Origin of the sequence: Streptomyces sp. NPDC001544, from assembly GCF_042894285.1 — a bacterium.
In the GTDB taxonomy this organism is placed as follows: domain Bacteria; phylum Actinomycetota; class Actinomycetes; order Streptomycetales; family Streptomycetaceae; genus Streptomyces.
In genome coordinates, this window is the sequence record NZ_JBIAVN010000012.1 from 1 (window position 1) to 230,686 (window position 230,686).

Genomic DNA, 230,686 nt, shown 5'->3' on the forward strand with positions numbered 1-230,686 from the left:
GCCTCGCCGAAACCGTCCGCTGGTACCGCGACAACCGAACCTGGTGGGAACCACTCAAACACCACACCACGGAGCCCAAGCCTCCACTTGAGTGAGAACTTCACCCCTCACCGATGAACCGGACACTGTCCGTGAAGCCCTCACTCGCCAAGAATTCCGGCCATTGGAGCACCAGCCGACCACGTCAGTGAGGACCTTCTCCGATGAGCCACGCCAGTGCCACCCCTGTCACCCCCCACTCGGCGCGTATCACCGAGGCAGCTCCCGCCCGTCCGCTCCTGGTGGTCACCACCCTCGACCACGCCGCCGGCCGGACCAGGCTGTTCACCTACGGCCTGGAAGCCTCCCCCGCCAGCACCGCCCAGTTCACGTTCTGCGCCGAGGCAGTACCCACGGACACCGCCCAGTTCACCTACTGCGTCCAGACCGCCCCGACCGACACCGCCCAGTTCACCTACTGCGTCCAGACCGCCCCCGCCGAGCCTTCCGGCGCGGAGAGCGCGGCTCAGGTGGACGGCGAGGGTGACGCGGTCGCGGGGTCCTGGATATGACTTCCGGATCGCCACACACCAGGAGATCCGGACCGGCCGCCCTACAGGACGGCTCAACACTCGTGGGCTTCAGGCACCACCTGCGTCCCGCGACCGTCCCCGGCGAGGCGACCTACCTGGTCTCCCGCCGGGGAGTCACCACCCTGCACGGTGCACTCGCCGATGTGCTCGTCCCGCTGCTCGACGGCACCCGGACACTCGCCGAGATCCTGGCCGGCGCCGCGCCCGCGCTGACCGCCGAGGAGGCGCAGGACGGGCTGCGGCTGCTCAGCGAGGCCGGACTGCTCCGCTTCGGCGGCCCCGCTCCGGCGGAGGCCGGCCCGCCGATGACGAGCACCGACCCGGTCGCCGAGGCGTACTGGGACCTGGCCGGCCTGGACGGTGCCCGGGCGGCGGCCGGGCTGGCCCGCTCCCGGCTCCGGGTCCTGCCGCTCACCGGCGTCGACGCCGAACCGGTGCTCGCGGCGGGTCTGGAGTCCGGCATCAACGTGACCGACTCGGACGCCGACCTCACGCTGGTCCTGTGCGACGACTACCTCTCCCCGGAACTGAAGTGGGTCGACGCCGAGCACCGGGCGGCCGGCAAACCGTGGCTGCTCACCCGGCTGTGCGGCTACGAACCCTGGATCGGCCCGTTCTTCCGGCCTGACGAGGGACCCTGCTGGTCGTGCCTGGCCGCCCGGCTGGAGCAGCACCGCGGGTACGAGGGATCGCTCCAGCAGGCCCTCGGCCTCGACCGCCCGCTCACCGGGCCGACCGCCTCGCTGTCCGCGGGACGCGCCATGGCCGCGCAGGGCGCGGTCCTGGAGGCCGCCAAGTGGCTGGCCGGTCTGCGCTACGCCGACCAGGGCTGCGTCCGTACGGTCGACACCCTGAACCTGCGGACCCGCGTCCACGCCGTGTCCCGTATCCCCCAGTGCCCCTCCTGCGGCGATCCCGGGCTGACGGGCCGGCGCGTGCGCGCACCGTTCGTCCCGGTGTCGCGGACCAAGGCCGGGCGCGGCGGTGGTGGCCACCGGGCGCTCACCACCGACCAGTTGCTGGAGCGTTACGGGCATCTGGTGAGTCCGGTCACCGGGATCGTGCCCGTACTCGAACCGTCCCCCGGCGCACCGGAGTTCGCCACCACCTATGTGTCGGGACGCAATCTCGCGATGCGGGAGCGCGGCCCGGCCGGGCTGCGCTCCCTCAGCGGCGGCAAGGGCCTGACCGACAGCGAGGCGCGCGCCAGTGCGCTGTGCGAGGCGGTGGAACGCTACAGCGGTACCCGGCACGGCGACGAACCGGTCGTGGTGGACACCCTGCGTGCCCTCGGCGACCAGGCCGTCCACCCCAACTCCTGCCAGCTGTACGCGGACCGGCAGTTCCGCGAGCGGGACCGCTGGAACCGCTCCGGCTCGCCCTTCCACCACGTACCCGAGCGCTTCGACGAGAACCGCCCGGTGGAGTGGACACCGGTGTGGTCGCTGACCGAGCAGCGCCACCGGCTCCTGCCCACGTCGATGCTCTACTTCCCCTCCGGTGGCCGCTCCTCGCAGGGGCCGTACGCCGACTCCAACGGCAACGCGGCGGGCAGCAGTCCGGAGGACGCCCTGCTGCAGGGTTTCCTGGAGCTGGTGGAGCGGGACGCCGTCGCCCTGTGGTGGTACAACCGCACCCGGCAGCCGGCGATCGACCTGGACTCGTTCGACGAGCCGTACATCGAGCGGCTGCGCGACGGCTACCGGAAGCTGGGCCGTCAGATCTGGGCCCTCGACCTCACCTCGGACCTCGGCATCCCCGCGGTCGTGGCACTGTCCCGGCGTACGGAGGGGCCCACCGAGGACATCGTCTTCGGCTTCGGCGCGCACTTCGACCCCGCGATCGCGCTGCGCCGCGCGCTCACCGAGATGGGGCAGTTGCTGCCCGCCGTGGGCGCCGGCCGGCCCGGCGGCGGCTACGGCATCACGGACCCGCTCCCGGTGCGCTGGTGGCGGCAGGCGACCGTCGCCAACCAGTCGTATCTGGCGCCGGATCCGGCCGCCCGGCCACGAACTCCCGGCGACTGGACCTATGTGGTGCGGGGCGACCTGCTCGACGACGTCAAGGCCATCACCGAACTCGTCGGCGCCAAGGGCCTGGAGCTTCTCGTCCTGGACCAGACCCGGCCGGACGTCGCCATGCCGGTGGTCAAGGTGCTGGTGCCGGGACTTCGGCACTTCTGGGCCCGGTACGCTCCGGGCAGGCTCTTCGACGTACCGGTCGAGCTGGGACGCCTCTCCCGGCCCACACCGTACGACCAGCTGAACCCGATTCCGCTCTTCGTATGACGCCACTGCGCACGGATTGTCGCCCCGACCGCCCCGTTGGGCACTTTGCACCGGTCCACGATCGTGCCCTGTCTAGAATGACGCCGGTTGGATCCGAACCGGAATTCGAGACACGAGGGGGGGTCGGACGAGAGATGGACGGTACCGATCCGAACAGGTCTCCATCGTATTCCGGCCAATCGCAGGTCCGAAGCAGTGTGGCCACCAGAACGGCCCGGGGCATTCTGGTGGCCGCGTTGATCTGCTATCTGGGCATCACCTTCCTCAACATCCTTTCGCTGCGGCTCAGTCCGAACAAGCTGGCCCTCGCCCTGTTCTGCCTGTTCCTGGTGTTCGTGCTCCAACTCGTGCACTCGTCGCCCAGCATCTTCGAGGCACGGATGCGCACCAAGATCCCCTCCCTGGTCGCCCAAGGCGTCCTGTCCTACCTGCCGTTCATGTGGTTCGGGGTGTCCTGGGGTGCCATGGCGGGCTTCTTCGCCGGTTCCCTGCTGCTTCTCCTGCCGGCCAGGGCGGGCTGGACGCTGTACGGACTGACGACGCTCAGCCTGCTCGTCCCCGGCGTGCTGGACCACCGGGGCGTCGTGGACCTGGTGTACATGTGCCAGACCACCGCGCTCACCGGTCTCGTGGTGTACGGCCTGAGCCGCTTGACCTGCCAGGTCGACCAGTTGCACCGGGCCCGCGCCGACATCGCCCGACTGGCCGTCAGCAACGAGCAGTTGCGGTTCTCTAGGGACCTGCACGACCTGCTCGGATACAGCCTCTCGGCGATCACGCTCAAGAACGAACTGATCCACCGTCTCATTCCGACCAACCCGTTCCGGGCCCGCGAGGAGGTCGACGAGGTACTCGTCATCTCCCGCCAGGCACTGGCCGATGTGCGCCGGGTCGCCAGCGGGTACCGGGAGATGTCCCTCACCTCCGAACTCACCTCCGCCGAGTCGGTGCTGGCCGCCGCCGGGGTCTCGGTCACCGTCGACACCCACGACGCCGTCGACCGCCTGGGAGTGGCGACGTCCACCGTGCTGGCCACGGTGCTGCGCGAGGGCGTCACCAATCTGCTGCGGCACTCCAAGGCCTCGTACTGCCGGATCTCCGCGGCGGTCGAGGACGATCTGGTCCGTCTCACGCTCGTCAACGACGGCCTGGTCCTCGGCCACCATGTCCCCTCCCCGCACAGCGGCAGCGGCCTGGGCAACCTGGAGCGGCGGCTGGCAGACATCGGAGGCCGGCTGATCGTGCGGCGCTTGCCTGACGGTTCCGACGTGGACGTCTTCCGGATCACCGCCGAGGTGCCGGTACGGGAGGCCGGAACCGGCGATCCGCGCACCGGCGGGAGCCCGGAGGGCGAGCAGCCGTACGGCCGTGCCGACCACGTGGCATGAGCAACCTTGGCCTGAACCAGTCCTGTTGACGAAACCCCGACGGCGGATGCGCTTGGGTAGGATCCAGACACTTTCAGGTATGCGGGGGGAACGGGGGAAGCGGCGATGATACGGATCCTCCTGGCCGAGGACATGCACATGGTCCGTGGCGCACTGGTGGCGCTGCTCAATCTGGAGGACGACCTGAAAGTGATCGCCGAGCTCGAGCGCGGCGACCAGATACTGAGCGCGGCGCGCGAACACCGGCCGGACGTGGCCATCATCGACATCGACCTGCCCGGCCTGGACGGACTCAGCGCGGCCGAACTCCTGCACGACCGCGTCCCCGACTGCCGGACCCTGATCCTCACCAGCCTCGGCCGCCCGGGCACACTGCGCCGGGCGATGTCCGCGCACGTCAGCGGTTTCCTCCTCAAGGACGCCCCGCCCAGCGATCTCGCCCAGGCCGTGCGCCGGGTCGTCGCAGGCCAGCGGGTGATCGACCCCCAGCTCGCCCTGGCGGCCTGGGGCGGCAGCGAGAGCCCGCTGACCACCCGTGAGACCGAGGTGCTGCAACTGGCCGCGCAGGGCACGGAACCACAGGAGATCGCCGAACAGCTCCGTCTCTCGGTCGGCACGGTGCGCAACTACCTCACCACCGCCGTGACGAAGCTCAACGGGCGCAACCGGGTCGACGCGATCCGCATCGCCCGCGAGTCGGGCTGGCTGCTGTGACCGTCCCCGGCTCCCGCCCCCGCCGTCGACGCGGTCAGCCCGCGGCCACCGTCATCCCGGCCCCCGCCAGATAGCCGAGGATCGCCAGGGTCAACTCGGCGGGCAGCGGCAGCGATTCGACCATCGCGTCCGGTGTCATGGGCCAGGCCAGCAGCGACACCACCCACATCGCCTCGGGGCGGTGGATCTCCACCCGGTGTTCCTGGCTGCGGCACTGCACCAGGAACCCGTCGCCGCGCACGGTGATCGTCACGGTGGGCCGCAGCCGCACCCTGCGCTGCGCCGACAGCCGGACGAGTGAGAAGCTGGCGGTTCGGCCCACCGGCACCACCGACAGCACCGGCCCCTTGAAATCCTCCAGGGACAGCGTCCTGATCACCACGTGGGAGATCCCGCGAAGCACCGACAGGACCACCGTGTAGGTGTCGTGCCCGGCTGCCGTCGCCCCGTCGGGCTGCTCCAGGTTGGCCAGCAGCACCGGACCGAGTTCCATCCGGCGCAGCGCCTCGGCCACCGCGGGCGCGGGATCCTCGACCCGCTCCGTTCCCTGCGGACCGCTGAGCACCAGCGTCCGGCCTTCCTCGTCCCACCCGACCGCCGTGTCCTCCAGCAGGGACCACAGGTGATGCACGCGCAGGGGGGAGTCTTCCGTGGCTGGAATCACGGTCAACCTACCTCCTCGGGCTGTCGGAGCCGGCAGGAAGTGCGGCTCCGCCTGCCGACCCGCTGGCGAACCTTCAGTATGGAAGCGTTTGCCGCGTCCCGGCAGCGAGCGGATCACACCGGAGGCATGAGAAAATCATGGGTCGTCGACCGTCCGACGACCGGTCACGGGTGCGTGACCACCGGGGCACCTGCCGTCCCGGTCTCCGGTCCCCCTGGCGTAGCACGCGAGGCGATCGGCGAACGCGCCGACGAGGTCGCGGAGTTCACCGGGGCGCTCGACGACGAACGGCCGGTCGAGTGAGGCGAGTACCGGAGGCAGCCAGTCGAGCCGCTCCACCCGTAGCTCGACGCGCCGCCAGCGCTCGACCGCCCGGTCCTCGCCGGCCGCGGACCCGTACTCCTCCAGGCTCGCGACGCCGGCGGGAAGGCGGGCCCGGATCTGCTCGACCGTCCCGTGGATCCGCACGATCACCTCGTGCCGGTACTCGGCCGTGGCGAACCCCGACAGCACACGCTGTGCGGGACCGGGACCCACGGGCGCTTCGAAAGAGCCGGGCAGGGTCCGCGCGTCCGCGATGCGATCGAGCCGGAAGGTCCGGTCCTCGCCGACCCGGGCGTCCTCGCCCGTGACGTACCACCGGCCCGCATGGGCGACGATCCCGTACGCGTGCAGCGTGCGCTCGCTGCGCCGTCCGTCGCGGTCCGTGTACCTGATCGAGACCGGTCGGCGGTGGCGCACCGCATCGGCCATGGTGAGCAGGACCCCGGCGTCCGGGGTGTCGAACTCACCCGGCTGATCCGTGAAGGTGAGAGCCTCCAGGAGCGTGTCGAGCCGATGGGCGACGCGCTTGGGCAGTACGCGGCGGATCTTCGCCGACGCCGTCTCGCTCGCCGTGTGTCCCGCTGCCCTCAGCCCTGCCCGGCGGCCGGCGACCAGGCCGAGCAGCACGGCCAGCGCCTCGTCGTCGCTGAGCATGAGCGGGGGCAGGCGGTGTCCGGGAGCGAGGCGGTACCCGCCGTAGCGGCCGCGCACCGACTCCACGGGGACGTCGAGGTCGATCAGTTGGTCGACGTACCGCCGCACGGTGCGCCCGTCGACGCCGAGGCGATCGGCGAGTTCGGCCACCGTCCGGGTGCCGCCCGACTGCAACAGCTCCAGGAGCGTCAGCACGCGGCCGGTGGATCGAGGCATGTTCACAGCCTAATGCGGATACAGGACCGATTCTGTCCGGTATTTCTCCTAGCCTGCGGAGCGCACGACTCCAGCTCGGTCAAGGAGACCCTTATGAACTTCGTGTCGATCCGCATCATCACCGGCGACGTGGCAGGCCTCGTCGAGTTCTACGAGCGCGCCACAGGGGTGCGGGCGATGTGGGCCACCGAGGACTTCGCCGAACTCAGGACCCCTGATGCCACCCTCGCGATCGCCGGCACCCGCACCGTCCCGATGTTCGCCCCGGGCTCCGCCCGCCCGGCGGACAACCACAGTGTGATCACCGAGTTCCTCGTCGACGACGTGGACCGCGTACACCGGGACCTGACCGGCTTCGTCACCGACTTCGTCAGCGGTCCCACCACGATGCCCTGGGGCAACCGCTCACTGCTGTTCCGCGACCCCGACGGCAACCTCGTCAACTTCTTCACCCCGGTCACGTCGGCGGCCAAGGAGAAGTTCGCCCGTTGACAGGGCCGGACAGCCGTCCTCGGCAGGAAGGCCGCTCTGGGCGGCGCCGGCTGGTCGGTGCATCCGCAGCAAGGGCCGACATCCCGAGCGCCTGGCTTGATTCGCACTACGTCGCCTGCGTCGGGGACGGTGGACGGAGCGCCCGACGACCCCGTTCCGCCCTCCCCAGCTGCGATGTGGGAAAGGCGTGCGATCCGGCGTGCCGGCCTCGGCGCCGGACCGCTCGTCCGCCTTCCCCGAACTGACGCGAAATCATCCGTCCCGAAAAAGGGACCTCCCCATTAATGCACATACCAAACATATTGATGAGAGTGAAGGGTGACGCTACGCTCGCAGAACCGTTACCGCTTGCATACGTCCGTGACCGGAATGTCAGGAAGACGGAGCGAGGGAAGAAAGTCGGCGTAGCGTCGGCTTGAATTTCGGCGGGTCGACTCGCGCGGGGGAAGAATTGGATACACGGCATCTCGAGGCATTCCTAAGCGCCGTGGACGCGGGAAGTGTGACACGGGCGGCGAGCACGCTCCAAGTGACCCAGCCCACGGTGACCAATCGCATCAAGGCATTGGAGCGGTCGCTCGGTCTGATCCTGCTGGAGCGCCTGCCCGGCGGTGTCCGGCCGACGAGAGCCGGTCGCTCCATCCTCGAACAGGCCCGCGAGATCGTGCGGCTCAGCGGTCGTGTCCGGCGTATCGCGGACGCCTCTCTCACGCCGCAGGGGAAATTCTGCGTCGGTGCGCCGGAAAGCCTCATCAACCACCGACTGCTCCCGCTCATCGAGTACTTACTCCTGCGTTATCCCGACATGGACGTGTCGCTGCGGCTGTCCACCCCTCAAGAAGCACTCGCCATGCTGCGCGACGGGCAGCTGGACTGCGTGTTCATGATAGGAAACGCGGCGTCGGACGAGGATCTGGAGCACTGCGACCTCTGCCCCGAGCCGTTCGCCCTGGTGGCCGGAGGACGCCCGACTCCCGGGGAGGCTGTGTCGTCGATACTCGTCACCGCCGACCTCGACGTCCGTCACTGCGACGGACTCCTGACCGAGGTCCAGTCGACCCTTCGGGCGGGGCGGACCCTGAAACTCGATTCCATCACCGCGGTGAAGCGCATGGCCGAGGGCGGCATAGGCGTGGGACTGCTTCCCGAGGTCACCGTGGCCGAGGACATCGCCGACGGCCGGCTCCGCCGGATCGTGGACTGGCGACCCGCCACCCCCACCTACACGCAGGCGCTGTGGCGGCGCGGCGACGTCGGACACCCGACCCTCGACGCCGTGCTGAAGGCCGCCTCCGACGTGGTCGGCGCGGGCTGAACGGGCCCCGGGCCCGCTGCTGGAGCCACGGGGCCCGTCGGCCGATCAGGCGGCGTCCGTGAGGAGTTGGGCGAGCAGCCGCCGGTGGTCGGTCTTGCCGTGCTGGTTGACGGGGAGGCTTCCCACGATGCGCACCACGCCAGGTGCCATGTATGCGGGCATCGCGTCCAGGCAGAACGCACGCAGATCGCTCTCGGCCATAGGCGCCGCACCGTCGACCAGCACGACGAACGCGCTCAACTCGGCGTCACCGTCGGGCCCTTCGTGCACCACGACGGCCGCCTCGCAGACCTCGGGGTGGGCCAGCAGCCGTCGCTGCACCTCGGCCGGCTCCACCCGGTTGCCGCGGATCTGCACCTGGGAGTCCCGCCGCCCGCAGAAACGCAGTGCACCCTCGGCGTCCCGGTAGGCCAGATCACCGGTCCGCAGCAGGCGCTGCCCGGAGCGGGGCTCCAGCGGGTCGGTGACGAGGACGGCGTCCGTGGCCTCGGCGTCTCCCCAGTATCCGGTCATCAGGGCGGGGCTGCGCAGGTACATCTCACCGACGACGCCCTCCTCGCGCACGGGTGACCCCTCGGCGTCCAGCAGGAGGATGTCGGTGCCCCGGTGTCCGTTGCCGATCGACAGATGCGTGACGTCGTCGGGCAGCGGGTCGGGGACGACGGCGAAACTGGCCGCCATGGATTCCGTCGCCCCATAGCAGTTGATCAGGCGGATGCCGGGCCGCAGGCGTTGGAGGCGGCGCAGTTCGCCCGGCGGGAACTCCTCCCCGCAGAAGAGCACTCCGCGCAGCTCGGGCAGGTCGGCCAGCTGGTCGGGGATGTGGCGCAGCACCTGCCGCCAGATGGACGGCACACCGTTGACGTGGGTGGCCCGGGTGACGCGCAGCACCTTCAGGAACCTCGTCGGCCAGCGCAGCAGGGCCCGCGGGACGGGCGCCACCGCCGCTCCGCTGCCCAGCGCCATGCCGATGTCCAGCAGCGAGAAGTCGAACTGGAGCGGGGAGGTCGACGCCACCCGGTCGCCCACCGACACGAACTCCTCGGCGATCATTCCCCGGTAGAAGGCGACCACGGACCGGTGGCTCATCACCACGCCCTTGGGCCGGCCCGTGGTGCCCGACGTGAAGATGATGTAGGCGGTGTCGCTCGGTGTCACGGCGTGCCGCAGCCGCTCGCGGCGCACCGGCGGGCGCGGCACCTCGATGCCGCCCCCGCCGAACCGGCCGTGCCCCACCGCATCCCCCGGTCCACCGTCGCCGGTCAGGCACAACGCGGGCTCGGCCAGCCGCTCGATCGTCTCCCGTCGTTCGGCCGGTGTCTCCGGGCTGACCGGGACGAAGGGCAGGCCGCGCGACGAACACGCCAGCACCAGGGCGACGGACTCCGCGGAAGTGTCCGAAACGATCATGACGCGGTCGCCTGTCTGCAGACCGAAGCGGTCCAGTTCGGCGGCATACCGCTCGGCGGCCTCACGCAGGCCGCGGAAGGTCGTCACCCGTTGCTCGCCGTCCGCGTACTCCACCACGGCGGGATGGTCGGGGTGTGTGGCCGCGGCGGCCAGGAGGAACTCGTCGAGGCGTTCGTCGGGCCGGTGGGTCACCGCGGGTGCGGGAGTCGCTGGCATGGTCTCTCCAGGTCAACGCAGGTCGTCGGCCGCGGCCGGGGCGGGCGGTACGGGTGTGGCGATGTGCGGCTCCCCGGTGACGAGCACCAGCGGGGAACCGGGGGTGGCGATCAGATGCCGTACGGCGCCGACGACCAGGACGTGGTCGACGGCGGTGAAGGTCTCCGCGACGTCGCAGGTCATCACGACGGCGGCGTCGTGCAGGACCGGGACGCCCCCGCGCACGGCGTGCGGCGTGTCCCGGAAGCGCTGTGCGGGGGTGCCGGTGGCGAAGCGCCGGACCAGCGGTTGCTGCGTGTGGGACAGCACGTTGACGGCGAAGCGGCCGGCGCCGAGCAGGTCGTCCAGGGTGCGTCCGCCGGCGCCGAAGGCCAGCAGCACACTCGGCGGCGCCACGGACAGCGACATCAGCGAGGTCGTGGTGCACCCCACCGGCCCGTTCGGTCCCAGGGCGGTGGTGACCGCGACGCACTTCGCCATCCCCCTCATCGCCGCCCGGAAGAGCGCTTCGTCCACCTCCGCCTCGACCGGCGGGGCCACCTGGGGAGTCGTGGTCTCAACCCCGAGCACGGCTCACCTCCATGCCGGTCGACAGTCCGGCGAGGGTGTCGAGCGCCCGCTCGACCACACCGGTGCGGGGGCGTCCGCGCCGGGCGGAGTCCGCGGCGAAACGCAGGGCCTTGGGCAGCTGCGTCCAGGCGTCGGCCAGATCCGGGTCGGGGTTCGGCCCCAGGCGGTGGAGCTGGTGCCGGGACGCCGCCCACAGGTCGTCGGCGTGCCGCTCCAGCAGACCCCCGTCGGAGGTGAGGCGGTCCCGCAGGTACGCGAACACCTCCCGCGGCTCGCGCAGCCAGGTGCCCGGCCACCGCGCCGGGGAGCCGGCCGGAGGAGGGGTGGTCCGGCGCAGCCAGCGATAGGCATCCGACGGGCCGATGTCCACCGGTTCGCCCAGGGCGTGCACGTCCCGGTTGCGGACGGCCGGGTCGAGCCGCCCCACCGGCGTCAGGGCCCGGCGCAGCGAGCCGTCGTCGAGCACTCCGCCGTAGGGCAGTTGCTCGCCACCGGGCATCAGGGCGTGGAACGGGTCGGCCACGAGCCACCCCTCCGCGTCGTGGGCCCGCAGCAGGAACCAGTGGGGGACGGCCCGCACCCCGTGGTGCGGCGACCAGGGCAGGTGGAAGGCGTTGCCCACCACGATCACCTGCCCCTCCTCGGCGAGCAGGCCGGCGAGCACCGCACGGGCCGATACCCAGTCCCGACAGTGGTCGTGCACCAGGGTCCCGTCGTCGATGCGGTCGTGGTGGGAGAAGGCGAGCGCGCCGTCCGGTTCGTCGGTGCGCACCCACAGGTGCACCGCCGCCGCCAGTCGGTCGGCCGCGGTGCCTCCCAGGTACTCCACCAGCGTGGTGGAGTAGCAGGACAGGGCAGGTGTCATGGTGTCGCCTCCCAGGCACAGGCCACGGGTACGTCGATGAGGTCTCGCACCTTGCGCCAGCGCAGTGCGCGCCAGTCACCGCGGTCGAGATGCGGGGGCACGTCGATGCTCCAGGGACGCCCCCCGATGCCGGTGCCGTCGGTCTTCACGCAGGCCTCCTGGACCGTCCAGATCTCCGTGAAGGCGGTGAGTCGCAGGGGCGCCGGCATGCGGTACAGGTGGTTCGTGTACGGAGCGGCACACCGCCGGACCATCGAGCGGCCGACGTGCCGCGGCGGCACCTGCACGTCGACCCCGACGCGGCGGCCGGGCGCGACGGCCACGACGGTGTGCTCCCCGTCGTGGGAGATGCTGATGCCGGGACGGAACCGGCCCGCCAGGACGGGTTTGCCGTTGTGGCCGGCCACGATCGGCTCGTCGGCGGCGTCGGGTGCCACCTCGGCGAGCAGCCCGCGCAGGAGCGCACGCCCCTGAAGGATCTGGCGCGCGCGCCAGGCGGGCCGGCCGCGTGCCGCGGCGAGGTCGGCGGGGGCGAGGCGGCCGGTGGACGCCTCGCCGGTGGCCACCCACACTCCCGGGTCGGTCTCCAGGAGTCTCATGGCAGCTCCCCGGGGCCGCTCTCGGGAGCCGTCTCGGCCACGATGCCCAGAACGACTTCGGTCGTGCCGCCGCCGATCCCGAACAGGGCCCCCTGCGCCCGCAGGTGCTGCGGACCGCCGGTACGGAAACCGTGCGCGCCCTGGAGGTGGGCGCACACGTCGAGGACCTGCTCGACGGTCTCGGCGGCGCTGGCCTTGAGCAGTGCGGCGGCCGAGGTGTCGCGGCGGACGGCGACCGCCTCGGTGAGGCTCTCGGTCAGGGCGCGGTGCTGACGGGAACGCAGCAGTGCGCCCGCCCAGCGCCGGCGTATGCCCTCCCGCTCCCACAGGACCCCGCCGCCGTGGCGGCGCCGCCCCAGGTAGCGGGCGGTGTCGTGCAGCGTCCGCTCGCACAGCGCGACCGCCCAAAGGGCCCCGGCCAGCCGCTCGGTGGCGATGTGGGCCGCGAAGGCGCTCAGTCCCCGGCCGGTACCGCCCACGACGTGGTCGCGGGTCAGCCGGACGCCGTCGAAGGTGAGGTGACCGGTCCCGGAGCCGTCGAACAGCTCCGTCTCGGCCGGGTCCGCGCGTACGCCGGGCGCGTCGGCCGGTACGAGCACCCAGGTGAAGTTGGTGAAGTGGGGGCCCGGCCGGTGGCGGGCGAGGACGAGGGCGGCACCGCAGGTCGTCGCGTTGGTGATCCAGCGCTTGGTGCCGTCGAGCCGGATGTGGTCCCCGTCGAAGGAGACGCTGGTGCCCAGTGCCGCCAGGTCGCAGCCGGAGTCCTCGTCGGTGGCGGCGAGGGCCACCACGGTGCGGCCGTCGAGGGTGTCGGCGAGCGTCCGGGCGGCCGGGCCGGTCCCCCCGGCCAGCAACGGCAGGCAGGTGGCCAGCGGGACGGTCACGGCCAGCGTCGAGCCGACGCCGAAGCGGCGGTCGACGTCCGTCAGCAGCGCGCCCAGCGCGACCGCGTCGACGCCCCGGCGCGGAACGCCGCCGCGGTAGACCCCGGCCAGCCGGTTCTCCGCGCCGAGAACGCGCCAGATGTCGGCGCCGCTCGCGTCGGCGGGCAGTGTGCCGAGCCGGGGGCCGGCCGTGGTGACGGGCTCCCGCACCGCGAAGACGCTCATGCCACTGCCCTGTGGTCACCCTCCGCGGCGCCGGCCCGCCGCACCGCGGCCCACAGACTGCCGGCGGTGGCGAAGGTGGTGTCGTTGAGGTCCTCGTCCGGAAGGGAGACCCCGAGCCCGTCCTCGATGGCGAAGAGCAGGTCGATGGCCTTCATGGAGTTCATCCCCAGGTCGTGCAGGCGGCTGTCCTCGGTGAGGGGGCGGTCCCCGAGGTTGGGGAGGAAGGGCGTCAGCAGGTCTATGAAGGGCTGGTTCACGGCTTCTCCGTCGCGTGGATGGTGGTGAGGGTCTGCGGGGTCGAGGTCAGGGTCGGTGGGGCCGTACGGCGAACACCTCGCGGTCTGCGGTGAGCAGGGACGCCAGTTCGGGCAGCAGGGCTCCGGGGACCGGCCTGCCCCGTTCGGCGCGCCGCTGGGCGATGAACGCGGTCGCGGTGAGCTGGTCCCAGCGGCGCAGGTGGTCCTGCGCGTCCAGCCGCTCGCCGAGGTGCTCGCGGTAGGCGGCGTGCAGGTGCCGGGCCCGCGACAGCAGCCAGGTCTCCGCGGTCAGCCGGCGCAGGGCGGCGAGCCGGTCGGGGTGGGCGGTGTAGGCCTCGACGTATGCCGCGGGATCGTCCAGGCACAGCTCCGGCCGGGGCGCGTGGTACTCGGGCACGGGCGACAGGGTGCACGCGAAGGAGGCGGTGGGCAGGCGCTCCCAGGGGAACGTCCACCGGCCGGGCCGGGCCGGCCCCCAGGCCGTCTCGTTGTCGTACGCGTCCTCGACCTCGGCTCCGTCCCGGTGCGCGCCGACCAGGAAGCCGTGCTCCATGCGTGCCCGGCCCGCGTAGGGCAGCCACGGCATGTCGTAGGAGTCGGCCACGGCGTAGACCACCGACGCCCGTTCGGCCATGGCACGCAGCCCGTCCGCGGGGACGCGGTGGGCGACGGCGTCCGGCCGCAGGCCCACGAGAGCGGCTCCGTCGCGCAGGTGCTCCTGCGGTGAGGGGTCCACCGTGGGCAGACCGTCGGGGCCGGGCTCCGGCCGGAAGCGCAGGCGCGCCCCGAGCGCGAGGTGCCGACCGGGCCCGTGCCGACGGTCCGCGAGGACGGCCAGGTTGACCTGTACGCAGTCGAGGATCGCGGTCCGCACGGAGGGGGCCGCGGTGGCCGTCACCGGTGGGTCTCCACCCGCGTCAGCCCGGCCACCGCGCGGGCGAGCGCCTCGTCGGGCGGGGACTGGTCCTCGACCCCTCCGTCGAGGAAGTGCTCGTACGCCCCGAGGTCCAGGTAGCCGTGGCCGCTGACGCACACCAGGACCCCGCCGGTGGCGTCGGGCGAGGCGGCGAGGCGTGCGGCGGCCGCCAGGGCGTGGCCGGACTCGGGCGCCGGCAGGACGCTCTCGTGGCGGGCGAGCAGCCGGCCCGCGTCCAGGGCGTCCGCCTGGCTGACCGCCATGGCGTCGATGTCGCCGCTGTGCCGCATCGCGGAGACGAGCTTCGCCGCGCCGTGGAAACGCAGGCCCGCGGTGTGCGCGTCGGGGATCTGGTAGTCGCTGCCGATGGTGTACATGGCCTCCATCGGGCCGCTGCCGGTGGCGTCGGTCTTGTCGTAGGCGTAGACACCGCGTGTCAGCTTCGGTGTGCTGCTGGACTCGGCGGCGACCAGGCGGGGTCCCTCCCTGCCGGCCGCCCGGGCGCTGGCGTGGAAGGGCAGCGCGATGCCGCCGAAGTTGGATCCGGCGCCCACGCAGCCGACGACCGCGCCGATCTCGGCGTCCAGCTCCGCGAGTTGCTCCTCCGCCTCCAGGCCGATCACGGACTGGTGCAGGATGCTGTACGTCTCTCCGCTGCCGATGCAGAAGGCCACCTGGTCGTGTTCGGCGGCGTACTCGACCGCCTCGCCGATGGCGAGCGAGAGGCTGTTGCCGGCGGCCAGGTCCTCCTTGGCGGAGACCTTGGTCATGCCGCTGGGGCTGGCGTGCACCTCGGCGCCCAGCATGCGCATCAGGACCCCCCGGTACGGTTTGCGCCGCAGGCTGGACTCGACCATGAAGACCCGGCAGCGCAGTCCGAACAGGGCGCACGCCGCGGCCATGGCGGTGCCCCACTGGCCCGCGCCGGTGCCCGTGACCAGCTCCTTCACACCGGCCTTCCGGTAGTAGTAGGCCTGCGCGAGCGCCGTGTTGAGCTTGTGGCTGCCCGAGATGTTGACGCCCTCGTTCTTGACGTAGACGGGGACCCGGGCGCCGACGGCCTCCTCGAAGCCGCGAGCGCGCCACAGCGGGGTCGGACGGTACTGCCGGTACCGTTCGACGACCGGGGCCGGGATGTCCCAGTACTCACGGACGGAGACACTGTGCCGGATCAGCTCGGTCGGGATGTTGATCTTTATTTCGCCCGCCCCGTCACCGGGGCGGGGCGGGGTGCGGTCCGGCGGCAGGGGCTCGGACAGGTGGGGCAGGACACTGCGCCAGCGGGTGGGGACTTCGTTCGTCACCGCCGCACCTCCGCGGCCGTCACGACGTCGATCAGGTCCCGGACGGTGCGGAAGCTGCGCCCCACGAAGAGGTCGTCGGGGAGGTTGACGTCGAGCTCGTCCTCGATCCGCACGAGCATGCCGACGAACCCGAGGGAGTTCACGTTCAGCAACTCCCCGACGAGCGGTTCGTCGTCGGCGACGCTGTCGGGCGGGAGGGACAGCCGTGACTCGGCGATGACCACCTTCTTGACGACGGTGGCGACGGCGTCCCGGTCGAGGGACAGTTCCTGGGGCATGGCACGCCTTTCGGGAGGGAGGGGGGCCGGGCGTCAGCCGCGCAGGGCGCCGGCGCCGTCGGTCACGTAGCTGTGGGTGACCAGTGCGCCGAGCGTCACGGGACCGCGTACGTGCAGACGGCCGGTGGCGATGGCGATCTCGGTGCCCAGACCGAGGGTCGGGCCGTCGTGCAGCCGCAGTGAGCCGTTGACCACCACCATCGCGGCGTCGGCGCGGCGGCGGAAGGCGTCGATGACGTGCCGGTCCCGGGCGATGACGCCCTCGGTGTGCCCGGAGCCGTGGCGGCGGACGTGGTCCAGTGCGGCGTTCTCGTCGTCGACCGGCACGACGGCGACGACCGGGTCGAGGAACTCCCGGCCCAGATCGTGCGCGGCGAGCGGTTCGGTCTTGAGCGCGGAGGGGACGAGAGCGTCCAGTTCGGGGGCCGTGTGCAGGGTCAGGTCGGTCTCACGGCCCGCCAGCCCGCGCGCCAGGGCCTCCAGGTAGTCCCGGGCGACGGCGCGGTCGAGCAGCAGTGTCTCCACGGAGGTGCAGCCGGCCGGCTCGGGCAGCTTGCTGTCCAGCGTGGCGCGCACGGCGAGGTCCAGGTCGGCGCTGCGGTGGACATAGAGGTGGTTGACGCCGCCGCCGCTCGCGATCAACGGGATGGCACTGGTGCGGCAGTACTCCACGAGCGCGGGACTGCCGCGTGGGATGAGCACGTCCACCTGGTCGGGCCGCTTCAGCAGGGCCCGCAGCAGCCGGCGCTGCGGGTCGTCCAGCACCGTGACGAGGCCCACGGGCAGTCCCGCTCGGGTGAGCGCGGCGTGCGCGGCCCGTTCGAGGGCGGCGTTGGTGGCTGCCGTCTCCTTGCCGCCGCGCAGCAGCACGGCGTTCCCGACGGCGACCGGGAGCAGGGCGCCGTCCACGGTGACGGTGGGCCGCGCCTCGTAGACCATCAGGACGACACCGAGTGGCCGCGGGACGCGGTGGATGTGCCGCGCCGCGCCGGAGACGGGCACCTCGGTCTCGCGCACCGTCCGCAGTTCGTCCCGGGTCATCGCGGTGAGCTCGACCATCCGGTCCCGGTGGAGGTCGGTCAGGCGCAGCCGCTCCACCAGCGTGGGCGGCATGCCGAGCCGCTGGGCCGCGGCGACGTCCGCCGCGTTGGCCCTGGCGATCTGCGGCCAGCGGGAGACGAGTTCCTCGCCGAGGAGACGGCAGTACTGGTCGTAGGCGGGGTCACCCACGGGCGGGGCCGCGTCGAACGCCGCGCGGGCCCGGCTCAGGAGGCCGTCAGACATGCTGTTCCTCCGTGCTGGTGAGGAAGGATCCGAGGTGGTCCAGGAGAAGGGGCAGCCGCTCGCCGTCGAAGGCGGTGAAGTGGTCGCCGGGCAGCGGCCGCACGGTCAGGTTCGTGGCCACCTCGCGCCAGACCGCCAGGTGTTCGTCGTTCTCCTCGTCCTCGCACGGCATCAGCAGGGTGGGGCAGTCGTGGCGGGCCTCGGCCCGGTAGGAGACGACGGCGTCCAGGTGCGCTTCGGCGGTCGCGGCGACCCGGCCGGCGGGGACGCCGCTGTCGTCGGCGGCGAGGGAGGCGTGGACCCGCTCGCGCCACCGCCGTGCGGCCGCCGGGTCCCGGTCGATGCGGGCGGCGGGGCTGTCGACCATCACGACCCTGGGCCGCCGCCCCTCCTCGGCCAGTCGGGCGGCCAGCTCCCAGGCGACGACGCCGCCGAGTGACCAGCCGAACAACAGCTGTGGGGGCTCGGGGAGTTCCGGCAGCAGGGACCAGTAGCGGTCCGTCATGGCGGTGACGCTGCGGTCCGGCTCCTCCCCCGGCGCCAGCCCGAACCCGCGCAAGGCGTGTACCGGGCCGTACCGGCGCAGGGCGAACCCGACGCCCGTGTAGGCCCCGACGCCACCGCCTGCGGCGTGGACGAGGACGCTGCACGTCCCGGGCCGGGGCCGGCCCATCGGCATGAGCACCGGTTGGGCGACGTCCGCGCGGCTCATGGTGTGCGTCCGCGGCGCGGGCAACCGATCATCGATGATCTTTCCTTCCGCACTCATTGGCATTGACGAGAAGCGACTTCCGCACCTCCCACCTTTCAAACGAATTCCGTTGCCTCCCCATAGAGGACTCTTATCGCCCGCGGTCGCGGACGTTATAAAGGCAGGCCGGCAGGCGGAATGCGGCACTCTTATCGGCGCCATACGAGGCATTTATGGTCTCGGAAACGAACTCGAATCAACGAATCCCAGCCGGGTAATCGGCGCTCGACGCCACGACCGCCGACAAGGGCCGGCCGTCGTCTCCCAGCTATTCCGCCGAATGCAGAGGGACCCCGCATGACACTGATGCTCGACCAGCCGGTCGGCACGAACCGCTTCCGTGCCTTCGGTCCGCGGCAGATCGACGACGTCGTCCGGCGCTACGGACTCTCCCCGGAACTACGGGACGGCATCGCCCTGCTGGCGCACGTCCTGCCGTTCCGCGTCAACGAGTACGTGCTCGACGAGCTGATCGACTGGACGGACCCGGCCCAGGACCCGCTCTTCCGCCTGGTCTTCCCCCAGCGTGGCATGCTTCCGGAAGAGGACGAGCGCTCACTGGAGTCGCTCGTGCGCTCCGGGGCGACCAAGCGCGAGATGGCCGCCGAAGTCACACGGATACGCGCCGGACTCAACCCCCATCCGTCCGGGCAGCGCGAGTACAACGTGCCGGTGCACGAGGGCGAACGACTGGCCGGCCTGCAGCACAAGTACCGCGAGACGGTGCTGTACTTCCCCACGCAGGGACAGTCCTGCCACTCCTTCTGCACCTACTGCTTCCGGTGGGCGCAGTTCGTGGGCGACCCGGCCCTGCGCTTCGCCACCCCCGGCCCGGACCGGCTCGTCCGCTACCTGCACGATCACCCCGAGGTCAGCGACGTCCTGGTGACGGGGGGTGACCCGATGGTGATGAGCACCGACCGCCTCACCGGGCACCTGGGGCCCCTGCTCGGCGTGGAGAGCGTCAACACCGTCCGTATCGGCACCAAGTCACTGGCCTACTGGCCGCAGCGCTTCGTGAGCGACGCGGACGCCGACCCGCTGCTGCGGCTCTTCGAGCGAATTGCGGCCGCGGGCAAGCAGGTCGCCGTCATGGCCCACTTCACGCACCCACGTGAGCTGCGCACCGCCCGGGTGGCCGAGGCCGTGCGGCGGATCCGGGCCACGGGAGCCGTGGTCTACTGCCAGGCTCCGATGGTCGCGCACATCAACGACGACGCGGAGACCTGGGCCTCCATGTGGAAGTCCGAACTGGCGCTCGGCGCTGTCCCGTACTACATGTTCGTCGAACGCGACACCGGCCCCTACGACTACTTCAAGGTGCCGCTGGCCCGCGCGATGGAGATCTTCCACACCGCCTATCGCACCCTGCCGGGACTCGCCCGCACCGTGCGTGGCCCGGTGATGTCCACGACGCCCGGCAAGGTCGTGGTGGACGGCGTCGAGACCGTCGGCGCGGACCGGTACTTCCAGCTGCGGCTGGCCCAGGCCCGCAACCCCGCCCTGGTCGGCCGCCCGTTCCGGGCGCACTACGACCCCAGCGCCACCTGGCTCGGCGACCTGGAGATCGCGGCGGACACGCCGCAGGACATCCGGGAGGCGCTGCGGCCGTGAACGCCTCGATGTCCCCCAACCTCGCCCTCAACGAAGAGGTCGCGCGGCTACGGGCCGAGGGCCGGTCCGTCGTCCACCTCGGCTTCGGCGAGTCCCGGTTGCCCGCCTTCGCCCCCCTGGTGGAGCAACTGCGCGTCGGCGCCCACCGCAACGCCTACGGGCCCGTGGCCGGAGCGCCCGACGCCCTCGCCTCGCTCGCCGGCTACTTCGAACGCCGTGGCCTGCCCACCGGCCCGCGGGACGTCCTGCTCGGCCCCGGCAGCAAGCCCCTGCTCATGGCACTGAACGTGGTGCTGCCCGGGGACGTGCTCCTGCCGCGTCCCAGCTGGAACTCCTACGAGCCGCAGGCCCGCATGGCCGGGAAGAACGTGTACGGCGTCCCGATCCCCGCATGCTGTGGTGGCATCCCCGACCCGGACGTCCTGCCGGAGACCATCGAGCGCGCCCGCCGCACGGGGGGCGACCCGCGCATCGTCGTGCTCACGCTCCCCGACAACCCGACCGGCACGCTCGCCACCGCCGGGCTGATCGAGCGGGTGTGCCGGATCGCCGAGGCGGAGGACCTGGTCGTCGTCTCGGACGAGATCTACCGCGACGTCATGCACCGGCCCGACGCCCCCTTCCTCAGCCCCGCCGAAGTGGCCCCCGACCGCACCGTGGTGACCACGGGGCTGTCCAAGTCCCTGGCGCTCGGCGGCTGGCGCATCGGCGGCCTGCGGGTGCCTCCCGGCGCCCCGGGACGCGAACTGCGCGACCGACTGGTCGCCGTGGCCAGCGACATGTGGTCCACGCTGGCGGGCCCCATGCAGCAGGTCGCCGCATACGCCTTCGGCGACCCGCCCGAGATCAGGCAGCGGCTGGCGGCGAGCGCACGACTGCACGGAGCCGTGGCCCGTGCCGTGCACGCCGCGGCGGTCGCCGCCGGCGCCACCTGCCGGCCGCCCACCGGAGCGTTCTACGTCTACCCCGACTTCGAGCCGCGGCGCGAGGCGCTGGCGCAGCGAGGGGTGGACGGATCGGCGGCGCTGGCCCGGCACCTGCTGGACGAGTACGGCCTGGCCGTCCTCGCGGGCCACCACCTCGGAGACGATCCCGGCGCGCTGCGCTTCAAAGCCGCCACCAGCATGCTCTACGGCGACACCGACGAGGAGCAGGAGGCCGCCCTCGCGGCCCCCGACCCGCTTGCCCTGCCGCACGTCGCCGACGTCCTCGTCCGCGTCGCAGAAGGCTTCGCCAAACTCGGCGCCTGACCACCCGGGAGACAACATGGAGACACCCGACGTCCGCGCGGTCGTCACCGGCATCACCGCCGAGGTCCTCGGCGTCGACCAGGCCGACCTGTACAGCACCACCGCGCTGACCCAACTGCCCACGTTCAGCTCCTTCCGCATCGTGGAGATCGTCGAGCGGGTCGAGGAGGAACTCGACACCGAGGTCGAGGCGAGCGAACTCACCCCGGACAACCTCAGCCGCCTGGACACGCTCATCGCCCTCTTCGAGCGGACCCTGCGCGCAGGGGTGCCGGGATGACCGTCACCGACCTCCCCCGCACGGCGTGGCAACCCGCCGACCTCGAACGTGCCGTGTCCGAGGTCGAGCGGGAGGCCGCCCGACACGCCGAGGCCTGCGACCGCGAGGCGCGCTTCCCCGCCGAGGCGCTTCAGGCCATGCGCCGCACCGGCCTGCTCGGGCTCCTGGTGCCCGCCGAGGACGGCGGCCCCGGCGGCGGCACGGCCGACCTGCTGGCCGTGTGCGGCCGTCTCTCCCGCACCTGCATGTCCGTCGGCATGATCTTCGCCATGCACTGCCAGCAGGTCGCCGCCGTCGTCCGGGACGGCGGCGCCCTCCGGGAGCGGCTGCTGCCCCGCATCGTCCGCGGCGAGCTCTACCTGGCCTCGGTGACCACCGAGGCCGCCACCGGCGGACACCTGCTCTCCTCCGGGTCCTCGCTGACGGCCGGCGACGACTCCACCGTCCGTGTGGACCGCTTCGCCCCCGTGGTGACCGGAGGCAGCCACGCCGACGGATTCCTCATCACCGCCCTGGCGCCCGACGCCACGTCCCCGTCCCAGCTGTCGCTGGTCTACGCCGACCGCGATCAACTCGCCGTCACGGCAAGGGGGGACTGGAACCCGATGGGCATGCGCGCGACCCACAGCGCGCCCCTGCACCTGGCCGGCGAGATTCCCCGTGACCAGGTCATCGGTGAGCACGGGGCGTTCCGGGACATCGCGGTACGCACCTTCGCGCCACTGGCGCATCTCGGCTGGGCGGCGTGCTGGCAGGGCGCCGCCGACGGCGCGCTGCAGCGCGTCGTGACCCTGCTGCGGGCCGAGCGGCGCCGCTACGACCTGGACTCGCCGCTGCTGCTCACCCGCCTCTCGCGGGTCCGCCAACGCCTGGACACCGTGCACGCGTTGATCACACACACCGCATCGGTCCTCGCCTCGGCCGAGGACACCACGAGTGCGCCCGTGCAGCTCCTCGTCAACGCGGTGAAACTGACCGCGTCCGAGCTGTGCCCGGCGGCCGCCGACGAGCTGACGGACCTGATGGGCATGCGGCACGGCTACCTGCGCGACTCGCCGACCGGCCTCGAGCGGACGCTGCGCGACCTGCGGTCCGCCCCGCTGAACTACAGCAACGACCGGCTGCACGCGGCGGACGGCGTGCTGGCCCTGATGGACCGGGAGGTCCGCCATGTCTGACTCGCTGTTCGACCTGTTCGCCGAAAGCGCACGGCGGCACCCGGACCGGCCCGCCCTGAGCGTGGCCGGCGTGACCCTCACCTACCGGGAGCTGGCCCGGGCCGCCGAACGCCTCGCCGCCCACCTCGGCCCGGTCCCGCCGGGAGCGCGCGTCGGACTGCTGGCCTCCCGCTCCCCCCTGGCGTACGCCGGATATCTGGCCGTCCTGCGCACCGGGGCGACCGTGGTCCCGCTGAACCCGGTCTTCCCCGCGCCGCGCAACGCCGCGATCGCCGCCCGGGCCGGTCTGCGAACCGTGCTCACCGACACCACGCTGCGGGACCTGATGCGCGAGAGCGCGGTCCCGCTCGCCCTGGCGACGGCGGACGGCACGCCGTCGGGGCACCGCGCTGCGCCGGCGTCGGGCTGGACCGCGGCCGGGCCGGATGACGCGGCAGCGTCACCGTCCGCCGGCGAGGCCCCCGCGTACATCCTCTTCACATCGGGCTCCACGGGTGTTCCCAAGGGCCTGCCCATCGCGCACGGCAACGTGCTCCCCTATATCGCCCACCAGGTGGAGCGTTACGAGGTCACTCCGGACGACCGGCTGAGCCAGACCTTCGACCTGACCTTCGACCCGTCCGTGTTCGACATGTTCGTCACCTGGGCCGGCGGCGCCACCCTGGTCGTACCGCAGCGGGCGGACCTCGCCGACCCGGCCGCCTTCGCCCGGGCGAACCGGCTCACGCACTGGTTCTCCGTGCCGTCGGTGGTCTCGCTGGCCGCACGCATGCGCAGGCTGCCGGCCGGGTGCCTCCCGGACCTGCGATGGGGGCTGTTCGCGGGAGAGCAGCTGACCCTCAAGCAGGCGGCCGCCTGGCACCGGGCGGCGCCGCGGGCGGTCATCGAGAACCTGTACGGCCCCACCGAACTCACCGTCACCTGCACCGCCCACCGGCTGCCGGCCGACCCGGCCGACTGGCCCGAGACCCGCAACGCCTCCGTCCCGATCGGCCACCGCCTGCCGCACCTGGAGCACGTCGTCCTCGACGAGACGGGCAGGCCCGCGGCCGAGGGCGAGCTGTGCGTACGCGGCGTGCAGCGCTTCGCCGGATACCTGGACCCGGCGAACAACGCCGGCCGCTTCCTCGACTGGGAGCCCGGCGCCGTCGCCCGCATCCACGACACGCACGACGCCCCGGCGGCGCGGCTGTGGTACCGCACCGGCGACCGGGTCGTGGAGGAGGACGGGGTGCTGACCCACCTCGGCCGGCTGGACGCCCAGGTCCAGGTCCACGGCTACCGCGTGGAACTGGGCGAGGTCGAGGCGGCCCTCGGCAGCCACCCCGGCGTCGAGGACGCCGCCGTCCTCTTCGACGGCACCGATCTCAAGGCCCTCTACGTGGGCGCCTCGGTGCCGATGGCCGAACTGGCCGGATGGGTGGCGGGCCGGCTGCCGGCCTACATGGTCCCGGGCCGGTTCCTGCGGATCGACCGCTTCCCGCTCAACGACAACGGCAAGCTCGACCGCAAGAAGCTGGAGACGCTGGCATGCTGAGGAACGACCACGACGCACTCTGGCACAACTCCCTCACGCCGCGGACCGTCCAGGACGGCGGCTTCGACGACACCGCCGTCGTGCAGGGCAAGGGCTGCCGCCTGCAGGACGCCACCGGCACCTGGTACCTGGACGCGCGGGCGGCGATGTGGAACACGACCCTCGGCTACAGCTGCGAGCGGATCGTGGACGCCGTCACCGAGCAGCTCCGCCGGCTGCCGGTGGCCCAGATCATCCGCTACCACGAGCCGGCCGACGTCTGCCTGCGCTATGCCCGCCGACTGGTCGCCGAACTGCCCGACCCCCTCAACCATGTGCGCTTCGGCAGCACCGGCTCCCAGATGACCAGCGCCGCGGTGCTCATGTCGCGCTTCGTGCGCAAGGTCCGCGGCGAGACGCAGCGCGTCAAGGTCCTCGCCTTCACCAACGGCTACCACGGCACCGGGGGGCTGGCCGGCGCGCTCACCGGCGAGCGGCAGATGCACGCGCTGCAGGCCCCGCTCGCCCCGGAGGTGCACCACGTCCGGCCCTGGGACCTGGACGCCCTCGAACGGGCCGTGGAGCGGCGCGGACCGGAGAACATCACCGCCGTGATCATGGAGCCGATCATGGGCACCGACGTCCTGCCCGCCCCCGAAGGAGCCCTCGCCCGGATCCGGGAACTGTGCGACCGGCACGGCATCCACCTCATCGCCGACGAGGTCACCACGGGGTTCGGCCGGACGGGTGCGATGTCGGTCATGGCCTCGCACGAAGTCCTGCCCGACATGCTGGTGCTGGGCAAGGGCATCACCTCCGGCTACTTCCCGCTGGCCGCGCTGGTCTGCTCGGACGCCGTCTTCGACGAGGCCGTCTCCCGTCCGGAGTACGTCTTCCCGCACGGCTGCACCGCCGACGGTCACCCCGCCGCCATGGCCGCCGGGCTGGCCGTCCTGGAGGAACTGGCCGACGGCACGCTGCTGGAGCGGGTGCGGACCACCGGGGCGCAGATCCGCCGGCGACTGCGCGCGGCGGCCGAGGAGATCCCGCTGATCCACGATGTGCGCGGCGAAGGGTTGATGATCGGCGTCGAGCTGCGCCGGGAGTCGGGCCGTCCGGGTGAGAGCGAGATGGCCCGGGTGCGCAACGCCTGCAAGGCCGCCGGTCTGCTGCTGACCAGCACCAACAACACGCTCGTGCTGATGCCCCCGCTCGTGCTGGGCGAGGAGGAGGCCGACGAGCTCGTGGAGCGGTTGACGACCGCCTTGCGCACCGTCACCGGGTACGGCTCGTGACCGGGCGTCACGTCGTCGCGGTCGTCGACGGCTTCGCTTCGGCCGCCCGGCTGGTGAAGGCGTTCGGCGCCGCCGGGCACGACTGCGTGCGGGTGCAGAGCACCGTCGACATACCCGCCCACTACCGCAGTGACCTGGATCTCGGCCCGTACGTCGACAACCTCGTCCACACCGGCGACGTCGCGGCGACCGCCACGCTGCTGGCCGAGTACCGGCCGACCGCGGTGATCGCCGGAGCCGAGCAGGGCGTCGAACTCGCCGACGCCCTGTGCGAGGCCACCGGCCTGCCGGGCAACGGCACCGCGCTCAGTCACGCCCGGCGCACCAAGGATGTGCAGACGCGGACCGTGGCGGCGGCCGGCCTGCCCACGGCACGTCAGCTGACGGTCGAGAACGCCGCGCAACTGCAAGCGTGGCACGCGCGGCTGGGCGGGCGGGTCGTGGTCAAACCGGTCCGCAGCGCACGCAATGACGGGGTGAGCGTCTGCGACAGCCCGGCCGAGTCCGTCGCCGCCTACGAGCGGGTCAGCGGCGCCGTCAACGCCTTCGACCTGCGCAACGAGGGGGTGGTGGCGCAGGAGTACCTGTCCGGCACGGAGTTCGTGGTCAACACCGTCAGCCGGGACGGCCGCCATCGCGTCACCGACACCTGGCGCTACCAGAAGATCAACGTCAACGGCGTCCGGGACCGGATCAACGGAATCCTTTCGCTGCCGCCGTCGGACCCGCGCTGGAGCCGGCTGCGGGAGTACGCCTTCTCGGTGCTCGACGCCCTCGGCATCGCCCACGGGCCCGCTCATCTCGAGATCATCATGACCTCCGACGGCCCTCGCCTGGTGGAGCTCGGCGCCCGCCTGTGCGGTGCGGACGTCGCCCGGTACGCCGTCCTCGTCACCGGTGAGTCGCAGATCGACCGCACGGTACAGGCGTACACGGACCCGGATGCCTTCCTCGCCGACGCCGACTCCCCCTACCGCAGGGACGGTCACGCCGCGATGGCGTTCCTCGCCTCCCCAATGGAGGGCCGCCTCGTGTCGTACCCGCTGCTCGGCGAGGTGGAACGACTCGACAGCTACCAGGGCATGGCCCTGCGGGTCACCCCCGGACAGCAGCTGTGCCGCACGGTCGACGACAGCAGCGAGCCCCTTGTGATCGGTCTGGCGCACGCCGACGCCGCAACGGTGGAGAAGGACTTCCAGACCGTCTGCTACCTCGACGGGTACGGCTTCTACGAAGTGGAGCGAGAACACCATGGGTGACCCACGCGCGATCGCCCTCGTCGATCCCCACGGCGCCGTCGACAAGGTGGGCAGGGCGTTCCGCGAGGCCGGGCTCGACTGCGTCCGCGTCCGGTCCACACCACAGGTCCCGCCCTCCTATGGACCGACCTCGGTCAGCGCATCGCACCCGGCGAACGCCTGGTGCGCGCGATCGACGACGAGAGCGAACCGGTCGCGGTGGGCCTGATCCACCCGTGCCGCTCCGTCCTCCTGCAGGATTTCGCCACAGTCTGCCATCTGGACGGCTTCGGCTTTCACGACGTCGAACCGGGGCACTGAGACAGTCCCACCGCCGTTCCCGGACCGCCCGTCCGGGAACGGCGCCGAGCGGTACCGGCGAACCCACACCTAGGGAGCATCGTGGCCGAAAGCTGGCGCAGGGACTTCAACTTCGTCTGGGCGGGCGAGACCGTCTCGCTCGTCGGAACTCAGGTGTACCAGCTGGCCATGCCACTGACCGCGGTGCTCACCCTCGACGCCGACCCCGCACAGATGGGGCTGCTGGGCGCGCTGACGTTCGCCCCGTACGTCGTCCTCGGCCTGCCGGCCGGCATCCTGGTCGACCGGCGGCAGCGGCGCGGCGTGCTGATCCTCTCCAGCCTGGGGCAGGCGCTGTCGATCGGCGCCATCCCCCTGCTGGCGGCGCTGGACCTGCTGACGTTCGGCCGCCTGCTGACACTGGCCTGTCTGGCCGGAACCGCGCGGGTGTTCTTCACCATCGCCTACCGTTCGTACCTGCCGGCGATCGTGCCGCCGGAACACCTGACCGGCGCCAACTCCCGCCTCACGGCGAGCGAGTCGCTGGCGGAGATCGGGGGGCCGGGGCTGGGCGGCGTGCTGGTGCAGCTCATCGGGGCGCCGTTCGCCCTGCTCGCCGACGCGCTCTCGTACCTGGCCTCCGCGCTGGGAGTGTCAGCGGTACGCAAGCACGAGAAGGCCGTCCGCGTCGATCCCGCGCCGTTACGGTCCCAGGTGTCCGAGGGGTTCCGCTTCACCTTCTCCAGCCCCTACCTGCGGGCCACCCTCGGTGAGGCCGCCAGCTACAACCTGTTCTGGCAGATCGTCCTGACGATACTCACCCTGTTCGCGGTGAAGGAACTGGACATGAGTCCTGGGACGTTGGGGCTGATGCTGTCCATCGGCGCCGTGGGTGCACTGCTCGGAGCGGCGTTCACCGCCCGTCTCGCCCAGCGGGTGGGTCTGGGCCGCACCCTGGTGGTCGCCGCGGTGATCGGCGACCTGGCCCCGCTGCTGCTGCCGGTCACGCACCGCGGCACGTGGGCGGCTCCTCTCTTCGCCCTCACCTTCTTCGTGCAGGGCTTCGGCATCACCGCGTGCAACGTGCACACCGTGACGATCCGCCAGAGGGTCACCCCGGAGCGGCTCCTGGGGCGCACCAACGCCGCCTACCTCTTCGTCGCCCTGGGTATGAAACCGGTCGGCTCGCTGCTCGGGGGCTGGCTCGGCACCCATCTGGGGCTGCGCGGGGCGCTGGTGGTGGGGACGGTGGGGCTGCTGAGCACCAGTCTCTTCCTGATCCTGTCCCCGCTGCGCAAGGTCCGCAGCCTGGACAGGCTCCGCCCCGAGCCCCCCGAGGAGGTCCGGGCGACCACTCCGGCGAGCACGCCCTGAGCGGGCCGCGGTCCGGCGGCCGCCCCGGGCCCGGCCGTCTCAGGCCACATCCACCCGCAGGGCTTGGCCCGCCTCGTCCAGTGCGGCACGGCAGGTGGCCGCGTCGGCGCCCAGGGCGATCGCGTAGGCCACCCGGCCGTCCATCAGTCCGCGAGGCGGGGGCGACTTGACCTCCCCCGCCGCCGCCAGGGGGCCGCAGCGCACCACCTGCTCCGGCAGCATCGACTTCTCGAAGCGGACGTCCGCGATGACGGAGTCCTCCTTGGGCGGGTAGTAGAAGCGAATGGCGGCGACCCGGCGGTGTCCGGTGGCCGCCCGCAGCCTGGGCGGTCTGCCGCACGCGACGTCGGCGGCGGCGAGCCCGAGGTCCGGGCCACCGCCCATGAGGTGCAGCAGGGGGATCATGCCTCCTCCGATCCGGGCGTTCACCTCGATGACCTTCGGCCCGGACGGTGCCAGCCTGATCTCCGTGTGGGTCACACCGTCGGTGAAGCCCAGCGCGGCGTGCGTGCGCACGATCACTTCCGCCAGTGTCCCGTCGGACCACAACGGGTCGTCCGGGTCGACGACGTGCCCGGTCTCCTCGAAGTAGGGCTCGAAGCCGACCTCTTTGCGGGCCAGGCAGACCGGGGTCACCGTGCCGCGGTGGACGACGCTGTCGACGCTGATCTCCGGACCTCGGACGAACTCCTCGACCAGGATGTTCCGTTCGTGCGCCGGAAGGTCGGGCGCCAACTCGCCGCTCGCTTCCGTGAACTCGACGGCCTGAAGCAGACCGGCGGGAGAGTCGGCCCGCACCACACCGAAACTCCCGGCGAGGGCCCGCGGCTTGACGACGACCGGGTAGCCGATGTCCCCGGCCACCGCGAGGGCCTCCTCGCGCCCGGGGACGAGCACCGAGCGCGGCTGGGGCACCCGGCCGGCGTCGAGGGCCGCACGGGTGCGGTACTTGTCCCGGCAGCGCTCGACGCACCGCCGGTCCCCTCCCGGCAGTCCGAGGGCGGAGGCCACCTGCGCGGTCTGCTCGATCCAGGTCTCGTCCCAGCAGATGACGCCGTCCAGCGCCTGTTCGGCGTCCACCGCCCGGGCGATCCGCACGAGTCCGTCGACGTCTGACAGGTCGGCCACCACGGTGTGGCCGACCGTGTACGCCAGTTCCCACGTGGGGGGTTCGGTCGCCACCAGGTGGACGCGGAACTCGCGGCTTATCGACTGCAGCAGGTACTCGCGGTAGGCGCGGAGACCAGGCGTGATCACGAGCAGATGTCCCGTCGTCATGGGCATCGGATACCCGTGCGCGCGTCGTCCACCGTACTCCCGCGGGCTACTCGTCCCGCTCCGCGACGAAGATGCAGAACGGGTGGCCCTCGGGGTCCCGGTAGACACGGAAGCGCTCCTCGTCGTCGGGATCCGGCCGGTCCCGGTTGCTGAGCAGGCTGCCGCCGAGGCCGAGCACGCGCTCGTGCTGGTTGCGCAGTTCCTCCAACGAGGCGACGCTCAGATCCAGGTGCATCTGCTGGGGCACCGGGCCGTCGGGCCAGTCCGGTTCGCGCAGGCACTCCACCTGTTGGAAGGCGAGCTGCGGTCCACCGCCGGGATTGCGCAGGACGAGCCAGTCCCTGCCGTGCTCGTCAGGCTGACCGGCCGGCGGCGGCTCGTCCCCCTCCGCGTACTCGAGCGCCAGCAGGGACCGGTAGAACTCGGCGAGTTTGCGGGCGTCGGTGCTGTCCAGCACGGTCTGCACCAGCCGGATGCGGCTTGCGTCGTCGGTCATGGACTCCAGGTGCCCGGCCTGGCCCTGCCCGAACGAGCCACTCGGGGGAACTTCCGCCGAAGAACACCGCTCGACGGACACGGCGTCCACGCCGACGTGCGCCCGAACGGGGCGTGGGATCGCGGGCCGCTCGGTGGTGCGCCAGGCTCTCGTGGACCATGTCGCGACGCTCGCCCGGGCCAAGGGCGCGACCCCCGGCCAGGTGGCCCTCGCCTGGCTCCTCGCCCAGCACCCGTCGATCGTGCCGATCCCCGGAACGCGGCGCCTGTCCCGCGTCGAGGAGAACACCGGCGCCACTCGGCTCCCGCTCTCCGCCGACGAACTGGCCGACCTCGACGCACTGGCCGACCGGACAGGCGTGCGGGGCGACCGGTACAACGAGCACCACATGTCCCTGGTCGACACGTAGGAAAGGTGGAACCGGGGCGGCTCAGTCGTGCGGGGTGATGACGGCGCGTCCTCGGATCTTGCCGTCGTGCAGGAGCTGGTACGCCTCGCCGGCGCGTGCCAAGGGGAAGTGCTCGACCAGCACCTTGATCTTGTCCTGCTGGGCGAGGGTGATCACCTCCATCAGTTCCGGGAGGTAGCCCCAGTAGGGTGAGGCGACCGAGCACTCGTGCGGCGGGCTGGAGAAGTCGACGGGGAGGGCCGCGCCGCCGAGGCCGACGATGGTCAGGTGGCCGAGTGTCCGGGCCACCTGGGCGGCCATCCGCAGGGTCGGTTCGATGCCGACCATGTCCAGGACCAGCTCAGCGCCCTGCTGCCCCGTGACGTCCCTGATGCGCGTGGTCGTCTCGTCGCCCGAGAGCAGGGCGAGGTCGGCGCCCATGTGCCCCGCGGTGTCGAGTTTCCCGGCGTCGGTGTCGACGGCGATCACGGTGGTCGCCGCGCTGAGCGCGCGCAGGATCTGGATGGTCAGCTGGCCCAGGCCGCCGGCCCCGATCACGACCGCGGTCGAGCCCGGCCCCAGCAGGTGCAACGACCGCTTGACGGCGTGATAGCTCGTCAGCCCGGCGTCGGTGAGCGGGGCGGCCTGGCGGGGGTCGAGGGCGCCCAGCGGAATCAGGTACCGCGCCGCCGGTACCAGCAGGTACTCGGCCATGCCGCCGTCGTGACCGCCGCCCAGGCCCGGTCCCTGGCCGGCGAGGTTCTGGCAGTAGTTCTCACGACCCCGGCGGCAGTTCGAGCACACTCCGCAGCCCCAGCAGCCATAGACGATCACGGGGTCTCCGGGCCCGAACCCGGTGACACCCGGCCCCACGCTTTCCACCCATCCCGCGTTCTCATGGCCGAGCGTCAAGGGCAGTTCCGTGAAGCCGGGCAGCGGTGCGGGCGCCTCCATGACGTGCAGATCGGAGTGGCAGGCCCCGGCACCCCCGACCTTCACCAGGATCTGCCCCGGCCCCGGATCGGGTATCGGCACCTCGTGCAGCTCGGGGGGTTGCCGCCATCCGACGAGTCGAAAGGCCTGCATGGTCATCCTCCACGCGCGCGGAGTCAGTCGCGGATGCCGTCGATGTCGACCAGGACGTGCCGCGGCCCCCGGAAGATCTGGTTGTGCCGGTACGGCGGCGGATCCTCGACGAGCCGGGGGTTCTGCACCCGGCGGACGAACTCGGCGACCGCCACCTGGACTTCGAGCCGGGCGAGCGGTGCGCCGAAGCAGAAGTGGATGCCCTGGCTGAACCCGAGGTGCTGGTTGTCGCGGCGTTCGAGGTCGAGTGCGTCGGGGTCGGTGAATCGCTGCGGGTCCCGGTTCGCCGAGCCGTAGGCAAGGAAGATCGGCGCTCCCTTCGGGATGGTGGTGCCGGCGATGTCGATGTCCTCCACGGCGGAGCGGGTGTGCCAGAACTGGACCGACGACTCGAAGCGCAGCAGTTCCTCCACGGCGGGCACGATCAGCTCGGGCCGGCTGCGCAGCTTTTCGAGCGCGTCGGGGTGGCGCAGCAGGGTGAGGACGCTGTGAGCGATGAGGTTGACCGTGGTTTCGTGTCCCGCGAAGATCAGGAGCAGGGAGTTGCTCGCGAGTATGCCCTTGGGCATCCGTCCCTCGTGGCCGTTCTCGTTCACCATCTCCGAGAGCATGCCCGGGCCCGGCTGCCGGGCGTACCGATCGAGCAGATCTGCTGCGAACTGTCCGAACGCCTGCACGGCCTGCCGCCCCCCGGCCAGCCGGCTCTGCATCTCCTCAGAGGCGGCCTCGGGGCCGAAGTCCAAAGCGTCCAGGGCCGTCTCGATCCAGTGGTGGAAGCGCGGCTCGTCCTCCAGCGGCACGCCCAGGACCTTGCAGATCACCGTCACCGGCAGGGGGTAGGCGAAGTCGTCGACGGCGTCGATCCGGGTCTTGCCCGCCATGTCGTCCAGGAGACCGGCGACGATGCGGCGGATCTCGGGTTCCAGGTGGGAGATCCGGTCGGGGGAAGGGGGCGGGCCGACGAAGTGCGGCATCATCATCCGGCGGTCCCGGTCGTGCTCGGGTGGATCCTGAGTGATGATGTTCGGCTCCAAGGAGATGACCGCCTCCGTGATCGGCTCGGCCTCCGCCTCCGCCGCTCCCTCGGCCGGGGCCGCGGCCGGGACCGGACACTTACGTGGATCCGAGCTGACCCGGGGATCGTGGAGCAGCGAGACGATCTCCCGGTAGGTGCTGACGACATAGGTGCCGTCCGGCTGCCGCGCCACCGGTGTGTTGCGGAGTTGTTCGTAGAAGGGGTACGGATTGGCGCGGTTGGCGTAGCGGAGGGCCTGCTGCCAGGGGGTTTCCTCGACCACGAGGCTCCCCTCCTTCTTCCTGTCGGTGCTGTCCGCCCGCCCGGCGCGACCGGGCGGGCACGTCAGTGGCGCCGAGCGCGGAACTCGGCCGTACGCTCGCTCGGGTCGTGGCCGGTCAGGACGACGTCCGGTACTCCTCCAGGGGCACCGCGTTCCGGGAACTCGGCCGGCATCGGCTTCGGGTCGGACGGATGGTCCCAGCCCGGCGGCGGAGGCGGGAACGGGCCGGACCGTTCGATCAGCTTCCCGTAGTACTCCAGCCACTTGCCGTGGTCGAAGGTGACGGCGGCGACGATCCGGCCCCGGTGACCGTAGGCGGCGGCGAAACGGCGCTCCGCGACGGACCCTTGGGTGAAGACGATCTCGTCACCGAAGGGGGGCACGCCGACCGACTTGATGTTGACACCGAACTGACCGGACCAGAAGCCGGGAAGCAGCAGCTGCGGGCGGTAATGGGGTTCCAGGTTCACCATGTTGTGGGCCGCGACCTCGGCGCCGTACACCGCGTTGTCCCAGTGCTCCATCGCGAGGAACTGGTACTCGTACAGCACGTGCGGTGCTCGCGCCACGTCCCCGGCCACGAAGACGCTGTCGGTGACGACACCGTTGATGTCGAAGGCACGGCCACCGGCGTCGCATCCGACACCCCAGAAACCGGCCGCCAGCCCCGAGCCCTCCAGCCATTCCACGTTGCGGATCGACCCCAGCGAGGCCACCACCACATCCGCGTCGACGACGGATCCGTCCGACAGATGCGCGCGCCGCACGTGTCCGGCGGAGTCGCCCTCCAGGGACGACACGCCCAGCCCACAGCGCAGGTCCACACCGTGGTCGCGCTGCATCTGCGCGGCGATCTCCCCGATCACCCCGCCGAGCGCGCCGACCAGCGGCGCCGCGCCCCGCTCGACGACGGTCACCGGGATGTCCAGTTCGCGGCAGACGGAGGCCACTTCCGAGCCGATGAACCCGGCGCCGATGACCATGACCCGTGACGGCGGCGCGGCCAGTGCCTTCTGCAGCTGGGCGGCGTCGTCACGCGAGCGAATCGTGTGGACCCCGTCCAGGGCGGCTTCGTCCGGGTTCGGCCACTGCCGCGCGCGTGTGCCCGTGGCGATCAGCAGCCGGTCGTACGGGATCTGCTCACCGTCGGCCAGCCGTACCTCCTTGGCGGTCCGGTCCAGCCCGGTGGCGGCCGTCCCGAGTCGCCAGTCGGCAGCCACGTCCCGCATGCGGGGCAGCTTGGTGTGGTCGGCCGGCACCCAGCCCTTGAGCACCTGCTTGGACAGCGGGGGGCGGTCGTAGGGCTCGTACGGCTCGTCCCCGATGATGGTCAGCGAACCGGTGAAGCCCTCCTCACGCAGCGCTTCCGCGGCCCGCAGCCCGGCCAGGGAGGCACCTACGATGACGATCCGGCCGTCGGCCCTGAACTCGCGCACCAGTTCCGCGACCGTTGCCCGCAAGGTCATGACGTCGCGCTCCCGTCCGCGCCGTCCAGGCGCTCGATCATGATCGCCTGCACCGGGCACGCCGCTGCGGCCCGCTCCACGTGCGGGACGCGTTCGTCATCCGGGTTCGGCTCGTAGGTGAGCGCCTCCTGACCGTTCAACCTGAAGGTCTCGTGCGCCAGGTACACGCATTGCGCGTATCCCTGACACCGGTTCAGGTCCACGACGATCCGCATGGGCAGACTCCTTCCGCTCTGCCTCCCGCCCCACGGCGACCATCGGCACGGTCATGAAGCCAGGCGGCGGTTCTCCAGCCTCCCGTCGGGCGGCCCGGCCGGATGTCCTGCCCGTCGCCCGGCCGAGGCGGGCGGCTGAGCAGGTTCGGTCCTTTACGCCGCGTCACTGCCCTGACGGGGACGCTTGTCGGCGGTGAGCGTCACGGTTCGAAGGGGCCCGGTACACCTCGGCGTCGACATCAAGGTCCGCCCCGGCCGTTGCGCCCTAAAAAAATAATCGTCCCGCCTCTCCACGATCGCAAACCCGCCGCGGCGCGGAACGACCTGTCCCGGGGCGGCGGCCGGCTCCGCGGTCCAGGCCGGTCAGCGGGGACCCCCGATGGCCTGCTCGGCCCAGATGGTCTTGCCGTTCTGCCCGTGGCGGCACCCCCAGCGCTCGGCCAGTCGGGCGACGAGGAACAGGCCACGCCCTCCCTCGTCGGTGGCGCGGGCGCGCCGCAGCCGGGGCTGGGTGCTGCTGGAGTCGGTGACCTCGCAGACCAGCACGCCGTGGCGGACCAGCCGCAGCTGAGCCGGCGGACGACCGTGGCGGATCGCGTTGGTGACCAGCTCACTGACGATGAGTTCCGTGGGGAAGAGGAGGTCGTCCAGCCCCCACGCGGCGAGTTGGCGGGACGCCCATTCCCGGGCCCCGGAGACGGCGGCCGGGTCGGCCGGTATCGGCCAGTGGGCGACATCCTCGCCCGACAGGGCGCGGGTGCGCGCCAGCAGCAGGGTCGCGTCGTCACACGGTGCTTCGCCCACCAGGCCGGTCAGGAGCGCCCGGCCGGTCTCCTCCAGCGGCCGGCCCGGGCGGCAGGAGGCGGCGAGCGCGTCCGTCAGCCGCCGGAGCCCGTCACCGGTGCCGTCCTCCGCACCCCGGTCGACCAGGCCGTCCGTGTAGAGCGCGAGGACGCCGCCCGGTTCCAGGTCGATGACCGTGGTCTCGTAGGGCATGCCGCTGACGGCGAGTGGTGGCCCCGGGACGATGTCGACGGCTTCGGCGGTCCCGTCGGGCCGGACGTACACCGGCGGCGGGTGACCGGCACTGGCCATGGCGCAGCGTCGGGTGACCGGGTCGTAGACCGCGTACAGGCAGGTGGCGCCGACGGTGTCCTGTTCGCCGGGCGGCACTTCCGCCGCGAGGCGCTGGACCAGGTCGGCGGTCCGGGTGAGGAGTTCGTCCGGCTCCAGTTCGAGATCCGCGAGGGTCTGGATGGCAGCACGCAGTCGTCCCATGGTGATGCTCGCGGGTATGCCGTGACCGGCCACGTCTCCGACGACGAGGGCCAGCCGAAGGGAGGGCAGGGCGATGGCGTCGTACCAGTCCCCGTTGGTGCCCGCTCCCCCGCCCGCGGGCAGGTAGGCGCCGGTGGTCTCGGCGGCCGGGGTGTCGGTCGTGGCCGGCGGAAGCAGGCTCTGTCGCAGGGCCACGGCCGCTCTGTGCTCGCGCGTGTAGCGGCGGGCGTTGTCGATGGCCAGCGCTCCCCGAGAGGCGATCTGCCGCATGAGTTCCACCTCGTCCCCGGTGAACGGTGCGGACGAGCCGGTGCGCCAGACCACGATCGCGCCGAGGGTGAGGCCGCGCGCGTACAGCGGTGCCACCATCACCGCGTTCGCCTCGCGCGGGAGGAACTGCTCGACCTGCTGTGCGCCGCCGACCAGGGCGGCGATGTCGTCCGGACCGTGGACGACCGTCTCGCCGTGCCGGAAGCGGCGCAGGAGGGGGTGGTCGGACAGGGGTGGCACGACGTTGCCGCGCCGGACGCCGGCCGGCCACACCGCGGTGTCCGGTGCCAGGGCCGCGTTGCGCAACCGCGGATCTCCCCCGGCCGGCCGCTCGACGGGTTCGTCACCGTCGAGTACGGCCTGCGCCAGGTCGACCGCGGCGAGATCGCCGAAGGCGGGTACGAGGACGTCCGCGAGGTCCTGCGCGGTCCGCACGACGTCCAGGGAACCGCCCACGCGCTCGGCGACCTCGCGGGTGAGTTCCAGCTGGCGGCGGGCGCGCAGTTGGCCGGTGTCGTCCATGTACAGGGCTGCGACCCCCGTGGGGCGTCCGCGTGCGTCCTCCAGGCGGAAGGCGGACAGCGCCAGCTCGTGACGCGGCGCCGGGTGGTGCCGCCAGCTCACTCGCTGGGTCCTGTTGATCACCGGGACGCCTGTTTCGAGCACCTGCCGCAGTACGGCCTCGATGCTCTCGGCGTCCTCGGCGCGCAGCACGTCGCACAGCCGGGTGCCGGGCTCCACCGGACGGCCCTCGGGGGTGTCCGGTCTGGCGTTGGTCTGCATGGTCGTGAGATCCGTGTCGTGCAGGGCGATCGTGATCCGGCTCTGTGCGGAGAGCGCGCGCAGGAGCGCGTCGCCGTGCTGCCGGCCGGTGACGTGCGGGGTGGGGGCGGCGAGCACGAGGAAGTCCGCCGAGCCGCTCACCCGTGTGGTCCGGAACGTGACGTCGACCGGGTTGCCGCTGCGGTGTCGCAACCGTACCCGGCCGGTCGCCGGCCTTGGCGTGGCACCGCGGGGGCCGTGCGGGAGGTCGGCCACCAGCTCGCGCACGGGGCGTCCGTGGACCTCCTCGGCGCGGAACCCGGTCAGGTCCTCTGCCGTGCCGGTCCACCCCACCACCGCGCCTCGGTCGTCGAGCACGGCGGCGGCCAGGCTGTCGAAGGCGCACGGCGCGGCGTCGGCAGCGGCACCGGAGACGGTCGTCGCGCCTTCGGGGCTGTCTGCCGGGGCGGCGTTGTCGATATGCGGTATGTGCATGTGTCTGGCTTCCATGAGGGGAGCCCGCGGCTGTGCGCAGCGGATGGCCGGTGCGGCTGTAGGCCGCCGGCGGGTCAGCGGGCGTCGGCTGTGGACGGCAGGTCCTGTTCGGCCCAGACGACCTTGCCGTCCGGTGACGAGCGGGCACCCCACCTGCGGGAGAGCCGGGCGACGAGGTGGAGGCCGCGGCCCTGCTCGTCGAGCGCGCGTGGCCGGCGGGGGCGTGGCCGGCCGGTGTGGGGGTCGAAGACCTCGCAGGTCAGCACCCGGTGCCGGATGAGCCGCAGACGGCTCGGACCGTCGCCGTGGCGGACGGCGTTGGTGACCAGTTCACCGACGACCGACTCCACGGGGGTCACCAGCGGCTCCAGACCCCATTGCCTGAGCTGACGGACGGCCAGGTGCCGGGCCGTGCGGACGGTGACGGGCGTGTTCCGCAGGTCCCAGCAGGCGACCTGGGCGGGTCGCAGTGCGCGGGTCCGCGCCAGGAGCAGGGTGACGTCGTCGGCCGGTGCCCGCGCGGGCAGGGTCTCCATCGCCCGTGCGCACAGGTCCTCCAGAGGGGCACCGGGACGCGTCAGGGCGGCGCCAAGGCGGCGCAGGCCGACGTCGATGTCCTCGTCGCGGGACTCGACCAGACCGTCGGAGTACAGGGCGAGCACACTGCCCTCGGGCAGGTCCAGCTCCACGGACTCGAAGGGGACCAGGCCGAAACCCATGCCGAGCGGGGCCGCCGCGGGCAGGTCGGGCAGGGTGACCCTGCCCTGCGGGTCGACGATCAGGGGCGGTGGATGCCCGGCCCGCGACAGCGTGCACCGCCCGGTGACCGGGTCGTAGACGGCGTACAGACAGGTGGCGCCCACCTCGGCGGACCCGGGGCCGGTCACGTCGGCGTCCTCGTCGTTCAGTCGCCGGACCGTGTCGTCGAGGTGTGCCAGCAGTTCGTCCGGGGGCAGGTCGAGGTCGGCGAGGGTGCGCACGGCGGTGCGCAGCCTGCCCATGGTCGCCGCCGCGTTGATGCCGTGCCCCACGACGTCACCGACGACGAGGGCCACCCGGGCGCCGGACAGCTCGATCACGTCGAACCAGTCGCCCCCCACACCGTGGGCCAGGTCGGCCGGTACGTAGCGCGAGGCGACCTCGACGGCGACGCCGCCCCGTACCCGGTGAGGCAGGAGGTCCCGTTGCAGCGCGAGGGCGGCGGTGCGCTCGCGCGCGTACTGGAGCGCGTTGTCCAGGCAGAGCGCGGCGCGGGTGACCAGTTCCTCGGCCAGCAGCAGGTCGTCCTCCTGGAACGGCTTCTGTTCGACGGAACGGCCGAACAGCGCCAGTCCGAGCACGCAGCGCCGTGCCCGGATGGGGACGACCATCAAGGAGTGGACACCGCTGTCGCGTACCCTCTGCGCCCGCACCGGGTCGTGGTCGACCCAGGGGCCGGAACGGGTGTCCAGCACCGGCTCCAGGTACGACCGGCCCGTGCGCAGGGCGGCGGAGAACGGCGAGTCCGGGTGGGCGTGGACCACTTCTTCGCGCACCCACGGCGACTCCAGGACACCCAGGTCGACGGAGGCCAGACCGGCACGGCGCAGCGGCTGGGGGCGACCCTTCGTCGTGCCGGTCCGTACGGCCGGTTCGACGCCGAAGGGAACCGACTCCACGAGGTCGACGAGGGCGTGGTCGGCCAGCAGGGGCACGGCGAGTTCTGCCAGTTCCTGGCTGGTGCGCAGCACGTCGAGGGTGCTGCCGATGTGCGTGCCGGCCTCGCTGAGGATGGCGAGGCGCTCGCGCGCCCGACGGTTCCCGGTGACGTCCACGGTCATGGAACACACGCCCAGCGGCGCGCCGTCCGCGCCCTGGAGGCAGAAGAACGAGGCCGAGAACGCGTGTTCACGGGGCCGGTCGGCAGGCGGCCACGCACGGTATTCGTGCACGGTCGTCGTGCCGCTCTCCAGTACCTGCCGCATCACCACCTTGAGGGCCTCGGCCTCGACGGCGGGAAGTGAGTCCTTCAAGCCGCGCCCGAAGCGCCGGTGACGAGGAACGCCGTCGTGCCGCTCCATGGCGTCGTTCACCCACACACAGCGCAACTTCGGGTCGTAGACGACGATGCCGATCGGCGCGTGGGCCAGGAGCGATTCCCGCACCGGTCCGCTGGTCACCCCCGAGGACAGGGAACCTGTGTCCGTCACGGACACCAGCCACCGCACCCCGGCGTCCCGTCCCCGCAGCAGGGAGACGCGCAGCGCCATCCTGAGCGTGTGGCCGTCGCGGTGGCGTATCGCCGCGGTACCGGACCAGCCACCCCGCGCACGGCACCGCTCGGCGAACGCCGCAGCCCCCCGGGCCTCGTGCGAGGGCGACAGCACATGGGTCGCGGACCGGCCCACCACCTCCCCGGCGGAGTAGCCGACGAGCTGCTGGGCGGCGTGGGTCCATCCGACCACGGTGCCTTCGGCATCGAGCATCGCTATCGCGGCGTCCTGCGTCTCACGGGGGCCGACCGGCTCGGTGGGGAGGGTGTGGTCGGTGTCGGTCATCGCGGTCCTTTCCCTGGTTGCGGAGGTGAGCAAGCGCCGGCACACGGCGCGACCGCCCTGTGTGCAGCCGTGATGAACGGCGACGTCCTGGGGAGAGGCACACGGCGGCATGTGTCACTAATGAGCTATTTGTCCATTTCTGATGAAAGCATCAACCATGGCGGCCCGACCGTCAAGCTCCTCCATGCACGCACCACTCCCGCGCACCGTCGGCCTCGACAGTTCCGCGCATCACCATCACCGCCGCCTCCATGGCGGTCACCCGCGCCACCGCCGTCGACGCGCGGGGGATCACCTGCGCCGGGCAGGCAGCCGCAGCCCGGCACACGCGCTCCACCCGACCATGCGGTCCGGGTGACCCGAGTCACCGTCCCCGCCTCCCCATTTCCATACGTCGTATGGTTATCCTGACAGGGTAGTTCCATACAACGTATGGAACTGCCTGACGGGCAACGCCACACAACGCCAGGCGCCTCATCTCGCCTGCAAAAGCAGCCGTTGGTGCAGATCGCACCAACCGGAAGGAAAGATCATGAAGAAGCTCACGAAGCGTATTGCTGTCGCCGTTTCCTCCGTGGCGGTCGCGGGTGTCGCCGTTGTCGGTGCCGGGGGCACCGCTTCGGCCGCGACTCCCGCCTCTGCACACGCCCAGCGGTCGGCCGAGGTCAACCTCACCGTCTACCGCTGGGACCACGGCGTGGGCTACCTGATCGAGCAGGGCTACTGCTGGAACGCACAGCGTGGCTGGCACCACGACGACCATGTCGCCGACTCCCTCTGGCACAGCCGCGACGGTCGCTGCTACGGCTGGGACGATGAGCGGGACGGGTGGAAGCCCGACAGGTCCCACCGATACGACTGGAACCGCTACGAGAGCGACGGCCGGGCCTGGGACCACCATGACTGGAACCGCGGTGACCGGGACTACTTCGGCTGGGACCACTACGGCCGGAACCACGGTGACCGGTAGGACGGGTCCCGCCTGTGCCCCTGAGCGGAGGCAGGGACGCGACCGCTGGTCACGGATCCGCGGTCCCCTGCCCGCCGGGCGGGGGATCGAGCGAGGGCCTGTTCCCTGCTCCCCTCTGAACCTGCCTGCGGCACCACCTCGCGCCGCAGGCGCGCGTCGCCCGACTGCCGCGACGCCACGACCCGCGCGGTCCGCCGTTGCCGTCCGGCGCCCGGGCCCTGCTGAACACCTCCTGTTTCGACGCGTGCTGGTCGCCACGAGCGCCGGGGCGCAGCCGAGGCAAGGGGGGTGCTCTTGGAGTGAACGCCCATGGAGTCTTCGAGGACCGTGGTTCGGGCGGTGACCGCGCAGCTCGTCGTCTCGCGCACCTGCTCACAGCCCTTGTGCATGCGGCTGCGGTACGAGCCTGCCGATCCCTACGTCGTCCGTGCCGCCTTTTCCGTCCACAGCGACGAGCCGGTCGAATGGGTCCTGGGGCGGGATCTTCTGGCTGACGGTCTGGAGGGTTCCGTAGGTTACGCGGACGTCCGGATCTGGTCGGCCGCAGGGCGGGGTGACGAGTCGATCTACATCGCCCTCGGTTCTTCCGGAGGCACCGCCTTGCTCGAGGTCCCCGTGCAGGACATCTCGTCCTTCCTTCAGGAGACCCAGGCTTCGGTGCCACGGGGTACCGAGTCCGGACTCATCGACTGGGACTCCGAACTGGCACACCTCCTCCCCCGAGGCTGACCGCCGACCATCCATGCTCAGAAGTAAAGGACCAGTGTCATGCCCCAGTACCAGCTTCGCGTCTACACCCTGCGCAGCTCCGCCGCGCTCTCCGCCTACGAGAAGATCTGGGCCCGGCACATTCCCGGTATGGCCAAGCACCGGATCACCACCCACGGCGTCTGGACGGTGCCCGCGGCACCCGGAAGCGACACCCCCCGGCTGTACGCCCTCGTTTCCTACGAGGACGCCGAGGACGTGCAGGAGCGGCTGGAGGCCTACCTGTCGAGTCCTGCATTCCGCGCGGACATGGAGGGATTCGACATCGGCCAGATCGTCGGCCTCGACGAGACCCTCCTGACGCCCACCGTGGACTCACCCTTGCGCTGACGGGTCAGCCTGCGACGAGTGACGCGGCCTCAAGGGCCGGTGTCCGGCGACCCTGCGATGGCGATTGCGGTGTCGTCGACGGCGACCCACCGGTGGTGGCCTTTGCCGGCACCGATACCGCCCCCTGTCCGGCAACCACCGTCGGCCGGGCACCCTGGCGACGCCACGAAGAACTGCTCCTGAGGGTGTCCTCGTGCCGATCGCCACCGGTCCCTCGCCGCAACCCCGTCTGCGCAGCCCCTTTGAATCCGGCGACGGCCCTTTCGATGGCCTTCCCCGGATGACGCAAAGCACCAGGAGTAAGACCCGATGAAGTCATTGAGAACTGTGATCCGGGGGCTGCCTGTGAAGCTTGTCGGCGTTCATGCGACGTCCTTGCCCATGATCATGACTCTGCGGTACGAGCCGAGTGATCCCTATGCGGTCCATGCCGCATTCGCCACCGATGTGGACAGCGACGAGCCGGCGGAATGGATCATCGGGCGCGAATTGCTGGTCGACGGCCTGGAGGGCCCCGCCGGCGAGGGGGACGTTCGCATATGGCCCGCCGGCGAGGAGGGCCGCCGCGACTTGTACATCCTTCTCAACCCGCCGTCCGGCACGGCCCTGCTCAAGGCCCCGGCGCAGGAGGTCAAGGCGTTCCTGCGGGAAACGGAGGCGGTGGTGCCCCGGGGGGCCGAGCTCGCTCACAGCGACTTCGACCGCTTCCTGGCGCACCTCCTCGCCGAAGGGTGAGTCTTTGCTTGGTGCGACCTGAGGCAGGCACACGGACGTCTGCGCCTCGGTGTTCACCGCCATGGCCTCGGTGGGCAGCGACCGTTCCGGGGTCTGTCCGGCGGATCAGGTCGCAGGGTACGGGCGGTGCCTCATCGGTGCTGGTGAGCGGGGCGAATGGGGGTGCCCCCGCGCGAGCTCATTCGAGCGTGGGGGAGCGTCCGGCTGCAAGGCGGAGGAGGGCGTCGACGCGATGGGGGTCCCCCCGCGCGAGCGGAGCCGAGCGGGGGGAGTCGGCAACCGACGACCACGCCGGTGGGGGCACCGCTGCGTGTACCGGCCGACGGCTACTCGATGTACTTGGTGGTCCCCGGCACCACACGGGATGGCTCCCGTGTGCAGGCGGATGTCGCCCACCTGCGGGCGGGCCTCAGGCCGACTGGCTCAATGGCCGGCGTGCCGGCCGTCACGACCGGCGGAGAGACGGCCTTCCAGGCCCGTGATCAGCGTGTCCATCACGAGACGGAACATGTGGTCCTGGTCAGCGCCTTCCGGGGCCGCACTCGTGGAGCCAGGGTCTGCGTCGGCCCCGTCTTCGTCGGCTTCAGGGCCCTGGGGCTTGAGGGTCGACCACTGGTGGAGTGCGCCGTTGAGTTCTGCGGTGAGGACGCCGATGACGACGGCGACCATCAGCGCGGCGATCTTCGAGACCTCTGACCGCGGCACACCGGCAGCGGCCACGACGGCGGTGAGGGCGGTCCAGAACGGGTCGTTGGGCTGAATGAAGTCCGGCTGGTGGCTGAACGAGTACGCCAGCAGCTTGGGGTGACGGTGCGCCAGGGTCCGGAAGTCCGTGGCGAGCAGGCGGATCCGCTCCTGCCAGGGAGCGTCCTCCAGTGTCACGGTGCGGAACTGCGCTCCGACCATTCTCGTCACGCCGCGCAGCACGGCTTCCTTGTTCGGCACGTGGTGGTACAGCGACATCGGGTTCGCGTCGAGCTCGGTGGCGAGTTTGCGCATGGTGAGCGCCTCGACGCCGTCCTCGTCGATGAGCCGCAGGGCGGCGGCATAGATCCCGGCCTCCGTCAGAGGCACGTCTCTCTTCCTCGTGCCCCGCGGGGGACGCCTCACCTTCTTTTCCATACCTCGTACGGTACCAGTTCCGTACGCGGTACGGAAATGAGCTTCACCACAGTCCCACCCGGCTTTCCGGGGTTGCACTCCATTTTCCGTACCGCGTATGGTTCTAAATCCATACGGCGTATGTTTCCGTACGGCGCCACGGCATCGACCTGCGCAGCGCGCCCTTGCCCATCCCCATCCCCCTCCACCCCCTCCGCGCAGAGGAGCAAGACATGACCACGCACCCCGCGAACGACCTTCGCCCCATCCGGTCCCCGCGCGGGATCCCCCTGCTCGGCAACACGCCGCAGATCCCCGACACCAATCCGGTCGAGTACTTCGCCGAGCTGTCCAAGCAGTTCCCCGAGGGCATCTACGGCATGGACATCGCCGGCATCGAGCAGGTCTTCGTCTACGACCCGGACCTGGTGGCCGAGGTCAGCGACGAAACACGGTTCTTCAAGCAGATCGACAAGACGCCGCTGCACCACATCCGGGACTTCGCCGGCGCCGGCCTGTTCACCGCCCACCAGCACGAAGAGGAATGGGGCAGGGCACACCGGATCCTGCTGCCGGCCTTCAGCCAGCGGGCCATGAGGAACTACTTCGGGCAGATGCTGGAGATCGCCCAGAACCTGGCGGGCAAGTGGGAGCGCCGGGAGGGTCAGCCGGTCAACATCACCGACGACTACACCCGCCTGACGCTGGACACCATCGCCCTGTCGGGGTTCGGCTACCGGTTCGAGTCCTTCGACAAGGAGGAGCTGCACCCGTTCCTCAACGCGATGCTGGGCGCGCTGACCGAGTCGATGCGGCGCTCTCAGGAGCTGCCGATGATGACCAGGCTGCGCAGGGCCGATGCCAAGAAGTACGGCGAGAACATCCAGGTGATGCGCGACCTGGTCGAGAGCGTGATCAAGGAGCGCCAGGAGGGCAAGGGCAGCGGTGAGGACGACCTGTTGGGCCTGATGCTTGAGGCCACCGACCCGGAGACCGGCAAGCGGCTGGACGTCGACAACGTGCGTGACCAGGTGCTGACGTTCCTGATCGCCGGGCATGAGACCACCAGTGGTCTGCTGTCGTTCGCCACGTACTCGCTGATGCGCAACCCGCACGTGCTGGCCCAGGCGTACGCCGAGGTGGACCGGCTGATGCCAGGTGACACGGTCCCGGACTACGACACGATCATGCAGCTGGACGTCATCCCGCGGATCCTGGAGGAGACCCTGCGGCTGTGGGCTCCCATCCCGATGATCGCCAAGGCGCCCATCGACGACACCGTCATCGGCGGCCGCTACGAGCTGAAGAAGGGCACACGGGTCAGCATCCTTGAAGGCCCGCTGCACACCCACCCCAAGGCGTGGGAGCGGCCCGACGAGTTCGACATCGACCGGTGGCTGCCGGAGAACCGGGCCCAGCAGCACCCGCACGCCTACAAGCCGTTCGGCAACGGCGTTCGTGCCTGCATCGGCCGCCAGTTCGCGCTCACCGAGGCCCGCCTGGCCCTGGCGCTGGTGCTGCAGAAGTTCAAGTTCTCGGACACCAGCGACTACGCGATGGACGTGCGGGAGGCGCTGACGCGCAAGCCCGGCAACTTCGAGCTGATCGTCCGCCGTCGTCAGGAGCACGAGCGGACCGTCTTCGGCGCCGCGGAGGTGCAGACCGACGACACCCAGGCCCAGGCAGCGGTCAGCGGTGTCGGGGTGAACCTGACCGTCGCCTACGGCTCCAGCCTGGGTTCGTGCGAGGACCTGGCGCACACCATCGCCGACCGCGGCGAGCGCTCCGGGTTCGGCACCACGCTGGTGAGCCTGGACGAGCTGGGCGACAACCTGCCCACCGAGGGCCTGCTCGCCGTGGTGGCCGCCAGCTACAACGGCAAGGCTCCCGACAACGCCCAGCGCTTCGACGACCTGCTCGCCGCCGGACTGCCCGAGGGCTCGCTGGCGAACGTGCGGTACGCGCTGCTGGGCGCCGGCAACACCCAGTGGGTCGCCACCTACCAGGCATTCCCCAAGCGGATCGAGGAAGGTCTGCTGGCCGCCGGCGCCACCCCCATCGTCGAGCGCGGCATCGCGGACGCCGCCGGGGACTTCGACGGCATGGCCACCCGCTGGATGGACAACCTGTGGGCCACCCTGGCCGAGGAGTACGCCGCCGACACCTCCCAGGCCAGCGGCCCCCGCTACCAGGTCCAGCTGCTCACCGAGTCCGACGTGCGCCCCGCCATCGTCTCCGAGCAGGCCTACCCCCTCACCGTGGTGACCAACGACGAACTCGTGGCCGACGCGACCGGACTGTGGGACTTCCGGATCGAGCCGCCGCGCCCGTCCGCGAAGTCCATCACCGTCGAGCTGCCCGAGGGCGTCACCTACGACACCGGCAACCACCTCGCCGTCTTCGCCAAGAACGAACTCGCCCTGGTGGAGCGCGCACTGAGGCGACTCGGCGTCGACTACGACCAGGTGCTCCGGCTCGAGCAACCGGCCGGCGGCCGCACCCACCTGCCGGTCGGCACGCCGGTCACCGCCGGCATCCTGCTCACGGAGTTCCTGGAGCTGCAGGACGTGGCCACCCGCTCCCAGATCCAGACCCTGGCCGAGCACACCGAGTGCCCGTGGACCCGGCCGCAGCTCCAGGCGTACACCGCCGAAACGGAGGAGGCCGAGGAGCGCTACCAGAAGGAGATCCTCGGCAAGCGCGTCTCGGTGCTGGGCCTGCTGGAGCGCTTCCCGGCCGTCGAGCTGCCGCTGGCGGTCTTCCTGGAGATGACGGGTCCCATCCGGCCGCGCTTCTACTCCATCTCCTCCGCCCCGTCGGCCGACCCGCGCCACGTGCGCCTGACCGTGGGCCTGCTGGAGGGGCCGGCCCTGTCCGGCGACGGCCGGTACCGCGGCACCTGCTCCGCCTACATCGCGGGCCTGGAACCCGGGGACGTCGTCTACGGCTACGTGCGCGTGCCCTCCCCGACGTTCGCCCCGCCCGCCGACCCCGCCACGCCGCTGATCCTCATCGGCCCCGGCACCGGCATCGCGCCGCTGCGCGGCTTCCTGGAGGAGCGGGCGACACAGCACGCCAACGGCACCCAGGTCGGCGTGTCCCAGGTCTTCGTCGGCTGCCGCCACCCGGAGCACGACTACTTCTACAAGCAGGAGATGCAGGCCTGGGAGCAGGCCGGGATCGCCCAGGTGCACACCGCCTTCTCCGCGGTGACCGGCCACCCTGCCCGGTTCGTGCAGAACGCCATCGCCAACGCCGCCGACACGGTGTGGCAGGCCATCGAGGACGGTGCGTACATCTACGTCTGCGGCGACGGCCGCCGCATGGCCCCCGCCGTCCGCGAGGCCCTCGCCGCCATCCACCGGCAGAAGACCGGCAGCGACGACGAGGCCGCCCAGCAGTGGCTCGCCCAGCTCGAAGCGGACGAGCGCTACCAGCAGGACGTCTTCGCCTGACCGTCGCACGCCGTCAAGGCGTGCGACTCCCAGCCGCCGGGAGGCGTGCGGCCCCGTCCTGCAACCCCCCACGCCTCCCGGCCACCACCGCCCTCCAGACACCACATGGCACCCTCCGGCCCGAACCGCCGGGCGGTACCGCTCACCGAAAGCAGATCTTCATGGACACCATGCTCGCCGGACGCTTCCACCTGGACAGCAAGAAGTTCGCCGTGGAAGAGGTCCCGATTCCCGTGCCGGGCCCGGGCGAGGTCCTCATCGAGGTCAAGGCCGCCGGCGTCTGCCTCTCCGACGTCCACCTGCTCGACGGCTCCCTCGTCCCGATGTTCGCCACCTCCGACACGGTCACCGTCGGCCACGAGGTCTCCGGGGTGATCCACACGCTCGGTCCCCACCTCAAGCGCGGCCTGCCCGTCGGCGCCCGCGTCACCCTGGAGGCCGGCAAGACCTGCGGCACGTGCGCCGACTGCGTGCGCCACCGCCCCTGCACCCGGATGCTCACCGCCGGCATCGACTACGACGGCGGCTGGGCCGAGTACGTCATCGCCCGCGAGGACACCCTCATCCCCATCCCCGACAGCCTTCCCTTCGACCAGGCCGCGATCATCCCCGACGCGGTCTCCACCCCCTACGCCGCCGTCGTCGCCACCGCCGGCGTCCGTGCCGCCCAGTCCGTCGGCGTCTGGGGCGTGGGCGGAGTCGGCGCGCACAACGTACGCCTCGCCCGCCTGGTCGGCGCCGCCCCGATCATCGCCGTCGACCCGCTGCCCAGCGCCCGCGAGCGCGCCCTGGCCTTCGGCGCCGACCTCGCGCTCGACCCGGCAGCCCCCGACTTCGCCGACCAGGTCCGCGCAGCCACCGGCGGACGCGGCCTGGACTTCGCCTTCGACTGCGCCGGCGTCCCCGCCGTCCGCGACCAGGCCGCCTCCGTGCTCGGCCTGGGCGGCTCCCTGATCCTGGTGGGCATCACACCCCGGCCACTGACCATCACCGAGGGCCTGACCTTCAACTACCTGCAGAAGCAGGTACGCGGCCACTACGGCGGCTTCCCCGAGTCCGTCTCCGAGCTGGTGCGGCTGACCGCGGCCGGACGGCTCGACCTGGCACCCTCCATCACCGACCACATCCCGCTCGTCGAGGCCGCCGACGCCGTCCACCGACTGGAGAACAAGATCGGCGACCCGATCCGCCTCATCCTCGTCCCCTGACGCCCGCCAGCAGGACGACAAGCCACCCTGGGCAGGGGTGAGTGGGCGCCGGTGTCCGAGGGTGCACCGGCGCCCACGGCTGTCACTTCTCCAACCGGCCCCCTATAGGAGTTCATTCATGACCGCCATCCTGATCCACGGCGTGCCCGACACCCACCATGTGTGGGACGGCGTGCGCGAGCACCTGACCCGCAGCGACGTGGAGGCTTGGGACCTGCCCGGTTTCGGTTCGCCGCGCCCCGAGGGCTTCACCTGCACCAAGGAGGAATACGTCTCCTGGCTCATCGAGCGGTTGGAAGGGATCGGTGAGCCGGTCGACCTGGTCGGCCATGACTGGGGCTGCCTCCTCACCGCGCGCGTGGCTTCCGTACGGCCGGATCTGGTCCGCACATGGGCCGGCAGCAACGGCCCGGTCAGCGCCCAGTACGACTGGCATCCGCTGGCCAAGCTGTGGCAGGACCCCGTCGCGGGCGACCGCTGGGCCGAGGAGTACGACGCCGCCGCGTTCGCCGAAGACCTGACCGACAACCTCCAGATCCCGGCTGAGCTGGCCGAACAGACCGCCGGCCGCGTGGACGAGACCATGCGCGACAGCATTCTCAAGCTGTACCGTTCCGCCTTGACGGTCGGTGCGGAGTGGGAACCGGGTCTGGCGAACCTGACCGGACCGTCCCTGGTGTTCTGGGGAGCGTTCGACCCGGTCTGCCCCGTCGAGTTCGGCGAGAAGATGGCCGCTTCCGTGCGCGCCACCCGTTTCCTGAGACTCGACAGCAGCCACTGGACGCCGATCCAGAAACCGTCCGAGGTCGCCACGGCCCTCGAGGAGCACTGGACCAGCCGGAGGTGATCCGGTCCGCAGGCAGGGGTCGACGGTGCCGTCGCACGAGGCCCACCGCGCCTTGGTCGGCGGCGTGGATCCCACCGGCTCCTCAGTCGAGCCCCGGCAGCGGGCGACGGGTGACCTCGTGGGCGTCGTCCGCGGCGAGGCCGAGCATGCGCAGGACCATCTCGGCAAGGTCGGAGGCGGCCTCGTCGCCGTCGAGGTCCGGGCAGGACAGCCGCAGAGCCACCAGCGAGAGCAGGGTGCCACCCAGGGCGGACAGGGCGGTGGTCGCGTTGCCGCAGCTGAAACGGCCTGAGGCGATGCCGATCTCCAGGTCGCGCAGGGCGCGTGGGGCGAGGCCGCGGTCGGAGTGGATGTGGGCCAACCCGCGGTCGCGCAGGATCCGCATGAGTTCCGGGTGGGAGTCGGCCATCCGGGCGGTGAGCCGGAAGCCGACCGCGACCAGCTCGGCCGGGTCGTCGATGCCTTCCACGCGCGCGTCGATGACCTGCCCGAACTCCTCCAGGGCGTCCGTCACCGCCGCGTCGAACAGCTCCGTCTTCGACTCGAAGTGGTTGTAGAAGGACCCGAAGCCGACATCGGCGCGTTCGGCGATGGCCTGGATGCTTGCGCTCGTGTCCCCGGTTTCCGCGAGGATCTGCCGGGCCGCGCGGACGAGCGCCTGACGGGTCTCGGCACGGCGTCGCTCGAAGCGGTTCTTGGGCGGGGCTGACGTCGGCATACGGCCCAGTGTAACCGCCGCGACGATGACACTGCCATTACTGATGAGATCCTCAATTATTTGCGGCGTGCCTATTGACGACGCGAAACGCCAGAGTTGATGATTTCCTCATTACAGCAGTGTTGCTTGGAGGACACCATGTCCCACATCCCCGTTGACAAGGGCGGTCCTCTGACGCCCCACCAGGACCTCCACAGTGAGCAGGGCGCCCTGCGCGGTGAACACCCCGGACGAGCCCGGAATCCCGTGATCAAGGTGGTGGACCTGGCCTGGCTGGAGTTCGAGAAGCCGGACCTGGACCGGGCCGAGGTGTTCGCCCGTGACTTCGGCTTCGCGATCGCCGCCCGCACCGATCACGAGCTGTGGCTGCGCGGCACGTTCGCGGGCCCACCCTGCATGGTCATCCGACGCGGAGTTGCGTCCCGGTTCATCGGGCCGGCGTTCCGTGCGGCCGAGCGGACCGATGTGGACCGGCTCGCCGCCGCCGTCGGAAACACCGTCCGGGACATCGACGTACCCGGCGGCGGCCGGTCGGTCGCCCTGTTCGATCCCTCGGGACTCCCGGTCCGGGTGGTGCACTGCGCCGAGCCGCTTCCCGCGCTGCCCGGGCAGCAGCCCCTGATCCTCAACACCGGCATCGAAGGCCGTCGTACGAACGCCCCCCAGCGCCCGCCCCGTGAGCCGTCCCGCATCCAGCGCCTCGGCCACGTGGTGCTGGAGACGAGGCTGTTCACCCGCACCCTGGACTGGTACCTGGACACCCTCGGCATGATCGTGTCCGACTTCCTGTTCCTGGACGGGCAGCGCGAGCGCGGGCCGACCATGGCGTTCATCCGCTGCGACCAGGGCAGCGTGCCCGTGGACCACCACACCCTCGCCCTGCACCTGGGGCCCGGCAGCGGATACGTCCACTCCGCCTACCAGGTCACCGACCTCGACGCGATCGCCGCCGGCGGGGAGTACCTGGCCGAGCGCGGCTACCGGCGCAGCTGGGGCATCGGCCGGCACATCCAGGGCAGCCAGCTCTTCGACTACTGGCGCGACCCCGACCGCTTCATGCTGGAGCACTTCGCCGACGGCGACCTGTTCTCCTGCGACCTCGAACCCGGGTGGGCACCGATGTCGGCGGGCGGCCTGGCCCAGTGGGGCCCGCCCGTCACCCGCGACTTCCTGGGGACCAACCCCTCTCCCGCCAAGCTCCGCGAGGTCATGAGGGCCCTGCGCGACGACAACGAACTCGACCCCGCACGCCTGCTGGGCCTGATGAAAGCGATGAGCTCATGAGCACCAACGTTCTGCGCACCCCCGACGGCTGGTGGGCCGTCCGGGACGGGCGCGCCGTCCGTGTCGACACCGAGGCGGTCACCACCGCCGAACTGCTCGCCGACCGCGACGCCGTACGGGAGGCCGCCGCCTCCGGCGAGAGGGGCACGCCCGTCGCCGACCTGGTGGTGCTGCCCCCGGTCACCACCCCGTGCCGGGTGGTGGCCCAGATGGTCAACTACCGCAGCCACGCAAAGGATTCGGGGTTCACCGGCGACATACCGCCCACCTTCTTCCGCAAGGCGTCCGGCTCGGTGAGCGGCCCGCACGAGGCGATCGTCCGCCCGGCACACGTGAACTTCCTCGACTACGAAGTCGAACTCGGCCTCGTCATGGGCGCGACGCTCCCGGTGGGCACAGTCGTGGAGGAGGAGGACCTTCCTTCGTATGTCGCCGGGCTCGTCCTCACCAACGACGTCAGTGCCCGCGACGTGCAGCTGACCAAGACGCAGTTCTACGAGAGCAAGTCGTACCCGACCTTCACGCCGACGGGTCCGTACCTGGCCCTGCTGGAGCCGGAGGACTTCGACCGTCTGATCGACCTGCGACTACGGTTGTCGGTGAACGGTGTAACGCGTCAGGACCGCACCCTGGCCGACATGATCGTGCGGCCTGCGCAGGCGCTCACCGTGCTCGCCCGCTTCCAGACCCTCGACCCGGGCGACCTGCTGCTGACCGGTACGCCCGGCGGCACCGCCCTGAAGGCCCCGCCCAAGCCGGTCGAGAAGATCGCCGCGCTGCTGCCGCCCGCGCTGAAGTGGAAGGCGTTCTTCAACGGCCAGGCCAAGAATCCCCGGTATCTGCGTGACGGTGACCTCGTGACCGCCTCGATCGCCACCCCGGACGGGCGGATCGACCTGGGCGAGCAGCGGACCGCTGTGGCGGACGCGACGTGAGCGCCGCGTCCCGGCGACCGGTGGTGATCATCGGTGCGGGGCCCGTCGGAGTCACGGCCGCGCTCCTGCTCGCCCGGCACGGAGTGCCCAGCCTGCTCCTCGAACGCCACCAGGACATCTACCCCCTGCCGCGCGCCGTCGTCGTGGACGACGAGGTTCGCCGGATCCTGCAGAGCGTCGGCGTCCACGAGGAGTTCGCCCCTCTCGCCAGGCCGGCGCCCGGGTTGCGGCTGCTGGACGCCCGGCGCCGCGTGATCGCCGAGTTCCCACGGTCCCTGCACGGCCACCACGGCTTTCCGCAGACCAGCATGTTCGACCAGCCAGAGCTGGAACGGCTGCTGCGCGACGCCCTGGCCCGTCGCCCCGAGTGCGAGCTGCGAGGCGGGGTCGAGGTCGTGTCCGTCAGCCAGGACACCGACCGAACGGCTCCGGTCCGGGTCACCTTCCGCCGCGACGGCAGCGCTGAGGACGAGCATGTGTGGGCCGACGCCGTCCTCGGCTGCGACGGCGCGGGCAGCATCACCCGCGACGCCATCGGCGCCGTGTGGGAGGACCTGCACTTCGAGGAGAGCTGGCGGGTCATCGACGTGCGCACGAGCCTCCCGGTGCGCACCTGGGAAGGCGCCGAGCAGATCTGCTGCCCCACCCGCCCGGCCACCTTCATGCGAGTCGGCGAAGACCGCTACCGCTGGGAGTTCCGACTGGCCGAGGGTGAGACCTTGGACGGCCCGAAAGAGCTGGAACGGCTGCACGAGCTGGTCGCCCCCTGGGTCGACCTGCCGTCCGCTGCCCACGGGGGCGGGGGCGACGACTTCGAGGTGATCCGGCAGGCGCGGTACACCTTCCGGGCCCGCCTCGCCGACCGATGGCACCGAGGACGCGTCTTCCTGCTGGGCGACGCCGCCCACCTCACCCCGCCCTTCATCGGGCAGGGCCTGTGCGCGGGCCTGCGCGACGCCCGCAACCTCACCTGGAAACTCGCCCGCGTCCTTCAGCAGGGCGCGGGCGACCGACTGCTGGACACCTACCAGCAGGAGCGCAAGCCGCACGCCCGCCACGTGATCCGTGTCGCGGTCGCCGTCGGCTGGGCCATGACCGGCGGGCAGGACCGCGGTGCGGCCATCCGCCGGGCCGTGGTGGGCGCGGCCTGCCGCATCCCCGGTGTGACCGCGGCGGTGAGCCGCGACCTCAGTCCCGCACTGACCGCCAATCCGCTGGTACGACGCCGCCCCCGGCTGACCGGCCGCTCACTGGCCGGTACCTTCTGCCCACAACCCTGGGTGATCGTCGACGGCAGGCGAGAGCGCCTGGACGACATCCTCGGGGACTCCTTCGCCGTGCTGACCGCCGTGCCGCCCACGGCACGCATGACGGGCGTGGCCGCGGCCCTGGGCGCATCCGTGATCCATGCAGGCGACCTGGACGACGACGGCACGCTGACCGCCTGGCTGTCACGCGGCCGGGCGGACGCCGTCCTCCTGCGCCCCGACCGCGTCGTGATGGACACCGTCCCCACCGGCACCGGCGACTTCACCGACGCCGCCACCTGGGCTCCCCTGCTGCACACGGCCCGCCGCCCCGCCGAAGCGCGGCCCGCACCCTGACGAGGAACAGCACACCATGACCACCCCGCACTCCACGCCCTGTCCGGAGCCCTTCCTGCCGCCCGATCCCCAAGCGGCCGCCGGCAGCCGCATCGCGGACTTCGCCCGCCAGGCCGCCCGGCACCAGGGCGCCGAAGGGATTCCCGACCCGACCGACTACCAGGCCCTGCACCACTGGTCCGTCACGGACCTGGAAGGATTCTGGGCCGCGGTGTGGGAGTACTTCGACATCGACGCCACCACTCCGTACGAGCGGGTGCTGGCCGAGGAAGCCATGCCCGGCGCACGCTGGTTCCCCGGCGCCACCCTCAACTACGCCCACCACGCACTGCGCAACCTGCACCCGGACGCCCCCGCGATCACCGCACTGGACGAGACCGGAGCCGGCTACGAGATCACGGGCCGGCAGCTCCGCGCCCAGGTCGCCTCCGTCGCGGCCACCCTGCGCGACCTGGGCGTCGGACAGGGCGACCGGGTGATCGGCTACCTGCCCAACACCCCCCACGCCGTCATCGCCTTCCTCGCCACCGCCAGCCTGGGCGCGGTGTGGTCCGTGTGCGGCCAGGACTACGCCCCCAAGGCCGCAGCCGACCGATTCGCCCAGCTCGAACCCACGGTGCTCATCACCGCGGACGGCTACCTCTTCAACGGCACCCGTCACGACCGTCGCGCAGCCTCCCTCGACCTCGCCGCCGCCCTTCCCACACTCAAGGCCACGGTCCTCGTGGATCACCTGGGCCTCGCGTGGCCCGCGACCCGGGCCGCGAGGCCGACGGTTCCCTGGGAGGACGCGGCCGGCCGCACCGACTACCTCACCATCACTCCGGTGCCGTTCGACCACCCGCTGTGGATCGTCTTCTCCTCCGGCACCACCGGGCTGCCCAAGGGCATCGTCCACGGTCACGGAGGGGTCCTGCTGGAGCACCTCAAGACCCTCGGCCTGCACTGCGACCTGGGCGTCGGGGACCGCCTGCTGTGGTACACCACCACCCACTGGATGATGTGGAACCTGGCCGTCTCCACCCTGCTGACCGGCGCCGCCACCTGCACCTACGACGGCAGCCCCGCGCCGGTGGCGCGCCCGGACGTCCTGTGGGAGCTGGCGGCCCGCCACAAGGTCACCGTCTTCGGCACCAGTCCCCAGTACCTGCTGGCCATGGCCAAGCTCGGCGTCGACCCCGCCGTGCACGACCTTTCGGCGATCCGCGTCATCGGCTGCACCGGCTCCGCCCTGCCCGCCTCCGCCTACCCCTGGGTCCGCGACCACGTCGGCGCAGGCGTCCGGCTGGCCTCCACCAGCGGCGGCACGGACGTCGTCTCCGGCTTCGCCGGCAGCGCCCCCACCACTCCGGTGTGGGCGGGTGAACTGTCGGCCCCCAACCTCGGCGTGGCGCTCGCGGCGTACGACGGCGCGGGACGGCCGGTCGTCGACCAGGTCGGCGAACTGGTCGTCACCCGGCCCATGCCGTCCATGCCGCTGTACTTCTGGAACGACCCCGACGGCAGCCGCTACCGCGACGCCTACTTCAGCGCCTACCCGGGCGTGTGGCGGCACGGCGACTGGATCACCCTCACCTCGCACGGCTCGGTGATCGTGCACGGCCGCTCCGACGCCACCCTCAACCGCAACGGCGTGCGCCTGGGCAGCGCCGACATCCACGACATCGTCGAACGCCTCCCTGAGATCGCCGAGGCCCTCGTCATCGGTGCGGAGGAACCCGACGGTGGTTACTGGATGCCGCTCTTCGTGGTCCTCGCCGACGGGGTCGGTCTGGACGATTCCCTGTGCGAGAAGATCCGCGACGCGATCCGCACCGGTGCCTCACCCCGCCACGTCCCCGACGAGATCCTCACCGTGCCTGCCATCCCGCACACGAAGACCGGCAAGAAGCTCGAGGTCCCCGTCAAGCGCCTCCTCCAGGGCGTCCGCGCCGACCAGGTCCTCAACCCCTCCGCAGTCGACAACCCCGACCTGATCGCCTACTTCGCCGGCCTGGGAGCCGAACGCCGCCAGGCCCGCCGCCCGCACACCCCCGAAGGCGCCTCGTGATCCTCTCCTCCTCGGTTACCTGTCTCCTCGCGCTGATCTTCGCGCTGCTGGGCGCGGCCAAGATTCTGGCCCTGGGTCCGATGCCCGAGCTGGCCGCCCACGCCGGCTTCACCACCGCGGCCTACCGGGTCATCGGCGGGCTGGAGCTGGCGGGCGCCATCGGCGTGGCCCTCGGCCCGGTCGTACCGCTGTGTGGCGGCCTGGCCGGTATCGGGCTGCTGATGCTGCTCGCCGGTGCCGTGACCACGCACGTACGCAAGGGCGACGGGCTGACCAGACTCCTCCCCGCGGTGACATGTGCCGCTTTGGTCGCCTGGTATCTCGTACTCCTCGCCGGCCCCTGACCCGTTCTGGGAGACCGTCGGCGGCCACTCGTCCTGTTAGCGAGCCCACGGCGGGGCTGGCAGACTGAATCTGTGGTTCCGCTGATGGTCGCGGCGGGTGAGAGCGCGTCCTCATCGCTTACCGGCGCCAGTGTGGTATCAGCCTGCGCACTGCTCTTCACCGTCGCGTCGTTCTGGTGGCTCAACGCCCGACAGGGACGCCTGCAGGCGTGGGAACCTCATTCCTTCGCGGCGATCGTCCACGGTTCCACGGCACGCCTACGACTGCCGCTGGTCCTGCACAACACCGGTCCCAAACCGATCGTCGTGCAGGACCTCATCCTGACCTTCCCTGATGAGCCGGCCTCTCATCTGCCACTCCTGTGGGTGTCCTCCCCGTCCCGGCTCCAACCGGGGCCGGACGAGGAGGCGAAGCTGCCGGCGGGGTTCGTCGTGCTCGGCAGAGAAGCGCAACAGCTCTTCCTCGAGTTCGAGGCACCGTTTTCCGGATTCCTTCCGGAGGCCCGTGACTACAAGGCTCAGATACAGGTGCGGGTCGGCCACCGCAGGGGTTGGCACCCCCTGCTGACGTTCAGCTTGAGGGCCGCCAACATCATCGATCCAGATCGCTACACCGTTTACAACAACGCACCGCTCGAGCTGACGAAGGAAGACCAGAAAAGAGCGGACGCCGCGCTCGTCGAACTGCTGGAAGAGCACGGAGACGGCTCCCCGCCGGGCCGCAGGAGACAGGGGGATCCGTCTGATGACGGCGACGCCGACACCAGCGGCTGATGCGGAGTCCCGCATCGGCACGGGGGCGCCGTACTCGCGGGCGTCCCCGCGCAGGTGGCGCGGATCCGCCGCGAGTTCGGGACGGTCGAGGTACGCGTCAACTCACCCGGAGACCGACCGCCAGCGTCAGTTCGAGGACCCGGTGTGGCGATGCGAGATCCGGAAACAGCTCCCGCAGCTGCGACATCCGGTACCGGACCGTCTGGGGATGGACGAACAACGCCGCCGCCACCTCGTCCCGCCTGCCCTGGTGCAGCAGCCACGCCCGCAACGTCTCCTCCAACCGCCGTGCGGTCGCGACAGGCAAGGTCCGCAACGGTGCGAGGGCTCGGGCACGCAGGTCTGCGAACGCCTCTGCGTCGGCGCTCAGCACCAGCTCGGGCAGGTGGTCCTCGGTGTCGCGAATATCAGGGGAGAGGGAACGCGCGCGTACCGCTCGTGCGTACGAGGCGGACGCACGAGTCCACGGCCGGGCCGGGCCGGCCACGGCGGTGCGGTCGGTCAGCTGCCGCAAGAGATGGGATCGGTCGGCATCGGGCACGAGCAGCACACCGGTGGCGTCCGGCAGATCGTCGAGGACGAGGGTGCCCGGGTCGAGCGTGCGGTAGGCGGGCCGGGCCTGGGCGGCGGGCAGCAGGACCGCGGTCAGCGAAACCGGGGGCTGCCACCCGGCCCGTTGGGCGGAGGCCAGCAGCGCGTCCGGGCTCGCGCCGGCGAGGAGGTCGCGGGCCAGGTGTTCCAGGTGGCGTTCGTGGGCCCTGCCCCGGGCGGCCAGTTCGTCGGCGTGGCCCGCGGCGCTCGCGGCGGAGAGCTCGTCGATGTAGGCGAAGGTCAGCTCGGCGAACTTGGCGACCTCGGCGGCGGGCAGACCCGCGGGTACGGCACCAGCTGCCAGGCATCGCCAGGCCACGCGGGCGCCGACGCGGTAGGCGCTGAGCAGGGCGTCCATCGAACGGCCGTCGCGTACCTCGCCACGGCCCAGCTCGTAGGCCGCGTCACCGGCGTCGCCGCCCGTGGCGTTACCGCTCGCGAGGTCCAGGTAGTGCCCCAGCGCGGTGCGGACGGCTCGGCGGATGGTGGCGCCCATGTGGCCCGACAGGGCGTTGGCGTAGGGAGGGACCTCGTCGATGATCGCCTGGACGACCTCGTCGGCGGTGGTCTTCAGCGCGGCCCTCAGTGCGGTGACCGTCGTCTCATCCAGGTTCAGTTCGCTGGCCCTCCGGATTGCATGACTCATGTCTTTGTTCCCTGCGAACAATTCAGTCGGCCAGATTTACGTCCTGCGGTCAGGACTTTACGCCTCGAGGGGCAGCAAGCTGGAGTGATGACTAGTGCAGCCCTCCGCAGTAGGGCGTGGAAACTACTGGAGATGGTCACGACGCCGTTGCTGCCGTCGGACTACCTCGACCTGGTCAGCCCACTGCGTGCGGGCGCTGACCTGCGGGGGCGCATCGAGGCCGTGCACCCCGAGACGGGTGACGCCGCGACTGTCGTGATCAGGCCGGGACGGGGCTGGCGCGGCCACACAGCCGGTCAGTACGTGCGGATCGGCGTCGACGTCGACGGGGTGCGCCTGTGGCGTGCCTACTCCCTCACCTCGCCGACGAACCGTCAGGACGGCCGCCTCACGATCACCGTGAAGGCGATCCCGGACGGCAAGGTCAGCAACCACCTGGTCCGCAAGGTGAAACCGGGCACGTTGATCCAGCTCGACCAGGCGACCGGTGACTTCGTGCTGCCGCGGGCCAAGCCCGCCAAGGTGCTCTACCTGACAGCCGGCAGCGGCATCACGCCCGTGATGGGCATGCTGCGCGACACCGAGTTCGACGACGCCGTCATGGTCCACTGCGCGCCACAGCCGCAGGACGTGATCTTCCGCAACGAACTGCACGACCTGGTCGCGGCCAAGAAGCTGCGGCTCACCGAGGTGCACACCGCCACAGACGGCATGCTCGACATCGCCCGTCTCGACGACCTCGTGCCCGACTGGGCCGAACGCGAGACCTGGGCCTGCGGGCCCGCGGGCCTGCTCGACGCCGCCGAAGGGCACTGGAGCGAGCACGGCGTCCAAGAACGCCTGCACACCGAACGCTTCCGCCCCGGCATCGTCGTCGCAGGCGACGGCGGCGGCGAGGTCACGTTCAGCGCCACCGGCAGGACCGTCGACGCGGATGGCGCCACGCCGCTGCTGGAAGTCGGCGAGGAGGCCGGCGTGCTCATGCCCTCCGGGTGCCGCATGGGCATCTGCTTCGGCTGCGTCACGCCGCTCAAGGCGGGCGCCGTCCGCGACCTGCGCACCGGCGAGACCACCGAGGCCGAGCCGGGCGTCCTCATCCAGACCTGCGTTTCCGCCGCTGCGGGACCCTGTGACATCGAACGGTAGGAGCACTTTGACCGCCATCGACCCCACCGCCCACCTGACCGCGGATCAGATCGAGGAACTCGGTCGCGAGCTGGACGCGATCCGCGACGAGGTGATCGCCGGCCGCGGAGAGAAAGACGCCGCCTACATCCGTAAGGTCATCTCGGCGCAGCGCAAGCTTGAGCTGGTCAGCAGGGGCGTACTGCTGTTCTCGATCTTCCCGCCGGCGTGGCTGCTCGGCACCGCCGGCCTGTCCGTGGCGAAGATCATGGACAACATGGAGATCGGTCACAACATCCTGCACGGCCAGTGGGACTGGATGCGGGACCCGAAGATCCACTCCACCACCTGGGAATGGGATCACGTCTCGCCGGCCGACCAGTGGAAGCACTCGCACAACGAGCTGCACCACACGTACACCAACGTGATCGGCAAGGACAACGACCTCGGCTACGGCATCATGCGCGTCGACGAGGACCAGCCGTGGCACCCGGTCCACCTCGGCCAGCCGCTGTGGAACTTCATCAACGCCTGCTTCTTCGAGTACGGCATCGCGGCGTACGACCTGGAGCTCGGCAAGAACCTGAACAAGCGCCGCCGCAAGAACCCGGAGTTCCGCGCGCGGGCCAAGGCCGTGGGCCGCAAGATCCGCAAGCAGGTACTCAAGGACTACGTGATCCACCCACTGCTGTCGGGCCCGTCGTTCCTCACCACGCTGGCCGCCACGTTCACCGCGAACCTGGTCCGCAACATCTGGTCCCACTCGGTGATCATGTGCGGGCACTTCCCCGAGGGCGTACAGGTCTTCGAGCGCCGGTCGATCGAGGACGAGACGCGCGGCCAGTGGTACCTGCGCCAGATGATGGGCTCGGCGAACATCAGCGGCAGCAGGGCCATGCACTTCATGACCGGCAATCTGTCGCACCAGATCGAGCACCACCTGTTCCCGGACCTGCCGAGCAACCGGTACGCCGAGGTCGCGGTGAAGGTGCGTGCCCTGTTCGAGAAGTATGAGCTGGAGTACGTCACCGGGCCGCTGCCCAAGCAGGTGTTCTCCGCGTGGCGCAAGGTCTTCCGGCTCTCGCTGCCGAACAAGAAGCCCGAGGTCCACATGCCCGACCGTGAGCGGGAGCTCGTCGCCGCCTGATTCCCGGTACGGGTTCAGATCCTTCGGCGGTACCGGCGGCACCGCCGGATGCGGTGGGGTCCGCAGCGGACGGTGGGCGACCGCGACCGGTTCGCCCCGCCGGCCCGCGTCACCATCCTGGCGTCCGGCGTCGAGGACATCGCCCTGTTCACCGCCGGCCACCCTCGCGTGAGAAGGGCTCGGCGGTCTGGGCCGCCACCTCGCCGTCCAGCTCGCTCTCGTCGGTGTCGACGAGGGCTCCGTGACCGCCACGGCGGCCCGGCTGGTCATGAACGGTCACGTTCTCGCCGGGCACCTGACCGGCAGCCCGCGCGAGACGGATGAAGCCATCACCTTCCCCGTCACCGCGGGCGTGCGCCCGATGATCGAGCGGATGCCGCTGGAGAAGGCGTTCCCGCGGAGCCGGCCCCCGTGAGTGCACCTACCGTCCAGCACAAGCTGACAAGCAGTCAGGTCACGTCCGGTCAGGACGAGCGCGAGCAGTCGATCGGTCCGACCGGCAAGAGAGGGTGAGCGGCCTCCGCCCCTCTCGCATGTATCGGCGTCGACGCCGAAACCTTTCGCGCTCCCCCACCCCGGACAGCACGCGCCATGCCGGAGAACGGCTCGTTGCACGCCGCTCGACCCCGGAGCGGAGCGACGGGCGGGCGGTACGGACGCGCACCCGACTCCGCCCACGACGTCCGTGGCACTGAGTAATCAGCGCCCGCAGTCCGCCCCGATCTCGGCCCAACCCGCCGCGCTCCGCCGATGGCCGCACCAGGGGATCACCGCCGCTTGGCGATTCCGAAAGTTTCGTATGTCAATCGGAAATTTCTTCTGCGGGGAGTATTGACGATCCACGGTCACCACCTCAATATCCCTGTCTGAGAACCGGCCCTGATTCCAGATCCCGAATCAGCTGCACGACAGATCCGCGCACCATGTCACCTGCGCCACCCCGTATCAGAACGGTGAGCTTCGCACCCCGAGACGTGGAACACCGCCGCTCGCCGTACGTCCGGCCCGCCCCGTCCGACTGCCGAACGGGAGCGGACGGCGCAATCCCCGCGCTTCGGTCCATCCGTGATGTCTACCCCGGAGGCACAGTCATGGGCTCGCACGCCCTTCCCAGATCCGTTATCCGCCGGAAGATCCACGGCCTGCTGCTGGCCCTGGTCGTCGGCGTCCTCGGTGTGGTCACCGCACTGGTCGCACCGCCGACCGCACACGCCGCGGAGAACACGCTCGGCGCCGCGGCGGCACAGAGCGGCCGCTACTTCGGCACCGCCATCGCCTCGGGCAGGCTGGGCGACTCGGCGTACACCTCGATCGCGGACCGTGAGTTCAACATGGTGACGGCCGAGAACGAGATGAAGATCGACGCCACGGAACCGCAGCGGGGCCAGTTCAACTTCAGCGCCGGTGACCGCGTCTACAACTGGGCGGTGCAGCACGGCAAGCGGGTGCGCGGCCACACGCTGGCCTGGCACTCCCAGCAGCCCGGCTGGATGCAGAGCCTCAGCGGCAGCTCACTGCGGCAGGCGATGATCGACCACATCAACGGCGTGATGGGCCACTACAAGGGCAAGATCGCCCAGTGGGACGTCGTCAACGAGGCCTTCGCCGACGGCAATTCGGGAGGCCGACGAGACTCCAACCTGCAACGCACGGGCAACGACTGGATCGAGGTCGCCTTCCGCACCGCGCGCGCCGCCGACCCGGCGGCCAAGCTCTGCTACAACGACTACAACATCGAGAACTGGACCTGGGCCAAGACCCAGGGCGTGTACAACATGGTCAGGGACTTCAAGCAGCGTGGCGTGCCGATCGACTGCGTCGGGTTCCAGTCGCACTTCAACAGCGGAAGCCCCTACAACAGCAACTTCCGCACCACACTGCAGAACTTCGCCGCCCTCGGCGTGGACGTGGCCATCACCGAACTCGACATCCAGGGCGCCTCGTCCACCACCTACGCCAACGTGACCAACGACTGCCTGGCCGTCCCGCGCTGCCTCGGCATCACCGTCTGGGGTGTGCGCGACACCGACTCCTGGCGATCGGGGGACACACCACTGCTGTTCAACGGCAACGGCAGCAAGAAGCCTGCCTACACCGCCGTCCTCGACGCACTGAACGGCGGCGGCTCCACGACGCCGCCCCCTGCGAACGGCGGACAGATCAAGGGGGTCGGTTCGGGCCGTTGCCTGGACGTGCCCGGCGCCGGCACCACCGACGGCACACAGCTCCAGCTGTGGGACTGTCACAGCGGTACCAACCAGCAGTGGACGTACACCGACGCCAACGAGCTCAGGGTCTACGGCGACAAATGCCTTGACGCCGCCGGCACCGGCAACGGCTCCAAAGTCCAGATCTACAGCTGCTGGGGCGGCGACAACCAGAAATGGCGCCTCAACTCCGACGGATCCATCGTCGGCGTCCAGTCCGGACTGTGCCTCGACGCCGTCTCAGGCGGCACCGCCAACGGCACCCTGATCCAGCTCTACTCGTGCTCGAACGGCGACAACCAACGCTGGACCCGCAGCTGAGCGTACCTGCCACACGGCTTCTCCCACCCCTCCGGGAGGACATCGTCGCCGATCCCGGGTCGCCGCCTCGATGGCGGCGACCCTCGCCATCACGTCGGTCGGTTCGCCCGGACTCCCAGTCCGCGCCCGTCCACGCCGCAGTTGTTCGACACGACCTCCAGGCCGGTGGTGCCCTGGGCGTGGAGTGCCTGGATGAGCACGCTGGGGATGCCGCTGAGGCCGAAGCCGCCGACGGCCAGCGACGCGCCGTCGGGGATGTCGGCGACCGCCTCGGCGGCGCTCGCGCGGACCTTGTCCATGAGAGAGGGCCTTTCTGTCGTGGCTGTCCTGCGTGGTCGCCGGTTCAGGCGTCCGCGCGCAGGGCGTCGGAGATCGACTTGGCGCCGCCGTGCGCGGTGAGTCCGCCGTCGACCGGGATCTCGGCCCCCGTGATGAAGGACGCCTCGTCGGAGAGAAGGAAGACGACGAGCGGGGTGATCTCGTCGACGGTTCCGGTCCGGCCGAGCGGTGTCTCGCGGACGTTCGCCTCTCGGAAGCCGGGCGCCGCGGAGGCGGTCATGTCCGTTTCGATGAAGCCGGGGTGGACGATGTTCACGCGGATGCCACGGGGCCCCAGTTCCATGGCGGCGGTCCGCGACAGGCCGCGCAGCGCCCACTTGCTGGCCGTGTAGGCGACCGGGTAGTGGCCGGTGAGCGCCGCGGACGAGCCGACGTTCACGATCGAGGAGCCGGGTGCCATCAGCGGGCCAAGGTGCTGGATGCCCAGCAGCGGGCCGGTGACGTTGACCGCATGGACCCGGGCCATGTCCTCGGGGCGTACGTCGTCGATCCGGGCCCGCCAGGTGATGCCGGCGTTGTTGACCAGGCCGTGTATCTGTCCGTACGACTCCCCCAGTTCGGCGGCGAGTTCGGCCCAGTCCTGCTCGCTGGTGACGTCGAGGCGGCGGCAACCGGGGGTCTCCGTCACGTCGGTGGCGATCACCCGGGCACCTTCTCGGGTCAGCGCCTCGGCCTGTGCGGCGCCCTGGCCGCGGGCGGCGCCGGTGACCACGACGACCTTGCCGATCAGCCGCTTGGGGGAGAGGTCGGTCACGGCCGTTCCCGGGAGCGGCGTCGGGCGACGGGAACGGTCATGGGGTCCGGGCCGGCCACCACGGTGTTGGAGACGGAGCCGATGCCCTCGACGGTGAGGGTGACCGTGTCGCCGGGCTTCAGGGGAGGCGGGGACTGCTCGCCCCGTACACCCCACAGCTCGGCGAGGCAGCCGCCGTTTCCGCAGGTCCCGGAACCGAGGACGTCGCCGGGGCGGACGACGGTGCCGCGTGAGGCGTAGGCGGCCATCTCCTCGAAGGTCCAGCTCATGTTGGACAGCAGATCCTTGCCCACGACCTCGCCGTTGATCTCGGCGGTGAGCGCCAGGCGCAGGAAGCCGTCCGCGTCGCGGTACTTCCCCAGCTCGTCGGCGGTGACCAGGTAAGGACCCAGCGTGGTGGCGGTGTCCTTGCCCTTGCAGGGGCCGAGGCCGACCTTCATCTCGGCGGACTGCAGGTCCCGTGCCGACCAGTCGTTGAGGACGGTGTAGCCGACGATGTGGTCGCGGGCCTGCTCGGGCGTGAGGTCGCGGCCCTCCTTGCCGATCACGGCGGCCACTTCGAGTTCGAAGTCGAGCACGGTCGAGCCGGGCGGCATGGGGATGTCGTCGTGCGGCCCGTACATGGCGTAGGGGTTGCCGAAGTAGAACGTCGGGGCCGCGTACCACCGCTCCGGTACCCCGGCAGCCCCGTCCACGGACCGCCGTACGCCCTCGACGTGTTCCTCGAAGGTGACGAAGTCCCGCACGGTGGGCGGCTGGAGCGGCGCCAGCAGTCGTACGTCGCAGACGTGGGGGCCGGCCGGGACGTCGAGGGTCGCGGAGCCCGCGTCGAGCAGTTCGGGCAGGCCGCCGCCCTCGGCGAGCAGGCCGGTCAGTGAGCTGACGCCGGGCAGGGGGTGGAGCGTGCCGTCCTGTGCGACGACGGCCACGTGGCGTCGGTTGCGGTACTCGTACGCGGCGAAACGCATGGCGGTTTCCTGTCGACTGTCGGCGTGAGGGGGCACTGAGGCCGGGGGGTCTTGCGGATCAGACCGGCGGAGCGACGAACACGCCGCGGTCGACATCGTTGAAGGACTCCTTGGTGACCAGCTCGTTCATGGGGTTGGCGGTGCCCCACTGGTCGGTGACCTCGGGCTGCGAGAAGTCGTAGACGTGCGGGTGCCAGGTGTCCTCGTCCAGCAGCTCCAGCTCCGTCGTGTACTCCACCGTGTTGCCATGCGGGTCGAGGAAGTAGGTGAAGGTGTTGTCCCCCGCCATGTGACGGCCCGGCCCCCAGATCTTCTTGAAGCCGGCCCGCATCACACGGCCCGAGCCGCGCATGTACTCGTCGATGCCGCGCATCTCGAAGGAGATGTGGTGCAGCGAGGTGTGCGGGCCCTTGGCGATGGCCATGGAGTGGTGCTGGTTGCTGATCCGCATGAAGTGCATGACGTCGCCGATGTGCGGATGGCCGAGCGTGTCGGACAGCCGGAAGCCGAGGTGCTCCTCGTACCACGCCTTGGTCTTGTCCAGATCCGGCGAGTTGAGGACGACGTGCGACAGCTTGACCGGGATCGACTCCTTCTCCTCGATCTTGCGGTGCTGCCGCACCTCGACGTCCGCCGACACCTCGATAGTGCGCCCGTCGACGTCGAAGAAGCGGAAGCCGTAACCGCCGCCGGGCGTCTCGACCTTGCCCGGCTGGGAGATCAACTGCACCCTGCCCGCCAGGAGTTGCTCGGCGAGCGTGTCCACGTCGGCGGCGCTCGCGGCACCGTAGGACACGAGGTCGAGACGCTTCTCCTCGGCCTTGCGCAGCCGGACGACGTACTGCTCCGGGCTGCCCTCGGCGGCCAGGAAGGAGATTCCGGAGTCCTCGACGACCTTGGTCAGGCCCCAGACTCCGGCGTAGAAGTGGAGTTGCTTGTCGTAGTCCGGCACGGCGAGGTCGACGTGCCGGAGGTGAGTGAGCAGGCGGTTGTTCATGGGGGGCTCCTCAGACGAGGTCGAGCAGAGCGGCGGCGTTTCCGCCGCGGACAGAGTGGAAGTCGGTGTCGGGCAGGTCCGCGGCGCGCAGCGCGCCCAGCGGGTCGTCGGTGCCCATGTCGAAGGGGAAGTCGGAGCCGAGCAGGACCCGCCCCGGCCCGACCGCTCGCAGCAACTCCCGCAGCACCTGAGGGTCGTGGACAAGGGAGTCGAAGTACAGCTGCTTCAGATAGCTGCTCGGTTCCCGCTCACAGTCCCGGGCATCGGGACGGACCCGCCAGGCGTGGTCGGAGCGGCCGATGTGGGTGGGCAGGTAGCCGCCGCCGTGCGCGGCTATCAGCTTCAGGCCCGGGTGCCGGTCCAGGACACCGGAGAAGATCAGGTGGGAGAGAGCGACCGCGTTCTCGGTGGGCTGGCCGACGGTGTTGGACAGGTACCACTGGTCCAGGCGCTCGTCGAGGGAGCAGCCGAACGGGTGCAGGAAGACCAGGGCGCCCGTCTCCTCCGCACGGGACCAGAAGGCTTCGTACGCCGGGTCCGACAGTTCGCGGCCAGGCGCGTGCGAGGAGATCTCCACGCCCCTCAGCCCCTGGTCCAGGGCGTGGTCGAGCAGGCCGACCACGAGGTCGGAATGCTGGAGCGGGACCAGGCCCAGGCCGTGCAGGCGGTCGGGAGCCTTCGCACAGTGTGCGGCGGTGCCCTCGTTGGCCAGTCGGCAGACCTTTTCGGCCAGTTGTGGCTCGGCCCAGTAGTGGTAGTGGGAGGGCGAGGGGCTGACCAGCTGGATGTCCACGCCCTGCGCGTCCATGGCCGTCAGGCGCACCGCGGCGTCCGTCAGCTTCGGCACGCGCGCGCCGACCATCGGACCGTTCACTGCCAGGGCCGCCGGGCCGTTGCGGCGCGCGTCGAGGGCGTGGGCCTCGGCGAGACCGGGATGACCGGCGACGGCCTCCTCGACCTCCGGGAGCAGGAGGTGGGCGTGGACGTCGATGGTCGGCGCGGAGGATGCGGTGGTGGTCACGGGCGCTCCTTGAGGAGGCTCATGGTGCGGCCGACCAGCCCGGCGATGTCGGCGTCGCGCACACCGTCCAGCTGCCACTGGCCGATCTGCATGGACGCTTCGACGACGGTGCGCACCCGGGGAATGCGGCGGTCGTGGTAGGCAAGGAGCAGCTCGTCGTCCCAGTCCCGGCCGTCGGCCACGGCCTCGCTGAGCAGCTCGGCGAGGACGAGGGCGTCCTCCAGGGACATGGCCGCGCCCTGGGCCATGGTGGGCGGGCAGCAGTGGGCGGCGTCGCCGATGAGCACGATGCGGCCCCGGTGCCAGGAGCCCTCGACCAGCAGGCGGTCGAACCAGGTGTAGTTGACCTTCTTCGGGTCGGTGATGTGCTCGGTGATCTCCGGCCAGACCCCGCCGTAGCTCTGCGCCAGACGGCGCATCTCGTCGGCGTAGGTGGCCGGGTCGATGGAGGCGCGGTCGCGGCACCCTTCGACGACGTACGCGTAGATGGTGTTTTCGCTGGTGGGGCAGTAGCCGGCGATGTAGGCGGGGCCGCCGTAGGCGAGGTCGGTGCGCGTCACGCTCGCGGGCCGCGGGGCGGCGATGCGCCAGATGGCCATGCCGGTCGGCTCGGGTTTGTCCGTGATGCCGATCGCGGCGCGGGTGGCGGAGTTGACTCCGTCGGCGCCGATCACCAGGTCGTAGCGGCGCTCGCTGCCGTCGCTGAAGCGCACCGACACGCCGTCGGTGTCCTGCTCCAGCGCTTCGGCGGTGATGCCGAGGCGAACGCCGGCGCCGGAGGCGCCGACCGTGTCGATGAGGATCTGCTGCAGCCGGGGGCGCTGCATGCCGAGGGTGGCGGGCAGGTCCTCGCCGCCGGTCCGGATGTCCTCGGCGACGAACAGGACGGTGCCGTCGGGGGTGGTCACGCCCAGCGAGCCGAAGGCGTATCCGGAGGCTTCCACCCGTTCCCACACGCCCAGTTCGCGCAGGACCCGCAGGGCGTTGCCCTGGAGGGTGATGCCGGAGCCGGTGGTGGCGTTCCAGTCCGGCTTGGCCTCGATCAGGTCGACGGCGATGCCGGCGCGGCGCAGCAGGATGGTGACGGCGTTGCCCGAGGCGCCCCCGCCGATGACCAGGACGGTGGGTGTGCCCCCGGCCGGAGGCTGGGAGAGAGTGCGGCTGTCAGCCATGTCGGGGATTCCTCCCGGGGTGGGGCCGCGCGACTTCGGGCGGCGGGGGCTGCGGCTCGCCCGCTGCGAGTGCGGGCCAGGGGTGGGGACGGGTCACCCGGCGAAGCGGGTGGGGCGGTGGGGGCCGGATGCGCCGCCGCTGTCCGGGGAACGGCGCATCCGCAGTAGTGCGGGTTACTTGACGGCGATCGGGTTGACCGGGGAGCCGACGGCTCCGGTGATGGGGAGGGGAGCGGCGGTGAGCCAGAACTCGTACACGCCGTCGTCGGCGCAGTCGGCGGCGAGCGCGTCGAGGTCCCACATCTCGCCGATCAGCAGGCCCATGTTGGGGATGACGACCTGGTGCAGCGGCTGGAAGGCGCCCTCGAATTCGTTGGGGCGGACCTCGAAACCCCAGGTGTCGGTGGCGATGGCGGCGATCTCGGTGCGGTGCAGCCAGCCGGCGGTGGTGAACGACAGGCCGGGCGCGGGGCCGCCCGCGTAGTCGCCCCAGCCGTCGCGGCGGGCGCGGGCGAGACGTCCGGTGCGGACGAGGACGATGTCGCCGGGCCCGACGGTCACCCCATGGGCCTCGGCGGTCTGCTCGAGGTGCTCCTCGGTGATGGCGAACCCGTCGGGCAGCTCTCCCCCACTCTCGGCTCCGCTCGAGCGGGAGGTGCCCCCACCCGTGCCGACGACCAGGCCCACGTCCAGCAGCACGCCGCGTCCCGCGACGTACGGCGCCATGTGCTCGATGCCGGTGACAAGGTCTCCGTCGGAGGTGACCACCTGCTCGGCGGCCCGTCCGTTCCACGCCTTGCCGTGGTCGAAGATGTGCCCGAGGCCGTCCCACTGGGTGGAGCACTGCAGCGGCATCGCGATCACGTCGTCCGCGCCGCCGATGCCGTGCGGGAAACCCTGGTTGCCCAGTGCCGCGTCGGTCCCCGTGTCGAGCATGGTGTGCACCGGGTTGGTCCGCCGGCGCCAGCCCTTCTGCGGGCCGTTCATGTCGAACCGCTGCGACAGTGAGAAGCTCACGCCGCGGCGCACGAGCGCCGCGCCCTCGCGCCGCTTGGCCTCGTCGAGGAAGTTGAGTGTGCCGAGCACGTCGTCCTCGCCCCAACGCCCCCAGTTGGAGTACGTCTTGGCGGCCTCGGCTATCGCACCTTCCGGGTCGCGGCGGTCCAGGCTCATGCCGTTCCCTCCGCGACACAGCGGGTGCGCTGCACGCCCAGACCGGTGATGGAACCCTCCATGACGTCGCCGTCGCGCAGCAGGCGTCCCCAGTGGATGCCGTTGCCGGCCGGGCTGCCGGTCAACACCAGGTCACCGGGCAGGAGTTGAGCCGTCTGCGAGGCGTACGACACCAGCCGGGCGACTCCGAAGAGCATGTCCTTGGTGGACTCGTCCTGCATGGTCTCGCCGTTCAGCTTGAGCGTGATCCGCAGGTCACCGGTGTCCGCGATCGACTCCGCAGGTACGAGCCACGGGCCGAGCGGTGTGAAACCGGGAGCGTTCTTGCAGCGCAGCCAGTCGGTGCCGATGGCCTTCATGTCCCGGCGGAACACGGTGGCGCGGTCGGTGAGGTCGTTGGCGATGGTGTACCCGGCGACGTACTCCAGGGCCTCCTCGACCGTCACCCGGTAGGCGGGCTTGGCGACGACGGCCGCCAACTCCAGCTCCCAGTCCGGCTTTTCGGCCCAGGCGGGCAGGACCACGTCGTCGTAGGGGCCCGTGATCGCGCTCGGCAGACCGATGAAGACGTACGGCAAGTCCTCGGCGGCCCGGCGGTCCATGACCGCGGCGATCTCCGCTCGTGCCTCCTCGACGGTGCGGGGGTCGTCGGGGGAACGGTGGGCGACCTCCAGATCGATCACGTGCTGCCGGTAGTTGGCGCCGGACTGAAAGATCTGCCGGGGCTCGATGGGGGCGTGCACGCGCAGGCCCTCCAGTGGCAGCCAGCCGGGGGAGTCGTCCTCCGCCAGGGTGCGCAGGACGGGGAGGGTCTCCTCCCACCGCTCCAGGACTGCGCGCAGATCCGACGGCGCCCAGTCCAGGGCGCTGCGCAGATCGAGTACCCGGTCATCGGCCAGGAGGCCGGGAAACGACTCCCCGCCCTGAGCGGAGAACGTGCCGAGCGCGAACGGGCCGGCTGATTGCGCGAGCATGGCCATCAGATTTCCTCCTGCGGGGTCGGGGTCTACTCTGGCCCCGATCGACCAATCACGGAAATCAATCCTGTGGATGGGTCGAATCCACGTCATGGATGACTCTCGTTGCTAGGCGGTTGCCGGTGAACCTGTCCCGACTCGACCTCAATCTGGTCCTCGCCCTTCGCGCGCTGCTGGAGGAGCGCAATGTCACCCGGGCCGGCGAGCGCATCGGCCTCAGCCAGCCGGCCATGAGCGCCGCGCTGTCCCGGCTGCGCCGCCATTTCGACGACGAATTGCTCGCCCGCACCGGCAACACCTACGAGCTGACTCCGCTCGGCGCCGCTCTGCGCGACCGCAGCGCCACCGCGTGCGACCTGCTGGAGCGGGTCTTCTCCAGCCAGGCAGACTTCGACCCGGCGGCGGAGTCACGTGAGTTCACCCTGCTCGCCTCCGACTACGGGGCGGCCGTGTTCGGTGCCGCACTCGCCCGCACCCTGCACGAGGAGGCGCCCGGAATCCGGCTCACCTTCCAGCACCCGGCCCCGTCCGTCGTGGAGAACACCGCCGCGGTGCTGAGCACCGTCGACGGACTGCTGATGCCGCACGGCGTCATCGACGGCTTGCCCGCCGTCGACCTCCACCAGGACCGCTGGCTGTTCCTGGTCGCCGACGATCACCCCGAGATCGGTGACGAACTCTCCCTGGACCAGCTGGGGTCTCTGCCCTGGGCCGTCTACCAGCGTCCCTACGACGCCCCGGCCGCCCGCCAGCTCAGCATGATCGGGATCAGTCCCCAGGTGGAGGTGTCCGTGCAGACCTTCCAGCTGCTGCCCCTCATGGTCGAGGGCACCCGCCGGATCGCGATGATCCAGGAGCGCCTGGCGCGCAAGGCGGTCCGATCGGCCGCGGTGCGCGTCCTGCCCTGCCCCTTCGAGGCGGTACCGGTGCGGGAGGCGATGTGGTGGCATCCGGTGCACGCTCAGGACGCGGGCCACATCTGGCTGCGGGAGAAGGCCGCGGAAGTGGGAGCGACGCTGGCGGGCAACGGCTACGGCAACGGCAAGGGCCCCGGGAAGGCGGTGCCCGTCGACCAGAGCGCGGGGTTGCCGCCGGGCCGGCTCTGACCGGGCCCGGCGGCAGCCCGTGATCGACGCGCTCTCAGTGGTCTTCCCGCACGCACTCAGGCCAACTGCTCCGGCAACGGCCGGGGATCGACGGCGCCCACCCGGCGGCGGGCCGCCCACAATCCCACCGCGACGAGGGCGGCGGCCAGCCCCAGCACGCCCACCGCACCGGCGAGACTGCCGGCCGCGGACTCCCCGGCGAGCAGCACCAGCGGGCAGATGAACTCACCGCCGAAGAAGGCCGCCGTCCACAGCCCCGTCCCGCGGCCGCGGTCCTCGAACGCCAGCCGGGACATGGCACTGGTGAGGAGGGCGGGCAGCAGCATGCCGGTGCCCACACAGTTGACGACCGCCCCGATGACCAGCAGCGGGGCATTGCCCGCGAGGAACATCACCCCGAAGCCGACCGCGCAGACCGCGAAGACGGCGGGCAGCATCGGGTCGGGAGAACGCTTGAGCCGGGCGAAGGTGACCGCTCCGCCCACGGTCGCGGCACTGGCGACCGCGGTGGCCAGTCCGATCACGCCGGTGTTCTCCACCCCGAGGTCGTCGAGCAGGTACGACATCTCCACCGGGACGGTGTAGAAGACCATCGCCCCGAAGAAGGTGAGGGCGCAGATGCCGCCCAGCTGCCGCCAGGGGAACGAGCGGCGGGCCTCCGTCTCGGCCGGAGTCTCCTCGCCGTCCGCACGGGCCGCCGGGCTGGGCAGGGCGGTTGCCATGAGCGGGGCGAGCGCCAGGCTCACGGCGTAGACCCAGAAGGGCACGCGCCAGCCCGCCGATCCGGCGGCGCCACCGAGCACGAAGAAGACGGTGGCCGACGCGGAGGCGCACATGGTCTGCAGGGCGAGGTACTTCACCCGCCGCCGACCGCTGTAGTAGTCGCCGATCAGAGTCGTGCAGCAGGTCATGATCGCAGCCTCGGCGACTCCGACCAGGGCGCGGCTGGCGATGATGCCACCCAGCGAGTCCAGCCACAGCGGTGCCGTGCCGAACAGCGCGTACAGGACGGTCGCCGCGATCAGCAGGCGCTTGCGGCCCACCCGGTCCACGATCACCCCGGCGAACGGAGCCAGCAGCGCCAGCGACAGCGCCGGGACGGTCAGCGCAAGGGGCACCAGCGCCTTGGCCCCCGGGACCGACGCGAAGTGGTCCTGCATCTTCGGCAGTACCGGGGCGATCAGCACCGCCCCCAGGATCGGCAGACAGCTGCCCGCCATCAGAAGGGTCACCCGCAGCAGATGCGCCGGGCCCGAGACGGCGACGGCTGGCGGAGTGGTGACATCGACCGCCGCAGGAGGCGGCGGGGGCACGGAACCGGGCATGGCGACTCCACGGGGCGGTGTGAAGGGGTGGGCATGCCTCAAGGGCGCCGACGGCGCACGGCATGCTGGGAAGCTCGCACGCCGGCGCCATCCGGACAGCGGCGTGCGGTAGCGACGACTATGGGGGCGCCGAAGCGCCGGTGCCATCCCCTGCGCGATCCGAATCCCGTATCCGGGTTATCCACGCTGTGGATGGGATGGCCAACCGTCACACAGACGGAAGACGTGCACGACCGTTCCTGCGCAGCGGTGTCCCGAAGCTCGGTCATCCCGGCCTCCGGGACACCGCCGGCCTCCGGGACACCGCCGGATGCCGGCAGCCGGCACGTCGCGCACGCCGGGCAGCGTCAGCGGACAGGCAGCGGCAGGACGCGCCGACAGGCGGCGACGGCGACGACCGCGGCCACCGCATGCATCACCATCAGCGCGGCGACGGCCAGCGGCCCACTTCCGGGCGTACCGCCACCCAGCAGGGACAGGTCAGGCCCGAACGACACGACCACCAGCACGGGCACCAGCCACCGCAGCAGCCCGGCCGGGTTCTTGGCGACACGACGGACGACCGCCCAGCCCATGGCGCCGAGGACGACGCCGAACACCGTCAGCGGCCCGTACGCGGAGAGGTGCAGCGGAGCGAAATCGCCCGACGCCCCCGCCGCGCGGGCGAGCAACGCGACCACCGCGTTTCCGAGGACGGCCACGGCGCCCGCCGCGAGAAGCCCCGCGACCACGGTCAGGGCGCGGGAGCGCGGCGCGGGCGGGGCGGACGATACGGCTTCGGGGGCGGAACCGGGCATGGGGACCTCCTGCGGAGAGCTCAAGAACGACAGGCGCAGCACCGAAAGGGCAGGCGTTTGATTCTTCAAACATGTGGGACGCTACTCCGAAGTGTTTGATCAGGCAAACATCTCGGTTAGAGTGGCCGGCATGACATCCCCCCGTTGGCTCACTCCCGAGGAGCTGCGAGCCTGGATCAACTTCCTCGACTGCTCGACGCTGCTGAACGACTACCTCGATCAGCAGTTGCGGCGCGACGCGGCCATGACACACGCGGACTACAGCCTCCTGGCCCGGCTGTCCGTGGCACCCGACCGCGCCCTGGGGATGTCCTTGCTCGCCGAACAGTTGAAGTTCACCCGCAGCCGCCTCACGCGCGCGGTGATCCGCCTGGAGGAGTCGGGCTACGTGCGGCGCCGGGAGGATCCGGCCGACGGACGCGGACAGCGGGCCGAACTCACCGATGCCGGCATGGAGTTGATGACCAAGGCCGCCCCCGGCCATGTTGCTGCCGTACGCCGCGTGGTGTTCGACGCCCTCAGCCCCGAACAGGTGGAGCAACTCGCCACCATCACCGCCACCGTGGTCACCTCCCTCAAGCAGGCCGGCGCGGAGGACGCCTACCCGGCGGCCCTGCCGTGGCATCGCCGCTGACGCCGAGAACCTGCCCCGTTCACCGGCTGAGCCCGCGTCAGTTCGGCATGCTGGTCACCGCATTGTGGCGCGAGGGTGCGGATCCGGTGCGCAAGGGCCGGCCGTGGAACCTGCCGCTCGAGGGCCGTGTGCTGCTGGTCGCCGCGTACTGGCGGACTGACCTGCCCCTGCGCCGGCCGGCAGCGCTGTTCGGGTGTCCAAGTCCGCAGCCGACCGCATCATCGACCACCTCGGACCCGCGCTCGCCGCTCAGTTCCACTGCGCGAGCAGGGGCCGGTGTCCCGTCATGCAGGAGCTGGTGTTGCTGACGCAAGGCTGCCAGTCCGGGCCAGGTGGACACGATCTTCTCGGCGTCGACCAGCGCCTCTGCGCCTCGGGCGGACCGCTCTCCCGTCTCAGGCTCCAGGCGAGTGCGCGCCCGCTGTGACCAGTTGCGCGGCCCGCGCCGCGATCTGCCGCAGCCAGATGTGGGCGGGATCCCGTTCGTGCATCGGGTGCCACCACAACGTCTCCACCAACACACCCAGCTCGAAGGGCAGATCGACGACGCTCGTCTTGCCCTGGAGGGCGAACAGCCGGGCGATCCGTTCGGGGACCAGGCTCAATCGGTCGGTTCCGGCGAGGAGATGGGGCACGGCGAGGTAGTCCTCGGTCGTGATCGCCGCCCTGGGCTCGACTCCGCGTTCGCGCAGGCGGCGCAGTGACGGGAAGACCACTGACGGGTGGTAGTAGGGCAGCACCCACTGACGTCCGGCGAGCTCCTCCGCGCAAGAGATGGCCGGCTCGTCATCGGCCGAGGCGACGCACACCCAGCGGTCCTGGAACAAGTCGAGGGACGGCAGCTGCGCCAGGATTCCCTGCGGGAGCACGATGGCGTCCACGGTGCGCAGGTTGTCGTGGGCCCGCTGGACGAAATGCTCCGTGCTGTGCCGGTACCGCAGCCGCACGCCGGGTGCCGTCTCCAGGACGAGATCGGCCAGGGCCCGTCCGAAGGTGGGCAGTTGGCAGTCGGTCAGCACCAGGGTGAACTCGTGCTCGGCGACGGCGGGATCGAAGTCCGGCCGGGTCCGAAACACCCGGTCGGTGTAGCCGAGGGCCTCCGCCGTGTTCTCGGCCAGGCGCTCCGCCAGCGGCGTCAGCTCGTAGGTGTTGCCCACCCTGGTCAGGAGTTCGTCCCCGAAGTGGCGGCGCAGCCGGCCCAACGCCGTACTCAGCGTGGGCTGGCTCAGCCCGAGTCGCTCCGCCGCCCTGGTCACGCTGCGCTCCTGTAGCAGGGCGTCCAGCGGAACCAGCAGATTCAGATCCAGACCCACGGCGTACGACCCCCTCGATGACTATTGGGAACGCCAATGCCGAGCATAGGCGACTTCGGGTTCCCCGATACCTTCGCCGCGGCCACAGTGGAATCGCGGCCACACAAGGACGACACCGGAGCCGCCTGGCTCGGACCCGCGCCCGCCCCTCGCCCGCGCCACGGCGAGTACATCGACTCACCAAGGAGGAAGGCGACAATGCCGTCGTTTCACGTACTGATCGCCGGAGGAGGCATCGGCGGCCTCTGCCTCGCCCAGGGCCTGCGCAAGGCCGGCATCGACTGCACCGTCTTCGAGAGTGCGCCGGACGTCGGGCGCTCCGGCTACCGGCTGCACATGAACGGTGCGGGCGGCCGAGCCCTGCAGGAGTGCCTGCCCGAGAACCTCTTCGAGCTGTACATGCAGACCTCCCGGACCACACCGCGCCGGGAAGTCCTGGTGCTGCTCGACCACTTGGGCAACGAATTGGGTGCACGCCCGCACATCGGCCCGCCCAACGACCCCGTCCGGCCGCACACCGCGGTCAACCGCCGCACGCTGCGGCAGATCATGAACGTCGGCATGGAGGAGGTGGTCCGGTTCGGCCGTACCGTCACCGGCTTCGAGGAGGACGGCGACCAGGTACGGGTGCGCCTCGACGACGGCTCCTCAGTCACCGGAGACGTCCTCGTGGCAGCCGACGGCATCAACTCGGTCGTCCGTCGGCAGCTCTTGCCCGAGGTGCCGATCGTGGACACCGGTGCCCTGGGCGCGTACTCGCTCGCGCCGCTCACCGACGAACTGGTCGCCACCCTCCCCGATGCCCTCTTCGACGGATTCGCCGGGGCGTCCGGCCCGGACGGGGCGATGCTCGTCTTCGGCATCTACCAGCCGCGCCGGCCCATCACCAAGGCGGTCGCCGAACTGGCGCCCGGCGCATCCATCGATCCGGTCGATCCGTACATCATGGTCAACCTCGGCATCATGCCAGGCACCGAGTTCAGCCGCGAGGTACCGGACCTGTGGAAGGCGTCCCCCGAAGAGCGTCACGCCGTGCTGCGCAGGGCCACCCGGGGCTGGCATCCGGCACTGGCCGGTCTCGTCGAGCACATCGACACCTCGACGATCTTCCCGGTGGCCGTGCGCCGACTTCAGCCCGCCGACCCCTGGCCCACCAGCAGGGTCACGCTGCTCGGTGACGCGATCCACGCCATGCCGCCGTCCTTCGGTGCTGGCGCCAACAGCGCGCTACGGGACGCCGCCGCCCTGACCAGGGCCCTCACGGCGTCGGTACACGGCGAGATGCCCCTGCTGATGGCGATCGCGGAGTACGAGGCGGAGATGCGGGCCGAGGTCTTCCCCGTCCTGCGCGCCTCCGCCGACCCCCGAGCCTTCGAACCCGACTTCCTGCCGGACGACCTCTCCGTCCCCGGCCGCACCTGACCGCACGTCCCGCCCTTCCGTCCTCCTGTGAGGAGAGCTGTCATGCCCGTCGACGAAGACGTCGAGTTCACCGTGCCCGGAGCGATACTGCGAGGGAAGCTGTTCCGCCCCGACGGCAGCGGCGACAGGCCCCTGCCGGTCACCATCCTGCAGAGCGGCCTGGGCGGCCCCGCCGAATCCCTGTACCCGGTGGCGCGAGGCTTCACCGACGCCGGACTGGCCGTGCTGATCTACGACCACCGCAACACCGGCTACAGTGACGGTGAGCCCCGCCAGCAGTTCGACCCCTGGCAGCAGTGCCGCGACCTGCGCCATGTCATCACCCACCTGACGCTGCGCCCCGACATCGACGCCGACCGCATCGGCCTGTGGGGCATCAGCATCGGCGGCGCCAACTCGCTGTTCACCGCCGCTATGGACCGCCGGGTCCGTGCCGTCGTCAGCCTCATCCCGCCCGTCAGCGGCTGGACCGCGCGCACCCTGCAGGCGGCCGACACCCTCGCCGAACTCGACGCCCTCATCCCCGCCGACCGTCAGGCTCAGCTGCGCGGCGAACCGGCTGTCACCATCCGCCTGCACGGCAAACCCGAACCCGGCAGCCCCGTGATGTTCAGCGACAACGAGGGGCAGGAATTCGTCGAGAACATGATTCACGACGTACCCAGCTTCAGGAACGAGATCACCGTCTCCACGCTGGACTACCTGTACGAGATGGAGGTGCGCGCCTACGCGGAACGCATCACCGTGCCGCTGCTGATGGTTCTTGCCTCCCAGGACACCGTGGCGCCCGTCGAAGAGGCCCGCGAGATGTACGGGCGGGTGCCCGGGCCGAAGGAGGTGATGGAGTACCCCGGCCAGCACTACGAGATCCTCTCGAACCACTTCCCCGAGATCATCACCCGAACCGCCGAGTGGCTCGCGCGGACGCTGAGCCACTGAATCGAGGCCCCACGGCCCGCACAGCTTCTGGGTCCTTCTGACCTCCTGGCGGCCGCATCAGGGTCCCGAGCGTCGGCCAGGACGCACCCCACGAGGCCGTCGACGAGCCGCCTCGACCCGGGAGAACGGCGGTACGAACGTGTGACCGCAAGGCCCAGAGCCAGCAAGGACGGGGCGCAGCCGACCTGTTCGGGCAGCGCCCTGATCTTCTGCTCCCCCTCTCTCGTCGCCATGCTCGGCGAACACCTGCCGCATGGCTTCCAAGACCACCGCCGCGTGAGAGCCAGGCGCTCTGCGCAAGTGGATGAACCATGACTTCCCAGGAGAAACCATGAAGAAGAACAACCGCAGGCTCCAGGCCATCGCGGCCGGCGTCGCCGCGATCACCGTGCTGGGCGCGGGCTCCGTCGCCACCGCACTGACGGGTGGAGGATCATCCTCCAGTGCCGCCACCGCGGCCCACGGAATCCCCGCATCGGTGACCCTCGCCACCGACCTCGCCGCCCACACTCCTGGCTCCGGGCCCACCTGGAACGACTCGATCTACTTCACCAGCGAGGTCAAGGCCGGCGGTCACGACTTCGGGGTGCTGGTGCATACGATGCGCATGCCGAACCGGGACAAGCGCACCATGACCGTCTCCATCACCGACGAGAAGACCGGCTGGTACAAGAACTACGAGACCGGCATCGCCAAGGACGACTACACCTGGAGCACCAGTGGACTGAACATCAAGATGCCAGGCCTGAGCTGGACGGGCAATGCGCAGAAGATGTTCGTCAAGGCTGCCACACCGTGGGGCTCCCTGGACCTCCAACTCAAGGCCGAGGGCCCGGTCATGAACTACGCCGGCACCGGCCTGTGGGACATGCACGGCGCGCAGCAGTACGAGTTCGCCCTGCCGTCCATGCGGACCACGGGCACGCTCTCCGTCCAGGGCAGGACACACAAGGTCTTCGGCGAGTCCTGGCTGGATCGGCAGTGGGGTCCGCTGCCGCAGTCTCTGGTGCGCTGGACCTGGATGAACCTCAGCCTGCCGAACGGTGACAAGGTCGCCGTCTGGGACTCCTTGGGCGGAACGACCGAGAACGCCTGGGCCACCGTGCTGCACCCGGACGGCTCCTACGACCTGGCGGCGGTCAAGCCCCTCGCCGACAGCGCGCACAGGTTCTGGGACAGCCCGACCTCCGGCAACACCTACCCCACCCGCTGGCGGTTGGAGATCCCGTCGCTGAAGACCGATGTCGCCGTCCGGATCATCGGCACCGATGCGCAGGAGATCGTCGGAACGCTCGGTAACCGCATAGAAGGCACCGCGGCTTTCTCCGGCATCTACGAGGGCAAGAAGGTCACCGGCAAGAACTACGTCGAGATGGTCGGCAACTGGTCGGCTTCCCAACCGTCTTCGGCTCAGGCTCAGCGGTGACGCCCATCGCTGCCACATCCGCCTGACCATCGACGCCGACCGAACCAAGGCAGGTTGGCCACCCCGCATCGCGTGCGGCGCACTCACGCCATGCGGGGTGGCCCTCCGGGCGACTTGGGTCGGCAGACGACCGACGTTCATCGACCCTGGGTAGGCGCCCTTTCAGGGACCGTCGCTCAGGAAGGAGGCGATGCCGACGGCGAGATCGATGGAGGCGAAGACGGCGCCGGCGACGAGGGCCACCGCTGGGTCGGCCACCCGCCCCCTCGCGTACGGCGGTCGTGACCAGACGCTTGATGGCGGCATGAGCGCAGGCCAGACCCGAGGCGAGCCGACGTGCGTGCTCTCGTGACGCCTCTGCCGATCCCTCGTCGGGCAGAACCTCATAGATCACGTTTCAGCGCTCGAGGACTCGGGCCGAGCAGCGCACTCCCGAGCAGATGCGCCGCTTCGCCCGTGCGGGGCCAGCCCGTTCCGCCACGCGTTGCAGCCCGCCCAGCGGCGGGGTCAGGCCGGCCACGGTCTCGACCAGGCCGAACGAAGCACCCTCAGCGGCGATCAGGAGATCGCGCGGCAACGCCAGTTCCAAAGCAGCGATGAGCGTCAGGCCGTGTTCAGCGAAGACAGCGGGGACGGGCAAATAGCCGCAGGTCAGAGCTTCTTTGCAGCAGGCTCCAAAATCGCCACGCACTCCACGTGCGACGTCATAGGAAACAGATCGAACGCCCGCAGCGTCCGCACCCGGTACCCCCCGTCCGCGAAGTACGCGATGTCCCGCGCCAGGGCGGCCGGGTCGCACGCGACGTAGGCGATTCGGCGGGCGCCCAGGGAGGCGAGGTGGGCCACCGTGGCGCGGCCGGCGCCGGCGCGCGGGGGGTCGAGGACGACGAGGTCGGCCTCGGTGATGCCGGTGCGGGGCAGGACGGAATCGACCTTGCCCTGTTCGATGCGGACGCGGGGGAAGTCGGCGAGGTTGTGGCGGGCGTCCTCGACGGCGCGCTTGCCGGACTCGATGCCGAGGACCGCGCCCGTCTCGCCGAGGCGGTCGGCGAGGGCGCCGGCGAAGAGGCCGACGCCGCAGTAGAGGTCGAGGGCCGTCTCGCCCTTGCGGGGCAGCAGGCCCTGCATGACCGCCGTGACCAGGGTGTCCGCGGCCTTGGGGTGGACCTGCCAGAAGCCGCCGCCTCCGACGCGGTACGTACGGCCGTCGGCGCGTTCGCGGACGAAGGGGCGGCCGTGGACGCGGTGCACGCCGCCGGAGCGCTCGTCGACCCGGAGGACCGAGACGGGCTTGTCGAGTTCGACCAGCGGGAGACGGGCGCCGGGGCGCGGGGTGAGGACCACCTGGCGGTCCTGGGAGCCGGTCGCCGCGATCGCCTCGACCACGTCCATGCCGGTCCAGTCGCGCTTCTCGATGCCCAGCTCACTGACCCCGGCAGCGGCGATCATGCAGTGGTCGATCCGCTCGACCTCGTGGGAGCGGTGGCGCCGCAGACCGGCGTGGCCGTCGGGGGCCACCGCGTACTGCACACGGGTCCGCCACTGTGGCACCTCGCCCGCGGGCAGCTTGTCGCCCTCGGCGGGGAGGACGGTGCCGTCCCAGCCGGCCTCCTCCGGGGTGAGTCCGGCCAGCCGCTGGAGCTGCTCGGCGATCACCTCGGCCTTGAGGCGGCGCTGGGCGCCCGGCTTGGCGTGCTGCCAGTCGCAGCCGCCGCAGCGGCCCGGGCCGGCGTAGGGGCAGGGGGCGTCGATGCGGTCCTTGGAGGCCTCGAGGACCTCGACGGCGTCCGCGCGGAGGAAGCGGGCGCCCTCCTCGCCCTCCGTCACCCGGGCCACGACGCGCTCGCCGGGCAGCGCGTGCCGGACGAACAGGACCTGGCCCTCCGAGGTGCGTGCGATGCAGTGACCGCCGTGGGCGACGGGGCCGATCTCGACCTCGTACTCCTCCCCCACCAGCGACTTCCTCGGTACTTCCTGCATGGTGGGGTGACTCCAGATCGGGGAGGGACGGGGGCGGCCCCGGTGGGGGCCCGACAACAGCCGACCAGTCTACGTGCCGCCGCCCGGTCCTCCTCGCGCCCCGTCAGTCCTTGGCGCTGGGCGCCTTCTCGGTGTGCGCCCGCTGCTCGGCCGGACCCCGGCGCACCGCACCCGGCGCGTTCCATTCCTGGCGCCTGCGGGCCCGGTTCCGCGCCGCCTCGGAGGAGGCCAGCTGGTAGGGCACCGAGGTCACCATGATGCCCGGCGTGAACAGCAGGCGGCCCTTGAGGCGCAGCGCGCTCTGGTTGTGCAGCAGGTGCTCGTACCAGTGGCCGACCACGTACTCGGGGATGATCACGGAGACCGCGTCGCGCGGCGACTCCTTGCGCAGGCCCTTGACGTACTCGATGATCGGGCGGGTGATCTCGCGGTAGGGCGAGTCCAGCACCTTCAGCGGTACGTCGATGCCGCGCCGCTCCCACTCCTCGCGCAGCGCCTTCGTCTCCGCCGGGTCGACGTTGACGGTGAGCGCCTCCAGGGAGTCCGAGCGCATCAGCTTGGCGTAGGCGAGGGCGCGCAGGGCCGGGCGGTGGATCTTCGAGATCAGCACGACCGAGCGCACCCGGGACGGCCGTACGCTGTCGTCGCTCGGGCTCTCGGGAGCCGCCAGCTCCTCCGCGACCCGGTCGTAGTGCTTACGGATCGCGGTCATCGTCACGTAGAAGATGCACATGCCCAGCAGCGCCACCCAGGCGCCGTGGGTGAACTTCGTGACGAGGACGACCACCAGGACCAGGCCGGTGAAGAAGGCTCCGAAGGCGTTGATCGCGCGGGAGCGCATCATGTGGCGGCGCTTGTTCTGGTCCTGCTCGGTGGCCAGATGGCGGTTCCAGTGCCGGACCATGCCGGTCTGGCTGAGCGTGAAGGACACGAACACGCCGACGATGTAGAGCTGGATCAGGCGGGTGGAGTCGGCGCCGTAGATCACGATCAGCAGGGCCGCCGTGCCGGCGAGCAGCACGATGCCGTTGGAGAAGGCGAGGCGGTCGCCGCGGGTGTGCAGCTGGCGCGGGAGGTAGCGGTCCTGGGCGAGGATCGAGCCGAGCAGGGGGAAGCCGTTGTACGCGGTGTTCGCGGCCAGGAACAGGACCAGGGCGGTGGCGGCGGCGAGCACGACGAACAGGAAGCTGCCCTTGCCGAAGACCGCCTCGGCGACCTGGGAGATCACCGGGTTCTGCACGTAGCCGGGGCCGAGGGCGGCGCCGTTGTGGATCAGGTCGGTGGCCGGGTTCTCGGCCATGCGGACCTTGGTCACCATGGCCAGGGCGATGATGCCGCAGAACATGGTGACCGCCAGCAGGCCCATCATCGCCAGCGTGGTCGCCGCGTTCTTCGACTTGGGCTTGCGGAAGGCGGGGACGCCGTTGGAGATGGCCTCGACACCGGTGAGCGCGGCACAGCCGGAGGAGAAGGCGCGCAGCAGCAGGAAGACGAGGGCGAAGCCCGCCAGGCCCTGGTGCTCGGCCTTGATGTGGTAGTCGGCGGTGGGGGCGCGCATGGTGTCGCCGAGGACCAGTCCGCGGAAGGCTCCCCACGCGACCATGACGAACACGCCGCCGACGAACACGTACGTCGGGATCGCGAAGAGCTTGCCGGACTCCTTCACCCCGCGCAGGTTCATCAGGGTCAGCAGCACGATCACGGCGATCGCGCAGAACACCTTGTGCTCGACGACGAAGGGGATCGCGGAGCCGAGGTTCTCGATGCCGGAGGCGATGGAGACGGCGACGGTGAGGACGTAGTCGACGAGCAGCGCGCTGGCGACGGTGAGCCCGGCCTTCGGGCCCAGGTTGGTGGTGGCGACCTCGTAGTCGCCGCCGCCGCTCGGGTAGGCGTGCACGTTCTGGCGGTAGGAGGCGACCACCGTGAACATCAGCACGACGACCGCCACCGCGATCCAGGGGCTGAAGTGGTACGCCGACACGCCCGCGATGGACAGGACCAGCAGCACCTCGCCGGGGGCGTACGCCACGGAGGACAGCGGGTCGGAGGCGAAGACGGGGAGTGCGATGCGCTTCGGCAGGAGTGTTTCGCCCAGCCGGTCACTGCGCAGTGCGCGCCCGATCAGGATCCGTTTGGGCACGTCGGTCAGTTTGGACACGAGAGAGGATCGTAAGCCTTCGAACTGGCTGTCGCCCACCCGCCGTCTCGGTTATTCCCGGCGAGTGGACCCACAGACGGTCGGAACTGCGGATTCCGTGGTCCGATTGCCCGCCGTGGCCGGACGGCAAACCCCGTCCGTACAAGGCGTGTCACGCTCCCCGGCCACGGAATCCCGGTCCTGTGCGGTGTGTGCGGCACCACACGCCGGCGACCGGCGTCCGGCCCGCCCAAGGCGCTCGAGCCGTACTGGATACGCGCGTCGATCGGGTTTCGAGCACCTGTGGAGGAGCCGATACGTTGGGGACGGGCATGATGTTGCCCGGCGGCCGTCCCGAAGGCCGCGAGTGTCGCCCGACGAGCCGGAAGAGGACAATGAGCGGGACGTTTGCGCGGGCCGGAAGGCCTATCGGAAGTGTGATGTAGAGCCATGCACATCGTGATCATGGGTTGCGGGAGAGTGGGTTCCGCTCTCGCCCAGACCCTGGAGCAGCAGGGGCACACGGTCGCCGTGATCGACCAGGACCCCACCGCCTTCCGCAGGCTGGGCCCGGGATTCGGTGGGCGCCGGGTCACCGGCGTCGGCTTCGACCAGGACACGCTGCGCGAGGCGGGCATCGAGGAGGCCGGCGCCTTCGCCGCGGTCTCCAGCGGTGACAACTCGAACATCATTTCCGCGCGCGTGGCCCGCGAGATGTTCGGCGTGGAGAACGTGGCAGCGCGCATCTACGACCCCCGCCGTGCCGAGGTCTACCAGCGTCTGGGCATTCCCACGGTGGCCACGGTCCGCTGGACCGCCGACCAGATGCTGCGCCGCCTGCTGCCGTCCGGCGCGGAGCCGCTGTGGCGCGACCCCACCGGCGGCGTCCAGCTCGCCGAGGTGCACGCCTCGCCGAAGTGGGTCGGGCACAAGATCAGCAAACTGCAGGACGAGACGGGCGTCCGCGTGGCGTTCCTGACCCGCCTGGGCGAGGCCATGGTGCCCAGCTCGCAGACGGTGCTGCAGGAGGGCGACCTGGTGCACGTGATGATGCGGACGGACGACGTCGAGAAGGTCGAGGCGGCGTTCGCCGGGGGCCCTGAAGAGGAGGGCGGTCACTGATGAGGGTCGCCATTGCCGGTGCCGGCGCGGTCGGCCGTTCGATCGCGGGCGAACTGCTGGAGAACGGCCACGAGGTCCTGCTGATCGACAAGGCCCCCACCGCCATCTCGGTGGAGCGGGTTCCGCAGGCGGAGTGGCTGCTGGCCGACGCCTGTGAGATCACCTCCCTGGACGAGGCGGCGCTCCAGCGCTGCAACGTCGTCATCGCCGCGACCGGCGACGACAAGGTCAACCTGGTCGTCTCGCTGCTCGCGAAGACGGAGTACGGCGTTCCGCGCGTCGTGGCCCGGGTGAACAACCCCAAGAACGAGTGGCTGTTCAACGAGTCCTGGGGCGTCGACGTCGCCGTCTCCACGCCGCGTCTGATGTCCGCCCTGGTCGAGGAGGCGGTGAGCGTCGGTGACCTGGTCCGGCTGCTCCGCTTCAGCCACGGCGACGCCAACCTCGTCGAGCTGACCCTCCCGGAGGAGTCGGCCCTGGCCGGCACCCAGGTCGGCGACGTCGAGTGGCCGGAGGACACCTCACTGGTCACCATCATCCGGGGCACCCGCGTCCTCACCCCGTCCAAGGAGGACTCGCTGGAGCCGGGCGACGAGCTGCTGTTCGTGGCCGCGCAGGCCCGGGAGGAGCAGTTGGAGGACCTGCTGTCGGTGCGGCGGGACGGCAGCTGACCCTTCCCGTGGGATACGTGGATGGGGGGCGCCCGGCATCTCCGGGCGCCCCCCATCCATGTATCGGGGCTGTCTACGCCTCCCGACGGTGCCGGCCCGCGCCCGGTGCCTCACCGCGCTCTGCCGCGGCCGCCGCCGCGGCGGCCTTCCGCTCCTCCTCGGCCTTCTCCTCGGCCTCCATCTCCGCGAACACGTCGATCGGCGCGGGCGCCTTCGCGAGGAAGACCCAGGTGAGCCAGACCGCGAGCAGGAAGGGCGGGATCTTCAGCGCCACCAGCACCCAGCCGAGCTGGGCGGTGTTGGCCCACCAGTACAGCGGGAAGAGGACCGCGCACTTGGCGAGCAGGATCAGGCCCCAGGCCCAGCTGGCCTTGACGTAGGCCTTCTTGCGGCCGGGGTTGCGGGTGCGCCAGGAGAGGTTCTCCTTGAAGACCGGGCCGAGGATCAGGCCGATCAGGGGCACTCCGGCAAGGGTCGTGATGATGTACGCCAGGGCCAGGCCCAGCGTGTACAGCATGCCGGGGAGGTAGAAGTTCTTGGCGTTGCCGGTGAACATCGCGAAGACGACGCCGAAGGCGACGCCGAAGACACCGCTGAAGGCGTGCTTGACGGTGTCCTTCATCGCCAGCCGGACCGCGACCAGGACCAGGGACACGGCCAGCGCGGCGATCGCCGACCAGTGCAGGTTCTTGTTGATCGTGAAGATGGTGACGAAGAGGAGACCGGGCAGGACGGTCTCGACCATGCCCCGGACACCGCCGAACGCCTCGAACAACGCGGCTTCGGTCACCGCCCGCGCGTCGTCCTTCCGGGCGTCGTCCGCCCGGGCGTCGTCGGCCTGTGTGTCTTCGGTCGGCTTGTCGAGTGACGTCACCGGCTACTCCCGTCCGAGGGGTCGCAGTTCGTACTTCGGGTTGAACAGCACCCGGCGGCCCCGGCTCATCGAGATCCGGCCCGATGCGATGAGCCTGCGCCCCGGCTCTATGCCCACGATGGAGCGCCTGCCCAGCCACACCACGTCCAGCGCGGCGGAGCCGTCGAACAGCTCGGCCTCCAGAGCGGGGACTCCCGCGCGTGGCCGCAGGGTGACGGTGCGCAAGGTACCAGTTACGGTGACGATCTGCCGGTCGTGGCAGTCGCCGATCCGGGTGCAGCCGGCGGTGTCGGCGTCCTCCCTGAGCTCCTCGGACTCCAGGTCCTCCTGGGAGGAGGACAGCCGGTCGAGCATGCGCCGGAACCGGCCTGCCGACTTTTGGGATCGAGGCACAGCACTCATACCGTGAAGCCTACCGGGACGCACTGTCACCGACGTAACGTCCGCCCGCCACCTGGGCCGACCCCCGGCCGACCGCCGCACCGCGCCCTAGGGCTCGAACCGGTACCCCATCCCTGGCTCCGTGATGCCGCACCCCCCGGGGGACAACCCCCGGACCCCCGGCCGACCCCCACGCGCCCTACGGCTCGAACCGGTACCCCATCCCCGGCTCGGTGATGAAGTGCTTCGGGTGTGACGGGTCCGCCTCCAACTTGCGGCGTAGTTGGGCCATGTACACGCGCAGGTAGTTCGTCTCCGTCCCGTACGACGGGCCCCACACCTCCTGCAGCAGCTGCTTCTGGCCGACCAGCCGGCCGGTGTTGCGGACCAGCGCCTCCAGCAGGTGCCACTCGGTCGGCGTCAGGCGGACGTCCTTCCCGTTCCGGTTGACCTTCTTCGCGGCCAGGTCCACGGTGAACTGCTCGGTCTCCACCATGGTCACGTCGTCCTCGCCGGACCCCACGGGCTCGGCCCGGCGGACTGCGGCCCGCAGCCGGGCGAGGAGTTCGTCCATGCCGAAGGGCTTGGTGACGTAGTCGTCGGCGCCCGCGTCCAGCGCCTCGACCTTCTCGTCGGAGGAGTGGCGGGCGGACAGCACCAGGATCGGCACCCGGGTCCAGCCACGCAGGCCCTTGATGACCTCGACACCGTCCATGTCGGGCAGGCCCAGGTCGAGGACGACCACGTCGGGGTGGCGGGAGGCGGCCAGGTCGAGGGCGGTCTTGCCGTCGGGGGCGGCGTCGACCTCGTACTTCCGCGCCTTGAGGTTGATCACGAGGGCGCGTGTGATCTGCGGCTCGTCGTCGACCACCAGGACACGGGTCATGAAATCCGCCTTTCACGGTGTGCGGTGCCTTTCCCCGCGGGGAGGAGCTCGGGACGCGATCCTGCCGCGCCGAGGCTGAGGACCATGGTGAGGCCGCCGCCGGGCGTGTCCTCGGCGTTCAGGGTGCCGCCCATGGCCTCGGCGAAGCCGCGCGCGACCGCGAGGCCGAGCCCGACCCCGGCACCGCGCGGGGCGTCCCCGTACCGCTGGAAGGGCTCGAATATACGATCCTTGGCCTCGTCGGGGACGCCGGGCCCGCGGTCCACCACCCGCACCTCGACCCGGTCGGCGATGGCGCTGGCGGCGACGAGTACGGGGCGGTCCGGCGGGCTGTACTTGACGGCGTTCTCCACCAGGTTGGCCACCGCCCGCTCCAGGAGTCCGGGGTCGACGGCCACCATGGGCAGGGTCTCGGGGATGTCCAGCTCGGCGCTGCCCTCCGGCACCCCGCCCAGCGCCATGGGCACCACCTCGTCGAGGTCGATCTCCCGGATGAGCGGGGTGACCGTGCCGGTCTGCAGCCGGGACATGTCGAGCAGGTTGCCCACCAGGTGGTCGAGCCGGTCGGCGCCGTCCTCGATGCCCTCCAGGAGCTCCGCCTGGTCCTCCTCGGACCACGCCACGTCGTCCGAACGCAGCGAGGAGACCGCCGCCTTGATCCCGGCCAGCGGGGTACGCAGGTCATGGCTGACGGCGGCCAGCAGCGCGGTGCGGATGCGGTTGCCCTCGGCGAGTTCCTTGGCCTGGTCGGCCTCCTCCACCAGGCGCCTGCGGTCCAGTACGACGGCGGCCTGGGCGGCGAAGGCGGCCAGCACCCGGCGGTCCTCGGCCGGCAGCACACGGCCGGTCAGCGCGAGGGCCATGTGGTCCCCGACCGGCATGTCCACGTCCGCCTCGTCCGGCCGCTCCACGGGCCGGCCGACGCCCACCCGGCCGGCGCACGTCCACGGGTCGACGTCGCTCGCCCGCTCCAGCAGGGCCGCCGACTCCATGCCGAAGGTCTCCCGCACCCGCTCCAGCAGCTCCTCCAGGCCGGTCTCGCCGCGCAGCACGTTCCCCGCGAGGAAGGACAGGATCTCCGACTCGGCGCGCAGCCGGGCGGCCTGGTGGGTGCGCCGGGCCGCGAGGTCCACCACGGAGGCCACCGAGACGCCGACCCCGACGAAGATCACGATGGCGACGATGTTCTTGGGGTCGGCGATGGTCCAGCGGTGCAGGGGCGGTGTGTAGAAGTAGTTCAGCAGCAGGGAGCCCACCGCCGCCGAGGCCAGCGCGGGGAACAGGCCGCCGAGCAGGGCGGCGGCCACCGTCACCGCCAGGAACAGCAGCATGTCGTTGGCGAGACCCAGGTGGACGGTGTTCAGCAGCACCGCCAGGACCGCCGGGCCGATCACGCCGACCAGCCAGCCCCACACCACCCGCGAACGGCCGAGGCGGGCGCCCCGGGCCACGGGCAGTCCGCGTCCCTTGGCGACCTCCTCGTGGGTGACGATGTGCACGTCCAGGTCGGGGCCGGAGTCCCGGGCGACCGTGGCGCCGACGCCGGGCCCGAAGACGTACTGCCAGGCCTTGCGCCGCGAGGAGCCCAGCACGATCTGGGTGGCGTTGACCCCTCGGGCGAAGTCCAGCAGGGCGGCCGGGATGTCGTCGCCGACGACGTGGTGGAAGGTGCCGCCGAGTTCCTCGACGAGGGTGCGCTGGACGGCGAGCTCCTTGGGGGAGGCCGAGGTGAGCCCGTCGCTGCGGGAGATGTACACGGCGAGCACCTCGCCGCCGGCGCCCTTCTCGGCCAGCCGTGCGGCCCGCCGGATCAGGGTCCGGCCCTCCGGGCCGCCGGTCAGGCCGACCACGATCCGCTCGCGGGAGCCCCATATCGCCGAGACCCGGTGTTCGCTGCGGTACTGCTTCAGGTACTCGTCGACCCGGTCGGCCACCCACAGCAGCGCCAGCTCGCGCAGGGCGGTGAGGTTGCCCGGCCGGAAGTAGTTGGAGAGCGCGGCGTCCACCTTGTCGGGCTGGTAGATGTTGCCGTGCGCCATGCGGCGGCGCAGTGCCTCCGGGGACATGTCGACCAGCTCGATCTGGTCCGCCCGCCGTACGATCTCGTCCGGCACGGTCTCCTGCTGCCGTACGCCCGTTATGGACTCCACGACGTCGCCGAGCGACTCCAGGTGCTGGATGTTGACGGTGGACACCACGTCGATCCCGGCGGCCAGCAGCTCCTCCACGTCCTGCCAGCGCTTGGCGTTGCGGGAACCGGGGATGTTGGTGTGGGCGAGCTCGTCGACCAGGGCGACTTGGGGGTGGCGGGCGAGGACGGCGTCCACGTCCATCTCGGTGAAGCGGGCGCCCCGGTACTCCAGCTCCGCGCGCGGGACCCGTTCGAGCCCGTGCAGCATCACCTCGGTCCGCGGCCGGTCGTGGTGCTCGACGAAGGCCACGACGCAGTCCGTGCCCCGCTCCACCCGGCGGTGCGCCTCGGACAGCATGGCGTAGGTCTTGCCCACGCCCGGTGCCGCGCCCAGGTAGATCCGAAGCTTGCCGCGTGCCATGGCCCCATTGTCTTCCGGTGACTGCCGCCTACGCAGCGTCGACCCTACGGCTCTCGCACCCGGCGAACGGGACGAGGAGCGGTGCGCGGGGCATCTTTGACACAACTCTGATGGCCGCCTGCCGTGGGGCGGCCCGAGTGCTGTCGTGGGCGGCGGCCGGTGCGGTGACGTTCTCGCCGCGCGGTTGGGTTCGACGCCTCACGCGGGAAACGCGTGAGGGGCCGCACCCCCGAAACCGGGTGCGGCCCCTCACGCTCCGTCTAGCGGACCTCGGTGATCTCCGGCCCGCGCTGCAACTGCCCCATGCCGCCGGAGAAACGGGAGGAGCCCTCGTCCTGCTGGACCCCCTCGGGGACCATCTGGGCGTCGTTCGGCAGCTTCAGGACGATCGGGTCGCGCGGCGCCATCGGGCCCTCGCCGCGGACCACGACCGTGTCCCGGAAGATCTGCTCGAGCAGCCCGGCCGCCTGCGGCTGCACCGCGCCCTGGCCCGAGATCACCCCGCGCAGGAACCAGCGGGGACCGTCCACGCCGACGAACCGCACGACCTGGAAGCCGCCCGTGCCGTCCGGCAGCTGCACCGGTACCTGGGCGCGCAGCTCCCAGCCGAGCGGGCCCTCGACCTCGTCGACGATGCCGCCCTGCTGGGTGATGCCGGCCGCGATCTCGTCGCGCACCTCGCCCCAGATGCCCTCCCGCTTGGGCGCGGCGAAGGCCTGGAGCTGGACGGCGCTGTCGCGCAGTACGACGGTCGCGGCGACGATCGCGTCGCCGGCGACCTCCACCCTGAGCTCCATGCCGTCGACGCCCGGCACGAACAGGCCGCCGAGGTCCACCCGGCCCTCGCCCGGGTCGCGCACCTCGGTGCTGTCCCACGGCCCGTCGGGCCGCGGCTCCGGCTCCAGCCGGACCCGCTCGCGCTCTTCTTCCACTTCCTCGTCCGCCTCGGTGTCGACGTTGTCGACGACCTGCTCGGCCTCGCCGGCCGCGTCCTCGGCGGCACCCTTCTTCTTGCGACGTCCGAACACGTCACTGTCCTTCCCGGTCGGATACGACCGAAGCGTATCGATTCCCACCCGTCCGGCCGTCGTCGACGGCCCGACCGCTTGTGCCGCTTACTGTGCCGCTGTCGTCGCCCACCGCGGCATGACCGCCGGTGGACCCGAAGCCCCCCTCGGCCCGCGCCGAGTCGGGAAGTTCCGCCACCTCCTGGAAGCGGACCCTCTCGACCTGCTGGACGACCAGTTGGGCGATCCGGTCGAAGCGCTCGAACCGCACGCTGTCGCGCGGGTCGAGATTCACCACGATCACCTTGATCTCCCCACGGTACCCGGCATCCACCGTCCCCGGGGCATTCACGAGCGCGACACCGCAGCGGGCGGCGAGACCGGATCGCGGGTGCACGAAGCCCGCATACCCCTCCGGGAGGGCGATGGACACTCCCGTCGGCAGCACGGCGCGTTCACCGGGCGCGAGTTCGCAGGCCTCGGTGGTGCGCAGATCGGCTCCCGCGTCACCGGGGTGCGCGTACACCGGAAGCGGTACGTCGGGGTCGACGCGGCGGATCAGCACGCGCACGGGGTCGCGGTCGGCGGAGGGCTCGGGGCGCGCGGGGTTCACGGGTTCACCTCGAAGGCGCGGGCACGGCGGATCCGGTCGGGGTCGTGCAGGGCGGCCTGGATCTCCTCGGGGCGCCCGTGGTCGGTGAAGTGCTGGACGTCGACCTCGACGAAGAGCGCTTCGGCGCGGACGGCGACGGGGCCGTCCGGGGCGCCGATCCGCCCGGTGGCGGTGCAGTAGATCTTCCGCCCGGCGACGGCGGTCACCTCGGCCGCCAGGTGGAGCGTGGTCCCCACCGGCACGGGCCGTACGAAGTCGGTCTCCAGCCGTCCGGTCACGGCGACGGTCCGCAGCAGCCAGTTCAGCGAGCCGAGCGTCTCGTCGAGGGCGGCGGCGAGCACTCCGCCGTGCGCGAGGCCGGGGGCGCCCTGGTGGGCGGGCTGCACGGTGAACTCGGCGGTGAGGGAGACGCCCTCGCCCGCGCGGGCCGCCAGGCGCAGTCCGTGCGGCTGTTCGCCGCCGCAGCCGAAGCACTGGCCGTAGTGCGCACCGAGCAGCTCACCGGGTGCGGGGGCGCCGGGATGCCGAACGGGTTTCACGGCGCCGGCGGGAGGCTGAAGAACTGGGGAACCACCACTCACAGCCGCAGACCTTACCCGCGCGTCGGGGGTGCCCGTTCACCGTGCCAAGCTTGGCTCCATGCAGCTCTCCGCCGCCCCGTACGACGAACGCCTCACCGCCCCCCGCTCCTGGTGGCTGATCAGCTTCCTGGTGGGGGTCTCCTTCGCCCTGATCCTGCTGCCGTTCGGCCCCCTGCCGCTGCTCGGCGGCCTGGTCGGCGGGACGGCGGCCGCCGCGGTCGTCGCCAGCTCGTACGGCTCCGTCCGGATCCGGGTCGTGGGCGACTCCCTGATCGCGGGCGAGGCGAAGATCCCGGTGACGGCGCTCGGTGCCGCGGAGGTCCTGGACCGGGAGGAGGCCCGGGCCTGGCGCACCTACAAGGCCGACACCCGCGCCTTCCTCCTGCTGCGCGCCTACATCCCGACGGCGCTGCGCGTCGAGGTCACCGACCCGGCCGACCCGACGCCGTACCTGTACCTGTCCACCCGGAACCCGGAGGAACTCGCCGCCGCGATCGCGACGGCACGGGAAGCGGTGGCCTAGGTTTCGTTCGGGCCCCGGCGCCGGTCAGTCCTCCAGCCCCTCGGCGACGTCCCCGATCGTCAGCGGATGTGCCGGGGCCTCCAGCGGGGGCAGTTCGGGGAGTGCGTCCCAGGGCACCTGGACCTTGCGGAGGTCGGCCCGGATCCGTGCCGCCAGTCTCTTGGTGTCGCGGCGGTTCATGGTCGCTCCGACGACGGCGCCGACCATGAAGGGCATCAGGTTGGGCATGTTGCGCACCATGCGCTTGGTGATCCGCTGGCGCAGTTCGCGCTTCATCGGCCCGCCGAGGGCCGTGTTGAGCGTGGACGGCTTCATCACGTCGATGCCGCGCTCCCCCGACCAGGAGGACAGGTATGCGGTGCTGCGGGCCCTGAGGCCGCCCGGCGGTCGTACGCCGTAGACCTCGTGGAGCTCGGCGATGAGTTTCAGCTCGATCGCCGCCACCCCGGTGATCTCCGCGGCCAGCTCGGTGGGCATCGCGGGCGGCACCGGCAGCATCGCCGCCGCGCCGATCCCGGCCCCGACCGTGGACGTGCCGTTCGCGGCGCCGGTCACGAGCTTGTCGGCGAGTTCCTCGGGCCCGAGACCCGGGAACTGTCCGCGCAGTGCGGCGAGGTCGCGTACGGGGATCCGCGGGGCGATCTCGATGATCCGCTCGGTCAGGTAGGCGAGTCCCGCCCTGGCCCGGCTGCCGCCCTTGCGGGCGCCTTCCCGGCCCCTTTGCCGGGCCCGTTCCCGGACCGCCGCGGCGATGCGCCGGGCGACGGGCGTGGCCCGCCTGGCGGACGCCGGGAGCTCCCGGCCGACCACCGGTTCGAGCGAGGCTCCCGTCCCGGGTGAGCCCCGCTCGTCGTCACGCGTGCCGTGCGGGCCGTCGGACGGCCCGTGGTCCGCTCCCGTGAGGTGGGAGCGGCGCTTCCTGGGAGGGGTCGAGCCAGTCACGGCCGACCCGTCCTCAGTCGCAGTCGCGGCAGATCGGCTGACCGTTCTTCTCGCGAGCCAGCTGGCTGCGGTGGTGCACCAGGAAGCAGCTCATGCAGGTGAACTCGTCCTGCTGCTTGGGCAGCACTCGGACGGCCAGCTCCTCGTTCGAGAGGTCGGCGCCCGGGAGCTCCAGGCCTTCCGCGGCCTCGAACTCGTCGACGTCGACGGCCGAAGCGGACTTGTCGTTGCGCCGGGCCTTCAGCTCTTCGAGGCTGTCCGAATCGACGTCGTCGTCGGTCTTGCGTGGGGTGTCGTAGTCGGTTGCCATTGTCGCTCTCCCCCTCTGGGTGTCTGCGGTGTCTCCAGCGCACGTAACGCGTGAGAGGCCGGACTTGTGCCCGACCTGAGGCGGAGATTTTGCCTCACATCAAGGTCTGTTACTCAATCGACACCCAACCGGCCCCCTCAAGAGTGATCGGCTGGGATGGCGATGGGGACCGTACACGGTCCGGGTGCCGCACCTCAAAGGCATCTCACCGTGTACTTCCCGTGATCAGGACCCCCGAAAACCAGGACTTTCCCGGCTTTCCGCAGGCCTTCATGATCACACAGAGTGGGCAGCCGGAAAGCCGCCCATGTGATCGATCACACACGGTGACGTCCGTCGCGCCATCGGAAGATTCCGCCCAAAGCGAACATCCCCGCGTGTGTCACAAAGTCGGTCAGATCGGCAGCGTGACCCGCATCACGAGCCCGCCGCCCTCCCTCGGCGTCGCCGAGATGTGACCGCCGTGTGCCCGCGCCACGGACCGGACGATGGACAGGCCGAGGCCCACGCCCTTGTCGCTGCCCGTGCGCTCGGTACGCAGTCGTCTGAACGGCTCGAAGAGGTTGTCGATCTCGTACGCCGGCACGACCGGGCCGGTGTTCGAGACCACCAGCACCGCCTGCCCGTGCTGGACCTGCGTGGTGACCTCCACCCAGCCTTCCTCGGGCACGTTGTACCGCACGGCGTTCTGCACCAGGTTCAGGGCGATCCGCTCCAGCAGCACACCGTTGCCCTGGACGACCGCCGGTTTGCGTTCGCCCCGGATCTCGACGCCCTTGGCCTCCGCCTCGGCGTGCACCTGGTCGATGGCCTGCGAGGCGACCTCCGCCAGGTCCACGGGCTTCCGCTCGACGATCTGGTTGTCGCTGCGGGCGAGCAGCAGCAGGCCCTCCACGAGCTGCTCGCTGCGCTCGTTGGTGGCCAGCAGCGTCTTGCCGAGCTGCTGCAGCTCCACGGGCGCGCCCGGGTCCGACAGGTGGACCTCCAGGAGCGTGCGGTTGATCGCCAGGGGCGTGCGCAGCTCGTGCGAGGCGTTGCCGACGAAGCGCTGCTGCGCCGTGAAGGCCCGCTGCAGCCGCTCCAGCATGTCGTCGAAGGTGTCCGCGAGCTCCTTCAGCTCGTCGTCCGGGCCGTCCAGCTCGATCCGGCGGGACAGGTCCGACCCGGCCACCGCGCGGGCCGTGCGGGTGATCCGGCCGAGCGGTGACAGCACGCGGCCGGCCATGGCGTAACCGAACGCGAAGGCGATCACGGCGAGGCCCAGCAGGGCCAGCAGCGAACGGCTGAGCAGGTTGTCCAGGGCGGTCTGGCGCGACAGGTCGATGCAGTGGCTGACCGCCGAGTTGAACTGGGTGAGCGTCAGGCCGGCGGGATTGTTGATCGCGGGGCAGTCGGGGCTGGAGACCTTGATCTCGTCGCTGGCGCTCACGATCTTGAAGGGTGGCTGGTTGCCCGTGCTGATCGCCTGCGCGGCCAGCAGATAGATGATCGACAGCAGCAGGATGCCGGCGATCAGGAACATGCCGCCGTACAGCAGCGTCAGCCGTATCCGGATGGTCGGGCGCAGCCAGGGGAACGGGGGCTCCGGCCTTCTCGGGTCCCAGGTGGGCTTCGGGGGCGCCTGCGGAGGAGTGGGGGTGGTGGCCACGGCCGTCAGATCCGGTAGCCGGAGCCGGGGACGGTGACGATGACGGGCGGCTCGCCCAGCTTGCGGCGCAGCGTCATCACGGTCACGCGCACCACGTTGGTGAACGGGTCGGTGTTCTCGTCCCAGGCCTTCTCCAGCAGCTGCTCGGCCGAGACGACGGCGCCCTCGCTGCGCATCAGCACCTCGAGGACGGCGAACTCCTTCGGCGCGAGCTGGATCTCCTTGCCGTCGCGGAAGATCTCGCGGCGGTTGGGGTCGAGCTTGATGCCGGCGCGTTCCAGCACCGGCGGCAGCGGCACGCTGGTGCGCCGGCCGAGGGCGCGCACGCGCGCGATGAGCTCACTGAACGCGAACGGCTTGGGAAGGTAGTCGTCGGCGCCGATCTCCAGGCCCTCGACGCGGTCGCTGACGTCTCCCGAGGCGGTGAGCATCAGCACGCGCGTGGGCATGCCGAGTTCGACGATCTTGCGGCAGACGTCGTCGCCGTGCACCAGCGGGAGGTCGCGGTCGAGGACGACCACGTCGTAGTCGTTGACGCCGATGCGTTCCAGGGCGGCCGCACCGTCGTACACGACGTCGACGGCCATGGCCTCCCGGCGCAGTCCGGTGGCCACCGCATCGGCGAGCAGCTGCTCGTCCTCGACGACGAGTACGCGCACGTCGCTTGTCCTTCCTCTGTCCACCCGCGTAGCACGCCAAAAGCGCGCGCGGGCAGGGGTCCGTACGGGGATCGTGTGACCTCCATCCTGCCCTTTTCCGCCATAAGTCGGCTGTAAGACGTCGGTGGCGGCGGAGGATCACCGGAGGATCGGCGGAGGAGCAAGCGCCCGGAGGGGAATAGGAGATTTTCTGCTCCGGTTAGGTTTCCGCGTAAGGGAGCGGGGGGAGGACGGCTTTACACCCCGCGATCACGCTCTGCATGTGCCGCAGCACCATGTGGCACGCCGCGCTCCGCTTGTCGCAGAGCGGGCGTGGGTGTCCGGCACCGTCGCCGCCCAGCCCGGGCAGCGCTGGGCACCTGCAGGAGACGTGATCGCCCCTTCCCAATCGGCACACCCCCGTGCCACCGACCCACGACCCTGGACGAGGGGGCGCAGCATGGACGCTTTCACCGCAGGACTTCTGCAGCGCATAAGGGCGACCGAGACCGACCTGACGCGGGCTCGTGACGAGGGCGACGACTTCCTCGTCGACGTGGAGCTGGCAGAGCTCGACGACCTGCGCCGCCTCGCCGCCGAACACGGTGTGGAGGTCGGCGCGCCCAGCGTCTGATCGGCCAGTGACACCCGTACGGCCGCGCACGACCCGTACGTCAGCAGAGCCCCGGCGAATCCAGCGCCGGGGCTCTGCTGCGTCCTCGGGGGCCGGTCAGTCGTGCCAGGCCCCGAAGTCCTCCAGCAGCCGCTGGAGGGGCTCGAAGACTCCCGGGGTACCCGCGACCGTGAGATCGCGTGAGGGCCGCTCTCCGGGGCGTCCACCGGTCAGGGCGCCCGCCTCCCGGGCGATCAGGTCGCCCGCGGCCACGTCCCAGGCGTTGAGCCCGCGTTCGTAGTACCCGTCGAGCCGGCCGCAGGCCAGGTCGCACAGGTCGACCGCGGCCGAGCCGCCACGCCGGATGTCGCGCAGCAGCGGGATCAGCCGCGCGGCCACCTCGGCCTGGTGGGCGCGGACCTCGGTGACGTAGTTGAAGCCGGTGGAGACCAGCGCGTGTTCCAGGGGCGGGGCGGGGCGGCAGGCGAGTGCGCGCTCGCCGTCCCAGGCGCCGGTGGCCCAGGCGCCGCCGCCGCGTACCGCGTGGTACGTCTCGCCGCGCATGGGGGCGGCGACGACCCCGACCACGGTTTCGCCGTGCTGTTCGGCGGCGATGGACACCGACCAGGTGGGGAGCCCGTACAGGTAGTTGACCGTGCCGTCGAGCGGGTCGATCACCCAGCGGACGCCGCTCGTGCCCTCGGTCGCCGCCCCCTCCTCGCCCAGGAAGCCGTCGTCGGGACGGTGGGCCGAGATCAAGTCGGTGATCAGCTTCTCGGCCGCGATGTCCATCTCGGTGACGACGTCGATGGGGCTCGACTTGGTCGCGGCGACCGCGAGATCGGCCGGCCGGCCGTCGCGCAGCAACTCCCCCGCCCGGCCGGCGGCCTCCTGGGCGAGCTTCAGCAGGTCCGTGTGCAGGCTGTCGGTCACGGGGCTCCTCACGCGTAGGGGCTGTCGGCGCCGGCGGCGGCCGGGCGGGGGGCACGGGCCGGGCAGCAGCCGACGGGGCAGACGTCATGGCTCGCGCCGAGGGCTCCGAGGGCGCACGGCACGACGTCCTGGCCGCGCTCGACGACGGCACGCTCCAGGATCAGCTCGCGGACCGCGGCGGCGAACCGGGGGTCTGCGCCGACGGTGGCCGAGCGGCGCACCGGCAGGCCCAGTTCCTCCGCCTTGGCCTTGGCCTCGGTGTCGAGGTCGTAGAGGACCTCCATGTGGTCGGAGACGAAGCCGATGGGGACCATGACGACCGCCGGGGCCCCGGCCGCGTGCAGCTCCTCGAGGTGGTCGCAGATGTCGGGCTCCAGCCAGGGGATGTGCGGGGCGCCGGAGCGGGACTGGTAGACGAGCCGCCAGGGGTGGTCGACGCCGGTGCGCTCGCGGACGGCGTCGGCGATCAGCTGGGCCACGTCCAGGTGCTGCTCCACGTACGCGCCGCCCTCGCCGTGGGCCTCGACGGGGCCGGAGGTGTCGGCGGACGCGGTGGGGATGGAGTGGGTGGTGAAGGCGAGGTGGGCGTCGGCCCTGGCCTCCTCGGGGAGGTCGGCGAGGGACTCGAGCACCCCGTCGATCATGGGCTGGAGGAAGCCGGGGTGGTTGAAGTAGTGCCGCAGCTTGTCGACCCGGGGCAGGTCCACTCCCTCGGCCTCCAGGGCGGCCAGCGCGTCCGCGAGGTTCTCGCGGTACTGGCGGCAGCCCGAGTAGGAGGCGTAGGCGCTGGTGGCGAGGACGAGGATGCGGCGGCGGCCGTCGGCGGCCATCTCGCGCAGGGTGTCCGTCAGGTACGGGGCCCAGTTGCGGTTGCCCCAGTAGACCGGCAGGTCCAGGCCGTGCTCGGTGAAGTCCTTGCGCAGGGCGTCCAGCAGGGCGCGGTTCTGGTCGTTGATCGGGCTGACCCCGCCGAACAGGAAGTAGTGCTGCCCGACCTCCTTGAGGCGTTCCGTGGGGATGCCGCGCCCACGGGTCACGTTCTCCAGGAACGGGACCACGTCGTCCGGGCCCTCCGGGCCGCCGAACGAGAGCAGGAGCAGGGCGTCGTAGGGGGTGGCATCGAGCGCGTCTGGCATGTCTCGATCCTGCCACCCGGCACTGACCGGCCGGAAACAGCGGGGTGAAGAGTCGGGTTCCGGCCGGTTTTCGGCCGGTTTTCCCTCCTGTGGTTCCGGCTGCATTCCCGGGTGCATCAGGGTCCCCTTACTCGTAAGCTGTATCGGCCGCGTTCGCGCCTTACGCCTTACGCCCGAAGACCGGAGACCCCCGTGCCGAGCCCCTACCGCGCCCTGTTCGCCGCCCCCGGCACCAAGGGGTTCTCCGCCGCGGGGTTCGTCGGCCGGATGCCGCTGTCGATGATGGGCATCGGCGTGGTCACGATGGTCTCCCAGCTCACCGGGCGGTACGGGCTCGCGGGCGCGCTGTCGGCCACCATCGCGCTGTCCGCCGCCGCGATCGGGCCGCAGATATCCCGGCTGGTGGACCAGTACGGCCAGCGCCGGGTGCTGCGCCCGGCCACCCTGGGGGCGCTCGCCGCGTCGGCCGGACTGCTGCTCGCGGCGCACCTTCGGTGGCCGGACTGGGTGCTGTTCGTGTGCGCCGCCGGCATCGGCTGCGTACCGAGCCTGGGGGCGATGATCCGGGCCCGCTGGGCGGCGCTGTACCGGGGCACCGAGAAGCTGCACACCGCTTACTCGTTCGAGTCGGTGGTGGACGAGGTCTGCTTCATCTTCGGGCCGATCATCTCCATCGGCCTGTCCACGGCGTGGTTCCCGGAGGCGGGCCCGCTGCTGGCCGCCTGTTTCCTTGCGGCCGGCGTCTTCTGGCTGACCGCCCAGCGCGCCACGGAGCCCGAGCCGCACCCGCGCGAGCACCACGGTGGCGGTACGGCGATGCGCTCGGCCGGCCTGCGGGTGCTGGTGGCCACCTTCGTCGCCACCGGGGCGATCTTCGGGGCGGTCGACGTGGCCACCGTCGCCTTCGCCGACGAGCGCGGGCACAAGGGCACGGCCAGTGTGGTCCTCGCGCTGTACGCGGCGGGTTCGTGCGCGGCCGGGGTGGTCTTCGGGCTGCTGCGCCCGGCGGGGACGCCGGAACGCCGGTGGCTGCTGGGCGTGTGTGCGATGTCCGTGAGTATGATCCCCCTCCTACTGGTCGGAAACTTGTCGCTTCTGGCCGTGGCGCTGTTCGTTGCGGGTCTGTCCATCGCGCCGACGATGATCACGACGATGTCCCTCATCGAAGAGCACGTACCTCGCGCACAGCTCACCGAGGGCATGACCTGGGTGAGCACCGGCCTGGCGGTCGGGGTCGCGCTCGGCTCCTCCGTGGCCGGCTGGGTGATCGACGCAGCCGGGGCGCACGCCGGGTACGGGGTTCCGGCGGTGTCCGGGGCCGTCGCGGTCGCGGTCGGTTTCCTCGGGTACCGCCGGCTCAGCAGGCCGGCTCCGGGTCGGGGAGGCACCCTTGAGCACCACAGCGAGCGGGCAGAGCGGCACCTGGCGTAACTGGGGAGGCAACGTCGTCGCCCGTCCCGCGCGGGAGGTGACGCCCGCCTCGGTGGAGGAACTGGCCGCGGCGGTGCGGCGGGCCGCCGAGGACGGCCTGAAGGTGAAGGCCGTCGGCACAGGGCACTCCTTCACGGCCATCGCGGCCACCGACGGCGTGTTGATACGCCCTCAACTGTTGACCGGTATCCGCACCATCGACCGGGACGCCATGACGGTCACCGTCGAGGCCGGCACTCCGCTCAAGAGGCTCAACCTCGCCCTGGCCCGCGAGGGTCTGTCGCTGACCAACATGGGCGACATCATGGAGCAGACGGTCTCCGGGGCGACCAGCACCGGCACGCACGGCACCGGCCGTGAGTCGGCCTCGATCGCCGCCCAGATCAGGGGGCTGGAGCTGGTCACGGCCGACGGGTCGGTGCTCACCTGCTCGGAGAAGGGGACCGAAGAAGAACGCGCGGTGTTCGCGGCCGCCCGCATCGGCCTGGGCGCCCTGGGCATCGTCACCGCGATCACCTTCGCCGTCGAGCCCCTCTTCCTGCTCACGGCCCGTGAGGAACCGATGCCCTTCGACCGGGTCCTGGCCGAGTTCGACCAACTCTGGGCCGAGAACGAGCACTTCGAGTTCTACTGGTTCCCGCACACCGGCAACACCAACACCAAGCGGAACAACCGCAGCGCCGGACCGGAGAAGCCGATCGGGCAGCTCACCGGCTGGTTCGAGGACGAGTTCCTCTCCAACGGCGTCTTCCAGGTGGCCAACTGGGTCGGCCGCGCGGCGCCGGCGACCATCCCGGCCATCGCCCAGATCTCCAGCCGGGCGCTGTCCGCCCGGACCTACACGGACATCCCGTACAAGGTCTTCACCTCGCCCCGCCGGGTGCGGTTCGTGGAGATGGAGTACGCCGTCCCGCGCGAGGCGCTGGGCGACACGCTGCGGGAACTCAAGGCGATGGTCGACCGCTCGAACCTCAGGGTCAGCTTCCCGGTCGAGGTGCGCACCGCCCCGGCCGACGACATCACCCTGTCCACCGCGTCCGGGCGGGACAGCGCCTACGTCGCCGTCCACATGTTCAAGGGCACCCCCTACCAGGCGTACTTCACCGCCGCCGAGCGCATCTTCACCGCACACGAGGGACGGCCCCACTGGGGCAAGGTGCACACGCGGGACGCCGCGTACTTCGCCGAGGCCTACCCGCGGTTCGGCGAGTTCACGGCCCTTCGGGACCGGCTGGACCCGGACCGGCGGTTCCAGAACGACTACCTGCGGCGGGTGCTGGGGGCGTAAGGCGCCCGCCGGCCGGGGGGAAAGAGACGGGAGGGCCCGCTTCCGGGGGCCGCGTGAACTACGCCACGTCCAAGATCGCGGAAAGCGCTTGCGGACGGCCGGGGCGGGACCCCCGGCAGAAGTTCGGCGGCGCGCCCATCCACGCACATGGTCCAAATGGAGTACTGTTGCGAGCCCTGGGTATCGGTCTCCCGCCAGGGTGTCCGGAGCCTTGCAGGAGCGCCGGGAGGGGGCTAGTTGCACAGGGTGACGGAGTTGGTCACTTAGCGTTGCGAACAGGTAACCGTGCCATAACGGCGTTCCAGGGCCCGCGCCCGACACGCCGGGCAACTCGGCAAGGTTGTGGCAGGCTGCACCCGGGCAGGCCACACTCGACTAGCGGAAGCAGCGACGCACGTGACGTCGGCAGCAGGCACCACCCGGGAGGTCCCCATGCCCGAACTGCGTGTCGTGGCCGTCTCCAATGACGGCACACGGCTGGTGCTGAAGGCTGCCGACGCAACGGAGTACACACTTCCGATCGACGAACGGCTGCGCGCCGCCGTGCGCGGCGACCGGCCCCGCCTCGGCCAGATCGAGATCGAGGTGGAGAGCCATCTCCGGCCCCGTGACATCCAGGCGCGGATACGAGCGGGCGCGACCGCGGAAGAGGTCGCGCAACTCGCCGGCATCCCCGTCGACCGGGTGCGGCGCTTCGAGGGCCCGGTACTGGCCGAGCGCGCCTTCATGGCCGAGCGGGCCCGCAAGACCCCGGTCCGTCGGCCCGGCGAGAACTCCGGTCCGCTGCTCGGCGAGGCCGTTCAGGAACGCCTGTTGCTGCGCGGCGCCGAGAAGGACACCGTGCAGTGGGACTCCTGGCGCCGCGACGACGGCACCTGGGAGGTCATGCTGGTCTACCGGGTCGCGGGCGAGCCGCACTCGGCGAGCTGGACGTACGACCCGCCCCGGCGGCTCGTCCAGGCCGTCGACGACGAGGCGCGCTCCCTGATCGGGGAGTCCGACGACCTCGGCGCGCCCGAGCCGAGCTTCCCGTTCGTGCCGCGCATCGCCCGCCTGCCGCGCGAGCGCACCCTCGGCGCCCTGGACCGGGACCGGCCCAGCCTGCCTTCGCAGTCGTCCGAGCCGGCCGAGGAGAGCACGGGCGAACGCGACTCGCTGACCAGCCTCCTGGAGGCGGTGCCCAGCTTCCGGGGTGACCTGGTGGTCCCGGAGCTGCCCGCGGCGGACTCCTCCGAGGAGCCCCCGGACACCGAACCGGAGGCGGAGGAACCCCCCGCCCCGGCGGCTTCGGCCGGTTCCGCCTACGCCGACGTCCTCATGCCCCGCTCGGTCACCAGCCACCGGGACCGTCTGATCGGCGCCACCGACCGGCAGGCCGAGGCCGACGGGGTCCGTCCCGGCCGCCGGGCCGCGGTGCCGAGCTGGGACGAGATCGTGTTCGGGACCCGGCGCAAGAAGCAGGAGTGACGGCCGTACCGCAGTTCGGCCGTACCGGATTTACGGCCGTACTGGTGTGACGGCTGTACGGGCCGTCACCCATGAGGGGGCTTCCGGGCAGGAAGCCCCTTCCTTGTACCGCTACTCGGGCTCCGCCCCCGTCGCCACCGGCCGGGACGGGTCCGAGGACCACTCGGACCAGGAGCCCACGTACAGCGCGGCCGGAATGCCCGCGACCGCGAGGGCCAGCACCTCGTGCGCGGCCGAGACGCCCGAGCCGCAGTAGACGCCCACCTCGGCGCCCTCCGACGCGCCGAGGTCCTTGAAACGCGCCCGCAGTTCGTCGGCGGGCAGGAACCGGCCGTCCGCCGTCACGTTCTCGGTCGTCGGTGCGGACACGGCGCCCGGGATGTGCCCGCCGACCCGGTCGATGGGCTCGACATCACCCTGGTACCGCTCCGCCGCCCGTGCGTCGAGGAGTACACCGGAGCGGGCGAGCGCGGCGGCGGCGTCCGCGTCGAGCAGCCCCCCGGCAGCCGGCACGGGCTCGAAGTCGCCCGGCGCCGGGGTGGGTACGTCCGTCGACAGCGGCCCCTCCCAGGCCGGCAACCCGCCGTCGAGAACCCTCACGTCCGGGTGACCCGTCCAGCGCAACAGCCACCACGCCCGCGCGGCCGCCCAGCCCTGCCCGCCGTCGTACACGACCACCGGCCGGCCCGACGACACGCCCGCCCTGCGCATCGCGGCGCCGAACTCGGCGATGTCGGGCAGCGGATGACGGCCCCGCTCCCCCGGCGCCGAGGCCAGTTCCCGGTCCAGGTCGACGAACACGGCACCGGGCAGATGCCCGGCCGCGTACTCGGCCCGCCCGTCGAAGGCCGGTTCCCCGGCCGCCCTGGCCAGGCTGAGCTGCCAGCGGACGTCGAGCAGCACGGGCGGATTGGCGCCGGTCAAGTCGTGCGCGAGTTCGGTTGCGATGATGATGGCGTTCATGGCGTCCATCCTTACGTCAGGGGTGGCCGCGTCGTCCAGGTCCGGCTAATCTGCTCGGCCGGACAGGTTCGATCACCGAGCGTACGGGGTCGAGCACGTGGTGTACATCCGATGAACACCAGGTGAGGGGTCGGGGAGAGAGTGACGATGACCGAGGCACGGGGGCCGTTCGGCCCGAGACGCGGCACGCACGGTCGGCGCGCGCCCGGCACACCCTGCTGGGTGAGTCTCATGGTGCACGGGCTGACCGCGACCGAGAGGTTCTACGGGGAGCTGTTCGGCTGGAAGTTCGAACCGGGCCCCCAGCAGCTCGGACCCTATTCCTGGGCACTGCTCGACGGCCACCGCGTGGGGGGCATCGGCCAACTGGCGCCGGACCTCCACCTGCCCATCGCCTGGACGCCGCACTTCGCCACGGACGACGTCGACCGGACGGCCGAAGCGGTACGGCTGTGCGGCGGCACCGTGGGCGTGGGCCCCGTGGAGGCCCGCGGCACCGGGCGGCTGGTGATCGGCTCCGACACCTCGGGGGCCGTGTTCGGCGTCTGGCAGGGAGTACCGGGTACCGGAACGGCCGTCACCGGCGTCCACGGCACGCCCGCCTGGACCGAGCTGCTGACCTTCGAGACCGCGAGCGTCACCAAGTTCTACAAGACGCTGTTCGGTTACGAGGAGGAGCCGGTGGTCTCGGCCGGCCTGGACTACGTGACCCTGCGTCTGGACGGCGTCCCGGTCGCCGGGGTGCACGGCGTCGGCCACTCCCTGCCCCGGGACCGGGGCTCGCACTGGCTGACGTACTTCCAGGTCGACGACGCGGACGCCGCGCTGCGGCGGGTGGCCGAGCTGGGCGGACGGGTGCTCGAACCCGCCCATGACAGTCCGCACGGCCGGGTGGCGAAGGTGGCGGACCCGGAGGGCGCGCTGTTGGCGCTCGTCCAGGACCCGCGCTGAGAGCCCGGGCGGGACGCTCGGGGGCCGCTCAGGGGGTGGAGACCGGGAGGACGTCCGGGGACAGGGCGGCCGCGCGTGCCGACGCCGCCGTCATCCGGCGGCGGTGATGGCGACGGCACAGCACCTCGTAACCGATCTCGTCGGCCGACTGGTTGACGTCGCCGACGACCACCTGGGCGCCCTCGACCACCATGACACCGCCCACCGTGCGGGCGTTGTGGGTGGCCCGGGCTCCGCACCAGCACAGCGCCTCGACCTGGAGCACCTCGACCCGGTCGGCGAGTTCCACCAGCCGCTGGGAGCCGGGGAACAGCTTGGAGCGGAAGTCGGTGGTGATGCCGAAGGCGTACACGTCGATGTCCAGGTCGTCGACCACGCGCGCGAGCTGGTCGATCTGCTCCGGCGCCAGGAACTGCGCCTCGTCGGCGATCACGTAGTCCGCGCGGCCGCCGTGGGAGAGGTGGTCGACGAGGTACACGTACAGGTCCTGCCCGTCCTCGACCTCGACCGCGTCGGTGACCAGGCCGAGCCGGGAGGACAGCTTGCCCTGGCCGGCCCGGTCGTCACGGGTGAAGATCATTCCGGCGAGACCGCGCGCGGAGCGGTTGTGCTCGATCTGCAGAGCCAGGGTCGACTTCCCGCAGTCCATCGTTCCGGAGAAGAACACCAGCTCGGGCATGGGGGATTGAGCACCTTTCGGCGGAGGCATCGGGGACCGCGGGCGACCGCGGGCCGGCGGACGGTTCTTCAGGAGCGTACTTCGAGCAGGGGGACCAACTGCTCGGCAGGGGTCATGGAGCCGTGGTTGCCGACCATCGACGACTCCTTCGGCTCCCGCTCGGAGGCGATGAGCAGCACGTCGTCGTACGCCGCCGCGACCACGTCGCCGATGCGCGCGCGCACCCGGTCGTCGATGTGCGCCCCGAACCAGCCCGCCGCGACGGCCTCGTCCCGGGAAGCCACCCAGAACTGCTCGCCGAGCACCTCGCGCCAGACGGTCAGGACGTCGTCCTCGGCGCCCGGCACCGCGTACACGTGGCGGGCCCGGCCCTCGCCGCCGAGCAGGGCGACCCCGGCGCGCAGCTCCCAGTCCTCGTCGAAGTCGATGCGGTGCTGCTCGTCGAACGGGATGTCGACCATGCCGTGGTCGGCGGTGACGTAGAGCGCGCTGCGCGGGGGAAGTTGCTCGGCGAGGCGCTGGACCAGCCGGTCGACGTACATCAGCTGGCCGCGCCAGGTGTCGGAGGCGATGCCGTAGCGGTGGCCGGCGCCGTCCAGTTCGGCGTAGTACGTGTAGACCAGGGAGCGGTCGGCGGCGGCCAGTTGCTCGGCCGCGAGGTCCATGCGCTCCTCACCGGTCAGCCGCCCGAGGAAGGTGCCGCCGCTCAGGGCGACCTGGGTCAGCGGGGTGTTCGCGAAGACGGGGGACGACACCTGGGCGGCGTGCACACCCGCCTCGTGGGCCAGCTGGAAGACGGTGGGGTACGGCTGCCACGCGGCGGGCGGCGTCCACGGGTTCCAGCGGAGCTGGTTCATCAGCTCACCGGTCGCCGGGTTGCGGACCGTGTAGCCGGGCAGGCCGTGCGCGCCCGGCGGCAGGCCGGTGCCGACGGAGGCCAGGGAGGTGGCGGTGGTCGCCGGGTAACCGGCGGTGATCGGGCGGCCGGTGCCACCACGGGAACTGCCCAGCAGCGAGGTCAGGAAGGGGGCCTCGTCCGGGTGGGCCTTGATCTGCTCCCAGCCGAGGCCGTCGACCAGGAACACGCAGTTGCGGTCGGCCGGAGTCAGTTCCGTGATCGCCGCGGTCATACCGGGTACGGACATCCCGGCGGCCAGGGTGGGCAGCAGGTCGGCGAGCGACCCGGCGCCGTACTCGGGCAGCGGGGCGGAGTCGAGGGAGAGCGGTTCCGGGTGGTCCCAGGCCGCTGCCGTGGACTGGGTCATCAGCGACTGACGTCCGCGGTCGCCTCGGAGATGGCCTGGGCGAAGGCGAGCGCCTGACGCACCGTCTCCGGCCCGTCCCCGGCCTCGCTGACGCGCAGGCTGAGATCGTCCGCCGTGGAGCTGCCCGTGTAGCCGTGGTCCGCCTCGCAGTTGGGGTCGCCGCAGGCGGCGGGTTCGAGGTCGATACGGGAGACGGCGCCCCAGCCGATGGTCAGCACGACCTCGCGGGGCAGGGTGCCCGGCTTGTACTGCTCCGGGTTGGCGACCACACGGCTGACCACGACCGACGAGATCCGGCCGAGCTTCACCGACTCGGTGGACGTCGTGGCGTACGGCGTGGGAGAGGTGTTGTCGGCGGCCTGCTCGTCGGTGTGGCTGACGATGAAGCGGTTGCCGGTGAGGACGAGCACGGTGACGTGCCGCCGCACCTCGTTCTGGTCGAAGGTGGTCTCCTGGTGGACCAGGTACGACCGGATGGGCTCGCCGCCCAGGGCGGCCTCCACCGCCTCGGCCACGAGGGCCGGGTAGTAGCCGCTGCGCTCGATCGCCGCGCGCAGCCCCTGGGTCGTCGTACTGGTCTTGGCCATGACGTCCATCCTAATCCGTGGGCAGGGGCGGTCCGGGCCAGTCGGGGGCAGCCGTGCGGGAGCCCGCGGCGGTGTGCGGGTGCCTGACCACGAGTTCCTGCACGATGTCGAGCCGCTCGGCGGCGATCAGGCAGGAGACGGGCTCGGTGCCGCCCGCGTCGGCCTCGAAGGCGACCACCACGGGCGGCGTCCCGCCGAGGAATCCCCGCAGCCTTGTCGTCTCGGCGGCGGTGGGTGCGCGGAACTCGGGGTCCTGGAAGGCGAGCGGGCAGGACACGAACGCCGGGCCCGCGAAGACCAGCTCCAGGCCGTGGTGGTACGAGAGGTCGTACCCGGCGGCCAGTCGCAGCCGGCCCGCGTCCCAGGCGATCACCTCCCAGTCCCACCAGCTTCCCTCGGGCAGCGTCCGGCCGGCGGCGATCTCCATGTGTCCTGCGTCCTTCCCGGCTCAGTAGACCGGCAGGGTCCGCGGGCCGAGGTCGTCGCGGGCGGGCGGGGGCGCGAGGCGTACGGAGGCGCTCAGGACGCTGACGCCCCGCGGGGCGACCACGACGGGTTCCAGGGTGACCGCGACGACCTCGGGGTGGTCGTCGACCAGGCGGGACACGCGCTGCAGCAGTTCCTCCAGGGCCGGGGTGTCCACGGGGGTGGAGCCGCGCCAGCCGAACAGCAGCGGCGCCGTCCGGATCGACCTCACCAGGGAGGTCGCGTCCCGGTCGGTCACCGGGACCAGCCGGTGCGCCATGTCGCCGAGCAGCTGGGAGGCGGCACCGGCGAGCCCGAAGGAGAGCACCGCCCCGGCCGCGGGGTCGATCACGGCCCGTACGACGGTGTCGACGCCCCGCGGTGCCATCGTCTGCACCACCGGCCGCAGCTCGTCGGGGCCGCCGAACAGCCCGGTCAACTCGGCGTACGCCCAGCGCAGTTGCTCCTCATCGGCGAGGTCGAGGCGTACGCCGCCGAGGTCGGCGCGGTGCCTGAGGTGCGGGGCGGTGGCCTTGAGGGCCACGGGGTAGCCGAGGGCGCGCGCGGCTTTGGCGGCGGCGTCCGGGTCGGGGGCGGGCAGCGCGCGGTGCACCCGGATGCCGTACTTGCCGAGCAGCTCGCAGGTCTCCTCCGTGCCGAGGGTGAGGCCCTGCCCGCGTGCGAGCAGCCCGTCGATCAGCCGGGCCGCCCCCTTCTCGTCGATGTCGTCGTACTCGGGCACCTTCCCGGGGTCGGCGGCCTCCCTGCGCCACTGCGCGTACTTCACGGCCTCGGCGAGGGCGCGGACGGCCCGCTCGGCGGCGGGGTAGGCGGGGATCAGGCGCGAGCAGTTCTGCTCGGTGGCCGCGGCCGGGGCGGGCCGGGGCACCTCCGCCGCCGCGGGCGGTCGTCCGGCGGGCCGGTGGGGGTCTTCCCGCTCGGGTGCGGCCGGTGCCGTACTGGCCGCCGCCGACAGCGCCTCCGCGAGGCCCCCGAGCTCCACGTGCACGACGAGCACCGGCTTCCCCGGTACGCCGGCGGCGGCCGACCGCAGCGCCTGGGCCAGCTCCGCGTCCCCGGGCGACGCCTCCCCGATGGCCGGTATGGCGGTCACCACGACCGCGTCGCACGTGTCGTCGGCCAGCGCCTGGGACAGCGCCCTGTGGAAGTCCTCCGCCGAGGCCTCCGTCGTCAGGTCGAGCGGCCGCGAGGGCCGCAGCCCCTCTGCGAGGCACTGGTCGTACGTCAGCAGCCCGAGCGACTCCGAGTTCCCGAGGATCGCCACCCGCGGTCCGGGGGGCAGCGGCTGCCGGGCGAGCAGCAGCCCCGCGTCGACCAGCTCGGTGATCGTGTCGACCCGGATCACCCCGGCCTGCCTGAGCAGCGCGGACACGGTCGCGTGCGGCAGCCGGGTGGCCCGTACCGCATGCCCCTGCGGGGCTGACCCGGCGCCCTGCACCACCACCAGCGGCTTGGCCGCGGCGGTCCGCCGGGCGAGCCGGTTGAACTTGCGGGGGTTGCCGATGGACTCCAGGTACATGAGGACGACGTCGGTGTCCGGGTCGTCGTACCAGTACTGCAGGACGTCATTGCCGGAGACGTCCGCGCGGTTGCCGGACGACACGAAGGTGGACACGCCGGTGACGCCGGTGACGCCTCCGCCGCGCCGGTGCAGCCGGGACAGCAGCGCGATGCCGATGGCACCGGACTGGGCGAAGAGTCCGATGTGGCCCGGGCGTGGCATCTCGGGGGCGAGGGAGGCGTTGAGCCGGACGTCCGGCGAGGTGTTGATGATCCCGAAGGCGTTCGGCCCGATGATCCGCATGCCGTACGTGCGGGCCTGCCGGACCAGTGCGCGCTGCCGTTCGCGCCCGTCGGGCCCGGCCTCCGCGTACCCGGCGGAGAGCACGACGAGGCCCTGCACTCCGTGCTCGCCGCACTCCGCGACCACCTCGGGCACGTGTTCGGCGGGCACGGCCACGACGGCCAGGTCCACGGGGCCGTCGACGTCCCGCACCGAGCGGTACGCGGGCACGCCGTCGACCTCCTTCAGGTCCTCGGGGAAGGCCCGGTTCACGGCGTACAGGTGTCCGGTGTAGCCGGCGGCCCGGATGTTGCCGAGCACACCGCGTCCCACTCCCCCGGGCGTGCGCCCGGTACCGACCACGGCGACCGCACCCGGCACCAGCAGCCGCCGGACCGAGCGCGCCTCGGCGCGCTGTTCGCGCGCGTACTGGACGGCGAGCGAGCGGTCGGTGGGTTCGAGGTCGAACTCCAGGCGTACGACGCCGTCTTCGAAGCTGCGTTTCTGGGTGTACCCGGCGTCCGTGAACACCTTGATCATCTTGGTGTTGGCGGGGAGCACCTCGGCGGCGAAGCGGCGGATACCTCGCTCGCGCGCGACGGCCCCGATGTGCTCCAGCAGGGCGGAGGCGACCCCGCGGCCCTGGTGCGCGTCCTGCACCAGGAAGGCGACCTCGGCCTCGTCGGAGGGCCCGGAGGCGGGCATGCCGTCGGCGTCGATGCGGTCATAGCGTACGGTGGCGATGAACTCGCCGCCGACCGTGGCCGCGAGTCCCACCCGGTCCACAAAGTCGTGGTGCGTGAAGCGGTGGACGTCCTTGGCGGACAGGCGCGGGTACGGGGCGAAGAAGCGGTAGTACTTCGACTCGTCCGAGACCTGTTCGTAGAAGCTGACCAGCCGGTCGGCGTCATCGACGGTGATGGGCCGAATGCGCGCGGTGCCGCCATCGCGCAGCACCACGTCCGCCTCCCAGTGGGCGGGGTACTCGTGCCGGTCCTGCCGGTCCGCCGGGGTCTGCATGGGCCCCAGAGTACGGCTCGCGTCCGACAACGGCGCGAGGCAGTCTGTGGAGGACGGCGTCGGATCGAGGCCGCGATCCGACGCCGGCTCCGGACGGGACGAAGCTCCGTCCGGGCATGTGTCGTGAATATGGGAAACTGGTCTAGACAACAGAGCGGTCTAGGCAACACCGAGAACTGAAGGGCAGCAACACATGGCTGAGCGCCGCGTCAACGTCGGCTGGGCCGAGGGCCTCCACGCCCGCCCCGCCTCCATCTTCGTCCGAGCCGCCACGGCCGCAGGCGTGCCGGTGACGATCGCCAAGACCGGCGGCACTCCGGTCAACGCGGCCTCCATGCTGGCCGTCCTCGGCCTCGGCGCCCAGGGCGGCGAGGAGATCGTGCTCGCCTCCGACGCCGAGGGTGCGGACGCCGCCCTGGACCGTCTGGCGAAGCTGGTCTCCGAGGGGCTCGAGGAGCTGCCCGAGACCGTCTGAGCCCGGACCGCACAGAACGGCGGAGCCGCGTCGCCCTTTCCGGGCGGCGCGGCTCCGCCGTTTCACCGGGAATTCCGGGCGCACCACGAATTCGGACAGGGGGAAATACACCTCGCCGAATTACTCCTCTTTGTATACGGCGCCCGTGTTAATGCCGCAGGCTCGGCATGTTTACGGCTTGTTGCGAAGTCCTCACACGTTCCGGGCGGTCGGCGCCGCCCGGGAAACGCAGCCGGTGGGCGGCCGTCGCCCGCTCGGTGTGCAGCAAGGTGATCGCCCGCGCGCGTTCGCCGTCGCCGCGCGCCACCGCGTCCACGATGGCGCCGTGCTCCGCCCAGGACTCCACCGGATCGGCGGGTGCCTCCACCGCGTACATCCAGGCGATCTTGTGCCGCAGCTGGGTGAGCACGGAGGTCAGTGCGTGGCTGCCGGAGGCCTGGGCCAGCGTCTCGTGGAACCAGCCGCCCAGGGAGCGCAGATCCTCGCTGCTGCCCCTGCGGGCCCGCTCCTGACCCAGTCTCACCAGGCCGCGCAGCACCTTCAGATGGGCCTCCGTGCGCCGTTGGGCGGCCCGGGCGGCACCGAGCGGCTCCATCAGCACGCGCATCTCCAGCAGGTCGGCGGCCTCCTGCTCGGTCGGTTCGGCGACGCACGCGCCCGCGTGCCGCCGGGTCACCACGAAGCCCTCGGCCTCCAGGGTGCGCAGGGCCTCGCGGACGGGGACGCGCGAGACGCCGTAGCGGCGGGCGAGGAGCTCCTCGGTGAGCCGGCCGCCGCGCTCGTAGACACCGGCCACGATGTCGTCCCGGATCGCCGTGCATACCGAGTGCGCCGGAATACGCATACCGACCTCCGCCAATAATCCCCGTGAAACGCCGCCGATTGACGTCCGTTCCGTGACTCTATTGCAATGGGCGGGAATTTCCGACGGCGGGTCGGAATCCATGGAGTTTTTTTGGACAGTGGCGGCCGGCAAGGTGGCGCGGAAACCACGAAAGCCCCGGCTCTCGGGCCGGGGCTTCGGGTGGGGGGTGGATCTTGGGGGAACCGAGAGATCCGGGGGGATCCCGGGTCAGACGTTCACGCCGTGCTTGCGGAGGTAGGCGATGGGGTCGACGTCCGAACCGTAGTCGGGGCCGGTGCGGGCCTCGAAGTGGAGGTGCGGCCCGGTGGTGTTGCCGGTCGAGCCGGACAGGCCGATCTGCTGGCCCGGGGTGACCTTCTGGCCGACCGAGACCCCGATGGACGACAGGTGGCCGTACTGGGTGTACATGCCGTCGGCCATCTTGATCACGATCTGGTTGCCGTACGCCCCGCCCCAGCCGGTGGACACCACGGTGCCCGCGCCGACCGCGTGGACGGCGGTGCCGCTCGCGGCGTGGAAGTCGATACCGGTGTGCGAGCCGGACGACCACAGGGAGCTGCTGGCCTGGTAACCGGTGGAGACGTACGAGCCGGTGATCGGCGCGACGAACTGGTTCAGCCGCTTGCGCTCGGCCGCACGGGCCGCCCGTGCCTTGGCCTCCCGCGCTGCCTCGCGCGCCTTCTGCGCCTGCTCGGCGGCCTTCTTGCGCGCGGCCTCCTCGGCCGCCTTCCGCTCGGCGGCCTCCTTCTGGGCGTCGGCCTGGGCGTCGATCTGCTCGGGCACCGAGTCGCTGATGGTGATGACCGGGGTGAGGGCGGTCTGCTCGGGCGCGGGCGCGGGCTCGGCGGCGAGCGCCGGAGCGGCGAGGGCGCCGATGGCGCCGGTGGTGGCGAGGGCCGCGACGCCCGCGGCGCGGGCGGTGGTGCGGTGCATCCGGCCGGGACGGCGGTGCTTCCCGGTGGCGCGGGTGAACGCCATGAAGTGGCTGATCCTTTCCTTCCTTCTCGCCTACCGGGTTAGCTGACGGGTTCGGAGCAGGAAGGTCTCCTACGGGCCCCCTCGCGGTGTGCGCGGGCGTCCGATTCACCCCAAGGGACGATGGGTCCCCGGCTCCCCTGGCTCGCGCCGTACGGGGACTCGGCGATGGCTGTCCGGTGCCGCGGGTGCGGCGCGATGCCTGACGAACAGCCCGGACGACGCTAAGCGGCGCACCTTTCAATCCTCAAACGCAACAGGGCTTTTGTAGCGCATCCCACAGGGCAGACAGGCAACCTCCGCCCCAATTCGGACATCCTGCTCAGACTTCGGGAACACCGTGGGGCCCTGGCGATCCATCGGTCACCAGGGCCCCACGCGCGCGTGCCGCTGCCGCGCGGCTGCCGGCCTTGCCGGGCTTGCCGGTTACTCGGCGGTCACGACGGAGACCTCGCCGACGCCGAGCGCCTCGACGGGCTCCTTGATCTGTGCCGCGTCCCCGACCAGGACCGTCACCAGGCGGTCCACCGGGAAGGCGTTGACGACCGCGGCGGTCGCCTCCACCGTGCCGGTCGCGGCGAGCTGCCGGTACAGCGTCGCCTGGAAGTCGTCGGGCAGGTGCTGCTCGACCTGGTCGGCCAGCGTGCTCGCCACGGCGGCCGCCGTCTCGTACTTCAGCGGCGCCACCCCGACGAGGTTCTGCACGGCCACGTCGCGCTCGGCGTCGGTGAGCCCCTCCGCGGCGAGCGTGCGCAGCACCGTCCACAGGTCCTGCAGCGCGGGACCGGTGTTCGGGGTGTCCACGGAGCCGCTGATGGCGAGCATCGAGGCGCCGTTGCCCTCGGGGCCGGACCTCAGGACCTGCCCGAACGCGCGCACGCCGTAGGTGTAGCCCTTCTCCTCGCGCAGCACACGGTCCAGGCGGGAGGTGAGGGTGCCGCCGAGGCAGTAGGTGCCGAGCACCTGGGCGGGCCACACGCGGTCGTGCCGGTCGGGGCCGACGCGGCCGATGAGCAGCTGGGTCTGGACGGCGCCCGGACGGTCGACGATGACGACGCGTCCGGTGTCGTCGGCGGTCACCGGCGGCACCGGGCGGGGCTGGGCCGAGGAGCCCTGCCAGACGCCCAGGGTCTCGCCGAGCAGCGCGTCCAGATCGATGCCGGTCAGGTCGCCGACCACCACGGCGGTGGCGGTGGCGGGCCGCACATGCCGGTCGTAGAAGGCGCGGACGGCGGCCGAGTCGATCTTGGCGACGGTGTCCTCGGTGCCCTGGCGCGGCCGGGACATGCGGGAGGTCGCCGGGAAGAGCTGCCGGGACAGCTCCTTGGCGGCCCGGCGGGAGGGGTTGGCCAGCTCGTGCGGGATCTCGTCGAGGCGGTTGCGCACCAGCCGCTCGACCTCGCCGTCGGCGAACGCGGGCGCCCTGAGGGCGTCGGCCAGCAACCCGAGCCCCTTGGCCAGGCGGGAGGCCGGGACCTCCAGGCTGAGGCGGACGCCGGGGTGGTCGGCGTGCGCGTCGAGCGTGGCGCCCGCCCGCTCGAGCTCGGCGGCGAACTCCTCGGCCGAGTGCTTGTCCGTGCCCTCGGAGAAGGCCCGGGCCATGATCGTGGCGACACCGTCCAGACCGGTCGGCTCGGCGTCCAGGGGGGCGTCCAGGAGCACCTCGACGGCGACGACCTGCTGGCCGGGGCGGTGGCAGCGCAGGACGGTCAGGCCGTTGTCGAGCGCGCCGCGCTCGGGGGCCGGGAACGCCCACGGCCTGGCCTCGCCCGCCTGGGGCTGCGGGTGGAACTCCATAGCGGCGAGCTCGCTCACTTGCCGGCCTCCTCGTTCGCGTTCTGGTCGGCGTCCGCTTCCACGGTGGCCTCGGACTCCGGGTCCTCGGGTACGTCCACGTCCTCGGTCTCCTCGGCGGCCTCCGCGGAGACCGGCTCGTAGACGAGCACCGCGCGGTTGTCGGGGCGCAGGCGGGCCTTGGCGACCTCCTGGACCTCCTCGGGGGTCACCTCGAGGACGCGCTGGACGGCCGTGAGGGCGAGCTGCGGGTCGCCGAAGAGGACCGCGTACCGGCACAGTTCGTCGGCGCGGCCCGCGACCGTGCCGAGCCGGTCCAGCCACTCGCGCTCCAACTGGGCCTGGGCGCGCTCCATCTCCTCGGGAGTGGGGCCCTCCTCGGCGAACCGGGCGAGCTCCTCGTCGATCGCGCTCTCGATGACCGGCACCTCGACGTCGCCGGAGGTCTTCACGTCCAGCCACCCCAGGGAGGGCGCCCCGGCCAGCCGCAGCAGCCCGAAACCGGCCGTGACCGCCGTGCGGTCACGTCGTACGAGCCGGTTGTACAGGCGGGAGGACTCGCCGCCGCCGAGAACGGTGAGCGCCAGGTCGGCCGCGTCGCACGCGCGCGTGCCGTCGTGCGGAAGCCGGTAGGCGGCCATCAGGGCGCGCGCCGGGACCTCCTCCACGACGACCTCGCGCAGCTGCTCGCCGATGACCTCCGGCAGCGAGCCGTCGCGCGGCTGGGGCTTGCCGTCGTGGCCGGGGATCGAGCCGAAGTACCGCTCGATCCAGGCGAGGGTCTGCTGGGGGTCGATGTCCCCGACGACGGAGAGGACGGCGTTGTTCGGCGCGTAGTAGGTGCGGAAGAACGCGCGCGCGTCCTCCAGCGTCGCCGCGTCCAGGTCCGCCATGGAGCCGATCGGCGTGTGGTGGTAGGGGTGGCCCTCGGGGTAGGCCAGGGCGGTCAGCTTCTCGAACGCGGTGCCGTACGGCACGTTGTCGTAGCGCTGCCGGCGCTCGTTCTTGACGACGTCCCGCTGGTTCTCCATGGACTCGTCGTCGAGGGCGGTGAGCAGCGAGCCCATGCGGTCGGCCTCCAGCCAGAGCGCGAGCTCGAGCTGGTGGGCGGGCATGGTCTCGAAGTAGTTGGTGCGTTCGAAGCTGGTGGTGCCGTTCAGCGAGCCGCCGGCCCCCTGCACCAGTTCGAAGTGACCGTTGCCCTTCACCTGCCCGGAGCCCTGGAACATCAGGTGCTCGAAGAGGTGAGCCAGACCGGTACGTCCCTTGACTTCGTGACGGGAGCCGACGTCGTACCAGAGGCAGACGGCCGCGACGGGGGTCAGGTGGTCCTCGGAGAGCACCACGCGCAGACCGTTGGCCAGCCGGTGTTCGGTCGCTGTCAGGCCCCCGGAGCCTGCCTCGGCCGTGGTCGTGTGACCCATGGGCATGTACGTCCCTTCGCTCGCGGAGGCGGTCGTGAAACCGCGGTGTTCCTGCCGGTCCTGCCACCATATGCAAGCGTGCGCACGCCCGGCGAAGTTCCCGCGGGACGTACGCCGACAGCGGATCGCGTAGCCTGCGGGCAGCCCTGCCGCGGCCGGGGCCTGTCCGGTACTCCCCGGGGCCGGGCCGGACCGCGCGGCACCGGGTCACGGCCCGCGCTGTCAGTGCCGCGGTCCACAATGGTCAGCGTCATATCCCGTCAATCGCTTCAGCAAGAGCGAGCCGAAGGGTGAGCGACCCGTAGGCGAGCGACCAGAAAAGAGGAGCCGGCAGCGATGGCCCGCCGCAGCACGAAGACCCCGCCGCCCGACGACTCGTACGAGGAGAGGATCCTCGACATCGACGTCGTGGACGAGATGCGTGGCTCCTACCTCGAGTACGCGTACTCGGTCATCTACTCGCGTGCCCTGCCGGACGCCCGCGACGGCCTCAAGCCCGTGCACCGCCGCATCGTCTACCAGATGAACGAGATGGGCCTGCGTCCCGAGCGCGGGTACGTGAAGTGCGCCCGCGTCGTCGGCGACGTGATGGGCAAGCTCCATCCGCACGGCGACGCGTCGATCTACGACGCGCTGGTGCGCATGGCGCAGCCGTTCTCCATGCGCGTGCCCCTGGTGGACGGACACGGCAACTTCGGCTCGCTGGGCAACGACGACCCGCCGGCCGCCATGCGGTACACCGAGTGCCGGATGGCCGCGGCGACCAGCCTGATGACCGAGTCGATCGACGAGGACACGGTCGACTTCGTCCCCAACTACGACGGCCAGGAGCGGGAGCCGCTCGCCCTGCCCGCCGCCTTCCCGAACCTGCTGGTCAACGGTGCCTCCGGGATCGCGGTCGGCATGGCCACCAACATGCCGCCGCACAACCTGCGCGAGGTCGTCGCGGCCGCCCGCCATCTGATCAGGCACCCGAACGCCGACCTCGACGCCCTGATGCGGCACGTCCCGGGCCCCGACCTGCCCACCGGTGGCCGGATCGTCGGCCTGGACGGCATCCGGGACGCGTACGAGACGGGTCGCGGCACCTTCAAGATCCGCGCCACGGTGGCGGTGGAGACCGTCACCGCGCGCCGCAAGGGTCTGGTCGTGACGGAGCTGCCCTTCTCCGTCGGCCCGGAGAAGGTGATCGCCAAGATCAAGGATCTGGTCGGTTCGAAGAAGCTGCAGGGCATCGCCGACGTCAAGGACCTCACCGACCGCGAGCACGGCCTGCGCCTGGTCATCGAGATCAAGAACGGCTTCGTCCCGGAGGCCGTCCTGGAGCAGCTGTACAAGCTGACGCCGATGGAGGAGTCCTTCGGTATCAACAACGTCTGCCTGGTCGACGGCCAGCCGCTCACCCTGGGTCTGAAGGAGCTGCTGGAGGTCTACCTCGACCACCGCTTCGACGTCGTGCGGCGGCGCAGCGAGTTCCGCCGCGGCAAGCGCCGCGACCGCCTGCACCTGGTCGAGGGCCTGCTCACGGCCCTGGTGGACATCGACGAGGTCATCCGGCTGATCCGCTCCAGCGAGAACTCCGCGCAGGCGAAGGAGCGCCTGATGGAGCATTTCTCGCTGAGCGAGGTCCAGACCCAGTACATCCTCGACACGCCGCTGCGGCGCCTGACCCGTTACGACCGCATCGAGCTGGAGGCGGAGAAGGACCGGCTGAACACGGAGATCGAGGAGCTGACCCGGATCCTGGAGTCGGACGCCGAGCTGCGCAAGCTGGTCTCGAACGAACTGGCGGCGGTGGCCAAGCAGTTCGGCACCGACCGGCGCACGGTCCTGCTGCAGTCCGCGGGCACCACGGTGGCCACGGTCCCGCTGCAGGTGGCGGACGACCCGTGCCGGGTGCTGCTGTCCTCCACGGGGCTGCTGGCCCGTACGGCGAACAGCGAGCCCTTCGCCGAGGACGCCGACGCCCGGCGCGCCAAGCACGACGTGATCGTCTCGGCGGTGCCGGCCACCGCGCGCGGCGAGGTGGGCGCGGTGACGTCGGCCGGCCGGCTGCTGAGGATCAACGTGGTCGACCTGCCGCAACTGCCCGACACGGCGACGGTGCCGAACCTGTCCGGCGGTGCGCCACTGGCGGAGTTCGTCTCCCTGGAGGACGACGAGACGGTGGTGTGCCTGACCACGCTGGACGAGTCGTCCCCGGGCCTCGCGCTGGGCACGGCACAGGGCGTGGTCAAGCGCGTGGTGCCCGACTATCCGTCCAACAAGGAGGAGTTGGAGGTCATCACGCTGCGGGACGGGGACCGGATCGTCGGCGCGGTGGAGCTGCGCACCGGCGAGGAGGACCTGGTGTTCGTGACCGACGACGCCCAGCTGCTGCGTTTCCAGGCGTCCATCGTCCGCCCGCAGGGCCGTCCGGCCGGCGGCATGGCGGGCATCAAGCTCGCCGAGGGCGCCAAGGTGATCTCCTTCACCGCCGTCGATCCGGCGGTGGACGCGGTCGTCTTCACGGTGGCGGGCTCGCGCGGCACGCTGGACGACTCCGTGCAGACGACGGCCAAGCTCACCCCGTTCGACCAGTACCCGCGCAAGGGCCGGGCCACCGGTGGCGTGCGCTGCCAGCGGTTCCTGAAGGGTGAGGACTGCCTGTCCCTCGCGTGGGCGGGACCGGCCCCCGCGCTGGCTGCGCAGAAGGACGGCACCCCGGTCGAGCTCCCCGAGCCGGACCCGCGCCGGGACGGTTCGGGTGTCTCGCTGCCGAAGACGGTGTCGGTGGTGGCGGGCCCGGTGGTCTAGGGCCTGTCCGGCGGATCAGGTCGCAGGGCAGGGCGGTGCGTCATCGGCGCTGGTGAGCGGGGCGAATGGGGGTGCCCCCGCGCGAGCTCATTCGAGCGTGGGGGAGCGTCCGGCTGCAAGGCGGAGGAGGGCGTCGACGCGATGGGGGTCCCCCCGCTCGAGCGGAGCCGAGGGTGGGGGAGTCGGCAACCGACGACAACGTCGGTGGGGGCACCGCCCGCTCGAGCGAAGCCGAGAGTGGGGGAGGGCGTGCCAAGTCCCGCGTCTGCGGCATGATCCGCCGGACAGGCCCTAGGCGGGCGGGTCCTCGCGGTCGTGTCCCTCGGGGGCCTTCGGGCCCTCGGGGTCGGGGACGTAGCGCAGGACGCCCCACATGGCATGCTCGTCGGCGTGCGGGGTGTCGTTCCCGCACGCCTCGAGTTCCTTGCGGAGGGTGGGCGGGTCGATGTCGCTGCCGATGAGGACGAGCTGGGTCAGGCGGGCGTCGGCGGGGCTCCAGGGCTCCGGATAGAACCGCAGGAAGCGGCCTACGGCGTGCACGGCGTAGCGGTTGCGGGTGTCGTACGGGCCGAAGTCGACGTACCCCTTGATCCGGTAGAGCCCCTCGGGCCGGCTGTCGAGGAAGGCCATCAGCCGGCGTGGTTCGAGGGGGACTTCGCTGACGAAGGACAGGCTGTCGTACCCGGTGTGCAGATGACCGGCGTGGTCGTCGTCCCCATGGGTGTGCAGGTCGTCGAAGGACAGCTGGCCCACGCGTTCCTCGCTCGGCCGGCAGTCGAAGAGGAACCCGGGGTCGATGCGGCCGTAGGTGGCGGGGACGACGGCGGCGCGGTCGGTGAGGGAGCGCACCAGGCCGAGGACGTGCTCGCCGTCCGCGGCACGGTCGAGCTTGTTGACCACCACGAGATCGGCGAGGGCGAGATGCCGGTCGATCCCGGGGTGCTTCGCGCGCGTGTCGTCGAACTCCGCGGCGTCGACGACCTCGACCAGCCCGCCGTAGACGATCCCGGGATGCTCGCTGGCCAGCACCATCCGGACGAGTTCCTGCGGTTCGGCGAGTCCGCTCGCCTCGATGACGATGACGTCGATGCCGGTGGCGGGGTTCGCGAGCCTCTCCAGGTACTCGTCGAGTTCGCTCGCGTCGACGGCACAGCACAGACAGCCGTTGCCGAGCGAGACGGTGGAGTCGCCGAGCGCTCCCGCGACCGCCATGGCGTCGATCTCGACGGCTCCGAAGTCGTTGACGATCGCCCCGATGCGGCTGCCTCCGCTGCGGTGCAGGAGGTGGTTGAGGAGCGTGGTCTTCCCGGAGCCGAGGAAACCGGCGAGTACGACGACCGGGATCTGCTGCGGACTGCGGCTTTGCTCCAACGTGCGGCCTCTCTCACGCGGACGCGCGCACCGGCTCACGGTCCGGCGCACGGTACGGGGACGGAATGCCGACCCAGGATACGAGCGGTCGGAAACACCGCGAAGTGAACGATTGCCAGCGGGTTCAGCGGGGCAGACGTCGGGCATGGCGTCGAGGCGTGCGACCCCACTTCCCTCCGTGCGCCGCCTCTCCGCCTCCCCGCCGCTCGGAGCCGCTCGGCACTCTGGGAGACGGCAAGCGCCGCCCAGAGCTCGCCGGTCCCCTCCAGTCGACCCGATCCCGGCAGTCGACCCGCGTCCCGACGACCGGCGGACGGCTGCCTGATTCGGGGGTTGACATGGCCACACAGAAGACGGGGATGCGGGGGCTCGGCTGCGCCGCGGCCGCGGCCCTCGCGCTCTCGGTCACCGGAACCGTGGCTTCTCTCCTGGCACACCGCCGCGCCGTCGAGGCACTCGTCCGCGCGAACACCGAGTTGCTGCGGCGCCTGGACACCCTGGAGGAGCAGCGCCGGCAGGCCGGGCGGCGCACGGACCTCGTCGAGTACCAGCGCGATCACCGGCGGCTTCTGCGGGCGGCGATGGAGGACCAGGAACTGCTGCTCGTGCTGGACACCTACGAGGCCGACCTCTCCCCTCAGGTCCAGAAGCAGTACCTGTTCGCCAACGCCCTCTACGTGCACGCGCTGAACGGCTACCGCATGGGGCTGCTGACCCGGGGGGAGCTGCGCGGCCACATCCGCATGCTCTTCCAGAACCCCACGGTGCGCGCCTACTGGGAAGCCACCCGGCCGCACCGGGCGAGCCTGCGGGAAGACTCCTCGGCCGGATGACGGACGAGTTGCTGCTGGAGCTGGACGAGGCGGACACGGAGGAGTGGTGGGTCGTGGGTGACTCCCCCGCGGACTGACACGTCTGGGCCCGCGTCGCTGCGGACCGTGGCGTGTCGGCGCTGGGTCAGCGTGATGCACCCATGTCACTCGCTCAGGCTACGAGCCCGGCCCCGCACGCGATCTCCTCAGGCTAGGTTGTCGGTCGCCTGCACCGGAGCACACCCGCCGTCGCAGCAGGCCCGACCGCTGCCACCCCCCGGGACCCACCCCGCTCCGGGCGGCCGGCAGGAGGACAGCAATTGACCGACCCAAGCAAGGACCGGGATCGACTTGAAGATCGTGCGCCGCATTGGTGCCTCACCTCGTGAGAGAGGGAGCGTGACCGGGCAGTCCTGCCCGGACATCTTTGAACTGCAGGACGGGAGCTTCGCCGTGATCGGTACGGACCGCACGGCGGCGTTGGACGCCGAGTTGCCCGCCGACGCCGCTCGTGCCGACTACGAACGGATCGTGGTGATCAGCCGCGACACCCTCGTCCGCGCGAAAGCGGACATCCCTGACGCGTAGCAGCACGGCGACCGGGGAGCCCGATCACCACGACACTTCGGCGGACGACGGGTGGCGGGCGGAGGGCTCCCCGGGGCAGCTCTCCCCGCTCGGACCTCAGGCCACCGTCGGCACCGCGACGGGCGGCCGGGGTCCGACGTACCGGGCCGCCGGACGGATGATCTTCGAGTCCGCCGCCTGTTCCAGGACGTTGGCGCTCCAGCCCACCACCCGGCCGGCCGCGAAGGTGGGTGTGAACATCTCGCGCGGCAGCCCGCACAGTTCCATGACCACGCCCGCGTAGAACTCGACGTTCGTATGGAGTTCACGCCCGGGCTTCAGCTCGGCGAGGATCGCCTCGACCCTGCGCTCGACCTCGACGGCGAAGTCGACGCGCGGCCCGCCGAAGCCGAGGGCGATGTCGCGCAGCATCCGCGAACGGGGGTCCTCCGTGCGGTAGACCGCGTGCCCGAAGCCCATGACGCGCTCCCCCGCGAGGACCCGTTCCCGGATCCAGGAGTCGATCCGCTCCGGCGTCCCGATCGCGTCCAGAGCGTCGAGGGCACGGCTCGGCGCACCCCCGTGCAGCGGCCCCGACAGCGCTCCGACGGCACCCACCAGGCAGGCCGCCACGTCCGCGCCGGTCGACGCGATGACCCTGGCCGTGAAGGTCGACGCGTTGAAGCCGTGATCGATGGTTGAGATCAGGTACTGCTCGATCGCGCGGGCCCGCCGTGGGTCCGGTTCCGAACCCGTCATCATGTAGAGGTAGTTGGCCGCGTAGGAGAGGTCCTCGCGCGGGTCCACCGGATCCAGCCCCCGCCCGAGCCGGTAGAGGGCCGTGAGCAGGGTGGGCACGGCCGCGCAGGCGGCGACGGTGTCCGCGCGGCGCTGGTCGGCGTCGATGTCGTACACCGGCCGGAACCCCTTCGCCGCGCCGAGGAGCGACAGGGCCGTGCGCATCCCGGCCAGCGGACCGGAGGCGCGGCTCGCCGCCGCGAGAGCGGGCAGCGCGGTGCGCACCTCCTCGGGCAGCCGGCGGAGCCCCGCGGTCTCGGCGGCGAAGGCGGCGCCGCGCTCGGCGTCCGGCAGTTCGCCGTGGACCAGGAGATGCCAGACGTCCTCGAATCCGCGCGTGCGAGCGAGGTCGACGGCGGAGTACTGGCGGTAGTGGTAGAAGCCCTCGCGCCCCCGCACGTCACCGATCCGGGTGTCGGTGACGACGACGCCCGCGAGTCCACGCGGCACGTCGACGACGGTGGCTGCGGCCCTGTTGTCGGTCATGTCTCTTCCTCCCTGATCTTGATCAGACGATCGATGATTGATTAATCACTGTCAATATTGATTGAATCAATGTTGAGTGGGCGGCTACCGTGGCTCCCATGCGCGATCAAGACCCCGCTTCCGGCCGTGCGGAGCGTCGGCTGAGCACCAGGGAGACCGCCGAGCTGCTCGGGGTGAAGCCCGAGACCGTGTACGCGTACGTCAGCCGCGGTCAGCTGAGCAGCAGGCGGGCGCCGGGGGGCCGCGGCAGCACCTTCGACGCACAGGAGGTGGCGGCGCTCGCCCGGCGCAACAGGCGGGAGGGCGGCGTGAGTACGGGGGCGGGGGGTGAGCTGTCCGTTCGGACCCGGATCACGTTGATCGACCAGGACCGGTACTTCTTCCGGGGGGTCGACGCCACCGAACTCGCCACGCGTCACTCCTACGAGGAGGTCGCCGAGTGGCTGTGGACGGGGCGGATGCGTCCCGGCGTCACGTTCGCGGCCCCTGAACAGGCCGTCGCCGCTGCCCGCCGCGCGGTGCGGTCACTGCCCGAGCACACCTCCCCCGTCGACCGGCTGCGGGTCGCGGCCATCGCCGCCGCCGCCGAGGACCCGATGCGCTTCGACCTGTCGGAGGAGGCCGTGCTCGGCACCGCGCGCGTGCTCATCCCGACCCTCGTCGCGGCCCTGCCCCAGCGCCCCTCCGCGGCCCGCCCGGAGGACGGCCCACTCGCCCGCCGGCTCTGGAGCCGGCTGACCGGGTACGCGGCCGACGAGGCGTCCCTGCGGGTCCTGGACACGGCGCTCGCCCTGCTCGCCGACCACGACCTGGCCGCCTCCACGCTCGCCGTGCGGGTGGCCGCCTCCGCCCGTGCGCACCCCTACGCGGCCGTCTCCACCGGGCTCGGGGTGATCGAGGGCCCGTTGCACGGCGCCGCCAGCGGCCTCGCCCACCGGCTGCTGCTCGACGTGCTGGAGCAGGGCACCGCCGTGCCGGTCATCGCCGACGAGCTCCGGGCCGGCCGCCGTATCCCCGGACTGGGCCACCGCCTCTACCCGGGTGAGGACCCACGCGCGCGTGTGCTGTTCGCACTCCTGGAGCAGGTCCCGCGCGCCGAGTCCGCGCTCCTCGCGGCCCGGGACATCGTCGCCACCACCGCCCGCCACACCCCACTGCACGCCAACGTGGACCTGGCCCTCGCCGTGTTCACCGTGGCCACCGGCATGCCCGCCACCGCCGGAGAGACGATCTTCGCCGTCGCCCGGACCGCCGGCTGGATCGCGCACGCGCTGGAGGAGTACGGGGAGCGTCCGCTGCGCATGCGCCCGAGCGGCCACTACGTCGGCCCGCCGCCTCCTCAGCCCGTGCCCGAGTAGGACACGAGGACGGCCGGAAGTCACCTTGAGGCAAGCCAGGTTAGGCTTACCTGCGTGAGTAGGTGTGCGACCGTCTCCCGGAGCCTCGACGAGCCCGTGTCCGGTACCGCGGCCACGGCGACGACATGGCTGCTGCTGGAGCAGCCCGGCCCGTGGGGTGCCAAGGCGCTCACTTCGAGCCACCTGGACCCCGCGCTGGGCCGCGCCCTGGAGGCCGCCGCCGAGGGCACGGGCGTCCGGATCGCGCTCATCCGCCGCCCCGGCCGGCACGCCGACCCCGGGACACCCGCCGTGCGCCAGGTGTACGTGGCCCACACGGTCCCCGGAGACGGATGGCTGCACCACGCCACCACCCGTGATCCGCTCCAGCTGCTCGGTCTCGACTTCGCCGCCCTGGGCGCCGGTGACCACCGCAGCTTCGGCGCGGCGCTCGGCGGCCGCCCGCACGAGGACGGTCCGCTCGCCCTCGTCTGCACCAACGGCAAACGCGATCGCTGCTGCGCCCTCCTCGGCCGCCCCCTCGCGGCCGAACTCGCCGCGTCCGGTGTACGGGGCGCGTGGGAGGTCACTCATCTGGGTGGCCATCGCTTCTCACCGACCGTGCTCGTGCTGCCGTACGGATACGCCTACGGCCGGGCCGAGGCCCATGCCGTCAAGGAGGCCCTGCACGCCGCCCAGGAGGGTCGTGTGGTGGTCGAGGGGTGCCGAGGGCGGTCCGCCTGGGAGCGGCCCGGCCAGGCGGCCGAGCTGGCCGTGCGCTCGGCGACGGGCGAATGCGCGGCGGACGCGCTGAGCGTCGTACGGACTCAGGGCGCCGCGCCGCGCTGGGAGGTGACCGTCGCCCATGCCGACGGCCGCCACTGGCGGGTGACCGTGGCCCAGGGCACCTCCCTGCCGCCCCGTCCGGAGAGCTGCGGCGCCTCCGTGCTCGGTTCACCGGCCCGGATGGACGTGGTGGCGGTGCGGGAACTGACGGCCGCGCGGCTGGCGGGCTGAGCGCTCCGCGCGGACCTGTTCCCCGGAAGCGGCCTCACGATTTCCCCAAGAACTGGTCAAGAGATCCACGCCACACCCCTTCGGCAGCACCCGTCCGCCCACGTACCGTCTTGGGTATGAGCCCCACTCCCTCCGCACGCCGCCGGCGCCTCGGCCTGCCGCGGCGGGTCTTCTCCCAGGTGCTGCTGATGCAGGTGGCGATCGCCGCGGGAGTCGCGGTGCTCGCCACCGGGCTGTTCCTGGCACCGCTGAGCAGACAGCTCGACCAGGAGGCGATGCGCCGGGCGCTCGCGATCGCCGAGACCACCGCGCAGGACCCGAAGATCGGCGAGGGCGTCCTGAGCACCCCGCCGAGCGCCGACGGTCCGGTGCAGAAGGAGGCGGAGCGGATCCGCAGGGCCACGCACGCCGAGTACATCGTGGTGCTGGACCGGCACTGGATCCGCTGGTCCCATCCCACCCCCGGCGAGATCGGCCGCCGGGTCTCCACCTCCCCGACGGACGCCTTGAAAGGCAAGGAGGTCATGGAGATCGACAAAGGCACCCTGGGCCGCTCCGCGCGCGGCAAGGTGCCGCTGTACGACTCCCGCCACCGGATCATCGGCGCGGTCTCGGTCGGCATCGAGTACAGCAGTGTGCGAGCCAGTCTGATCGGCGCGATCCCGGGGCTGTTCGCCTACGCGGGCGGCGCCCTCGCGGTCGGCGCGCTGGCCGCCTGGCTGATCTCCCGCCGGGTGCAGCGGCAGACCCGGGACCTGGCCTTCTCCGACATATCCGCCCTGCTGGACGAGCGCGAGGCGATGCTGCACGGCATCCGGGAGGGAGTCGTCGCCCTCGACCGCGCCGGCCGCATCCGCCTGCTCAACGACGAGGCGCGGCGCCTGCTCGGCATCGGTGACGAGGCCTTGGGCCGGTCGCTGGACGAGGCGCTGGGCACGGGCCGCACGACCGACGTGCTGGCCGGCCGGGTCACCGGCACCGACCTGCTCACCGTGCGCGGCCAGCGGGTGCTGGTCGCCAACCGCATGCCCACCGACGACGGCGGCGCGGTGGCCACCCTGCGCGACCGCACCGAGCTGGAGCAACTCGGCCGCGAACTCGACTCCACGCGCGGCCTGATCGACGCATTGCGCGCCCAGGACCACGAGCACGCGAACCGCATGCACACGCTGCTGGGCCTGCTGGAGCTGGAGATGTACGACGACGCGGTGGAGTTCGTCGGAGAGGTCGTCGGCGACCACCGGGTCACCGCGGAGCAGGTCACCGAGAAGATCAAGGATCCGCTGCTGGCCGCCCTGCTGGTCGGCAAGGCGACCGTCGCGGCCGAACGCGGGGTGGCCCTGTGGATCTCGGACCGGACCCGGCTGCCGGACCGGCTGATCGACCCGAGGGGGCTGGTCACGGTCGTGGGCAACCTGGTCGACAACGCGCTCGACGCCCTCGGGGGGACCCCGCACGCGCGCGTGGAGGTCGAGTTGCGCACCGAGGGGCGTACGGCCGTCCTCAGGGTGCGCGACACCGGGCCCGGGATCCCGGCGGAGCAGCGGGAGTTGGTCTTCACCGAGGGGTGGTCGACCAAGAAGCCGCCGGCGCACGGCAAACGCGGCCTCGGGCTCTCCCTGGTGCGCCGGTTCGCCGAGCGGCAGGGCGGGAGCGCCACGGTGAGCGAGGCGGACGGCGGGGGCGCCGAGTTCACCGTCGTACTGCCGGAGGCACTGACCGAGCCGGGTCTGGACGCGGGTCCGGAGCCGGCCCTCACCGCATCCGGCCCCGCCGCCGACGAGGAGGAGGCACGGTGATCGAGGTCCTGGTCGTGGACGACGACGTACGGGTGGCCCGGGTCAACGCCGCCTACGTCGAGAAGGTGCCGGGCTTCCATGTGGCCGCCGAGGCGCACAGCGCGGCTGACGCGCTGCACCGGCTGGAGACGCTGCCGCGGCTCGACCTGGTCCTGATGGACCACTACCTGCCCGACGAGACGGGGCTGGCGGTGGTGCAGGAGATGCGCCGGCGGGGTCACCAGACCGATGTGATCATGGTGACGGCCGCCCGGGACGTGGCGACCGTACAGGCCGCGATGCGGCAGGGCGCACTGCAGTACCTGGTGAAGCCGTTCGCCTTCCCTGGCCTACGGGCGAAGCTCGAGGCCTACGCACGGCTGCGCCGCACCCTCGACGGCGGCGGGGAGGCCGAACAGGCCGAGGTGGACCGCATCTTCGGCGCGCTGTCCGCGCCGTCGGAGCCCGAACTTCCCAAGGGGCACTCCCCCACCACCGCCGAACTGGTGCGGCAGGCCCTGATGAACGCCTCGGGCCCGCTGTCCGCCCAGGAGATCGCCGAGCGTACCGGGGTGAGCCGGCAGACCGCCCAGCGGTATCTGAAGCTGCTGGAGCGCACCGGCCGGGCCAGGCTGACCCTCAAGTACGGCGACGCGGGCCGCCCGGAACACCGTTACGTGTGGGCGACCCGCGCCTGACGGGGTCGGGCGGTCCGTCGGTCCGCCTACTCGGCGGCCTTGGCGGCCTTGTCGACGAACTCGGTCGTGTAGGTCTTGCCCAGGTCCACCTTGGCGTTCTTGATGTTGGGGTTGAACGCCTTGAGGACCTTCTCGACCGTCTCGGGGCCGTCCTTGGGCATCACGCCGTCGTCGGTGAACATCGGGAGGGTGCTCTTGATGGCCTCGGCGTACAGCGTCTTGTTGCCCTGGGAGTAGTCGGCGGGCATCTTGGCCGCGATCTCGGACGCGCTGTGGGTCGACATCCACTTGAGCGTCTTGACGAACGCGTCGGCCAGCTTCTGGACGGTGTCCTTGTGGCTGTTCACCCAGTCCGTCTGCATGTACAGGCTGGACGACGGGTACGGGCCGCCGAGCGCCTTCTGCGAGCCCTCGGGCGTCCGCATGTCGAGGAGGACCTTGCCCGCCTTCTTGTCCAGGATCGTGGCGACGGTGGGATCCGTCGTCATACCGGCGTCGATCGAGCCCTGCTGCAGCGCCGAGATGAAGGTCGGTCCGGCACCGACGGCGATCGGGCTGAAGTCACTGACCTTCACGCCGTTCTTGACGGCGAGGTACTTGGTGAGGAAGTCGGTCGAGGAGCCGAGACCGGTGATGCCGAGCTTCTTGCCCTTGAAGTCCTTGGGTGAGGTGATGTCGCCCGCGTTCTTGGTGGAGACGACCTCCACCTCACCCGGCGCGTGCGAGAACTGCACGACGGACTCCACGCTCTTGCCCTTCGTCTGCAGGTCGAGGGTGTGGTCGTAGAAGCCGACGGCGCCCTGGACCTGGCCGGAGACGAGCGCGGTCTCGGCCTGGACACCGGCGGGCTCGCTCAGCAGCTCGACGTCGAGCCCCTCGGAGTCGAAGTAGCCGAGCCGCTGGGTGAGCATCGCCGGCAGATAGATGACCTTGTCCAGGCCGCCAACCATGATCTTGACCTTCGTGCCCTTGCCGTCGCCCTTGCTGCCGGCGGCGGAGGTGCTGCTGGCGGCGTCGTTGGCGCAGGCGGTGAGCGAGGAGAGGGCGAGCAGGCCGGAGACGGCGAGCGAGGCGTATCTGGCGGTCTTGCGCATGGCGGTTCACGTCCTTGTGAGGGGGCGGTGCGGAGGGAAGGGGGGTGTCTTGGAGCGCTCGGGCTTGGGCCGGTACCGGCCGAGCCGGGCTCAGTGATCGGAGTTCGCCGGCTTCCACCGGAAGATGCGGCGCTCGGCGAAGGTGAGCGCGCCCTCGGCGACGAGTGCGACGGCCGCGAGGATGACCATCGCGGCGTAGACGCCGGCGGCGTTGAAGGTGCCCTGGGACTGGGCGACGAGCATTCCGATGCCCTTGGTGGCGCCGATGAACTCGCCGACGATGGCGCCGATGAGGGCGAAGCCGAAGCTGACGTGCAGGCTGGTGAAGATCCAGGAGGTCGCGGACGGGATGACCACCTGCAGCGTCACCCGGCGATCGCTGGCGCCGAGGATCCGCGCGTTGGCGACCAGGTTGCGGTCGACCTCACGGGCGCCCTGGAAGGCGTTGAAGAACACCGGGAAGAACACCAGCACCACGGCCGAGGCGACCTTGGAGGCGGGACCGAGTCCGAACCAGATCACGAAGATCGGGGCCAGGACGATCCTGGGGATGGAGTTGAGCACCTTCACGTAGGGGCCCAGCACATCGGCGAGAAAGGCGATCCGCCCCAGGGCGATACCGAAGAGCACACCGGCGACGACACCGATGACCCAGCCGAGGAGCGCCTCCTGCAACGTGGCCCAGATCTGCTCGCCCAGGGAGCCCTGTGCCGTTCCGTGCATCACCCAGGTGCTGATCTGGTCCCAGATCTGCGAGGGCATCGAGAAGTTGAACGGGTCGATGACCTTGGCCCGGGAGAGCCCTTCCCACAGACCGAGGACGGCCACCAGGACGAGCACCCGTGCGGCGTTGACGACCAGCTTGCGTCTGCGGGCGGCCTGGGCGCGCGTCTGCGCGCGGCCCGGCACCTTCGCCGTGTCGACGGCAGGCGTGCTGAGGACCTCAGGCGACATTGGCGACACCCCTCTCGCGGGTGATGCGGACCTCTTCGCCGAGCGACTCCCAGATCTCGCGGTAGATCTCGATGAACCGCGGCTCCAGGCGTACCTGCTCGACCTTGCGCGGCCGCGGCAGGTCGATCTCGAAGACCTGCTTGACGGTCGCTGGCCCGGCGGTCATCACGACCACCTTGTCGGCCAGCGCGATGGACTCCTCCAGGTCGTGGGTGACGAAGACGACGGAGGCGCCCGTGCCCTCCCACAGCTCCAGCAGCTCGTCCGACATCAGCGCCCGGGTCTGCACGTCGAGCGCCGAGAACGGCTCGTCCATCAGCAGGATCTCGGGGTCGTTGACGAAGGTGGCGGCGAGGGCGACACGCTTGCGCTGACCGCCGGAGAGCTGGTGGGGGTAGCGGTCCTCGAAGGCGGCGAGGCCGACCCGGGCCAGCCACTCGCGGGCCTTCTGCTTGGCCTCGGCCTTCGGTACGCCACGGAAGCGCGGGCCGGCCATGACGTTGGACAGCACCGTCCGCCAGGGGAAGGTGGCGTCCTGCTGGAAGACGAAGCCGACCTTGTCGCCGACGCCCTTCACCGGCTCACCGGCGACCAGCACATCGCCCTCGGTGGGCTCCTCGAGGCCACTGACCAGGGTCAGCGTGGTGGACTTTCCGCAACCGGTGGGGCCCACGACGGCCACGAACTCACCGCGCCCGACGGTGAGGTCCAGGTCACGGACGGCCGTGTGCAGACCCCCCGACGGGGTCCTGAAGGTCTTGCTCGCACCCCGTAGCTCGATGGCGGGGCTGGTGTCTGCGCTCATGGCCCGGGACGGTAGGTGTGGCCCGGGCCACAGCATCAGTCTTCTGAGCGCAAGCCATTCTTTTGCTCGCAAGAGCCTGTTGTGCTCATTTTGCTCGCGTTACAACTGCGGAGCACGAAACACGGGCTTAACGCTCGCCGGCCTTGAAGGAGAGGCCTGATGATTGACGTCCTGGTCGTGGACGACGACTTCCGTGTCGCCGAGATCAACGCCAAGTACGTGGGAAAGGTTCCCGGCTTCCGGGTGGCCGCCCGCGCGCACTCCGCCGCCCAGGCGCTGGCCGCCGTGGAACGGGGAGCCATCGACCTGGTGCTGCTCGACCACTATCTGCCGGATCAGACGGGTCTCGACCTGGTGCACCGCATGCGGGAGCAGGGGCACGGCACCGACGTCATCATGATCACGGCGGCCGGAGACGTGACGACGGTGCAGAAGGCGATGCGTCTGGGCGCGCTGCACTACCTGGTCAAACCGTTCACCTTCGCCGCGCTGCGCACCCGTCTGGACTCCTACGCCGCGCTGCGCCGCACGGTCGACCGGGTCGGTGGTCACGGCCTGGCCGGCCAGGAACAGGTGGACCGGATCTTCGGCGCACTGCGGACCGCGCCCGCACCGGCCTCCCCCGGGCTGCCCAGTGGCCACTCCGAACCCACCACGGACCTCATCTGCGGCGTCCTGCACCGTGCCGACCACCCGCTCTCCGCACACGAGGTCGCCGCCGAGACCGGCCTGAGCCGCTCCACCGCCCAGCGCTATCTGCGCCACCTGGAACAGGCCGGCCGGCTCCGCCTCTCCCTGAAGTACGGCGACACCGGCCGGCCGGAGCACCGGTACGCGTGGGTGGCGCCGTAAGGGTTCACCGTCCGCCACGGGTGCTCCGCCCTCTCCCGTTCCCGCTCTACACGGCTCCCGCTCCGGTCAACGACCGCACCTCGGTCTCGGCGTACTTGGCCTCGTCCGGGACCTCGTCCGAGGTGACCGTGCCCAGCCACCCGGCGAGGAAGCCGAGCGGGATGGAGACGATGCCCGGGTTCTGCAGCGGGAAGTACTGGAAGTCGACGTCCGGGAACAGCGAGCCCGGACTGCCCGACAGCACCGGCGACAGCGCGACCAGTACCAGCGCCGGCACCAGCCCGCCGTACACGGCCCACACCGCGCCGCGTGTGGTGAAGCCGCGCCAGAACAGCGAGTAGAGCAGCACCGGCAGGTTCGCCGACGCGGCCACGGCGAAGGCGAGGCCCACCAGGAAGGCGACGTTGAGGTCGCGGGCCAGCAGACCGAGCGCGATCGCGACCACGCCGATCCCGACCGCCGCGACCCGTGCCACGGCCACCTCGCTGCGCGGTTCGCCGCGTCCGCGCCGCAGGGTCGCGTACAGGTCGTGCGCCACGGAAGCCGACGAGGCGAGGGTGATGCCGGCGACCACCGCGAGGATCGTGGCGAAGGCGACGGCCGCCACCACCGCGAAGAGGACCGTTCCCGCCGTGGAGTCCGGGCCTCCGCCGAGGTCGAGGGCGAGCAACGGCACCGCCGTGTTCCCGGCCGCGTTGGAACTGCGCAGCTCCGCCGGCCCGACGATCGCGGCCGCGCCGAACCCGAGCACGATCGTCATCAGGTAGAAGCCGCCGATCAGCCCGATCGCCCAGACCGTCGAACGGCGCGCGGCCCGCGCGGTCGGCACCGTGTAGAAGCGCGCCAGGATGTGCGGCAGACCCGCCGTGCCCAGGACCAGTGCGAGGCCCAGGCTGATGAAGTCCAGGCGCGCGGTCCAGTCCCCGCCGTACTTCAGGCCCGGCGCCAGGAAGGCCCGCCCGTGGCCGCTGCGTTCGGCGGCCACGACCAGCAGCCGGTCGAAGTCACCGTGGAACCGCACAAGGACCAGCACGGTGAGCGCCACGGTGCCGCCGAGCATCAGGACCGCCTTCACGATCTGGATCCACGTGGTGGCCCGCATCCCCCCCAGCGACACATAGATCACCATCAGCGCACCGACACCGACGACGGTCCAGGCCTGCGCCGCCGCACCGGTCCGACCGAGCAGCAGCGCCACCAGGCTGCCCGCACCCACCATCTGTGCCACCAGATACAGAACGGACACGGTGACCGAGGAGGTTCCCGCGGCGATCCGGACCGGCCGCTCGCTCATCCGGGCGGCGATCACGTCGGCCAGGGTGAACCGGCCGCAGTTGCGCACCAGTTCCGCGACCAGGAACAGCACGACCAGCCAGGCGACCAGGAAGCCGACCCCGTAGAGCAGACCGTCGTAGCCGAACAGCGCGATCAGCCCGGCCACGCCCAGGAACGAGGCGGCCGAGAGATAGTCACCCGCGATGGCAAAACCATTCTCCATGGGCGAGAAAAGTCGCCCTCCGACATAGAACTCCTCGGCGGAGCCTCGCCGGTGGCGCCCCACCCATGTCGTGATCACCAGGGTGACGACCACGAACGCGATGAACAGCCCGAAGGCCAGCGTCTGGTGCCGATTCGTCACAGCGCACCGCCCCTGCTGCCACGCGTCAGTTCCTGGGTGTCCCAGCGCAGGTCCAGCGCCGCCCGGTCCCTGCGCAGGCGCGCGTGCCGGGAGTAGGCCCAGGTGAACAGGAAGGTCGTGAGGAACTGCCCGAGCCCGGCGAGCATCGCCACGTTCACCGCGCCCACCACGGGCCTGGCCATCAGACCGGGCGCGGCCGTCGCCGTCACGACGTACCCCACGTACCAGCTGAGGAAGAGGACGACCCCGGGCAGCACGAACCGCCGGTACCGGCCGCGCACCTCCTGGAAAGCCGCACTCCGTTGCACCTCCAGATACACCTCACGGGCGCGGACTTCCGGCCCCTCCTGCTCGGCGCGGGCCCCCGGCACGGCGGCCGGGGTGGGCGCGCCCGTACCGTCCAGCTCACCCCACCCGGAGGCGAGCGCGTCGTACCAGGGGTCCTCGTACCCCGCGTGGCGGGGGGCCGTGCCGTGACCGTCGTGGTTCTCGGCCGCCCTGTCCGGACCGCCCATGTCTGGGCGGTAACGACCGTTGTTTGGCTGCATGCCCAAGGATGGACAGATCGGGCTGATCCCTGACTGTTCTTCGCCAGGCTCTTCACCCCATCAGGTGACTCAACCCGCTGGTGGCCGTGCCAGTCCCTTCGCGTACGCGTAACGCACGGCCTGCGCACGGTCCTTGAGCCCCGCCTTGGCGAAGAGGTTGTTGATGTGGGTCTTCACTGTCGCGGTCGAGACATGCAGTTTGCGCGCGATCTCCTGGTTGCTGAGCCCCTCGGCGATCAGGACCAGCACCTCGGTCTCCCGGGCGGTCAATCCGTCCGGGGCCTCCTCGGGTGCCGAGGGCGGCTCGGGCTGCGACAGCCGTTCCAGCAGCCGTCGTTGCACCCGCGGTGAGAGCCCCGCGTGTCCCGACAGCACACTCTCCACGGCCCGGACGATCTCGTCGCCGCCCGCGTCCTTGGTGAGGTATCCGCGTGCTCCCGCTCTGAGCGCCGGGAAGAGCGATTCGTCGTCGGCGAAGGTGGTGAGCACCACGACCTGGGTCCCGGGGTGCTCCGCCCGGATCCGCCGGGTCGCCTCCACGCCGTCGCAGCGGGGCATCCGCAGGTCCATCAGGACGACGTCCGGCGCGAGTTCCGCGACCAGGCGCACGGCCTCCTCCCCGTCTCCCGCGGCCCCGACGACCTCGATGCCCGGCAGCAGCCCGAGCAGCATCACGATGCCCTCACGGACCACGGTCTGGTCGTCCACGACGATCACCCGCGCCGGCACCTTCCCGGCCTCCTCCGTCATACGGGTACCTTCAGCGTCACCACGAACCCCTCCTCGTCCGGCCCCGCCGCCAGTGAACCGCCCAGCAGTTCGGCACGCTCCCGCATGCCCAGCAGACCGTATCCCTGGCCCGCGCCGGTCAGTTCCCCCGGCTTACCACCCGAGTCCCTGACGTCCAGGGTCACTTCGTGCTCGCCGTACTCCAGCCGGATCCGGACCTTGGCCCCGTGGGCGTGCTTGCGCACGTTCGTCAGCGCCTCCTGCGCGACCCTGCGCACGGCCTGGGACGCCTCCGCGGGCAGTGGTCTGCGATCACCCGTGACGGTGACCTCCGCGCCGGCCGCCGCGCTGACGAGCTCGGCCAGGAAGTCCTCCAGCGGGGTCAGCTCACCGCGCAGTGCGGACAGTGCCTGCCGGGTCTCGGCCAGACCGTCACGGGCCATGCCCCGCGCCGCCACCACCCGCTCGAGGATCTGCTCCCGGTCCGCTCCCCGCTCTATCAGCAGCCGGGCGGCCTCCAGATGCACGAGCTGGGCGGAGAGACTGTGAGCCAGGACGTCGTGGATCTCCCGCGCGATCCTGGCCCGCTCCGCCAGTGCCGCGGACTCCGCCTCCGCGGACCGGGCGGCCCGCTCCTGGGCGAGCAGCCGCTGGGCGTTGCCTCGGGCCTCTGCGTCGAGCCTGAGGACGTATCCGGCGAGGCCCATGCCCGTGACCGTGGCCGCGGTGGTCAGCCAGACGTCGTTGTTGACGGCGGAGAAGGCGGTGAGGGCGAGAGCGGAGACGGGCAGAGCCGCTCCGAGCGGCATCCGCTCCAGCGCGCTGACAGCGCAGCCGCACCATATGACGAGGGCCGACTCACGGAACCCGGTCGCCTGAGCCACGGTCGCCAGCCCCAGCAGAAGCGTGACGACCATCATCGACGTCAGCAGGCGGTGCTGGTAGGTGGCGCGGAAGAAAGCCCAGGAGAGTGCTCCGGCCAGGGTGATGCCACCCATCGCCGCGACTGTCGCCCACCCGCGCACGTGACGGTCGTCGAAGGCTCCCCACAGCAACAGGGCGAGGACGAGGAGCCGGATGACCCAGGCGAGCATGCGTCTCGGTCCGGAGACTCCTTCCCGGCCGAGCGCCTCGCGGGAGGGCCAGCGTGTCCAGGCGTTGTCCGTCACACACGCTCCTTCCACGCAGGCCGCGGCATGGCGTCACCGTACGCCGGGGCCGTGCCGGTCACCGACGGGAGGGACTGAGCACGCCGGATCAGGATGGCGGAGCGCACCAGCAGGGTGCCCGCGAGGGCGAGGAGCAGAGCGGAGCTGTCCTGGTGGACGCCCAGCAGCGCCCCGAGCCCGAAGAGCCCCGCGCGCAGGGCGACACCGAGGACCCAGACGGCCACGCTCGCCTTGCTGCTCCTGCTCCACACGACCCCGTCCGGCTCCTGCCACACGCGACTGGTCCAAGCCCAGCCGGCACCGGTGGCCAGGCCTATGAGCAGTTCGACGGCGAGCAGCAGGACGGATGCCCCGCGGTGGTGGGCATCGACCATCCCGGGCTCGCGCAGAGCCACTGCCGCGAGGACGACGGGCACGAGCCACCACCGCCGGTCGCTGTCGATCGCCTGGGCACGGCACTGGCGCACGATCACCAGCGCGGCAACGGCCACGATCACCAATGCGTTGACGAGCCCGGGCATCACAGCCTCCGTGAGCGGAAGGGAGAGCCGGCAGCGAGCGCTGCCGACGCCTTCGACACTACGGAAATGCGCAGGTCAGCAGATCGGAGCCGGGGTGGATCGAGGGTGGATCCGCCACACCGCGTCGCCTCCACCCCGGGGTGGACAAGCCGACCGCCCGCCGTGCCACGCCGCGACCACACCGCCGTCACGCCGGCCGCACCGCACCGGCTCGGGGGCCGCCACTGCCCAGCCCGGCCCGGCCGCATGAGGCGCCGAGGGCCCTCACGGCGCCCCCGTTCAACCCGTCCGGGCGGGATGCGGATGCCCTGCCCGCCCGGCCGAAGCCGAGCGGGCAGCCGTGCGCGGCGCCTACGTGTCGATCCGCGACCGGTCCAGCGTCGCGGCCGAGCTGGAGATGAACTCCTTTCGGGGGGCGACCTCGTTGCCCATCAGCAGATCGAAGACCCCCTCGGCGGCCTCGAGGTCCGAGAGGTTGATGCGGCGCAGCGTGCGGTGGCGGGGGTCCATCGTCGTCTCGGCGAGCTGGTCGGCGTCCATCTCGCCCAGACCCTTGTAGCGCTGGATGGAGTCCTTGTACCGGACACCCTTGCTCTGCAGGTCCATGAGCGTGTCGCGCAACTCGCGGTCCGAGTACGTGTACACGTACTTGTCCTGGCCCTTCTTCGGCTGGACGAGTTCGATGCGGTGCAGCGGCGGCACGGCGGCGAACACCCGGCCGGCCTCGACCATCGGCCTCATGTAGCGCTGGAAGAGCGTCAGGAGCAGGCAGCGGATGTGGGAACCGTCCACGTCGGCGTCGGTCATCATGATGATCTTGCCGTAGCGAGCCGCGTCGAGGTCGAACGTCCGGCCCGACCCCGCCCCTATGACCTGGATGATCGCGCCGCACTCGGCGTTCTTCAGCATGTCGGTCACGGACGACTTCTGCACGTTGAGGATCTTGCCCCGGATCGGCAGCAGCGCCTGGAACTCGGAGTTCCGGGCGAGCTTCGCCGTACCGAGCGCGGAGTCGCCCTCGACGATGAACAGCTCGCTGCGGTCCACGTCGTCGCTGCGGCAGTCGGCGAGCTTCGCGGGCAGCGAAGAGGACTCCAGGGCCGTCTTCCGGCGCTGGGCGTCCTTGTGCTGGCGGGCCGCGATGCGCGTACGGGCGGCGGCGACCGCCTTCTCCAGGACCACCCGGGCCTGGGCGGCGGCGTCGCGCTTGGTGGAGGTCAGGAACGCCTTGAGTTCCTTGGTGACCACGTTGTTCACGATGCGACGGGCCGCCGAGGTACCGAGGACTTCCTTGGTCTGGCCCTCGAACTGCGGCTCGGCCAGGCGCACGGTGACGACCGCGGTGAGGCCCTCGAGGGCGTCGTCCTTGACGATGTCGTCCTCGGCGACGCGCAGCAGCTTCTTGGCGCGCAGCACCTCGTTCATCGTCTTGGTGACGGCCTGCTCGAAGCCGGCGACGTGGGTGCCGCCCTTGGGGGTGGCGATGATGTTGACGAACGACCTGAGCGTCGTGTCGTAGCCGGTGCCCCAGCGCAGCGCCACATCCACACCGAGTTCCCTGGTGACCTCGGTGGGGGTCATCTGGCCGTGGTCGTCCAGGACCGGGACGGTCTCCTTGAAGGTGCCCTGGCCGGTGAGGCGGAGGACGTCGCACACCGGCTTGTCGGTGGCCAGGTACTCGCAGAACTCGCTGATGCCGCCGTCGAAGCGGAACGACTCCTCGCCCTTGCTGCCCCCCTCGCCCAGTCCGTACTCGTCGCGGACGACGATGGTCAGGCCGGGCACCAGGAACGCGGTCTGGCGGGCGCGCTGGTGCAGCGTCTCCAGGGCGAGCTTCGCGTCCTTGAGGAAGATCTGCCGGTCGGCCCAGTACCGCACGCGCGTGCCGGTGCGGGTCCTGGGGATCTTCCTGGCCTTGCGCAGACCGCTCTTGGCCTCGAACTTGGCGTCCGCGCCGTTGCCCGCGAAGGCACCCGGAACACCGCGCCGGAAGCTGATCGCGTGGGTGTGACCGGCGCGGTCGACCTCGACGTCCAGGCGGGCGGAGAGCGCGTTCACCACGGAGGCGCCGACGCCGTGCAGACCGCCGGAGGCCGCGTACGAGCCCCCGCCGAACTTGCCGCCCGCGTGCAGCTTGGTCATGACGACCTCGACGCCCGAGAGGCCCGTCTTGGGCTCGACGTCCACGGGGATGCCGCGTCCGTTGTCCCGGACCTCCACCGAGCCGTCGTCGTGGAGGATCACCTCGATGTGGTCGCAGTAACCACCGAGGGCTTCGTCCACGGAGTTGTCGATGATCTCCCACAGGCAGTGCATCAGGCCTCGACTGTCGGTCGAGCCGATGTACATACCGGGGCGTTTGCGCACGGCTTCGAGGCCCTCAAGGACGAGCAAGTGCCGCGCGGTGTAGTTGGAGCCGTCCCGGTCTGCTCCTGCGAGCAGTGCTGTGGACGGCACGGACGTCTCGGCGGTCACGCGGTTCGCTCCTCGCTGAATTTCAGTTGGGCCCGGTGTAGGTAGGGGCCCGGCTTCGGTCGCCGCTCCGAGGGTACCGAGGCCTGGTAGAGCCGTTGTACCGCCACCCTCGTCGGGAACTCAGCCTAGTCCAGACTCGCATACCTGTTCGATCCCTCGTTGGAGTGAAGTACACATCACGTTCCCTTCGAGGCATGAACCATTTAGGCTCCGGGCACGTCCTCATGAACAACCGGCAAGCCAGCCGGGTGGACGAAAACCCTAAGACCGAACACTGACAGCGCGAACCCGTAAGCACCTAAGACACGCAATACGGCACATTCGCCGCCAACCGGCAGCAGACAGCCGCCCCGGGAAAGATTTCTTCGAGGAATAGCCACGAGCGGGAACGTTTTCGGGCTGGTTGGATGTTGACCCTGGTACGACAGCTCGTCGAGCTAGAGAAGAGGCGACGTGACTACTGTTCTGACCCCCGCGAGCCCGCTGACGGCCGCCGATCGCTGCGACCGCTGCGGCGCCCAGGCATACCTGCGCGTCGTGCTGCTCAGCGGCGGAGAACTGCTCTTCTGCGCCCACCACGGCCGCAAGTTCGAGCCGGAACTCAAGAAGATCGCCGCTGAGATACAGGACGAGACGGAGCGGCTGACGTCCGTTCCCGCGAACGCGTCCGAAGAAGAGCGCTGACATCTCGCACAGACGACGAGCCAGCCCCGGCACAGGCCGGTGAACGGGCGGCCGCTCCTGCTGACAGGAGCGGCCGCTCGCGTTGGTACACCCGTCGGCCGGGCTCGCCGTCGCGGCACTAGGGCCTGTCCGGCGGATCAGGTCGCAGGGTACGGGCGGTGCCTCATCGGCGCTGGTGAGCGGGGCTTGGTGCGTCTGGCTGCAAGGCGGAGGAGGGCGTCGACGCGGAGCGTCGGCAACCGACGACAACGCCGGTGGGGGCACCGCCCGCTCGAGCGAAGCCGAGAGTGGGGGAGGGCGTGCCAAGCCCCGCGTCTGCGGCATGATCCGCCGGACAGGCCCTAGGGGCCCCCAAGGGCGCTCAGGCGCCTGTGTGGGGCGCCCGCAGACCGCCCGCCTTGTTCCCCGGCCCAAGCGTCCGCACGATGTCTGACACCCGCGTGTAGACGCCCGGGCTGCCCGGCCGTCCGCAGCCGTTCCCCCACGACACCAGTCCGATCAGCCGCCCCTCGACCACCAGAGGGCCTCCGCTGTCGCCCTGACAGGCGTCGGGGCCGCCCTCGGCCTCACCGGCGCACAGCATGGTGTCGGACCGGTACGTGCCGTCCAGCCCGCCGGGATAGGCCTGGGCGCACAGGGCGTCGGGCAGCACGCGCACCTGTGCGGCGTGCAGGTGCCGGGCGTAGTCGCCTGCACCGGTCGTATCGCCCCACCCGAAGACCATGGCCTTGGTCCGCGGCTCGTACGCCGGGTCGCCGGCGGCCGCCATCGCGACGACCGAGCTCCGCGGCAGCGGCTCGGCCAGGCTGACCACGGCGAAGTCGCCGGCGTTGCTGACCTCGTCGTAGCCGGGATTGACCCATACCCCGCGAACGGCGATCTCCTCGCCGCCGCCGGCCAGCAGGTCCGTTCGACCGGCGATGACCTTGAGGTCCCGCATCTTGTCGGGTGGCGCCCCCAGGACGTCCTCGGTCAGGCAGTGGGCCGCGGTCAGCACCGTGGTCCTGCCGACCACGGCCCCGCCGCAGAACTGCCCCGCTCGCGTACCTCCGAACCGGTCACGGCTGGACAACGCCACCGTCCACGGGCTCGCGGACACGTCGACGGGAAATCCCCCCACGACAACGCTGTCGGCGGCCGTGGGCATCGCTCCGGCCAAGGGTATGGCGGCCGAGAGGGCCGCGAGGAACAGTGGCCGGACCAACGCCCGGGCACAGGGTCGAGGCATGAACGCTCCTCACTCCAGGTTCCGATCGAGAAACCCAGAGTCATCCAGAGCGTCCTGACGCGCAGCACGAAGGCCCGGCCTCCCCTTGCGGAGAGGCCGGGCCTTCGACGTGCTCCTACCGGTGTCCGAGCGGCGTGCGACCTAGTCGAGGTAGTCGCGCAGCACCTGCGAACGCGACGGGTGACGCAGCTTCGACATGGTCTTGGACTCGATCTGGCGGATGCGCTCACGCGTCACGCCGTACACCTTGCCGATCTCGTCGAGGGTCTTCGGTTGTCCGTCGGTGAGACCGAAGCGCATGGAGACGACGCCGGCCTCGCGCTCGGACAGGGTGTCGAGCACGGAGTGCAGCTGCTCCTGCAGGAGCGTGAAGCTGACCGCGTCGGCGGGGACGACGGCCTCGGAGTCCTCGATGAGGTCACCGAACTCGCTGTCGCCGTCCTCGCCCAGCGGGGTGTGCAGCGAAATAGGCTCGCGGCCGTACTTCTGGACCTCGATGACCTTCTCCGGGGTCATGTCGAGCTCCTTGGCCAGCTCCTCCGGAGTGGGCTCGCGGCCCAGGTCCTGGAGCATCTGGCGCTGCACGCGCGCGAGCTTGTTGATGACCTCGACCATGTGCACCGGGATACGGATGGTGCGAGCCTGGTCGGCCATGGCACGGGTGATCGCCTGACGGATCCACCAGGTGGCGTACGTGGAGAACTTGTAGCCCTTGGTGTAGTCGAACTTCTCGACGGCACGGATCAGACCGAGGTTGCCCTCCTGGATGAGGTCCAGGAAGAGCATGCCGCGGCCCGTGTAGCGCTTGGCCAGGGAGACCACCAGACGGAGGTTGGCCTCCAGGAGGTGGTTCTTGGCGCGCCGGCCGTCCTCGGCGATGATCTCGAGCTCGCGCTTGAGCTTCGGCGCCAGCTTGTCGGCGTTGGCGAGCTTGTCCTCGGCGAAGAGGCCCGCCTCGATGCGCTTGGCCAGCTCGACCTCCTGCTCGGCGTTGAGCAGGGGGACCTTGCCGATCTGCTTGAGGTAGTCCTTGACCGGGTCGGCGGTGGCGCCCGCCGCGGCGACCTGCTGCGCGGGAGCGTCGTCCTCGTCCTCGTCGGACAGCACGAAGCCCGCGCTCTCGGCGCCCTCGGGCTCATCGGCGACCTTGGTGTCCTCGAGCACCTCTTCCTCGAGGAGCTCGGCGTCGTCCTTCTTGGCGGTCGTCTTCTTGGCCGCCGTCTTCTTGGCGGCGACGGTCTTCTTCGCGGCGGCCGCCTTCTTGGCGGTCGCCTTCTTGGCTGCGACCTTCTTGGCGGGTGCGGCTTCCTCGGCGGGATCGGCGACGGCGGGGTCGGCGGACACGGCCGGAGCGGCCGTGGTGGCGGTGGCCTTCCTGGTGGTCACCGTCTTCGCCGCGACCGTCTTGGTGGCGGTGCGCTTGGCCGGGCTCTTCGCTGCGACGCTCTTCCGGGTCCGCTTCGGTTCCGCGGCACTGACCATCAGCGTCACACCCTCTTCCTCGAGGATCTGGTTGAGGCTGCGCAGTACGTTCTTCCACTGAGTGGCCGGGATCTGGTCAGCTTCGAAGGCCCGACGCACATCGTCGCCGGCGATCTGCCCCTCAGCCTTTCCCCGCTCAATGAGCGCCATGACAGAGACGGACTCGGCGATCTCCGGCGGGAGCGTACGGGATGTGCTGGCCGACACGAACAACCTCTCGGAACGTTGGAAAACGGCTTCCGGCCCCGTCCACGACGGACAGGAGCCGACCGCCGGCTTGGGGATGGGCCGACGGCGCGGGCGGGGGCCGGGAAGATGCACAGCGCCTTGAACGGCGTCCGTATTCCTTCCGCGGCTGTCACCTCTTAGGTCATCGCGTTGTTCCCGCAAGCGTTACGCCCAATCTGCGTGGCCCGAGTCACACCCCGTAAGCAGTCAAAAATGGTCAGACATGGACAGAAGACGCCTTGGATGATCTCTCCACCCACCCCGCCGGACACGCCGGGTTCCCTGAGGACCCGGCGAGCCCGGCGGCAGACGGTTCCCGGGCCCGGCGACGCCACGAGAACGCGGCACACCCCGGCCCCACCGCCCGAGGCCCGGGTCAGTGCTCGCGCGGGGCGGGCACCACGCGCTCGACCTCGGGATGGGCGGTGAGCAGTTGACGCATGGCCGCCTCGGCCGCCGCGCCGTCCCCGGTGCCGAGCGCGTCGACGATCCGGGCGTGCTGGGCCAGAGACGCGTCGTTCGGCCGTTCACAGCCGGTGACCGGCCCCCCGGAGACCTGCAGGGCCGCCGACACGATGCCGGAGAGGTGCTCCAGCATGCGGTTGCCCGCGATCTGGATGAGCAGCGTGTGGAACTCGGCGTCGGCCCGCGAGAAGGTGAGCGCGTCACCCTGCGCCATGGCGTGGCTCATGATCTGGACCATGTCGGAGAGGCGCTGCTGGACGTCCTCGCGGCCGTGCCCGGCGGCGAGGCGCGCCGCGAGCGGTTCGATCGTCCAGCGCAGCTCGCTCAGCTCGCGCCGCTGGTCGTCGCGCTGCGGCCCGAAGGCCCGCCACTCGATGATGTCCGGGTCGAGGAGGTTCCAGTCGCTGACGGGGCGCACCCGCGTGCCGACGTTCGGGCGGGCGCTGACCAGCCCCTTGGCCTCCAGCACGCGGAGGGACTCACGGACGACGGTGCGGGAGACCTCGAAGCGCTGGCCGATCTCCTCCGGCACCAGCGGGCGGTCCGCGCCCAGGTCCCCCGAGACGATCATCTGACCCAGCTGTTGCACGAGCTGGCCGTGCAGACCGCGGCCGCGGCTGCCCGCGGCGCGTCGGCCCACACGACCCAGTTCGTGGTCCGCGCCGTCCCAGACGGGCGCTCCGACGCGGTCGGGCGCGGGCGCCTCGGCGTAGGGGTAGCGGTCGAGTTCGCCCGGGCCGGACAGACCGGAGTCGGTGGAGCGGGCGGCGGTCATCATGGTGTGCGCAAGGGTACTCACGGATCCTTTGTCGGCGTCGTCTCCAACTCCCTTGAGGTCTTTGGTGAAAAGCACACGAAAGGGTGATCGCTCACGCCGTCGCAATTGACGCCTTATCGGAAAGAAATGGGCTTTCTGTGGGGAGTTGTGCGCATGGCGGGTTCGGAAGTGCACGGACAGTAGTCACCCGACTCTTCCCCTGAAGGTCACGAACAGATAGGCGCAGAGGAGGGCGGCCAGCGACAACGCCAGTCCTCCGCCGACGGGTTGGGCGACGACCCGGGCCGCCGCGACCAGGTAGCGCTCGCCGCCGAAGGGCCATTGCAGCAGGAAGACCCGGTGCATGCGCAGCGGGAAGTCCGCCGCGACGCGCACAGCCGGCCCCGCGAGCGCCTTCTGCACGACGGGCACGACCACGACCGGTACCGCAACGACCGCGGCGAGCCCGGCCGAGGTGGACCGGAAGACCCCGGCGGCCAGCACGCCGGCCCAGGCGCACCCCACCACCAGGCCGAACCAACCGGCGCCGAGGGAGAGCCAGTCGGCCGGAACCCGCGCGAGCTCCCGTCCGTAGACGACGTAGAGCGCTTCGGCGTCGCAGCCCACGGTGAGGAAGGCCAGCATCGCCGCCGTGACCCCGGAGACGAGGAGTTTGGCGGTGAGCAGACCCAGTCGGCGGGGCACGGTGCCGCGGTCGGCGGCCAGGGCGGGATGGCGGAACTCGTCGCCGAACGCCAGCGCGCCGAGCAGTGCCGAGCCGAGCGCCGCTGGCGGCAGGGGAAGTTCCGCCGGCCACGCCGCGAACAGCCGTGCCTGCGGGGTGTGGCCGAGGCGGGCGAGCAGCACGGCAGTGAGGGCGGAGACCATGAGCACGGCTCCGCAGGTGAGGAAACCCGTGCCGATGCCTGCGGCGCGGTGGAGTTCGTAGCGCAGCGGGCGCAGGGGGCTGGGGGCGGGACATACGGCGATGGGGGGCGGGAGAACGGACAGGACGTCGGGAACGGCAGCCGCGGCGGGATTCCTCGAGCCCCCAAGGGCGGGCCGGTCACCGGCCGTCTCGCGTCGTTCGTGCGGGTCGCATGCTTCCGTGAGGGCCGGGCGGCCCTGCGCTGCCGTGTCGGAGGTCTCCGCGTGCGCCTGGAGGGTGGGAGCGCCGGAGGGCTGTGGCGGGTGCGCGGCGGGTGCGGTAGCGGTGATCGCCACGGCGGACGGGGCGGGGATCGACGGTGAGGTGTCGACGGCGGGCGAGTCGCCGTCCGCCGGTGGCCGGCCCTGCTTCCGCAGCGCGCCGACGGCCGGGGCCCGGTCCGCTGCCGTCAGTTCCTGAGTGGCCTGCGCGCGATCCGCGGCGGGCACCTCATGGGCGGCTCCCGAGCGCCCCGGCGCGGACGCGTCGCCCGCTCCGGGGCTCCCACCCTTGCGCGGCTGCCCGACCACGGGCTGTCCGTCGGCGTTCCGCCGTCGGCCCGTCGGCGGTGGCTCGTCCGCGTCGCCGGATCCGCCCTCCGGCGGCAGCCGGTCGACGGCGAACTCATGCACGTCCGGCACGCGTGCACCCGCGCCAGGCACCATGTCGCCGGTCTCGTCCGCGAGTTGGTGGACGAGAATGCCGTGACGGAACGCGATCTCGCCGACCTCGGCCGTCGTACTGCCGTACACGGAGAGGCGGTTGCCGCCCTCCGGCACGACCTCGACGGAGCGCCGCGATGTACGGGCCTCCTTCGCGAGGACGGCGGTCAGACGTGCGGCGTGCGGGCTGCGGACGGCGACGCGGGGACGCAGCCGGGTGCGGCCGAACTCCGCGACCTCCTGGTCCGCGACGAGCCGGCCGCGCTCCAGGGTGACGACCCGGTCGGCGTCGCGAGCGGCTTCCTTGGGCTCGGCCGTGGTGAACAGGACCGTGCCGCCCTGCGCCGCGTGCGCCCTCAGCATGCCGTGCAGCCAGCGGCCCTCCCGGGCGGAGAGCCCGGCGGCGGGATCGTCCAGCACGAGCGTGTGCGGGTCGGGCAGCAGGGCGCAGGCCAGGCCGAGCCGACGGTCCATGCCGCCCGAGAGGGTACCCAGGCGTTCCTCGCGCAGGCTGACGAGACCGACGGCCTCGAGCACCTCGTCGGCGCGCCGGACGGGCACTCCCGCCGCGGCGCAGAGCATGCGCAGGTGACCGCGGACCGTGCGTGCCGGGTGTCCCGGCACGTCACCCAGGAGTACGCCGACCTCACGCGAGGGGTGGGGAACGCGGTGCAGGGGCCGCCCTTTGAAGTAGGTGATCCCGCGCCCCTGCTCAAGTTCCAGCATCAGTCTGAGCGTTGTCGTCTTGCCCGCGCCCGGAGCGCCCAGAAGCGCGGTGACACAACCCGGCCGAGCCTCGAAGGAGACGTCGTCGACGGCGGGCGGGCTCCCCTTGCGGGCGTTGCTTGTCAGTCCGAAGGCCTGGATCACCCGCAGCAAGATAGCGCGATATGTCCAGATTTTCGGGTACCGCTTCGGCGCAGTCGCCCGCCGCCGGAGCCTCAGACCTCGGGACGCAGCATCGGAGGGTTGAGCAAAGTGGCGCCGCCGGCCCGGAAGAGCTGGGCGGGGCGGCCTCCCTGGCGGGTGGTGGTGCCACCGGTGGGGACGAGGAAGCCAGGGGTGCCGGTGACCTTGCGATGGAAGTTGCGGGGGTCGAGCGCGACGCCCCAGACCGCTTCGTAGACCCGGCGCAGCTCTCCGACGGTGAACTCGGGGGTGCAGAAAGCGGTGGCCAGCGACGAGTACTCGATCTTCGAGCGGGCCCGTTCCACTCCGTCGGCCAGGATCTGGGCGTGATCGAAGGCCAGCGGTGCCACCGGCTCGCCGTCGCGGCCGTACCCACCGTGCTGCAGCAGCTCCTCGACGGGCGCCCAGCGCGCGTTGCTGGCGTCGCCACCCGCGCGGGGCGGGGGCAGGTCGGGGGCGAGCGCCAGGTGCGCGACGCTGACCACGCGCATGCGAGGGTCGCGCTTGGGGTCGCCGTAGGTCGCCAGCTGTTCCAGGTGGGCGCCCTGGTCCTGGGCGGGGGCGTGCGGGTCATGGGCGCGCAGCCCGGTCTCCTCGGCGAGTTCCCGCGCCGCGGCCTGTGCCAGGTCCTCGTCCTCCCGTACGAAGCCGCCGGGCAGCGCCCAGCGCCCCTGGAACGGCGGCTCGCCCCTGCGTACCGCCAGCGCGCACAGGGCATGGCGGCGCACGGTCAGCACGACCAGGTCCACGGTGACGGCGAAGGGAGGGAACGCTGACGGGTCGTAGGGCATGCCGCGATCATAGTCGTCTTCCTGACGATAAACACGCCCCTGCGCGGTCAGGATCCCAGCTGCAGGCCATCCGCCGCCTCCTCGACCATGGCCAGGCCGAGTCTGCTGACCCTGGTGGAGAAGGGCGCGCCCGCGACCCGCAGTCCGGTCAGGCCGATCTCGCCCAGGGGCGTGCTGCGCGCGGGGCGCAGGGTGACCGTACGGCCCGGCACGTCGGGGCGGATACCCGTGAGCGCGGTGAGGATCAGCACGGTGGAGGCCGCCGCGGTGGCCGCCGGACGGCAGGCGGCCGGGTGGGGCAAGGGAGCGCCCCCCTCGGCACGCTGTTCCCCGGCGTACATCTCGGGCAGCCGGTGGCCGAAGTGCTCGGCCGCGTCGAGCAGCCCGCGCAGCAGTCCGCCGGCCTCCTTCTCATGGCCCGCCGCGGTCAGTCCGGCGACGGCGAGAGCCGTCTCGTGGACGCGGACGGCTCCGGTCCGGTGGCCGAAGGGATTGTGGCCCACCTCCTTGGCACCCAGCCCGCGCAGGCCCCAGCCGGAGTTCATGGCCGGGCCGCCGAGCAAGCGGGCGAGTTGCTCGGTCTGCTCCTTGTCCAGCAGACCCGGCGCGAGTTCTCCGGCGCCCAGCAGGCCCGTGTCCAGGAGATGGACGGCTGCGGCACCGAGGTGCGGGACGGGGCGGCCGTCCGGGCCGCGGGCAGCGACCGGACGGCCGCCTCCGCGATCCTCGGTCCAGAAGTCGCGCCGGAAGGCGGTCCGCAGTTCCCGCGCCCACTGGCGCAGCCCCTCGCCGCCCGGTCTGCCGCAGCCGTCGAGGAGACCCGCGCCGAGCAGCGCCGCGCGGTGCGCATGGGCCTGCGTCTCGCAGCGTATCGGCCCTCCCGGCTGTGGATCGCAGAGGTATGTGCCCTCTCCCACGGCGCTGCGCAGCCACGTCAGGCAGCGCTCCGCCACGGGGAGCAGTTCCTCCGTATCCCGCTCCGGGAGCCCCCAGCGGCCGGCCTCCGCCAACACGACCGGGAACAGCAGCGTGGCCTCGGTGGCCGTGCAGCCGGGCGGCAGATGGGCTCCCGCGTCCCGACGCGGTCCCGGGACGAGGCCGGCCCGTGGCCCCCGCCCCGTGAGCTGGGTGCGGGCGAGGATGCGCAGGGTGCCCGCGGCGAGCCGGGTGCCGAGCGGCAGTGTCATGCGCGCTGCGGCGAGCGCCTCGGCCGGGGCCGGGCCGCAGCGCCAGGGCACTCCTGCCGCCAGGCATGTGTCGGAAGGCTGCGCGGGGTCGCGCAGCAGCAGGGCCTTGAGGTCCTCGATGCTCGTGCGCAGCAGTGCGGGGATTCTCCGGTCGTCACCCGTCGCGTGGGCGGGGGCCAGGGGGCTCGCCGCGGCTCGTCCCACGGCTCTGACCGGCCCTGCTCGGTCCGCTCTGACCCGCAGCTCCACGGTGGCCGTACCGCCCGGTGGAAGTTCCAGCTCCCAGCGCAGGAGTCCGGCGGAGGCCAGCGCGTCGGCGGGCGGCGGATGGGCCGTGACCGACGAGCCGCCGGTGGGGCAGGTCCAGCGCAGGCCGGAGTCGTGGACGTCGGCGGGCAGTTCGCCACCGGTGTTCCCGGAGGCGATGGCCCTCAGGTCCGCGAGGTCCGTCGCCAGGGCGACCTCGACCGGCAGGCGCAGTGGGTGCGGGGCGGAGCTGCGCAGAGTGATCCGTTCGGTGCCGTCGGCGTCGCGGAGGCGCTCGACGACGACGTCCGGATCGGGTCCCGCTGCCGGGGAGGAGCGCAGGGTGCCCACGAATCGGGCTCGGCCGGCTTCGGTCATCCTGGCCTGCAGCGGCAGCGGTTCACGGCCGGCCACCCTGACCTGGCAGCGGGAGAGCAGGCGGCGGCCCGCCCGGTAGAACCCCTCGAGGCCCCGCCCGGTCAGCTGTCCCCGCTCCGTGGAGATGACGAGGCCGGGCAGGGCGACGCAGACCAGGGCGTCGTGGGTGGGCGGCAGGTCGGCCGGACGGCGTGCTGCCGGGTGTTGTGCGCGCGCGGTGGCATCGCGGCGCGGCGGGGCATGGCCGGGGCCGGCGCCCCGTGGGGGCGGCACGGGCCGGCCCGGGAAGGTGCGCCCGTCGCCAGGGACGGGCTGGGGCGGCTGATGCATGGCGGGCTTCTTCTGCGCTCTCTGCACCGGGGACGTGCCCGGCGCCGGGTGGAGGAGGGCTCGGGACGGACGAGGGACCGGCGGCACGGCCCGTCCTGGCGTTCCGCCACTCAGGTGAACGGAACTCGGCTCCCCCGGGTCACGCCTCCCCCCGGGTGAGCCGCCCGAACGGCGGTGTGGCCGCAGGGCGGCTACCCGGCCCGGATCGCCGCGCCCGTCCCGGCGCAGGAGTGCGAGGCCACCGGAACCCACCCGGACGCCGGGGGCAGGCCGACGGCCGCGCCGGCGACGGACGACCGCCACCTCCAGCAGGTCCCGATGAGTCCTCCGGCCCGTCCTGCCCGGCCTCCCAGCCCTGCCCGGCGCGCGTTCACCCGTCCCCTTCCGTGCCGTTGTGCACGGAGGGTGTGCACTCCGGCGCGGTACCGCCCTTTCGGGCCCTGCTCCTCCCCACCGCTCGCGCGGGCGCGCTCTCCGGTTTCGAGACGCCCGGGCGGGAGCGCCCCGGGGCGGCGGGACGAGCGCGCTCGGACTCCGACGATGCCGCACCCGGGCGCGAGCGGGTGGAGCCCTCTGCCCGACGGGAGCGGTGACGTCGGCGGCCTCCCGACTGCGGTGTGCCCCGGCCGTCCGTGGTGACGTCCGCCGCAGTGACGGCCTCGGGCGTGTCGTCCGATCGCCCGTGTCCGGCGCGCTGCGCGCGCAGACAGCGGCGGATCGACTCCGGGTCCAGGCCCTCGTTGCATGCCTGGTGCAGAAGGCGGGCGAAGAGGTAGTCCGGGTCCGCGCCCAGCGCCATGGCCAAGGCCTCGCGGGCCTCGATGTCGTCGCCCGCGGACCATGCGACCCAGCCCGCCAGGGTGAGGGGTGCGGCGGCGTGCTCGCCGTAGGGCCCTACGCAGCGGCGGGCCAGAGCGCGCCAGAGGCGCAGGGCGGGACCGGCGTCGTCGCCCTCCATCCACGCGGCGGCGCGGTCGCGGGTCGTGCGGTCCTGCAGGCCGAGGATCAGCGCCGCGGCTTCGTCGTGAGCGAGCAGTTCGTCGTCGCGGCGGTCCGCCTGATGCGTGCCGGACACGGCAGGTGCCGCGGCGAACCGGTACATGATGCGTTCGGCGAGGGCGAGGGTTTCCTCCGCCACGTCCGCCCGGGTCGCGTCGTCGAGGATCCGGGGCACCAGGGACATGCCCGCGGCGTCCAGCACGACCTCCTGCTCCAGCGCGGCCCCGGTCTGCCAGGGCAGCAGCCTCGCATGCAACTCGCCCAGTGTGCCGCGTACCTGGATTCCGGCGTAGGTGGCCGCGGCCGCCAGCACGGAGGTGCCGGGCAGGCCCATCGGCACCCCTTCCGCCGGGCAGCAGTCCTGGTTCGGGCAGCAGTACGACCAGAAGCGGCCGTCGGAGATGCACAGCGCCTCGATCACCGGTACGTCGAGGCTGCCGCACTCGGTGCGCAGCAGCTGGGCGAGCGGACGGAGACGCTCCATGACCTCGCTGCCCGACTCGCCCCTTCCGGGTTCCTGGCAGACGTAGGCCACCATCTGCTCCGGGCGGGCACCTCTGCGTTCGCTGCCGGTCACCAGGCCGTGGGCCAGCTGCCGGGCGGCCGCGGCCCAGTCGTCCGGGCCGGCGGGGATGCCGAGCCGGGCCCGTCCGCCGAACCTGCCGCGGCCGTCACGGTCGTGGAGGGCGACCAGGACGATGCTGTCCTCGGGGCGGTACCCGAGCAGATAGGGGAGGGCGTCGGCCAGCTCGGCGGGGGTGCGCAGGGTGACCTGGCCGTCGTGTGCGATGCCTGCGTTCAGCGCCCCCGGTGCGGTGATGTCTCCGTTTTCGGAGGGTCCGGTCGTTTCACTGTGGTTCGTCATGCGTCGACGATCTCGCGGATCACGAAGTTCCGCTTCGACCTGTGGATAAGTCCGAGCAGGGACACGCCAAGCACATACCGCTCCGGGCATCTCGGCCGGCCCGTCTGTCAGTGCCGTCCTGTTGTATGGGACGCATGGACCACACGAACAACGCGGACCTGCGGCCCCAGGCCGACGCCGTCCTCGCCCGCCTCGTCGGGGACGCCACCGGCGCCGCCCGGCTGCGCGAGGACCAGTGGCGGGCGATCGAGGCACTGGTCGCCGACCGGCGCCGGGCCCTGGTCGTGCAGCGCACGGGATGGGGCAAGTCCGCGGTCTACTTCGTGGCGACCTCCTTGCTACGGGCCCGTGGCAGCGGTCCCACCGTGATCGTCTCGCCGCTGCTGGCGCTGATGCGCAACCAGGTGGAGGCGGCGGCCCGGGCCGGTGTCCGCGCCCGGACGATCAACTCCTCGAACCCCGAGGAGTGGGACGCCGTCCAGGCCGAGATCGCCGCGGGGGAGGTCGACGTGCTGCTGGTCAGCCCGGAGCGACTCAACAACCCCGACTTCCGCGACCAGGTCCTGCCCAAACTGGCCGCCGCGACCGGCCTCCTCGTCGTGGACGAGGCGCACTGCATCTCCGACTGGGGCCACGACTTCCGTCCGGACTACCGTCGGCTGCGCACCATGCTCGCCGACCTCCCGCCGGGTGTCCCCGTGCTGGCCACCACCGCCACGGCCAACGCACGCGTCACCGCGGACGTCGCGGAGCAGCTCGGCACCGGGAACTCCTCGGACGCGCTGGTGCTGCGCGGCCCGCTGGACCGGGAGAGCCTCACCCTGAACGTCCTCGGGCTGCCCGACGCCGCCCACCGCATGGCGTGGCTCGCCGACCACCTCGACGACCTGCCGGGCTCCGGGATCGTCTACACGCTCACCGTGGCCGCCGCCGAGGAGGTCACCGCCTTCCTGCGACAGCGGGGGCACGCCGTCGCCTCGTACACCGGCAGGACGGAGAACGCCGACCGGCAGCAGGCCGAGGACGACCTGCTCGCCAACCGGGTCAAGGCACTCGTCGCGACGTCGGCGCTAGGCATGGGCTTCGACAAGCCCGACCTCGGGTTCGTCGTCCACCTGGGCTCACCCTCCTCCCCCATCGCCTACTACCAGCAGGTCGGCCGCGCGGGCCGCGGCGTCGAGCACGCCGAGGTGCTCCTCCTGCCCGGCAAGGAGGACGAGGCGATCTGGGAGTACTTCGCCTCACTCGCCTTCCCCTCCGAGGACCTGGTGCGCCGCACCCTCGACGTGCTCACCCGCGCCGACGGCCCGATGTCCCTTCCCGCCCTCGAGCCCCTGGTGGAACTGCGCCGCTCCAGGCTGGAGACGATGCTGAAGGTCCTCGACGTGGACGGCGCGGTCAAGCGCGTCAAGGGCGGCTGGATCGCCACCGGCCGACCGTGGACGTACGACTCCGAGCGGTACGACTGGGTGGCCCGCCAGCGGAAGGCCGAGCAGCAGGCGATGCGGGACTACGCCGCCGGCACGGGCTGCCGGATGGAGTTCCTGCAACGCCAACTGGACGACGAGGGCGCGAAGCCCTGCGGCCGCTGCGACAACTGCGCGGGCGCGCGTTTCACGGCGGACACCTCCGCGGCCGCGCTGGACGCCGCGCGTGTCGATCTCGGCCGGGCGGGTGTGGAGGTGGAACCCCGCCGTATGTGGCCCACGGGGCTTCCGGCGATCGGCATCGACCTCAAGGGCCGTATCCCCGCCGGGGAACAGGCCGCCTCCGGGCGGGCCTTGGGACGTCTGTCGGACATCGGCTGGGGCAACCGGCTGCGGCCGATGTTCACGCCCGGGGCGGCCGACGCGCCTGTGCCGGACGACGTGGCGCGAGCCGTCGTGGGCGTGCTGACCGACTGGGCCAAGGGCCCCGGCGGCTGGGCCCCGGGTGCGTCCGGCCCGCAGGACCGCCCGGTGGGGGTCGTCACCGTCGCCTCTCGCACCCGGCCACGGCTGATCCACTCCCTGGGCGCCCGCATCGCGGAGGTCGGCCGGCTGCCCCTGCTCGGCTCCGTGGAATACGCCGGTGACGTGCCGCGCGCCTCCCGCAGCAACAGCGCGCAACGCCTCAAGGCCCTGGACGGCGCCCTGACCGTCCCTCCGGAGCTCGCCTCGGCCCTTGCCGAGGCCCGGGGCCCCGTCCTCCTCGTCGACGACTACACCGAGACGGGCTGGACCCTGGCGGTCGCGTCCCGCCTGCTCAGGAGGTCCGGCGCACAGGGGGTGTTGCCGCTGGTCCTGGCCGTCCAAGGCTGACTTCCCCTGTGTCACCGGAGCCCCAGCGGGTAGGGATATAAGCCACGCACCGCCCGATAACAGTCTGTCGCCCCAATTGCTCGTTGCCGCATCGAAGTTCGACAGGAAGAATTGAGGTCCGCTCCCCGCACGGCTCGCTCGTGATCCGGTTGGGCTTTGCTGCGGTGCGCGCTCCCCTGAAACCCGACCCCGCCCGTCCGTATGGGCGCGTAGCCGAAGGGAGGAACGTGACCTTCGGATTCGCTCCGTCGTCGGCGGCACCACTGTCGACGTCCGCGTCCGCCGCTTCCGCCAGCCGCCTGCTCGAGCCCGCGGAATGGGCCGCCGCAGGAATCCCGCTGCTGCGCAACCCCCGTGAGGTGGTCAGCGGGCTGCACGCCCGGCATCAGCCCAAGCCGGCCACCGCGATCGTGGCCGTCCTGGACCCGGACGATCGGCTGTGCGCCAGCGCCTCGTTCGCCCGTCGTCCGGCCCCCGCCGACGGCTGGATGTTCCGCAACGCGCTGCTGGCGCAGCTCCGCCGCGTCATTCCGCACGACCTGCGCCGCCGCACCCCGGTGCGCACCGCCGTGCTGCTCTACTGCCGTGAGGGCGACGCGCGTTGGACGGAGGAGGACGGCGCGTGGATGTGGGGGCTGCGTGACGCCTGCACCCTGCACGGGCTGCGCTGCGGGGCGTACATCACGCTGACCCGGGACGGCTGGCAGGTGCTCGGCGAAGGCCGCGGTGGACGCCGCCCGAGCGCGGACTCGGCGCCGGAGCCCTTCGCCACTTCGGACGCCCCGCCCCCGCTGCCCCGCACCGGTGGCGCCGTCTCGGACGTTCTGCGCCGGGCGGCGGCCCGCTGAGAAACGGCCCGTGCGGGCACGAAGAGTCCGGGCACGAGGAAGACGGTTACGCACCCTGCGACGCACGGCAGGCGCCTGCTTTCGCCAGGCGCTGGTCCGGTGCGTCGCCGGGGCGGCGTACGACGAGCGCGCAGGTGCCGCACAGCGCGGCAAGCCGGCGCGAGGGGCCGCCCCGCGCCGTGGCACGCAAGGGTGCGGCCAGCGGAGCGGCCGTGCAGGGTCCACCACTCGTTTCCGAGGTGCCCCACCGGCGCTGCGCGTCCCCGTCCGTCACACGGGCACGCCGAAGCCCGCTCCGGGCACGTGCCGCCGCGGCGGCACTATTGTCGCCCACGGCACCCCGGACGGTGCCGGACGCGGGTCAGACGCCCGCGCCCAGCACCGAGTTGATCTGCTGCGGGTCACCGCAGACGATCAGCAGGGCACTCGCCCGCGTGTGGGCGAGCGGAAGGGCCTTGGCGGCATCGGCGTCGGAACCGCCGTTGACGGCGACGACGACGACAGGGCGGGAGGCGGCGCGGGAGACCGCGACGGCGTCGGTGTAGAAGACGTCGTCGCCCGCATCGTGCTGCGCCCAGTAGGAGGCTTCACCGAAGGACAGCTCGTGGGCGGCCCACGGGTGCGGTTCGCCGGTGGTGATCACCAGCACGTCACCAGGGGCACGACCCGATTCCAGGAGCAGGTCCACCGCTTCCTCGGCGGCGTCGAGGGCGCCGTCGGCGGAGGCGGGGATCAGCTGGATCTGTGGGGTCGCGGTGGCGGCAGCGGCCGGGCCCGCCGGGCCCGGCTTGGCAGTGGCCGTGTCACGCGGCGTGCGTTGCATCGGGGGCGCGGGCCGGAGAGGGCCGGGACGACCGGGACGCGACGGTGCCGCGGGGCGGGGGCCGGGTACGGGACGGGGGGTCGGCGCGGTACGGCCACTGGCCGGAGTGGCGCGGGGACCCTGGGCACTCTCGTGAATCTGAGGCTCCTCGGGAATGAGAGGCATGAGCTGTTATTTATCAAACGTTGGTGCGGCTCGCATGACCGGGTGGTACATCAGTGCGAGCGGAACCGTCAGAAATCGAAGCCGAGCTGGCCCTCGATCTCCGGAACGCTTCCATCCGCCCAGCTGCGGGCCTTCTTGAGGTGCCGCCACTGGGGCAGCGCATCAAGATACGCCCATGACAACCGGTGGTACGGGGTGGGGCCCCGCTCCGCCAGCGCGGCCTTGTGCACGGGTGACGGATACCCGGCGTTGTCCGCAAAACCGAAGTCTGCATGGTCGATACCCAGTTCGGCCATCATTTTGTCGCGCTGAACCTTGGCGATCACCGACGCCGCCGCCACCGCCACGCACGACCGGTCACCCTTGATCACGGTGCGCACCGTCCAGGGCATGCCGAGATAGTCGTGCTTCCCGTCGAGGATCACGGCTTCGGGACGGACGGGCAGGCCCTCCAGGGCACGGACCGCGGCGAGCCGCAGCGCGGCCGTCATCCCCAGATCGTCGATCTCCTGCGGCGAGGCGTGCCCCAGGGAGTAGGACGTCACCCACTGCCGCAGCGCCTCGGCGAGTTCCGTGCGCCGCTTGACGGTCAGCAGCTTGGAGTCGGTGAGGCCCACGGGCGGGCGGCGAAGGCCGGTGATCGCCGCGCAGACGGTCACAGGTCCGGCCCACGCGCCGCGGCCCACCTCGTCGACACCGGCAATGACCTTGGCTCCGGTCGTGGCGCGGAGTGAGCGCTCGACGGTGTGAGTTGGTGGTTCGTACGGCATGGCGCACTTAGGGTACGCCGCCGGGATCCCCGCGCGACACCCCGGTGCCCCAAGCCGCGCGAAGGCCGCCGCACCGCAGGATCAGGAGTCGTACGGCCGAAGCAGCGGAAGCATCAGCTGGTCGATCATCTCTTCCAGATCCCGGTCAATCCATTCGCTTCCGCCAACTTTTGACCGGTACAGCATCATCGCTGGAATGGCATCGACGACATAGCCGTTGGCCGCATCGGGACGCACCTCACCCCGTTCTATTCCACGGGAGATGACATCGCGCAGCAGCCCGAGGGTCGGCTCCAGCACACCGTCGAAGATCACTTCATGGAAGCGCTCAGCCTGCTCCAAATCGCATTCGTGAATGATGGCGCGCAATGCGAAACCGGGACGGGAGAACATGGCCCGGCGAGCCTGGAAGCACAGCTCGAGAAGGTCTCCGCGCACGCTCCCCGTGTCGGGCGCCTCTTCGAGGCGCGGCAGCCCGGCCCGCAGTGCGTCGACGACGAGTTTCTCCTTGGACGGCCAGCGGCGGTAGACCGCCGCTTTGCCGGTCTGCGCGGCAGCGGCGACCCCTTCCATCGTGAGGCCGTTCCAGCCGACGGTACTGAGTTGCTCCAGCGCGGCGTCGAGGATCGCGCGTTCGAGCACGGCACCGCGCCGGCGGGGGGAGGCCGTCCGAGCGGGAGGGGCCGTCCAGCGCGAGGTAACCATCCGAGTTTCTCCAGTGAGCGGGGGGACGGGGATCCGGACAACAGGGAAGGGCGCCGCACGGCAGCAACGGGGGACGCGGGGCGGCGACATGTCAAGTGAACGCTTGCGTTCCTTATCGGGGAGTCACTACCGTGGACGCGACAGTGAACGCGGTCGTTCACTATCCACTAACGGCTCTGTGGGGGACCCAAGGTGACAGCCTCTCAACTGATCGAGGACGACAAACCGAAGACGGCCCGCCGGGAGGGGCGTCCCGGCATCGCGCTCACCGTCATCGCGGCCTGCCAGCTCATGGTGGTACTCGACGCGACGATTGTGAACATCGCTCTTCCACACATTCAAGACGCGCTCAAGTTCAGCACGACGGACCTGACCTGGGTGGTCAGCGCCTACACGCTCACCTTCGGCGGCCTGCTGCTGCTCGGCGCACGCGCCGGCGACATCCTCGGCCGCCGCCGGGTGTTCATGACCGGCATCCTGTTGTTCACCTTCGCATCGCTGCTCGGCGGTCTCGCACAGGAGCCGTGGCAGCTGCTCGCGGCACGAGCCCTGCAGGGCATGGGCGGCGCGATCGCGTCGCCCACTTCGCTGGCGCTCATCACGACCACGTTCCCCGAAGGCCCGGAACGGAACAGGGCGTTCGGCGTGTTCGCCGCGGTGTCCGCGGGTGGCGGCGCCATCGGCCTGCTCGCGGGAGGCATGCTCACCGAGTGGCTGGACTGGCGCTGGGTGCTCTTCGTCAACGTACCGATCGGCGTGCTGATCGCGTTTCTCACGCCGCTCTACATCAACGAGTCCGAACGGCATCCCGGGCGCTTCGACATCGCCGGCGCGCTCACCTCCACGGCCGGTATGGCAACGCTCGTGTACGGCTTCATCCGGGCCGCCGAGGAGGGCTGGCGGGACAGCCTGACCCTCGCGTCCTTCGGCGCCGCCGTGGTCCTGCTGCTGGCCTTCACGTTCACCGAGAGGCGGGCCAAGGAGCCGATCACCCCGCTGAAGATGTTCGCCGACCGCAACCGGTCGGGCACCTACGTGATCATGCTGAGCCTGGCCGCTGCCATGTTCGGCATGTTCTTCTACATCGTCCTGTTCGTCCAGAACGTGCTGGGCTACAGCCCGATCAAGGCCGGTGTGGCCTTCCTTCCCGTCACGTTCGCGATCGTCGTCGGCGCGGGGCTGTCGCAGCGTTTCCTGCCCTCCCTCGGCCCCAAGCCGTTCATGGCGGCAGGCTCGACGCTGGTGGTGATCGGGCTCGTCTGGCAGACGTTCATCAGCCCCGACAGCTCCTACGTCGGCGGAGTGCTGGGACCGATGCTGGTGTTCGGCTTCGGCATGGGCCTGAACTTCGTGACGGCCACGGTCACGGCGGTCTCCGGTGTCGCCCAGCACGAAGCGGGCGCGGCGTCCGGACTGCTCAACGCCACGCAGCAGGTGGGCGGTTCGCTCGGGCTGTCGATCCTGACCACGGTGTTCGGTTCCGCCGCCAAGGACGAGGCGAAGAAGCAGCTGCCGAAGTTCCTCGCGGACGGCACGCCCGCGCAGAAGGCCGAGTTCGCCAAGACGCACCAGCTGCCCGCGCCCTGGGGACACGAGGTACTGGCCCACGGGATCTCGACCGCGTTCATCCCGGCCGCCGCGATGGCCGTGCTCGCCCTGGCCACCGCCGGTCTGGTGATCAAGGTGCGCAAGAAGGACCTCGAAGCCCTCGCCGGCACGGCGGGCCTGGGCATCGGCTGAGACGACCGGATCGGTACAAGGCCGCGGATGGCCGGTCCGAGCCCGGGGAACCGACAGCAAGGGCGCCCGGCCGGCCATCCGCACATGTGTCACGCCGCCACCTTTCACACCCCACGCCTCCCACGCCCCGTACCTGCGACGCCCCATCACTCGATGACCGCGCGCCCTCCGCGTCGCACGACGTCTGCCGGAACAACGGGCGACGGTGACGCACAGTTCCCGCCGAACACGCAGAGTTCGCGCGGGTCGTGGCGTTCGTACACCGGCCCCGGTTCCGGCGCGGGCAGGCGTCAACCGGCCGTGCGCACCCAGTCCGGCAGCGACTCCGTCCGCTCCACCCACTCGGTGGGCGGAGCCCCCGCCTCCCCGGCTGCGAGGACGCCACCGACGATGGCGCAGGTGGTGTCCACGTCGCCGCCCACCTGCGCGGTCGTCCAGAACGCCGTCTCGTAGTCACCGAGAGCCCGCGCGGCCGACCACAGGGCGAAGGGGACCGTGTCATGGGCACTCGTACGCCGCCCGCATCCCAGCACGGCCGCGACGGTGCCCGGGTCGTCGTAGTCGAGCATGTCCCGGGCGCGCCGCAGCCCCGCACCGACCGCGCTCTTCGGGACGAGAGCGATCACCGAGTCGAGGAGTTCCCCGGGGCCGGGCGGCCCGTCCGGGGCCGCGACCAGTGCGGCGGCCGCGGCGACCGCCATGGCGCCCACCACGGCCTCGCGGTGCTGGTGCGTGGGATATGCGGAGATCTCCGCCTGGTGACTGGCCTGCTCCGGGTCTCCCGCGTACCAGGCGCCCAGGGGCGCGATCCGCATCGCCGCCCCGTTGCCCCAGGAGCCCTGCCCCTTGAAGAGACCGGCGGCCAGCTCGCGCCAGTCCTCGCCCTCGCGGACGAGGCGCAGCAACCGGTTGACCGCCGGGCCGTAGCCCCGGTCGAAGTCGTGGTGGTGGGCGAAGGAGTGGGCCAGTGCGTCCTGGTCGACGCGGTGATGGGCGGCCAGCACCGCGACGACCGAGCAGGCCATCTCCGTGTCGTCGGTCCACTGCCACGGGCCGGCGGGCAGCTCGCGACGCTTCAGCAGGGGGTAGTGCGCCGGAACGAAGAACTGCGAACCCAGCGCATCCCCCACCGCAAGCCCACGCAGGCTGGTCAGGGCTCGTTCCAGGCGCACGGCAGGAGAGGAGTCAGCGGTCATCGCCCCGCCACTCTAGCCGTTGATCCAGTGGGGTGCCGGTTCCCGCCAGCGGTCGAAGGGCCGGTCGAGGGTGTACTTGCCGTCGTCCCCGAGAACGAGCATGCGCATCTCGGCGTTGCCGGGGTTGGACAGCGACTCGAACTCCGCGACGGTCCAGTGGAACCAGCGCATGCAGAACAGGCGCATGGCCAGGCCATGGGTCACCAGCAGTACGTTCGGCGGGTGGTCGGGGTCCTCGAAGCTGCGGAACAGGCTCTCGAGGAAGCCGCCGACCCGGTCGTACACGTCGGCACCGGACTCTCCCTGCGGGAAGCGGAAGAAGAAGTGCCCGTAGGCGTCCCGGTAGGCCTTCTGCAGGCGCACGTCGTCACGGTCCTGCCAGTTTCCCCAGTCCTGCTCGCGCAGCCGGGGTTCCTCGCGCACCCGTATGAGCTCCGGGTCGAGGTGGAAGGCGCGGAGCGTCTCGTGCGTACGCCGGTAGGGGGACACGTACACACTCACGCGTTCGCGTCCGAAGACGTCGCGGAGTGTCTTGCCGGTCTCCTCCGCCTGCCGGCGGCCCCGCTCGGTCAGGGCCAGTGCGTGGTCGGGTTCCCGCTCGTACACGGAGTCATCAACATTGCCCGTTGACTCCCCGTGGCGGACAAGGACGATGCGCCGTGGTCGTGCCATGCCAAAACCCTAGATCCAACGGGAGCCGGTCGAGCACCCGTACGGGCTCCATACGGCGTAGGTCACACGAATCCTGCACCGCAGAGCCCTCAAGGGCGCGGAATTCGCGGGTCCGGATGTCAGACCGTCCAGCTCGGCTCCAGTTCCACTATGTCACCGGTGAGGGCCGCGACGTCCGCCTCCGTCTGTGCGCGCAGGGCAAGGCGTTCCACCCGCTCGGTCCGGTACTTGCCGTGCTCCGCGGCCGACCGCCACATCGACAGCACCAGGAACTCCTGCCCCGGTGCCTCGCCGAACATGCCGCGGATCATGCCGGGCGAGCCGGCCATCGCGGGGTTCCAGACCTTCTCCTGCATGAGTGTGAAGTGCTCGACGCGCTCCTCGTGGATTCGGCAGAGGGCCACACGGATCAGGTCGGTGTCCGTGAACCTCGGTTCGAAGCCGGTCTTCACGTCGAAGCGGTACTCGAACAGCTTGACCTGAATGTCCTTGAACGTGCCCGACTGCGCCGCCGCCAGCCGGTCGTGGGAGCGGGCCATGAAGGAGTCGTAGAAGGCACGGCTCTCCCAGAAGGCGAAGGTGTGCGCCACGCCGGGCCGCTGCCGGCTCCATCCTCCGCCCTGCCCCCGAAACCCCGGCTCCCCGAGAAGCCCCGCCCACTTTCGCTGCCCCCGCTCGAAGCCGCGGCGGTCCACCACGGTGCAGCGAATCCACTTGACCAGCACCGCGCCATGGTAAGGCCACCTGGCGTGGCGCCGGTCACGCTCCGGCGGAGACGGACCGCGCACGCGCCCCCGCGCCCATGGCACGATGGACAACGATCTGTCGCTGCCCAGAAGTTGAGGCAGTGAGGCCTCCAGGGGGAAGGGGACGCCCGGTGACCGGCTTCAGCAAGGGGATCCGCAAGGTGGAGGTCGCGCTCAAGTGGGACCCGAGTCCCACGGGCGAGCCGCCCACCGACCTCGACATCGTCGCCGCGACGTTCAGCGCGGGCGACCCGTACGGCGCTCCGGCCTATGTGGTGCACTTCGACAGCCGGTCGCCCGACGGCACCATCTATCTCAACCGGGACAGCACCGACGGCAGGGGCTTCGGCTGGGACGAGGTGATGACCCTCGAACTCGACCGCCTCGACGGCCGGTACGCGCGCGTGGTCGTCGGTGTGGTCATCCAGCAGCGCCTGGTGGACCGGACCTTCGCCGGCGTCCTGAACCCGGCGGTGCGCATCCGGGAGGGCTACGACGTCCTGGCCGAGGACGACTTCGGCTCGGTGCTCGGGGCGACGGCGGCGGCGGTCGCGGAGTTCACGCACGACGAGTCCGGCAACTGGAACTTCCGTCCCGGGGTGCGCGGCTTCGAGGACGACCCCGCGACCTTCACCAGGTCCATGGGCAGGATGCACCAGCCCTGACGCCCGCTCGGCGGGCGCAGACCACGGGTCGGGCGCTCGCCTGGGCAACGGTAAGGGGCGCCGGCCCATGGCCGGCGCCCCTTACCTCAGGCACTGCGCGTCATCAGCTGCAGCCGCTGGTCGAACCGCAGCCCTCGCAGATGTAGCAGGAGCCGGCCCGCTGCATCTTCGTGCCGCAGGAGAAGCACAGCGGGGCGTCGGCCTGGATGCCCAGCTGCATCTCCACCAGCTCGGCACTGGTGTGGGCCTGCTTCGGGGCGGGCTTGGCCGCCTCCGCCTCGGCCTTCGGCGTGGCGACGGCCTTCAGCTCCTGGGCGCGCGGCGCCGACTGCGCCAGGCCTTCGACGTCGACCTCCTCGTCGGTGGGCTCGTAGGAGCCCGTCTCGAGGTGGCGCTGGCGCTCCTCGGCGGAGTGGATGCCGAGAGCGGAGCGCGTCTCGAAGGGCAGGAAGTCCAGCGCCAGGCGGCGGAAGATGTAGTCGACGATCGACTGCGCCATCCGCACGTCGGGGTCGTCCGTCATGCCGGCCGGCTCGAAGCGCATGTTGGTGAACTTCGAGACGTAGGTCTCCAGGGGCACGCCGTACTGCAGGCCCACCGAGACGGCGATGGAGAAGGCGTCCATCATGCCCGCGAGGGTCGAGCCCTGCTTCGACATCTTCAGGAAGACCTCGCCGAGACCGTCGTCAGGGTAGGAGTTGGCGGTCATGTAGCCCTCGGCGCCACCGACGGTGAAGGAGGTGGTGATGCCGGGACGGCCCTTGGGGAGGCGCTTGCGGACCGGGCGGTACTCGACGATCTTCTCGACCGTCTCGCGGATGGTCGCCTCGGCCTTCTCCGTGACGGCGTCGGTCGCGGACTTCTCCTTCTCCTTGGTCTTGGCGGAGAGCGGCTGGCCGACCTTGCAGTTGTCGCGGTAGATGGCGAGGGCCTTGATGCCCATCTTCCACGCCTCGAAGTAGACCTCTTCGACGTCCTCGACGGTGGCGCTCTCGGGGAGGTTGACCGTCTTGGAGAGGGCGCCCGAGATCCACGGCTGGATCGCGGCCATCATGCGGACGTGGCCCATCGCGGAGATGGCCCGCTCGCCCATGGCGCAGTCGAACACCTCGTAGTGCTCGGGCCTGAGGCCCGGGGCGTCGATCACGTTGCCGTGCTCGGCGATGTGGGCGACGATCGCCTCGATCTGCTCCTCCTGGTAGCCCAGGCGGCGCAGGGCCTGCGGGACGGTGCCGTTGACGATCTGCATCGAGCCGCCGCCGACCAGCTTCTTGAACTTGACCAGGGCGAGGTCGGGCTCGAGGCCGGTGGTGTCGCAGGACATCGCGAGACCGATGGTGCCGGTCGGGGCGATGACGGACGCCTGGGAGTTACGGAAACCGTTCTGCTCGCCGAGGCGCAGGACGTCCTGCCAGGCCTCCGTGGCGGCGGCCCAGACCGGGGTGTCGAGGTCGTCCATGCGGACGGCCACGGTGTTGGCGTCGGCGTGCTGCGTCATGACGCGCTTGTGCGCGTCGGCGTTGCGGGCGTAGCCGTCGTACGGGCCGACGACCGCGGCGAGCTCGGCGGAGCGCTTGTACGCGGTACCGGTCATCAGGGAGGTGACCGCACCGGCCAGCGCGCGGCCGCCCTCGGAGTCGTAGGCGTGGCCGGTCGCCATCAGCAGGGCGCCGAGGTTGGCGTAGCCGATGCCGAGCTGGCGGAACGCGCGCGTGTTCTCGCCGATCTTCTGGGTCGGGAAGTCGGCGAAGCAGATGGAGATGTCCATCGCGGTGATGACGAGCTCGACGACCTTGGCGAAGCGCTCGACCTCGAAGGACTGGTTGCCCTTGCCGTCGTCCTTGAGGAACTTCATCAGGTTCAGCGAGGCGAGGTTGCAGGACGTGTTGTCCAGGTGCATGTACTCGCTGCAGGGGTTCGAGCCGTTGATGCGGCCGGACTCCGGGCAGGTGTGCCAGTGGTTGATCGTGTCGTCGTACTGGATGCCCGGGTCGGCGCAGGCCCAGGCGGCCTCGGCCATCTTGCGGAAGAGGGCCTTGGCGTCGACCTCCTCGATGACCTCGCCGGTCATCCGCGCCCGCAGGCCGAACTTGCCGCCCTGCTCGACCGCCTTCATGAACTCGTCGTTCACGCGGACCGAGTTGTTGGCGTTCTGGTACTGGACCGAGGTGATGTCGTCGCCACCGAGGTCCATGTCGAAGCCCGCGTCGCGCAGGGCGCGGATCTTCTCCTCCTCCTTGACCTTGGTCTCGATGAAATCCTCGACGTCGGGGTGGTCGACGTCCAGGATGACCATCTTGGCGGCGCGGCGGGTGGCACCACCGGACTTGATGGTGCCGGCGGAGGCGTCGGCGCCGCGCATGAAGGAGACCGGGCCGGAGGCGTTGCCGCCGGAGGAGAGCAGTTCCTTGGAGGAGCGGATCCGGGAGAGGTTCAGGCCGGCGCCGGAGCCGCCCTTGAAGATCATGCCCTCTTCCTTGTACCAGTCGAGGATCGACTCCATGGAGTCGTCGACGGACAGGATGAAGCAGGCGGACACCTGCTGGGGCTGCGAGGTGCCCACGTTGAACCAGACGGGGCTGTTGAAGCTGAAGATCTGGTGCAGGAGGGCGTAGGCCAGCTCGTGCTCGAAGATCTCGGCGTCGGCGGGCGAGGCGAAGTACTTGTGGTCCTCGCCGGCCTTCCGGTACGTCTTCACGATGCGGTCGATCAGCTGCTTGAGGCTGACCTCGCGCTGCGGGGTGCCGACGGCACCGCGGAAGTACTTGCTGGTGACGATGTTGACCGCGTTCACCGACCAGAAGTCGGGGAACTCGACGCCGCGCTGCTCGAAATTGACCGAGCCGTCGCGCCAGTTGGTCATGACGACGTCACGGCGCTCCCAGCTCACCTCGTCGTACGGGTGCACGCCGGGGGTGGTGTGGATGCGCTCGATGCGCAGGCCCTTGGCCGCCTTGGCGCCCTTGGATCGGGAACCTCGTGCCGGACCGCTCGCCGTCTCTGTCATGCCGCCTCCCTGGTACGGGCGAAAACGCCCTGAAATGCCACGATGTTCCCGTGACACGGTGATCTGTCTTGTGTTGCGGACGCCTTCACGCTGCCGCCCGCAACAGGCCTCTGGTCGCCGCCGTCCCGCCGGAACCGGTGTCTCCGCCCCGTTCCGGCCCGCCGGTCAGTCGGCGTGGGCGGGCACGGGGACCTGCGAAGTCCCTCCGGGCCCGCGATCGTCTTCCTTGCTCCCCGCTCCCGCGTCCTCGTCGGCCGTGGCGGGTCCTCGCGTCCCCTCCCTGAGTTCCGCGATCGCGGCCTCGAAGTCCTCGAGCGAGTCGAAGGCCCGGTAGACGGAGGCGAATCGCAGATAGGCGACGAGGTCGAGTTCCTGCAGCGGTCCGAGTATGGCCAGCCCCACGTCGTGGGTGGTCAGCTCGGCGCTTCCGGTGGCCCGCACCGCCTCCTCGACCCGCTGGCCGAGCTGGGCGAGTGCGTCCTCGGTGACAGGCCGTCCCTGGCATGCCTTGCGCACGCCGTTGATGACCTTGGTACGACTGAAAGGCTCGGTGACTCCGGACCGCTTGACCACCATGAGCGAGCACGTCTCCACGGTCGTGAAACGACGGGAGCAGTCGGGACACTGGCGGCGCCTGCGGATGGACGTGCCGTCGTCGGTCGTACGACTGTCGACCACGCGGCTGTCGGGGTGCCTGCAGAAGGGGCAGTGCATGATCTCCAACCCTCCTCACAGCAGACTCAACAGCCCCAGAGACCTCACGGGCCCCTCGGAGCAGCCACAAGCATAGGGGATCACCGGAGCATCGCCGACCCGGGGGACCACAACTTGTGGGTAGCTGCAGCAATCCAACCACTACATGTGGGGCTTGGCCCATACAACAACACGCTCGCGTGTCGCAGATGTACCGCTCATGCGGATACGGAGATACCGTGGGCGCCGCACGGAGGTCACGTAGGACTCCGGCACAGAAGGGGCCCGGCAACCCGGTTGACGGGATTCCGGATGGCACACTGGGAGCGCAGCCCACGAGGCCGCCACCCCGGCGGTGAAGAGTACAACAATGAGCCCTTTTGTCCGCCAGGTGCCGCGTTGGCCATACACCCGCACACACGACAACGTCAGGTGAACCGCGTTTTTTCACTCGAACGTGTGTTTGGCGCAACCTTTCGAAAGCAACTACCGTTGTCCAGCAGGGAGACCATCGAGAGGGGCCGACGTGACCACCACCGCAGACAGCGCCGCCACCATCACCGCCCAGGACCGCTCCCAGGGCCGACTCGAGCCGGTGCACGCGATGAACGAAGCCACGAATCCCGAGGGACACAAGCGATCCCTGCCGGGCCGACCTCCAGGCATCCGGGCGGACAGCTCCGGACTCACCGACCGGCAGCGCCGGGTGATCGAGGTCATCCGGGACTCCGTACAGCGGCGGGGCTACCCGCCGTCGATGCGGGAGATCGGCCAGGCCGTGGGCCTCTCCAGCACGTCCTCGGTCGCGCACCAGCTGATGGCGCTGGAGCGCAAGGGCTTCCTGCGCCGTGACCCGCACCGCCCGCGCGCGTACGAGGTGCGCGGCTCCGACCAGTCGGTCACGGTGCAGCCCACCGACACCGCGGGCAAGCCGGCCGCGTCGTACGTTCCGCTGGTCGGCCGCATCGCCGCCGGTGGCCCGATCCTCGCCGAGGAGTCCGTCGAGGACGTCTTCCCGCTCCCCCGGCAGCTGGTCGGTGACGGCGAGCTCTTCGTCCTCAAGGTCGTCGGCGACTCCATGATCGAGGCCGCGATCTGTGACGGCGACTGGGTCACCGTCCGCCGCCAGCCGGTCGCCGAGAACGGCGACATCGTCGCCGCCATGCTCGACGGAGAGGCCACCGTCAAGCGCTTCAAGCGCGAGGACGGCCACGTCTGGCTCCTGCCCCACAACGCGGCCTACGAGCCGATCCCCGGTGACGACGCGACCATCCTCGGCAAGGTGGTCGCGGTGCTGCGCCGCGTGTGACCACCGCGGCGGACGGCCGGGAGCGGCCCGTCCACTGACCGGGCCCCGGAACCTCTGCGCCGGTTCCGGGGCCCTGTGCTGTGCAGGGCCGGGTACCGGGCGGCTCTGTGAGTGCCGGGGGCCGCTCCCGTACCGGAGCGGCCCCCGATCACCCGATCACTTTTCCTCCGCCTGCTTGGCCGCCGCGTCGATGGCCGCCAGCGACTTGCGGACCTGGTTACGGTCCGTGGTGTACCAGAAGTCGGGCAGTGACGTCTTGAGATAACCGCCGTACCGCGCGGTGGCCAGCCGCTGGTCCAGTACGGCCACCACGCCCCGGTCCCCCGACGCCCGTACGAGACGGCCGGCGCCCTGGGCCATCAGGAGCGCGGCGTGAGTGGCGGCGACAGCCATGAAGCCGTTGCCACCGGCGTCCTCCACCGCCTTCTGGCGGGCGCTCATCAGCGGATCGTCGGGACGCGGGAACGGGATCTTGTCCATCACGACCAGCTGACAACTGGGACCGGGGACGTCGACGCCCTGCCACAGCGACAGCGTGCCGAACAGACAGGTCCTGGGGTCGGCCGCGAAGTTCTTGATCAGTTCGCCGAGGGTCTCCTCGCCCTGGAGCAGGATCGGGAACTCCGGGATGCGGGAGCGCAGCTCCTCCGCGGCGAGCTGGGCCGCCCGCATCGAGGAGAACAGACCGAGCGTGCGGCCACCGGCGGCTTGGATGAGTTCGGTCAGCTCATCCAGCATGTCGGCACGGTCTCCGTCGCGCGCCGGGCGGGCCAGGTGCTTCGCGACGTAGAGGATGCCCTGCTTGGGGTAGTCGAACGGCGAGCCGACGTCGACGCCCTTCCACTGCGGGGCGTCCTCGTCTTCCGTGCCTTCGGGGGCGAGCCCCAGGGAAGCCCCGACCCCGTTGAAGTCACCGCCCAGCTTGAGCGTGGCGGAGGTGAGGACGACGGAGCGGTCCGCGAAGAGCTTCTCCCGCAGCAGGCCCGAGACGGACATGGGGGCGACGCGCAGGGAGGCGCCGAACCGGTCATGGCGCTCGTACCAGACGACGTCCCACTCGGATCCGTTCACGATCCGCTCCGCCACGTCGTGCACCGTCTCCACGGACGCGAGTGCCTGCTTGCGGACCGCGTCCTCGTCCTGCACCGACTTGTCACGGGTGGCGCCGATCGCGGAGATGACCGTCCGGGCCGCGTCCCGCAGGGCCATCAGTGCGTAGCCCAGGTCCTCCGGGATCTCCTCCAGACGGCCCGGCAGGGCCAGCTCCATGAGCCGCTCGAAGCCCTCCGCCGCGGTCTGCAGCTGGTCGGCGGCCTTCTCGTTGACCAGTTTCGCGGCACGGCGCACGGCGCGGTTGACCTGCCCGGGGGTGAGCTCGCCGGTGGCCACACCGGTGACACGCGAGACCAGCTCGTGCGCCTCGTCCACGATCAGCACCTCGTGCTGGGGAAGCACCGGCGCGCCCTCGATGGCGTCGATGGCGAGCAGGGCGTGGTTGGTGACGACGACCTCGGCGAGCTTGGCGTGCTCGCGGGCCGCCTCGGCGAAGCACTCGGCGCCGTAAGCGCACTTCGAGGCGCCCAGGCACTCCCGGGAGGACACCGACACCTGCGACCAGGCTCGGTCCGAGACGCCGGGTGTGAGGTCGTCGCGGTCACCGGTCTCGGTCTCGTCCGCCCAGTCACGCAGTCGCAGCAGGTCCTGGCCGAGTTTGCTGGTGGGGGCTGCGGTCTCGAACTGGTCGAACAGGCCCTCCTCCTCGTCCTGTGGCATGCCCTCGTGCAGACGGTGCAGGCACAGGTAGTTCGACCGGCCCTTGAGCATGGCGAACTCCGGGCGGCGGCGCAGCAGCGGGTGCAGCGCCTCGACCGTGCGCGGCAGGTCCCGCTCCACCAGTTGGCGCTGCAGGGCCAGGGTGGCGGTCGCCACGACGACGCGCTCCCCGTGCGCGAGCGCGGGCACGAGGTAGCCGAGCGACTTTCCGGTGCCGGTGCCGGCCTGGACCAGCAGGTGGGATCCGTCGTCGATCGCCTCGGCGACCGCTTCGGCCATCGTGACCTGGCCGGGGCGCTCCGTACCGCCGACGGCTGTGACGGCGGCGTGCAGGAGTTCGGGGAGTGAGGGCTTAGTCATAGCGCGACAACCCTACGACCAGGCACTGACAAACGGCGGATCAAGTGCGCAACCAGGGCTGGGATCACGGAGACCCGGGGCTGGATCAAGATTTTTTCCCATTCGTCCGGCGACTGGGAACCCGGCCGGTCCGGCCTTCGTTCCATGAGTGACGACATCGTTACGGAGTGCTACATCAGGTGGCGCAGGGATCTGTCCCGGATCATGAGGGCGGCCCGCTTGGCGGGCAGGTCGACCTCGGCGCCGAACCGGAAGCCGGCGCCCAGGAAGGCTGCCACGGAGGGGGTGTTGCGAAGATCGGGTTCGGCGACGACGCGCGCACAGGCCGGGCGGTGGTCCAGTACCAGGTCGGCCACTGCTCTGAGCAGGGCCGAGCCCCGTCCGCGTCCACGGTCGGCGACGGCTCCCACGAGGAGATGGAGCCCGGTGTCGTGCGGGCGGGCCGGGTAGTGGCGGGCCAGCGGGTCCAAGTCGGCCCGGTACACCTCCCAGTAGCTCATCGGAGTGCCGTCCAGCACGCCGAGGCACGGGACGCTGCGTCCGTCGCCGTCGAGTTGGGCGCGCAGATGGTCCTCGGTCCGCGTCGGGGAGCCGGCCAGCCCCCAGAACGCGGAGACGGCCGGGTCGTTCATCCAGCGGCTGATGAGCGGCAGGTCGCGTTCGATGCGGACCGGTCGCAGCTGGAAGGTGCCCACGGGCGTCGCGGTCGGGCCCCAGTACTGGATGCCGTCGAGAAGGTCGTCGGCGGGCGGGACCCGCGGGCCCGTGTCTTTCCGGTACCCGGGCACGGGGTCCGCCGCCTCCCGGGTGCCGGTCGCCTCCGTGGCGAAGAGGGCGACGAGTTCGTCGGGCAGCCGCAGGTCCAGTGTGTCCTCGCCGTTCCCGGCCGGCTCGGGGTCGTCCGGGTGGGTGGGGACACGGCCGGCGTCGGTGCTCGCGTCGATGGGAGGCACGGGCGCTCCTCTCAGGAGGCGGGGTGGGGCATGTTCCTCGGAGGTGGATGAGGTCGGTGTGGTGGCGCTGCCGGAACGGCCGGAAGCGCGGGATCAGGAGTGGAGGGGGTTGGCGATGGTGACGTAGACGGACTGGGTGTCGACCGGGCCGACGAGTTCGTCGAGGCCGTGCAGCCGGGTCAGCAGATTGGCCTTGCAGCGCAGCACGGGTGAGTCGAGCAGGAGCGCGGGCAGGGAGGTGCGCAGCGGGGTGGGCCCCGAGGCCACGTCGCGCAGGAAGCGGCGGAAGGCGGCGAGCAGCAGGTGCTCGTCGGCCAGGCCCTGGGATCCGAACGCGCCGATGAGACCGAGCACGTTGTTGACGGCGAGGTAGTACGCGAAGCGCTCGTCCGTGACCTCGTCGGACACGAAGGTGTCGCTGTGCACGCCGATCCCGGGCAGACGTGCCTGCAGTTCGGCACGGCGGGATGCGCGGAAGTAGTAGCCCTGGTTGTCGCGGTAGCGGCCGCCCGCGGGCCAGCCGTCGCCGTCCAGCAGGAGCAGGGTGTTCTGCTGGTGTGCCTCGAGGGCGATGCCCGCCTCGCCGTCCAGCCAGAGGACGGGCCGTACGACCTGTTCCAGGTAGCGCAGGAACCACTCGGTGGCGACGGCGCCGCGTGGTCGGCGGGTTCGCTCGGCGAGCCGGGCGACGACCACGGCCAGCCGGGAGCGCACGGGCGGCACCCCGGCGAGCGGGCGGCCGCCGTCACCGTCGCCGTGGGGCCGGGGCGAGACGAGTCCGGCGACGCACGAGACGTCGTCGGACGGGGTGAACGGGTTGTGCCGGATCATCACGTCGAGTCCGGGTACGGGTCGGCCGTCCGGGTCGTCGACGGCCAGCCAGGCCGGGTCGCGGACGACGTCGAAGGACGGGTGCGCGGCCCGCCACTGCCGGGACAGGCCGCCGCGCAGCAGGCGGTGGACCTCGACGCCGCGGTGGAGTTCCTTGCGGAGGTTCTCGCGGCGGGAGTTGGTGATCCGCAGGCCGAGGGACAGTTTGAGCATGGCGGGCGCGCCGGACCGGTGGACGGTCCGTACGGAGGAGGTGGGGTGCCACGGGGAGCCGTGGCTGCCGAGTGCCCTGAGCAGCCCGGCGTCGAGGAGGGCGGCGGTCGGGTCGCGGTGCTGGATCTCGCGCCACTGCCAGGGGTGCAGGGGCAGGGCGGCGTAACCGTCGGGCAGGGACAGCCCCGGGCCGGCGAGCCGGAGCGTGAGCCGGTCGGCCGGGACGGCACGGCCGCGCTCGGTCCAGGCCGAGTCGGTGGCGAGCAGTGAGGGGGCTACGGCGATCCAGCGCAGGGGGAAGGAGCCCCGCAGTTCGGGTGAGTACAGGCGGGCTTCGGAGTCGGTGAGTCCCTCGCGGCTCTTGGGGGCCGGGTGGAAGGGATGGCCGAGCAGCAGCGCCTGTTCGGCGGCGAGGAAGTGGTCGGGACCGTCGGCGGGGTTGGCGCGCCGGTCGCTGATGAAGGTGGCGGTGCGGCGGAGGGAGTCGGCCACGCGGGCCACGAGGTCACCTCCGTCGGCGGCGACGGCGTCCGGGCTCGGGCCGGTGCCGTCGGCCTTGGCGTGTGCCTCCCTGCTGATCAGGGCGGTGAGCGTCACGGCGTCGAGCGGTGGGGTGCCCTCGGGGGCGTCGGCGAACCGGGGCGGTCCGAAGCGGTGCCAGCCGGCCGGGGACCAGTGGTGAACGGGGGCGATCAGCGCCGTGCCGCTGGCGGGCAGCGGGATGCGCAGGACACCGGTGCGCGGTTCGCGGAGGTCCGTCTCCCGTACCCAGCAGCGGAGCAGGTTGTCCACGGCGGCGGTCTGGGCGGCGAGGTGTGGTTCCGGGTGCTCCAGGAGACCGGCCGTGGCTGCCCTCGCCGGGGCGGTTTCCCGGGGCAGCGGTGTGTGCCGGGGCGCCGGCTCGACGGCGGGTGCGGGCGGGGAAGGGAGGTGCTGGGCGGGGAGGTGCGGGACGTGGAAACGGCCGTCTGGTGCCGGAATGGCGTTCAAGTCTGGTCCTCCGGGTTCGTGCGGGGCGCTCGGCGGGGGCGCTCGGCGGCGCGGTGGGCGAAGAGGGCCTGCCTCAGCCCCGGGGTGTCCTGGCCTCTTGGGCCGGGGAGACACCGCGGTCCACGGCCGCGACCGCGTCGGCGAGACGGTCGAGTACGGCGGTGGCCTGCTCGTCGCTGATCGTCAGGGGCGGGAGGAGCCGTACGACGCTGGCGTGGCGTCCGCCGAGTTCGACGATCAGGCCACGGCGCAGGCACTCACGCTGGACGGCCGCGGCCCGTTCGGGTGCGGCGGGCCGTGGGGTGCGGGGACCGCGGGGTGCGGCCTTAGGCGTTGCCGGGTCACCTTCCGGACCGGCAGCCGGTCCCGGCACCGCGGCAAGGGCCTCCCCCGGTCCGTCCGGGGCCGTTCCCCCGTCACGCTCCGGATCCACCACCTCGACGCCGATCATGAGGCCCCGGCCCCGCACATCGCCGACACACGCGAACTCCCCCTTGAGCGCTTTCAGTTGGGACAGCATGCGGGCGCCGACCCGGGCGGCGTGTGCGGCGAGGCCGTTCTCCCGGACGTGGGCGAGGGTGGCCGCACCCGCGGCCATGGCCAGTTGGTTGCCGCGGAAGGTGCCCGCGTGCGCGCCGGGTTCCCACACGTCGAGGTCGTCGCGGTAGACGACGACGGCCAGCGGAAGGCTGCCGCCGATGGCCTTGGACAGGACCATCACATCAGGGGTGACGCCGCTGTGCTCCACGGCCCAGAAGGTGCCGGTTCGCCCCACTCCCGTCTGCACCTCGTCGGCGATCAGCGGGATGGACCGGGCGGCGGTGATCTGCCGCATGCGTCGCATCCAGTCGTCCGGGGCGGGGATCACTCCGCCCTCGCCCTGGACGGGTTCGAGGATCATCCCGGCAGGCAGCGGCACACCCGACTTGGGGTCGTCGAGGACGTACTCGGTCCAGCGGGCGGCCAGTTCGGCACCGCGCGGTCCTCCGACGCCGAACGGGCAGCGGTAGTCCTGCGGATACGGCAGGCGGGCGACCCGTACGTCGCAGGCTCCGCCGGACGCTGCCAGGGCGCCGGTGGTCATCCCGTGGTAGGCGCCGGTGAAGGCGAGGATGCCGGAACGCCCGGTCGCGGCGCGCACCAGCTTGAAAGCTGCCTCCACCGCGTCCGTGCCGGCCGGCCCGCAGAACTGCACGCGAGCCCGGTCGGCGAGGCCCGGCGGCAGGGTCCGGAACAGCTCGGTGACGAAGGCGTCCTTGACCGGGGTCGCCAGGTCGAGGACGGACAGGGGGGCGCCGGAGTCGAGGACCTTGCGGATGGCGTCCAGCACGACGGGATGGTTGTGGCCGAGGGCGAGGGTGCCCGCGCCGGAGAGACAGTCGAGGTAACGGCGGCCGTCGGCGCCCTCGATGGTCAGTCCGCGGGCCCGGACCGGCACGATGGGAAGGGCGCGTGCGTAGGTGCGCGCCGCGGACTCGCGCGCCGACTGGCGCCGCAGGATGCCCTCGTGTGCGCCGCGCGCTCCCCCGGACACCGGTTCCGTCACGGTCACGGCATTGTCCTCCCGCTGTCCAGAGGCGACTTGCTCCCTCAGGAGGACCCGGCACAGGCAGCAGGCCCCCTCACCGCTACCAACCGCGGACCGGCCGACGGGTTACGGGTTGCTTCAAGATCCTTGCCGTGACGGAACCGTAGCCGTTCCGGCAGAAGTCCCCCACTGCGAACGCATAGGGTGTGATGCCGTTCCCAGACGTCCGTGAGAGCGGCGTGAACTCCGCGTGAGTTCCGCCGGATCGCACGGGCGCAGCGCCGAGTTCCGTCACGTCACGGGGAGTCAAGAGCATGCGATCCATACGGCCGCCGTTCACCGTTCACCGAAGGGGGACCGGGTCCCGCAGGACCTCCTCCTCCGCACTGGCGGCCGTCGCCCTGGCCTCGGCGCTGGCGCTCACCGCCACCGCCTGCAATGGTGACGACACGGCCGACGCCAAGCCGTCCGCGTCCGCTTCCGTGTCCGGTGACGGCAAGATCAGGATTCCGGACGACATCAGGAACAAGCTCAAAGAGCACGGCATCGACATCGACAAGTGGAAGCACGGCGCCTGGAAGAACTGGAACCGGGACGACTGGCTGCGCGAGGCCAACGACTTCATCAACCCCATCATCAAGGGCCTGTGGAACCCGGATCGCATGCGGGGCGCCGACGACCCGGACAAGGGTGTCGACGACAACGACATCTCCGGTGACCAGGGCGTGACGGACCCGACGCCGGCGCCGGTCAGGGCACAGGCGGTGCGGGCGCCGTACCACACCAACGCGGCCACGGCCGGAAAGGTGCTCTTCGACGCCCCCGGGGGCACGATGGTCTGCTCGGCGACGGTCGTGGAGGATCCGGCGCATCCGGGCAAGTCCAACCTCATCTGGACGGCGGGCCACTGCGTGCACGCCGGCAAGAAGGGCGGCTGGTACCGCAACATCGCCTTCGTGCCGTCGTACAACGACAAGGCCATGACGGCCCGGCAGTTGGAGAGCGCCACCAGGGACCAGGTCGCCCCGTACGGCGTCTGGTGGGCCGACGCGGCGCAGACCTCCCAGCAGTGGATCGCGCAGGGCGGTGAGACCGGCGGGAACGGCGCGTCGTACGACTTCGCCGTCATCCACGTCACGCCGGAGCAGGGCAACGGCGGCAAGTCCCTGGAGGAGACGGTCGGTTCGGCGCTTCCGGTGAACTTCGACGCGCCGGCCGTGCCGAAGGTCCAGAGCATCACGGCGACCGGCTACCCGGCCGCGCCGCCGTACGACGGCCAGCTGGCGTACCAGTGCCAGGACAAGCCGGGACGGCTGTCGATCCAGAAGTCGGACCCGACGATGTACCGCATCGGGTGCACGATGACGGGTGGTTCGTCCGGCGGCGGCTGGGTGGAGACCGGCTCGGACGGCAAGTCGGCGCTGGTTTCCAACACGTCCATCGGCCCGGTGTCCGCGGGCTGGCTGGCGGGTCCGCGGCTGGGTGACGTGGCCAAGGGCGTGTACGACAAGGTCAGCAAGCAGTTCGCCGGCCGGTAGAGGCTCGGTGCGTCGACCGGCACGGATCTGTGAACCGGCCTGACGCCGGTGTGCGAAGGCCCGCCCCCGCGGCAAGCGGGGACGGGCCTTCGCAGTTGTGCGTCAGAGCGCGGGAGCGGGCACGTACGGTGCGAGGTCCGCGGCCAGCTCCTCGTGCACCCGCGCCTTGAGCAGGGTGCCCTCCGCGGTGTGCTCCTCGGAGATCACCTCGCCCTCGGTGTGGGCACGGGCGACGAGCTTGCCGTGCGTGTACGGCACCAGGGCCTCGATCTCGACGGACGGCCTCGGCAGCTCGTTGTCGATGAGGGCCAGCAGCTCGGTGATGCCCCAGCCGGTGCGGGCCGAGACGGCGATGGAGCGCTTCTCGATCCGCATGAGCCGCTGGAGCACCAGCGGGTCGGCCGCGTCCGCCTTGTTGATCACGACGATCTCGGGCACGTCGGTGGCGCCGACGTCCCGGATCACCTCGCGCACGGCGGCCAGCTGCTCCTCCGGGTTCGGGTGCGAACCGTCCACGACGTGCAGGATCAGGTCGGAGTCGCCGACCTCCTCCATGGTGGAGCGGAACGCCTCGACCAGGTGGTGCGGCAGGTGCCGGACGAAGCCGACCGTGTCGGCCAGGGTGTAGAGGCGGCCGCTCGGGGTCTCGGCCCGGCGCACGGTCGGGTCGAGGGTCGCGAACAGGGCGTTCTCGACCAGGACGCCCGCGCCCGTCAGACGGTTGAGCAGGGAGGACTTGCCGGCGTTGGTGTAGCCAGCGATGGCGACGGAGGGCACCTTGTTGCGGCGGCGCTCCTGACGCTTGATCTCGCGCCCCGTCTTCATCTCCGCGATCTCCCGGCGCATCTTCGCCATCTTCTCGCGGATCCGGCGCCGGTCCGTCTCGATCTTGGTCTCACCGGGACCGCGGGTGGCGAGGCCGCCGCCCTTGCCGCCGCCCATCTGGCGGGACAGGGACTGACCCCAGCCGCGCAGCCGCGGCAGCATGTACTGCATCTGGGCGAGCGCGACCTGCGCCTTGCCCTCTCGGGACTTCGCGTGCTGGGCGAAGATGTCGAGGATCAGGGCCGTACGGTCGATGACCTTGACCTTGACGACGTCCTCGAGGTGGATCAGCTGGCCCGGGCTGAGCTCACCGTCACAGATGACGGTGTCGGCGCCCGTCTCGACGACGATGTCGCGCAGCTCCACGGCCTTGCCGGAACCGATGTAGGTCGCCGCGTCGGGCTCGTTGCGGCGCTGGATCACGCCGTCGAGGACGAGCGCACCGGCGGTCTCGGCGAGGGCGGCGAGCTCCGCGAGGGAGTTCTCCGCGTCCTGCGCGGTCCCCGAGGTCCAGACGCCGACGAGGACGACCCGCTCCAGCCGGAGCTGGCGGTACTCGACCTCGGTGACGTCCTCGAGTTCGGTGGACAGGCCCACCACACGGCGCAGCGCCGCGCGCTCGGAGCGGTCGAACTGGTCGCCGTCCCGCTCTCCGTCGATCTCGTGGCTCCAGGCGACGTCCTCTTCCATCAGGGCATCGGCCCGAAGACCTTCGGGGTAACTCTGCGCGAAGCGCTTGGTGTCCTGGGAAGCGGAAGAAGAGGAGGTCATTTGATCCTTACGTCCTGAGGAATCCGGTTGGCGGCGCCGGTGGCCGTGGCGGTCTCGGCCCGCCGATGTTCACAACGCACGAGTACCCCGGGAGATTCCCGTGCCCCGTGCCGCGCCGACCCGAAGATGGTCGCACGGCACGCCCTGTCTCGTCACCGCCTTATTCCTTGGTGCCGGGACACCTGGTTCCCGGTGCCTGGGGCGCCGAACCCGGCCGAGCCGGCCGGGCACGGCGCCCGGGTGTGCCGCTACCGCTTCCGCGTCGTCGCCTTCCAGTCCGGGTGGCCCGGCATGGGGGGTGTCTTCTCGCCGTACAGCCAGGCCTGGAAGAAGCCGGTCAGGTCGCGGCCGGCGACGGCCGAGGCGAGGCGGACGAAGTCGGCCGTGGTCGCCGTGCCGTCACGGTGCCCGCGCACCCACATCCGCTCCAGGCGCTCGAAGGCGGGGCGGCCGATCTCCTGGCGCAGGGCGTAGAGGACCAGCGCGGCACCGTCGTACACGTTGGGCCGGAAGATGCTGATCTTCTGGCCCGGCGCGGGCGGCTTGGGCAGCGCCGGCGGTCCGCCGGCCGCCCGCCAGCGGTCCGAGGAGCGGTAGGCGGCCTTCATCCGGTCGGCCATGGACTGGTGCGCCTTCTCCTGCGCGTACAGGGCCTCGTACCAGGTGGCGTGCCCCTCGTTGAGCCACACGTCGGACCAGGTGCGCGGGCTCACGCTGTCACCGAACCACTGGTGGGACAGCTCGTGCACCATGATCGACTCGATGTACCACCTGGGGTAGGCGGACCCGGTGAACAGGCTCTTCTCGAAGAGGGAGAGCGTCTGCGTCTCGAGTTCGAAGCCGGTGGCGGCCTGGGCCATGAGAACGCCGTACGTCTCGAAGGGGTAGGGCCCGACCTTGCTCTCCAGCCAGGCGATCTGGTCCGGGGTCTTCGCGAGCCAGGGTTCGAGCGCCTTGCGGTCCGCGGCGGGCACCACGTCGCGCACCGGCAGGCCGTGCGGGCCGATGCGGTGCAGCACCGCTGAACGGCCGATGGACACCTGCGCGAGCTCGGTGGCCATGGGGTGCCGGGTCCGGTACGTCCAGGTGGTGGAGCCGCCGGCCCGGTCCACGCCGGTCGGCACACCGTTGGCGACGGCCGTGTAGTCGCTGGGCGCGGTGATCCGGATGGTGAACATCGCCTTGTCGGAAGGGTGGTCGTTGCACGGGAACACCAGGTGGGCGGCGTCGGCCTGGTTGGCCATGGCGAGCCCGTCGGCGGTCCGCAGCCAGCCGCCGTCCCGGCCCTGGACGGCCCTGGGGTCGCTGGTGTGCCGCACGGTGATCCGGGTCCAGCTGCGCTCGGCCAGCGGTCTCTCGGGCGTGACCACCAGGTCCTCGCCGACCCCGGCGAAGGCCGCGGGCCTGCCGTCGACCTGGACGGATTCGACCGTGCCGTGGGCGAAGTCGAGGTTGACCCGCTCCAGCGGGGCGGTCGTCAGGGCGTCGATCGTGGTGACGGCCTCGAGGGGTCTGTCGTTGCGGCCGGGATAGGTGAAGGACAGGTCGTACGACACCACGTCGTATCCGGGGTTGCCCAGGTACGGGAAGAGCCGGTCGCCGACGCCCAGCGGGGCGGCCGGGGCGCTCGCGGCGAGGAGACCGACGCAGACGGCGGAGCCGAGGAGGGCGGTGGTCCGCCGGCGGGGGCGGGCACGGTGAACACCGGAGCGACGGTCCGGCATGCGGGGCGTGGGCAGCATGGACCACGGCTACCAGCACCCACCCGCCCCGCCGTGACGGCGCGCGACCGGCCCACTCGAATGGGGTCCCCCGCGGCCGGGTTGCTCAGGCTTCGGGGCCCTGGTGGTGCGCCCGGGCGACGTCGTACACGCCCGGTACGTTCCGCATCGCCCGCATCAGGGCCGGGAGGTGGGCCGCGTCGGGGAGCTGGAGGGTGTAGGTGTGGCGGACGCGCTGCTGGGTCGGCGGGGCGACGGTGGCGGAGACGATCTCGGCTCCTTCGAGGGCGATCGCCTCGGTGAGGTCGGCGAGCAGATGGGGGCGGCCGAACGATTCGGCGACCAGCGTGACCCGGCACTCGGTGGTGTCGCCCCAGCGCACGTCCACCTCGGCGCGCCCCGTGCTCTTCATACGCGCCACTGCGGCGCACTCCACGCGGTGCACGGTCACCGCCCCGCCGCGTACCGCGAAACCGGTGACCTCGTCGGGCGGTACGGGCGTACAGCACCCGGCGAGCCGCACGGCCGCCCCCGGCCGGTCGACGACGGCGTTGGCCGCGGAGGGGCGGGCGGGCGAGGCCTCGGTGAAGGGGCCGTTCCCCGAGCGGAAGGTGTTGCCGGCCACCGCTTCGGTCGGTCCCTGGGCGCCGTCCCCGCCGGGTGCCTCCGCACCGCGCCGGCCCTCCTCCCCGGCCTCCCCCGCCGTCGCTTCACCGGCGTCGGGGTGGGCCGCGAGCCACCGCTGGATGGCGATGCGGGCGGCCGGGGTGTGGGCGTGGTCGAGCCACTCCCGGGAGGGCTCGGAGGCGGGGTCCTGGCCCATGAGGAGCTGGACGGTGTCGCCGTCCTTCAGGACGGTGCTGAGGGTCGCCAGACGGCCGTTGACGCGGGCGCCGATGCAGGCGTGCGCGTCCTCGCCGTACTGCGCGTACGCGGCGTCCACGCAGGTGGCGCCCTCGGGCAGGCCGAGCGTGCCGCCGTCGGGCCGGAAGACGGTGATCTCGCGGTCCTGGGCGAGGTCCTCGCGCAGGGTGGACCAGAAGGTGTCGGGGTCGGGTGCCGCCCGCTGCCAGTCGAGGAGGCGGGAGAGCCAGCCGGGGCGGGTGGGGTCGACCCGCTCGCCGTCCCGCGCGGCCTGCTCCTCCGCGGGAGGCGCGTACGGGTTGCCGAGTGCGATGACTCCGGCCTCGGCGACCTTGTGCATCTGGTGGGTGCGGATGAGAACTTCGACGACCTGCCCGTCGGCGCGTGCGACGGCGGTGTGCAGCGACTGGTACAGGTTGAACTTCGGTACGGCGATGAAGTCCTTGAACTCGGACACGACGGGGGTCATGCAGGTGTGCAGCTCGCCCAGGACGCCGTAGCAGTCCGCGTCCTCGTTGACCAGCACGAGCAGGCGGCCGAAGTCGGCGCCGCGCAACTGCCCGCGTTTGCGTGCGACGCGGTGGACGGAGACGAAGTGCCGGGGTCGGATGAGGACTTCCGCCTGGATGCCGGCTTCGCGCAGGACCGCGCGGGCCTCGTCGGAGACCTCCGCGAGGGGGTCGCCCGGACGGCGTGCGTTGTCGGCGATCAGCTCGCGCGTGTGTTCGTACTCCGCGGGGTGGAGGATCGCGAAGACGAGGTCCTCCATCTCGGTCTTGAGCGCCTGGACGCCGAGCCGTTCGGCGAGCGGGATCAGGACGTCCATGGTGACCTTGGCGATGCGGGCCTGCTTCTCCGGCCGCATGACGCCGAGGGTGCGCATGTTGTGCAGCCGGTCGGCCAGTTTGATCGACATCACACGCACGTCGTTGCCGGTGGCGACCAGCATCTTGCGGAAGGTCTCGGACTCGGCGGCCGCTCCGTACTCGACCTTCTCCAGCTTCGTGACGCCGTCGACGAGGTAACGGACCTCCTCGCCGAACTGCTCCCGCACCTGATCCAGGGTCACGTCGGTGTCCTCGACGGTGTCGTGGAGCAGGGAAGCCGTCAGGGTCGTGGTCTCGGCGCCCAGTTCGGCCAGGATCAGGGTCACGGCCAGGGGGTGGGTGATGTACGGCTCGCCGCTCTTGCGCATCTGGCCGCGGTGCGAGGACTCGGCCAGGACGTAGGCACGCCGCAGCGGTTCGAGGTCGGCGTCGGGATAGTGGGCGCGGTGCGCCTCGGCGACGTGGCCGATGGCGTCGGGCAGCTTGTCGCGGGCGCCGGGTCCGAGCAGCGCGGCCCGACCGAGTCGGCGCAGGTCGATCCGGGGGCGGGCCTTCCTGCGGGCCGCTGTAGGGACTACAGGACCAGGGGTCGCAGGGTTCGTGGCCTCCGTACTCATGGGCACCTCCGGCTCGTTGACCGGCGGACGGGCCCCAGGGCATACACGGCTCAGGGATGGCGACGTCCCCCCGTCCGTGCCGGTGCTTGATGCTACCGAGCCCACCACGCCCGACTGACCGCCTCTCGCCGAGCGTGAAACGGATCACCCATTCGAGCGATGAAAAAGAGGTTTACGGTTTTGCGCCATGCGTTCCGGGGTCGGCCTTTGTTTCGTGCCGCCTCAGGCGCCGGATTTCGCGGATCCGAGCGCCCGGATCGGCTTGAGCCCCCGGTTCATGTGGTCAACGGACCGCGTTTTCCAGCCACTCGGCGTCGATCTCGCCCTCGGCGACGATCACGGCGGGGCCGGTCATCTCGACCTCGCCGTCCGGCCGCTCGGTGATCACCAGTCGTCCGCCGGGCACGTCGACGGTGTACGTCACCGGGGTGCCGGTGACGGCCGGGTCGGCGCCGTCCCGGCGCGCGGCCGCCACGGCGACGGCGCACGCGCCCGTGCCGCAGGAGCGGGTCTCGCCGGAACCCCGCTCGTGCACGCGCATCGCGACGTGGCGGGGGCCGCGGTCGACCACGAACTCGACGTTGACCCCTTCGGGGTAGGCGGCGGCCGGACTGAAGGGCGGCGGGGCGAGCAGGTCCCCGGCGTGCGCGAGGTCGTCGACGAAGGCGACGGCGTGCGGGTTGCCCATGTTCACGTTGCGCGCGGGCCAGCTGCGCTCGCCGACGCTCACCGTGACGTCCCCCTCGGGGAGGCGCGCGCTGCCCATGCCGACGGTGACGTCTCCGTCCTTCGCGATGTGGACGGTCTTCACGCCCCCGCGCGTGGCGACCGCGATGTCCCCTTCGGCCACATGCCCGGCGTGCTGCAGGTAGCGCGCGAACACCCGCACCCCGTTGCCGCACATCTCGGCGATGGAGCCGTCGCCGTTGCGGTAGTCCATGAACCACTCGGCCTCGGCCGCCATGTCCCCGGCCTCCGGATGGGCGGCGGACCGCACGACGTGCAGCACGCCGTCACCGCCGATGCCGGCGCGGCGGTCGCACAGGGCGGCGACGGCGGCCGGGGTCAGGTCGACGACGTTCTCGGGGTCCGGAACGATCACGAAGTCGTTCTCCGTGCCGTGACCCTTGAGGAAGGCGATCCGCGTGCTCATTCCTCGATCGTACGGGAGCGCTCCGCCGGCGGGCCGATGGAGTGGTGCGCCGGGAGGAACGGTGCAGGCCGTGTGCGGCTGATCGCGCCCACGCGGCGGAGCCGCACATCGACGCGGCCCGCGCCCCTTTCGGGGCGCCTCAGCGAAGCCTTGCCACACGCCATACGGCGAGTACCGCCACAACAGCCACCAGGAGCACGTACCCGAGTACGACCCGCCAGTCGGGCCGACGGCCGGAGCCCCGGGGCGGCAGGCCGGGCCAGGTGTGGCCGACGCGGCGGGCGGCCATCATGCCCCAGCCCGCGGCGCAGGAGCAGATCAGCAGGCCCAGCATGGCGATGACGGCACCGCTGTCCCCGAAGTCGAAGGCCAGCGGGAAGGCGAACATCAGGGAGCCCACCGCGGCCAGCCCCACGATGGGCGCGAGCTGCCAGATGCGCAGCCGGCGCTGCGGGCGCAGCTCGACCTCGACCTCCGGGCCGCTGGTGTACATCTCCTCGGGCTCGGGGCCGTCGGCGGTCACACCGTCCGGCGTCTCGTCCGGACCGTCGGGGCTGAGCAGGTGCTCGCCCAGTTCCGGTTCGCCGCCGTCGGTGGTGACGTACTCGGTGCTTCGTGCGGTGTCACGAGGGCCGGCCTCCATCGCCACGCGCCCTCCCAACTAGGACTCCACTTGGTCGATCGAAGCTCGATGATGGCACGGCACCTGAGGCCGGGATGACCGGCGGCGCATCCCGATGCCATGACGTGATCAGGCTGTGACCGGTCGTTCGACCAATGCCAGGGCGAGCTGCGGGAGCTCCGTGCGGTCCGCGGCGGCCCCACTCAACCAGTGCACCCGGGGATCGCGCCTGAACCACGAATCCTGGCGGCGCGCGAAGCGTTTGGTGGCGCGTACGGTCTCGGCCCTGGCCTCGTCCTCGGTGCACTCTCCGGCGAGCGCCGCGAGGATCTGCTGATAGCCGAGCGCGCGCGACGCCGTACGCCCCTCGCGCAGGCCCTGCGCCTGGAGTGCGCGCACTTCGTCCACGAGGCCTTCCTCCCACATCCGGTCGACCCGGCGTGCGATGCGTTCGTCCAGCTCGGGACGCGTCACGTCGACGCCGATCTGCAGGGTGTCGTAGACGGAGTCATGGCCGGGGAGGTTGGCGGTGAAGGGGCGGCCGGTGATCTCGATGACCTCCAGGGCCCGGACGATACGGCGTCCGTTGCTGGGCAGGATCGCGCGCGCGGCCTCGGGATCGGCGGCGGTCAGCCGGGCGTGCAGCGCGCCGGAGCCGCGCAGCGCGAGCTCCTCCTCCAGGCGGGCGCGGACCTCGGGGTCGGTGCCGGGGAACTCCAGGTTGTCGACGGCTCCCCGCACGTACAGGCCGGAGCCGCCGACCAGGATGGGCCAGCGGTCTTCGGCGAGCAGTGCGTCGATGCGCGCGCGGGCCAGTTTCTGGTACTCGGCGACGGATGCCGTGACGGTCACGTCCCAGATGTCCAGCAGGTGGTGCGGGACGCCGCCGCGCTCCTGGGGCGTCAGCTTGGCGGTGCCGATGTCCATCCCTCGGTAGAGCTGCATGGAGTCGGCGTTGACGACCTCGCCGCCGAGCTCCCGGGCCAGGAAGACGCCCAGATCGGACTTTCCGGCCGCGGTGGGACCGACGACGGCGATGACGCGGGGGGTGGGGGGTGCACTGCTCACCGCACCAGTCTCGCAAACGTCACCCCCGCGCCTCGAACGAGTTACGTGACGACCCGGGTCCGGGGTCGTTGCCCGTTGCGAGGGACCTGCCGCCTGCGTCCGGAGGCGGTGAGCCGGGTCGCGCAAACGGGCGCACCGGGCTGCGCGGGATTCTCCCGCACTAGTAACGTATGGAGTGGATATGGGTTTTTTTGCGCGACTTTTGCGGAGGTCGAAGGCGACGGAGGACGCGTCGGCCGCCGAGCCGCGTACGGAGACGGAGTCCGGCGGGTGCGAGGCGGAGGAACCGGTGGTGACGGCGGTGCCGGCGGCCGGGAGCGGGGCGGCGACGGCGGAGGCGGAGGCCCCCGAAGGCGGTGAGACCGACCGGCCGGACACCGCCGAGGCCACCGAGATCCCCAAGCAGCAGTCCGCCGAGGAGGCCGCCGACAACGAGGCCGGTGACGGCGCCCGCACGTGACCGCCTCCGCGAGGGAAGGTGGACCGATGGGTCTTCTGCACACTCTGAAGGTCAGGCTTGCGCCGGCCAGGGACAAGGTCACGCACTTCGCGCACCAGCACGGGGACACGATCGACCGGATCGAGCATCGGATCGAGCACGGCATCGACAGGGCCGCGAAGGTCGTCGACGAGCGGACCAAGGGCAAGTACAGCGACAGGATCCACACCGGCACCGGGAAGGCCAAGCACGCCATGGACCGGCTCGCCCACATGGGCGGTACCGAGACGGGCGACGGCGAGGCCGGCACACGTCCGGACGTGCCGCCGCCGGCTTCCTGACCGGCAACGGCCATCGATCGGCGGACGGCCGCGGAGCAGGACGGCTCCCGGCCGCCCGCCGTCCGCCGTCCGCAGCGCGCGACGGCCGGGCGGGCCCGGATCCGCCGGCGCCGGCCCGGTGCCTAGGACCAGGCCGCGACCACGTATCCCACGCCGTACGGCGCGTCCTCGTACAGCAGCGTGCCCGTCAGCTCCACGTCCTCGGCCGCACCCGCCAGCACCTGCCACGGGGCACGGCCCGAGACCTTGAGCTCGTACGCCAGCTCCCTGTCCAGCGCCTTCAGTGCCGGTACGTCCGCCGCCCCGAGCGCCCGCGTGATCCCGGCGTCGAAGGGCTCGGCACGCTCGTCGAGGTAGCCCGGCGCCTTGAGCGTGCGGCAGGCGCTGGCGTCACCCATCACCAGCAGCCCCACCCGGGCGGCCCGCGCACCGATCTCCCGGCCGGCCTCGAAACACCGCTCGGGCGTGAGGGGTTCCCCCACGCCGAGTCCCTCGATCGGCGCGGCCGCCCAGTCCGCGTGCTCCAGCAGCCAGGCGGCGACGGCGAGCGACGGCGGCAGCGTACGGTCGTACGCCGTCCCCGCGCCGGGACCGAGCCGTACGTCCAGGTCCACGCCGAAACCACGGAAGGAACCCGGGGTTCCCTGCGGATGCGCTCCGCGCCCGTCCTGCTCGGCGGGCCCGACGACCACCAGCAGACCGGGACGGGCGGCGGCGAGCACACCGAGCGCCTCCGTGCAGGCGGCGCGCGCCGCGTCCAGCTCGGGTGCGGCGCCCGCGGCGACCTCGGGCACGAGCAGCGGCGGACAGGGGCATACGGCGGCGGCGACAAGCATGACCGGCAGGGTAACGCCGGTCGGGCCGTCAGTCGCAGCCGCAGCCGCCGGTCGCGGCGGGCAGCGGTGCCGGCACGCCGATCTTCGGCAGTCCCAGCATCACCCCGGCCGGCCCCGCGGCCTCGGCGGCGTTGCGCTTCTCCCAGGCGTCGCCCGCGCGCGTGGGGCGCACGGCGAGGACGGGGCCCTCGGCGAGGAGGTGGTGCGGAGCGGCGTACGTCACCTCGACCGTGACCACGTCACCGGGGCGCACCTCCTGCTCCGGCTTGGTGAAGTGGACCAGGCGGTTGTCGGGGGCCCTGCCGGAGAGGCGGTGGGTGGCGCCGTCCTTGCGGCCCTCGCCCTCGGCGACCATGAGCTCCAGGGTGCGTCCGACCTGCTTCCTGTTCTCCGCCCAGGAGATCTCCTCCTGGAGGGCGACGAGACGCTCGTAGCGCGCCTGCACGACCTCCTTGGGGATCTGGCCGTCCATGGTCGCGGCCGGGGTGCCGGGGCGCTTGGAGTACTGGAAGGTGAAGGCCTGGGCGAAGCGGGCCTCGCGCACCACGTGCAGGGTCTGCTCGAAGTCCTCCTCGGTCTCGCCGGGGAAGCCCACGATGATGTCGGTGGTGATCGCGGCGTGCGGGATGGCGGCGCGGACCTTCTCGATGATCCCCAGGTAGCGCTCCTGGCGGTAGGAGCGGCGCATCGCCTTCAGGACCGTGTCCGAGCCGGACTGCAGCGGCATGTGCAGCTGCGGCATCACGTTCGGCGTCTCGGCCATGGCGGCGATGACGTCGTCGGTGAAGTCACGCGGGTGCGGGGAGGTGAAGCGCACGCGCTCCAGGCCCTCGATCGTGCCGCAGGCCCGCAGCAGCTTGCTGAAGGCCTCGCGGTCGCCGATGTCGGAGCCGTAGGCGTTGACGTTCTGCCCGAGCAGCGTGATCTCGGAGACACCTTCCGCGACCAGGGCCTCGACCTCGGCCAGGATGTCGCCGGGACGGCGGTCCTTCTCCTTGCCGCGCAGCGCCGGGACGATGCAGAAGGTGCAGGTGTTGTTGCAGCCGACGGAGATCGACACCCAGGCCGCGTAGGCGCTCTCGCGCCGCGTGGGCAGCGTGGACGGGAACGCCTCCAGCGACTCGGCGATCTCGACCTGCGCCTCTTCCTGCACGCGCGCGCGTTCCAGCAGGACCGGCAGCTTTCCGATGTTGTGCGTGCCGAAGACGACGTCCACCCAGGGCGCCTTCTTCACGATGGTGTCCCGGTCCTTCTGCGCCAGACAGCCGCCGACCGCGATCTGCATCCCGGGCCGCTTCGCCTTCCGCGGGGCGAGCCGGCCCAGGTTGCCATACAGCCGGTTGTCGGCGTTCTCACGGACCGCGCAGGTGTTGAAGACGACGACGTCCGCGTCCCCGTCCGACCCCTCGGGTGCGCGCACGTACCCGGCCTCTTCGAGCAGCCCGGACAACCGTTCGGAGTCGTGGACGTTCATCTGGCACCCGTAGGTGCGGACCTCGTACGTCTTGGGTGATCGAACATCCACTGCCGGGCTCCGGTCGCTGCTGCTGGTCATGCGTCAAGGGTAGGCGGTCCCCGGAGCGCCTCGGCCCCGCGCTCCGTGGGCCGACGGGCCACAGCAGTCCGAGCAGTCCGTCGGTGAACTCCGCCGTGGTGGCGGTCGGTCCGATCCGCGACCCGTGGGTCGGGGGGCGGCCCTTCCTGCCCGACGGGCTGGCTCCCGGTCATCGACCGCGTCCCGGGCCACGGCATGCTCGGCGTCACCCTCGGCCCCGTCACCGGGCACAGGCTCACCGGGTACATCCTCACCGGCCGCCGCCCGGAGACCCTCCTTCCGTTCCGCTTCGACCGGTTGCGCAGGTGAAACGCGACGCCGCCCGAAGCCATGGCCGCCGGATCTCCCGGAGCCATGGCGCCGGATCGCGGCGAGCCTCGTCAGACGCTCTCGGCGGACCAGCCCTGGCGGCGCAGAACGGCCGTCACGTCCGGCGCCCGGTAGTGCTCGCCCTTGAGGACCTTGCCGTCGGCACGGCGGGCCACCTGCCCGCCGGGGCCCAGCTTGCTCATGTTGGCGCGGTGGATCTCGGCGATCACCTCGTCGAGGTCGATGCCGTGCACCAGCGCCGTCCCGTACGCCACGTAGACCACGTCGGCCAGTTCGTGCGCGAGCCGGTCGAGCGGTCCGGTGACCGCCACCTCGGCGACCTCCGCGGCCTCCTCCGCGAGCAGTTCCCCGCGGTGCGCGGCCAGTTCGGGGGACACCTCCGTCGGCGTGGCGCGGGTGTCGAGGCCGAAGGCGTGATGGAACTGACGGACGAGGTCGGCGGGCGAAGAGCTCATACGGCGACCCTAACGGCCGCCGACGATGGTCCCCGCCACCCGCCCCGCCCTGGTCAGGACGGTGAGCGGGCTGGCAGGATCGCGCGCATGTCCAAGGTGTTCCCCCGTATCGGCAGGCGCCGGGCCCTGCAGGGCGCGGCAGCCGGCTTCGTGGTCTTCGGGCTGCTGCTGTGGTGGCTGCTGCCCCTGGGCGAGGACCCGCCGAGCGGGACGATCGTCTTCAGCACCGGCACGCCCCGGGGCGTGTACCAGGAGTACGGGGAACAACTGCGCACCGAGTTCCGCAAAGACATGCCGGGACTGAAGGTGAACCTGCTGAACAGCGCCGGTTCGCAGCAGAACGTGCAGCGCGTGGCCACGGGGAGGGCCGACTTCACCATCGCGGCGGCCGACGCGGTGGAGACGTACGAGCTGCACCACGGCAACGGCGCCGGGCATCTGCGGGGGGTGGCGCGGCTGTACGACGACTACGTGCAGCTGATCGTGCCGCGCGACTCGGGCATCAGGACCCTCGCGGACCTGCGGCACAAGCGGGTGGCCATCGGGCTGCCCAAATCGGGGGTCCGGCTGATCGCCGAACGGGTCCTGAAGGCGGCGGGGATCGACCCGGGCAAGGGCATCACCCCGATGTCCGACGGCATCGACACCGGGCCCGACCGGCTGCGGCACCACAAGATCGACGCGTTCTTCTGGTCCGGTGGGCTGCCCACCGACGGGCTGGTCAAGCTGGCCGGGAAGTTCCCCTTCCGGTTCGTTCCGATCGAGGGCGCGGTGGTCACCAGGCTGCACGCCCAGGGGGACGCCGCCCGCTACTACCGGACGACCAACATGCCCGAGTCGGCCTACCGGTCCCTCGGGCAGAGTTCCACGGTGCCGACCATCGCGGTGTCCAACGTCCTGATGACCCGTGAGGACATGGATCCCCGGCTCACCGAGTGGATCACCCGTGTCGTGATCAGGAGCCGTGACCGCATAGGGAACCACGTCCACTCGGCCCAGCTCGTCGATCTGCGGACGGCCATCTACACCGACCCCCTGGACCTGCACGAGGGTGCGCGGCGTTACTACCGGTCGATGAAGCCGTGACCGCCGGCGCAGCCGCCGCTCAGAGTCCCGGCCGGGTTCTGGGCACCGTCACCGTGACCGTGAGGCCCCGCGGCTCGTGGTGGGCGTACGCGATCGAGCCGCCGGCCGCCGTGAGCAGGGCGCGGGTGATGGACAGGCCGAGGCCGGAGCCCTTGACGTTCTGGTGACGGCCGCTGCGCCAGAAGCGGTCGCCGACCCGGGCGAGTTCCTCGTCGGTGAGGCCGGGGCCGGTGTCGTCGACCCGCACGGCCGAGATGTCCCCGGTGGAGGAGACGGTCACCTCGACCGTGCCTCCCTCGGGGGTGAACTTCACCGCGTTGTCGATCACCGCGTCCAGCGCGCTGGACAGCGTGACCGGGTCGGCCCAGCCGGTGGTGGGCGGGCAGTCGCCGGCCAGCCGGACGCCCTTGGCCTCGGCGGCCGGCGCCCAGGCCGCCACCCGCTCGGCGGCCAGCTGGCCGATGTCCGTCAGCCGGATGTCCGCCTCGACGTGCTCGGCCAGCGCCAGGTCGAGCAGGTCGTCGAGGACCTGTGCGAGGCGCTTGCCCTCGGTCCGTACCGAGGCGATCTCCTCGTTGTCCTCGGGCAGTTCGAGGGCGAGCAGTTCGATGCGCAGCAGCAGCGCCGCGAGCGGGTTGCGCAACTGGTGCGAGGCGTCCGCGACGAAGGCGCGCTGCTGCTCCAGCACGTCCTCGACGTTGTCGGCCATCTCGTTGAACGACCGGGCGAGCCGCCTGAGTTCCGGCGGGCCGCCGCCCACCGCCACCCGTGACTTCAGGCGCCCGGTGGCGATGTCGTGGGTGGTGGCGTCGAGGATCCGTACGGGCAGGAGCACCCAGCCGGTCAGTCGCAGCGCGGCGCCGACGGCCAGCAGCATCGCGGCGGCCTCGCCCACGGCGATGACCAGCCAGCCGTGCAGGGTCCGTGAACGCATCGCCCCGGTGGGCGAGTCGGTGACCACCACGGCCACGACGTCTCCGTCCCGGATGACCGGCGAGGCGACGACGAGGCGGGTGCGCTGCCAGGGCCACACCTGCTTCGGGTCGTGGCTGCGCCGGCTGAGCAGGGCCTCCTGGAAGGCCTCGCGCGTCTCGCCCCGGTCGGGCAGGATCCAGTCGACGGGCGCGTTGGCCATGGCGGAGCCGTTGCGGTAGAAGACGCCCGCGCGAATGCCGTAGACGCCGTAGTAGCTCACGAGTTCCCGGCGCAGGGTCTCCCCGCGCTCGTCGACGCTGGTGCGCAGGGATGTGCTGGGTCCGTCGGCGACGTACTGGGCGAGCGCCGCGAAGCGGGCCGTGTCGTCGATCCGGTCGACGACCACGCGCTGCTGCTCGGCCGCGGCCACGCTGAGGGCGAGCGGGAACCCGAGGGCGAGCAGTACGGCCGCCATCAGGACGATGAGCAGCGGTAGAAGCCTGGTGCGCAACCCGTCCCCGCTAGGCGGCCGGTGCGACGAGGCGGTAGCCGACGCCGCGTACGGTCTCGATCAGCGCGGGCATGCGCAGCTTGGCGCGCAGGGAGGCCACGTGCACCTCCAGGGTGCGTCCCGTGCCTTCCCAACTGGTCTGCCACACCTCGCTGATGATCTGCTCCCGCCGGAAGACCACTCCAGGGCGCTGGGCGAGCAGGGCGAGAAGGTCGAACTCCTTGCGGGTCAGTTGGACGACGGAACCGTCCACGCTGACCTGGCGGGTGGGCAGTTCGATGTGCACCGGGCCCAGGCGCAGCGTGCTCTCGCCGCCCGGCTCGGCGTCCTCGTGGACGGTGCGCCGGCTGACGGCGTGGATCCGGGCGAGCAGTTCCCCGGTGTCGTACGGCTTCACCACGTAGTCGTCGGCGCCGAGGTTGAGCCCGTGGATGCGGGAGCGCACGTCGGAACGGGCGGTCACCATGATCACCGGTGTGCTGGTGCGCTTTCGGATCTTGCCGCAGACCTCGTATCCGTCCTGGTCGGGCAGGCCCAGGTCGAGCAGGACGACGCCGAAGCCGGCACATTCGGGGACGAGGGCCTGGAGGGCCTCCTCACCGTTGCGCGCATGGGTGACGTCGAAACCGTGTCGTTTGAGGACCGCGGACAGCGCGGCGGCGACGTGGTTGTCGTCCTCGACGAGCAGCAGTCTCATCCCGGCCCCCTCCGGTTCGATCGGTCGTAGTCTCGGTCTGTAGAAATCGCGCACGCGCGCGTGCATCAAGGCAGTCACGCTGATGGACGACAACGGCGTCAAGAGGGTTCCGGTTGCCCGCGACTTCCGTTACCCGGCCGATACGCACCCCCGTGGAACTGCTACGACACGTGTCCGATTGCTATCGGATCGTGATGCTCAGATTCCCCTCAGATGTAATGACGCAGGTCACTCGGCGTCACTACTGTCCTCCGAAACCGAGGAGGACGGAGCCTGAAAGCGATGACCGAAGTATCGGTGGCCAAGCAAGACACGGCCGCGACCGGCGAACTGGTCGTCCTGAAGAGCGTCAACAAGCACTTCGGCGCGTTGCACGTGCTCCAGGACATCGATCTGACGATCACCCGCGGCGAGGTCGTCGTGGTCATCGGGCCCTCCGGGTCCGGCAAGTCCACCCTCTGCCGCACCATCAACCGGCTGGAGACCGTCGACTCGGGCACCATCACGATCGACGGCAAGCCCCTGCCCCAGGAGGGCAAGGAGCTCGCCCGGCTGCGTGCGGACGTCGGGATGGTCTTCCAGTCCTTCAACCTCTTCGCGCACAAGACGGTGCTCGAGAACGTGATGCTGGGCCAGGTCAAGGTCCGCAAGGCGGACAAGAAGCAGGCCGAGGAGAAGGCCCGCGCCCTGCTCGACCGGGTCGGTGTGGGCACCCAGGCCGACAAGTACCCCGCGCAGCTCTCCGGCGGTCAGCAGCAGCGCGTCGCGATCGCCCGGGCGCTGGCGATGGACCCGAAGGTCATGCTGTTCGACGAGCCGACCTCCGCGCTCGACCCGGAGATGATCAACGAGGTGCTGGAGGTCATGCAGCAGCTCGCCCGGGACGGCATGACGATGATCGTCGTCACCCACGAGATGGGCTTCGCACGATCGGCTGCAAACCGAGTGGTCTTCATGGCGGACGGCCGCATCGTCGAAGAGGCTGCGCCCGAGCAGTTCTTCAGCGCTCCGCGCAGCGACCGTGCCAAGGACTTCCTGTCGAAGATCCTGCACCACTGACGGCGCCCTTCGCGCCCCACGAACCGCGCCCCACGAACCGCGTCACCGGGCCGAGGCCCGCATCTCCTCACCACGTAAAGGAAGTTCACCATGAAGCTCCGCAAGGTCACCGCCGCCACGGCCGTCGTGCTCGCTCTCGCCGTGTCCGCCACGGCGTGTGGCGAGAACAAGAAGGACAAGGAGGGCGGCGGTTCCTCCGGTGGCGGCGGCAAGATCACCATCGGCATCAAGTTCGACCAGCCCGGCATCGGCCAGAAGACCCCGCAGGGTTACTCGGGCTTCGACGTCGACGTGGCGACGTACGTGGCCAAGAAGCTCGGATACAGCGCGGACAAGATCGAGTGGAAGGAGTCGAAGAGCGCCGACCGCGAGACCATGCTGCAGCGCGGTGACGTCGACTTCATCGCCGCCTCGTACTCGATCACGCCGGAGCGCCAGAAGCTGGTCGACTTCGCCGGCCCGTACCTGCTGGCCCATCAGGACGTGCTGGTCCGCGCGGACGACAACAGCATCAAGTCGCCCTCGGACCTGAACAAGAAGAAGCTCTGCTCGGTGGTCGGCTCCACCTCGGCGCAGAACGTCCACGACAAGCTCGCCCCCAAGGCGAAGCTCCAGGAGTACCCGACCTACTCCGCGTGCCTGACCGGTCTGCAGAACAAGGCCATCGACGCCCTGACCACCGACGACTCGATCCTCGCCGGTTACGCCGCCCAGTCCCAGTTCAAGGGCAAGTTCAAGCTCGGCGGTTTCAAGATGACCAACGAGAACTACGGCATCGGCGTCAAGAAGGGCAGCGACCTCAAGGCCAAGATCAACAAGGCGCTGGAGGAGATGGTCTCCAGCGGTGAGTGGCAGAAGGCCGTGGACAAGAACTTCGGTCCCGCCAACTACAAGAACGAGCCCGCCCCGAAGATCGGCGACATCAAGAGCTGAGGCAGTGCCCGCCGGTGCGCCGTCCGGCGGCGGCGCACCGGGGCATCCCTACACGCGGAAGCGCGGGAGATCGTGTTCGACTTCGTTGACAATTACGACGTGCTGGGAGCCTTCTGGACGACGGTGCAGCTGGCTCTGCTGTCCGCCGTCGGCTCCTTGGTCTGGGGCACCTTGCTGGCCGCCATGAGAGTGAGCCCGGTGCCGCTGATGCGCGGTTTCGGGACCGCTTACGTGAACATCGTGCGGAACATCCCCCTCACGGTGATCATCATCTTCACCTCGCTGGGCCTCAACCAGACGCTGAACATCACCCTCGGCGGCGGAGACGACTTCAAGATCATCAATTTCCGGCTGGCCGTCCTCGGTCTGATCGCCTACACCGCGGCCTTCGTGTGCGAGGCGCTGCGCTCGGGCATCAACACCGTCCCGGTCGGGCAGGCAGAGGCGGCCAGGGCCATCGGCCTGAGCTTCACCCAGGTACTGGGCCTGATCGTCCTGCCGCAGGCCTTCCGGGCCGCGGTCGGTCCGCTGACCAACGTCTTGATCGCCCTGACGAAGAACACGACGGTGGCCGCCGCGATCGGCGTGGCGGAGGCGGCGTACCTGATGAAGGAAATGCTGGACAAAGAGGCGCAGTTGATGGCGATCTCCGCGGTCATCGCCTTCGGTTTCTGCTGTCTGACGCTTCCGACCGGTCTGATCCTCGGCTGGGTGGGCAAGAAGGTGGCGGTGAAACGATGAGCTCGGTCCTGTACGACGCCCCGGGCCCAGGCGCCAAACGGCGCAACATCCTGTACACGGTGGGCTTCCTCGTGGCCTTCGCCGCCGTCGCATGGTGGGTCTACAGTGCCCTCTCCGACAAGGGCCAGTTGGAGTGGGTGCTGTGGAAGCCCTATCTCGGCGGCAGCACCGAGGCCTATTCCACGTACATCTGGCCCGGCCTGCAGAACACGCTGAAGGCTGCCGCACTGGCCATGGTCATCGCGTTGCCGCTGGGCGCCGTCTTCGGCATCGCCCGGCTCTCGGACCACGTCTGGATCCGTGTACCGGCCTCGATCGTGGTCGAATTCTTCCGGGCCATCCCCGTGCTGATCCTGATGATCTTCGGGAACGCCTTGTACGCCGACTACACCGACATCACTTCGGACGACCGTCCGCTGTACGCGGTCGTCACGGGCCTCGTGCTGTACAACGCGTCGGTGCTCGCGGAGGTCGTCCGGGCCGGCATTCTCTCGCTGCCCAAGGGCCAGTCCGAGGCCGCCATGGCGATCGGTCTGCGCAAGAACCAGGTGATGCGGCTCATCCTGTTGCCGCAGGCGGTCACCGCTATGCTCCCGGCGATCGTCAGCCAGCTCGTGGTGATCGTGAAGGACACGGCCCTGGGTGGCGCGGTGCTCACCTTCCCCGAGCTTCTCTCCGCGGCCAACACCATGAGCGGCTACTACGGAGCCAACACCATCGCCTCCCTAACCGTCGTGGCCGTGATCTTCCTGGCGCTCAACTTCTCGCTCACGAGCTTCGCGACCTGGCTGGAGCGCCGGCTCCGGCGCGGCAAGAAGTCCACGGGTGCGGTGGTTCCGCCGTCCGCCGTGGCGGACATCGCGGGCACAGCCGGGACCGGAGCCGGTGGCGGCGGGATCTGACCACAGGTCACCGGCTTGGCCCATCGGAGGCAGTGGCATGATCGCCACTGCCTCCGGTCGCTTGACGCAAACACCGCCAATGGGTTGCATACGTTCTGTGATCGTGCACCCCGCTCCACCTTCCTGTTCACCTACGCCCGACAGGGCACAGCCACGGGCAGGGGGCGCCGCGTCGTGGATCCGGTGATCGTCGTCGGAGCGGGGCCCGTCGGGCTCACGCTCGCCCTGGCGCTGGCACGCCAGGAGGTGCCGTGCGTGGTCCTCGACGAGGGGCCGGGCAAGGAGGAACCACGCCTCGCGCGCACGGTCGTGCTGCGGGAGGACACCACCGCGCTGATGGAGCGGCTGACCGGCGTCCGGCTCGGCGAGCGGGGTGTCCACTGGGCCGGATGGCGGTCGTTGCGGCGCAAGCAGGTGATGCGTGAGGTCGTCTTCGACCTCCCGGCCGAGAGGGCCGACGATGCCGAGGAGACCGAAGAGGGAGCCGCCCGCGCCGAGGGCGCCGGCCCCGCCCCGCTGCACATCGCCCAGCACGAGCTGACCGGCGCACTGCGTGCCGCCCTCGCGCGCGAGCCGCTCGTGCAGGTCGCCGTGGACAGCCGCCTCGACGCGATCGAGCAGGAGCGCTCGGGCGTGACCGCGCGCACCCGGGGTCCGCAGGGCACCTGGTGGCGCGGCAGTTACCTGGTCGGCTGCGACGGCCCGCGCTCGACCGTGCGCAAGCTCCAGGACATCCGCTTCCCGGGCCGTACGGCGGTGGAGCGGCACGCCGTCGCCGCCCTGCGCGCGGAACTTCCGTGGCCCGGCCGGGCGGTGCTGCACCGGATGCCGCCGTGGCGGACTTCCGGGCCGTCGGCCGGGGAGGTGACCGCCCGCCCCCTCCCGGACGGCGTGTGGCGTGTGGACTGGCTGCTGCCACCGGGCAAGGACCTGGTCACGCCCGAGCTGCTGGTGACCCGCGTCCGCGAGACCCTCGCGGGCTGGACGGACGGCGCCACGCCGCCGTACGAACTCCTCGACACCGGAGTCCACACGGTGCACCACCGGCTGGCCCGCCGGTGGCGCGCCGGCCGGGTCTTCCTCGCGGGGGACGCGGCGCACCTGCTCGGCGCGCTGGGCACCCACGGGCTGGACGAAGGCCTCCGGGACGCCGACAACCTCGCATGGAAGCTGGGACGGGTCTGGCACCACGGCCCGCACGAGCCGCTGCTCGACAGCTACCAGACGGAGCGGCGCGCCGTGATCGCCGCCCGGCTGCGCGCCGCCGACCAGACGCTGCCCGTGCTGCGCGGTGGCGGTGGGCTGCGCGCGTACGTCCCGGGCACGGCCCGGGGGCACGACGTACTGCTCGCGGACGGCCACCTGGGGCGTGGAGCGCTCGGTGCGCCGGGGGCGTACACCGACTCGCCGCTCGCCCCCCGCCACCTCGAGGGCGAGATCGCCGTCGGAACCGCACCCGGCGAACAGGTGAGCGACGTGCGGGTGACGGCGGAGGACGGCACCTTCGTACGGCTCCGGGACCGGCTCGGCCGCGGTGTGCTGCTGGTCGTGCTGATCGCTCCCGGCACCGGGGTGTGGGACCGCAAGCACTGGGTGAGCGCCGGCGTCATGCCCCGTCTCGCGGCCGCGGTGACCGCGCTGCCACATCCCGCCGAACTGCTGGTCGCCGAGAGCTATCCGGGCGCCCCCGCGCACAGCGTGCTGCTCGTGCGTCCCGACGGCCATCTGGTGACCGCGCTGAGCGGGGTCCGGCCGGCCGATCTGTACTCGGCGGCGGAGACGGCGGTGGGCGGCCCGGCGCAGGCGGAGGCCGAGGCGGAGGCGGACACCGGCGCGAAAGCGCAGGCCAGGGCGGGCTCCGGCGTGCGTTGAGCGCGCCTTGAGCGTACGTATAGTCACACTCCGGTCCACATAGTGACTGTGAGTTGACCGGTGGGTGGCACCGATGGTGTACTCCGAACCATGACCGACACCGATGTGCGCCTGTGGCGGAGGGTCCATATGGACCTCGTCCGCTACGCGGGCTGCGTGTGTCGTCCGTCCTGCTGAATTCGCTCTCCTTTCTCTCTCCGGGCGCCGTCGGGCGCCCCTTCGGCGAACGCTTCTCAGGACGGTGCACGTGTCTGTCTCCTCCCCCGTGTCCGCGGCCGTTTCGGCACCCACGCAGGCGGACCTCCTCGACTTCGTACGGCGTACGGCTGCCGACGCCGAACTCATCGCCTCGCTTCCGCTCGACCCCGAGGGCCGCACCTGGGTGCGTCTGGAGGGTCCCGGCGGGAGCGAGGCCTGGCTGATCGGCTGGCCGCCGGGCACCGGCACCGGCTGGCACGACCACGCCGACTCGGTCGGCGCGTTCCTCACCGCGTCGGGCGAGCTGAAGGAGAACTCGCTCGCCGCCCGGCTGCCCGGCGACGGCTGGAAGACCCTGGAGCTCACCGACGACGTGGACCGTGAGCGGCGGTTGCCGGCCGGCCAGGGCCGCGCCTTCGGCCGCCACCACGTCCACGAGGTGCTCAACGAGTCGACCGAGCGGCACGCGATCTCCGTGCACGCCTACTACCCGCCGCTGCCGCAGATCCGTCGCTACAGTCGAACCGGACAGCTGCTGCGGCTGGAGCAGGTGGAACGCCCGGAGGACTGGCAGTGAGCAGTGCGGGAGAGCGGCCGTCCGGCATCGACGAGGTGCTGGAGCGGGTGCGCGCGGGCTACCGGCGCGTCGAGGCACGGGAGGCGTACGAGGCGGCGCGGTCGGGCGCGGCGCTGCTGGTCGACATCCGGTACGCCGCCCTGCGCGACCGGGACGGCCTCATTCCCGGCGCCCTGGTCATCGAGCGCAACGAACTCGAGTGGCGCCTCGACCCCCAGGGCAGTCACCGCGTCCCGGAGGCGACCGGGCACGATCTGGACATCGTGGTGATCTGCAACGAGGGCTACGCGTCCAGCCTGGCCGCCGCCTCCCTCCACCAGCTGGGGCTGCACCGGGCCACCGACCTGGTCGGCGGGTTCCAGGCGTGGCGGGCGGCGGGACTGCCGGTGGTGTCCGGCACCGCGTGACGGAACGGAGCGCGGCGGGCTATTCCTTCGCCGTCGCCACCGTCACCGCCGGAACCCTGAGCGCCACCCGTCCCGGCAGGGAGGACCCCACAAGGGCGAGGACGGCTGCGGTCGCGACGACGGTCACGTACAGCAGGGGCATGACCGCGGGCGCGGCGTGGCCCGTCATGCCGACGCTGAACGCGGTCAGGACGGCGAGGGCGATGCCGCTGCCGAGCGAGGTGGCGAGGAGCAGCACCGACAGCGCCTCCGTCCGCAGCATGCGCAGAACCTGCCGGCGGGTCGCCCCGGCGAGCCGGAGCAGAGCGAACTCCCTGACCCGCTCGGACACCGACATGGCGAGCGTGTTGACCATGGCGATGGCGGTGAAGGCGAGGACCAGCCCCATGGCCAGGTAGTTGACCTCGGCGTTGGCCTGCCGGCGTTCGGCCTGCAGGGAGTCCGCGGCGGCCGGGGAGAGCACCCGGAGCCCCGGGAACTCACGGAGCGTGCTCGCGAGTTGATTCTGTGTACGGTCCGTGGCGACGAGGACGGAGGAGGCGAGCGGGTTGTCGACGTGGTGGGCGACGAGGTCGTGCGCGAAGGTCAGATCGCCGAATCCGAGGCACCGGCGGTAGACGGCGGCCACGGTGAGCGTGGCGGGTGTGCCGTCGCCGAGCGTGAGCTTCAGGGTGCTGCCGGGCTTCAGGTGCAGTTGGTCCGCGGCGAGTTGGCTGATGGCGACCGTGCGCGCGGTGAGCCCGTCGAGCGAGCCGGCGGTGACGTCCGGGTCCCAGGTGCGCGTGAGGCCCGCCGGGGTGACGCCCTGGGCGGCGTATTTGTCCAGGCCGACGCGGACGGTGGTGCGGACCACCTCGGTGACCGCGTCGTGGTGCGTGCGCAGCCGCCGTGCGGCCTCCGCCGGGACACCCGGCCCCTGGGCCGCCACCACCCAGTCGGCGCGGACGCCTTCGCGGGCCTGGGCGCGGGTGGCGTCGTCGAGGGTCGACTGGACGAACAGGACGGTGCAGGTCATGCCGATGAGCAGGGTGAGAGGGGTGACGACGGAGGCCATCCGGGCGGCGTTGCCGCGCAGGTTGGCGGTGGCGAGCCGGCCGCCGGGGCCGCTGAGCCGCAGCGGACGGGACAGCAGCAGCGTGGCCGCCCGCACCAGCAGCGGGCCGAGCAGGGCAACGGAGGTGGACAGCACCACAACGGCCAGGAACGTCACGGGCGTCGAGGCGGGCTCGGTGCGCAGTCCGGTGAGCACGGCCACGAGGACCACACCACCGGCGAGCAGCAGCAGGCCCGCGACGATCCTTCCCCAGGCGGGGCGGGCGCGCTCGGCCTTGGCCTCGGTCAGCGCCTCGGCCGGACGGATCCGGGTGATCCGGCGGGACGCGACCCGGGCGGCGGCCCATGCGCCGAGCAGCGTCGCGGCGAGGGCGGCCAGCGGGGGGAAGACACCGGCGGTGTGCTGGAGCGTGGCGGGAACGGCGCCCTTGGCGACGAACCTGGCGTGCAACCAACCGCCGAGCGGCAGTCCGAGCAGCGCGCCCACCGTGCCGGCGGCGGCACCGACGATCAGGGCCTCCCGGCCCAGCAGCTTGCGGATCTGCCCGGGTGTGGCGGCGATGGCGCGGAGCAGGGCGAGCTCCCGGTGGCGCTGCTGCACGCCGAGGGCGAAGGTCCCGACGACCACGAGGACCGCCACCAGCAGCGAGGTGCCGCCCATGGCGCCGCCCATGCTGACCAGCCGGACGCGGGCCGCGGCCGCGTCCAGGAACTCGACGGGGCCCCGGGCGTCACCGGCGCTGACCTGCGCGGTGGTGCCGTGCAGCGCGTCCGCCACGGCCTGCCGGAGCCGGCCCGCGTCGGTGCCGTGGGCCGGGAGCACGCCGAACGCGGTGACCTGTCCCGGGTGTGCGGCCAGGCGGCGGGCCTCATGGGTGGAGAAGAACAGGGACGTCTGGTGGCGTTCGTCCGCGGCCGGGGCGGCGATACCGGTGATCCGGTAGCTGCGCGGGGCCCGGGTCGACTGGACGGTGAGGTGGTCGCCGGGCTTCAGACGGGCGCGTGCGGCGAGGTAGGTGTCGATGACGAGGTCGGTCCCGGCCTTCGGTGCGGTGCCGGTGGTCAGTCGGTACGGCGTCAGCGCGGCGGAGTCCCAGGCGTGCCCGTACGCGGTACGGCCGCCTGTGCCGGACGGTGTCAGCGGCTCGGCGACGAAGGTGAGTTCGGGGACGACGCGGGCCACTCCGGGGGTGTGGGCCAGGGTGTGCTGCAGGTCCGCCGGCAGCCAGGCGCGCTCGGCGATGGGTTTCGCCTTGTGCTTGACCTTCGTCCTGCCCTTCTTGCGCTTGACGGTGGTCCGGTGCACGTTCTGGTCGGCGGAGACCACGACGGGGGCCGCCGCGTAACGCTCGGTTTGGATCGTGCCGCGCAACCCGGTCTCCAGCAGGGTGCCGCAGGCGGTGATGAGGGCGGCCGCGCACATCAGGGCGAGGAAGGACCCGAGGAATCCCGCCTTGCGGGCACGGACTGTTCGTAAGGCGTAACGCAGCATCATGCCTACACGGTCGTCGACGCACCGGTGTCCGCGCACTGCGGTGCTCCGGCGTCTTCCAAGGGGGCTAACCCCACCCCCTGACGTTGCCGGGGAGCCGGGCCGTCATCGACGAGGTCGGCGACGGCCCGCGCTGTCCGAGGAGGTACGGCGCGGGTGTACGGCGCCACCCGCCGAACGCCCCTCAGTAGCCGTCGCCCTCGAGGAACTCCGTGTCCTCGCCCTCCTCCTCCAAGGCCTGCCGGACCACTCTCAGGGCCATGCCTTCGGGGTATCCCTTGCGGGCGAGCATGTCGGCGAGTCGGCGGATGCGCTTGTCCCGGTCGAGGCCGCGGGTGGCACGCAGCTTGCGTGCGACGAGTTCGCGGGCCGTCGCCTCCTCCTGCTCGGAGTCGAGCTGAGCGACCGCGTCGTCGATCAGGGCGGAGTCGACGCCCTTGGTCCTCAGCTCCCGGGCGAGCGCGCGCCGTGCCAGCCCCCGGCCGTGGTGCCGGGACTCCACCCAGGCGTCCGCGAACGCCCCGTCGTCGATCAGCCCGACCTCCTCGAACCGCGACAGCACCTCCTCCGCCACGTCCTCGGGGATCTCCCGCTTGCGCAGGGCGTCCGCGAGCTGCTTGCGGGTGCGCGGGGTCCCGGTGAGCAGGCGCAGGCAGATCGCCCGTGCCCGCTCGACCGGGTCCCCTGAAGACTCCCCCCGCTCGGCCCTCGACGAGGAAGGGGTGCCTTCGTCTTCCCGGGGCGCCGACGACTCGCCGAAGCCACGCCGACGGCGCCCACGACCACCACGGGACCCGGCACCGGGCGGGCCGTCGTTCTCGTGGGCCAGGTCGTCCGCGTACCCGCCGTCACCGTCCGGGGCGGCGCCCGTGTCACCCCTGGTGCCCCTCCCCCGTGGGGCACCAGGGGAGGCGTACTCGTACTCCGCCCAGTCGGTTCGTCGTGTCACGGGTCAGCTCTTGGCGGCGGCGGCCTTGGGCTTGGTGGCCTTGGTGGCCGCCGGGGCGGGCACCGTCTTGGCGGCGTCGTCCGTGGCGGCACCGGCCGCGGCGTCCGTGCCCGGCTCGGCGGCGGGTTCCTCCGGCCGCACGCCCACGCCCAGCTTCACCTTGATCTTCTTCTCGATCTCGTTGGCCAGGTCGGGGTTGTCCTTCAGGAAGTTGCGCGCGTTCTCCTTGCCCTGGCCGAGCTGGTCGCCCTCGTAGGTGTACCAGGCACCTGCCTTGCGGACGAAGCCGTGCTCCACGCCCATGTCGATCAGGCCGCCCTCGCGGCTGATGCCCTGACCGTAGAGGATGTCGAACTCCGCCTGCTTGAAGGGCGGCGCGACCTTGTTCTTGACGACCTTGCAGCGGGTGCGGTTGCCGACCGCCTCCGTGCCGTCCTTCAGGGTCTCGATACGGCGGATGTCGATGCGCACCGAGGCGTAGAACTTCAGCGCCCGGCCACCGGTCGTGGTCTCCGGGGAGCCGAACATCACGCCGATCTTCTCGCGGAGCTGGTTGATGAAGATCGCCGTGGTCTTGGACTGGTTGAGCGCGCTGGTGATCTTCCGCAGGGCCTGGCTCATCAGCCGGGCCTGCAGACCGACGTGGCTGTCGCCCATCTCGCCCTCGATCTCCGCGCGCGGGACGAGCGCGGCGACCGAGTCGATGACGATGAGGTCGAGGGCGCCGGAGCGGACCAGCATGTCCACGATCTCCAGGGCCTGCTCGCCGTTGTCCGGCTGGGAGAGGATCAGGTTGTCGATGTCGACGCCGAGCTTCTTCGCGTACTCCGGGTCGAGGGCGTGCTCCGCGTCCACGAAGGCGACCTGGCCGCCGGCCTTCTGCGCGTTCGCCACCGCGTGCAGGGTCAGGGTGGTCTTACCGGAGGACTCCGGACCGTAGATCTCCACCACACGGCCGCGCGGCAGGCCACCGACGCCCAGGGCGACGTCGAGCGCGGTCGACCCGGTCGGGATGACCTCGATGGGCTCCTTCGACCGCTCGCCCATGCGCATGACCGCGCCCTTGCCGAATTGCCGTTCAATCTGCGCGAGCGCGGCGTCGAGCGCCTTCTCGCGGTCGGTTCCTGCCATGGGTTCCACCCGGTTTGCTTGAGTCGATCGCTTCACGTCAAAGACGCTAACGCCTGCCACTGACAATGCGCCCCGACGCCGGTCCGGCCTGTGGATAACCAGGGAACATCTCAACCCGAAACGGGTCGAAATCCCTCACCCGGAGCCTCGCCTGAGCCCCCATAAGAATGGATGTTCGATTTTTGTGTCAAGCGCCCCATCCCCCTACTCCGTGAGGCGTACCGGGGGTGCCTCCGGCCGGACGACGACCGCGCACCGCGCGCCCGGGGAGCCTTGGGCCATGAAGAACCCCCGTCCAGCCGAGCGCCTCTGGCACGCGACCGGTGTGCTCCTCGTCCTCTCCGGTCTCGCGCACCTGGTGGTGTTCGCGGTCGACGGCGGGCCCTGGGACGGACCGGTCTCCTGGCGCAAGCCCGTCACCTTCGGGCTGTCCTTCGGGGTGACGCTGGTCGCGGTCACCCGGGTCACGTCGTACCTGCGCGTCGATCCGCGGCTGCGTACCGCCCTGCTCACCGTGTTCGCCGCCGACTGCGTGGTGGAGGTCGGCGGCATCACCCTTCAGGCGTGGCGCCGGGTGCCCTCGCACCTGAACATGGAAACGCCCTTCGACACGGCGGTGTCGATGACGCTCGCCGTCGGCGGCGCGGTCCTGGTGGCGCTGCTCACCGTCTTCGCCGTCGTGTCCTTCCGGCACCGGCCGACGGGCCCGGCCGGGATGGCGCTCGCGGTGCGGTCCGGGTTCGCGATCCTGCTCGTGGCGCTGGCCTCGGGTGCCGCGATGATCGCGCGCGGCGTGGTGCTCACCCGGACCGGGCACCAGGAGGCGGCCTACCACTCGACGGCCCCGCTCAAGCCGCTGCACGGCGTGAGCCTGCACGCCGTCCTGGTGCTGCCGGCACTGGCCTGGCTGCTGTCCCGCACCTCCTGGAGCGAGCCGACCCGGCGGCGGATCGTGACGGCGGCGGTGGGCTGCTACGCGGCGGCCGTGGCCGCCGCGGGGGTGTGGGCGGTTCTCACGTACTGACCGACGAGCCGCTGCCTTCGCCGGAGCCGTCCGTCCCCGGTTCCCCGGTCCCCGGTGTCCCCGCCTCTTCCGGCCGGCGCGACCACAGCCGCCGCGCCCGGGTGAGCAGCCCCGGCCCGCCTGATCCCCGTCTGCGATGCCCGTGGACCCGTGGATCGTCCGTGACCGCGTACCGCTTCACGTACGCGCCCAGGAAGGCCTGGAGCGTGGCGACGGCGGGGATGGCGATCAGCGCGCCGACGGCACCGAGCAGCGCCGTGCCCGCGATGACCGAGCCGAAGGCCACCGCCGGGTGGATGTCGACGGTCTTCGAGGTCAGCTTCGGCTGCAGCATGTAGTTCTCGAACTGCTGGTAGATCACGACGAACACCAGCACCCACACCGCGTACCAGGGGTTGACGGTGAACGCGATCAGCATGGGCAGCGCGCCCGCCAGGTAGGTGCCGATGGTGGGGATGAACTGGGAGACCAGGCCCACCCAGACGCCCAGCACGGGCGCGTACGGCACGCCCAGGGCTTCGAGCAGGATGTAGTGCGCGATCCCCGAGATGAGCGCCATCAGGCCGCGCGAGTACAGATAGCCGCCGGTCTTGTCGACGGCTATCTCCCAGGCGCGCAGCACCTCGGTCTGGCGGGCGGGCGGCAGTACGGAGCAGATCGCCCGGCGCAGTCGCGGACCGTCGGCGGCGAAGTAGAACGAGAACAGGGTGATCGTCAGCAGCTGGAACAGGCCTCCGAGCACCTGGGCGGACACGTCGAGCACCCCGGCGGCACTGTTCTGCGCGTACTTGCGCAGCCAGTCGGAGTGCAGCAGGCCCTCCTGGACGTCGACCCGTCTGAGCTTGGTGTGGAACGTCTGGTTGACCCAGTGGATGACCGAGTCGAGGTACTGCGGGAACCCCTCGACCATCTTGATGATCTGACCCGCGAGCATCGAGCCGAGCAGGGTGACGAACCCCGCGGTCAGGATCATCAGACCGAGGAATACCAGAAAGGTGGCCAGCCCCCGGCGCATGCCGCGGGCGGCCATCCGGCTCACCGCGGGCTCTATGGCGAGGGCCAGGAAGAACGCGATGAGGATGTTGATCAGCAGGCCGGTCAGCTGGTGGAAGGCCCAGCTGCCCAGCTGGAAGGCGGCGATCAGGGCCAGAGCGAGCACCATGGCGCGCGGCAGCCAGCGCGGCATGCGGGCACCCGGCCCGGCGGTGTCGTCGGCCGGGGACCGGGGGGCGGGGGTCGTCATACCGGACGGGGGTGCCTGCTGGGCGGTCTGCCCTGTGTCGTCAGTGGGTGCCACGGTGCAAGTCTCGCCCACGGCGCCGACAACCCGGCATCCCCCCGCGATCTTCGTACCGGATCAGCGCTTCTCCCCCGGAACGTTCATGACGGAGCAGACCACGCGCCACACGTCCTTGGCCTCCCAGCCCTCCGCCAGCGCCTCGTGCACGGTGCGCCCGCCGAGCTCCGACATCACGTGGTCGCGCGCGAAGGTGTCGGCGTATCCCGCACCGAAGTATTCCGCCATCCGTTCCCAGAAGACCGTCAACCGCATGACTCCAGTATCCCGCCCCCGAGGGTGGGCCCTGACCGGGACCACTCGCCGAGACCGCTTTCCGCCCTACGGTCTGACGCATGCCCGAAACAGGAGCTTCCCCACTCCCTCCCACGCCCTCGGCGCGCTCCCCGCTCTTCCGCGCCGAACACTTCGTCTGGCTCACCGCGCGCGTACTCGAACAGCATCTCTTCGCGTACCACTTCCTGAACGGCGGCGCCGATCCGGTGGATACGGCACTGGACGCGTACCGCAACGACGACGGCGGGTACGGCCACGCGCTGGAACCCGACCTGCGCGGACCGGTCAGCCAGCCCCTGCACACCGGCCACGCACTGCGCGTCCTGGACGCCATCGGGCGGTGCGGCGGGCAGCGGGCGGAGCGTGTGTGCCGCTATCTGACCTCCGTCTCCACCGCGGACGGCGCCCTGCCCGCCGTCCACCCCGACCAGCGCGGCTATCCGGCGGCCCCGTTCATCCCGATCGTCGACGACCCGCCCAGCGAGCTGCTGGCCACCGGGCCGGTGGTGGGCCTGCTGCACCGCAATGCGGTGTGGCACGCCTGGCTGTTCCGGGCCACCGACTTCTGCTGGCAGGCCGTGGAGTCCCTGGAGAAGTCCCACCCGTACGAGATCGAGGCCGCCGTGGCCTTCCTGGACTCGGCACCCGACCGTCCGCGCGCGGAGGCGGCCGCCGACCGCCTCGGCCGTCTGGTGCGCGAGCAGCGGCTCGCCGTGCTCGACCCGGAGCACCTCGGGGCTTACCCGGTCGCGCCCGGCTACGCCCCGGGCGAGCACCACTTCCCGCACGACTTCGCCCGGACCCCGCACTCCCTCGCCCGCGCGTGGTTCACCGACGACGAGATGACCCGGTCGCTGGACTTCCTCGCCACCGCCCAGCAGGACGACGGCGGCTGGCCCGTCCGGTGGCGCCAGTGGGCACCCGGGACCGCCCTGGAGGCCCGCCCGATGGTGACCATCGACGCCCTGCGGACGCTGAGGGCTTACGGCCGTTACGTCGGCTGATCCGCGTGCCTGTCACCCGCCCATGGCCCGCACACCGGCCGTCACCACCACGGCGGCCGCGACGACCACCAGGAACGGAGCACGCAGCAGCAGCGCCGCGGCGGCCGCCGCCAGCCCTGCGGCCCGGGCGTCCAGCACGAGCGCCCGCCCGTCCGCGAAGGTCTGCTGGGCCGTGAGGGCGGCCAGGAGGGCGACGGGCAACAGCGCGGCGAGCCGCCTCACCACTGGCCGCTCAAGGGTGCCGGCGGGTACGAGGAGCCCGGCCAGCTTGACGGCGTAGCAGCCGAGTGCGGTGGCACCGATGGCCATCCAGGTGTTCAACGGTCTTCCCCCGGTGCGTCGTCGCGGGTACGTCCCCTGCGGCGGCCCTGGGCCCACAGAACGGCCGGTGCGGCGAGCGCGGCCACCAGCACGGGCGCACCGGCGGGCAGGACGGGCAGCAGACCGAGCCCCAGCAGCACCGCCAGGGCGGCGACCGCCCGCTCGGTGGTGCTCCGCACCATGGGGGCGAGCAGCGCCAGGAAGACCGCGGGTCCGGCGGCGTCGAGGCCCCATGCGTCGGTGTCCCCGATGGCCTTGGCGCCCAGCGCGCCGAGCAGCGTGGTGAGGTTCCACAGCAGGTAGAGGCTGAGCCCGGTGACGGTGAACCCGAGGCGGGCGCCGCGCCGCGTCGGCTGTGCCAGCGACACCGCCGTGGTCTCGTCGATCACCCACTGAGCGGCGAACGGCCGCACCGCGCGCGGGAGGGCCAGTACCTGCGACAGCCGCAGTCCGTAGAAGGCGTTGCGCACCCCGAGGAAGAAGGCGCCCGCGGCGGCCGTCAGCGGATTACCGCCGGCCGAGAGCGCCCCGACCAGGGCGAACTGGGAGGCGCCGGTGAACACCAGGAGGCTGAGGGCACACGTCTGCATCAGTCCGAGCCCGCCGCCGGCCGAGGTCGCCCCGAAGGCGAAACCGGACAGTCCGACGGCGACTCCGACCCCGAGGGCGTCCCGGACGACGGCGATGTCCGGTTTCGCCCCGCCGTCGACGCCCCTGTCCGAGAGAGCTGTCTGTTCTTCCACACGTCCGACGGTACGGGCGGCGGCGGCGAAGGGTCTTGTACGTTCTTGCGCTCCCGCTGGTACGCCCCCGGTGGCACGCCGACGATCCGGGCGAAGTGGCGGTTGAGGTGCGGCTGGTCGGTGAACCCGACGACGAGGGCGGCCTCCGCGGGCGCCGTCCCCGCATCGAGGAGGTGCCGGGCCCGGCGCACCCGGGCGTCGGTCAGCCAGGCGTGCGGCGGCATGCCGTAGGCGTCACGGAACGCCCGTAGCAAGGCGAAGGGGCTGGTGCCGAGCTCGGTGGCCAGCCGCTCCAGGGTCGGCGGGTCGGCCATCCGCTCCTCCAGCACGGCACGCGCCCGTGCCGCGACCCGGCCCCCTGCGGTCCGCACCCGGCGGCGCGGCATCGGCCCGCCGTTCAACCGCAGCAGTCGCGTCACCGCGACCCGCAGCAGTGTGCCGGCGGCCAGCGCGTTGCCCTCCTCGGCGGCGCGCAGCACCTGGTGCACCAGTCGGACGGTGTACGGATCGTCCAGCACGGGGCTGACGAAACCGGGCGTGCCCCGGATCGCCGTCGTCTCGGCAGCGATACCCGCGACCACTTCGGGTGCCGGATAGACCGCCCCGTAGCGCCACCCTTCCGGAACACCCGCCCGCCCCGTGTGCGGCGTGTCCGGATTGACCAGGGCCAGCGCCCCCGCTCCGGCGTACTGGTCGGCCCCGCGGTGGTGGAAGACCTCGACGCCGTCGGCGATGGCCGCGATGACGAAGTTCTCGTGCGTATGCCGTACGAAGTTCTTGCGTATGTAGCGCGCCCGCAACAGATCCACTCCGGGCAGCTCCGGATACCGCCAGTGCCGCGCCGACTCACCCGATCCCGCCATACGTCCATTTTCCGCCCGGCCCACGGCGGCCACCGCGGGCCGGGCTCGATGCCGGGGCGTTCGCCCAGGTCAGGGCGATTGTCAGAGGCGGGGTGCAGGATGGACGCATGGTCAGCTCCGCACATCGGGCCCTCGACGGCTTCTCCCCCGCGACCCGCGGCTGGTTCACGGGGGCCTTCTCCACGCCCACCGCGGCCCAGGCGGGGGCGTGGCAGGCCATCGGGGCGGGCTCGGACGTGCTGGTGGTCGCGCCGACGGGCTCCGGCAAGACGCTGGCCGCGTTCCTCGCCGCCCTGGACCAGCTCGCCTCGACACCTCCTCCGGCCGACCCCAGGAAGCGCTGCCGCGTGTTGTACGTGTCTCCGCTGAAGGCCCTCGCGGTCGACGTGGAGCGCAACCTCCGCAGCCCCCTGACCGGCATCCGCCAGGAGTCGGTGCGTCTGGGCCTGCCCGAGCCCGAGGTCAAGGTCGGCATCCGCTCCGGCGACACCCCGGCCGCCGAGCGCCGCGCCCTGTCCACGCGGCCGCCGGACATCCTGATCACCACCCCGGAGTCCCTGTTCCTGATGCTGACGTCGGCCACGCGGGACGCGCTGACCGGCGTGGAGACGGTGATCCTTGACGAGGTGCACGCGGTCGCGGGCACCAAGCGCGGCGCGCATCTCGCGCTTTCCCTGGAGCGTCTCGACGAGCTGTTGCCGAGGCCGGCCCGCCGCATCGGCCTGTCCGCGACGGTCCGCCCGGTGGACGAGGTGGCCCGCTATCTCTCGCCCCGCCGCAAGGTGGAGATCGTCCAGCCGGAGTCCGGCAAGGAGTTCGACCTCTCCGTCGTCGTCCCGGTCGAGGACCTGGGCGAGCTGGGCGGCTCCCCGGTCGCCGACGGCAGCGAGGGCGCGGAGCGGCCGTCCATCTGGCCGCACGTCGAGGAGCGGATCACCGACCTGGTGCAGGCCCACCGCTCCACGATCGTGTTCGCCAACTCCCGGCGGCTCGCGGAGCGCCTGTGCAACCGGCTCAACGAGATCGCGTACGAGCGGGCGACCGGTGAGTCCCTGGACGAGCACCACTCGCCGGCCGAGCTCATGGGCGGCTCCGGCGCGGCCCACGGCGCGCCCCCGGTCATCGCCCGCGCCCACCACGGTTCGGTGTCCAAGGAACAGCGGGCCCTCGTCGAGGAGGACCTCAAGGCCGGCCGGCTCCCGGCCGTGGTCGCCACCTCGAGTCTGGAGCTGGGCATCGACATGGGCGCCGTCGATCTCGTCGTCCAGGTCGAGTCCCCGCCCTCGGTGGCCTCCGGCCTCCAGCGCGTCGGTCGCGCGGGACACCAGGTGGGCGCGGTCTCCACCGGCGTGGTCTTCCCCAAGTACCGTGGCGACCTGGTCCAGGCCGCCGTGGTGACCGAGCGGATGCGCTCCGGGTCCATCGAGTCCCTGAGGGTGCCCGCCAACCCCCTGGACGTCCTCGCGCAGCAACTGGTCGCGATGACGGCGCTGGACAGCTGGCGGTTCGACGATTTGCTGGCCATGGTCCGCCGCGCCGCCCCCTTCGCGTCGCTCCCCGAGTCGGCGTTCACGGCCGTCCTGGACATGCTCGCGGGCCGCTACCCCTCCGACGCCTTCGCCGAACTGCGCCCGCGCGTGGTGTGGGACCGGGTGACGGGCACGGTCACCGGCCGGCCGGGCGCCCAGCGCCTCGCCGTCACCTCCGGGGGCACGATCCCCGACCGCGGGCTCTTCGGGGTCTTCCTCGCCGGGGCCGACCCCAAGAAGGGCGGCGGCCGGGTCGGTGAACTCGACGAGGAGATGGTCTACGAGTCCCGGGTCGGCGACGTCTTCACGCTCGGCACGAGCTCCTGGCGCATCGAGGACATCACGCGCGACCGTGTGCTGGTCTCCCCCGCGCCGGGCGTGCCCGGCAGGCTGCCCTTCTGGAAGGGCGACCAACTGGGCCGCCCGCTGGAACTGGGCCGCGCGGTGGGCGCGTTTCTGCGCGAGGTCGGCTCGCTGCCGAAGGACGACGCCCGGCTCCGGCTCCTTTCGGCCGGCCTCGACGCATGGGCGGCGGACAACGTCCTGTCGTACCTGGACGAGCAGCGTGAGGCCTGCGGCCACGTCCCGGACGACCGCACGATCGTCGTGGAGCGCTTCCGTGACGAGCTCGGCGACTGGCGCGTGGTCGTGCACTCCCCCTTCGGCGCCCAGGTGCACGCCCCCTGGGCGCTGGCGCTCGGCGCCCGTTTGTCCGAGCGGTACGGCATGGACGCCCAGGTCATGCACGCCGACGACGGCATCGTGCTGCGCCTGCCGGACGCCGACCTCATGGGCCTGGACCTGCTCGACCAGGAGCCGACGAAGACCGGCACCTCCCCGGGCACGGAGTACGACGCCGAGCAGGCCCCCGTGGGCGCGGCGGACGTGGCCTTCGACAAGGGCGAGGTCGACCAGGTCGTCACCGACCAGGTCGGCGGCTCGGCGCTGTTCGCGTCCCGCTTCCGCGAGTGCGCCGCCCGCGCCCTGCTGCTGCCCCGCCGCAACCCCGGAAAGCGCACGCCGCTGTGGCAGCAGCGTCAGCGTGCCGCCCAGCTCCTGCAGGTCGCCAGTGAGTTCGGCTCGTTCCCGATCGTCCTGGAGGCGGTCCGCGAGTGCCTCCAGGACGTCTTCGACGTCCCCGGGCTGGTCGAGCTGATGGGTGACATCGAGTCCCGCAGGGTCCGTCTGGTCGAGGTCACCACACCGGAGCCGTCCCCCTTCGCCCGCTCCCTCCTCTTCGGGTACGTCGCCCAGTTCCTGTACGAGGGCGACTCCCCCCTCGCCGAGCGCCGTGCCGCCGCGCTGTCGCTGGACTCGCGGCTGCTGGCCGAGCTGCTGGGCCAGGCGGAGCTGCGCGAGCTGCTCGACGCGGAGGTGCTGACCGAGCTGGAGCGGGAGCTGCAGTGGCTAACCGAGGACCGCCGCGTCAAGGACGTGGAAGGCGTCGCGGACATACTGAGGGTGCTCGGGCCGCTCACCGACGCCGAGTTGGCCGAGCGGGGTGCCGAGCCGCACTGGGCGCGGGAGCTGGCCGGCGCCCGCCGAGCGATCCGGGTCCGCGTCGCCGGCGCCGATCACTGGGCGGCGATCGAGGACGCGGGCCGCCTGCGCGACGCCCTCGGCACGGCGCTGCCGGTCGGCGTGCCCGAGGCCTTCACCGAACCGGTCAAGGACCCCCTCGGCGATCTGCTGGCCCGCTACGCCCGCACCCACGGCCCGTTCACGTCGGCCACGGCTGCGGCCCGCTTCGGTCTGGGCGTGGCGGTCACGGAGGGCGCGCTGCAGCGCCTGGCCGGGAACGGCCGTGTCGTCCAGGGCGAGTTCCATCCCGCGGGCATCGGCCAGGAGTGGTGCGACGCGGCCGTGCTGCGTCGTCTGCGCCGCCGGTCCCTGGCGGCCCTGCGGCACGAGCTGGAGCCGGTCCCGCCGGCCGCGCTCGCGCAGTTCCTGCCGCAGTGGCAGCACATCGGCAAGGGCCATGGCCTGCGTGGCGTCGACGGACTGGTGCGCGCCGTGGAGCAGTTGCAGGGCGCGTCCGTACCGGCCTCCGCCCTGGAGAAGCTGGTCCTTCCGTCCCGCGTGGCGAACTACGCCCCTTCGATGCTCGACGAGCTGACCGCCGCCGGCGAGGTGGTGTGGGCGGGCGCGGGCGCGTTGCCCGGCAAGGACGGCTGGGTGTCCCTGTACCTGGCCGACGCGGCCCCGCTGCTGCTGCCACCACCCCACCCGTTGGAGCTGACCGCCCTGCACCAGTCCGTGCTGGACGCCTTGTCGGGGGGCTACGGTCTGTTCTTCCGTCAGATCGCCGACCAGGTCCGCGCCACCACCCACCCGGAGGCCACCGACCCGCAGCTGGCCGACGCCGTCTGGGACCTGGCCTGGTCCGGGCGGCTCACCAACGACACTCTCGCCCCGATGCGCTCGCTGCTGGGCTCCGGCCGTACCGCGGGCTCCACCGCGCACCGGGCGAAGCGTGCCGTCCCCCGCGGGCGCTACGGCTCGCTGACGGCCGCCGCCCGCCCCGTCTCCCGCAGCGGGCCGCCGACCGTCGCCGGCCGCTGGTCCCTGCTCCCCCAGCGGGAGCCCGACCCGACCGTGCGCGCCCACGCCCTGGCCCGCGCCCTCCTCGACCGGCACGGTGTGGTCACCCGGGGCGCGGTCGCCGCGGAGGGCGTCGAGGGCGGCTTCTCGGCCGTGTACCGGATCCTTTCCGCCTTCGAGGAGAGCGGTCAGGCACGGCGCGGTTACGTGGTGGAGGGACTCGGCGCCGCGCAGTTCGCGATGGACGGATCGGTGGACCGTCTGCGAGCGGTGTCCAACGCGCGCGACCGCGGTGACACCCTGCCCGCGGCGGGCTTCGGAACCGCCGACCAGACCTCCCCGAACCCGTTCGACCAGGGCGAGAGCGAGCACGGCACAGCCGACTTCACCGACGACTTCGACTGGCCGGCCGACCACCGCACCGCACCGGGTGACTACGTCTCCCCCCGGGACATCGCCGCCGGCTTCTCCTCGCCCGGCTACGGAGGCCCCCGCGGCGGCCCTGCCGCACCTCCCGCCTCCCCGTACGGCTCCGGCCACGGCGCGCCCCGTGCCCGTACCGCTCCCGTCCCCGACTCCCGCGCGGTCGTCCTGGCCGCCGCCGATCCGGCGAACGCCTACGGCGCGGCCCTGTCCTGGCCCGAGCCGCCGGACGGCGCGGGGCACAAGCCGGGGCGCAAGGCGGGCTCCCTGGTGGTGCTCGTCGACGGTGAGCTGACGCTGTACATGGAGCGCGGCGGCAAGACGTTGCTGGCCTGGCCGTGCGCACCGGACACGGAGGCGGCCGACGACCCGCGCCTGCGCGCGGCCGCGGACGCCCTGGCGGCAGCCGCCCGAGCAGGCACCCTCGGCACGGTCACGGTGGAGCGCGTCAACGGCGCCTCGGCCCTCACCTCCCCCATAGGCGCCCTCCTGGAAGGGGCCGGATTCATCGCCACCCCGCGCGGCCTGCGGCTCAGAGCGTGATCCGCAAGGCGGCCGCGCACCCCGCCGCGCATCACCCCACCGTGGCACCCTTGACGCATGCCCGAAGGTGACACGGTCTGGCAGGCCGCGCAGCGGCTGCACGGCGCGCTGGCGGGCAAGGTGCTGACCCGCAGCGACTTCCGGGTGCCGAAGTACGCCACGGTCGATCTCGTCGGCCGGACCGTCCTGAGCACGGTGCCGCGAGGCAAGCACCTGCTCACCCGGTTCGAGGGCGGTCTGACGCTTCACACGCATCTGCGTATGGAGGGCGCCTGGAAGGTGTACGGTCCGGACGAGCGCTGGCGGGGCGGCCCCGCGCACCAGATCCGGGCCGTCCTGGGCACCGCCGATCACGCGGCCGTCGGCTACCGCCTCCCGGTCCTGGAGTTCCTGCGCACCTCGGAGGAGGAGCGCGTGGTCGGCCACCTCGGCCCCGATCTGCTCGGCCCGGACTGGGACGGCGAACGCGCCCTGACCAACCTGCTCACGGACCCCGCCCGGCCGCTCGGCGAGGCCCTGCTCGACCAGCGCAATCTCGCCGGCATCGGCAACGTCTACAAGAGCGAGCTCTGCTTTCTGCTGGGCGTCACCCCGTGGCTGCCCGTCGGGGCGCTCCCCGCGGACCGTGCGGCCCGGCTGCCCGTCCTCGCCAAGAAGCTCCTCGAGACCAACCGCGACCGCCCGGTCCGGCAGACCACCGACCTCCACCGGTACGACCTGTTCGTGTACGGCCGAGCCCCCCGTCCCTGCCTGCGCTGCCGCACACCGGTCCGTGTGGCCGACCAGGGGGACGGCTCCCAGGAACGCCCCACCTACTGGTGCCCCACCTGCCAGCGGGGCCCGGCCCCCGCGCCGGGAGCACCGCAGAAGTGGCGGGACCGCTATCGCCGCACACCCAATTGACGACCCGTCAGATACGCTCGTACCGTCGACGCATGCCAGTCAAGGCGTACGACCTCACGGGACGCACCGCATTCGTCACCGGCGCCGCCAGTGGCATCGGCCGGGCCTCGGCCGTCCTGCTCGCCGAGGCGGGGGCGACGGTGCACTGCGCCGACCGGGACGCGCAGGGCCTGCAGGGGACGGCGGCCCTCATCGAGGACCGCGGCGGCAGCGTCCGTACCCACCTCGTCGACGTCACCGACCGCGCCGCGCTCGGGGAGGCGGTTGCCTCCTGCGATCGGCTGGACGTGATGGCGGCCATCGCCGGAATCATGCACAGGAGCCTGGTCCTCGACACCCGGGACGAGGACCTCGACCGGGTGCTGGACGTCAACTTCAAGGGTGTGCTGTACGCCTGCCAGGCGGCGGGCCGGCTGATGCTCGCCCGGAAGATCCGGGGCAGCATCATCACCATGGCCTCGGGTGCCATCGACACCGGCGGGAAGGAACTGCTCTGCTACGGCGCGGCGAAGGCGGCCGTGGTCCAGCTGACCAAGACGCTGGCGACCGAGATCGGTCCGTACGGCATCCGCGTCAACGCGGTCGCCCCGGGCTGGATCCGCACGCCCATGACCATCCCGCACGACGACCCGACACAGCGGCACCCCGAGTCGCTGATGAGCCACATGTCGCCGCTGCGCCGGGTCGGCAAGGCCGATGACGTCGCCCACGCCGTGCTGTACCTGGCGTCCGACGCCTCTTCCTTCACGACGGGCCAGATCCTGCGTCCGAACGGCGGGGTCGCGATGCCCTGGTGAGGTGTCCCGCCCTGGGGGCACAGTGCACCGGCAGCAGGCTCAGCCCCCATCCCCCGGTGACGACCGTCCCCTCGGCCACGCCCCCGTCTCCCAGGGTGAGCCGCACCACGGCCCACCACCACAACACCGCTCCGGAGCCCAGGAGGACCGCCCGGCGCGCGTACCAACGGCTCACCGACCGCTCACGCGTTCTCGGCCTGGAACATCCAGTGGTGCTTCTCGAGGTCCGCGGTGATGGCGATGAAGATGTCCTGAGACACCGGATCCGGGTCCCCGGTCGCCGCCACCCGGCCCCGCATGCGCGTGATCACCGCGCCGAGCGCGTCCACGAGCGTCCGCACCGCGTCCGCGTCCTTGACCCAGCCCGAGGGCGCCGCCTCGATGCCGCTGCCGGCGGCCACGGTCGCCGCGCGCCCGTCGGGCGGGACGCCCAGTGTCGACGCCCGTTCCGCCACGGTGTCGGAGTGGATCCGGGCGGAGTCGACGACCTCGTCGAGCTGCAGATGGACGGAACGGAACCTGGGACCGACGATGTTCCAGTGGACCTGCTTGGCGATCAGCGCCAGGTCCACCAGATCCACGAGTGCGCCCTGCAACGCCTCCGCCACGGTCTTCAGGTCCGCGTCGGACAGCGGGCTCTTTACGACGGACATGCGCACCCTCCGATGCCTCGGCCCTGTCACGTCCCTCCACGATGAACGCGTCGGCGGGTACCGGCAAACGGAGTCAGGCGCACGAAGACCCCGGCCGGGTCCCTCCGGGTCACCTCGGAGACAGCCCCGGCCGGGGCCTCGCACGTGTCGCGTCAGGCGGCGACGACATCCACCGCCTCGGCGGGCGCCTTGATCGTCACCCGTTCCGGTGGCACACCGGTCACCGACACGGAACCCAGCATCGGACGAACCGGCGTGGGCACGTGCTCGGTGGCCGCGGCAGACCGGGCAAGCTCGGCGAGGGCGAGCTCGTCGCTCACTTCCCGCATGAGCTCGGACATCCGTACGTCCAGCGCGTCGCAGATGGCGGAGAGCAGTTCGGAGGAAGCCTCCTTCTGCCCCCGCTCCACCTCGGAGAGATAGCCGAGCGAGACTCGGGCGGACGAGGAGACTTCGCGCAGAGTACGGCCCTGGCGCTGGCGCTGCCGACGCAGCACGTCACCCAGCAGGCGACGGAGCAGAATCATCGGTGGCTCCCTCCTCGGACCGCGTAGCCGCATCCTTCTCGCCCCACCGTACCGCCTCGCGCCGCGGCCGTGCGGGGAGCGATGTCGTGTTCACTCAGGGCTGCAAACATCAAAACCCCCCGTTCCGTTCCGTATCCTGTGCCCGCTCATTCCCATTGTGTTCGCCCGCAAGCCGCTCCAGGAGCAGTGCGAGTACGCTCCGTACACTCTCCATACGGATTTCCGCACGGTTGCCGTTCAACCTCAGAGCCGCGACTTTTCCGCCACCGGCAGAACCGGAACCGGTGCCGAACGGCCCCTCCACGGCCACGAAGACCGTGCCGACAGGTTGCCCGTCCTGCGGGTCCGGGCCGGCGACTCCGGTCGTCGCCAGCCCCCAGTCGGCGCCCAGTGCCTTCCGCACTCCGGCCGCCATCTGGGCCGCGACCTGCGCGTCCACCGCCCCTCGGTGGGCCAGCAGAGTGGCGTCGACACCCAGCAGCCCGTGCTTCAGGTCGGTGGCGTAGGCGGTGATCGAACCGCGGAACACCTTGGACGCCCCGGGGACGGTCGTGATCTCCGCCGCGACCAGGCCACCGGTCAGCGACTCGGCGACGGCGACCGTCTCGCCCCTCACCGTCAGTAGTCGCACCACTTCAGTGGCCGGCGAACTCACGCTTCCGACTCCTCCAACGCCGCCCGTCGCTCGGCGATTCCCCGCCGACGCAGCACAATGGCCTGTCTCACATAGTCGAGACCGGTCACAACGGTCAGAACGACCGCCACGGCCATCACCCAGAACCTCATGGTGGCCAGCCACCCCGTCAGCGCCAGCACGTACATGCCCACGGCCACGCCCTGGGTGAGGGTCTTCAGCTTGCCGCCCCGGCTCGCCGGAATGACGCCGTAGCGAATGACCAGAAAACGCAGCAGCGTGATGCCGAGTTCCCGGCCGAGGATGACCGCCGTCACCCACCACGGCAGATCACCCAGCCCCGAGAGACAGATCAGCGCCGCCCCCATGATCGCCTTGTCGGCGATGGGGTCGGCGATCTTCCCGAAGTCGGTGACGAGGTTGTACGTGCGCGCCAGGTGACCGTCGAACAGGTCGGTGATCATGGCGATGGCGAAGGCCGCCCAGGCCAGCGAGCGCCATGCCGGGTCGTACCCCCCGTCGGCCAGCATCAGGGCCACGAAGCCGGGCACGAGCAGCAGCCGGAGCATCGTCAGCAGATTGGCGACGTTCCAGACGCTGGCCTGGTTGACGGCCGCGGCCGCCAGCTTCCCGCCCCGGGCCGACTTGGCCCCGCCCTGCGCACCGCCCACGCTGCCGGAAGCAGCCGTTCCGGAGCCCGGGCCGGCCGCCGCACCGGGAGTGCCGGCGGAGCCCGCGGCGCCCTGCGCGCCGGAGGAGCCGCCCGCGGCGGACGCCGGGACTCCGGTCATCTCCCCGCCTCCTCGGTACACGCGAGCGAGCCGTCCAGCGGCTCGGCCACCAGGTCGACACCTTCCGTACCGACCACCTTCGCCTCGACCATACGGCCGACGCTCAGACCCGCGCCGTTCGTGAGCAGCACCTGGCCGTCCGTCTCCGGGGCCTGGTGGGCCGCACGCCCGTACACGCCCTCCTCCTCGTCCACGGACTCCACGAGGACCCGCACCGTCTCGCCGACGCGCTCCTCGGCCCGCTGCGAGACCAGTTCCTCGGCCAGCCGGGAGATGTGCGCCAGCCGCTCGGCGACGACGTCCTCGTCGAGCTTGTGCTCGTAGCCGGCCGCTTCCGTGCCCTCCTCGTCGGAGTAGCCGAAGACGCCGATGGCGTCCAGCCGCGCGCAGTTCAGGAAACGCTCCAGCTCGGCCAGGTCCGCCTCGGACTCGCCGGGGAAGCCCACGATGAAGTTCGAGCGCACGCCGGCCTCGGGGGCCTTGCTCCGGATGGTGTCGAGCAGCTCCAGGAAGCGGTCCGTGTCACCGAAGCGCCGCATCGCGCGGAGCACGACGGGCGCGGAGTGCTGGAAGGAGAGGTCGAAGTAGGGGGCGACCTTGGGGGTGGAGGTCAGCACGTCGATCAGGCCCGGGCGCATCTCGGCCGGCTGCAGGTAGCTGACGCGCACCCGTTCGATTCCGGCGACATCCGCCAGCTCGGGCAGGAGGGACTCCAGCAGACGGATGTCGCCCAGGTCCTTGCCGTAAGAGGTGTTGTTCTCGGAGACCAGCATGATCTCCTTGACGCCCTGCTCGGCCAGCCACCGCGTCTCGTTCAGCACATCGCTCGGGCGCCGGGAGACGAAGGAGCCGCGGAAGGACGGGATGGCGCAGAAGGAGCAGCGCCGGTCGCAGCCGGAGGCGAGCTTCACCGAGGCGACCGGGGAGCCGTCCAGACGGCGGCGCAGGGGCGCGCGGGGCCCCGACTGCGGGGCCAGTCCCTCCGGCAGGTCGGCGGGGGCGCCGTGCCCGGGCAGGGCCACGTCGGTCGCCGACTGCCGCTCGGCCGGGCTGATCGGCAGCAGCTTGCGCCGGTCGCGCGGGGTGTGGGCGGCGTGGATGCCGCCGGACAGGATGGTCTGCAGGCGGCCGGAGATGTCCGCGTAGTCGTCGAAGCCGAGCACACCGTCGGCCTCGGGGAGGGCCTCGGCGAGCTCCTTGCCGTACCGCTCGGCCATGCAGCCCACCGCCACGACGGCCTGGGTTCTGCCGTGGTCCTTGAGGTCGTTGGCCTCCAGGAGGGCGTCGACGGAGTCCTTCTTGGCGGCCTCGACGAAGCCACAGGTGTTGACCACGGCGACATCCGCGTCCGCGGCGTCCTCGACGAGCTGCCAGCCGTCCGCCTCCAAACGGCCTGCGAGCTCCTCCGAGTCCACCTCGTTACGGGCGCAGCCGAGAGTGACTAGTGCGACGGTACGGCGTTCAGGCATGGGCTCAAGAGTACTTCGTCCCGCTGACACCCCACGTCGACGGGGTTGGCCGATCCCGGCCAACCCCGTACGCGAACTCTTCTTCGGGCCCCTCGCGCCCCGCGCCTAGCCGACCTCGGGGTCGCCCTTGGTGTACGTCAGCCGCTCCACCGCGCCGGGCTGGAAGTCGTCCTCGATCTTCTTGCCGTTGACGTAGAGCTGGATGGCGCCGGCGTCACCCAGAATGAGGTTGACCTTGGAGCTGTCCTGGAAGGTCTTGGACTCGCCCTTCTTCAGGAGCCCGTCGAAGAGCATGCGGCCGTTGTGGTCCTTGGCCGAGATCCAGCTGCGTCCGTCCACGGCGCTGACCTGGACGGTCACCTTGTCCTGGGGGGCGGCCGCGATCGCGCTGTCGGACGGCAAGGGCTTGTGGGCGGTGTGCGTGTCCTTCTTCGGGGTGGGCGACTCGGCCTTGCCGGTGGCGGTCGTGGCCCCGTCGGCGACCTGGGCCTTGGCGTCGTTGCGGGAGTCGCTGCCCCTGAACGCCGTGAACCCGACGAAGCCGATCACCACGACGATCGCGGCGACCATGGCCGCGGTCCAGTTCGGTCCGCGCCGCTCGGGGCGGATACGTTCCGCCTCGAACAGCGGGGCGGCCGGGGTCGGGGCGGGGCGCCCGCCGTGCTCCGCGTCGAACCGGGCCAGCAGGGGGGCGGGATCGAGGCGGACGGCCCTGGCCAGAGTACGGATGTGCCCGCGGGCGTACACGTCGCCGCCGCAGGGGGTGAAGTCGTCCGCCTCGATGGCGTGCACGATGGCGATGCGGACCCGGGTGGCACTGCTGACGTCGTCGACGGTGAGCCCGGCGGCGACGCGCGCCTGCCGCAGTGCGCGGCCGATGGAGGTGTGGGCTTCCGCGGAGACGTCGGAGAACGGACGCTCGTCTTCAGGGGAGTTGCCGATGGACACGGGGGCGCCTTTCGAGCGTTTAGCCACCTGTGCTGGAGATTCAGTCTAGGGCGGGTCAGAAAGGGTGGGGCAACCGGGCGGTAGGGCCATTTACGCCATCGGTATGGCCCGACACACCGACGACGGGCCAGACGCGGACCCCAGTCTGGAGCCCCCACCTGTCCTCTCGCTCAACTTGACGTGCGACAAAGGGAAACGGTTGCCCGCCGGTCTCTAACGGCTGGATCACGGCGATGCAGCCGTCCGGTCACTTCCCGGCCGCCGGACGACCCGCGTTCCTTTTGTAGGAGGAATCCCTACCCCTCAGACTCGCCGCGTATCACCGCGAGCACACCGTCCAGCTCATCGGGTTTCACCAGAACGTCACGCGCCTTGGAACCCTCGCTCGGCCCGACGATGTTCCGGGACTCCATGAGGTCCATCAGCCGGCCGGCCTTGGCGAAGCCGACGCGCAGCTTGCGCTGGAGCATGGAGGTCGAGCCGAACTGCGTGGAGACGACCAGTTCGGCCGCCTGGCACAGCAGGTCGAGGTCGTCGCCGATGTCCTCGTCGATCTCCTTCTTCTGCTTGGTGCCCACCGTGACGTCGTCCCGGAAGACGGGCGCCATCTGGTCCTTGCAGTGCTGGACGACGGCGGCGACCTCGGCCTCGGTGACGAAGGCGCCCTGCATACGGGTCGGCTTGTTCGCCCCCATGGGGAGGAAGAGGCCGTCGCCCTTGCCGATCAGCTTCTCGGCGCCCGGCTGGTCGAGGATGACCCGTGAGTCGGCGAGCGAGGAGGTGGCGAAGGCGAGCCGCGAAGGCACGTTCGCCTTGATGAGGCCTGTGACGACGTCGACCGACGGGCGCTGGGTGGCGAGCACCAGGTGGATGCCGGCCGCGCGCGCGAGCTGTGTGATGCGCACGATGGCGTCCTCGACGTCGCGCGGCGCGACCATCATAAGGTCGGCCAGCTCGTCGACGATCACCAGCAGGTACGGGTAGGGCTGGAGCTCCCGCTCGCTGCCCTCCGGCGGCTTGGCCTTCCCCTCGCGCACGGCGCGGTTGAAGTCGTCGATGTGCCGGTAGCCGTACGCGGCCAGGTCGTCGTAGCGCAGGTCCATCTCGCGTACGACCCACTGCAGCGCCTCGGCCGCCCGCTTGGGGTTGGTGATGATCGGCGTGATCAGGTGCGGGATGCCCTCGTAGGCGGTCAGCTCGACGCGTTTGGGGTCGACGAGGATCATCCGGACGTCCTCCGGGGTCGCCCGCATCATGATCGAGGTGATCAGGCAGTTGATGCAGGACGACTTGCCGGAGCCGGTGGCGCCGGCGACCAGCATGTGCGGCATCTTCGCCAGGGAGTGCATCACGTAGCCGCCTTCGACGTCCTTGCCGAAGGCGACCAGCATCGGGTCGTCGTCCTCCGCGGACTCCGCCAGGCGCAGCACGTCGCCGAGGTTGACCATCTCGCGGTCGGTGTTGGGGATCTCGATGCCGACCGCGGACTTGCCGGGGATGGGGCTGATGATCCGCACGTCGGGGCTGGCGACGGCGTACGCGATGTTCTTCGTCAGCGCGGTGATCCGCTCGACCTTCACGGCGGGGCCGAGCTCGACCTCGTAGCGGGTGACCGTCGGGCCGCGGGTGAAGCCGGTGACGGCCGCGTCGACCTTGAACTCGGTGAAGACGGTGGTGAGCGAGGCGACGATCGCGTCGTTGGCGGCGCTGCGCGCCTTGCCGGGGCCGCCGCGGGTGAGCAGGTCGAGGGAGGGCAGCGCGTAGGTGATGTCGCCGGAGAGCCGGAGCTGCTCGGCGCGCGCCGGCAGGTCGCGGGGCCGCTCGGGGGCCGCCTTGGTGAGGTCGGGGACCGCGCCGTCGGCGCGCTTGTCCTGCCCGGGGCGTGCGGCGGGGGCCGGGACGGGAGCCGTGGCCGGTTCCGGGGGCGGCGTGGGGGCCGGTACGGGCGTGGGCGCCGTGTCCTCCCGGTCGCCCACGCTGACGCCCTGGGTGAGGTCGGCGACGATCCGGGAGGGCGGCATGCCGTGCAGGACGGCGCCGTCGAGGTCGGCCGCGGCGGCGGCCGCGATGTCCACGGCGTCCAGCTGCCGGTCCATGGCGGGCTGCGGCACCGCGGAGCGCCTGGGGCGGCTCCGGCGCTTGGCGATGGCCTCCTCCTCGGCGCTGCCGGGGTCGTACCCCTGCGGGGCGCTCCGGCGCCCGCGGGGGCGCGCGGGCAGCGCCTCGCGCCACTGGTCGTCGTACCGCTGGTCGTCGTCGGTGAACTCGTCGAACTCGCCGAACTCGCCGCCGGCCGGATCGGACACCAGCCCCAGGCGTACGCCGAGCGCGCGCAGCCGCTGCGGGATGGCGTTGACCGGGGTGGCGGTGACCACGAGCAGCCCGAAGACCGTGAGCAGCACGAGCAGCGGAACGGCCAGGACGTCGGTCATGGCGTAGGTCAGCGGGGTCGCCGCGCCCCAGCCGATGAGGCCGCCGGCGTCCCGTATGGCCTGCATGCCGGCGCTGCGCGCGGGAGAGCCGCAGGCGATGTGGACCTGGCCCAGCACGCCGATGACGAGCGCGGACAGGCCGATGACGATCCGTCCGTTGGCCTCCGGCTGCTCCGGGTGCCGGATGAACCGCACGGCGATGACCGCGAGCAGTATCGGCACGAGCAGATCGAGGCGGCCGAAGGCGCCGGTCACCAGGATCTCCACGAGGTCCCCTACAGGGCCGCGCAGATCGGCCCAGGTGCCGGCGGCGACGATCAGCGCCAGGGCGAGCAGCAGCAGCGCGACGCCGTCCTTGCGGTGGGCCGGGTCGAGGTTCCTGGCGCCCTGCCCTATGCCGCGGAAGACGGCGCCGACGGCGTGCGCCAGGCCGAGCCAGAGGGCGCGCACCAGCCGGTAGACGCCCCCGGTGGGACTGGGGGCCGGCTTCGGCGCGGGCACGGCCTTCCTCGCCACGGCCTTCCTGGCGGGCGCCTTCTTGGCCGGGGCCTTCTTCGCGGCGGCCTTCTTCGCCGGTGCCTTCGCCGGAGCGGCCGCCTTCCTGGCGGGCTGCTTCTTGGCTGCGGAGGGACGTGAGGCCATGGATGTGAGATTACCGGGGGAGACGACAGCGGACACGTGTGCCCACAGCTTCACCCGTTCGTGTCGTCCTTGGGTCAACCCGGAACTGACGCTCGCTCATCGGTGACCGCGCCCGCCGCAGGGTCAGTTCTGCGACGGCATGGAGGCGCTGCCGCCGCCCGTGCCCGGCTCGAGAGCGTCGAGTGCGCGGCGCAACCCCGTCAGTTTCCGTTCGAGATGGGCCGCGGTGGCCACCGCGGCCGCGTCCGCCGACTCGTCGTCGAGCTGCTTGGACAGGGCCTCGGCCTGCTCCTCGACGGCCGCCAGCCGGGCGGACAGTTCGGCGAGGAGCCCGGCCGACTCCTTGCCGCCGCCGACGACGCTCTTGCCGTTGCCGCCCTCCAACTGGAGCCGCAGCAGCGCCGCCTGTTCCCGGAGCTGGCAGTTCTTCATGTACAGCTCGACGAAAACGGAGACCTTCGCGCGCAGCACCCAGGGATCGAACGGCTTCGAGATGTAGTCCACCGCGCCGGCCGCGTACCCCCGGAAGGTGTGGTGCGGGCCGTGGTTGATGGCGGTGAGGAAGATGATCGGGATGTCCCGGGTCCGCTCTCGCCGCTTGATGTGCGCCGCGGTTTCGAAACCGTCCATTCCTGGCATCTGGACGTCCAGCAGAATGACCGCGAAATCGTCCGTGAGCAGTGCTTTGAGCGCTTCCTCCCCGGACGATGCCCGCACCAGCGTCTGATCGAGCGCAGAGAGGATGGCCTCCAGCGCCAGCAGATTCTCCGGCCGGTCATCGACCAGGAGGATCTTGGCCTTCTGCACCATGGCCCGCCCTCCTCGCCCCGGCGGTACACCGGGCGCCGCCCCAGGGGACGACTCCCTTTCGCCGCCCGTCCTTGTGCCGGTCATGGTAGCCGCACCCCGCCTGTCGCCACACCCTGTCACCGCGATGTCACTGTGCACGTAGCAGAAACGCGGCGGGAGACCAGAAGGTTCCCCGATTCCCGCACTTCCACACCCCTGCCGCCACCCTGCGACACCAACTCCCGATCCACGTCGAAGGTTCCCGGCACCTTCACCCGACTTTCACCCGAACCGGGCCGTCCCGGCCACCCGGCGACGGCCCCTCGCTCATTCCGTGCGCATCCACTGCTCCATCACGGCCAGCAGGTGATCGGGGTCGACCGGCTTCGTCACGTAGTCGGACGCGCCCGACTCGATCGCCTTCTCACGGTCGCCCTTCATCGCCTTGGCGGTCAGCGCGACGATCGGCAGCCCGGCGAACTGGGGCATCCGCCGGATCGCCGTGGTGGTCGCGTACCCGTCCATCTCGGGCATCATGATGTCCATCAGCACCACGGCCACGTCGTCGTGCTGCTCCAGGACCTCGATGCCCTCGCGGCCGTTCTCGGCGTACAGCACCGACAGGCCGTGCTGCTCCAGGACGCTGGTGAGCGCGAACACGTTCCGGATGTCGTCGTCGACGATCAGCACCTTCTCACCGCCGAACCGTACCGGCCGGTGCACCGGGTGCGAGGCCTCCTGCTGCTCCGCCACGGGCCAGTGCTCGGTGCGCTGCTCGGTCGCCGGAGCGCCCCGGCGACGGCGCCGGAAGAGCGCGGCGGCGCCGTTCTGGGTCTCGTGGTACGACTTCACCTCGGCCGGCGTCTCGACCTCCACCGCGGACAGCTCCAGGGAGTGGTTCTGGGAGGCGACCAGGTCGCCCGCCTCCAGCGCGGGCAGGGACTGCTGGTAGCCCTGCGGCGGCAGTTCGCTCGGGTGCAGCGGCAGATACAGCGTGAACGTCGAGCCGCGTCCCGGTTCGCTCTGTGCGTGGATCTCACCGCCGAGCAGCTGCGCGATCTCCCGCGAGATCGACAGCCCGAGGCCCGTACCGCCGTACTTGCGGCTGGTCGTGCCGTCCGCCTGCTTGAACGCCTCGAAGATCACCCGCATCTTGCTGGCCGCGATGCCGATGCCGGTGTCGGTCACGGAGAACGCGATCAGCGGCCCGGCCGGGTCGGTCAGCGACCCGGCCTCCAGCAGCTGCTCCCGGATCCCCAGCGGCACGTCCGCGCCGGCCGGCCGGATCACCAGCTCGACCGAGCCGGAGTCGGTGAACTTCACCGCGTTGGACAGCAGGTTCCGCAGCACCTGGAGCAGCCGCTGCTCGTCGGTGTGCAGGGTGGCGGGCAGCTCCGGCGAGACCCGCACGGACAGGTCGAGGCCCTTCTCGGCGGTCAGCGGCCGGAAGGTGGCCTCCACGTAGTCCACGAGCTGGACCAGCGCGATACGCGTCGGGGAGACGTCCATCTTGCCCGCCTCGACCTTCGACAGGTCGAGGATGTCGTTGATCAGCTGGAGCAGGTCGGAACCGGCCCCGTGGATGGTCTCGGCGAACTCCACCTGCTTCGGCGAGAGGTTCCCCTCGGCGTTGTCGGCGAGCAGCTTGGCCAGGATCAGCAGCGAGTTCAGCGGCGTGCGCAGCTCGTGCGACATGTTGGCCAGGAACTCGCTCTTGTAGCGCATGGACACCGCGAGCTGCTCGGCCCGCTCCTCCAGGACCTGCCGCGCCTCCTCGATCTCGGTGTTCTTCACCTCGATGTCGCGGTTCTGCTGGGCCAGCAGCTCGGCCTTCTCCTCGAGTTCGGCGTTGGAGGCCTGCAGCGCCTTCTGACGCTGCTCCAGCTCCTCCGACCGCAGCCGGAGTTGCTCGGTCAGCTCCTGCGACTGCCGCAGCAGCACCTCCGTCTTGGTGTTGACGGAGATGGTGTTGACGCTGGTCGCGATCATCTCGGCGATCTGGTTGAGGAAGTCCCGCTGGATCTGTGTGAACGGCGTGAAGGAGGCCAGCTCGATCACACCGAGCACCTTGCCCTCGAACAGCACCGGCAGCACGATCACCTGTGCGGGCGGCGCCTCACCGAGCCCGGAGGAGATCTTCAGGTAGCCGCTGGGGGCGTTCTCCACCAGGATCGTGCGCTTCTCCTCGGCGGCCGTCCCGATGAGCGCCTCACCGGGCTTGAACGACGTCGGCATGGACCCCATCGAGTAGCCGTACGAACCGAGCATCCGCAGCTCGTACTGGTCGTCGCTGTCGGCGGCGAGGTCCTTGCCGTCCAGGAGCGGCATGGCGACGAAGAACGCGCCGTGCTGCGCGGAGACCACCGGCGTCAGCTCGCTCATGATCAACGAGGCCACGTCCTCCAGATCGCGGCGCCCCTGCATCAGCGCCGAGATGCGGGCCAGATTGCCCTTGAGCCAGTCCTGCTCCTTGTTGGCGATGGTGGTGTCGCGCAGGTTGGCGATCATCTTGTTGATGTAGTCCTGCAGCTCCTGGATCTCGCCGGAGGCGTCGACGTCGATCTTCAGGTTCAGGTCGCCCCGGGTCACCGCCGTCGCCACGCGCGCGATGGCACGCACCTGCCGGGTCAGGTTCCCGGCCATCTCGTTCACGGACTCCGTCAGGTCCCGCCAGGTGCCGTCGACGTCACGCACGCGTGCCTGGCCGCCGAGCTGACCCTCCGTACCCACCTCACGGGCCACCCGGGTGACCTCCTCGGCGAAGCTGGACAGCTGGTCCACCATGGTGTTGATCGTCGTCTTGAGCTCGAGGATCTCGCCCCGGGCATCGATGTCGATCTTCTTGGTCAGGTCACCCTTGGCGATGGCCGTGGTGACCATGGCGATGTTGCGGACCTGACCGGTCAGGTTGGACGCCATCTGGTTCACCGACTCGGTCAGGTCCTTCCACGTACCGGCCACACCCGGCACCCGCGCCTGACCGCCGAGGATGCCGTCCGTGCCCACCTCGCGGGCCACCTTGGTGACCTGGTCGGCGAACGAGCTCAGCGTCTTGACCATCGTGTTGATCGTGTCGGCGAGCTGCGCGACCTCACCGCTCGCCTCGATCGTGACCTGCCGGGTCAGGTCGCCGTTGGCCACCGCGGCCGACACCTGCGAGATGTTGCGGACCTGCATGGTCAGGTTGTTGGCCATCAGGTTGACGTTGTCGCTGAGGTCCTTCCAGATGCCCGTCACGCCCGGCACCCGCGCCTGACCGCCGAGGATGCCCTCCGTACCCACCTCACGGGCCACCCGGGTCACCTGCTCGGCGAAGCTGGACAGCTGGTCGACCATGGTGTTGACGGTCGTGACCAGCTCGAGGATCTCACCCTTGGCGTCAACGGTGATCTTCTTCGACAGGTCGCCCTTGGCGACCGCCGTCGTGACCTCGGCGATGTTGCGCACCTGGATGGTCAGGTTGTTCGCCATGAAGTTCACGGACTGCGTGAGGTCCTTCCAGGTGCCCGCGACCCCCTGCACCTCCGCCTGGCCGCCGAGCATGCCCTCGGTGCCCACCTCACGGGCCACGCGCGTGACCTCCTGGGCGAACGACGACAGCTGGTCCACCATCGTGTTCAGGGTGTTCTTCAGCTCCAGGATCTCCCCGCGCGCGTCCACCGTGATCTTCTGCGACAGGTCACCCCGGGCCACCGCGGTCGCGACCTGGGCGATGTTGCGCACCTGGGCCGTGAGGTTGCCGGCCATGCCGTTCACCGAGTCGGTCAGGTCACGCCACACGCCCGCCACGCCGGGCACCTGCGCCTGACCGCCGAGCCGGCCGTCCGTACCCACCTCGCGGGCCACCTTGGTGACCTGGTCCGCGAAGGCGGAGAGCTGGTCGACCATCGTGTTGATGGTGTTCTTCAGCTCCAGGATCTCGCCGCGCGCGTCGACGTCGATCTTCTGCGACAGGTCACCCCGGGCCACCGCCGTCGTCACCTGGGCGATGTTGCGCACCTGCGAGGTCAGGTTCCCGGCCATCGAGTTGACGGAGTCGGTGAGCTCCTTCCACGTGCCCGAGACGCCGTCCACCCGCGCCTGACCGCCCAGACGGCCCTCGGTGCCCACGTCCCGCGCCATCCGCGTCACCTGGTCGGCGAAGCTCGACAGCTGGTCCACCATCGTGTTCACGGTGTTCTTCAGCTGGAGCATCTCGCCGGAGACGTCCACGGTGACCTTCTGCGACAGGTCACCGTTGGCCACCGCCGTCGTCACCTGGGCGATGTTGCGCACCTGACCGGTGAGGTTGCGGAACGCCGTGTTGACGGAGTCCGTCAGGTCCTTCCAGGTACCGGCCGCCCCCGGCACCTGCGCCTGACCGCCCAGCTCACCCTCGACACCGACCTCCCGCGCCACGCGCGTGACCTCGGCACCGAACGCCGACAGCTGGTCGACCATCCCGTTGACGGTGTTCTTCAGCTCCAGCATCTCGCCGGCCACGTCCACGGTGACCTTCTGCGACAGGTCGCCGTTGGCCACCGCCGTCGTCACGGCGGCGATGTCCCTCACCTGCGTGGTCAGATTCCGGAACACGGTGTTGACGGAGTCCGTCAGGTCCTTCCAGGTGCCCGCCGCGCCCGGCACGTTCGCCTGCCCGCCGAGCTGCCCCTCGGCCCCGACCTCGTTGGCCACCCGGGTGACCTCGTCGGCGAAGATCCGCAGCATCTCGGTCATCTGGTTGATCGTCTCGGCCAGCTGCGCGACCTCGCCGCGCGCGGGGACGGTCACCTTCTGCGACAGGTCACCGTTGGCCACGGCCGTGGTCACCTGGGAGATCCCACGCACCTGGGCGGTGAGACTGCCCGCCATGGTGTTGACGGAGTCGGTGAGCTCCTTCCACACACCGGCGACCCCGGGCACCTGCGCCTGCCCGCCCAGGATGCCCTCCGTACCCACCTCACGGGCGACCCGGGTCACCTCGGAGGAGAAGGAGGACAACTGCTCCACCATCGTGTTGACGGTGTTCTTCAGCTCCAGCATCTCGCCGGCCACGTGCACCGTGACCTTGCGGGACAGGTCACCGCGCGCGACGGCCGTGGTCACCAGCGCGATGTCGCGCACCTGGGCGGTGAGCCGGTTCGCCATCGTGTTGACGGACTCCGTCAGGTCCTTCCACGAACCCGACATACCGCGGACCCGGGCCTGACCGCCCAGCTTGCCCTCGGTGCCGACCTCGCTGGCCACCCGCGTGACCTCGTCGGTGAACGTCGACAGCTGATCGACCAGGTTGTTGACCGTCCGCCCGACCTTCAGGAACTCACCCCGCAGCGGATGACCGGTGCCCTCCGGCGCCTGCGTCCTGAGCTCCATCCGCGGCGAAAGATCACCCTCGGCGACCGCCGTCAGCACCCGGCTCACCTCGGAGACAGGCCGTACGAGGTCGTCCACCAGCGCGTTCGAAGCGTCGATGGCGACCGCCCAGGAGCCCTCGCAGGCCCCCGTCTCCAGCCGTTCGGTGAGCTTGCCCTCACGGCCCACCACGCGCCGCACCCGGGACAGCTCCCCCGTCAGGTGCATGTTCCGGTCGGCCACCTCGTTGAACACGGCCGCGATCTCGGACATCACGCCGTCCCCGGACACCGTGAGCCGCTTGCGGAAGTTGCCGTCCCGCATGGCCACGAGAGCCACGAGCAGCCGGTCCAGGGCGGCGGTGTCCACCTGAGTGGTCCCAGTCCGCCGCCTGCTCTGGGACGGTCCGCTCTTCGCGCGCGTGTTCGTGCTCCGCGTCGCTGCGCCAGACTCCACTGTGTCCCTCCCGCAGGGATCGACCGTTACTGCTGTGCTCGGGTGCTTCTGTACCGCACGCCGGTTACTGATGCGTGTTTCTGCCAGACGAGATCCGTCCGCACCAAGGGCTGCTGCCCTCCGTGCACGGAACGCACTCGGACTGACCGGACCTTCACCAGAAGCTTGCCCAGTGTTTCACCCCGGCCGAACCAGGCCATAACAGTTCGGCAGCTTCGCACATCGTCCGCACACTCTGGGGGCGTAATCACCGCCGACCGGCATCCGCACGGACCGCGAAGGTAAGTAACCTTGCATGCGGCTGTCCAGCCACCCCGGTTTCGTCCGGCCTGGGCGGTGGCACGAGAACGAGCGGGCATCGGAGGGGCGGCCGCAGACCATGACCACCGGACTGATCCCTGGGGGGCAGCCCCCGGACCCCCGGCCGACGGGCACGCGGATGCCGCATCAGCGCCGCGAGCCGGACGGTCCCGCACCCCTGCACGTCGACAACAGGTCGAGGAGTTCTGTGATCACCGCGCGCGCGGCCGCCAGCTTCGAGCCCGTCGGGCGATCGGTCGCGACCGCCCGGTCCTTCGTCCGCGACACCCTCCAGGGGTGGGGTTTCGCCGACATCGTTGACGACGCGGTGGTCCTCACCAGTGAACTGGTGACCAACGCGGTGGTGCACGCCGGTACCGCCGCGGACGTGCTGTGCCTGCGCACCGAGGACGGCGTGCGCATCGAGGTCGCCGACCGCTATCCGGAGCGCGAGGTACCCCTCCAGGGGCCGGCCGCCACCATGGGCAGCCCCGACCGGGAAGGCGGCCGCGGACTCCAGCTGTGCGCGGCCCTCGCCGCCCGCTGGGGCGTGGAGTACACGCCCACGTACAAGAACGTCTGGTTCCAGCTGGACCTGCCCGAACGCCCGGTCGGCACCCGTGCCGCCGGCCCTCCCCTGCCCGCGGACCTGCTCCCGCTGGCCGACGGCAGAGTCCGCGTCGCGGTCGTCCAGATCGACCGCAAGGGCTCCATCGCGGCCTGGAACGAGGACGCCGAGGAACTCTTCGGCCACCCCGCCGACCAGGTCACCGGCAGGCCGCTGACCGACTTCGCGGCCTGGCCGCACACCCCGGGCACCGGCACCGGCATCGCCGAGGCCCTCCAGCTCTCACGCTGGGAGGGCAGTTACGGCATCCGCTGCGCCGACGGCCGGGTGACCCCGGTGTACGCCTCCCATCTCCGGGTCCGCGACACGGGCGGCGAACCCTCCACGGTCTGCCTGCTGGTGCGGGACCACGAGCGCGCCGTCCTGCAGACGCCGTCCCGCATGCCCTCCTCCGATCCCGCACCGTCCGCCGACGGCCAGAGCACCGACCCCTTCGAGGTGTTCATCGGCTCCCCCGCGCCGGACGACCTGGACGGCCTTCTGCAGCGCACCGTGGAACGAGCCCGCGACATGCTCGACGGCGACGCGGCCTTCCTGCTGCTCGCCACCGACGACGAGACGGAGCTGGAGGTCCGCGCCTCCACCGGCCTGCCCTCCGCCCGCCAGCGCTTCGCCCGCGTCCCCGTGGAGGCGGGTCCGGGCCGCTACGGCTCGGCCCGCATGCCGGCCGTCCACGACGATCTCACCGCGGTACCCGGCGCCGTGCCCCTGCTGAACCACACGGGCATGCGCTCGGTCATCACGGTCCCGCTGAAGGTCGAGGGCCGCCTCACCGGCTCCCTGGGCGTCGCGGCGGAGGCCGCGGGCAGATACTCCAACGAGGAGGCGCTGCGGCTGCAGTTCGCCGCGGACCGGATCGCCCTGGCCGTCGAGTCGGCCCGTCTGGGCGAGTTGGAGCGGCTTCGCCGCGGTTCCCTGAGCTTCCTGGTGGAGGCCTCCGACCTGCTCGCCGGCACTCTGGACCGCGACCAGACACTCGCCCTGATGGCGCAGATGACGGTACCCAAGCTGGCCACCTGGTGCGCCGTCTACACCATCGCCGACCAGGCCTCCGAGCCGTACCTGTCGTACGTGCTGCACGAGGACGAGGAGCTCATCGACGGCATCAAGTCCCTGCTGTCGAAGATCTCTCCGCCCGA

General features: G+C 71.3%; 198 protein-coding genes, 2 pseudogenes and 1 riboswitch (1 of these 201 cut by a window edge). Of the genes and pseudogenes, 80 read left to right on the forward strand and 120 right to left on the reverse strand.

Annotated elements, in window-relative coordinates; genetic code table 11:
• Window positions 1–203 precede the first annotated feature (203 nt).
• From ACFY0F_RS26825 to ACFY0F_RS26840, 4 genes are all read left to right on the forward strand, one after another.
• Window positions 204–551, forward strand: coding sequence for a hypothetical protein (locus ACFY0F_RS26825; RefSeq protein ID WP_388799282.1), 348 nt, complete (start codon window positions 204–206; stop codon window positions 549–551).
• Window positions 548–2,860 carry a TOMM precursor leader peptide-binding protein gene (locus tag ACFY0F_RS26830; protein ID WP_388799285.1) on the forward strand — a complete coding sequence of 771 codons (2,313 nt, stop codon included), beginning with the start codon at window positions 548–550 and terminating at the stop codon, window positions 2,858–2,860. The genes ACFY0F_RS26825 and ACFY0F_RS26830 overlap by 4 nt, the downstream gene beginning before the upstream one ends.
• Window positions 2,861–3,057: 197 nt before the next feature.
• Window positions 3,058–4,248: a sensor histidine kinase gene (locus tag ACFY0F_RS26835; protein WP_388799288.1), complete on the forward strand. Its 1,191-nt coding sequence runs from the start codon at window positions 3,058–3,060 to the stop codon at window positions 4,246–4,248.
• 105 nt (window positions 4,249–4,353) lie between these two features.
• Window positions 4,354–4,962 (forward strand): response regulator transcription factor, encoded by a 609-nt coding sequence (locus tag ACFY0F_RS26840; protein ID WP_388799291.1) that lies wholly within the window; start codon window positions 4,354–4,356, stop codon window positions 4,960–4,962.
• Window positions 4,963–4,996: 34 nt separating this feature from the next.
• Here ACFY0F_RS26840 and ACFY0F_RS26845 read toward each other — a convergent pair whose 3' ends face one another.
• Window positions 4,997–5,632, reverse strand: coding sequence for an NADH oxidase (locus tag ACFY0F_RS26845; RefSeq protein ID WP_388799294.1), 636 nt, complete (start codon window positions 5,630–5,632; stop codon window positions 4,997–4,999).
• A gap of 129 nt (window positions 5,633–5,761) precedes the next feature.
• The gene (locus ACFY0F_RS26850) at window positions 5,762–6,820 is read right to left on the reverse strand and encodes a helix-turn-helix transcriptional regulator (protein WP_388799296.1); all 1,059 of its coding nucleotides are present in this window, start codon (window positions 6,818–6,820) and stop codon (window positions 5,762–5,764) included.
• 93 nt (window positions 6,821–6,913) lie between these two features.
• Between ACFY0F_RS26850 and ACFY0F_RS26855 the strand changes: the two genes are divergently transcribed.
• On the forward strand, window positions 6,914–7,312 hold the full coding sequence (locus tag ACFY0F_RS26855) for a VOC family protein (protein WP_388799299.1): 399 nt from the start codon (window positions 6,914–6,916) through the stop codon (window positions 7,310–7,312).
• A gap of 451 nt (window positions 7,313–7,763) precedes the next feature.
• Window positions 7,764–8,627, forward strand: coding sequence for a LysR family transcriptional regulator (locus tag ACFY0F_RS26860; RefSeq protein ID WP_388799302.1), 864 nt, complete (start codon window positions 7,764–7,766; stop codon window positions 8,625–8,627).
• 45 nt (window positions 8,628–8,672) lie between these two features.
• Here ACFY0F_RS26860 and ACFY0F_RS26865 read toward each other — a convergent pair whose 3' ends face one another.
• From ACFY0F_RS26865 to ACFY0F_RS26915, 11 genes are read right to left on the reverse strand one after another with little or no spacing between them, the layout of a single operon-like run.
• The gene (locus ACFY0F_RS26865; protein ID WP_388799305.1) at window positions 8,673–10,253 is read right to left on the reverse strand and encodes an AMP-binding protein; all 1,581 of its coding nucleotides are present in this window, start codon (window positions 10,251–10,253) and stop codon (window positions 8,673–8,675) included.
• 12 nt (window positions 10,254–10,265) lie between these two features.
• The gene (locus ACFY0F_RS26870) at window positions 10,266–10,823 is read right to left on the reverse strand and encodes a flavin reductase family protein (protein WP_388799308.1); all 558 of its coding nucleotides are present in this window, start codon (window positions 10,821–10,823) and stop codon (window positions 10,266–10,268) included.
• Complete coding sequence (locus tag ACFY0F_RS26875; protein ID WP_388799311.1) at window positions 10,810–11,688, reverse strand: hypothetical protein; 879 nt, start codon at window positions 11,686–11,688, stop codon at window positions 10,810–10,812. The genes ACFY0F_RS26870 and ACFY0F_RS26875 overlap by 14 nt, the downstream gene beginning before the upstream one ends.
• On the reverse strand, window positions 11,685–12,287 hold the full coding sequence (locus ACFY0F_RS26880; protein WP_388799315.1) for a 4'-phosphopantetheinyl transferase family protein: 603 nt from the start codon (window positions 12,285–12,287) through the stop codon (window positions 11,685–11,687). Before ACFY0F_RS26880 ends, ACFY0F_RS26875 begins: the two co-directional genes overlap by 4 nt.
• Entirely contained in the window at window positions 12,284–13,396 is a 1,113-nt protein-coding gene (locus tag ACFY0F_RS26885; RefSeq protein ID WP_388799318.1) for an acyl-CoA dehydrogenase family protein, read from the reverse strand. Before ACFY0F_RS26885 ends, ACFY0F_RS26880 begins: the two co-directional genes overlap by 4 nt.
• Window positions 13,393–13,653: an acyl carrier protein gene (locus ACFY0F_RS26890; protein ID WP_388799321.1), complete on the reverse strand. Its 261-nt coding sequence runs from the start codon at window positions 13,651–13,653 to the stop codon at window positions 13,393–13,395. The genes ACFY0F_RS26885 and ACFY0F_RS26890 overlap by 4 nt, the downstream gene beginning before the upstream one ends.
• A 46-nt stretch (window positions 13,654–13,699) precedes the next feature.
• A complete protein-coding gene (locus ACFY0F_RS26895) occupies window positions 13,700–14,551 on the reverse strand; it encodes a hypothetical protein (RefSeq protein WP_388799324.1) in 852 nt (283 codons plus the stop codon).
• Window positions 14,548–15,873 (reverse strand): TrpB-like pyridoxal phosphate-dependent enzyme, encoded by a 1,326-nt coding sequence (locus tag ACFY0F_RS26900; RefSeq protein WP_388799327.1) that lies wholly within the window; start codon window positions 15,871–15,873, stop codon window positions 14,548–14,550. Before ACFY0F_RS26900 ends, ACFY0F_RS26895 begins: the two co-directional genes overlap by 4 nt.
• On the reverse strand, window positions 15,870–16,151 hold the full coding sequence (locus tag ACFY0F_RS26905) for an acyl carrier protein (protein ID WP_388799330.1): 282 nt from the start codon (window positions 16,149–16,151) through the stop codon (window positions 15,870–15,872). Before ACFY0F_RS26905 ends, ACFY0F_RS26900 begins: the two co-directional genes overlap by 4 nt.
• A 33-nt stretch (window positions 16,152–16,184) precedes the next feature.
• Entirely contained in the window at window positions 16,185–17,435 is a 1,251-nt protein-coding gene (locus ACFY0F_RS26910; RefSeq protein ID WP_388799333.1) for a glutamate-5-semialdehyde dehydrogenase, read from the reverse strand.
• The gene (locus ACFY0F_RS26915) at window positions 17,428–18,147 is read right to left on the reverse strand and encodes a thioesterase domain-containing protein (RefSeq protein WP_388799336.1); all 720 of its coding nucleotides are present in this window, start codon (window positions 18,145–18,147) and stop codon (window positions 17,428–17,430) included. Before ACFY0F_RS26915 ends, ACFY0F_RS26910 begins: the two co-directional genes overlap by 8 nt.
• A 336-nt stretch (window positions 18,148–18,483) precedes the next feature.
• Here ACFY0F_RS26915 and ACFY0F_RS26920 point away from each other — a divergent pair, with 336 nt between their 5' ends.
• The 9 genes from ACFY0F_RS26920 (at window position 18,484) to ACFY0F_RS26960 (ending at window position 28,231) form a co-directional block, all read left to right on the forward strand.
• Window positions 18,484–19,800, forward strand: coding sequence for a KamA family radical SAM protein (locus ACFY0F_RS26920; RefSeq protein ID WP_388799339.1), 1,317 nt, complete (start codon window positions 18,484–18,486; stop codon window positions 19,798–19,800).
• 8 nt (window positions 19,801–19,808) lie between these two features.
• Window positions 19,809–21,050 carry a pyridoxal phosphate-dependent aminotransferase gene (locus ACFY0F_RS26925; RefSeq protein WP_388799819.1) on the forward strand — a complete coding sequence of 414 codons (1,242 nt, stop codon included), beginning with the start codon at window positions 19,809–19,811 and terminating at the stop codon, window positions 21,048–21,050.
• Window positions 21,051–21,066: 16 nt separating this feature from the next.
• Entirely contained in the window at window positions 21,067–21,330 is a 264-nt protein-coding gene (locus ACFY0F_RS26930) for a phosphopantetheine-binding protein (RefSeq protein WP_388799341.1), read from the forward strand.
• Entirely contained in the window at window positions 21,327–22,508 is a 1,182-nt protein-coding gene (locus ACFY0F_RS26935; protein WP_388799344.1) for an acyl-CoA dehydrogenase family protein, read from the forward strand. Before ACFY0F_RS26930 ends, ACFY0F_RS26935 begins: the two co-directional genes overlap by 4 nt.
• Window positions 22,501–24,045 (forward strand): amino acid adenylation domain-containing protein, encoded by a 1,545-nt coding sequence (locus tag ACFY0F_RS26940; RefSeq protein WP_388799347.1) that lies wholly within the window; start codon window positions 22,501–22,503, stop codon window positions 24,043–24,045. The genes ACFY0F_RS26935 and ACFY0F_RS26940 overlap by 8 nt, the downstream gene beginning before the upstream one ends.
• Window positions 24,039–25,319, forward strand: a complete 1,281-nt coding sequence (locus tag ACFY0F_RS26945) for an aspartate aminotransferase family protein (protein ID WP_388799350.1) — start codon at window positions 24,039–24,041, stop codon at window positions 25,317–25,319. The genes ACFY0F_RS26940 and ACFY0F_RS26945 overlap by 7 nt, the downstream gene beginning before the upstream one ends.
• Window positions 25,316–26,578 carry an ATP-grasp domain-containing protein gene (locus ACFY0F_RS26950; RefSeq protein ID WP_388799353.1) on the forward strand — a complete coding sequence of 421 codons (1,263 nt, stop codon included), beginning with the start codon at window positions 25,316–25,318 and terminating at the stop codon, window positions 26,576–26,578. The genes ACFY0F_RS26945 and ACFY0F_RS26950 overlap by 4 nt, the downstream gene beginning before the upstream one ends.
• Window positions 26,579–26,740: 162 nt before the next feature.
• Entirely contained in the window at window positions 26,741–26,878 is a 138-nt protein-coding gene (locus tag ACFY0F_RS26955; protein WP_388799356.1) for a hypothetical protein, read from the forward strand.
• 81 nt (window positions 26,879–26,959) lie between these two features.
• Window positions 26,960–28,231 carry an MFS transporter gene (locus tag ACFY0F_RS26960; RefSeq protein WP_388799359.1) on the forward strand — a complete coding sequence of 424 codons (1,272 nt, stop codon included), beginning with the start codon at window positions 26,960–26,962 and terminating at the stop codon, window positions 28,229–28,231.
• Between the two features lie 39 nt (window positions 28,232–28,270).
• On the opposite strand, the gene ACFY0F_RS26965 is transcribed toward ACFY0F_RS26960, so the two are convergent.
• Both ACFY0F_RS26965 and ACFY0F_RS26970 read right to left on the reverse strand, forming a co-directional pair.
• On the reverse strand, window positions 28,271–29,509 hold the full coding sequence (locus ACFY0F_RS26965) for an acetyl-CoA carboxylase biotin carboxylase subunit family protein (protein ID WP_388799362.1): 1,239 nt from the start codon (window positions 29,507–29,509) through the stop codon (window positions 28,271–28,273).
• A gap of 46 nt (window positions 29,510–29,555) precedes the next feature.
• On the reverse strand, window positions 29,556–30,005 hold the full coding sequence (locus tag ACFY0F_RS26970; RefSeq protein WP_388799365.1) for a VOC family protein: 450 nt from the start codon (window positions 30,003–30,005) through the stop codon (window positions 29,556–29,558).
• On the opposite strand from ACFY0F_RS26970, the gene ACFY0F_RS26975 reads away from it, so the two are divergent.
• Entirely contained in the window at window positions 30,004–30,414 is a 411-nt protein-coding gene (locus ACFY0F_RS26975; RefSeq protein WP_388799368.1) for an aldo/keto reductase, read from the forward strand. The two genes, ACFY0F_RS26970 and ACFY0F_RS26975, sit on opposite strands and share 2 nt — an antisense overlap.
• A 21-nt stretch (window positions 30,415–30,435) precedes the next feature.
• Here ACFY0F_RS26975 and ACFY0F_RS26980 read toward each other — a convergent pair whose 3' ends face one another.
• The 6 genes from ACFY0F_RS26980 to ACFY0F_RS27005 form a co-directional block, all read right to left on the reverse strand.
• On the reverse strand, window positions 30,436–31,479 hold the full coding sequence (locus tag ACFY0F_RS26980; protein ID WP_388799371.1) for an NAD(P)-dependent alcohol dehydrogenase: 1,044 nt from the start codon (window positions 31,477–31,479) through the stop codon (window positions 30,436–30,438).
• Between the two features lie 23 nt (window positions 31,480–31,502).
• Window positions 31,503–32,777 (reverse strand): cytochrome P450, encoded by a 1,275-nt coding sequence (locus ACFY0F_RS26985; RefSeq protein WP_388799374.1) that lies wholly within the window; start codon window positions 32,775–32,777, stop codon window positions 31,503–31,505.
• Window positions 32,778–32,839: 62 nt separating this feature from the next.
• The gene (locus tag ACFY0F_RS26990; protein ID WP_388799377.1) at window positions 32,840–34,243 is read right to left on the reverse strand and encodes an NAD(P)/FAD-dependent oxidoreductase; all 1,404 of its coding nucleotides are present in this window, start codon (window positions 34,241–34,243) and stop codon (window positions 32,840–32,842) included.
• Window positions 34,240–34,458 (reverse strand): ferredoxin, encoded by a 219-nt coding sequence (locus ACFY0F_RS26995; protein ID WP_388799380.1) that lies wholly within the window; start codon window positions 34,456–34,458, stop codon window positions 34,240–34,242. Before ACFY0F_RS26995 ends, ACFY0F_RS26990 begins: the two co-directional genes overlap by 4 nt.
• 363 nt (window positions 34,459–34,821) lie before the next feature.
• Complete coding sequence (locus ACFY0F_RS27000) at window positions 34,822–37,263, reverse strand: SpoIIE family protein phosphatase (protein ID WP_388799382.1); 2,442 nt, start codon at window positions 37,261–37,263, stop codon at window positions 34,822–34,824.
• A gap of 74 nt (window positions 37,264–37,337) precedes the next feature.
• Complete coding sequence (locus ACFY0F_RS27005) at window positions 37,338–39,800, reverse strand: SpoIIE family protein phosphatase (protein WP_388799385.1); 2,463 nt, start codon at window positions 39,798–39,800, stop codon at window positions 37,338–37,340.
• A gap of 532 nt (window positions 39,801–40,332) precedes the next feature.
• Here ACFY0F_RS27005 and ACFY0F_RS27010 point away from each other — a divergent pair.
• The 4 genes from ACFY0F_RS27010 (at window position 40,333) to ACFY0F_RS27025 (ending at window position 42,603) form a co-directional block, all read left to right on the forward strand.
• Window positions 40,333–40,770 carry a hypothetical protein gene (locus tag ACFY0F_RS27010; RefSeq protein WP_388799388.1) on the forward strand — a complete coding sequence of 146 codons (438 nt, stop codon included), beginning with the start codon at window positions 40,333–40,335 and terminating at the stop codon, window positions 40,768–40,770.
• Window positions 40,771–41,079: 309 nt separating this feature from the next.
• Complete coding sequence (locus ACFY0F_RS27015; RefSeq protein WP_388799391.1) at window positions 41,080–41,499, forward strand: SsgA family sporulation/cell division regulator; 420 nt, start codon at window positions 41,080–41,082, stop codon at window positions 41,497–41,499.
• Window positions 41,500–41,538: 39 nt separating this feature from the next.
• Window positions 41,539–41,868 (forward strand): NIPSNAP family protein, encoded by a 330-nt coding sequence (locus ACFY0F_RS27020; protein ID WP_388799394.1) that lies wholly within the window; start codon window positions 41,539–41,541, stop codon window positions 41,866–41,868.
• Window positions 41,869–42,177: 309 nt separating this feature from the next.
• Entirely contained in the window at window positions 42,178–42,603 is a 426-nt protein-coding gene (locus tag ACFY0F_RS27025; protein ID WP_388799397.1) for an SsgA family sporulation/cell division regulator, read from the forward strand.
• Between the two features lie 423 nt (window positions 42,604–43,026).
• On the opposite strand, the gene ACFY0F_RS27030 is transcribed toward ACFY0F_RS27025, so the two are convergent.
• Window positions 43,027–43,677, reverse strand: a complete 651-nt coding sequence (locus tag ACFY0F_RS27030) for a TetR/AcrR family transcriptional regulator (protein WP_388799400.1) — start codon at window positions 43,675–43,677, stop codon at window positions 43,027–43,029.
• 260 nt (window positions 43,678–43,937) lie between these two features.
• Here ACFY0F_RS27030 and ACFY0F_RS27035 point away from each other — a divergent pair, with 260 nt between their 5' ends.
• The 3 genes from ACFY0F_RS27035 to ACFY0F_RS27045 all read left to right on the forward strand — a co-directional run bounded on the left by ACFY0F_RS27035 (window position 43,938) and on the right by ACFY0F_RS27045 (window position 49,214).
• Entirely contained in the window at window positions 43,938–47,159 is a 3,222-nt protein-coding gene (locus ACFY0F_RS27035) for a bifunctional cytochrome P450/NADPH--P450 reductase (protein ID WP_388799403.1), read from the forward strand.
• A 161-nt stretch (window positions 47,160–47,320) separates the two neighbouring features.
• A complete protein-coding gene (locus ACFY0F_RS27040; protein WP_388799406.1) occupies window positions 47,321–48,367 on the forward strand; it encodes a zinc-binding dehydrogenase in 1,047 nt (348 codons plus the stop codon).
• Between the two features lie 118 nt (window positions 48,368–48,485).
• Entirely contained in the window at window positions 48,486–49,214 is a 729-nt protein-coding gene (locus ACFY0F_RS27045; RefSeq protein ID WP_388799409.1) for an alpha/beta fold hydrolase, read from the forward strand.
• Between the two features lie 82 nt (window positions 49,215–49,296).
• Here ACFY0F_RS27045 and ACFY0F_RS27050 read toward each other — a convergent pair whose 3' ends face one another.
• Entirely contained in the window at window positions 49,297–49,932 is a 636-nt protein-coding gene (locus ACFY0F_RS27050; protein ID WP_388799412.1) for a TetR/AcrR family transcriptional regulator, read from the reverse strand.
• Window positions 49,933–50,070: 138 nt separating this feature from the next.
• Here ACFY0F_RS27050 and ACFY0F_RS27055 point away from each other — a divergent pair, with 138 nt between their 5' ends.
• From ACFY0F_RS27055 to ACFY0F_RS27080, 6 genes are all read left to right on the forward strand, one after another.
• Window positions 50,071–51,216 carry a VOC family protein gene (locus ACFY0F_RS27055; RefSeq protein ID WP_388799415.1) on the forward strand — a complete coding sequence of 382 codons (1,146 nt, stop codon included), beginning with the start codon at window positions 50,071–50,073 and terminating at the stop codon, window positions 51,214–51,216.
• Window positions 51,213–52,151 (forward strand): fumarylacetoacetate hydrolase family protein, encoded by a 939-nt coding sequence (locus tag ACFY0F_RS27060; RefSeq protein WP_388799418.1) that lies wholly within the window; start codon window positions 51,213–51,215, stop codon window positions 52,149–52,151. Before ACFY0F_RS27055 ends, ACFY0F_RS27060 begins: the two co-directional genes overlap by 4 nt.
• Window positions 52,148–53,755, forward strand: a complete 1,608-nt coding sequence (locus ACFY0F_RS27065; protein ID WP_388799421.1) for a bifunctional 3-(3-hydroxy-phenyl)propionate/3-hydroxycinnamic acid hydroxylase — start codon at window positions 52,148–52,150, stop codon at window positions 53,753–53,755. Before ACFY0F_RS27060 ends, ACFY0F_RS27065 begins: the two co-directional genes overlap by 4 nt.
• A 16-nt stretch (window positions 53,756–53,771) precedes the next feature.
• A complete protein-coding gene (locus tag ACFY0F_RS27070) occupies window positions 53,772–55,805 on the forward strand; it encodes an acetoacetate--CoA ligase (protein WP_388799424.1) in 2,034 nt (677 codons plus the stop codon).
• Complete coding sequence (locus tag ACFY0F_RS27075) at window positions 55,802–56,149, forward strand: DoxX family protein (protein WP_388799427.1); 348 nt, start codon at window positions 55,802–55,804, stop codon at window positions 56,147–56,149. Before ACFY0F_RS27070 ends, ACFY0F_RS27075 begins: the two co-directional genes overlap by 4 nt.
• A gap of 72 nt (window positions 56,150–56,221) precedes the next feature.
• Window positions 56,222–56,923, forward strand: coding sequence for a hypothetical protein (locus tag ACFY0F_RS27080; protein ID WP_388799430.1), 702 nt, complete (start codon window positions 56,222–56,224; stop codon window positions 56,921–56,923).
• Window positions 56,924–57,020: 97 nt separating this feature from the next.
• On the opposite strand, the gene ACFY0F_RS27085 is transcribed toward ACFY0F_RS27080, so the two are convergent.
• A complete protein-coding gene (locus ACFY0F_RS27085) occupies window positions 57,021–58,160 on the reverse strand; it encodes a PucR family transcriptional regulator (RefSeq protein ID WP_388799433.1) in 1,140 nt (379 codons plus the stop codon).
• Window positions 58,161–58,292: 132 nt separating this feature from the next.
• Between ACFY0F_RS27085 and ACFY0F_RS27090 the strand changes: the two genes are divergently transcribed.
• The 4 genes from ACFY0F_RS27090 (at window position 58,293) to ACFY0F_RS27105 (ending at window position 62,960) form a co-directional block, all read left to right on the forward strand.
• Window positions 58,293–59,306 carry a ferredoxin reductase gene (locus ACFY0F_RS27090; protein ID WP_388799436.1) on the forward strand — a complete coding sequence of 338 codons (1,014 nt, stop codon included), beginning with the start codon at window positions 58,293–58,295 and terminating at the stop codon, window positions 59,304–59,306.
• 7 nt (window positions 59,307–59,313) lie between these two features.
• Complete coding sequence (locus ACFY0F_RS27095; protein WP_388799439.1) at window positions 59,314–60,432, forward strand: fatty acid desaturase family protein; 1,119 nt, start codon at window positions 59,314–59,316, stop codon at window positions 60,430–60,432.
• 241 nt (window positions 60,433–60,673) lie between these two features.
• Window positions 60,674–60,847: a hypothetical protein gene (locus ACFY0F_RS27100; protein ID WP_388799442.1), complete on the forward strand. Its 174-nt coding sequence runs from the start codon at window positions 60,674–60,676 to the stop codon at window positions 60,845–60,847.
• A gap of 676 nt (window positions 60,848–61,523) precedes the next feature.
• On the forward strand, window positions 61,524–62,960 hold the full coding sequence (locus tag ACFY0F_RS27105) for an endo-1,4-beta-xylanase (RefSeq protein ID WP_388799445.1): 1,437 nt from the start codon (window positions 61,524–61,526) through the stop codon (window positions 62,958–62,960).
• Window positions 62,961–63,070: 110 nt separating this feature from the next.
• Here the strand turns inward: ACFY0F_RS27105 and ACFY0F_RS27110 are convergent.
• The 8 genes and pseudogenes from ACFY0F_RS27110 to ACFY0F_RS27145 form a co-directional block, all read right to left on the reverse strand.
• Window positions 63,071–63,259: pseudogene (locus tag ACFY0F_RS27110) on the reverse strand (CoA-transferase); the annotation flags it as partial.
• Window positions 63,260–63,303: 44 nt separating this feature from the next.
• A complete protein-coding gene (locus ACFY0F_RS27115) occupies window positions 63,304–64,053 on the reverse strand; it encodes an SDR family NAD(P)-dependent oxidoreductase (protein WP_388799448.1) in 750 nt (249 codons plus the stop codon).
• Window positions 64,050–65,021, reverse strand: a complete 972-nt coding sequence (locus ACFY0F_RS27120) for a fumarylacetoacetate hydrolase family protein (protein WP_388799451.1) — start codon at window positions 65,019–65,021, stop codon at window positions 64,050–64,052. Before ACFY0F_RS27120 ends, ACFY0F_RS27115 begins: the two co-directional genes overlap by 4 nt.
• Before the next feature lie 58 nt (window positions 65,022–65,079).
• Window positions 65,080–66,018 carry a VOC family protein gene (locus ACFY0F_RS27125; RefSeq protein WP_388799454.1) on the reverse strand — a complete coding sequence of 313 codons (939 nt, stop codon included), beginning with the start codon at window positions 66,016–66,018 and terminating at the stop codon, window positions 65,080–65,082.
• 10 nt (window positions 66,019–66,028) lie between these two features.
• A complete protein-coding gene (locus ACFY0F_RS27130) occupies window positions 66,029–67,039 on the reverse strand; it encodes an amidohydrolase family protein (RefSeq protein WP_388799457.1) in 1,011 nt (336 codons plus the stop codon).
• Window positions 67,036–68,211, reverse strand: a complete 1,176-nt coding sequence (locus tag ACFY0F_RS27135; protein ID WP_388799460.1) for an FAD-dependent oxidoreductase — start codon at window positions 68,209–68,211, stop codon at window positions 67,036–67,038. The genes ACFY0F_RS27130 and ACFY0F_RS27135 overlap by 4 nt, the downstream gene beginning before the upstream one ends.
• A 174-nt stretch (window positions 68,212–68,385) precedes the next feature.
• Window positions 68,386–69,384: a cyclase family protein gene (locus tag ACFY0F_RS27140; protein WP_388799462.1), complete on the reverse strand. Its 999-nt coding sequence runs from the start codon at window positions 69,382–69,384 to the stop codon at window positions 68,386–68,388.
• On the reverse strand, window positions 69,381–70,364 hold the full coding sequence (locus ACFY0F_RS27145) for a fumarylacetoacetate hydrolase family protein (protein WP_388799465.1): 984 nt from the start codon (window positions 70,362–70,364) through the stop codon (window positions 69,381–69,383). The genes ACFY0F_RS27140 and ACFY0F_RS27145 overlap by 4 nt, the downstream gene beginning before the upstream one ends.
• A gap of 119 nt (window positions 70,365–70,483) precedes the next feature.
• Between ACFY0F_RS27145 and ACFY0F_RS27150 the strand changes: the two genes are divergently transcribed.
• Window positions 70,484–71,467, forward strand: a complete 984-nt coding sequence (locus ACFY0F_RS27150; RefSeq protein ID WP_388799468.1) for a LysR family transcriptional regulator — start codon at window positions 70,484–70,486, stop codon at window positions 71,465–71,467.
• A gap of 56 nt (window positions 71,468–71,523) precedes the next feature.
• Here ACFY0F_RS27150 and ACFY0F_RS27155 read toward each other — a convergent pair whose 3' ends face one another.
• On the reverse strand, window positions 71,524–72,792 hold the full coding sequence (locus ACFY0F_RS27155; protein ID WP_388799471.1) for an MFS transporter: 1,269 nt from the start codon (window positions 72,790–72,792) through the stop codon (window positions 71,524–71,526).
• A 347-nt stretch (window positions 72,793–73,139) separates the two neighbouring features.
• Window positions 73,140–73,589 carry a DUF6069 family protein gene (locus ACFY0F_RS27160; protein ID WP_388799474.1) on the reverse strand — a complete coding sequence of 150 codons (450 nt, stop codon included), beginning with the start codon at window positions 73,587–73,589 and terminating at the stop codon, window positions 73,140–73,142.
• 130 nt (window positions 73,590–73,719) lie between these two features.
• Here ACFY0F_RS27160 and ACFY0F_RS27165 point away from each other — a divergent pair, with 130 nt between their 5' ends.
• Window positions 73,720–74,223, forward strand: coding sequence for a MarR family winged helix-turn-helix transcriptional regulator (locus ACFY0F_RS27165; RefSeq protein WP_388799477.1), 504 nt, complete (start codon window positions 73,720–73,722; stop codon window positions 74,221–74,223).
• Window positions 74,208–74,476 (forward strand): annotated as a pseudogene (locus tag ACFY0F_RS27170) (transposase family protein); the annotation flags it as partial. The gene ACFY0F_RS27165 and the pseudogene ACFY0F_RS27170, both read left to right, overlap by 16 nt.
• A 142-nt stretch (window positions 74,477–74,618) precedes the next feature.
• On the opposite strand, the gene ACFY0F_RS27175 reads toward ACFY0F_RS27170, so the two are convergent.
• Window positions 74,619–75,536, reverse strand: a complete 918-nt coding sequence (locus ACFY0F_RS27175; RefSeq protein ID WP_388799479.1) for a LysR family transcriptional regulator — start codon at window positions 75,534–75,536, stop codon at window positions 74,619–74,621.
• A gap of 198 nt (window positions 75,537–75,734) precedes the next feature.
• On the opposite strand from ACFY0F_RS27175, the gene ACFY0F_RS27180 reads away from it, so the two are divergent.
• From ACFY0F_RS27180 to ACFY0F_RS27190, 3 genes are all read left to right on the forward strand, one after another.
• On the forward strand, window positions 75,735–76,958 hold the full coding sequence (locus ACFY0F_RS27180) for an FAD-dependent oxidoreductase (RefSeq protein WP_388799482.1): 1,224 nt from the start codon (window positions 75,735–75,737) through the stop codon (window positions 76,956–76,958).
• A 42-nt stretch (window positions 76,959–77,000) separates the two neighbouring features.
• Entirely contained in the window at window positions 77,001–77,897 is an 897-nt protein-coding gene (locus ACFY0F_RS27185; protein WP_388799485.1) for an alpha/beta hydrolase, read from the forward strand.
• 331 nt (window positions 77,898–78,228) lie between these two features.
• Window positions 78,229–79,323 carry a lipocalin family protein gene (locus ACFY0F_RS27190; RefSeq protein ID WP_388799488.1) on the forward strand — a complete coding sequence of 365 codons (1,095 nt, stop codon included), beginning with the start codon at window positions 78,229–78,231 and terminating at the stop codon, window positions 79,321–79,323.
• A gap of 397 nt (window positions 79,324–79,720) precedes the next feature.
• Here the strand turns inward: ACFY0F_RS27190 and ACFY0F_RS27195 are convergent, their stop codons facing one another.
• The 3 genes from ACFY0F_RS27195 to ACFY0F_RS27205 all read right to left on the reverse strand — a co-directional run bounded on the left by ACFY0F_RS27195 (window position 79,721) and on the right by ACFY0F_RS27205 (window position 83,464).
• A complete protein-coding gene (locus ACFY0F_RS27195; RefSeq protein WP_388799491.1) occupies window positions 79,721–80,014 on the reverse strand; it encodes an enoyl-CoA hydratase-related protein in 294 nt (97 codons plus the stop codon).
• Window positions 79,975–81,303, reverse strand: a complete 1,329-nt coding sequence (locus ACFY0F_RS27200; RefSeq protein ID WP_388799494.1) for a class I SAM-dependent RNA methyltransferase — start codon at window positions 81,301–81,303, stop codon at window positions 79,975–79,977. The genes ACFY0F_RS27195 and ACFY0F_RS27200 overlap by 40 nt, the downstream gene beginning before the upstream one ends.
• Before the next feature lie 103 nt (window positions 81,304–81,406).
• A complete protein-coding gene (locus tag ACFY0F_RS27205) occupies window positions 81,407–83,464 on the reverse strand; it encodes an APC family permease (protein ID WP_388799497.1) in 2,058 nt (685 codons plus the stop codon).
• 429 nt (window positions 83,465–83,893) lie between these two features.
• Between ACFY0F_RS27205 and ACFY0F_RS27210 the strand changes: the two genes are divergently transcribed.
• Together ACFY0F_RS27210 and ACFY0F_RS27215 are read left to right on the forward strand one after the other, a co-directional pair.
• A complete protein-coding gene (locus ACFY0F_RS27210) occupies window positions 83,894–84,565 on the forward strand; it encodes an NAD-binding protein (RefSeq protein WP_388799500.1) in 672 nt (223 codons plus the stop codon).
• On the forward strand, window positions 84,565–85,236 hold the full coding sequence (locus ACFY0F_RS27215; protein ID WP_388799503.1) for a potassium channel family protein: 672 nt from the start codon (window positions 84,565–84,567) through the stop codon (window positions 85,234–85,236). Before ACFY0F_RS27210 ends, ACFY0F_RS27215 begins: the two co-directional genes overlap by 1 nt.
• 73 nt (window positions 85,237–85,309) lie before the next feature.
• Here the strand turns inward: ACFY0F_RS27215 and ACFY0F_RS27220 are convergent, their stop codons facing one another.
• The 7 genes from ACFY0F_RS27220 to ACFY0F_RS27250 form a co-directional block, all read right to left on the reverse strand.
• Entirely contained in the window at window positions 85,310–86,110 is an 801-nt protein-coding gene (locus ACFY0F_RS27220) for a DUF3159 domain-containing protein (protein WP_388799506.1), read from the reverse strand.
• 3 nt (window positions 86,111–86,113) lie between these two features.
• Window positions 86,114–86,512, reverse strand: a complete 399-nt coding sequence (locus ACFY0F_RS27225) for an OB-fold nucleic acid binding domain-containing protein (protein ID WP_388799508.1) — start codon at window positions 86,510–86,512, stop codon at window positions 86,114–86,116.
• A 178-nt stretch (window positions 86,513–86,690) separates the two neighbouring features.
• Window positions 86,691–87,377, reverse strand: coding sequence for a response regulator (locus ACFY0F_RS27230; RefSeq protein WP_388799511.1), 687 nt, complete (start codon window positions 87,375–87,377; stop codon window positions 86,691–86,693).
• Window positions 87,374–89,929, reverse strand: a complete 2,556-nt coding sequence (locus tag ACFY0F_RS27235) for an ATP-binding protein (RefSeq protein WP_388799513.1) — start codon at window positions 89,927–89,929, stop codon at window positions 87,374–87,376. Before ACFY0F_RS27235 ends, ACFY0F_RS27230 begins: the two co-directional genes overlap by 4 nt.
• A gap of 260 nt (window positions 89,930–90,189) precedes the next feature.
• The gene (locus ACFY0F_RS27240; protein WP_388799516.1) at window positions 90,190–90,957 is read right to left on the reverse strand and encodes a DUF3710 domain-containing protein; all 768 of its coding nucleotides are present in this window, start codon (window positions 90,955–90,957) and stop codon (window positions 90,190–90,192) included.
• A gap of 1 nt (window position 90,958) precedes the next feature.
• Complete coding sequence (dut, locus tag ACFY0F_RS27245) at window positions 90,959–91,549, reverse strand: dUTP diphosphatase (protein WP_388799518.1); 591 nt, start codon at window positions 91,547–91,549, stop codon at window positions 90,959–90,961.
• Window positions 91,546–92,130, reverse strand: coding sequence for a PaaI family thioesterase (locus tag ACFY0F_RS27250; protein WP_388799521.1), 585 nt, complete (start codon window positions 92,128–92,130; stop codon window positions 91,546–91,548). The genes dut and ACFY0F_RS27250 overlap by 4 nt, the downstream gene beginning before the upstream one ends.
• 58 nt (window positions 92,131–92,188) lie before the next feature.
• Between ACFY0F_RS27250 and ACFY0F_RS27255 the strand changes: the two genes are divergently transcribed.
• The gene (locus tag ACFY0F_RS27255) at window positions 92,189–92,653 is read left to right on the forward strand and encodes a DUF3093 domain-containing protein (RefSeq protein ID WP_388799524.1); all 465 of its coding nucleotides are present in this window, start codon (window positions 92,189–92,191) and stop codon (window positions 92,651–92,653) included.
• A gap of 24 nt (window positions 92,654–92,677) precedes the next feature.
• On the opposite strand, the gene ACFY0F_RS27260 is transcribed toward ACFY0F_RS27255, so the two are convergent.
• The 4 genes from ACFY0F_RS27260 to ACFY0F_RS27275 form a co-directional block, all read right to left on the reverse strand.
• Window positions 92,678–93,595: a hypothetical protein gene (locus ACFY0F_RS27260; protein ID WP_388799527.1), complete on the reverse strand. Its 918-nt coding sequence runs from the start codon at window positions 93,593–93,595 to the stop codon at window positions 92,678–92,680.
• Between the two features lie 13 nt (window positions 93,596–93,608).
• Window positions 93,609–93,905: a DUF4193 domain-containing protein gene (locus ACFY0F_RS27265; RefSeq protein WP_003993510.1), complete on the reverse strand. Its 297-nt coding sequence runs from the start codon at window positions 93,903–93,905 to the stop codon at window positions 93,609–93,611.
• 394 nt (window positions 93,906–94,299) lie between these two features.
• Window positions 94,300–95,553: a sensor histidine kinase gene (locus ACFY0F_RS27270; RefSeq protein ID WP_388799530.1), complete on the reverse strand. Its 1,254-nt coding sequence runs from the start codon at window positions 95,551–95,553 to the stop codon at window positions 94,300–94,302.
• A 5-nt stretch (window positions 95,554–95,558) separates the two neighbouring features.
• Window positions 95,559–96,212 carry a response regulator transcription factor gene (locus ACFY0F_RS27275; protein WP_373907771.1) on the reverse strand — a complete coding sequence of 218 codons (654 nt, stop codon included), beginning with the start codon at window positions 96,210–96,212 and terminating at the stop codon, window positions 95,559–95,561.
• A gap of 439 nt (window positions 96,213–96,651) precedes the next feature.
• Between ACFY0F_RS27275 and ACFY0F_RS27280 the strand changes: the two genes are divergently transcribed.
• Entirely contained in the window at window positions 96,652–96,825 is a 174-nt protein-coding gene (locus ACFY0F_RS27280) for a hypothetical protein (protein WP_388799533.1), read from the forward strand.
• Window positions 96,826–96,921: 96 nt separating this feature from the next.
• Here the strand turns inward: ACFY0F_RS27280 and ACFY0F_RS27285 are convergent, their stop codons facing one another.
• Entirely contained in the window at window positions 96,922–97,737 is an 816-nt protein-coding gene (locus ACFY0F_RS27285; RefSeq protein WP_388799536.1) for an inositol monophosphatase family protein, read from the reverse strand.
• 8 nt (window positions 97,738–97,745) lie between these two features.
• A complete protein-coding gene (locus ACFY0F_RS27290) occupies window positions 97,746–98,873 on the reverse strand; it encodes a ferrochelatase (protein WP_388799539.1) in 1,128 nt (375 codons plus the stop codon).
• 192 nt (window positions 98,874–99,065) lie between these two features.
• Here ACFY0F_RS27290 and ACFY0F_RS27295 point away from each other — a divergent pair, with 192 nt between their 5' ends.
• The 3 genes from ACFY0F_RS27295 to sepH all read left to right on the forward strand — a co-directional run bounded on the left by ACFY0F_RS27295 (window position 99,066) and on the right by sepH (window position 103,059).
• Window positions 99,066–100,304 (forward strand): MFS transporter, encoded by a 1,239-nt coding sequence (locus ACFY0F_RS27295; protein ID WP_388799542.1) that lies wholly within the window; start codon window positions 99,066–99,068, stop codon window positions 100,302–100,304.
• Window positions 100,264–101,592 carry a D-arabinono-1,4-lactone oxidase gene (locus ACFY0F_RS27300; RefSeq protein ID WP_388799545.1) on the forward strand — a complete coding sequence of 443 codons (1,329 nt, stop codon included), beginning with the start codon at window positions 100,264–100,266 and terminating at the stop codon, window positions 101,590–101,592. Before ACFY0F_RS27295 ends, ACFY0F_RS27300 begins: the two co-directional genes overlap by 41 nt.
• Before the next feature lie 432 nt (window positions 101,593–102,024).
• Entirely contained in the window at window positions 102,025–103,059 is a 1,035-nt protein-coding gene (sepH, locus tag ACFY0F_RS27305) for a septation protein SepH (RefSeq protein WP_388799548.1), read from the forward strand.
• Between the two features lie 111 nt (window positions 103,060–103,170).
• On the opposite strand, the gene ACFY0F_RS27310 is transcribed toward sepH, so the two are convergent.
• On the reverse strand, window positions 103,171–104,022 hold the full coding sequence (locus tag ACFY0F_RS27310) for a sulfurtransferase (RefSeq protein WP_388799551.1): 852 nt from the start codon (window positions 104,020–104,022) through the stop codon (window positions 103,171–103,173).
• A gap of 147 nt (window positions 104,023–104,169) precedes the next feature.
• Between ACFY0F_RS27310 and ACFY0F_RS27315 the strand changes: the two genes are divergently transcribed.
• A complete protein-coding gene (locus ACFY0F_RS27315) occupies window positions 104,170–104,973 on the forward strand; it encodes a VOC family protein (protein WP_388799554.1) in 804 nt (267 codons plus the stop codon).
• A 28-nt stretch (window positions 104,974–105,001) separates the two neighbouring features.
• Here the strand turns inward: ACFY0F_RS27315 and ACFY0F_RS27320 are convergent, their stop codons facing one another.
• The 5 genes from ACFY0F_RS27320 to ACFY0F_RS27340 all read right to left on the reverse strand — a co-directional run bounded on the left by ACFY0F_RS27320 (window position 105,002) and on the right by ACFY0F_RS27340 (window position 110,793).
• The gene (locus tag ACFY0F_RS27320) at window positions 105,002–105,652 is read right to left on the reverse strand and encodes a thymidine kinase (RefSeq protein ID WP_388799557.1); all 651 of its coding nucleotides are present in this window, start codon (window positions 105,650–105,652) and stop codon (window positions 105,002–105,004) included.
• A 68-nt stretch (window positions 105,653–105,720) separates the two neighbouring features.
• On the reverse strand, window positions 105,721–106,917 hold the full coding sequence (locus ACFY0F_RS27325) for an alkaline phosphatase family protein (RefSeq protein ID WP_388799560.1): 1,197 nt from the start codon (window positions 106,915–106,917) through the stop codon (window positions 105,721–105,723).
• Entirely contained in the window at window positions 106,917–107,513 is a 597-nt protein-coding gene (locus tag ACFY0F_RS27330) for a DUF5998 family protein (protein ID WP_388799563.1), read from the reverse strand. The genes ACFY0F_RS27325 and ACFY0F_RS27330 overlap by 1 nt, the downstream gene beginning before the upstream one ends.
• Before the next feature lies 1 nt (window position 107,514).
• Window positions 107,515–107,931: a hypothetical protein gene (locus tag ACFY0F_RS27335; RefSeq protein WP_388799566.1), complete on the reverse strand. Its 417-nt coding sequence runs from the start codon at window positions 107,929–107,931 to the stop codon at window positions 107,515–107,517.
• Between the two features lie 21 nt (window positions 107,932–107,952).
• Window positions 107,953–110,793 (reverse strand): GNAT family N-acetyltransferase, encoded by a 2,841-nt coding sequence (locus ACFY0F_RS27340; RefSeq protein WP_388799569.1) that lies wholly within the window; start codon window positions 110,791–110,793, stop codon window positions 107,953–107,955.
• A gap of 193 nt (window positions 110,794–110,986) precedes the next feature.
• Between ACFY0F_RS27340 and ACFY0F_RS27345 the strand changes: the two genes are divergently transcribed.
• On the forward strand, window positions 110,987–111,268 hold the full coding sequence (locus ACFY0F_RS27345; RefSeq protein WP_361799811.1) for an HPr family phosphocarrier protein: 282 nt from the start codon (window positions 110,987–110,989) through the stop codon (window positions 111,266–111,268).
• A gap of 148 nt (window positions 111,269–111,416) precedes the next feature.
• Here the strand turns inward: ACFY0F_RS27345 and ACFY0F_RS27350 are convergent, their stop codons facing one another.
• From ACFY0F_RS27350 to ACFY0F_RS27365, 4 genes are all read right to left on the reverse strand, one after another.
• Window positions 111,417–112,112: a GntR family transcriptional regulator gene (locus ACFY0F_RS27350; RefSeq protein WP_388799572.1), complete on the reverse strand. Its 696-nt coding sequence runs from the start codon at window positions 112,110–112,112 to the stop codon at window positions 111,417–111,419.
• Window positions 112,113–112,340: 228 nt separating this feature from the next.
• Entirely contained in the window at window positions 112,341–113,111 is a 771-nt protein-coding gene (locus tag ACFY0F_RS27355) for a M23 family metallopeptidase (RefSeq protein WP_388799575.1), read from the reverse strand.
• A 13-nt stretch (window positions 113,112–113,124) separates the two neighbouring features.
• Window positions 113,125–113,286, reverse strand: a riboswitch (cyclic di-AMP (ydaO/yuaA leader).
• Between the two features lie 248 nt (window positions 113,287–113,534).
• Window positions 113,535–114,923 (reverse strand): M16 family metallopeptidase, encoded by a 1,389-nt coding sequence (locus tag ACFY0F_RS27360; protein ID WP_388799578.1) that lies wholly within the window; start codon window positions 114,921–114,923, stop codon window positions 113,535–113,537.
• Complete coding sequence (locus ACFY0F_RS27365; RefSeq protein ID WP_388799580.1) at window positions 114,920–116,332, reverse strand: M16 family metallopeptidase; 1,413 nt, start codon at window positions 116,330–116,332, stop codon at window positions 114,920–114,922. The genes ACFY0F_RS27360 and ACFY0F_RS27365 overlap by 4 nt, the downstream gene beginning before the upstream one ends.
• A 330-nt stretch (window positions 116,333–116,662) precedes the next feature.
• Between ACFY0F_RS27365 and ACFY0F_RS27370 the strand changes: the two genes are divergently transcribed.
• A complete protein-coding gene (locus ACFY0F_RS27370; RefSeq protein WP_388799582.1) occupies window positions 116,663–119,122 on the forward strand; it encodes a DNA topoisomerase (ATP-hydrolyzing) subunit A in 2,460 nt (819 codons plus the stop codon).
• A gap of 291 nt (window positions 119,123–119,413) precedes the next feature.
• Here ACFY0F_RS27370 and ACFY0F_RS27375 read toward each other — a convergent pair whose 3' ends face one another.
• A complete protein-coding gene (locus tag ACFY0F_RS27375) occupies window positions 119,414–120,493 on the reverse strand; it encodes a CobW family GTP-binding protein (protein ID WP_388799584.1) in 1,080 nt (359 codons plus the stop codon).
• A gap of 338 nt (window positions 120,494–120,831) precedes the next feature.
• Between ACFY0F_RS27375 and ACFY0F_RS27380 the strand changes: the two genes are divergently transcribed.
• Both ACFY0F_RS27380 and ACFY0F_RS27385 read left to right on the forward strand, forming a co-directional pair.
• Window positions 120,832–121,326 carry a DUF6082 family protein gene (locus ACFY0F_RS27380; RefSeq protein WP_388799586.1) on the forward strand — a complete coding sequence of 165 codons (495 nt, stop codon included), beginning with the start codon at window positions 120,832–120,834 and terminating at the stop codon, window positions 121,324–121,326.
• 330 nt (window positions 121,327–121,656) lie between these two features.
• Complete coding sequence (locus tag ACFY0F_RS27385; RefSeq protein ID WP_388799588.1) at window positions 121,657–121,893, forward strand: hypothetical protein; 237 nt, start codon at window positions 121,657–121,659, stop codon at window positions 121,891–121,893.
• A gap of 96 nt (window positions 121,894–121,989) precedes the next feature.
• On the opposite strand, the gene ACFY0F_RS27390 is transcribed toward ACFY0F_RS27385, so the two are convergent.
• The gene (locus ACFY0F_RS27390; RefSeq protein WP_388799590.1) at window positions 121,990–123,156 is read right to left on the reverse strand and encodes a citrate synthase; all 1,167 of its coding nucleotides are present in this window, start codon (window positions 123,154–123,156) and stop codon (window positions 121,990–121,992) included.
• A gap of 98 nt (window positions 123,157–123,254) precedes the next feature.
• On the opposite strand from ACFY0F_RS27390, the gene ACFY0F_RS27395 reads away from it, so the two are divergent.
• The 4 genes from ACFY0F_RS27395 (at window position 123,255) to ACFY0F_RS27410 (ending at window position 127,986) form a co-directional block, all read left to right on the forward strand.
• The gene (locus tag ACFY0F_RS27395) at window positions 123,255–124,514 is read left to right on the forward strand and encodes a citrate synthase family protein (protein WP_388799591.1); all 1,260 of its coding nucleotides are present in this window, start codon (window positions 123,255–123,257) and stop codon (window positions 124,512–124,514) included.
• 54 nt (window positions 124,515–124,568) lie between these two features.
• A complete protein-coding gene (locus tag ACFY0F_RS27400; RefSeq protein ID WP_388799593.1) occupies window positions 124,569–125,510 on the forward strand; it encodes a sucrase ferredoxin in 942 nt (313 codons plus the stop codon).
• A 116-nt stretch (window positions 125,511–125,626) separates the two neighbouring features.
• Window positions 125,627–127,309: an ATP-binding protein gene (locus ACFY0F_RS27405; RefSeq protein WP_388799595.1), complete on the forward strand. Its 1,683-nt coding sequence runs from the start codon at window positions 125,627–125,629 to the stop codon at window positions 127,307–127,309.
• Entirely contained in the window at window positions 127,306–127,986 is a 681-nt protein-coding gene (locus ACFY0F_RS27410; protein ID WP_388799597.1) for a response regulator, read from the forward strand. The genes ACFY0F_RS27405 and ACFY0F_RS27410 overlap by 4 nt, the downstream gene beginning before the upstream one ends.
• A 26-nt stretch (window positions 127,987–128,012) precedes the next feature.
• On the opposite strand, the gene ACFY0F_RS27415 is transcribed toward ACFY0F_RS27410, so the two are convergent.
• From ACFY0F_RS27415 to ACFY0F_RS27425, 3 genes are all read right to left on the reverse strand, one after another.
• On the reverse strand, window positions 128,013–129,080 hold the full coding sequence (locus tag ACFY0F_RS27415; RefSeq protein ID WP_388799599.1) for an ABC transporter substrate-binding protein: 1,068 nt from the start codon (window positions 129,078–129,080) through the stop codon (window positions 128,013–128,015).
• A 90-nt stretch (window positions 129,081–129,170) separates the two neighbouring features.
• Window positions 129,171–130,034 (reverse strand): ABC transporter permease, encoded by an 864-nt coding sequence (locus ACFY0F_RS27420; protein WP_388799601.1) that lies wholly within the window; start codon window positions 130,032–130,034, stop codon window positions 129,171–129,173.
• A complete protein-coding gene (locus ACFY0F_RS27425) occupies window positions 130,024–130,839 on the reverse strand; it encodes an ABC transporter ATP-binding protein (protein ID WP_388799603.1) in 816 nt (271 codons plus the stop codon). Before ACFY0F_RS27425 ends, ACFY0F_RS27420 begins: the two co-directional genes overlap by 11 nt.
• A gap of 159 nt (window positions 130,840–130,998) precedes the next feature.
• Here ACFY0F_RS27425 and ACFY0F_RS27430 point away from each other — a divergent pair, with 159 nt between their 5' ends.
• Complete coding sequence (locus ACFY0F_RS27430; protein ID WP_388799606.1) at window positions 130,999–131,691, forward strand: response regulator; 693 nt, start codon at window positions 130,999–131,001, stop codon at window positions 131,689–131,691.
• A 46-nt stretch (window positions 131,692–131,737) separates the two neighbouring features.
• Here the strand turns inward: ACFY0F_RS27430 and ACFY0F_RS27435 are convergent, their stop codons facing one another.
• The 6 genes from ACFY0F_RS27435 to ACFY0F_RS27460 form a co-directional block, all read right to left on the reverse strand.
• Window positions 131,738–133,330: a cation acetate symporter gene (locus ACFY0F_RS27435; RefSeq protein WP_388799609.1), complete on the reverse strand. Its 1,593-nt coding sequence runs from the start codon at window positions 133,328–133,330 to the stop codon at window positions 131,738–131,740.
• Window positions 133,327–133,878 (reverse strand): DUF485 domain-containing protein, encoded by a 552-nt coding sequence (locus ACFY0F_RS27440; RefSeq protein ID WP_388799612.1) that lies wholly within the window; start codon window positions 133,876–133,878, stop codon window positions 133,327–133,329. The genes ACFY0F_RS27435 and ACFY0F_RS27440 overlap by 4 nt, the downstream gene beginning before the upstream one ends.
• A 69-nt stretch (window positions 133,879–133,947) precedes the next feature.
• Window positions 133,948–134,628 (reverse strand): response regulator, encoded by a 681-nt coding sequence (locus ACFY0F_RS27445; RefSeq protein WP_388799615.1) that lies wholly within the window; start codon window positions 134,626–134,628, stop codon window positions 133,948–133,950.
• Window positions 134,625–135,776 (reverse strand): sensor histidine kinase, encoded by a 1,152-nt coding sequence (locus ACFY0F_RS27450; RefSeq protein WP_388799617.1) that lies wholly within the window; start codon window positions 135,774–135,776, stop codon window positions 134,625–134,627. The genes ACFY0F_RS27445 and ACFY0F_RS27450 overlap by 4 nt, the downstream gene beginning before the upstream one ends.
• Window positions 135,773–136,297 carry a DUF1453 domain-containing protein gene (locus tag ACFY0F_RS27455; RefSeq protein WP_388799620.1) on the reverse strand — a complete coding sequence of 175 codons (525 nt, stop codon included), beginning with the start codon at window positions 136,295–136,297 and terminating at the stop codon, window positions 135,773–135,775. The genes ACFY0F_RS27450 and ACFY0F_RS27455 overlap by 4 nt, the downstream gene beginning before the upstream one ends.
• 351 nt (window positions 136,298–136,648) lie before the next feature.
• Complete coding sequence (locus ACFY0F_RS27460) at window positions 136,649–138,772, reverse strand: type IIA DNA topoisomerase subunit B (protein WP_388799623.1); 2,124 nt, start codon at window positions 138,770–138,772, stop codon at window positions 136,649–136,651.
• Between the two features lie 453 nt (window positions 138,773–139,225).
• On the opposite strand from ACFY0F_RS27460, the gene ACFY0F_RS27465 reads away from it, so the two are divergent.
• Complete coding sequence (locus tag ACFY0F_RS27465; protein ID WP_141357618.1) at window positions 139,226–139,456, forward strand: hypothetical protein; 231 nt, start codon at window positions 139,226–139,228, stop codon at window positions 139,454–139,456.
• A 361-nt stretch (window positions 139,457–139,817) separates the two neighbouring features.
• Here the strand turns inward: ACFY0F_RS27465 and ACFY0F_RS27470 are convergent, their stop codons facing one another.
• The 7 genes from ACFY0F_RS27470 to ACFY0F_RS27500 form a co-directional block, all read right to left on the reverse strand.
• Complete coding sequence (locus ACFY0F_RS27470) at window positions 139,818–140,684, reverse strand: S1 family peptidase (RefSeq protein ID WP_388799626.1); 867 nt, start codon at window positions 140,682–140,684, stop codon at window positions 139,818–139,820.
• 141 nt (window positions 140,685–140,825) lie between these two features.
• On the reverse strand, window positions 140,826–142,373 hold the full coding sequence (locus tag ACFY0F_RS27475) for an RNA polymerase sigma factor (RefSeq protein WP_388799629.1): 1,548 nt from the start codon (window positions 142,371–142,373) through the stop codon (window positions 140,826–140,828).
• 397 nt (window positions 142,374–142,770) lie between these two features.
• A complete protein-coding gene (locus tag ACFY0F_RS27480) occupies window positions 142,771–143,658 on the reverse strand; it encodes a FadR/GntR family transcriptional regulator (protein ID WP_388799632.1) in 888 nt (295 codons plus the stop codon).
• 162 nt (window positions 143,659–143,820) lie between these two features.
• Window positions 143,821–146,076, reverse strand: coding sequence for an ATP-binding cassette domain-containing protein (locus ACFY0F_RS27485; RefSeq protein ID WP_388799635.1), 2,256 nt, complete (start codon window positions 146,074–146,076; stop codon window positions 143,821–143,823).
• 71 nt (window positions 146,077–146,147) lie between these two features.
• Window positions 146,148–146,906 carry an NUDIX domain-containing protein gene (locus ACFY0F_RS27490; RefSeq protein WP_388799638.1) on the reverse strand — a complete coding sequence of 253 codons (759 nt, stop codon included), beginning with the start codon at window positions 146,904–146,906 and terminating at the stop codon, window positions 146,148–146,150.
• A 47-nt stretch (window positions 146,907–146,953) separates the two neighbouring features.
• On the reverse strand, window positions 146,954–149,047 hold the full coding sequence (locus ACFY0F_RS27495) for a glycogen debranching N-terminal domain-containing protein (protein ID WP_388799641.1): 2,094 nt from the start codon (window positions 149,045–149,047) through the stop codon (window positions 146,954–146,956).
• 370 nt (window positions 149,048–149,417) lie between these two features.
• A complete protein-coding gene (locus ACFY0F_RS27500) occupies window positions 149,418–150,911 on the reverse strand; it encodes a DUF4192 domain-containing protein (protein ID WP_388799644.1) in 1,494 nt (497 codons plus the stop codon).
• A gap of 134 nt (window positions 150,912–151,045) precedes the next feature.
• Between ACFY0F_RS27500 and ACFY0F_RS27505 the strand changes: the two genes are divergently transcribed.
• Complete coding sequence (locus ACFY0F_RS27505) at window positions 151,046–153,211, forward strand: RecQ family ATP-dependent DNA helicase (protein WP_388799646.1); 2,166 nt, start codon at window positions 151,046–151,048, stop codon at window positions 153,209–153,211.
• A gap of 227 nt (window positions 153,212–153,438) precedes the next feature.
• Window positions 153,439–154,059 carry a hypothetical protein gene (locus ACFY0F_RS27510; RefSeq protein WP_388799649.1) on the forward strand — a complete coding sequence of 207 codons (621 nt, stop codon included), beginning with the start codon at window positions 153,439–153,441 and terminating at the stop codon, window positions 154,057–154,059.
• A gap of 361 nt (window positions 154,060–154,420) precedes the next feature.
• Here ACFY0F_RS27510 and ACFY0F_RS27515 read toward each other — a convergent pair whose 3' ends face one another.
• The 3 genes from ACFY0F_RS27515 to ACFY0F_RS27525 form a co-directional block, all read right to left on the reverse strand.
• Window positions 154,421–155,047 carry a hypothetical protein gene (locus ACFY0F_RS27515; RefSeq protein ID WP_388799652.1) on the reverse strand — a complete coding sequence of 209 codons (627 nt, stop codon included), beginning with the start codon at window positions 155,045–155,047 and terminating at the stop codon, window positions 154,421–154,423.
• 68 nt (window positions 155,048–155,115) lie between these two features.
• A complete protein-coding gene (locus ACFY0F_RS27520) occupies window positions 155,116–155,817 on the reverse strand; it encodes a ribonuclease HII (RefSeq protein WP_388799654.1) in 702 nt (233 codons plus the stop codon).
• Between the two features lie 81 nt (window positions 155,818–155,898).
• Entirely contained in the window at window positions 155,899–156,522 is a 624-nt protein-coding gene (locus tag ACFY0F_RS27525) for a TetR/AcrR family transcriptional regulator C-terminal ligand-binding domain-containing protein (protein ID WP_388799657.1), read from the reverse strand.
• Between the two features lie 192 nt (window positions 156,523–156,714).
• Between ACFY0F_RS27525 and ACFY0F_RS27530 the strand changes: the two genes are divergently transcribed.
• Window positions 156,715–158,262, forward strand: a complete 1,548-nt coding sequence (locus ACFY0F_RS27530) for an MFS transporter (RefSeq protein ID WP_388799659.1) — start codon at window positions 156,715–156,717, stop codon at window positions 158,260–158,262.
• A gap of 290 nt (window positions 158,263–158,552) precedes the next feature.
• Here ACFY0F_RS27530 and ACFY0F_RS27535 read toward each other — a convergent pair whose 3' ends face one another.
• The 3 genes from ACFY0F_RS27535 to ACFY0F_RS27545 all read right to left on the reverse strand — a co-directional run bounded on the left by ACFY0F_RS27535 (window position 158,553) and on the right by ACFY0F_RS27545 (window position 160,855).
• On the reverse strand, window positions 158,553–159,458 hold the full coding sequence (locus ACFY0F_RS27535; RefSeq protein WP_388799662.1) for an ADP-ribosylglycohydrolase family protein: 906 nt from the start codon (window positions 159,456–159,458) through the stop codon (window positions 158,553–158,555).
• Between the two features lie 12 nt (window positions 159,459–159,470).
• Complete coding sequence (locus ACFY0F_RS27540; protein WP_388799665.1) at window positions 159,471–160,130, reverse strand: histidine phosphatase family protein; 660 nt, start codon at window positions 160,128–160,130, stop codon at window positions 159,471–159,473.
• 119 nt (window positions 160,131–160,249) lie between these two features.
• Window positions 160,250–160,855, reverse strand: coding sequence for a YdbC family protein (locus tag ACFY0F_RS27545; protein WP_388799668.1), 606 nt, complete (start codon window positions 160,853–160,855; stop codon window positions 160,250–160,252).
• A 152-nt stretch (window positions 160,856–161,007) separates the two neighbouring features.
• Here ACFY0F_RS27545 and ACFY0F_RS27550 point away from each other — a divergent pair, with 152 nt between their 5' ends.
• The gene (locus ACFY0F_RS27550) at window positions 161,008–161,541 is read left to right on the forward strand and encodes a TerD family protein (protein WP_388799671.1); all 534 of its coding nucleotides are present in this window, start codon (window positions 161,008–161,010) and stop codon (window positions 161,539–161,541) included.
• Between the two features lie 103 nt (window positions 161,542–161,644).
• Here the strand turns inward: ACFY0F_RS27550 and ACFY0F_RS27555 are convergent, their stop codons facing one another.
• Complete coding sequence (locus ACFY0F_RS27555; protein WP_388799673.1) at window positions 161,645–164,548, reverse strand: vitamin B12-dependent ribonucleotide reductase; 2,904 nt, start codon at window positions 164,546–164,548, stop codon at window positions 161,645–161,647.
• A gap of 165 nt (window positions 164,549–164,713) precedes the next feature.
• The gene (nrdR, locus tag ACFY0F_RS27560) at window positions 164,714–165,262 is read right to left on the reverse strand and encodes a transcriptional regulator NrdR (RefSeq protein WP_388799676.1); all 549 of its coding nucleotides are present in this window, start codon (window positions 165,260–165,262) and stop codon (window positions 164,714–164,716) included.
• 505 nt (window positions 165,263–165,767) lie between these two features.
• Between nrdR and lexA the strand changes: the two genes are divergently transcribed.
• Complete coding sequence (gene lexA / locus ACFY0F_RS27565) at window positions 165,768–166,550, forward strand: transcriptional repressor LexA (RefSeq protein WP_388799679.1); 783 nt, start codon at window positions 165,768–165,770, stop codon at window positions 166,548–166,550.
• A gap of 156 nt (window positions 166,551–166,706) precedes the next feature.
• Here lexA and ACFY0F_RS27570 read toward each other — a convergent pair whose 3' ends face one another.
• From ACFY0F_RS27570 to ACFY0F_RS27585, 4 genes are all read right to left on the reverse strand, one after another.
• A complete protein-coding gene (locus ACFY0F_RS27570; RefSeq protein WP_388799682.1) occupies window positions 166,707–168,683 on the reverse strand; it encodes an ATP-dependent DNA helicase in 1,977 nt (658 codons plus the stop codon).
• A gap of 170 nt (window positions 168,684–168,853) precedes the next feature.
• Entirely contained in the window at window positions 168,854–169,636 is a 783-nt protein-coding gene (locus ACFY0F_RS27575) for a GNAT family N-acetyltransferase (RefSeq protein WP_388799685.1), read from the reverse strand.
• 93 nt (window positions 169,637–169,729) lie between these two features.
• Complete coding sequence (locus ACFY0F_RS27580) at window positions 169,730–171,670, reverse strand: IucA/IucC family protein (protein WP_388799688.1); 1,941 nt, start codon at window positions 171,668–171,670, stop codon at window positions 169,730–169,732.
• A gap of 73 nt (window positions 171,671–171,743) precedes the next feature.
• Window positions 171,744–173,222, reverse strand: a complete 1,479-nt coding sequence (locus ACFY0F_RS27585) for a diaminobutyrate--2-oxoglutarate transaminase family protein (RefSeq protein WP_388799691.1) — start codon at window positions 173,220–173,222, stop codon at window positions 171,744–171,746.
• 290 nt (window positions 173,223–173,512) lie between these two features.
• Between ACFY0F_RS27585 and ACFY0F_RS27590 the strand changes: the two genes are divergently transcribed.
• Window positions 173,513–174,736, forward strand: coding sequence for a trypsin-like serine peptidase (locus tag ACFY0F_RS27590; RefSeq protein WP_388799694.1), 1,224 nt, complete (start codon window positions 173,513–173,515; stop codon window positions 174,734–174,736).
• Window positions 174,737–174,838: 102 nt separating this feature from the next.
• Here ACFY0F_RS27590 and hflX read toward each other — a convergent pair whose 3' ends face one another.
• The 6 genes from hflX to miaA all read right to left on the reverse strand — a co-directional run bounded on the left by hflX (window position 174,839) and on the right by miaA (window position 183,204).
• Window positions 174,839–176,332, reverse strand: coding sequence for a GTPase HflX (hflX, locus tag ACFY0F_RS27595; RefSeq protein ID WP_388799697.1), 1,494 nt, complete (start codon window positions 176,330–176,332; stop codon window positions 174,839–174,841).
• Between the two features lie 248 nt (window positions 176,333–176,580).
• Entirely contained in the window at window positions 176,581–178,074 is a 1,494-nt protein-coding gene (locus ACFY0F_RS27600) for a M1 family metallopeptidase (RefSeq protein ID WP_388799700.1), read from the reverse strand.
• An 85-nt stretch (window positions 178,075–178,159) separates the two neighbouring features.
• Complete coding sequence (locus ACFY0F_RS27605; protein ID WP_388799703.1) at window positions 178,160–180,361, reverse strand: RelA/SpoT family protein; 2,202 nt, start codon at window positions 180,359–180,361, stop codon at window positions 178,160–178,162.
• 283 nt (window positions 180,362–180,644) lie between these two features.
• The gene (gene dapF / locus ACFY0F_RS27610; protein WP_388799706.1) at window positions 180,645–181,514 is read right to left on the reverse strand and encodes a diaminopimelate epimerase; all 870 of its coding nucleotides are present in this window, start codon (window positions 181,512–181,514) and stop codon (window positions 180,645–180,647) included.
• A 139-nt stretch (window positions 181,515–181,653) separates the two neighbouring features.
• Window positions 181,654–182,157: a hypothetical protein gene (locus ACFY0F_RS27615; protein WP_388799822.1), complete on the reverse strand. Its 504-nt coding sequence runs from the start codon at window positions 182,155–182,157 to the stop codon at window positions 181,654–181,656.
• Window positions 182,158–182,265: 108 nt separating this feature from the next.
• The gene (miaA, locus tag ACFY0F_RS27620) at window positions 182,266–183,204 is read right to left on the reverse strand and encodes a tRNA (adenosine(37)-N6)-dimethylallyltransferase MiaA (protein WP_388799709.1); all 939 of its coding nucleotides are present in this window, start codon (window positions 183,202–183,204) and stop codon (window positions 182,266–182,268) included.
• A 181-nt stretch (window positions 183,205–183,385) separates the two neighbouring features.
• On the opposite strand from miaA, the gene ACFY0F_RS27625 reads away from it, so the two are divergent.
• Both ACFY0F_RS27625 and ACFY0F_RS27630 read left to right on the forward strand, forming a co-directional pair.
• A complete protein-coding gene (locus ACFY0F_RS27625; protein WP_388799712.1) occupies window positions 183,386–183,664 on the forward strand; it encodes a hypothetical protein in 279 nt (92 codons plus the stop codon).
• 26 nt (window positions 183,665–183,690) lie between these two features.
• A complete protein-coding gene (locus ACFY0F_RS27630) occupies window positions 183,691–183,984 on the forward strand; it encodes an antitoxin (protein WP_388799714.1) in 294 nt (97 codons plus the stop codon).
• A gap of 122 nt (window positions 183,985–184,106) precedes the next feature.
• Here ACFY0F_RS27630 and ACFY0F_RS27635 read toward each other — a convergent pair whose 3' ends face one another.
• From ACFY0F_RS27635 to ACFY0F_RS27645, 3 genes are all read right to left on the reverse strand, one after another.
• Window positions 184,107–184,820, reverse strand: a complete 714-nt coding sequence (locus tag ACFY0F_RS27635; protein ID WP_388799717.1) for a class III extradiol dioxygenase subunit B-like domain-containing protein — start codon at window positions 184,818–184,820, stop codon at window positions 184,107–184,109.
• 28 nt (window positions 184,821–184,848) lie between these two features.
• On the reverse strand, window positions 184,849–186,375 hold the full coding sequence (gene miaB, locus ACFY0F_RS27640; protein WP_388799720.1) for a tRNA (N6-isopentenyl adenosine(37)-C2)-methylthiotransferase MiaB: 1,527 nt from the start codon (window positions 186,373–186,375) through the stop codon (window positions 184,849–184,851).
• 380 nt (window positions 186,376–186,755) lie between these two features.
• Window positions 186,756–187,160, reverse strand: coding sequence for a MazG nucleotide pyrophosphohydrolase domain-containing protein (locus ACFY0F_RS27645; RefSeq protein WP_388799723.1), 405 nt, complete (start codon window positions 187,158–187,160; stop codon window positions 186,756–186,758).
• A gap of 87 nt (window positions 187,161–187,247) precedes the next feature.
• Here ACFY0F_RS27645 and ACFY0F_RS27650 point away from each other — a divergent pair, with 87 nt between their 5' ends.
• On the forward strand, window positions 187,248–188,246 hold the full coding sequence (locus ACFY0F_RS27650) for a TAXI family TRAP transporter solute-binding subunit (protein WP_388799727.1): 999 nt from the start codon (window positions 187,248–187,250) through the stop codon (window positions 188,244–188,246).
• Between the two features lie 19 nt (window positions 188,247–188,265).
• Here the strand turns inward: ACFY0F_RS27650 and ACFY0F_RS27655 are convergent, their stop codons facing one another.
• Together ACFY0F_RS27655 and ACFY0F_RS27660 are read right to left on the reverse strand one after the other, a co-directional pair.
• The gene (locus ACFY0F_RS27655) at window positions 188,266–189,672 is read right to left on the reverse strand and encodes an ATP-binding protein (protein WP_388799730.1); all 1,407 of its coding nucleotides are present in this window, start codon (window positions 189,670–189,672) and stop codon (window positions 188,266–188,268) included.
• Window positions 189,673–189,682: 10 nt separating this feature from the next.
• Window positions 189,683–190,369: a response regulator transcription factor gene (locus tag ACFY0F_RS27660; RefSeq protein WP_388799732.1), complete on the reverse strand. Its 687-nt coding sequence runs from the start codon at window positions 190,367–190,369 to the stop codon at window positions 189,683–189,685.
• 282 nt (window positions 190,370–190,651) lie between these two features.
• On the opposite strand from ACFY0F_RS27660, the gene ACFY0F_RS27665 reads away from it, so the two are divergent.
• The 8 genes from ACFY0F_RS27665 (at window position 190,652) to ACFY0F_RS27700 (ending at window position 197,058) form a co-directional block, all read left to right on the forward strand.
• Window positions 190,652–191,428 (forward strand): amino acid ABC transporter ATP-binding protein, encoded by a 777-nt coding sequence (locus tag ACFY0F_RS27665; protein ID WP_388799734.1) that lies wholly within the window; start codon window positions 190,652–190,654, stop codon window positions 191,426–191,428.
• A 90-nt stretch (window positions 191,429–191,518) separates the two neighbouring features.
• On the forward strand, window positions 191,519–192,361 hold the full coding sequence (locus tag ACFY0F_RS27670; protein ID WP_388799736.1) for a glutamate ABC transporter substrate-binding protein: 843 nt from the start codon (window positions 191,519–191,521) through the stop codon (window positions 192,359–192,361).
• Window positions 192,362–192,433: 72 nt separating this feature from the next.
• Window positions 192,434–193,102, forward strand: a complete 669-nt coding sequence (locus ACFY0F_RS27675) for an amino acid ABC transporter permease (RefSeq protein WP_388799739.1) — start codon at window positions 192,434–192,436, stop codon at window positions 193,100–193,102.
• Window positions 193,099–194,004: an amino acid ABC transporter permease gene (locus ACFY0F_RS27680; protein WP_388799742.1), complete on the forward strand. Its 906-nt coding sequence runs from the start codon at window positions 193,099–193,101 to the stop codon at window positions 194,002–194,004. Before ACFY0F_RS27675 ends, ACFY0F_RS27680 begins: the two co-directional genes overlap by 4 nt.
• A gap of 174 nt (window positions 194,005–194,178) precedes the next feature.
• Window positions 194,179–195,876 (forward strand): FAD-dependent monooxygenase, encoded by a 1,698-nt coding sequence (locus ACFY0F_RS27685; protein ID WP_388799745.1) that lies wholly within the window; start codon window positions 194,179–194,181, stop codon window positions 195,874–195,876.
• Between the two features lie 129 nt (window positions 195,877–196,005).
• Window positions 196,006–196,053, forward strand: coding sequence for a hypothetical protein (locus ACFY0F_RS27690; RefSeq protein WP_309506048.1), 48 nt, complete (start codon window positions 196,006–196,008; stop codon window positions 196,051–196,053).
• A gap of 64 nt (window positions 196,054–196,117) precedes the next feature.
• Window positions 196,118–196,651, forward strand: a complete 534-nt coding sequence (locus tag ACFY0F_RS27695; RefSeq protein ID WP_388799748.1) for a cysteine dioxygenase — start codon at window positions 196,118–196,120, stop codon at window positions 196,649–196,651.
• Window positions 196,648–197,058, forward strand: a complete 411-nt coding sequence (locus ACFY0F_RS27700; RefSeq protein ID WP_388799751.1) for a rhodanese-like domain-containing protein — start codon at window positions 196,648–196,650, stop codon at window positions 197,056–197,058. The genes ACFY0F_RS27695 and ACFY0F_RS27700 overlap by 4 nt, the downstream gene beginning before the upstream one ends.
• Before the next feature lie 19 nt (window positions 197,059–197,077).
• Here ACFY0F_RS27700 and ACFY0F_RS27705 read toward each other — a convergent pair whose 3' ends face one another.
• The 3 genes from ACFY0F_RS27705 to recA all read right to left on the reverse strand — a co-directional run bounded on the left by ACFY0F_RS27705 (window position 197,078) and on the right by recA (window position 201,683).
• On the reverse strand, window positions 197,078–199,606 hold the full coding sequence (locus ACFY0F_RS27705) for an FtsX-like permease family protein (RefSeq protein ID WP_388799753.1): 2,529 nt from the start codon (window positions 199,604–199,606) through the stop codon (window positions 197,078–197,080).
• Window positions 199,607–199,787: 181 nt separating this feature from the next.
• Window positions 199,788–200,552, reverse strand: a complete 765-nt coding sequence (gene recX, locus ACFY0F_RS27710; RefSeq protein ID WP_388799755.1) for a recombination regulator RecX — start codon at window positions 200,550–200,552, stop codon at window positions 199,788–199,790.
• Between the two features lie 3 nt (window positions 200,553–200,555).
• Window positions 200,556–201,683 carry a recombinase RecA gene (recA, locus tag ACFY0F_RS27715; RefSeq protein WP_388799758.1) on the reverse strand — a complete coding sequence of 376 codons (1,128 nt, stop codon included), beginning with the start codon at window positions 201,681–201,683 and terminating at the stop codon, window positions 200,556–200,558.
• A gap of 280 nt (window positions 201,684–201,963) precedes the next feature.
• Here recA and ACFY0F_RS27720 point away from each other — a divergent pair, with 280 nt between their 5' ends.
• A complete protein-coding gene (locus ACFY0F_RS27720) occupies window positions 201,964–202,707 on the forward strand; it encodes a hypothetical protein (protein ID WP_388799761.1) in 744 nt (247 codons plus the stop codon).
• Here ACFY0F_RS27720 and ACFY0F_RS27725 read toward each other — a convergent pair.
• Window positions 202,697–204,004 (reverse strand): AI-2E family transporter, encoded by a 1,308-nt coding sequence (locus ACFY0F_RS27725; protein ID WP_388799764.1) that lies wholly within the window; start codon window positions 204,002–204,004, stop codon window positions 202,697–202,699. The two genes, ACFY0F_RS27720 and ACFY0F_RS27725, sit on opposite strands and share 11 nt — an antisense overlap.
• Before the next feature lie 60 nt (window positions 204,005–204,064).
• Window positions 204,065–204,259, reverse strand: coding sequence for a DUF3046 domain-containing protein (locus ACFY0F_RS27730; protein WP_388799767.1), 195 nt, complete (start codon window positions 204,257–204,259; stop codon window positions 204,065–204,067).
• 80 nt (window positions 204,260–204,339) lie between these two features.
• Between ACFY0F_RS27730 and ACFY0F_RS27735 the strand changes: the two genes are divergently transcribed.
• Window positions 204,340–205,284 (forward strand): hypothetical protein, encoded by a 945-nt coding sequence (locus ACFY0F_RS27735; RefSeq protein WP_388799770.1) that lies wholly within the window; start codon window positions 204,340–204,342, stop codon window positions 205,282–205,284.
• A gap of 12 nt (window positions 205,285–205,296) precedes the next feature.
• Here the strand turns inward: ACFY0F_RS27735 and ACFY0F_RS27740 are convergent, their stop codons facing one another.
• From ACFY0F_RS27740 to ACFY0F_RS27750, 3 genes are read right to left on the reverse strand one after another with little or no spacing between them, the layout of a single operon-like run.
• Entirely contained in the window at window positions 205,297–205,605 is a 309-nt protein-coding gene (locus tag ACFY0F_RS27740; protein WP_388799773.1) for an AzlD domain-containing protein, read from the reverse strand.
• Window positions 205,602–206,291: an AzlC family ABC transporter permease gene (locus tag ACFY0F_RS27745; protein ID WP_388799825.1), complete on the reverse strand. Its 690-nt coding sequence runs from the start codon at window positions 206,289–206,291 to the stop codon at window positions 205,602–205,604. Before ACFY0F_RS27745 ends, ACFY0F_RS27740 begins: the two co-directional genes overlap by 4 nt.
• Window positions 206,195–207,211, reverse strand: coding sequence for an AraC family ligand binding domain-containing protein (locus ACFY0F_RS27750; protein WP_388799776.1), 1,017 nt, complete (start codon window positions 207,209–207,211; stop codon window positions 206,195–206,197). Before ACFY0F_RS27750 ends, ACFY0F_RS27745 begins: the two co-directional genes overlap by 97 nt.
• Before the next feature lie 107 nt (window positions 207,212–207,318).
• On the opposite strand from ACFY0F_RS27750, the gene ACFY0F_RS27755 reads away from it, so the two are divergent.
• Genes ACFY0F_RS27755 through ACFY0F_RS27765 form a run of 3 tightly spaced genes read left to right on the forward strand, consistent with a single transcriptional unit; the run spans window position 207,319 to window position 213,947 of the window.
• Complete coding sequence (locus tag ACFY0F_RS27755; RefSeq protein WP_388799779.1) at window positions 207,319–212,247, forward strand: ATP-dependent helicase; 4,929 nt, start codon at window positions 207,319–207,321, stop codon at window positions 212,245–212,247.
• A 57-nt stretch (window positions 212,248–212,304) separates the two neighbouring features.
• A complete protein-coding gene (locus tag ACFY0F_RS27760; RefSeq protein ID WP_388799782.1) occupies window positions 212,305–213,150 on the forward strand; it encodes a DNA-formamidopyrimidine glycosylase family protein in 846 nt (281 codons plus the stop codon).
• A 32-nt stretch (window positions 213,151–213,182) separates the two neighbouring features.
• A complete protein-coding gene (locus ACFY0F_RS27765; protein ID WP_388799785.1) occupies window positions 213,183–213,947 on the forward strand; it encodes an SDR family NAD(P)-dependent oxidoreductase in 765 nt (254 codons plus the stop codon).
• Here ACFY0F_RS27765 and ACFY0F_RS27770 read toward each other — a convergent pair.
• The 10 genes from ACFY0F_RS27770 to ACFY0F_RS27815 form a co-directional block, all read right to left on the reverse strand.
• Window positions 213,895–214,122, reverse strand: a complete 228-nt coding sequence (locus ACFY0F_RS27770) for a hypothetical protein (RefSeq protein ID WP_388799788.1) — start codon at window positions 214,120–214,122, stop codon at window positions 213,895–213,897. The two genes, ACFY0F_RS27765 and ACFY0F_RS27770, sit on opposite strands and share 53 nt — an antisense overlap.
• A gap of 7 nt (window positions 214,123–214,129) precedes the next feature.
• Entirely contained in the window at window positions 214,130–214,600 is a 471-nt protein-coding gene (locus ACFY0F_RS27775) for a Dps family protein (RefSeq protein WP_388799791.1), read from the reverse strand.
• Window positions 214,601–214,752: 152 nt separating this feature from the next.
• The gene (locus ACFY0F_RS27780; RefSeq protein WP_388799794.1) at window positions 214,753–215,127 is read right to left on the reverse strand and encodes a helix-turn-helix domain-containing protein; all 375 of its coding nucleotides are present in this window, start codon (window positions 215,125–215,127) and stop codon (window positions 214,753–214,755) included.
• A 109-nt stretch (window positions 215,128–215,236) separates the two neighbouring features.
• Entirely contained in the window at window positions 215,237–215,782 is a 546-nt protein-coding gene (locus tag ACFY0F_RS27785) for a CinA family protein (RefSeq protein WP_388799796.1), read from the reverse strand.
• Complete coding sequence (gene pgsA, locus ACFY0F_RS27790; protein ID WP_388799799.1) at window positions 215,779–216,552, reverse strand: CDP-diacylglycerol--glycerol-3-phosphate 3-phosphatidyltransferase; 774 nt, start codon at window positions 216,550–216,552, stop codon at window positions 215,779–215,781. Before pgsA ends, ACFY0F_RS27785 begins: the two co-directional genes overlap by 4 nt.
• Window positions 216,549–218,021, reverse strand: coding sequence for a 30S ribosomal protein S12 methylthiotransferase RimO (gene rimO, locus ACFY0F_RS27795; RefSeq protein WP_388799802.1), 1,473 nt, complete (start codon window positions 218,019–218,021; stop codon window positions 216,549–216,551). Before rimO ends, pgsA begins: the two co-directional genes overlap by 4 nt.
• 105 nt (window positions 218,022–218,126) lie before the next feature.
• Entirely contained in the window at window positions 218,127–218,969 is an 843-nt protein-coding gene (locus ACFY0F_RS27800) for a helix-turn-helix domain-containing protein (protein WP_388799804.1), read from the reverse strand.
• Window positions 218,970–219,265: 296 nt separating this feature from the next.
• Window positions 219,266–222,043, reverse strand: a complete 2,778-nt coding sequence (locus ACFY0F_RS27805; RefSeq protein WP_388799807.1) for a DNA translocase FtsK — start codon at window positions 222,041–222,043, stop codon at window positions 219,266–219,268.
• Window positions 222,044–222,166: 123 nt separating this feature from the next.
• Entirely contained in the window at window positions 222,167–222,853 is a 687-nt protein-coding gene (locus ACFY0F_RS27810; protein WP_388799810.1) for a two-component system response regulator, read from the reverse strand.
• Between the two features lie 306 nt (window positions 222,854–223,159).
• The gene (locus ACFY0F_RS27815; RefSeq protein ID WP_388799813.1) at window positions 223,160–228,619 is read right to left on the reverse strand and encodes a HAMP domain-containing protein; all 5,460 of its coding nucleotides are present in this window, start codon (window positions 228,617–228,619) and stop codon (window positions 223,160–223,162) included.
• Between the two features lie 379 nt (window positions 228,620–228,998).
• Between ACFY0F_RS27815 and ACFY0F_RS27820 the strand changes: the two genes are divergently transcribed.
• Window positions 228,999–230,686: the 5' portion of a SpoIIE family protein phosphatase gene (locus tag ACFY0F_RS27820; protein WP_388799816.1), read on the forward strand. Its footprint extends 1,069 nt past the window's final position; the window shows 1,688 of its 2,757 coding nt (coding positions 1–1,688); the start codon lies at window positions 228,999–229,001; its stop codon lies beyond the right edge, outside the window.

Coding starts and splice junctions, on each gene's coding strand:
- ACFY0F_RS26825 (WP_388799282.1), top strand. CDS start 204: ATGAGCCACGCCAGTGCCACCCCTGTCACCCCCCACTCGGCGCGTATC.
- ACFY0F_RS26830 (WP_388799285.1), top strand. CDS start 548: ATGACTTCCGGATCGCCACACACCAGGAGATCCGGACCGGCCGCCCTA.
- ACFY0F_RS26840 (WP_388799291.1), top strand. CDS start 4,354: ATGATACGGATCCTCCTGGCCGAGGACATGCACATGGTCCGTGGCGCA.
- ACFY0F_RS26850 (WP_388799296.1), bottom strand. CDS start 6,820: ATGCCTCGATCCACCGGCCGCGTGCTGACGCTCCTGGAGCTGTTGCAG.
- ACFY0F_RS26855 (WP_388799299.1), top strand. CDS start 6,914: ATGAACTTCGTGTCGATCCGCATCATCACCGGCGACGTGGCAGGCCTC.
- ACFY0F_RS26865 (WP_388799305.1), bottom strand. CDS start 10,253: ATGCCAGCGACTCCCGCACCCGCGGTGACCCACCGGCCCGACGAACGC.
- ACFY0F_RS26875 (WP_388799311.1), bottom strand. CDS start 11,688: ATGACACCTGCCCTGTCCTGCTACTCCACCACGCTGGTGGAGTACCTG.
- ACFY0F_RS26880 (WP_388799315.1), bottom strand. CDS start 12,287: ATGAGACTCCTGGAGACCGACCCGGGAGTGTGGGTGGCCACCGGCGAG.
- ACFY0F_RS26885 (WP_388799318.1), bottom strand. CDS start 13,396: ATGAGCGTCTTCGCGGTGCGGGAGCCCGTCACCACGGCCGGCCCCCGG.
- ACFY0F_RS26905 (WP_388799330.1), bottom strand. CDS start 16,151: ATGCCCCAGGAACTGTCCCTCGACCGGGACGCCGTCGCCACCGTCGTC.
- ACFY0F_RS26910 (WP_388799333.1), bottom strand. CDS start 17,435: ATGTCTGACGGCCTCCTGAGCCGGGCCCGCGCGGCGTTCGACGCGGCC.
- ACFY0F_RS26915 (WP_388799336.1), bottom strand. CDS start 18,147: ATGAGCCGCGCGGACGTCGCCCAACCGGTGCTCATGCCGATGGGCCGG.
- ACFY0F_RS26920 (WP_388799339.1), top strand. CDS start 18,484: ATGACACTGATGCTCGACCAGCCGGTCGGCACGAACCGCTTCCGTGCC.
- ACFY0F_RS26925 (WP_388799819.1), top strand. CDS start 19,809: ATGTCCCCCAACCTCGCCCTCAACGAAGAGGTCGCGCGGCTACGGGCC.
- ACFY0F_RS26930 (WP_388799341.1), top strand. CDS start 21,067: ATGGAGACACCCGACGTCCGCGCGGTCGTCACCGGCATCACCGCCGAG.
- ACFY0F_RS26935 (WP_388799344.1), top strand. CDS start 21,327: ATGACCGTCACCGACCTCCCCCGCACGGCGTGGCAACCCGCCGACCTC.
- ACFY0F_RS26940 (WP_388799347.1), top strand. CDS start 22,501: ATGTCTGACTCGCTGTTCGACCTGTTCGCCGAAAGCGCACGGCGGCAC.
- ACFY0F_RS26945 (WP_388799350.1), top strand. CDS start 24,039: ATGCTGAGGAACGACCACGACGCACTCTGGCACAACTCCCTCACGCCG.
- ACFY0F_RS26965 (WP_388799362.1), bottom strand. CDS start 29,509: ATGACGACGGGACATCTGCTCGTGATCACGCCTGGTCTCCGCGCCTAC.
- ACFY0F_RS26975 (WP_388799368.1), top strand. CDS start 30,004: ATGGACTCCAGGTGCCCGGCCTGGCCCTGCCCGAACGAGCCACTCGGG.
- ACFY0F_RS26970 (WP_388799365.1), bottom strand. CDS start 30,005: ATGACCGACGACGCAAGCCGCATCCGGCTGGTGCAGACCGTGCTGGAC.
- ACFY0F_RS26980 (WP_388799371.1), bottom strand. CDS start 31,479: ATGCAGGCCTTTCGACTCGTCGGATGGCGGCAACCCCCCGAGCTGCAC.
- ACFY0F_RS26990 (WP_388799377.1), bottom strand. CDS start 34,243: ATGACCTTGCGGGCAACGGTCGCGGAACTGGTGCGCGAGTTCAGGGCC.
- ACFY0F_RS26995 (WP_388799380.1), bottom strand. CDS start 34,458: ATGCGGATCGTCGTGGACCTGAACCGGTGTCAGGGATACGCGCAATGC.
- ACFY0F_RS27000 (WP_388799382.1), bottom strand. CDS start 37,263: ATGCACATACCGCATATCGACAACGCCGCCCCGGCAGACAGCCCCGAA.
- ACFY0F_RS27005 (WP_388799385.1), bottom strand. CDS start 39,800: ATGACCGACACCGACCACACCCTCCCCACCGAGCCGGTCGGCCCCCGT.
- ACFY0F_RS27010 (WP_388799388.1), top strand. CDS start 40,333: ATGAAGAAGCTCACGAAGCGTATTGCTGTCGCCGTTTCCTCCGTGGCG.
- ACFY0F_RS27015 (WP_388799391.1), top strand. CDS start 41,080: ATGGAGTCTTCGAGGACCGTGGTTCGGGCGGTGACCGCGCAGCTCGTC.
- ACFY0F_RS27020 (WP_388799394.1), top strand. CDS start 41,539: ATGCCCCAGTACCAGCTTCGCGTCTACACCCTGCGCAGCTCCGCCGCG.
- ACFY0F_RS27025 (WP_388799397.1), top strand. CDS start 42,178: ATGAAGTCATTGAGAACTGTGATCCGGGGGCTGCCTGTGAAGCTTGTC.
- ACFY0F_RS27035 (WP_388799403.1), top strand. CDS start 43,938: ATGACCACGCACCCCGCGAACGACCTTCGCCCCATCCGGTCCCCGCGC.
- ACFY0F_RS27040 (WP_388799406.1), top strand. CDS start 47,321: ATGGACACCATGCTCGCCGGACGCTTCCACCTGGACAGCAAGAAGTTC.
- ACFY0F_RS27045 (WP_388799409.1), top strand. CDS start 48,486: ATGACCGCCATCCTGATCCACGGCGTGCCCGACACCCACCATGTGTGG.
- ACFY0F_RS27050 (WP_388799412.1), bottom strand. CDS start 49,932: ATGCCGACGTCAGCCCCGCCCAAGAACCGCTTCGAGCGACGCCGTGCC.
- ACFY0F_RS27055 (WP_388799415.1), top strand. CDS start 50,071: ATGTCCCACATCCCCGTTGACAAGGGCGGTCCTCTGACGCCCCACCAG.
- ACFY0F_RS27060 (WP_388799418.1), top strand. CDS start 51,213: ATGAGCACCAACGTTCTGCGCACCCCCGACGGCTGGTGGGCCGTCCGG.
- ACFY0F_RS27070 (WP_388799424.1), top strand. CDS start 53,772: ATGACCACCCCGCACTCCACGCCCTGTCCGGAGCCCTTCCTGCCGCCC.
- ACFY0F_RS27085 (WP_388799433.1), bottom strand. CDS start 58,160: ATGAGTCATGCAATCCGGAGGGCCAGCGAACTGAACCTGGATGAGACG.
- ACFY0F_RS27090 (WP_388799436.1), top strand. CDS start 58,293: ATGGTCACGACGCCGTTGCTGCCGTCGGACTACCTCGACCTGGTCAGC.
- ACFY0F_RS27105 (WP_388799445.1), top strand. CDS start 61,524: ATGGGCTCGCACGCCCTTCCCAGATCCGTTATCCGCCGGAAGATCCAC.
- ACFY0F_RS27120 (WP_388799451.1), bottom strand. CDS start 65,021: ATGCGTTTCGCCGCGTACGAGTACCGCAACCGACGCCACGTGGCCGTC.
- ACFY0F_RS27125 (WP_388799454.1), bottom strand. CDS start 66,018: ATGAACAACCGCCTGCTCACTCACCTCCGGCACGTCGACCTCGCCGTG.
- ACFY0F_RS27135 (WP_388799460.1), bottom strand. CDS start 68,211: ATGGCTGACAGCCGCACTCTCTCCCAGCCTCCGGCCGGGGGCACACCC.
- ACFY0F_RS27140 (WP_388799462.1), bottom strand. CDS start 69,384: ATGAGCCTGGACCGCCGCGACCCGGAAGGTGCGATAGCCGAGGCCGCC.
- ACFY0F_RS27145 (WP_388799465.1), bottom strand. CDS start 70,364: ATGGCCATGCTCGCGCAATCAGCCGGCCCGTTCGCGCTCGGCACGTTC.
- ACFY0F_RS27155 (WP_388799471.1), bottom strand. CDS start 72,792: ATGCCCGGTTCCGTGCCCCCGCCGCCTCCTGCGGCGGTCGATGTCACC.
- ACFY0F_RS27160 (WP_388799474.1), bottom strand. CDS start 73,589: ATGCCCGGTTCCGCCCCCGAAGCCGTATCGTCCGCCCCGCCCGCGCCG.
- ACFY0F_RS27165 (WP_388799477.1), top strand. CDS start 73,720: ATGACATCCCCCCGTTGGCTCACTCCCGAGGAGCTGCGAGCCTGGATC.
- ACFY0F_RS27180 (WP_388799482.1), top strand. CDS start 75,735: ATGCCGTCGTTTCACGTACTGATCGCCGGAGGAGGCATCGGCGGCCTC.
- ACFY0F_RS27185 (WP_388799485.1), top strand. CDS start 77,001: ATGCCCGTCGACGAAGACGTCGAGTTCACCGTGCCCGGAGCGATACTG.
- ACFY0F_RS27190 (WP_388799488.1), top strand. CDS start 78,229: ATGAAGAAGAACAACCGCAGGCTCCAGGCCATCGCGGCCGGCGTCGCC.
- ACFY0F_RS27200 (WP_388799494.1), bottom strand. CDS start 81,303: ATGCAGGAAGTACCGAGGAAGTCGCTGGTGGGGGAGGAGTACGAGGTC.
- ACFY0F_RS27210 (WP_388799500.1), top strand. CDS start 83,894: ATGCACATCGTGATCATGGGTTGCGGGAGAGTGGGTTCCGCTCTCGCC.
- ACFY0F_RS27215 (WP_388799503.1), top strand. CDS start 84,565: ATGAGGGTCGCCATTGCCGGTGCCGGCGCGGTCGGCCGTTCGATCGCG.
- ACFY0F_RS27225 (WP_388799508.1), bottom strand. CDS start 86,512: ATGAGTGCTGTGCCTCGATCCCAAAAGTCGGCAGGCCGGTTCCGGCGC.
- ACFY0F_RS27230 (WP_388799511.1), bottom strand. CDS start 87,377: ATGACCCGTGTCCTGGTGGTCGACGACGAGCCGCAGATCACACGCGCC.
- ACFY0F_RS27235 (WP_388799513.1), bottom strand. CDS start 89,929: ATGGCACGCGGCAAGCTTCGGATCTACCTGGGCGCGGCACCGGGCGTG.
- ACFY0F_RS27255 (WP_388799524.1), top strand. CDS start 92,189: ATGCAGCTCTCCGCCGCCCCGTACGACGAACGCCTCACCGCCCCCCGC.
- ACFY0F_RS27265 (WP_003993510.1), bottom strand. CDS start 93,905: ATGGCAACCGACTACGACACCCCACGCAAGACCGACGACGACGTCGAT.
- ACFY0F_RS27280 (WP_388799533.1), top strand. CDS start 96,652: ATGGACGCTTTCACCGCAGGACTTCTGCAGCGCATAAGGGCGACCGAG.
- ACFY0F_RS27290 (WP_388799539.1), bottom strand. CDS start 98,873: ATGCCAGACGCGCTCGATGCCACCCCCTACGACGCCCTGCTCCTGCTC.
- sepH (WP_388799548.1), top strand. CDS start 102,025: ATGCCCGAACTGCGTGTCGTGGCCGTCTCCAATGACGGCACACGGCTG.
- ACFY0F_RS27310 (WP_388799551.1), bottom strand. CDS start 104,022: ATGAACGCCATCATCATCGCAACCGAACTCGCGCACGACTTGACCGGC.
- ACFY0F_RS27315 (WP_388799554.1), top strand. CDS start 104,170: ATGACCGAGGCACGGGGGCCGTTCGGCCCGAGACGCGGCACGCACGGT.
- ACFY0F_RS27320 (WP_388799557.1), bottom strand. CDS start 105,652: ATGCCCGAGCTGGTGTTCTTCTCCGGAACGATGGACTGCGGGAAGTCG.
- ACFY0F_RS27325 (WP_388799560.1), bottom strand. CDS start 106,917: ATGACCCAGTCCACGGCAGCGGCCTGGGACCACCCGGAACCGCTCTCC.
- ACFY0F_RS27330 (WP_388799563.1), bottom strand. CDS start 107,513: ATGGACGTCATGGCCAAGACCAGTACGACGACCCAGGGGCTGCGCGCG.
- ACFY0F_RS27335 (WP_388799566.1), bottom strand. CDS start 107,931: ATGGAGATCGCCGCCGGCCGGACGCTGCCCGAGGGAAGCTGGTGGGAC.
- ACFY0F_RS27340 (WP_388799569.1), bottom strand. CDS start 110,793: ATGCAGACCCCGGCGGACCGGCAGGACCGGCACGAGTACCCCGCCCAC.
- ACFY0F_RS27345 (WP_361799811.1), top strand. CDS start 110,987: ATGGCTGAGCGCCGCGTCAACGTCGGCTGGGCCGAGGGCCTCCACGCC.
- ACFY0F_RS27350 (WP_388799572.1), bottom strand. CDS start 112,112: ATGCGTATTCCGGCGCACTCGGTATGCACGGCGATCCGGGACGACATC.
- ACFY0F_RS27355 (WP_388799575.1), bottom strand. CDS start 113,111: ATGGCGTTCACCCGCGCCACCGGGAAGCACCGCCGTCCCGGCCGGATG.
- ACFY0F_RS27365 (WP_388799580.1), bottom strand. CDS start 116,332: ATGCCCATGGGTCACACGACCACGGCCGAGGCAGGCTCCGGGGGCCTG.
- ACFY0F_RS27370 (WP_388799582.1), top strand. CDS start 116,663: ATGGCCCGCCGCAGCACGAAGACCCCGCCGCCCGACGACTCGTACGAG.
- ACFY0F_RS27380 (WP_388799586.1), top strand. CDS start 120,832: ATGGCCACACAGAAGACGGGGATGCGGGGGCTCGGCTGCGCCGCGGCC.
- ACFY0F_RS27390 (WP_388799590.1), bottom strand. CDS start 123,156: ATGACCGACAACAGGGCCGCAGCCACCGTCGTCGACGTGCCGCGTGGA.
- ACFY0F_RS27395 (WP_388799591.1), top strand. CDS start 123,255: ATGCGCGATCAAGACCCCGCTTCCGGCCGTGCGGAGCGTCGGCTGAGC.
- ACFY0F_RS27405 (WP_388799595.1), top strand. CDS start 125,627: ATGAGCCCCACTCCCTCCGCACGCCGCCGGCGCCTCGGCCTGCCGCGG.
- ACFY0F_RS27415 (WP_388799599.1), bottom strand. CDS start 129,080: ATGCGCAAGACCGCCAGATACGCCTCGCTCGCCGTCTCCGGCCTGCTC.
- ACFY0F_RS27420 (WP_388799601.1), bottom strand. CDS start 130,034: ATGTCGCCTGAGGTCCTCAGCACGCCTGCCGTCGACACGGCGAAGGTG.
- ACFY0F_RS27425 (WP_388799603.1), bottom strand. CDS start 130,839: ATGAGCGCAGACACCAGCCCCGCCATCGAGCTACGGGGTGCGAGCAAG.
- ACFY0F_RS27430 (WP_388799606.1), top strand. CDS start 130,999: ATGATTGACGTCCTGGTCGTGGACGACGACTTCCGTGTCGCCGAGATC.
- ACFY0F_RS27440 (WP_388799612.1), bottom strand. CDS start 133,878: ATGCAGCCAAACAACGGTCGTTACCGCCCAGACATGGGCGGTCCGGAC.
- ACFY0F_RS27445 (WP_388799615.1), bottom strand. CDS start 134,628: ATGACGGAGGAGGCCGGGAAGGTGCCGGCGCGGGTGATCGTCGTGGAC.
- ACFY0F_RS27455 (WP_388799620.1), bottom strand. CDS start 136,297: ATGCCCGGGCTCGTCAACGCATTGGTGATCGTGGCCGTTGCCGCGCTG.
- ACFY0F_RS27470 (WP_388799626.1), bottom strand. CDS start 140,684: ATGCCTCGACCCTGTGCCCGGGCGTTGGTCCGGCCACTGTTCCTCGCG.
- ACFY0F_RS27490 (WP_388799638.1), bottom strand. CDS start 146,906: ATGCCCTACGACCCGTCAGCGTTCCCTCCCTTCGCCGTCACCGTGGAC.
- ACFY0F_RS27495 (WP_388799641.1), bottom strand. CDS start 149,047: ATGCATCAGCCGCCCCAGCCCGTCCCTGGCGACGGGCGCACCTTCCCG.
- ACFY0F_RS27500 (WP_388799644.1), bottom strand. CDS start 150,911: ATGACGAACCACAGTGAAACGACCGGACCCTCCGAAAACGGAGACATC.
- ACFY0F_RS27505 (WP_388799646.1), top strand. CDS start 151,046: ATGGACCACACGAACAACGCGGACCTGCGGCCCCAGGCCGACGCCGTC.
- ACFY0F_RS27515 (WP_388799652.1), bottom strand. CDS start 155,047: ATGCCTCTCATTCCCGAGGAGCCTCAGATTCACGAGAGTGCCCAGGGT.
- ACFY0F_RS27520 (WP_388799654.1), bottom strand. CDS start 155,817: ATGCCGTACGAACCACCAACTCACACCGTCGAGCGCTCACTCCGCGCC.
- ACFY0F_RS27525 (WP_388799657.1), bottom strand. CDS start 156,522: ATGGTTACCTCGCGCTGGACGGCCCCTCCCGCTCGGACGGCCTCCCCC.
- ACFY0F_RS27535 (WP_388799662.1), bottom strand. CDS start 159,458: ATGACCGCTGACTCCTCTCCTGCCGTGCGCCTGGAACGAGCCCTGACC.
- ACFY0F_RS27540 (WP_388799665.1), bottom strand. CDS start 160,130: ATGGCACGACCACGGCGCATCGTCCTTGTCCGCCACGGGGAGTCAACG.
- ACFY0F_RS27555 (WP_388799673.1), bottom strand. CDS start 164,548: ATGACAGAGACGGCGAGCGGTCCGGCACGAGGTTCCCGATCCAAGGGC.
- nrdR (WP_388799676.1), bottom strand. CDS start 165,262: ATGCACTGCCCCTTCTGCAGGCACCCCGACAGCCGCGTGGTCGACAGT.
- ACFY0F_RS27570 (WP_388799682.1), bottom strand. CDS start 168,683: ATGACTAAGCCCTCACTCCCCGAACTCCTGCACGCCGCCGTCACAGCC.
- ACFY0F_RS27590 (WP_388799694.1), top strand. CDS start 173,513: ATGCGATCCATACGGCCGCCGTTCACCGTTCACCGAAGGGGGACCGGG.
- hflX (WP_388799697.1), bottom strand. CDS start 176,332: ATGACCTCCTCTTCTTCCGCTTCCCAGGACACCAAGCGCTTCGCGCAG.
- ACFY0F_RS27600 (WP_388799700.1), bottom strand. CDS start 178,074: ATGCTGCCCACGCCCCGCATGCCGGACCGTCGCTCCGGTGTTCACCGT.
- ACFY0F_RS27605 (WP_388799703.1), bottom strand. CDS start 180,361: ATGAGTACGGAGGCCACGAACCCTGCGACCCCTGGTCCTGTAGTCCCT.
- dapF (WP_388799706.1), bottom strand. CDS start 181,514: ATGAGCACGCGGATCGCCTTCCTCAAGGGTCACGGCACGGAGAACGAC.
- ACFY0F_RS27615 (WP_388799822.1), bottom strand. CDS start 182,157: ATGGAGGCCGGCCCTCGTGACACCGCACGAAGCACCGAGTACGTCACC.
- ACFY0F_RS27625 (WP_388799712.1), top strand. CDS start 183,386: ATGGGTTTTTTTGCGCGACTTTTGCGGAGGTCGAAGGCGACGGAGGAC.
- ACFY0F_RS27630 (WP_388799714.1), top strand. CDS start 183,691: ATGGGTCTTCTGCACACTCTGAAGGTCAGGCTTGCGCCGGCCAGGGAC.
- ACFY0F_RS27635 (WP_388799717.1), bottom strand. CDS start 184,820: ATGCTTGTCGCCGCCGCCGTATGCCCCTGTCCGCCGCTGCTCGTGCCC.
- miaB (WP_388799720.1), bottom strand. CDS start 186,375: ATGACCAGCAGCAGCGACCGGAGCCCGGCAGTGGATGTTCGATCACCC.
- ACFY0F_RS27645 (WP_388799723.1), bottom strand. CDS start 187,160: ATGAGCTCTTCGCCCGCCGACCTCGTCCGTCAGTTCCATCACGCCTTC.
- ACFY0F_RS27650 (WP_388799727.1), top strand. CDS start 187,248: ATGTCCAAGGTGTTCCCCCGTATCGGCAGGCGCCGGGCCCTGCAGGGC.
- ACFY0F_RS27660 (WP_388799732.1), bottom strand. CDS start 190,369: ATGAGACTGCTGCTCGTCGAGGACGACAACCACGTCGCCGCCGCGCTG.
- ACFY0F_RS27665 (WP_388799734.1), top strand. CDS start 190,652: ATGACCGAAGTATCGGTGGCCAAGCAAGACACGGCCGCGACCGGCGAA.
- ACFY0F_RS27670 (WP_388799736.1), top strand. CDS start 191,519: ATGAAGCTCCGCAAGGTCACCGCCGCCACGGCCGTCGTGCTCGCTCTC.
- ACFY0F_RS27680 (WP_388799742.1), top strand. CDS start 193,099: ATGAGCTCGGTCCTGTACGACGCCCCGGGCCCAGGCGCCAAACGGCGC.
- ACFY0F_RS27705 (WP_388799753.1), bottom strand. CDS start 199,606: ATGATGCTGCGTTACGCCTTACGAACAGTCCGTGCCCGCAAGGCGGGA.
- recA (WP_388799758.1), bottom strand. CDS start 201,683: ATGGCAGGAACCGACCGCGAGAAGGCGCTCGACGCCGCGCTCGCGCAG.
- ACFY0F_RS27720 (WP_388799761.1), top strand. CDS start 201,964: ATGAAGAACCCCCGTCCAGCCGAGCGCCTCTGGCACGCGACCGGTGTG.
- ACFY0F_RS27730 (WP_388799767.1), bottom strand. CDS start 204,259: ATGCGGTTGACGGTCTTCTGGGAACGGATGGCGGAATACTTCGGTGCG.
- ACFY0F_RS27735 (WP_388799770.1), top strand. CDS start 204,340: ATGCCCGAAACAGGAGCTTCCCCACTCCCTCCCACGCCCTCGGCGCGC.
- ACFY0F_RS27750 (WP_388799776.1), bottom strand. CDS start 207,211: ATGGCGGGATCGGGTGAGTCGGCGCGGCACTGGCGGTATCCGGAGCTG.
- ACFY0F_RS27755 (WP_388799779.1), top strand. CDS start 207,319: ATGGTCAGCTCCGCACATCGGGCCCTCGACGGCTTCTCCCCCGCGACC.
- ACFY0F_RS27760 (WP_388799782.1), top strand. CDS start 212,305: ATGCCCGAAGGTGACACGGTCTGGCAGGCCGCGCAGCGGCTGCACGGC.
- ACFY0F_RS27765 (WP_388799785.1), top strand. CDS start 213,183: ATGCCAGTCAAGGCGTACGACCTCACGGGACGCACCGCATTCGTCACC.
- ACFY0F_RS27775 (WP_388799791.1), bottom strand. CDS start 214,600: ATGTCCGTCGTAAAGAGCCCGCTGTCCGACGCGGACCTGAAGACCGTG.
- ACFY0F_RS27780 (WP_388799794.1), bottom strand. CDS start 215,127: ATGATTCTGCTCCGTCGCCTGCTGGGTGACGTGCTGCGTCGGCAGCGC.
- pgsA (WP_388799799.1), bottom strand. CDS start 216,552: ATGACCGGAGTCCCGGCGTCCGCCGCGGGCGGCTCCTCCGGCGCGCAG.
- rimO (WP_388799802.1), bottom strand. CDS start 218,021: ATGCCTGAACGCCGTACCGTCGCACTAGTCACTCTCGGCTGCGCCCGT.
- ACFY0F_RS27805 (WP_388799807.1), bottom strand. CDS start 222,043: ATGGCCTCACGTCCCTCCGCAGCCAAGAAGCAGCCCGCCAGGAAGGCG.
- ACFY0F_RS27810 (WP_388799810.1), bottom strand. CDS start 222,853: ATGGTGCAGAAGGCCAAGATCCTCCTGGTCGATGACCGGCCGGAGAAT.